The sequence below is a fragment of the Pseudomonas sp. UW4 genome (assembly GCF_000316175.1).
Classification (GTDB): domain Bacteria; phylum Pseudomonadota; class Gammaproteobacteria; order Pseudomonadales; family Pseudomonadaceae; genus Aquipseudomonas; species Aquipseudomonas laurylsulfatiphila.
Genome location: NC_019670.1, coordinates 112,501 through 343,186, shown reverse-complemented (window position 1 = coordinate 343,186; position 230,686 = coordinate 112,501). Strand labels below are relative to the sequence as shown.

Annotated in this window: 195 protein-coding genes, 5 tRNA genes, 4 rRNA genes and 1 pseudogene (2 of these 205 running past the window's edge); 89 read left to right on the top strand and 116 right to left on the bottom strand. The window is 60.1% G+C overall.

Annotated features, from left to right (window positions below):
* From hutI to hutU, 8 genes are all read right to left on the bottom strand, one after another.
* On the bottom strand, positions 1-371 hold the start of the coding sequence (gene hutI / locus PPUTUW4_RS01570) for an imidazolonepropionase (RefSeq protein WP_015093107.1). The gene continues 835 nt to the left of window position 1, outside the view; only the first 371 of its 1,206 coding nucleotides appear in the window; it begins with the start codon at positions 369-371; the stop codon falls past the left edge of the window.
* 17 nt (positions 372-388) lie between these two features.
* Positions 389-1,798, bottom strand: a complete 1,410-nt coding sequence (locus tag PPUTUW4_RS01565; protein ID WP_015093106.1) for an amino acid permease — start codon at positions 1,796-1,798, stop codon at positions 389-391.
* A gap of 109 nt (positions 1,799-1,907) precedes the next feature.
* Positions 1,908-3,440 (bottom strand): histidine ammonia-lyase, encoded by a 1,533-nt coding sequence (hutH, locus tag PPUTUW4_RS01560; RefSeq protein ID WP_015093105.1) that lies wholly within the window; start codon positions 3,438-3,440, stop codon positions 1,908-1,910.
* Between the two features lie 119 nt (positions 3,441-3,559).
* Positions 3,560-5,083, bottom strand: coding sequence for a histidine ammonia-lyase (hutH, locus tag PPUTUW4_RS01555; protein ID WP_015093104.1), 1,524 nt, complete (start codon positions 5,081-5,083; stop codon positions 3,560-3,562).
* Positions 5,084-5,215: 132 nt separating this feature from the next.
* Complete coding sequence (locus PPUTUW4_RS01550) at positions 5,216-6,046, bottom strand: glycine betaine/L-proline ABC transporter ATP-binding protein (RefSeq protein WP_015093103.1); 831 nt, start codon at positions 6,044-6,046, stop codon at positions 5,216-5,218.
* Positions 6,043-6,894 (bottom strand): proline/glycine betaine ABC transporter permease, encoded by an 852-nt coding sequence (locus tag PPUTUW4_RS01545; protein WP_015093102.1) that lies wholly within the window; start codon positions 6,892-6,894, stop codon positions 6,043-6,045. Before PPUTUW4_RS01545 ends, PPUTUW4_RS01550 begins: the two co-directional genes overlap by 4 nt.
* A gap of 70 nt (positions 6,895-6,964) precedes the next feature.
* The gene (locus tag PPUTUW4_RS01540; RefSeq protein ID WP_015093101.1) at positions 6,965-7,933 is read right to left on the bottom strand and encodes an ABC transporter substrate-binding protein; all 969 of its coding nucleotides are present in this window, start codon (positions 7,931-7,933) and stop codon (positions 6,965-6,967) included.
* Between the two features lie 233 nt (positions 7,934-8,166).
* The gene (hutU, locus tag PPUTUW4_RS01535) at positions 8,167-9,849 is read right to left on the bottom strand and encodes a urocanate hydratase (protein WP_015093100.1); all 1,683 of its coding nucleotides are present in this window, start codon (positions 9,847-9,849) and stop codon (positions 8,167-8,169) included.
* A gap of 451 nt (positions 9,850-10,300) precedes the next feature.
* On the opposite strand from hutU, the gene PPUTUW4_RS01530 reads away from it, so the two are divergent.
* Positions 10,301-11,938 carry a methyl-accepting chemotaxis protein gene (locus tag PPUTUW4_RS01530; RefSeq protein WP_015093099.1) on the top strand — a complete coding sequence of 546 codons (1,638 nt, stop codon included), beginning with the start codon at positions 10,301-10,303 and terminating at the stop codon, positions 11,936-11,938.
* Between the two features lie 6 nt (positions 11,939-11,944).
* Here PPUTUW4_RS01530 and PPUTUW4_RS01525 read toward each other — a convergent pair whose 3' ends face one another.
* Together PPUTUW4_RS01525 and hutC are read right to left on the bottom strand one after the other, a co-directional pair.
* Positions 11,945-12,517, bottom strand: coding sequence for a HutD family protein (locus PPUTUW4_RS01525; protein WP_015093098.1), 573 nt, complete (start codon positions 12,515-12,517; stop codon positions 11,945-11,947).
* Positions 12,518-12,527: 10 nt separating this feature from the next.
* On the bottom strand, positions 12,528-13,238 hold the full coding sequence (hutC, locus tag PPUTUW4_RS01520) for a histidine utilization repressor (RefSeq protein ID WP_162135916.1): 711 nt from the start codon (positions 13,236-13,238) through the stop codon (positions 12,528-12,530).
* A gap of 146 nt (positions 13,239-13,384) precedes the next feature.
* Between hutC and PPUTUW4_RS01515 the strand changes: the two genes are divergently transcribed.
* On the top strand, positions 13,385-14,749 hold the full coding sequence (locus PPUTUW4_RS01515; protein WP_015093097.1) for a formimidoylglutamate deiminase: 1,365 nt from the start codon (positions 13,385-13,387) through the stop codon (positions 14,747-14,749).
* 113 nt (positions 14,750-14,862) lie between these two features.
* On the opposite strand, the gene PPUTUW4_RS01510 is transcribed toward PPUTUW4_RS01515, so the two are convergent.
* Both PPUTUW4_RS01510 and PPUTUW4_RS01505 read right to left on the bottom strand, forming a co-directional pair.
* Positions 14,863-15,432, bottom strand: coding sequence for a lipocalin family protein (locus tag PPUTUW4_RS01510; protein WP_015093096.1), 570 nt, complete (start codon positions 15,430-15,432; stop codon positions 14,863-14,865).
* 30 nt (positions 15,433-15,462) lie between these two features.
* Positions 15,463-15,717 (bottom strand): hypothetical protein, encoded by a 255-nt coding sequence (locus PPUTUW4_RS01505; RefSeq protein ID WP_007975531.1) that lies wholly within the window; start codon positions 15,715-15,717, stop codon positions 15,463-15,465.
* A 285-nt stretch (positions 15,718-16,002) separates the two neighbouring features.
* Between PPUTUW4_RS01505 and PPUTUW4_RS01500 the strand changes: the two genes are divergently transcribed.
* A complete protein-coding gene (locus tag PPUTUW4_RS01500) occupies positions 16,003-17,895 on the top strand; it encodes a methyl-accepting chemotaxis protein (RefSeq protein ID WP_015093095.1) in 1,893 nt (630 codons plus the stop codon).
* A gap of 117 nt (positions 17,896-18,012) precedes the next feature.
* On the opposite strand, the gene PPUTUW4_RS01495 is transcribed toward PPUTUW4_RS01500, so the two are convergent.
* The 5 genes from PPUTUW4_RS01495 to PPUTUW4_RS01475 form a co-directional block, all read right to left on the bottom strand.
* The gene (locus PPUTUW4_RS01495; RefSeq protein ID WP_007975528.1) at positions 18,013-18,615 is read right to left on the bottom strand and encodes a DUF924 family protein; all 603 of its coding nucleotides are present in this window, start codon (positions 18,613-18,615) and stop codon (positions 18,013-18,015) included.
* 3 nt (positions 18,616-18,618) lie between these two features.
* Positions 18,619-19,629 carry a class 1 fructose-bisphosphatase gene (locus tag PPUTUW4_RS01490; protein ID WP_015093094.1) on the bottom strand — a complete coding sequence of 337 codons (1,011 nt, stop codon included), beginning with the start codon at positions 19,627-19,629 and terminating at the stop codon, positions 18,619-18,621.
* 271 nt (positions 19,630-19,900) lie between these two features.
* Positions 19,901-21,274 (bottom strand): DUF3999 domain-containing protein, encoded by a 1,374-nt coding sequence (locus PPUTUW4_RS01485; RefSeq protein ID WP_015093093.1) that lies wholly within the window; start codon positions 21,272-21,274, stop codon positions 19,901-19,903.
* Positions 21,271-24,474 (bottom strand): DUF2339 domain-containing protein, encoded by a 3,204-nt coding sequence (locus PPUTUW4_RS01480; RefSeq protein WP_015093092.1) that lies wholly within the window; start codon positions 24,472-24,474, stop codon positions 21,271-21,273. The genes PPUTUW4_RS01485 and PPUTUW4_RS01480 overlap by 4 nt, the downstream gene beginning before the upstream one ends.
* A 156-nt stretch (positions 24,475-24,630) precedes the next feature.
* Positions 24,631-27,081: a glycogen/starch/alpha-glucan phosphorylase gene (locus tag PPUTUW4_RS01475; protein WP_015093091.1), complete on the bottom strand. Its 2,451-nt coding sequence runs from the start codon at positions 27,079-27,081 to the stop codon at positions 24,631-24,633.
* A 255-nt stretch (positions 27,082-27,336) separates the two neighbouring features.
* Here PPUTUW4_RS01475 and PPUTUW4_RS01470 point away from each other — a divergent pair, with 255 nt between their 5' ends.
* Positions 27,337-27,774 (top strand): YkgJ family cysteine cluster protein, encoded by a 438-nt coding sequence (locus tag PPUTUW4_RS01470; RefSeq protein ID WP_007970630.1) that lies wholly within the window; start codon positions 27,337-27,339, stop codon positions 27,772-27,774.
* A gap of 219 nt (positions 27,775-27,993) precedes the next feature.
* Here PPUTUW4_RS01470 and typA read toward each other — a convergent pair whose 3' ends face one another.
* Complete coding sequence (gene typA, locus PPUTUW4_RS01465; protein ID WP_007970631.1) at positions 27,994-29,814, bottom strand: translational GTPase TypA; 1,821 nt, start codon at positions 29,812-29,814, stop codon at positions 27,994-27,996.
* Positions 29,815-29,953: 139 nt separating this feature from the next.
* On the bottom strand, positions 29,954-31,408 hold the full coding sequence (gene thiI / locus PPUTUW4_RS01460; protein ID WP_015093090.1) for a tRNA uracil 4-sulfurtransferase ThiI: 1,455 nt from the start codon (positions 31,406-31,408) through the stop codon (positions 29,954-29,956).
* Between the two features lie 328 nt (positions 31,409-31,736).
* Between thiI and glnA the strand changes: the two genes are divergently transcribed.
* The 4 genes from glnA to ntrC all read left to right on the top strand — a co-directional run bounded on the left by glnA (position 31,737) and on the right by ntrC (position 36,781).
* Positions 31,737-33,143 carry a glutamate--ammonia ligase gene (glnA, locus tag PPUTUW4_RS01455; protein ID WP_007970634.1) on the top strand — a complete coding sequence of 469 codons (1,407 nt, stop codon included), beginning with the start codon at positions 31,737-31,739 and terminating at the stop codon, positions 33,141-33,143.
* 296 nt (positions 33,144-33,439) lie between these two features.
* Positions 33,440-33,955 carry a DUF4124 domain-containing protein gene (locus PPUTUW4_RS01450; protein WP_015093089.1) on the top strand — a complete coding sequence of 172 codons (516 nt, stop codon included), beginning with the start codon at positions 33,440-33,442 and terminating at the stop codon, positions 33,953-33,955.
* A 307-nt stretch (positions 33,956-34,262) separates the two neighbouring features.
* Positions 34,263-35,348 (top strand): nitrogen regulation protein NR(II), encoded by a 1,086-nt coding sequence (gene glnL / locus PPUTUW4_RS01445; RefSeq protein ID WP_015093088.1) that lies wholly within the window; start codon positions 34,263-34,265, stop codon positions 35,346-35,348.
* Complete coding sequence (gene ntrC / locus PPUTUW4_RS01440; protein ID WP_015093087.1) at positions 35,345-36,781, top strand: nitrogen regulation protein NR(I); 1,437 nt, start codon at positions 35,345-35,347, stop codon at positions 36,779-36,781. Before glnL ends, ntrC begins: the two co-directional genes overlap by 4 nt.
* A gap of 536 nt (positions 36,782-37,317) precedes the next feature.
* Here the strand turns inward: ntrC and PPUTUW4_RS01435 are convergent.
* Entirely contained in the window at positions 37,318-37,758 is a 441-nt protein-coding gene (locus PPUTUW4_RS01435; protein ID WP_015093086.1) for a hypothetical protein, read from the bottom strand.
* On the opposite strand from PPUTUW4_RS01435, the gene PPUTUW4_RS01430 reads away from it, so the two are divergent.
* Positions 37,757-38,212: a tRNA (cytidine(34)-2'-O)-methyltransferase gene (locus tag PPUTUW4_RS01430; protein WP_015093085.1), complete on the top strand. Its 456-nt coding sequence runs from the start codon at positions 37,757-37,759 to the stop codon at positions 38,210-38,212. The two genes, PPUTUW4_RS01435 and PPUTUW4_RS01430, sit on opposite strands and share 2 nt — an antisense overlap.
* A 132-nt stretch (positions 38,213-38,344) precedes the next feature.
* Here the strand turns inward: PPUTUW4_RS01430 and secB are convergent, their stop codons facing one another.
* From secB to PPUTUW4_RS01415, 3 genes are read right to left on the bottom strand one after another with little or no spacing between them, the layout of a single operon-like run.
* The gene (gene secB / locus PPUTUW4_RS01425; protein WP_015093084.1) at positions 38,345-38,830 is read right to left on the bottom strand and encodes a protein-export chaperone SecB; all 486 of its coding nucleotides are present in this window, start codon (positions 38,828-38,830) and stop codon (positions 38,345-38,347) included.
* 56 nt (positions 38,831-38,886) lie between these two features.
* The gene (grxC, locus tag PPUTUW4_RS01420; RefSeq protein ID WP_015093083.1) at positions 38,887-39,141 is read right to left on the bottom strand and encodes a glutaredoxin 3; all 255 of its coding nucleotides are present in this window, start codon (positions 39,139-39,141) and stop codon (positions 38,887-38,889) included.
* 1 nt (position 39,142) lies between these two features.
* Entirely contained in the window at positions 39,143-39,556 is a 414-nt protein-coding gene (locus PPUTUW4_RS01415; protein ID WP_015093082.1) for a rhodanese-like domain-containing protein, read from the bottom strand.
* Between the two features lie 152 nt (positions 39,557-39,708).
* Here PPUTUW4_RS01415 and gpmI point away from each other — a divergent pair, with 152 nt between their 5' ends.
* The 4 genes from gpmI (at position 39,709) to PPUTUW4_RS01395 (ending at position 44,912) form a co-directional block, all read left to right on the top strand.
* The gene (gene gpmI / locus PPUTUW4_RS01410) at positions 39,709-41,238 is read left to right on the top strand and encodes a 2,3-bisphosphoglycerate-independent phosphoglycerate mutase (RefSeq protein ID WP_015093081.1); all 1,530 of its coding nucleotides are present in this window, start codon (positions 39,709-39,711) and stop codon (positions 41,236-41,238) included.
* A gap of 251 nt (positions 41,239-41,489) precedes the next feature.
* Entirely contained in the window at positions 41,490-42,785 is a 1,296-nt protein-coding gene (locus PPUTUW4_RS01405; RefSeq protein WP_015093080.1) for a murein hydrolase activator EnvC, read from the top strand.
* A gap of 31 nt (positions 42,786-42,816) precedes the next feature.
* On the top strand, positions 42,817-44,133 hold the full coding sequence (locus tag PPUTUW4_RS01400; protein WP_015093079.1) for a S41 family peptidase: 1,317 nt from the start codon (positions 42,817-42,819) through the stop codon (positions 44,131-44,133).
* Between the two features lie 2 nt (positions 44,134-44,135).
* Positions 44,136-44,912 (top strand): divergent polysaccharide deacetylase family protein, encoded by a 777-nt coding sequence (locus PPUTUW4_RS01395; RefSeq protein WP_015093078.1) that lies wholly within the window; start codon positions 44,136-44,138, stop codon positions 44,910-44,912.
* Between the two features lie 143 nt (positions 44,913-45,055).
* Here the strand turns inward: PPUTUW4_RS01395 and PPUTUW4_RS01390 are convergent, their stop codons facing one another.
* From PPUTUW4_RS01390 to PPUTUW4_RS01360, 7 genes are all read right to left on the bottom strand, one after another.
* On the bottom strand, positions 45,056-45,811 hold the full coding sequence (locus PPUTUW4_RS01390; RefSeq protein WP_015093077.1) for an ABC transporter substrate-binding protein: 756 nt from the start codon (positions 45,809-45,811) through the stop codon (positions 45,056-45,058).
* A gap of 78 nt (positions 45,812-45,889) precedes the next feature.
* Complete coding sequence (gene hisF, locus PPUTUW4_RS01385; protein WP_007972752.1) at positions 45,890-46,660, bottom strand: imidazole glycerol phosphate synthase subunit HisF; 771 nt, start codon at positions 46,658-46,660, stop codon at positions 45,890-45,892.
* Between the two features lie 9 nt (positions 46,661-46,669).
* Positions 46,670-47,407, bottom strand: a complete 738-nt coding sequence (hisA, locus tag PPUTUW4_RS01380; protein WP_015093076.1) for a 1-(5-phosphoribosyl)-5-[(5-phosphoribosylamino)methylideneamino]imidazole-4-carboxamide isomerase — start codon at positions 47,405-47,407, stop codon at positions 46,670-46,672.
* A gap of 42 nt (positions 47,408-47,449) precedes the next feature.
* Positions 47,450-47,707 (bottom strand): DUF2164 domain-containing protein, encoded by a 258-nt coding sequence (locus PPUTUW4_RS01375; protein WP_007989200.1) that lies wholly within the window; start codon positions 47,705-47,707, stop codon positions 47,450-47,452.
* Positions 47,708-48,346, bottom strand: a complete 639-nt coding sequence (gene hisH / locus PPUTUW4_RS01370) for an imidazole glycerol phosphate synthase subunit HisH (RefSeq protein ID WP_015093075.1) — start codon at positions 48,344-48,346, stop codon at positions 47,708-47,710.
* Entirely contained in the window at positions 48,346-48,939 is a 594-nt protein-coding gene (hisB, locus tag PPUTUW4_RS01365) for an imidazoleglycerol-phosphate dehydratase HisB (RefSeq protein ID WP_003186751.1), read from the bottom strand. The genes hisH and hisB overlap by 1 nt, the downstream gene beginning before the upstream one ends.
* Before the next feature lie 283 nt (positions 48,940-49,222).
* Positions 49,223-50,887, bottom strand: coding sequence for an OFA family MFS transporter (locus PPUTUW4_RS01360; protein ID WP_015093074.1), 1,665 nt, complete (start codon positions 50,885-50,887; stop codon positions 49,223-49,225).
* Between the two features lie 230 nt (positions 50,888-51,117).
* Between PPUTUW4_RS01360 and panM the strand changes: the two genes are divergently transcribed.
* From panM to PPUTUW4_RS01325, 7 genes are all read left to right on the top strand, one after another.
* Positions 51,118-51,522 carry an aspartate 1-decarboxylase autocleavage activator PanM gene (gene panM, locus PPUTUW4_RS01355; RefSeq protein WP_015093073.1) on the top strand — a complete coding sequence of 135 codons (405 nt, stop codon included), beginning with the start codon at positions 51,118-51,120 and terminating at the stop codon, positions 51,520-51,522.
* Between the two features lie 78 nt (positions 51,523-51,600).
* Complete coding sequence (locus PPUTUW4_RS01350; RefSeq protein ID WP_015093072.1) at positions 51,601-53,832, top strand: AsmA family protein; 2,232 nt, start codon at positions 51,601-51,603, stop codon at positions 53,830-53,832.
* A complete protein-coding gene (gene mutY, locus PPUTUW4_RS01345) occupies positions 53,829-54,896 on the top strand; it encodes an A/G-specific adenine glycosylase (RefSeq protein ID WP_015093071.1) in 1,068 nt (355 codons plus the stop codon). The genes PPUTUW4_RS01350 and mutY overlap by 4 nt, the downstream gene beginning before the upstream one ends.
* Complete coding sequence (locus PPUTUW4_RS01340) at positions 54,893-55,165, top strand: oxidative damage protection protein (protein ID WP_007972770.1); 273 nt, start codon at positions 54,893-54,895, stop codon at positions 55,163-55,165. Before mutY ends, PPUTUW4_RS01340 begins: the two co-directional genes overlap by 4 nt.
* A 103-nt stretch (positions 55,166-55,268) precedes the next feature.
* Positions 55,269-55,344, top strand: a tRNA-Phe gene (locus PPUTUW4_RS01335).
* Positions 55,345-55,661: 317 nt separating this feature from the next.
* Positions 55,662-56,741, top strand: coding sequence for a hypothetical protein (locus PPUTUW4_RS01330; protein ID WP_015093070.1), 1,080 nt, complete (start codon positions 55,662-55,664; stop codon positions 56,739-56,741).
* A gap of 72 nt (positions 56,742-56,813) precedes the next feature.
* The gene (locus PPUTUW4_RS01325; RefSeq protein ID WP_015093069.1) at positions 56,814-57,620 is read left to right on the top strand and encodes a TSUP family transporter; all 807 of its coding nucleotides are present in this window, start codon (positions 56,814-56,816) and stop codon (positions 57,618-57,620) included.
* A gap of 30 nt (positions 57,621-57,650) precedes the next feature.
* Here PPUTUW4_RS01325 and PPUTUW4_RS01320 read toward each other — a convergent pair whose 3' ends face one another.
* Positions 57,651-58,100, bottom strand: coding sequence for a hypothetical protein (locus tag PPUTUW4_RS01320; RefSeq protein ID WP_015093068.1), 450 nt, complete (start codon positions 58,098-58,100; stop codon positions 57,651-57,653).
* Positions 58,101-58,354: 254 nt separating this feature from the next.
* On the opposite strand from PPUTUW4_RS01320, the gene PPUTUW4_RS01315 reads away from it, so the two are divergent.
* From PPUTUW4_RS01315 to vapC, 6 genes are all read left to right on the top strand, one after another.
* A complete protein-coding gene (locus PPUTUW4_RS01315; RefSeq protein ID WP_015093067.1) occupies positions 58,355-59,413 on the top strand; it encodes a PDDEXK nuclease domain-containing protein in 1,059 nt (352 codons plus the stop codon).
* Between the two features lie 68 nt (positions 59,414-59,481).
* Entirely contained in the window at positions 59,482-60,456 is a 975-nt protein-coding gene (locus tag PPUTUW4_RS01310; protein ID WP_015093066.1) for an alpha/beta fold hydrolase, read from the top strand.
* Between the two features lie 36 nt (positions 60,457-60,492).
* Positions 60,493-60,909, top strand: a complete 417-nt coding sequence (locus tag PPUTUW4_RS01305) for a hypothetical protein (protein WP_007995339.1) — start codon at positions 60,493-60,495, stop codon at positions 60,907-60,909.
* A gap of 6 nt (positions 60,910-60,915) precedes the next feature.
* Positions 60,916-61,371 carry a hypothetical protein gene (locus PPUTUW4_RS01300; RefSeq protein WP_015093065.1) on the top strand — a complete coding sequence of 152 codons (456 nt, stop codon included), beginning with the start codon at positions 60,916-60,918 and terminating at the stop codon, positions 61,369-61,371.
* 169 nt (positions 61,372-61,540) lie between these two features.
* Complete coding sequence (vapB, locus tag PPUTUW4_RS01295) at positions 61,541-61,771, top strand: type II toxin-antitoxin system VapB family antitoxin (protein ID WP_015093064.1); 231 nt, start codon at positions 61,541-61,543, stop codon at positions 61,769-61,771.
* Positions 61,771-62,178, top strand: a complete 408-nt coding sequence (gene vapC / locus PPUTUW4_RS01290) for a tRNA(fMet)-specific endonuclease VapC (RefSeq protein WP_015093063.1) — start codon at positions 61,771-61,773, stop codon at positions 62,176-62,178. The genes vapB and vapC overlap by 1 nt, the downstream gene beginning before the upstream one ends.
* Before the next feature lie 70 nt (positions 62,179-62,248).
* Here the strand turns inward: vapC and gabP are convergent, their stop codons facing one another.
* Positions 62,249-63,640 (bottom strand): GABA permease, encoded by a 1,392-nt coding sequence (gene gabP / locus PPUTUW4_RS01285; RefSeq protein WP_015093062.1) that lies wholly within the window; start codon positions 63,638-63,640, stop codon positions 62,249-62,251.
* 564 nt (positions 63,641-64,204) lie between these two features.
* On the opposite strand from gabP, the gene PPUTUW4_RS01280 reads away from it, so the two are divergent.
* The 7 genes from PPUTUW4_RS01280 (at position 64,205) to PPUTUW4_RS01250 (ending at position 69,727) form a co-directional block, all read left to right on the top strand.
* Positions 64,205-64,978, top strand: a complete 774-nt coding sequence (locus tag PPUTUW4_RS01280; RefSeq protein ID WP_007972784.1) for an ABC transporter ATP-binding protein — start codon at positions 64,205-64,207, stop codon at positions 64,976-64,978.
* Positions 64,979-64,991: 13 nt separating this feature from the next.
* Complete coding sequence (locus PPUTUW4_RS01275) at positions 64,992-65,741, top strand: ABC transporter substrate-binding protein (protein WP_015093061.1); 750 nt, start codon at positions 64,992-64,994, stop codon at positions 65,739-65,741.
* Between the two features lie 72 nt (positions 65,742-65,813).
* Complete coding sequence (locus PPUTUW4_RS01270; RefSeq protein WP_015093060.1) at positions 65,814-66,509, top strand: ABC transporter permease; 696 nt, start codon at positions 65,814-65,816, stop codon at positions 66,507-66,509.
* Entirely contained in the window at positions 66,506-67,195 is a 690-nt protein-coding gene (locus PPUTUW4_RS01265) for an ABC transporter permease (RefSeq protein WP_015093059.1), read from the top strand. The genes PPUTUW4_RS01270 and PPUTUW4_RS01265 overlap by 4 nt, the downstream gene beginning before the upstream one ends.
* Positions 67,176-68,405 carry a methyltransferase gene (locus tag PPUTUW4_RS01260; RefSeq protein ID WP_041474763.1) on the top strand — a complete coding sequence of 410 codons (1,230 nt, stop codon included), beginning with the start codon at positions 67,176-67,178 and terminating at the stop codon, positions 68,403-68,405. The genes PPUTUW4_RS01265 and PPUTUW4_RS01260 overlap by 20 nt, the downstream gene beginning before the upstream one ends.
* Positions 68,406-68,748: 343 nt before the next feature.
* Complete coding sequence (locus PPUTUW4_RS01255) at positions 68,749-69,573, top strand: FkbM family methyltransferase (RefSeq protein WP_015093057.1); 825 nt, start codon at positions 68,749-68,751, stop codon at positions 69,571-69,573.
* 78 nt (positions 69,574-69,651) lie between these two features.
* Positions 69,652-69,727, top strand: a tRNA-Thr gene (locus PPUTUW4_RS01250).
* 64 nt (positions 69,728-69,791) lie between these two features.
* On the opposite strand, the gene PPUTUW4_RS01245 is transcribed toward PPUTUW4_RS01250, so the two are convergent.
* The 7 genes from PPUTUW4_RS01245 to PPUTUW4_RS01215 form a co-directional block, all read right to left on the bottom strand.
* Positions 69,792-70,502: an SDR family oxidoreductase gene (locus PPUTUW4_RS01245; protein ID WP_015093056.1), complete on the bottom strand. Its 711-nt coding sequence runs from the start codon at positions 70,500-70,502 to the stop codon at positions 69,792-69,794.
* 44 nt (positions 70,503-70,546) lie between these two features.
* Complete coding sequence (locus tag PPUTUW4_RS01240; RefSeq protein ID WP_015093055.1) at positions 70,547-71,203, bottom strand: DsbA family oxidoreductase; 657 nt, start codon at positions 71,201-71,203, stop codon at positions 70,547-70,549.
* A complete protein-coding gene (locus tag PPUTUW4_RS01235; protein WP_007972813.1) occupies positions 71,200-71,421 on the bottom strand; it encodes a 4-oxalocrotonate tautomerase family protein in 222 nt (73 codons plus the stop codon). Before PPUTUW4_RS01235 ends, PPUTUW4_RS01240 begins: the two co-directional genes overlap by 4 nt.
* 219 nt (positions 71,422-71,640) lie before the next feature.
* A complete protein-coding gene (locus tag PPUTUW4_RS01230) occupies positions 71,641-71,925 on the bottom strand; it encodes a helix-turn-helix domain-containing protein (protein WP_015093054.1) in 285 nt (94 codons plus the stop codon).
* On the bottom strand, positions 71,915-72,232 hold the full coding sequence (locus PPUTUW4_RS01225) for a hypothetical protein (RefSeq protein WP_015093053.1): 318 nt from the start codon (positions 72,230-72,232) through the stop codon (positions 71,915-71,917). The genes PPUTUW4_RS01230 and PPUTUW4_RS01225 overlap by 11 nt, the downstream gene beginning before the upstream one ends.
* 208 nt (positions 72,233-72,440) lie before the next feature.
* The gene (locus PPUTUW4_RS01220; protein ID WP_015093052.1) at positions 72,441-73,727 is read right to left on the bottom strand and encodes an OprD family porin; all 1,287 of its coding nucleotides are present in this window, start codon (positions 73,725-73,727) and stop codon (positions 72,441-72,443) included.
* 260 nt (positions 73,728-73,987) lie between these two features.
* Positions 73,988-74,659, bottom strand: coding sequence for a DsbA family protein (locus PPUTUW4_RS01215; RefSeq protein WP_015093051.1), 672 nt, complete (start codon positions 74,657-74,659; stop codon positions 73,988-73,990).
* A 263-nt stretch (positions 74,660-74,922) separates the two neighbouring features.
* Between PPUTUW4_RS01215 and PPUTUW4_RS01210 the strand changes: the two genes are divergently transcribed.
* Positions 74,923-77,016, top strand: a complete 2,094-nt coding sequence (locus PPUTUW4_RS01210; RefSeq protein ID WP_015093050.1) for a TonB-dependent siderophore receptor — start codon at positions 74,923-74,925, stop codon at positions 77,014-77,016.
* Between the two features lie 178 nt (positions 77,017-77,194).
* On the opposite strand, the gene PPUTUW4_RS01205 is transcribed toward PPUTUW4_RS01210, so the two are convergent.
* The 3 genes from PPUTUW4_RS01205 to PPUTUW4_RS01195 all read right to left on the bottom strand — a co-directional run bounded on the left by PPUTUW4_RS01205 (position 77,195) and on the right by PPUTUW4_RS01195 (position 81,946).
* Positions 77,195-77,407, bottom strand: a complete 213-nt coding sequence (locus tag PPUTUW4_RS01205) for a hypothetical protein (RefSeq protein ID WP_015093048.1) — start codon at positions 77,405-77,407, stop codon at positions 77,195-77,197.
* Between the two features lie 244 nt (positions 77,408-77,651).
* A complete protein-coding gene (aguA, locus tag PPUTUW4_RS01200; protein ID WP_015093047.1) occupies positions 77,652-78,758 on the bottom strand; it encodes an agmatine deiminase in 1,107 nt (368 codons plus the stop codon).
* Positions 78,759-79,033: 275 nt separating this feature from the next.
* Positions 79,034-81,946 carry an aminotransferase gene (locus PPUTUW4_RS01195; protein WP_015093046.1) on the bottom strand — a complete coding sequence of 971 codons (2,913 nt, stop codon included), beginning with the start codon at positions 81,944-81,946 and terminating at the stop codon, positions 79,034-79,036.
* Between the two features lie 157 nt (positions 81,947-82,103).
* Here PPUTUW4_RS01195 and rfbC point away from each other — a divergent pair, with 157 nt between their 5' ends.
* The 4 genes from rfbC (at position 82,104) to PPUTUW4_RS01175 (ending at position 86,439) form a co-directional block, all read left to right on the top strand.
* A complete protein-coding gene (gene rfbC / locus PPUTUW4_RS01190) occupies positions 82,104-82,649 on the top strand; it encodes a dTDP-4-dehydrorhamnose 3,5-epimerase (protein ID WP_015093045.1) in 546 nt (181 codons plus the stop codon).
* A 93-nt stretch (positions 82,650-82,742) separates the two neighbouring features.
* Positions 82,743-84,551, top strand: a complete 1,809-nt coding sequence (locus PPUTUW4_RS01185) for an ATP-binding protein (RefSeq protein WP_015093044.1) — start codon at positions 82,743-82,745, stop codon at positions 84,549-84,551.
* Positions 84,548-85,942, top strand: coding sequence for a sigma-54 dependent transcriptional regulator (locus PPUTUW4_RS01180; protein WP_015093043.1), 1,395 nt, complete (start codon positions 84,548-84,550; stop codon positions 85,940-85,942). The genes PPUTUW4_RS01185 and PPUTUW4_RS01180 overlap by 4 nt, the downstream gene beginning before the upstream one ends.
* 41 nt (positions 85,943-85,983) lie before the next feature.
* A complete protein-coding gene (locus tag PPUTUW4_RS01175) occupies positions 85,984-86,439 on the top strand; it encodes a YiiD C-terminal domain-containing protein (protein ID WP_015093042.1) in 456 nt (151 codons plus the stop codon).
* 140 nt (positions 86,440-86,579) lie between these two features.
* Here the strand turns inward: PPUTUW4_RS01175 and cysQ are convergent, their stop codons facing one another.
* Together cysQ and nudE are read right to left on the bottom strand one after the other, a co-directional pair.
* Entirely contained in the window at positions 86,580-87,407 is an 828-nt protein-coding gene (gene cysQ, locus PPUTUW4_RS01170) for a 3'(2'),5'-bisphosphate nucleotidase CysQ (protein WP_015093040.1), read from the bottom strand.
* Positions 87,404-87,970 (bottom strand): ADP compounds hydrolase NudE, encoded by a 567-nt coding sequence (gene nudE, locus PPUTUW4_RS01165; protein ID WP_015093039.1) that lies wholly within the window; start codon positions 87,968-87,970, stop codon positions 87,404-87,406. The genes cysQ and nudE overlap by 4 nt, the downstream gene beginning before the upstream one ends.
* A gap of 88 nt (positions 87,971-88,058) precedes the next feature.
* Here nudE and yrfG point away from each other — a divergent pair, with 88 nt between their 5' ends.
* A complete protein-coding gene (gene yrfG / locus PPUTUW4_RS01160; protein ID WP_015093038.1) occupies positions 88,059-88,721 on the top strand; it encodes a GMP/IMP nucleotidase in 663 nt (220 codons plus the stop codon).
* Positions 88,722-88,850: 129 nt separating this feature from the next.
* Here the strand turns inward: yrfG and lysM are convergent, their stop codons facing one another.
* A complete protein-coding gene (gene lysM, locus PPUTUW4_RS01155) occupies positions 88,851-89,291 on the bottom strand; it encodes a peptidoglycan-binding protein LysM (protein ID WP_015093037.1) in 441 nt (146 codons plus the stop codon).
* A 128-nt stretch (positions 89,292-89,419) separates the two neighbouring features.
* Here lysM and PPUTUW4_RS01150 point away from each other — a divergent pair, with 128 nt between their 5' ends.
* The 4 genes from PPUTUW4_RS01150 (at position 89,420) to PPUTUW4_RS01135 (ending at position 94,446) form a co-directional block, all read left to right on the top strand.
* Positions 89,420-90,307, top strand: a complete 888-nt coding sequence (locus tag PPUTUW4_RS01150; RefSeq protein ID WP_015093036.1) for a LysR family transcriptional regulator — start codon at positions 89,420-89,422, stop codon at positions 90,305-90,307.
* A 92-nt stretch (positions 90,308-90,399) separates the two neighbouring features.
* Positions 90,400-91,254: a formate dehydrogenase accessory sulfurtransferase FdhD gene (gene fdhD / locus PPUTUW4_RS01145; protein ID WP_015093035.1), complete on the top strand. Its 855-nt coding sequence runs from the start codon at positions 90,400-90,402 to the stop codon at positions 91,252-91,254.
* Positions 91,251-93,599, top strand: a complete 2,349-nt coding sequence (locus PPUTUW4_RS01140) for an FdhF/YdeP family oxidoreductase (RefSeq protein WP_015093034.1) — start codon at positions 91,251-91,253, stop codon at positions 93,597-93,599. Before fdhD ends, PPUTUW4_RS01140 begins: the two co-directional genes overlap by 4 nt.
* Positions 93,600-93,954: 355 nt before the next feature.
* A complete protein-coding gene (locus PPUTUW4_RS01135; protein ID WP_015093033.1) occupies positions 93,955-94,446 on the top strand; it encodes a glycine zipper domain-containing protein in 492 nt (163 codons plus the stop codon).
* Between the two features lie 64 nt (positions 94,447-94,510).
* Here the strand turns inward: PPUTUW4_RS01135 and PPUTUW4_RS01130 are convergent, their stop codons facing one another.
* From PPUTUW4_RS01130 to PPUTUW4_RS01120, 3 genes are all read right to left on the bottom strand, one after another.
* Positions 94,511-94,933, bottom strand: coding sequence for a thioesterase family protein (locus PPUTUW4_RS01130; RefSeq protein WP_015093032.1), 423 nt, complete (start codon positions 94,931-94,933; stop codon positions 94,511-94,513).
* Between the two features lie 176 nt (positions 94,934-95,109).
* Entirely contained in the window at positions 95,110-96,336 is a 1,227-nt protein-coding gene (locus tag PPUTUW4_RS01125) for a 3-hydroxyacyl-CoA dehydrogenase (RefSeq protein ID WP_015093031.1), read from the bottom strand.
* A 232-nt stretch (positions 96,337-96,568) separates the two neighbouring features.
* Complete coding sequence (locus PPUTUW4_RS01120; protein WP_015093030.1) at positions 96,569-98,503, bottom strand: ATP-dependent DNA helicase RecQ; 1,935 nt, start codon at positions 98,501-98,503, stop codon at positions 96,569-96,571.
* A gap of 263 nt (positions 98,504-98,766) precedes the next feature.
* Here PPUTUW4_RS01120 and PPUTUW4_RS01115 point away from each other — a divergent pair, with 263 nt between their 5' ends.
* From PPUTUW4_RS01115 to PPUTUW4_RS01090, 6 genes are all read left to right on the top strand, one after another.
* Complete coding sequence (locus tag PPUTUW4_RS01115) at positions 98,767-99,831, top strand: S8 family peptidase (protein WP_015093029.1); 1,065 nt, start codon at positions 98,767-98,769, stop codon at positions 99,829-99,831.
* A 394-nt stretch (positions 99,832-100,225) separates the two neighbouring features.
* Positions 100,226-100,564, top strand: coding sequence for a hypothetical protein (locus PPUTUW4_RS01110; protein ID WP_015093028.1), 339 nt, complete (start codon positions 100,226-100,228; stop codon positions 100,562-100,564).
* Positions 100,565-100,917: 353 nt separating this feature from the next.
* On the top strand, positions 100,918-101,217 hold the full coding sequence (locus PPUTUW4_RS01105) for a hypothetical protein (RefSeq protein ID WP_015093027.1): 300 nt from the start codon (positions 100,918-100,920) through the stop codon (positions 101,215-101,217).
* Between the two features lie 207 nt (positions 101,218-101,424).
* Complete coding sequence (locus PPUTUW4_RS01100; protein ID WP_015093026.1) at positions 101,425-101,919, top strand: helix-turn-helix transcriptional regulator; 495 nt, start codon at positions 101,425-101,427, stop codon at positions 101,917-101,919.
* Complete coding sequence (locus tag PPUTUW4_RS01095) at positions 101,916-103,193, top strand: HipA domain-containing protein (RefSeq protein ID WP_015093025.1); 1,278 nt, start codon at positions 101,916-101,918, stop codon at positions 103,191-103,193. Before PPUTUW4_RS01100 ends, PPUTUW4_RS01095 begins: the two co-directional genes overlap by 4 nt.
* Positions 103,190-103,543, top strand: a complete 354-nt coding sequence (locus PPUTUW4_RS01090; RefSeq protein WP_015093024.1) for a DUF1493 family protein — start codon at positions 103,190-103,192, stop codon at positions 103,541-103,543. The genes PPUTUW4_RS01095 and PPUTUW4_RS01090 overlap by 4 nt, the downstream gene beginning before the upstream one ends.
* 55 nt (positions 103,544-103,598) lie before the next feature.
* Here the strand turns inward: PPUTUW4_RS01090 and PPUTUW4_RS01085 are convergent, their stop codons facing one another.
* The 3 genes from PPUTUW4_RS01085 to PPUTUW4_RS01075 form a co-directional block, all read right to left on the bottom strand.
* A complete protein-coding gene (locus tag PPUTUW4_RS01085; RefSeq protein WP_015093023.1) occupies positions 103,599-105,140 on the bottom strand; it encodes a phosphoenolpyruvate carboxykinase in 1,542 nt (513 codons plus the stop codon).
* 180 nt (positions 105,141-105,320) lie between these two features.
* Positions 105,321-106,223, bottom strand: coding sequence for an Hsp33 family molecular chaperone HslO (hslO, locus tag PPUTUW4_RS01080; RefSeq protein WP_015093022.1), 903 nt, complete (start codon positions 106,221-106,223; stop codon positions 105,321-105,323).
* Between the two features lie 228 nt (positions 106,224-106,451).
* Positions 106,452-106,856: a S4 domain-containing protein gene (locus PPUTUW4_RS01075; protein WP_015093021.1), complete on the bottom strand. Its 405-nt coding sequence runs from the start codon at positions 106,854-106,856 to the stop codon at positions 106,452-106,454.
* A gap of 276 nt (positions 106,857-107,132) precedes the next feature.
* On the opposite strand from PPUTUW4_RS01075, the gene PPUTUW4_RS01070 reads away from it, so the two are divergent.
* Entirely contained in the window at positions 107,133-107,552 is a 420-nt protein-coding gene (locus PPUTUW4_RS01070) for an ATP-dependent zinc protease (RefSeq protein ID WP_238540800.1), read from the top strand.
* Complete coding sequence (gene rimK, locus PPUTUW4_RS01065) at positions 107,549-108,454, top strand: 30S ribosomal protein S6--L-glutamate ligase (RefSeq protein WP_007972871.1); 906 nt, start codon at positions 107,549-107,551, stop codon at positions 108,452-108,454. The genes PPUTUW4_RS01070 and rimK overlap by 4 nt, the downstream gene beginning before the upstream one ends.
* A gap of 168 nt (positions 108,455-108,622) precedes the next feature.
* On the opposite strand, the gene PPUTUW4_RS01060 is transcribed toward rimK, so the two are convergent.
* Positions 108,623-109,936, bottom strand: a complete 1,314-nt coding sequence (locus tag PPUTUW4_RS01060; protein ID WP_015093020.1) for an ATP-binding protein — start codon at positions 109,934-109,936, stop codon at positions 108,623-108,625.
* 115 nt (positions 109,937-110,051) lie between these two features.
* On the bottom strand, positions 110,052-110,792 hold the full coding sequence (gene ompR, locus PPUTUW4_RS01055; protein ID WP_007972873.1) for a two-component system response regulator OmpR: 741 nt from the start codon (positions 110,790-110,792) through the stop codon (positions 110,052-110,054).
* A gap of 361 nt (positions 110,793-111,153) precedes the next feature.
* Here ompR and PPUTUW4_RS01050 point away from each other — a divergent pair, with 361 nt between their 5' ends.
* From PPUTUW4_RS01050 to PPUTUW4_RS01015, 8 genes are all read left to right on the top strand, one after another.
* Positions 111,154-113,478: a Tex family protein gene (locus tag PPUTUW4_RS01050; RefSeq protein ID WP_015093019.1), complete on the top strand. Its 2,325-nt coding sequence runs from the start codon at positions 111,154-111,156 to the stop codon at positions 113,476-113,478.
* Positions 113,478-113,861, top strand: coding sequence for a PaaI family thioesterase (locus tag PPUTUW4_RS01045; RefSeq protein ID WP_008003235.1), 384 nt, complete (start codon positions 113,478-113,480; stop codon positions 113,859-113,861). Before PPUTUW4_RS01050 ends, PPUTUW4_RS01045 begins: the two co-directional genes overlap by 1 nt.
* Positions 113,862-114,148: 287 nt before the next feature.
* Complete coding sequence (gene gshA / locus PPUTUW4_RS01040) at positions 114,149-115,732, top strand: glutamate--cysteine ligase (RefSeq protein ID WP_015093017.1); 1,584 nt, start codon at positions 114,149-114,151, stop codon at positions 115,730-115,732.
* Between the two features lie 254 nt (positions 115,733-115,986).
* On the top strand, positions 115,987-116,964 hold the full coding sequence (tauA, locus tag PPUTUW4_RS01035; RefSeq protein WP_015093016.1) for a taurine ABC transporter substrate-binding protein: 978 nt from the start codon (positions 115,987-115,989) through the stop codon (positions 116,962-116,964).
* Between the two features lie 16 nt (positions 116,965-116,980).
* The gene (gene tauB, locus PPUTUW4_RS01030; protein WP_015093015.1) at positions 116,981-117,775 is read left to right on the top strand and encodes a taurine ABC transporter ATP-binding subunit; all 795 of its coding nucleotides are present in this window, start codon (positions 116,981-116,983) and stop codon (positions 117,773-117,775) included.
* Positions 117,772-118,605 (top strand): taurine ABC transporter permease TauC, encoded by an 834-nt coding sequence (gene tauC, locus PPUTUW4_RS01025; protein WP_015093014.1) that lies wholly within the window; start codon positions 117,772-117,774, stop codon positions 118,603-118,605. Before tauB ends, tauC begins: the two co-directional genes overlap by 4 nt.
* 145 nt (positions 118,606-118,750) lie before the next feature.
* Positions 118,751-119,593: a taurine dioxygenase gene (gene tauD / locus PPUTUW4_RS01020; RefSeq protein ID WP_015093013.1), complete on the top strand. Its 843-nt coding sequence runs from the start codon at positions 118,751-118,753 to the stop codon at positions 119,591-119,593.
* A gap of 285 nt (positions 119,594-119,878) precedes the next feature.
* Complete coding sequence (locus PPUTUW4_RS01015; protein WP_041474972.1) at positions 119,879-120,139, top strand: hypothetical protein; 261 nt, start codon at positions 119,879-119,881, stop codon at positions 120,137-120,139.
* A gap of 23 nt (positions 120,140-120,162) precedes the next feature.
* Here the strand turns inward: PPUTUW4_RS01015 and betT are convergent, their stop codons facing one another.
* Together betT and epsC are read right to left on the bottom strand one after the other, a co-directional pair.
* Positions 120,163-122,124 carry a choline transporter BetT gene (gene betT, locus PPUTUW4_RS01010; protein WP_162139257.1) on the bottom strand — a complete coding sequence of 654 codons (1,962 nt, stop codon included), beginning with the start codon at positions 122,122-122,124 and terminating at the stop codon, positions 120,163-120,165.
* A 392-nt stretch (positions 122,125-122,516) separates the two neighbouring features.
* Positions 122,517-123,443, bottom strand: a complete 927-nt coding sequence (gene epsC, locus PPUTUW4_RS01005) for a serine O-acetyltransferase EpsC (RefSeq protein ID WP_007972891.1) — start codon at positions 123,441-123,443, stop codon at positions 122,517-122,519.
* A gap of 190 nt (positions 123,444-123,633) precedes the next feature.
* Here epsC and PPUTUW4_RS01000 point away from each other — a divergent pair, with 190 nt between their 5' ends.
* The 13 genes from PPUTUW4_RS01000 to PPUTUW4_RS00940 all read left to right on the top strand — a co-directional run bounded on the left by PPUTUW4_RS01000 (position 123,634) and on the right by PPUTUW4_RS00940 (position 136,857).
* Positions 123,634-124,626: a D-cysteine desulfhydrase gene (locus PPUTUW4_RS01000; protein ID WP_015093010.1), complete on the top strand. Its 993-nt coding sequence runs from the start codon at positions 123,634-123,636 to the stop codon at positions 124,624-124,626.
* Positions 124,627-124,926: 300 nt separating this feature from the next.
* Positions 124,927-125,727 (top strand): cystine ABC transporter substrate-binding protein, encoded by an 801-nt coding sequence (gene tcyJ / locus PPUTUW4_RS00995; protein WP_015093009.1) that lies wholly within the window; start codon positions 124,927-124,929, stop codon positions 125,725-125,727.
* On the top strand, positions 125,727-126,392 hold the full coding sequence (tcyL, locus tag PPUTUW4_RS00990; protein ID WP_007972897.1) for a cystine ABC transporter permease: 666 nt from the start codon (positions 125,727-125,729) through the stop codon (positions 126,390-126,392). Before tcyJ ends, tcyL begins: the two co-directional genes overlap by 1 nt.
* Positions 126,393-126,396: 4 nt before the next feature.
* On the top strand, positions 126,397-127,152 hold the full coding sequence (tcyN, locus tag PPUTUW4_RS00985) for an L-cystine ABC transporter ATP-binding protein TcyN (protein WP_007972898.1): 756 nt from the start codon (positions 126,397-126,399) through the stop codon (positions 127,150-127,152).
* Between the two features lie 483 nt (positions 127,153-127,635).
* Positions 127,636-128,409, top strand: coding sequence for a hypothetical protein (locus tag PPUTUW4_RS00980; protein WP_015093008.1), 774 nt, complete (start codon positions 127,636-127,638; stop codon positions 128,407-128,409).
* A gap of 269 nt (positions 128,410-128,678) precedes the next feature.
* A complete protein-coding gene (locus PPUTUW4_RS00975; protein WP_015093007.1) occupies positions 128,679-129,911 on the top strand; it encodes an SfnB family sulfur acquisition oxidoreductase in 1,233 nt (410 codons plus the stop codon).
* A 23-nt stretch (positions 129,912-129,934) separates the two neighbouring features.
* Positions 129,935-131,128, top strand: coding sequence for an SfnB family sulfur acquisition oxidoreductase (locus PPUTUW4_RS00970; protein WP_015093006.1), 1,194 nt, complete (start codon positions 129,935-129,937; stop codon positions 131,126-131,128).
* Entirely contained in the window at positions 131,129-132,481 is a 1,353-nt protein-coding gene (locus PPUTUW4_RS00965; RefSeq protein WP_015093005.1) for an LLM class flavin-dependent oxidoreductase, read from the top strand. It abuts the gene before it with no gap.
* Between the two features lie 131 nt (positions 132,482-132,612).
* Complete coding sequence (locus PPUTUW4_RS00960; protein ID WP_015093004.1) at positions 132,613-133,422, top strand: MetQ/NlpA family ABC transporter substrate-binding protein; 810 nt, start codon at positions 132,613-132,615, stop codon at positions 133,420-133,422.
* Between the two features lie 2 nt (positions 133,423-133,424).
* Positions 133,425-134,546 (top strand): ATP-binding cassette domain-containing protein, encoded by a 1,122-nt coding sequence (locus PPUTUW4_RS00955; RefSeq protein WP_015093003.1) that lies wholly within the window; start codon positions 133,425-133,427, stop codon positions 134,544-134,546.
* On the top strand, positions 134,536-135,180 hold the full coding sequence (locus PPUTUW4_RS00950) for a methionine ABC transporter permease (RefSeq protein WP_015093002.1): 645 nt from the start codon (positions 134,536-134,538) through the stop codon (positions 135,178-135,180). The genes PPUTUW4_RS00955 and PPUTUW4_RS00950 overlap by 11 nt, the downstream gene beginning before the upstream one ends.
* Before the next feature lie 540 nt (positions 135,181-135,720).
* The gene (locus PPUTUW4_RS00945; protein WP_015093001.1) at positions 135,721-136,059 is read left to right on the top strand and encodes a hypothetical protein; all 339 of its coding nucleotides are present in this window, start codon (positions 135,721-135,723) and stop codon (positions 136,057-136,059) included.
* A gap of 168 nt (positions 136,060-136,227) precedes the next feature.
* On the top strand, positions 136,228-136,857 hold the full coding sequence (locus PPUTUW4_RS00940) for a class I SAM-dependent methyltransferase (protein ID WP_015093000.1): 630 nt from the start codon (positions 136,228-136,230) through the stop codon (positions 136,855-136,857).
* 98 nt (positions 136,858-136,955) lie between these two features.
* On the opposite strand, the gene PPUTUW4_RS00935 is transcribed toward PPUTUW4_RS00940, so the two are convergent.
* Genes PPUTUW4_RS00935 through PPUTUW4_RS00925 form a run of 3 tightly spaced genes read right to left on the bottom strand, consistent with a single transcriptional unit; the run spans position 136,956 to position 142,167 of the window.
* Positions 136,956-140,006, bottom strand: a complete 3,051-nt coding sequence (locus PPUTUW4_RS00935) for an efflux RND transporter permease subunit (RefSeq protein ID WP_015092999.1) — start codon at positions 140,004-140,006, stop codon at positions 136,956-136,958.
* A complete protein-coding gene (locus tag PPUTUW4_RS00930) occupies positions 140,003-141,067 on the bottom strand; it encodes an efflux RND transporter periplasmic adaptor subunit (RefSeq protein ID WP_015092998.1) in 1,065 nt (354 codons plus the stop codon). Before PPUTUW4_RS00930 ends, PPUTUW4_RS00935 begins: the two co-directional genes overlap by 4 nt.
* A complete protein-coding gene (locus PPUTUW4_RS00925) occupies positions 141,064-142,167 on the bottom strand; it encodes an efflux RND transporter periplasmic adaptor subunit (protein ID WP_015092997.1) in 1,104 nt (367 codons plus the stop codon). The genes PPUTUW4_RS00930 and PPUTUW4_RS00925 overlap by 4 nt, the downstream gene beginning before the upstream one ends.
* A gap of 177 nt (positions 142,168-142,344) precedes the next feature.
* On the opposite strand from PPUTUW4_RS00925, the gene PPUTUW4_RS00920 reads away from it, so the two are divergent.
* The gene (locus tag PPUTUW4_RS00920; protein WP_015092996.1) at positions 142,345-143,541 is read left to right on the top strand and encodes an AAA family ATPase; all 1,197 of its coding nucleotides are present in this window, start codon (positions 142,345-142,347) and stop codon (positions 143,539-143,541) included.
* 467 nt (positions 143,542-144,008) lie between these two features.
* Here PPUTUW4_RS00920 and PPUTUW4_RS00915 read toward each other — a convergent pair whose 3' ends face one another.
* The 8 genes from PPUTUW4_RS00915 to PPUTUW4_RS00880 form a co-directional block, all read right to left on the bottom strand.
* A complete protein-coding gene (locus PPUTUW4_RS00915; RefSeq protein WP_007972924.1) occupies positions 144,009-144,791 on the bottom strand; it encodes a MetQ/NlpA family ABC transporter substrate-binding protein in 783 nt (260 codons plus the stop codon).
* A 254-nt stretch (positions 144,792-145,045) separates the two neighbouring features.
* Positions 145,046-145,969: a sigma 54-interacting transcriptional regulator gene (locus PPUTUW4_RS00910; protein ID WP_015092995.1), complete on the bottom strand. Its 924-nt coding sequence runs from the start codon at positions 145,967-145,969 to the stop codon at positions 145,046-145,048.
* Between the two features lie 55 nt (positions 145,970-146,024).
* Positions 146,025-146,606 carry an alpha/beta hydrolase gene (locus tag PPUTUW4_RS00905; RefSeq protein ID WP_007972928.1) on the bottom strand — a complete coding sequence of 194 codons (582 nt, stop codon included), beginning with the start codon at positions 146,604-146,606 and terminating at the stop codon, positions 146,025-146,027.
* Positions 146,607-146,882: 276 nt separating this feature from the next.
* Positions 146,883-147,284, bottom strand: a complete 402-nt coding sequence (locus PPUTUW4_RS00900) for a biopolymer transporter ExbD (protein WP_015092994.1) — start codon at positions 147,282-147,284, stop codon at positions 146,883-146,885.
* 1 nt (position 147,285) lies between these two features.
* Complete coding sequence (locus PPUTUW4_RS00895) at positions 147,286-148,011, bottom strand: MotA/TolQ/ExbB proton channel family protein (protein WP_015092993.1); 726 nt, start codon at positions 148,009-148,011, stop codon at positions 147,286-147,288.
* A 44-nt stretch (positions 148,012-148,055) separates the two neighbouring features.
* Entirely contained in the window at positions 148,056-148,865 is an 810-nt protein-coding gene (locus PPUTUW4_RS00890; protein ID WP_015092992.1) for an energy transducer TonB, read from the bottom strand.
* Positions 148,866-149,124: 259 nt separating this feature from the next.
* On the bottom strand, positions 149,125-151,485 hold the full coding sequence (locus tag PPUTUW4_RS00885) for a TonB-dependent receptor (RefSeq protein ID WP_015092991.1): 2,361 nt from the start codon (positions 151,483-151,485) through the stop codon (positions 149,125-149,127).
* Positions 151,486-151,619: 134 nt separating this feature from the next.
* The gene (locus tag PPUTUW4_RS00880) at positions 151,620-152,540 is read right to left on the bottom strand and encodes a TauD/TfdA family dioxygenase (RefSeq protein ID WP_015092990.1); all 921 of its coding nucleotides are present in this window, start codon (positions 152,538-152,540) and stop codon (positions 151,620-151,622) included.
* Positions 152,541-152,723: 183 nt separating this feature from the next.
* Between PPUTUW4_RS00880 and PPUTUW4_RS00875 the strand changes: the two genes are divergently transcribed.
* Complete coding sequence (locus PPUTUW4_RS00875) at positions 152,724-153,644, top strand: LysR family transcriptional regulator (RefSeq protein ID WP_041474762.1); 921 nt, start codon at positions 152,724-152,726, stop codon at positions 153,642-153,644.
* 122 nt (positions 153,645-153,766) lie between these two features.
* On the opposite strand, the gene PPUTUW4_RS00870 is transcribed toward PPUTUW4_RS00875, so the two are convergent.
* Positions 153,767-154,780, bottom strand: a complete 1,014-nt coding sequence (locus PPUTUW4_RS00870) for an ABC transporter substrate-binding protein (protein WP_015092988.1) — start codon at positions 154,778-154,780, stop codon at positions 153,767-153,769.
* Positions 154,781-155,182: 402 nt separating this feature from the next.
* Between PPUTUW4_RS00870 and PPUTUW4_RS00865 the strand changes: the two genes are divergently transcribed.
* From PPUTUW4_RS00865 to PPUTUW4_RS00855, 3 genes are read left to right on the top strand one after another with little or no spacing between them, the layout of a single operon-like run.
* Positions 155,183-156,781 (top strand): ABC transporter permease subunit, encoded by a 1,599-nt coding sequence (locus tag PPUTUW4_RS00865; protein WP_015092987.1) that lies wholly within the window; start codon positions 155,183-155,185, stop codon positions 156,779-156,781.
* On the top strand, positions 156,778-157,593 hold the full coding sequence (locus PPUTUW4_RS00860; protein ID WP_015092986.1) for an ABC transporter ATP-binding protein: 816 nt from the start codon (positions 156,778-156,780) through the stop codon (positions 157,591-157,593). Before PPUTUW4_RS00865 ends, PPUTUW4_RS00860 begins: the two co-directional genes overlap by 4 nt.
* 15 nt (positions 157,594-157,608) lie before the next feature.
* Positions 157,609-159,219, top strand: a complete 1,611-nt coding sequence (locus tag PPUTUW4_RS00855; RefSeq protein WP_015092985.1) for an arylsulfatase — start codon at positions 157,609-157,611, stop codon at positions 159,217-159,219.
* 130 nt (positions 159,220-159,349) lie between these two features.
* On the opposite strand, the gene PPUTUW4_RS00850 is transcribed toward PPUTUW4_RS00855, so the two are convergent.
* A complete protein-coding gene (locus tag PPUTUW4_RS00850; RefSeq protein WP_015092984.1) occupies positions 159,350-160,423 on the bottom strand; it encodes a fatty acid desaturase in 1,074 nt (357 codons plus the stop codon).
* A gap of 100 nt (positions 160,424-160,523) precedes the next feature.
* On the opposite strand from PPUTUW4_RS00850, the gene PPUTUW4_RS00845 reads away from it, so the two are divergent.
* Positions 160,524-161,528, top strand: a complete 1,005-nt coding sequence (locus tag PPUTUW4_RS00845; protein WP_015092983.1) for an AraC family transcriptional regulator — start codon at positions 160,524-160,526, stop codon at positions 161,526-161,528.
* Here the strand turns inward: PPUTUW4_RS00845 and PPUTUW4_RS00840 are convergent, their stop codons facing one another.
* From PPUTUW4_RS00840 to PPUTUW4_RS00830, 3 genes are all read right to left on the bottom strand, one after another.
* Positions 161,529-162,761: a type II toxin-antitoxin system HipA family toxin gene (locus tag PPUTUW4_RS00840; protein ID WP_015092982.1), complete on the bottom strand. Its 1,233-nt coding sequence runs from the start codon at positions 162,759-162,761 to the stop codon at positions 161,529-161,531.
* Positions 162,754-163,002: a helix-turn-helix transcriptional regulator gene (locus PPUTUW4_RS00835; protein WP_015092981.1), complete on the bottom strand. Its 249-nt coding sequence runs from the start codon at positions 163,000-163,002 to the stop codon at positions 162,754-162,756. The genes PPUTUW4_RS00840 and PPUTUW4_RS00835 overlap by 8 nt, the downstream gene beginning before the upstream one ends.
* Before the next feature lie 115 nt (positions 163,003-163,117).
* Complete coding sequence (locus PPUTUW4_RS00830; protein WP_015092980.1) at positions 163,118-163,804, bottom strand: Crp/Fnr family transcriptional regulator; 687 nt, start codon at positions 163,802-163,804, stop codon at positions 163,118-163,120.
* A gap of 83 nt (positions 163,805-163,887) precedes the next feature.
* On the opposite strand from PPUTUW4_RS00830, the gene PPUTUW4_RS00825 reads away from it, so the two are divergent.
* Positions 163,888-164,412, top strand: coding sequence for an Mpo1-like protein (locus PPUTUW4_RS00825; RefSeq protein WP_015092979.1), 525 nt, complete (start codon positions 163,888-163,890; stop codon positions 164,410-164,412).
* Positions 164,413-164,501: 89 nt separating this feature from the next.
* On the opposite strand, the gene PPUTUW4_RS00820 is transcribed toward PPUTUW4_RS00825, so the two are convergent.
* The 6 genes from PPUTUW4_RS00820 to dibA form a co-directional block, all read right to left on the bottom strand.
* Entirely contained in the window at positions 164,502-165,491 is a 990-nt protein-coding gene (locus PPUTUW4_RS00820) for a sulfate ABC transporter ATP-binding protein (RefSeq protein ID WP_015092978.1), read from the bottom strand.
* Between the two features lie 3 nt (positions 165,492-165,494).
* Complete coding sequence (gene cysW, locus PPUTUW4_RS00815) at positions 165,495-166,364, bottom strand: sulfate ABC transporter permease subunit CysW (RefSeq protein ID WP_007972954.1); 870 nt, start codon at positions 166,362-166,364, stop codon at positions 165,495-165,497.
* A 12-nt stretch (positions 166,365-166,376) separates the two neighbouring features.
* Positions 166,377-167,195: a sulfate ABC transporter permease subunit CysT gene (cysT, locus tag PPUTUW4_RS00810; RefSeq protein ID WP_007972956.1), complete on the bottom strand. Its 819-nt coding sequence runs from the start codon at positions 167,193-167,195 to the stop codon at positions 166,377-166,379.
* Positions 167,196-167,376: 181 nt separating this feature from the next.
* Entirely contained in the window at positions 167,377-168,390 is a 1,014-nt protein-coding gene (locus PPUTUW4_RS00805; RefSeq protein ID WP_015092977.1) for a sulfate ABC transporter substrate-binding protein, read from the bottom strand.
* A gap of 113 nt (positions 168,391-168,503) precedes the next feature.
* Entirely contained in the window at positions 168,504-168,686 is a 183-nt protein-coding gene (gene oscA / locus PPUTUW4_RS00800) for a sulfur starvation response protein OscA (protein WP_007975618.1), read from the bottom strand.
* Between the two features lie 286 nt (positions 168,687-168,972).
* On the bottom strand, positions 168,973-170,913 hold the full coding sequence (dibA, locus tag PPUTUW4_RS00795) for a phosphodiesterase DibA (protein ID WP_015092976.1): 1,941 nt from the start codon (positions 170,911-170,913) through the stop codon (positions 168,973-168,975).
* Between the two features lie 146 nt (positions 170,914-171,059).
* Here dibA and desA point away from each other — a divergent pair, with 146 nt between their 5' ends.
* Positions 171,060-172,244, top strand: coding sequence for a delta-9 fatty acid desaturase DesA (gene desA / locus PPUTUW4_RS00790; protein ID WP_015092975.1), 1,185 nt, complete (start codon positions 171,060-171,062; stop codon positions 172,242-172,244).
* Positions 172,245-172,521: 277 nt separating this feature from the next.
* Complete coding sequence (locus PPUTUW4_RS00785; RefSeq protein WP_015092974.1) at positions 172,522-173,511, top strand: sensor domain-containing diguanylate cyclase; 990 nt, start codon at positions 172,522-172,524, stop codon at positions 173,509-173,511.
* A gap of 135 nt (positions 173,512-173,646) precedes the next feature.
* On the opposite strand, the gene PPUTUW4_RS00780 is transcribed toward PPUTUW4_RS00785, so the two are convergent.
* The 4 genes from PPUTUW4_RS00780 to gabD form a co-directional block, all read right to left on the bottom strand.
* Positions 173,647-174,783, bottom strand: a complete 1,137-nt coding sequence (locus PPUTUW4_RS00780; RefSeq protein WP_015092973.1) for an IS3 family transposase — start codon at positions 174,781-174,783, stop codon at positions 173,647-173,649.
* 101 nt (positions 174,784-174,884) lie between these two features.
* Positions 174,885-176,099 carry a response regulator gene (locus PPUTUW4_RS00775; RefSeq protein WP_015092972.1) on the bottom strand — a complete coding sequence of 405 codons (1,215 nt, stop codon included), beginning with the start codon at positions 176,097-176,099 and terminating at the stop codon, positions 174,885-174,887.
* 136 nt (positions 176,100-176,235) lie between these two features.
* Positions 176,236-177,513: a 4-aminobutyrate--2-oxoglutarate transaminase gene (gene gabT / locus PPUTUW4_RS00770; RefSeq protein WP_007975624.1), complete on the bottom strand. Its 1,278-nt coding sequence runs from the start codon at positions 177,511-177,513 to the stop codon at positions 176,236-176,238.
* A gap of 186 nt (positions 177,514-177,699) precedes the next feature.
* On the bottom strand, positions 177,700-179,142 hold the full coding sequence (gene gabD / locus PPUTUW4_RS00765) for an NADP-dependent succinate-semialdehyde dehydrogenase (RefSeq protein WP_015092971.1): 1,443 nt from the start codon (positions 179,140-179,142) through the stop codon (positions 177,700-177,702).
* 348 nt (positions 179,143-179,490) lie between these two features.
* On the opposite strand from gabD, the gene PPUTUW4_RS00760 reads away from it, so the two are divergent.
* Positions 179,491-179,567: transfer RNA gene (locus PPUTUW4_RS00760), tRNA-Arg, on the top strand.
* An 814-nt stretch (positions 179,568-180,381) separates the two neighbouring features.
* The gene (locus PPUTUW4_RS00755) at positions 180,382-180,657 is read left to right on the top strand and encodes a DUF3077 domain-containing protein (protein ID WP_008049909.1); all 276 of its coding nucleotides are present in this window, start codon (positions 180,382-180,384) and stop codon (positions 180,655-180,657) included.
* 359 nt (positions 180,658-181,016) lie between these two features.
* Here the strand turns inward: PPUTUW4_RS00755 and PPUTUW4_RS00750 are convergent, their stop codons facing one another.
* The 5 genes from PPUTUW4_RS00750 to PPUTUW4_RS00730 all read right to left on the bottom strand — a co-directional run bounded on the left by PPUTUW4_RS00750 (position 181,017) and on the right by PPUTUW4_RS00730 (position 185,196).
* A complete protein-coding gene (locus tag PPUTUW4_RS00750) occupies positions 181,017-182,378 on the bottom strand; it encodes a M48 family metalloprotease (protein WP_227698107.1) in 1,362 nt (453 codons plus the stop codon).
* Positions 182,369-182,734, bottom strand: a complete 366-nt coding sequence (locus tag PPUTUW4_RS00745; RefSeq protein WP_015092969.1) for a hypothetical protein — start codon at positions 182,732-182,734, stop codon at positions 182,369-182,371. Before PPUTUW4_RS00745 ends, PPUTUW4_RS00750 begins: the two co-directional genes overlap by 10 nt.
* A complete protein-coding gene (locus PPUTUW4_RS00740) occupies positions 182,694-184,106 on the bottom strand; it encodes a CHASE2 domain-containing protein (RefSeq protein ID WP_015092968.1) in 1,413 nt (470 codons plus the stop codon). Before PPUTUW4_RS00740 ends, PPUTUW4_RS00745 begins: the two co-directional genes overlap by 41 nt.
* 216 nt (positions 184,107-184,322) lie before the next feature.
* Positions 184,323-184,592 (bottom strand): hypothetical protein, encoded by a 270-nt coding sequence (locus PPUTUW4_RS29875; RefSeq protein ID WP_015092967.1) that lies wholly within the window; start codon positions 184,590-184,592, stop codon positions 184,323-184,325.
* Positions 184,593-184,635: 43 nt separating this feature from the next.
* Complete coding sequence (locus PPUTUW4_RS00730) at positions 184,636-185,196, bottom strand: YbhB/YbcL family Raf kinase inhibitor-like protein (protein WP_015092966.1); 561 nt, start codon at positions 185,194-185,196, stop codon at positions 184,636-184,638.
* Between the two features lie 139 nt (positions 185,197-185,335).
* Between PPUTUW4_RS00730 and PPUTUW4_RS00725 the strand changes: the two genes are divergently transcribed.
* On the top strand, positions 185,336-186,865 hold the full coding sequence (locus PPUTUW4_RS00725) for an apoptosis inducing factor family protein (protein WP_015092965.1): 1,530 nt from the start codon (positions 185,336-185,338) through the stop codon (positions 186,863-186,865).
* Positions 186,866-186,936: 71 nt separating this feature from the next.
* Here PPUTUW4_RS00725 and PPUTUW4_RS00720 read toward each other — a convergent pair whose 3' ends face one another.
* The 11 genes from PPUTUW4_RS00720 to PPUTUW4_RS00670 form a co-directional block, all read right to left on the bottom strand.
* Positions 186,937-188,442 carry a YdgA family protein gene (locus PPUTUW4_RS00720; RefSeq protein ID WP_015092964.1) on the bottom strand — a complete coding sequence of 502 codons (1,506 nt, stop codon included), beginning with the start codon at positions 188,440-188,442 and terminating at the stop codon, positions 186,937-186,939.
* Between the two features lie 256 nt (positions 188,443-188,698).
* Positions 188,699-189,334 carry a hypothetical protein gene (locus PPUTUW4_RS00715; RefSeq protein WP_015092963.1) on the bottom strand — a complete coding sequence of 212 codons (636 nt, stop codon included), beginning with the start codon at positions 189,332-189,334 and terminating at the stop codon, positions 188,699-188,701.
* Between the two features lie 93 nt (positions 189,335-189,427).
* The gene (locus tag PPUTUW4_RS00710) at positions 189,428-190,876 is read right to left on the bottom strand and encodes a TolC family protein (RefSeq protein WP_015092962.1); all 1,449 of its coding nucleotides are present in this window, start codon (positions 190,874-190,876) and stop codon (positions 189,428-189,430) included.
* On the bottom strand, positions 190,873-191,760 hold the full coding sequence (locus PPUTUW4_RS00705; protein WP_015092961.1) for an HlyD family secretion protein: 888 nt from the start codon (positions 191,758-191,760) through the stop codon (positions 190,873-190,875). Before PPUTUW4_RS00705 ends, PPUTUW4_RS00710 begins: the two co-directional genes overlap by 4 nt.
* Positions 191,757-191,966, bottom strand: coding sequence for a DUF1656 domain-containing protein (locus PPUTUW4_RS00700; protein ID WP_007975639.1), 210 nt, complete (start codon positions 191,964-191,966; stop codon positions 191,757-191,759). Before PPUTUW4_RS00700 ends, PPUTUW4_RS00705 begins: the two co-directional genes overlap by 4 nt.
* Complete coding sequence (locus PPUTUW4_RS00695) at positions 191,963-194,035, bottom strand: FUSC family protein (RefSeq protein ID WP_041474761.1); 2,073 nt, start codon at positions 194,033-194,035, stop codon at positions 191,963-191,965. The genes PPUTUW4_RS00700 and PPUTUW4_RS00695 overlap by 4 nt, the downstream gene beginning before the upstream one ends.
* A complete protein-coding gene (locus PPUTUW4_RS00690; RefSeq protein WP_041474760.1) occupies positions 194,032-194,460 on the bottom strand; it encodes a MarR family transcriptional regulator in 429 nt (142 codons plus the stop codon). The genes PPUTUW4_RS00695 and PPUTUW4_RS00690 overlap by 4 nt, the downstream gene beginning before the upstream one ends.
* Positions 194,461-194,592: 132 nt before the next feature.
* Complete coding sequence (locus PPUTUW4_RS00685; protein WP_007975642.1) at positions 194,593-194,874, bottom strand: type II toxin-antitoxin system RelE/ParE family toxin; 282 nt, start codon at positions 194,872-194,874, stop codon at positions 194,593-194,595.
* Positions 194,864-195,109 (bottom strand): type II toxin-antitoxin system prevent-host-death family antitoxin, encoded by a 246-nt coding sequence (locus PPUTUW4_RS00680; RefSeq protein WP_007975643.1) that lies wholly within the window; start codon positions 195,107-195,109, stop codon positions 194,864-194,866. The genes PPUTUW4_RS00685 and PPUTUW4_RS00680 overlap by 11 nt, the downstream gene beginning before the upstream one ends.
* Before the next feature lie 82 nt (positions 195,110-195,191).
* Complete coding sequence (locus PPUTUW4_RS00675; RefSeq protein ID WP_015092958.1) at positions 195,192-195,437, bottom strand: DUF2789 domain-containing protein; 246 nt, start codon at positions 195,435-195,437, stop codon at positions 195,192-195,194.
* Positions 195,438-195,575: 138 nt separating this feature from the next.
* The gene (locus PPUTUW4_RS00670; RefSeq protein WP_007975646.1) at positions 195,576-196,037 is read right to left on the bottom strand and encodes a YbaK/EbsC family protein; all 462 of its coding nucleotides are present in this window, start codon (positions 196,035-196,037) and stop codon (positions 195,576-195,578) included.
* Between the two features lie 199 nt (positions 196,038-196,236).
* On the opposite strand from PPUTUW4_RS00670, the gene PPUTUW4_RS00665 reads away from it, so the two are divergent.
* The gene (locus tag PPUTUW4_RS00665) at positions 196,237-196,770 is read left to right on the top strand and encodes an NfeD family protein (RefSeq protein WP_015092957.1); all 534 of its coding nucleotides are present in this window, start codon (positions 196,237-196,239) and stop codon (positions 196,768-196,770) included.
* Positions 196,771-196,772: 2 nt separating this feature from the next.
* The gene (locus PPUTUW4_RS00660) at positions 196,773-197,531 is read left to right on the top strand and encodes a slipin family protein (protein WP_015092956.1); all 759 of its coding nucleotides are present in this window, start codon (positions 196,773-196,775) and stop codon (positions 197,529-197,531) included.
* A 135-nt stretch (positions 197,532-197,666) separates the two neighbouring features.
* On the opposite strand, the gene PPUTUW4_RS00655 is transcribed toward PPUTUW4_RS00660, so the two are convergent.
* From PPUTUW4_RS00655 to PPUTUW4_RS00605, 11 genes are all read right to left on the bottom strand, one after another.
* The gene (locus PPUTUW4_RS00655; protein WP_041474759.1) at positions 197,667-199,214 is read right to left on the bottom strand and encodes an efflux transporter outer membrane subunit; all 1,548 of its coding nucleotides are present in this window, start codon (positions 199,212-199,214) and stop codon (positions 197,667-197,669) included.
* Complete coding sequence (locus PPUTUW4_RS00650; RefSeq protein ID WP_015092954.1) at positions 199,211-200,275, bottom strand: HlyD family secretion protein; 1,065 nt, start codon at positions 200,273-200,275, stop codon at positions 199,211-199,213. Before PPUTUW4_RS00650 ends, PPUTUW4_RS00655 begins: the two co-directional genes overlap by 4 nt.
* A 26-nt stretch (positions 200,276-200,301) precedes the next feature.
* On the bottom strand, positions 200,302-201,834 hold the full coding sequence (locus tag PPUTUW4_RS00645) for an MFS transporter (protein ID WP_015092953.1): 1,533 nt from the start codon (positions 201,832-201,834) through the stop codon (positions 200,302-200,304).
* A gap of 215 nt (positions 201,835-202,049) precedes the next feature.
* Positions 202,050-202,967, bottom strand: coding sequence for a LysR family transcriptional regulator (locus PPUTUW4_RS00640; protein ID WP_015092952.1), 918 nt, complete (start codon positions 202,965-202,967; stop codon positions 202,050-202,052).
* A gap of 108 nt (positions 202,968-203,075) precedes the next feature.
* Entirely contained in the window at positions 203,076-203,942 is an 867-nt protein-coding gene (locus tag PPUTUW4_RS00635; RefSeq protein ID WP_015092951.1) for an ABC transporter permease, read from the bottom strand.
* A gap of 21 nt (positions 203,943-203,963) precedes the next feature.
* Positions 203,964-204,824, bottom strand: coding sequence for an ABC transporter ATP-binding protein (locus tag PPUTUW4_RS00630; protein WP_015092950.1), 861 nt, complete (start codon positions 204,822-204,824; stop codon positions 203,964-203,966).
* A 5-nt stretch (positions 204,825-204,829) separates the two neighbouring features.
* On the bottom strand, positions 204,830-205,855 hold the full coding sequence (locus tag PPUTUW4_RS00625; RefSeq protein WP_015092949.1) for an ABC transporter substrate-binding protein: 1,026 nt from the start codon (positions 205,853-205,855) through the stop codon (positions 204,830-204,832).
* Positions 205,856-205,873: 18 nt separating this feature from the next.
* Positions 205,874-206,761, bottom strand: coding sequence for a TauD/TfdA family dioxygenase (locus PPUTUW4_RS00620; RefSeq protein ID WP_015092948.1), 888 nt, complete (start codon positions 206,759-206,761; stop codon positions 205,874-205,876).
* 385 nt (positions 206,762-207,146) lie between these two features.
* Positions 207,147-208,511 carry an HlyD family type I secretion periplasmic adaptor subunit gene (locus tag PPUTUW4_RS00615; RefSeq protein WP_015092947.1) on the bottom strand — a complete coding sequence of 455 codons (1,365 nt, stop codon included), beginning with the start codon at positions 208,509-208,511 and terminating at the stop codon, positions 207,147-207,149.
* Positions 208,501-210,657 (bottom strand): type I secretion system permease/ATPase, encoded by a 2,157-nt coding sequence (locus tag PPUTUW4_RS00610; RefSeq protein ID WP_015092946.1) that lies wholly within the window; start codon positions 210,655-210,657, stop codon positions 208,501-208,503. Before PPUTUW4_RS00610 ends, PPUTUW4_RS00615 begins: the two co-directional genes overlap by 11 nt.
* Before the next feature lie 42 nt (positions 210,658-210,699).
* A complete protein-coding gene (locus tag PPUTUW4_RS00605; protein ID WP_015092945.1) occupies positions 210,700-212,052 on the bottom strand; it encodes a TolC family outer membrane protein in 1,353 nt (450 codons plus the stop codon).
* Between the two features lie 356 nt (positions 212,053-212,408).
* Between PPUTUW4_RS00605 and PPUTUW4_RS27685 the strand changes: the two are divergent.
* Together PPUTUW4_RS27685 and PPUTUW4_RS00595 are read left to right on the top strand one after the other, a co-directional pair.
* Positions 212,409-222,351, top strand: a pseudogene (locus PPUTUW4_RS27685) (retention module-containing protein).
* A 146-nt stretch (positions 222,352-222,497) separates the two neighbouring features.
* A complete protein-coding gene (locus PPUTUW4_RS00595) occupies positions 222,498-222,836 on the top strand; it encodes a hypothetical protein (protein WP_015092944.1) in 339 nt (112 codons plus the stop codon).
* 45 nt (positions 222,837-222,881) lie between these two features.
* Here PPUTUW4_RS00595 and lapD read toward each other — a convergent pair whose 3' ends face one another.
* Positions 222,882-224,828, bottom strand: a complete 1,947-nt coding sequence (lapD, locus tag PPUTUW4_RS00590) for a cyclic di-GMP receptor LapD (protein WP_015092943.1) — start codon at positions 224,826-224,828, stop codon at positions 222,882-222,884.
* 14 nt (positions 224,829-224,842) lie between these two features.
* A complete protein-coding gene (lapG, locus tag PPUTUW4_RS00585) occupies positions 224,843-225,535 on the bottom strand; it encodes a cysteine protease LapG (protein WP_015092942.1) in 693 nt (230 codons plus the stop codon).
* A gap of 195 nt (positions 225,536-225,730) precedes the next feature.
* On the opposite strand from lapG, the gene PPUTUW4_RS00580 reads away from it, so the two are divergent.
* Positions 225,731-226,441 (top strand): GntR family transcriptional regulator, encoded by a 711-nt coding sequence (locus PPUTUW4_RS00580; RefSeq protein WP_015092941.1) that lies wholly within the window; start codon positions 225,731-225,733, stop codon positions 226,439-226,441.
* A 124-nt stretch (positions 226,442-226,565) separates the two neighbouring features.
* On the opposite strand, the gene rrf (PPUTUW4_RS00575) is transcribed toward PPUTUW4_RS00580, so the two are convergent.
* From rrf (PPUTUW4_RS00575) to PPUTUW4_RS00550, 6 genes are all read right to left on the bottom strand, one after another.
* Positions 226,566-226,681 (bottom strand): 5S ribosomal RNA (gene rrf / locus PPUTUW4_RS00575).
* Between the two features lie 109 nt (positions 226,682-226,790).
* A 5S ribosomal RNA gene (rrf, locus tag PPUTUW4_RS00570) occupies positions 226,791-226,906 on the bottom strand.
* 170 nt (positions 226,907-227,076) lie between these two features.
* A 23S ribosomal RNA gene (locus PPUTUW4_RS00565) occupies positions 227,077-229,970 on the bottom strand.
* 247 nt (positions 229,971-230,217) lie between these two features.
* Positions 230,218-230,293 (bottom strand) — tRNA-Ala (locus PPUTUW4_RS00560).
* A 30-nt stretch (positions 230,294-230,323) separates the two neighbouring features.
* A tRNA-Ile gene (locus PPUTUW4_RS00555) sits at positions 230,324-230,400 on the bottom strand.
* Positions 230,401-230,480: 80 nt separating this feature from the next.
* Positions 230,481-230,686 (bottom strand): 16S ribosomal RNA (locus PPUTUW4_RS00550) (it continues 1,330 nt past the right edge of the window).
* The 16S, 23S and 5S rRNA genes sit together here with 2 tRNA genes alongside, the layout of an rRNA operon.

Below are 230,686 nucleotides of genomic sequence, written 5' to 3'. Positions count from 1 at the left end.
AGGCTTTTCAGGCGCTTGGCGGCACTGGCGAACAGTTCGTCTTCACTGGCCGCGCGGGTGGCGCGCACGGTGCTGGCGATGCCACCACCGCTGGCGGCGATTTCCGCGTAGCTGACGCCTTGCAGGCGCTTTTCGAATTCACCGCTGCGGTTACCGCCGAACACCGTGTGGGTGTGGCAGTCGATCAGTCCCGGGGTGACCCAGGCGCCTTCAAGATCGTTGACGGCCGGGTAATCCCCCGCCGGCAGTTCAGCGCGCGGGCCGATCCACTCAATGAGCGCGCCTGACGTCACGATGGCCGCATCCTCGATGATCGAGTAGACGCCTTGCGCCATGGTTGCGACGTGACAGTGTTGCCAGAGCGTTTTCATCCTTGGCCTCCGTTAGGTTATCGATGAGAAAAAGTCGGGTCCGGCGTCACCAGGGCAGCCTGGCCTGCCGCCGGTTTCACCCAGGTCAGGTAGGCCAGCACCAGCAGCACGATCCACACCACGCCGACTATCAGGGCCGCCTGGGTGTCCGGGAAGTAGCCCAACACGCCGAAGACAAACAGCATGAAGGCAATCGCCGCTATCGGTGCATAGGGCCAGAACGGTACCGGGAATTTCAATTGTGCGACCTGCTCGGCGCTCATGGAACGACGCATGGCCACCTGGGTAAACAGAATCATCAGCCAGACCCAAACCGTGGCAAAGGTCGCGATGGAGGCGATCAGCAGAAACACGTTTTCCGGGATCAGATAGTTCAGCAACACGCCCAGCAACAGCGCGGCGCTCATCACCACAACGGTCATCCATGGCACGCCATTGCGCGACAAACGCGCGAAGCCCTTGGGTGCGTGGCCCTGCTGAGCGAGGCCGTACATCATGCGGCCAGCACCGAAGATGTCACTGTTGATAGCCGAGATCGCCGCCGAGATCACCACGATATTGAGGATGGTCGCCGCCGAGCCGATGCCCAGATTGTCGAAAATCTGCACGAACGGGCTGCCCTGGCTGCCGATCTGCTGCCATGGAAAGATCGACATCAGCACCAGCATCGTCAGGACGTAGAACAACAGGATGCGCAACGGCACGGCATTGATCGCCCGGGGCAGCACATGTTGCGGGTCCTTGGCTTCACCGGCGGTCACACCGATGATTTCAATCCCGCCGAACGCGAACATCACCACCGCGAACGAAGCGATCAGGCCGCTCACGCCATTGGGCATGAAGCCGCCATGGCTCCAGAGATTGCTGATGTCGGTCGCCTGGGCGCCGGGCGCCGTGCTGATGCCGAACAACATGATGCCGAAGCCACCCAGGATCATCGCGACAATGGCCGCGACCTTGAGCAGCGACAGCCAGAATTCCATTTCACCGAAGACCTTGACGTTGCACAGGTTCAGACCGCCTACCACCGAGACGATGCCCAGCACCCAGATCCAGCGGGAAACCTCCGGGAACCAGAAGCCCATGTAGATTCCGAATGCAGTGACGTCGGCCATGCCGACGATGACCATTTCGAATGCGTAGGTCCAACCGAGGATGAAGCCCGCCATCGGCCCTAGATAGGTGCTGGCGTACTGGCCGAAAGAACCGGCCACCGGATTGTGCACCGCCATCTCACCGAGGGCGCGCATGACCATGAACACCGCCGCGCCACCAATCAGGTACGCGAGCAGCACCGCAGGCCCGGCCATTTGAATGGCCGAGGCAGAACCGTAAAACAGCCCGGTGCCGATTGCCGACCCCAGCGCCATGAAGCGAATATGTCGGGCAGAGAGCCCGCGTTTCAAACCCTTTGCTGGCTGTTGCATTGCTCGTCCTTAATTATTGTTATTCGACGCAAAATCGAATCGCTGGCAAGCCAGCTCCTACAGGTTCAACGCGATCCATGTGGGAGCGGGCTTGCTCGCGAAGGGGCCATCACAGGCTCGGCAGCAACTTCGCCGAAACCAGCTCGTTCAGGCAACGCGAAGCCAGCAGCTCGGTCGCCGCATTGATGTCTGGCGCGAAGAAGCGGTCCTTCTCATAGAACGGCACTTCGTTGCGCAGGATGGCGCGGGCCTTTTCCAGCTTCGGCGAAGTCTTCAGACCGTTGCGCAGGTCCAGGCCCTGAACCGCGGCCAGCCATTCCACCGCGAGAATCCCGCGAGTGTTTTCGGCCATTTCCCACAGACGCTTGCCAGCCGCCGGCGCCATCGACACGTGGTCTTCCTGGTTGGCGGAGGTCGGCAGGCTGTCCACCGAGTGCGGATGGGACAGTGCCTTGTTTTCGCTGGCCAGTGCCGCGGCGGTCACCTGGGCGATCATGAAGCCGGAGTTCACGCCGCCGTTGGCCACCAGGAACGGCGGCAACTGCGACATGTGCTTGTCCATCATCAGCGAGATGCGGCGTTCGCTCAGGGAGCCGATTTCGGCGATGGCCAGGGCCATGTTGTCGGCGGCCATGGCCACCGGTTCGGCGTGGAAGTTACCGCCGGAAATCACGTCACCTTCCGCGGCGAACACCAGCGGGTTGTCCGATACGGCGTTGGCTTCGATCGCCAGCACTTCGGCGGCCTGACGGAACTGGGTCAGGCAGGCGCCCATGACTTGCGGCTGGCAACGCAGGGAATACGGGTCCTGGACCTTCTCGCAGTTTTCATGGGAGTCGGAGACTTCGCTGCGCTCGCCCAGCAGATCGCGATAAGCGGCGGCCGCGTCGATCTGGCCTTTCTGGCCACGGGCCGCATGGATGCGGGCGTCGAACGGCGAACGCGAGCCCAGTACCGCTTCCACGGTCAGGCCGCCCAGTGCCAGGGCACCGGCGAACAGGTCCTCACCTTCGAACAGGCCGCGCAGGGCGAAAGCAGTGGACACCTGGGTACCGTTGAGCAGCGCCAGGCCTTCTTTCGCGGCCAGGGTCAGCGGGGTCAGGCCGGCGACTTTCAGCGCTTCGGTGGCTTCCATCCACTCGCCTTTGTAGCGTGCCTTGCCTTCGCCCAGCAGCACCAGCGACATGTGGGCCAGAGGCGCCAGGTCACCAGAGGCACCCACTGAACCTTTCAGTGGAATGTGCGGGTACACCTCGGCGTTGATCAGGGCGATCAGCGCGTCGATCACCACACGGCGGATGCCAGAGAAACCACGGCTAAGGCTGTTGACCTTGAGTACCATGATCAGGCGCACCAGTTCGTCGCTGATCGGCTGGCCGACACCGGCGGCGTGGGACAGCACCAGCGAGCGCTGCAGGTTTTCCAGGTCTTCGCTGGCGATGCGGGTCGAGGCCAGCAGGCCGAAACCGGTGTTGATGCCGTAGGCGGTGCGGTTCTCGGCGAGGATCTGCTCCACGCAAGCCACGCTGGCTTCGATCTGAGCTGCAGCGCTGTGATCGAGGGTCAGTTTGACCGGTTGCTGATAGACATCACGCAGTTGGGCAAGGCTCAGTTGGCCGGGAATCAAATTAAGCGCAGTCATGTTCATTCTCCTTTTGAGAGTTTGTTGTTAACTACCAGACGCTCCGGAAATATCCGTTGTCCGTCGCTTCCCCCCTTTTAAGGGGGCTGGCGCCTTGGCACGCTGGTCTTGTATGGAAATCAGTTCAAGTTCGGTAAGGCTTTTTTCAGCAAAGCAGGGTCTTTCAGAACGCCGGCAGCGGCGGCAATGTCCGGCGCCAGCCAACGGTCCTGGTCGTAAGCCGGAACGCGCTCGCGCAGCAGACGCCAAGCGGCATCGGTGCCCGCGCCGAAGCGTTGTTCTTTCAAGAATTCAAACGCCTGGGCCGCCAACAGGTACTCGATGGCGAGGATCTGCGTGCAGTTTTCCAGGACGCGATGCAGCTTCAGCGCGGCGTTGGTGCCCAGGCTCAGGTGATCTTCCTGCAGGCCGGACGTCACGTAGTTATCCAGCACCGCCGGTTGCGCCAGTTGACGGTTCTCCGCGCACAGGGAAGCGGCCACGTATTGCACAATCATCATCCCGGAGTTCACCCCCGGGTTGGCCACCAGGAACGCCGGCAAGCCGCTGACGTGCGGGTTGATCAAGCGGTCCAGGCGACGTTCGGCAATCGAGCCGATTTCCGCCATGGCAATCGCCAGCAGGTCTGCGGCCATGGCCACGGACTGGCCGTGGGGGTTGGCCTGGGACACCACTCGGTAGTTGTCCGCAGTGCCCAGCACCAGCGGGTTGTCAGTGGCGCCGTTGAGTTCGGTTTCGATCTGCCGGGTCGCGTGCACCAGTTGATCGCGCGCAGCGCCGTGCACTTGCGGGATCGAGCGAATGCTCAGGGCATCTTGCGTGCGAATGCCTTTGCTCTGGGCGATCACTTCACTGCCGTCGAGCAAGGCGCGCAGGTTGATCCCGACCTGTTGCATGCCAGGGTGCGGCTTGAGCGCGATGATCTCGGCATCGAACGCGTCGATCTGCCCGCGCTGGGCTTCAAAGCTCATGGCGCCGATCACGTCGGCCCATTCCAGCAGGCGCGTAGCGTCGGCAATGGCCAGGCAGCTCAGGCCGGTCATGCACGGCGTGCCGTTGACCAGGCACAAACCGTCCTTGGCGCCAAGCTTGACCGGCTGCAGGCCTTCTTCGGCCAGCGCCTGTTGCGCGGCAACGATCTGCCCGCGATAGCTGACATTGCCCACGCCCAGCAGCGCGATGCCGATGTGGGCCATGTGGGTCAGGTAGCCCACGGAACCCTGGGACGGCACCTGCGGGGTGATGCCCCGGTTGAGCAGCGCCAGCAGCGCTTCGACGACCTGCCGGTGCAGGCCGGATTTGCCGTGGCTGTAGTTGACGATGGCGGCACACATGATCGAACGGGTCTGCTCGTCGGCCAGTGGTGCACCAACGCCGCAGGCGTGGCTGAGCAAGGTATTGCGCGACAACTGGCTGAGTTGCTCGTCCTGCAGCGAGACGTTGCACAGCGCGCCCAGGCCGGTGTTGATGCCGTAGGCACGTTCGCCGCTGGTGACGATGCGCTGGACGATGGCCTGGGCGTTTTCGATGCGCGCCCAGATCGGCGCCGACAGCTCAAGCTGCGCGCCATGACGAGCGACGGCGACCACATCCTGCCAGGTGACCTGCGCTTCGGTGATAACGATTTTTTCAGCCTGGGACATCTTCAACCTCATCCAAATATTGATGCAGCTTCACCGCCGCCTTCGCGAGCAGGCTCGCTCCCACATTGGAATGCATTTCCCTGTGGGAGCGAGCCTGCTCGCGAAGAGGCCAGCTCACTCACTGCAAATCTCTTAAACCACCGCCGCCCGACGCTGCACAAAGCGGTCGACATACTCATCCGCCGGCGAGTGCAGGATCTCTCTCGGCGTGCCGACCTGGATCAGGCGGCCGTCCTTGAGGATTGCGATGCGGTTGCCGATGCGCACGGCCTCGTCGAGGTCGTGGGTGATGAAGACGATGGTCTTGTGCAGGGTCTTTTGCAGTTCCAGCAGCTGGTCCTGCATCTCCGCGCGAATCAGCGGATCGAGGGCACTGAACGCCTCGTCCATCAGGATGATGTCGGTGTCCGCCGCCAGGGCGCGGGCCAGGCCCACACGCTGGCGCATGCCACCGGAAAGCTGATGCGGGTATTTGTTTTCGTAACCCTTGAGGCCCACGGTGTTGATCCAGTGCAGCGCACGCTCGGCGCACATGGCTTTGCTTTCGCCACGGATTTTCAGGCCGTAGGCGACGTTGTCCAGCACGCTCTTGTGCGGCAACAGGCCGAAGCTCTGGAAGACCATGCTGATCTTGCGCCGGCGAAATTCGCGCAGGGCTTCCATGTCGTATTGCAGGATGTCCACGCCGTCCACCAGGATCGCACCGCTGGTCGGGTCGATCAGGCGGTTGAAGTGGCGTACCAGGGTCGACTTGCCGGAGCCCGACAGGCCCATGATCACGAAGATCTCGCCGCTGCCGATGCTCAGCGACAGGTCGTTCACGCCGACCACGCAGCCGGTTTCGGCCAGCACCTGATCCTTGGTCTTGCCCTGGCCGACCATGGCCAGCGCGTCCTTGGAACGGTTGCCGAAAATCTTGAAGACGTTTTTGACTTCGATCTTGCTCACGGTTGCGTTGTTCATTTGCTCACCTCATGCCGTGCGCGACCATACGCCTGTGTAATGCGGTCGATCACCACAGCCAGAATCACGATCGCCAGACCGGCTTCGAGGCCACGTCCGACGTTGAGGGTCTGAATCCCCACCAGCACGTCTTCACCCAGGCCACGGGCACCGATCATCGAGGCAATCACTACCATCGACAGGGCCATCATGGTGGTCTGGTTGATGCCCGCCATGATGCTCGGCAGGGCCAGCGGCAGTTGCACGCCGAACAGTTGCTGCCAGCGGTTGGCACCGAAGGCGTTGATCGCTTCCATCACTTCGCCGTCGACCTGGCGAATGCCCAGGTCGGTCAGGCGGATCAGCGGCGGCGCGGCGTAGATCACGGTGGCGAAAATCGCCGGGACCTTGCCCAGGCCAAACAGCATCAGCACCGGGATCAGGTACACGAAGCTCGGCATGGTCTGCATGATGTCCAGCAACGGCATCAGCACCGAACGCAGGCGATTGCTGCGTGCCGAGAGAATGCCCAGCGGTATGCCGATCAACACCGAAATGATCGTCGCCACCATCATCAGCGCCAGGGTCTGCATCAACTTGTCCCAGAGGCCGACCGCACCCACCAGGAACAGCAGGCCGACGATCACTGACGTGGTCACGACTTTACGGGTCGCGTGCCAGGCCACGCCCGCCACGATCGCCAGCATCAGCCACCAGGGCGCTGCACGCAGCAGCCCTTCAAGATTGACGATGGCCCACAGGAGGGTGTCGGAGATGCTGCGGAACACATCGCCGTAGTTGGTGACCAGCGAATCGACCCAACCGTTGACCCAGTCGGCGATGGAAAAGGTAAAGCTTTCGGGAAACATAAGAGACTCTCAATCAAGGGGTTGCGATCAAGCGTCCGACTGCCGTTGCCAGCAGTCGGAGAAGCCCAACCTACAAGGCCGCGTCGATTTTCTTGGCTGCGTCTTCGCTCACCCACGCGTGCCAGACTTCAGGATGTTCCTTCAGGAAGATCTTGGCCAGTTTTGGTGATTCGATCCGCTCTTTGCTCATACGCCCAAGGTTCTGGTTCAGCAGGTCGATTGGCACGTTGACCTTTTCCAGCACGGCCACCAGTTCCGGGGCTTCGTCGTGGAAAGTCTTGGACAGGCCGACCTTGATGGTCACAGTCTTGTTCACGCCTGGTTTCTCTTCGAGTTTCACCGCGTCAATCTGGCCCATCAACGGCGTTGGCGACCAGTAGTAGAACAGGATCGGCTCGCCACGCTTGTAGCTTGACAGCACTGCGGCATCCAGCGCCGGGCCGGTGCCTGGGCGGAAGTTGGTGTAGGTGCTTTCCAGGCCGTAGCTTTTCAGCATTTCGCTGTTGTCCAGCTCGCAGGTCCAGCCGGCCGGGCAGTTGTAGAAACGGCCCTTGGATGGCTCTTCGGCGTCCTTGAACACCGCCGAGTATTTGCCCAGGTCAGCAATGTTTTTCAACTCCGGCGCCTTGGCTTCCAGCTTGCGCTTGGCGTCGCCTTCGATCACGTAGCGCGGCACGTACCAACCTTCGACGGCACCCACGACAGGTGCGCCGACACCGACGACCTTGCCGGCTTTCTCAGCCTTGTTCCAGACTTCGCTGCGGCCGACCCACTCTTCGGCAAACACTTGAATATCGTTGCTGCTCAGGGCGTTTTCCATGGTGATGGAGTTACCCGGCAGGCTGTCAGTCTTGCAGTCGTAGCCTTTCTCCAACACGACTTGCATCACATCGGTCAGCAGCATGGCGCTTTCCCAGTTCAAACCGGCGAATTTCACCGGTTTGCCCGACTCGCACCAACCCGCCGCCTGAGTGGCGCCAGCGCTGGCCAGCAGGCCCATGGAAAGCAATGTGGTCAGCAGGGTCTTGTTCGATTTCATTGTTGTGACGCTCCTAATCATGAATTGGCTTACGGCAGTCAAGAGGCATCCAGCCCTGTCCACGTCCAATCAGGCCTGCGCCGCAGCGCGACCGACATTCAGCTTTTGTTCGGTGACAGCGTCCTGCTCGAAACGGCAGGGTCAAACGGTCTGGTGTTGCGCTATGCCGCTGCCTGGCCAGTGAGAGCGAGCGGGCTCGCTCTCACATAAAAGCAGCTCCCACGGATCAGGTGTTACTTGCCGGTAATCATCGGCAGGTTCAGCCCTTGCTCCTTGGCGCAGTCGATGGCGATCTGGTAGCCGGCATCGGCGTGACGCATAACGCCAGTAGCCGGGTCGTTGTGCAGCACGCGAGCGATACGCTCGGCCGCTTCGTCAGTACCGTCGCAGACGATCACCATGCCCGAGTGCTGGGAGAAGCCCATGCCGACGCCGCCGCCGTGGTGCAGGGACACCCAGGTCGCGCCGCTCGCGGTGTTGAGCAGGGCGTTGAGCAGTGGCCAGTCGGACACGGCGTCGGAACCGTCTTGCATCGATTCGGTTTCGCGGTTCGGGCTCGACACCGAACCGGAGTCCAGGTGGTCACGACCGATCACGATCGGCGCGGACAGCTCACCGCTGCGCACCATTTCGTTGAACGCCAGGCCCAGCTTGGCGCGCAGGCCCAGGCCAACCCAGCAGATACGTGCCGGCAGACCCTGGAAGCTGATGCGCTCGCGCGCCATGTCCAGCCAGTTGTGCAGGTGGGCGTCGTCCGGGATCAGCTCTTTTACTTTAGCGTCGGTCTTGTAGATATCTTCAGCGTTGCCCGACAGCGCAGCCCAACGGAACGGGCCAATACCGCGGCAGAACAGCGGACGGATGTAGGCCGGTACGAAGCCTGGGAAGTCGAATGCGTTTTCCACGCCTTCTTCCTGGGCCATCTGACGGATGTTGTTGCCGTAGTCGAAGGTCGGCACGCCCATTTTCTGGAAGTCCAGCATCGCTTTGACGTGAACGGCCATCGATTGCTTGGCGGCCTTGATCACAGCGGCAGGTTCAGTCTTGGCGCGAGCACGGTACTGGCCCCAGGTCCAGCCAGCCGGCAGGTAGCCGTTCAGTGGATCGTGGGCGCTGGTCTGGTCGGTGACCATGTCCGGACGCACACCGCGCTTGACCAGTTCCGGCAGGATTTCAGCCGCGTTACCGAGCAGCGCGATGGAGATCGCCTTGCCTTCTTTGGTGTACTTGTCGATACGCGCCAGCGCGTCGTCGAGGTCTTTGGCTTGCTCATCGACATAGCGGCTTTTCAGACGGAAATCGATGCTGACCTGCTGGCATTCGATGTTCAGCGAGCAGGCACCGGCCAGTGTCGCGGCCAGAGGCTGGGCACCGCCCATGCCGCCCAGGCCAGCGGTCAGGACCCACTTACCCTTGAGGTTGTCGTTGTAGTGCTGGCGACCGGCTTCGACGAAGGTTTCGTAGGTGCCCTGGACGATGCCCTGGCTGCCGATGTAGATCCAGCTGCCGGCGGTCATCTGGCCGTACATGGCCAGGCCTTTGGCGTCCAGTTCGTTGAAGTGTTCCCAGCTCGCCCAGTGCGGCACCAGGTTGGAGTTGGCGATCAGTACGCGCGGGGCGTTGGCGTGAGTCTTGAACACGCCGACCGGCTTGCCGGATTGCACCAGCAGGGTTTCGTCTTCGTTGAGGTTGGTCAGGCTTTCGACGATCTTGTCGTAGCATTCCCAGTTACGGGCAGCGCGACCGATACCACCGTAAACCACCAGCTCCTTAGGGTTCTCGGCAACTTCCGGGTCGAGGTTGTTCATCAGCATGCGCAGCGGCGCTTCGGTCAGCCAGCTCTTGGCGGTCAGCTTGTTACCGCGTGCGGCACGGATTTCAACGTCACGAAACTTAGTAGGTTTAATGTCAGTCACGAAAAAGACTCCTCAGCAATCAATCCAAACCAACCCAGGCAGTGGGCGAGCAAGCCAATGGGCATCAGTGCACACCGGCGAATCAGTGGACGATGGTTGAGTCCTCGTGACTCATACGCATACGTCTTTACTTGTACATACAAGCATATGCAATCAAGCGGCCAACTTATTGGATGAGCATTCAAGAAAAATCATGAAACGGCTGGAGAGCGCCTGGAACAAGGGTTCCGGGGAAGATGAAATTTTTCCGGGGGATTTTTGTGGCGAGGGGACTTTGTTACCTGAGCGGGGTTTTGCGCCACGCTGGGGCGTTCGGTAACACCTGATGCCCAATTGAGCGCATTCCAGAAACACCCTACAACATCATCAGAAACATCCGACTCCACCTCCATCAATCCTCGCCGACTTCACGAGCAAGCCCCCCTGATGTCACTTCTGCGAGGAACCCGTAATGAAACAGTGGAAAGTCCAAGCCCACCTGCTCCTGCTTGCCGGCATTCTCCTGAGCAGCCTGACCGGCATCGGCGCACTCGGCCTGTACGGCATGCGCGCTACGGTCCAGGGACTGGAGACGGTTTACCTGGACCGGGTCATCCCGCAACAGGACCTGAAGAAAATCTCCGAACTGTATTCAGTCCGGATCGTCGACGCTATCCACAAGGCCCGCGATGGCATCCTCAGTGGCGTCGATGCAGCGCAGCAGATACGGCAAGCGATGCTTGAAATCGAACCGCTCTGGCGCACCTTCCTGTCGACCCGACTGGTTGATGAAGAGGTGCAACTGATCAACGAAATCACACCGCTGATGCAGGCGACCAAAGTACCGCTCCAGCGTTTGCAGGCGGTCTTGAACCGCAACAACGCCGCCAGTCAGAGCCTGGAGCAGTTCGCCGCACACCAGCTTTACCCCTTGATCGACCCGCTGACCTCACTGCTCTCGCAGCTGATGAATGCTCAACTGAAAGAAGCTCGCCATCAGTTCGAGCACAGCCAGGCACTCTATGAGACCAACATGAGGCTGATGGCCGTGATCCTGGCTCTGGCACTGTTGTTTGGCAGTCTTTATGCCCTACTGTTCAGCGCCAGGCTGGCGCGATACCTGGGCGCCGAGCCTCACGAGCTGGCCAGTATCAGCACAAGGATTGCCCAGGGCAGGCTCGGCGATCCGGTGAACAGTAACGCGAAGTCAACGGGTGTCATGCAATCGGTCGAGGCCATGCGGCGCAGCCTGGCCAGCATGATCGGCAAGGTGCGCGAGGCCTCGCAGCATATCGAGTCCTCGACCCTGAACCTGAGCATCTCGTCTGAACAGGGCCTGAAACAGGCTGCCGAGCAAAATGGCGCGGCCTCTTCCATTGCCGCCGCCGCGGAACAGATGTCAGCCAACATTACACACATCGCCGAGAACGCCGCGCAGGCGTACGACACCACCCTTAAGGCCGAGCAGATCACCGCTTTCGGCATTGCCACCATGGAGCGCTCTATCCTCGAGATGCAGCAGATCGCCCAACTGGTGACCCAGTCGTCGGATGAAATCGACCAATTGACCCTGCACTCCAACGCCATCGGGAAGATTGTCGGCATGATCCACAGCATTGCCGAACAGACCAATCTGCTCGCACTCAATGCCACCATCGAGGCGGCGCGGGCCGGTGAACAAGGACGCGGGTTTGCCGTGGTGGCTGACGAAGTGCGGGAGCTGGCAACCCGCACGACCCGCTCTACCGCCGAGATTGTGGTGCTGGTGAGCACAATTCAAAGCGGCATGAGAAAGGCCAACAGCAGCATGAACACTGGGCGCGAGCGCGTACTTCAGGGCCAACAACTGATCGACAGCGCCGGAGCGTCGATGAATGACGTCAAGACCGCGCTCAACGCGTCACTCAATGCAGTCAGCCAGATCTCCAACGCCCTGCAGGAACAGCGTGAAGCCAGCGAAGACGTGGCGCGCAATGTGGAAAACGTGGCGCAGCGGGTCGAGGAAAATGTCACGGCGCAACAGCAGGCGGTGCAAACCATCCTGGCACTCAAGCAGATGTCGAGTGAGCTGGAGGCGACCGTTCGAGGTTTTACCCTCGAACGGGAATGACCGGGATCAGTCGCGCGAGGTCAGTTCGATCACGCAGCACAGCCCTTTGGTGGCGACATCCAGTAATCCGGCATCAGCCTCCAATTGCAGGCAATCATGACGGCCCAATTGCCGGGCGTTGTTATCGACCGACACCTCAACCTGCTCACTCATGCTGAACACCAACACCGTGCCCGCCGAACTGAAAAACCGCTGCTCGCCCGACAACCACTGCAACCGCGCGCTGTAACGCAGCGGCGCATAAATAAGGTTGAAATCGCGAATCGGACCGCCGAGCAATGTGCAGGACACCTTGCTTTCACCACTGAAGGCAAACGGGTCCAGCGGTAACAGTGGCCGTGTGTTCTGGCCATCCACCGTCAGGGTCATGCCGTCGCCCTGCAAAACGGTGATCACTCGCTCATAACCGGCAAAAGTGGAAAAACCGCCCGATTCACCAATGTCGGCAATCGACAGGCGCCAGCCAAAGCCATCCAGGCCGGTGCCGGCATCGCGGGTGATTTCTTCGGTGCTGCCGCCGCCGTTTTTCCACGGCATGCGCGGGTAATCCACCGCACGTAAAACTTTCAGACTACTCATTCATGGCTCTCTATTTATGAAACCGACCTTCCAGACGATGACGGGAACCGGGGTGGATCAAGCGAGCGGCGGTCACCGGCTGACGACCGGACCAGGTGCGGCGACGGATCAGCAGGCACGGCTCGCCTTTTTCAATCTGTAGCAATTTGCATTCGGACGGCTCGGCCAGGATCGCCTCGACCACGTGCTCGCCTTCGGTCAGCGGCGCGACCTGGTTCAGATAGGCATAGGGCGTTTGCAGGGTGAAGTCCTGCTTGAGGTAATCCGGCGCCACCAGCGCGTTGACGAAACGGTCTTCGATCTGCACCGGAATATCGTTTTCGAAATGCACGATCAGTGAATGGAACACCTTCTGCCCTTCGCGCATGTCCAGGGCAAGGGCGCGCTCGGAGCCGGCGGCCTCTTCTTCAAGGGTGATGACCTTGCAGGTGTGGCGATGACCGCGGGAGGCGATTTCGTCGGCGATGTTGTGCACTTCGAACAGGGCCGATTGGCTTTTCGGCTCGGCGACGAAGGTGCCGACGCCTTGCATGCGCACCAGCAGGCCATCGGCGGTCATCTCGCGCAGCGCGCGGTTAATGGTCATGCGGCTGAAGCCCAACTGGCTGACCAGCTCACTTTCCGACGGAACGCGGTAGTGCGGCGGCCAGTTTCCACTGTCGATTTGCTGGGTGATCATTTGTTTGACGCGGGCGTACAAGGGCGCCGGACTGTCGCCCATGTTCGCGGCCAACGGAGAGACTGGAGGCGGAGTCGGCACGGTTAATCCTTGGTCGTTTGGATAGGGTTGCTAGCTTGCCGGAGTTTACCGGGCAGGCAAACGTCTGTATATGTATATACAAATAACACACGATGGGGTGCTGAACCATGTCCGCCTTCTTTGCCGAACGCGCGCTGCTGCCTAGTGGATGGGCCAACAATGTACGTCTTGAGGTCAGCGCCGATGGCGTATTGACCCATATCCAGGCCGATTCTCATGCAGATGGCGCCGAGCGGTTGAGCGGTCCGCTGCTGCCTGGCATGCCGAATCTGCACTCCCACGCCTTCCAGCGGGCCATGGCCGGGCTGGCGGAAGTGGCGGGCAATCCGAACGACAGTTTCTGGACCTGGCGCGACCTGATGTACCGCCTCGTCGGAAAAATCAGCCCGGAGCAACTTGGCGTCATCGCCCGTCAGCTGTACATCGAAATGCTCAAGGCCGGTTACACCTCGGTGGCGGAATTTCATTACGTACACCATGACATCAGCGGCCAACCTTATGCCGACCCGGCCGAACTGGCCCTGCGTATCAGCCAGGCAGCAGGTTCCGCGGGCATCGGCTTGACCCTGTTGCCGGTGCTCTACAGCCACTCCGGTTTCGGTGGCCAGACCCCGAACGAAGGCCAGCGCCGCTTCATCAACAGCACCGAAAACTACCTCAAGCTGCAATCGCGCCTGCAACCGGTCCTGGCACAGCAACCGGCTCAGTCCCTGGGATTGTGTTTCCACTCATTGCGCGCGGTCACGCCGCAGCAGATCAGTGATGTGCTGGCAGCCAGCGACAAGCAGTGCCCGGTGCACATCCACATCGCCGAGCAGCAGAAAGAAGTCGACGACTGCCTGACCTGGAGTGGTCGTCGTCCGCTGCAATGGCTGTACGAAAACGTCGACGTCGATCAACGCTGGTGCCTGGTCCACGCGACTCACGCCAACCCGGAAGAAGTCACGTCGATGGCCAAGAGTCGCGCCATCGCCGGCCTGTGCCTGACCACCGAAGCCAACCTCGGCGACGGGATTTTCCCGGCGGTGGACTTCCTTGCCCAGGGCGGCCGCATGGGTATCGGTTCCGACAGCCATGTGTCACTGAGCGTGGTGGAAGAATTGCGCTGGCTGGAATACGGCCAGCGTCTACGCGACCAGCGGCGAAATCGCCTGTATGGCGCGGAGCAGCCGATGGTCGGGCGCACGCTGTTTGATGCCGCGCTGGATGGCGGCGCCCAGGCACTGGGTCAGCCGATTGGCGCGCTGGAAGTCGGCAAGCGCGCCGACTGGCTGGTGCTCGACGGCAACGATCCGTACCTGGCAACAGCCAACGGCGACGGGATTCTCAACCGCTGGCTGTTTGCCGGTGGCGATCGTCAGGTGCGGGATGTGCTGGTCAATGGCCAGTGGGTAGTGCGTGATGGGCGCCATGCTGATGAAGAAGAAAGCAGCCGCGCCTTCGCCCAGGTCCTGCGCGAACTCTTGGGTTGACACCAAAAACCTGTGGGAGCGAGCTTGCTCGCGATAGGGCCATCAGCTTCAACAATGATGTTGACTGACAGTCCGTCATCGCGAGCAAGCTCGCTCCCACAGGGGTATATGTATCAGTTCGAGGTCTTGGCCATCTGCTGTTCCGACGCCCGCCAGATCAACCGGGTAGTGTCGTAACCCTGCTGACGCGCCCTGCTCAGCAGCTCCTCGCGCACCACTCCATTCACGGTCGGCGTGCGCGACAACAGCCACAGATACTTGCGGCTCGGGTCACCGACGATGGCGGTCTTGTAGTCATCGCTGACGTACAGCACCCAGTAATCGCCCTTCGCCGTACCCGGGATCAGCCTGGAAAACCAGGTATCGAACTCGACCTTCAGCTTGTCGTTCTTGCCCGGCACCTCCGGATAAGCCGTGCCCTTGACCTCTTCCCATTGCCATTGCGCTGTCAGGCAGCGGTTCAATACCGCGACGTTGCCGTCGGGTTTAAGCGTGTAATGGGCTTCGGATTGCGCACAGTCGCGCTGGAAGTACATCGGCAAACGGGCCAGCTCGTACCAGGTGCCCTGGTAGCGCTTGAGGTTGACGCTGTTGGCCGTCTTGGGCGCCAAAGGGTCCGGGCCAGACGTGGCACAGCCAGCCAACACCAGGCCGGCAAAAAGGATGATCAATAACCGCTTCATTATTTTTCTCCCGTGGGCGATCGCCCCGGTTTACTTCAGGCCTTGGCCGGAAAACATCAGCACTTTGTCACCGGCGAACTGCACGCTGATAAAGCTGTTCTTGTCGCCCCAGGTGCAACTGGACATGCCGAGCGCGCCTGAACAATCGGCGGGTTTGCCCAACAGGGTTTCCACATCGGCCTTGGCCATACCGGCCGAGAGCTTCGAGTAGTTTTCCTGATTGACCTTGCTGCAGGCAGCGAGCAATACGCAGAATGAAAGCAGGGCGATGGAACGCAGCGACATGGTGAAACTCCGGGGGGGCGTAGGGGATTGGCATGGCTGCCAAGCTGAAGCTTAGAAGAGAAAACCCCTGTCTGGTTCCCTGCCCGGCAGGCTATTTATCGGGCCATTCGTCTGCCTTTTGCCGAAAATCATTCACTTTCCTCGTTCACCGGGCATTTCGTCGTTTTTCAGGAAAATCCGCCTAATCTTTGGCGCCGTTCAGTCGACATAAATGCAACGCAATGCCACGTCGGTGGCATTTGCTCCCCCATTTTGTAGAACAGCCCCTCTGCGGTAGCTCATCCCATGACCAGAAACATGAAGTTCAGCCACAAGATCTTGCTGGCTGCCGCCCTCGTGGTGGCCGTCGCATTCGCTTGTTTCATCCTGTTCAACGACTATCGCCAGCGCGAAACCCTGCGCAACAGTACCGAGGCCTCGATGCAGGAACTCGGCAGCCTGACCACCAGCAACATCCAGACCTGGCTGGAAAGTCGCATGCAATTGCTGCAGTCGATGGCCCAACAAGTCAGCGCCGATGGCAATGCACCCGCCAGTCTGAAACGGATCATCGACCTGCCCGCCTACACCGGCAACTTCCAGCTGAGCTACTTCGGTGGCGCCGATGGCGTGATGTTCTCGGTCCCGACCGGCAACCGCGCGGCGGACTACGACCCACGCGCCCGCGGCTGGTACAAGGCGGCCAATAGCGCACAACAAACCATCGTCACCGAACCCTACATCGCCGCCTCCTCCGGCAAACTGGTGATCACCGTGGCCACCCCGGTGCAGCACCAGGGTCAGATGATCGGCGTCGCTGGCGCCGACATCGATCTGTCCAGCGTCAGCGCGATCATCAACTCGCTGAACTTCGGTGGCCACGGTCATGCGTTCATCGTCGGTGCCGACGGCAAGATCCTGATTCACCCGGACAGCAAGCTGGTGCTCAAGAGCCTGGCCGAGGCCTATCCGAGCGACACGCCGAAAGTCAGCCCGGGCCTGAAAGAAGTCGAGATCGGCGGCAAGCGCCAGTTCATCTCCTTCACCCACGTCAACGGCGTGCCATCGGCGAACTGGTACGTGGCACTGGTGCTCGACCAGGAAACGGCGTTCTCGATGCTCAGCGAATTCCGCACCTCGGCGATCATCGCCATGGTGATCGCCGTAGTGATCATCATCGCCCTGCTGGGCATGCTGATCAGCCTGCTGATGCAGCCGCTGCTGACCATGGGTCGCGCCATGCACGACATCGCCGAAGGCGAAGGTGACCTGACCAAACGCCTGACCATTCACGGCCACGACGAATTCGGCGCGCTGGGGCTGTCGTTCAACCGCTTCGTCGAACGCATTCACACCTCGATCATCGAAGTGGCCTCGGCTACTGGGCAAGTCAACGAAGTAGCGCTACGTGTAGTGGCCGCGTCGAACTCGTCGATGTACAACTCCGACCAGCAAGCCTCGCGCACCAGCAGCGTGGCCGCGGCGATCAACCAGCTCGGCGCCGCCGCGCAGGAAATCGCGCAGAACGCCGCCCTCGCCTCGCAGCACTCCAGCGACGCCCGCAGCCTGGCCGAAGACGGCCAGCAGGTGGTGGATAAAACCATCGCGGCGATGCAGCAGTTGTCGGCGAAGATCAGCGACTCGTGCGGCAACATCGAAACCCTCAACAGCAACACGGTCAACATCGGGCAGATCCTGGAAGTGATCACCAGCATCTCCCAGCAGACCAACTTGCTGGCGCTCAATGCCGCCATCGAAGCGGCCCGCGCCGGTGAGGCCGGTCGCGGTTTTGCCGTGGTGGCCGATGAGGTGCGCAACCTCGCTCACCGCACCCAGGACTCAGCGCAGCAAGTGCAGACGATGATCGAAGAGCTGCAAGTCGGCGCCCGCGCAGCGGTGGGCATCATGACCGACAGCCAGCGCCAGAGCGAAAGCAGCGTTGGCATCGCCAACCAGGCCGGCGAACGCCTGGGCAGCGTGACCCAGCGTATCGGCGAGATCGACGGCATGAACCAGTCCGTGGCGACAGCGACCGAAGAGCAGACCGCCGTGGTGGAGTCGATCAACGTCGACATCACCGAAATCAACACGCTGAACCAGGAAGGCGTGGAGAACCTGCAGGCGACCTTGCGTGCGTGTGCCGATCTTGAGCAGCAGGCGGCGCGGTTGAAGCAGCTAGTGGGAAGCTTCAGGATCTAAGGCGCACTCACCGGCCCTTTCGCGAGCAGGCTCGCTCCCACAGTGGATCTCCAGTGCGACAAAGATCCCTGTGGGAGCGAGCCTGCTCGCGAAGACGGAATCAGCAACAACGAAAAGTCAGAACCGTGAACCCGGCTTCGACAGAAACGCCAGCTCCTCAGCCGTAGACGCCCTTCCCAACACCGCATTGCGATGCGGAAACCGCCCGAACTGCGCAATCACTTGCTGATGCCGCTCGGCATAGTCCAGGTAATCGCTGAACAGTGCCCGGTCGCTCTCCGGCTGCTGCGCCACCAATTCGATATAGCGCGAGACGCCTTCGTTCTGCACCGCCAGGTTCTCGCTATGCTCGAACACCAGGTAGATGAACACCCGCTGAATCGGCTGCAACTGCCGGTCGAAATCCGCGGCAATGCCTTGCGCCACCAGTGCCTGAGCCCTGATGTCACCGGAAAAAGCCTTGGGAGAATCACGAAAGATCATTCGCGGGAGTTGATCGAGCAACAGCACCAGGGCCAGCCAACCTTCGGGACGTTGCATCCACTCGGTCAAACCGCCGGCCAGTGCCTGCTCGACCCAGTCCCCGAAACGCTCACGCGCTTCGAGGTCCTGGCTGTCGCGCTTGCCGAACCATAACCTGCCCTTCTGCGCCGCCACTTCACTCGCTGATCCGGAGCTCCCGAACCACCAATCAAGCAACGGCTGCCAGGGCGCGGTCATGGTTTATTCCTTGTGGTAAGCCGTGACGCGGGCCACTTCTTCTTTCGAACCGAGGAACACCGCCACACGCTGGTGCAGGCCTTCCGGCTGGATGTCGAGGATGCGCTGGTGACCGTCGGTGGACGCGCCGCCCGCCTGCTCCACCAGGAACGACATCGGGTTGGCTTCGTACATCAGGCGCAGCTTGCCCGGCTTGGACGGCTCGCGGCTGTCACGTGGGTACATGAACAGACCGCCGCGGGTCAGGATGCGGTGCACGTCGGCCACCATCGCGGCGACCCAGCGCATGTTGTAGTTCTTTTTCAGCGGGCCTTCATCGCCTGCCAGCAATTCGCCGACGTAGCGCTGTACCGGTGCTTCCCAGTGACGCTGGTTGGACGCGTTGATGGCAAATTCCTGGGTGGCTTCAGGAATGGTGATGTTTTCGTGGGTCAGCACGAAGCTGCCCATTTCACGGTCCAGGGTGAAGCCTTTCACGCCGTCGCCCAGAGTCAGGATCAGCATGGTCTGCGGACCGTAGATCGCGTAACCGGCGGCCACTTGCTGGGTGCCTGGCTGCAGGAAGGCCTTTTCATTCAAAGGTTCGTTCTGGCTCAGGTATTCGTTCGGGCAACGCAGTACCGAGAAGATGGTGCCGACCGGGGCGTTGATGTCGATGTTCGACGAACCGTCCAGCGGGTCGAATACCAGCAGGTACGCGCCTTTCGGGTATTTGCCCGGGATCTGGTAGGCGTTGTCCATTTCTTCGGACGCCATGCCGGCCAGGTGACCGCCCCATTCGTTGGCTTCGAGCAGGATTTCGTTGGAGATCACGTCGAGCTTCTTCTGCACTTCGCCCTGGACGTTTTCAGTGCCCATGCTGCCCAGTACACCACCCAGGGCGCCTTTGGACACGGCGTGGTTGATCTCCTTGCAGGCACGCGCCACCACTTCGATCAGGAAGCGCAGATCGGCAGGAGTGTTGTTGCTGCGGGTCTGCTCAATCAAATAGCGACTCAAGGTAACGCGGGACATGGAAGGCTCCGGTGGAATGGGGGGCTAAAAACCCGCGCAGTTTAACGCGAGTCGGGGCGCATTTCCTCCTATCAGACGTGATCCGCCGAAGAGAGTTCATGCGCGGGGTTGAGCGTAGATGGAAATAGGTGGGTGTGAGCTTGCGAATAGAGGTCATTTCGGCACTTTTATTGACTGAGCGAACGCTTTCGCGAGCAGGCTCGCTCCCACAAGGACAGCGCTGTACCTGTGGGAGCGAGCCTGCTCGCGATTGGGTGCGCAGCACCCACGGTCAGGATTTGACAGAAGGCTTGCGCAGCAGACTGAACGCCATCGCCGCCAGGACCACCACGCAGAGCAACAACACCGCCCACAAACCGAATTTCTTCCAGTGGGTGTCGACTGGCGCAGACGTGGCGCCTGCCGACGGCTGCGTAGTCACCGCCCCGACATCCACCAAGGCTCGGCCCAGGGTCGCCAGCTTCTGCGGGCTGTAATCCGGAATCAACGTCGATAGCGGCAAGTTGGCTGCCTTCGCCGCGGCATTCCCCACCACCAGCGTGTATGGCCCCGGCCCACGTGCCAGAAACACCAGTTGCGTGGCGCGCATGGCAAACTTCAGCGTCGGTGCCTGATCACCCAGGCCACCACCGCGTTCGTCCACGGTCAGTTTCAATTGCTGGACGATTTGCCCAGACAACTGCAATTGGTTTTGCACCACGTCCTGACCATTCTGCGTCAGGCGATAGAGCAAACCGCTGCCCAACGACTGCCATGGCAGGCTGCTGTCGCGCCGGCCGGCCAGGCTCACTGGCGCCAGGCTGTTGGGCTGGCTCAACTCGACCTGCACCCGCTCGACATTAAGCCCCATCGGCAACTGCCAGGTGTATTCACCCGCCTTCACGCTGCTGCCGGCCAATGCCTGGGACCAGACCAACGGCAGTGGCAGGCTGCGGGTATTGGCGCTTTGCAGTTGCGCCGAAGTCAGTGTCGGCGCCGAATGCGGAGTGATCCACAGCAACCGCAGGTAGCGCGCCGACTGGCCCGGCAGGTTGACCTCATGCTGTTCGACCCGCTCGTCGGAAAAGGTCAGGCGCGCCACCTGCCCTTCGCCCCAGGACTGCCAATGCTGCAGATCATCGCTGGCTTCGATGGTGAAACGCTGGAAGCCGTCGCGTTCGCTGGTCCAGTCGAGAATCAATTGCTGCAATGGCGCCTTGATAGCGGACGCGTCGAGCAACCAGCCGCGCAACTCCTCCTCACCTGCCTCCAGCTGACTGGAGGGCTGCACCTCGACCAAGGTGCCGTTGGTGCTCGATTGCACCCGCACGCTCGGCGCGGTTTCAGTGGCGTCCACCGAGTTGTACAGCGCAAACCATTTCACCTCGGTCAAGGTACGCGTTTCATCGCTCCGCGCCGACTCCCGGGCCAAGGCATAAGCCTGAGCTTCACCCACGGCGTTGAATACACGCACATCGCTCAGGTCAGCCTGCCGTGCATTCAGTTGTACGCTCAGGGGCAGTTCAAGACGATACCAAGGTCCTTCGCCCGTTACCGACAAAGGCACTTGGGTGGTGAAATCCTCCGGTTTTTCCTGGGCAACCGCCGACAACACCACACCCATGGCAACAATGCCCAGCCAACCCAGGTTCAGCTTCTGACTCAAGACGACACTCCTTGTGATTCCGGGACCGGTTTGCCGCTATCCGACACGGCTTCGGCACGTTTGGGCGGTAGCGGAGCGAAATAACCCACCACCAGCAACAACACGCCGACACCAATGAACGACACGATTCGCGCCAGCCCGCCGCGATTGCTCAATTCGACAAAAAACAGCTTGGCCACGACCACGCCAATCAAGGCCGCACCGATCAGCCAGACTTCACGACGGCGACGCAAATGGCCGCCGATCATCAGGCTCAGGGCCATCAAGGTCCAGACAATGGACAGGCCGGCTTGTACTCGCATCGACTCCAGCAACAGATCCAGCTCGAACGGCACCGCGCTCCAATGGTGCGCCGTGCGCATCACCAAGGCCGTAAAGAACACGAACAGCGAGGCACCTGCGACCCCTTGCGTGGCAATGGCGGCGTAATCCTTGCGGACAGCCAGTTGGGGCATGGCGCTGCGGGACCAGACGTAGACGCCGAACAACGCAAACAACAGGCCCAGCTCCAGCGGGTTGATCAGTGGCACGTAAGGCAGTGGCTCGGCGTTGCCCTCACTGGCGATATTTGCCAGCCAGAACCAGCCGAGCATCAGCAAGGCCAGCGGCGCAGCGGCGTACACGCGGTATTCCCGAGGATAGGCCGACACCGGCCAAGGCCATGCGCGAGGTGCTGCCATCAACACCAGATACAGGCTTGGCAGAATCGCCCAGCCCAACCAGCGCCAGGCGTTGTATTGCTCGGACAACACCAGCAAGGCGTAACGCAGTTCCAGCGCCAGCACACCCATCAACAGCCAGCAGCCGAGCACATGAGCGACGCTCAGCACGGGCGCTGGCAGCATGGGCGCCAGGCGTCGCAGGGACATGAAATGCACGACGAACACGGCGGCCCACGCCAGCCAGCCAAAGTTGGCCGCCGGGTGATAACGCGAGTGCCAGGCCGCGAGCAGCACCAGCGCCGCAGCGGGTATCAGCACCGTGCCGAGCCCCCCCAGTGACGGCCATTTCAGGCGCAGCGCCAATACCGTCCACAGCGCAACACTCACGGCAGCGATGCCCAACAACAAAGTCGCCTGCATCGACTGCGGCGCAAAATGCAGCACTTCGATAACCCAGGCCAGCGCCCACCAACCCGCGCCCCAAACCAGCAACGCCTGGGACAAGCGCAACAGACTCAGCCCTTTGAGCGCGGTGAAAGAATGACCGATCTGCAAACGCCAGGCCCCGACCATTGCGGCCAGCCCCAGCAGCAGCGGCGCCCAGAACCCGCCATGGGCCAGGGGCTGCAGACCGTCACTGAACTGCGGCCCAGCCGTCAGGAACAGCGCGCCACCCAACAGCTGCACAGCGAGCGCGGTGAACACGAACGTGCGCGATTGCAGGTGCAAGCCAACAAACAACGTGAGCGCCCCGGCCAAGGCCCAGCTGATCACCGTGCCGTGGCTGAAGAAAAACAAGGGCGCCAGCAAATAGAGAAACGCCAGCCCGAGACAGGCCAATACCGGCAGGCCTTTGAGCTCCCATGGCCTGATCTGCTCCGGCAAGGCTTTACGCAATTGGTAGAAGCTGAACAGCAACGCGACGCCCAATAACAGTGCACCTAGCGGTACACCGCCGAGCAGGCTGCTTTCGCTGTCGTGCAGCTCGCTGAGAAACGCCAGCGCCGCCCCCAGTTGCAGCAGCAAGGCAAAGGCCCGGCCTAAATGCCTTTGTTGGCGCAGACCGAGCCAGAAGATCCCCGCGCCTTCCACCGCCCATGCCGCTGTCGTCCAGCGCGCATCGAGCCCCAGCGGTATCGCCAGGCTGGCGAAGATCACGCCCAAGGCCAGGCAGGTTTCGCCCAACAACAGCGTGCGCCCGGCCATCAGCCAACGGGCAAGCCCCATATAAATGATACCCAGTGCCAAGGCACTGAATGCAGCAGCGAATTCAAGATGCTGCACCAGCACGAACTGCAAGCCGAAACCCACCAGTGGCGGGCCGAACAGCAGTGTGCCGTCGACGTAGTCACCCTTGCGCGCCGACCAGCGCAGCAGTGCTTCGCGACTGCCGTCTGCGGGTGTATCGCCCATCTCCATCAATCTGCGCCGGGCGAACAGCAGACCAATGGCCAGGTACATCAGGAAAAACAAAATCAGAAACGGCTCGGTGCTCCACAACAGCTCCGGCGAGTAGGAGCGCAGGCCCCAGGCGAATCCAATGCCAAAGGTGCCGGTGAAGCCGATGACATTCAACAGCCGCCAGGCCTTGAACCAGGCGATGGCGAAGATACCGGCGTTGAGCAGGGTAAAGTAACTGAACAGCGCGACATGGCTGCCGGTGCCGGTGGAGGCCAGGATGGGCGCGGCGAATCCGCCCAGTGCGGCCGCGGCGGCCAGCCCCAGGGAATCCTGGGCAATGGCGAGAATCGCCGAACAGACCGTCACCGCCACCAGCAGGCCAAACCCCGCCGAGGGCTCGAGCAGCGGATGCAGGCGCATCGCGGCAAACACCGTCAGGTACAACACGGCAATCCCGGCACCCTGCAGGATCAATGCGTAACTGCTGTTGCGGGCCCTCAACCACCAACCCAGCCCGAGCAACCCCAGTGCTGTGGCAGCCACGCCTGCGTAGCGCAACTCAACCGGCACCACTACGCCTTCAGTGGCATAGCGCAGCAGAAAGGCCAGGCCGAGGAACAGCAGCACCACGCCGACGCGCAACACGGTATTGCCACCGAACAACCAGGCGCGGGCGCGACCTATGGCGCGGTCGATGAGATTCGGGCCACGCGGGGAGCCAGGCGATTGCGCTTCGCGAGCGGTCGACTCGGGCTTCCAGGCATCGGTGGCCGGACGCCTGATTTCGCTGGCCGCAGCCTGGATTGGCTCAAGTTCGGGCGGCAGCTCCCAGATCAATTCCGTGGCTACGGCAGGGGTTTCATCAAGGAAGGTTTCAGGTGCGACAAGCGGTTCGCCGGTTTGCGGCGTCTTGACGCCCGATGCTTCGAGCAGCGCCAGCCGTTGCTCGACCGCTTGCAGGGCTACCTGCGCCTGCTCCAGCAAACGCTGCTGTTCGACGGCCTGCGAGTCCATGCGAGCCAAGCGAAGGGCCTGGCCGATACCCAACCCGAGTAACGCGCCCAGCAGCGCATCGCTGAATGACTCGTCGAGTATCCAGCCGAGCACCAACCCTATCAGCATGAACATCCATTGCATGGTCGATATCCCTAAGCGCATTAGCCAATCCGGAAAGATTAGCTCAGCCGTATCCATAAAGATCGCAGCCTTCGGCAGCTCCTACAGGATGGGTGTAGGAGCTGCCGAAGGCTGCGATCTTTTCCGGCGCGCCAGTATATCCACCTGCCTGAAGACTTACTCCAGTGCCTTCCAGATTTCCGTGGCGTACTCGCGAATGGTCCGGTCCGATGAGAACCAGCCCATCCGCGCCGTGTTCAACACCGCTGAACGCCACCACTCCTTCGAATCGTGCCAATGGGCTTCGACGCGCATCTGCGCGTGCCAGTAGGAATCGAAGTCGGCGCAGACCAGGAAGCGGTCGTAGTCCACCAGCGAATCGATCAACCCGGTGTAACGGGACGGATCATCCGGCGAGAACACCCCGCCACGAATCGCTTGCAGCACATCGTTCAGGCGATGGGACGCGGCGATGTCCGGTACGGCACTGAACTCATGGTTCTGCTTGCGCGCCTCCACCTGCTGCGCGCTGAGGCCGAAGATGAACATGTGCTCGGCACCGATGCGATCGCACATTTCCACGTTGGCCCCGTCCAGGGTGCCGATGGTCAGCGCGCCGTTCAGGCCGAACTTCATGTTGCTGGTGCCTGACGCTTCGAAACCGGCGGTGGAGATCTGCTCGGACAAATCCGCCGCCGGAATGATGCTCTCCGCCAGGCTGACGTTGTAGTTGGGCAGGAACACCACTTTGAGCAAGCCGCGCACGGTGGGGTCGTTGTTCACCACACGGGCAATGTCGTTGGTCAGCTTGATGATCAGTTTGGCCTGGTGATAACTCGCGGCGGCCTTGCCGGCGAATATTTTCACCCGTGGAACCCAGTCGATTTCAGGTTCGGCGCGGATCGCCTGGTACAACGCCACGGTGTGCATCAGGTTGAGCAACTGGCGTTTGTATTCGTGGATACGCTTGACCTGCACGTCGAACATCGCCGCCGGGTTAACCGCCACGCCCAAGCGCTCATGAATCAGGTACGCCAGGGCTTTCTTGCTGTGCAGGCGTTGCTCGGCGAACGCCTTGCGGAACGCGTTTTTCTCGGCGAACGGCTCGAGGGCGAGCAACCGCTCTTCCGGGTTGTCCAGCACCTCGGGCCCCAGGGCATCGACCAGCATCGAGGTCAGCTCGGGGTTGGCCTGGTACAACCAACGACGAAAGGTGATGCCGTTGGTTTTGTTGTTGATCCGCTCCGGATAGAGCTTATGCAGCTCGGAGAACACCGTCTTGCGCATCAGTTGCGTGTGCAACCCGGACACACCGTTGACGCTGTGGGAGCCGAGAAACGCCAGGTTGCCCATGCGTACCCGGCGACCGTTGTCTTCCTCGATCAGTGACACCGCGCGCAGTACGTCGAAGTCGTGGATGCCTTTGGCCCGCAGGGAGTCGATGTGGTGGGCGTTGATCAGGTAAATGATCTGCATGTGCCGCGGCAACATGCGCTCCATCAAGCCGACCGGCCAGGTTTCCAGCGCTTCGGGCAACAAGGTGTGGTTGGTGTAGGAGAGCGTATCGACGGTGACCTGCCACGCCGCATCCCACGCCACGTCATAGACGTCGACCAGTTGCCGCATCAGTTCAGCCACGGCAATCGAGGGGTGAGTGTCGTTGAGCTGGATCGAGGCGTGATCGCCCAGGGTCAGCACCGAGGTGTGCATGTTGCGATGGCGGCGCAGCAGATCCTGCAACGAGGCGGCGACGAAGAAATACTCCTGGCGCAGGCGCAACTCCTGGCCGGCCTCGGTGCTGTCCGCCGGGTACAGCACCCGGGAGATGCTTTCGGCCCGGGCCACTTCGGCCACGGCGCCCAGGTGATCGCCGGCGTTGAAACGCTCCAGGTGCAGATCTTCCATTGCGCGGGCGCGCCACAGGCGCAGCGTGTTGACGCTCGCCCCGCGCCAGCCGACCACCGGCGTGTCATAGGCAATCGCCCGCACGGTTTCCGCCGGGGACCAGACTTGCCGGGATTTGCCGGTGTCGTCGGTCAGGGTCTCGACACCGCCGCCGAAACCGATGGTGTAGACCACTTCCGGCCGCTCGAACTCCCACGGGTTGCCGAAATCCAGCCAGTGTTCGGTCTGCTCCTGCTGCCAGCCGTCGACAATCGCCTGGCGGAACAACCCGTGTTCATAGCGGATGCCATAGCCATGACCGGCGATGCCGAGGGTCGACATGCTTTCCAGGAAACACGCCGCCAGACGCCCGAGGCCGCCGTTGCCCAGGGCCGCATCGGGCTCCAGCAGACGGATGCGCTCAAGGTCGACGCCGAGCTCGGTCAGGGCTTCGCGCGCCACGTCGAGCAGGCCGAGGTTGCTCAGGCTGTCGAACAGCAGCCGGCCGATGAGGAATTCGAGGGAAAGGTAATAAACGCGCTTCTGACCTTTGCGGTAGATCTGCCGCGTGTGGTCCATCCAGTGCTCGACCATGTGATCCCGCGCGGCCAGGGCAATGGCTTCGAACCAGTCATGGTCGAAGGCGTGATCCGGGTCTTTACCCACTGCATAAGTGAGTTTGGTCAAGACGGCGTCGCGGAATGCGGCCACCTCTGCTTCGCGAACAAGTGGTTCTTGAGTCATCGATAGGACCTCGAGCGAGCTTGGAGTTGTCTGAGCCTAGACGGTCTGACAGGCGGTACAGGCTCTGGTTCGGCAGTTTTTCCTGTAAGTGCGAATCGGGTCGGCAATACATTGTCGAGTACCTGATTCAATGCAGGGGCCGTGCCGGATTAGCGGTTTATTGGTCGGCAGTGAAAAAATCTGGCGAAAGGTTGTTCAAAAATCCACCAGTCCCGGTATGATCGCGCGCCCTGATGCACACGCTGGTAACAAACGATGATGAAGCCGAACCTGATCGCTGCCGCAGAGATCGACCGCCTCGATACCTGGGCCAAGTACTCTGCCCCGATGTGCGGCTCGTGCATGTCCAGCTGCTGCACCCTGCCCGTCGAGGTCAAGATCAAGGACCTGATCCGCATCGGCGTGGTCGACGAATTCGAGCTGGGCGATCCGCCGAAGAACATCGCCAAACGCCTGCAAAAGGAAGGTTTGGTCGAGCGTTTCAACCAGAAGTCGGGAATCTTTACCCTCCAGCGCATGAGCAACAACGATTGCCTGTACCTGGATCGTAAGAGCCGTCTGTGCACTATTTATGATAAGCGCCCGGATACTTGCCGCAACCACCCGAAAATCGGCCCGCGGCCGGGGTATTGCGCGTACAAGCCGAAGGAAGTGGAGCGCGAGCGGAATTCGCGCAGTATCGAGCGGTTCTGATATTTCCTGAAACCAGTGGCGGCTGATCGGCCGCCATCGCGAGCAAGCTCGCTCCCACAGTGTTCGAGGTGAACCACAAATTGTGTGAACACCACAGACCCCCTGTGGGAGCGAGCTTGCTCGCGATGAGGCCGGCACAAACACCACACAACCCCCAGACAAACAAAAACGCCCCCGGCCTTTCGACCGGGGGCGTTTTCGTTCAGCCGGGGCTAAATCTTATGCCTTGGCTTTCTTGGCAGCGCGGGTACGCTCGCTTTCGTCCAGGATCTTCTTGCGAAGACGGATGGACTTAGGAGTCACTTCGCACAGCTCATCGTCCTGGATGAATTCCAGAGCCTGTTCCAGGGTGAAGCGAACAGGTGGAACCAGAGCGATGGTTTCGTCTTTACCCGAAGCACGCATGTTGTCGAGCTTCTTGCCCTTGGTAGGGTTGACGCCCAGGTCGTTGTCACGGCTGTTCAGACCAACGATCTGACCGTTGTAGATTTCCTGACCGTGTTCTACGAACAGCTTGCCACGCGCCTGCAGGGTTTCCAGGGAGTAGGTCAGTGCCTTGCCGGTTTCAACCGAAACCAGAACGCCGTTCTGACGGCCGGACATGTCGCCGGACTTCATCACGTCGTAACGGTCGAAGATCGAGGTCAGGATGCCAGCGCCGTTGGTCAGGGTCAGGAACTGGTTACGGAAACCGATCAGACCACGAGCAGGGATGTTGTATTCCAGACGTACACGGCCCTTGCCATCCGGCACCATGTTGGTCAGGTCGCCCTTACGCAGGCCCATCTCTTCCATCACCTTGCCCTGGGATTCTTCCGGCAGGTCGATGGTGACGTTTTCGAACGGTTCGTGCTTCACGCCGTCAACCAGACGGATGATCACTTCCGGACGGCCTACAGCCATTTCGAAGCCTTCGCGACGCATGGTTTCGATCAGTACCGAGAGGTGCAGTTCGCCACGGCCGGAAACCTTGAACTTGTCAGCCGAGTCGCCTTCTTCAACGCGCAGTGCAACGTTGTACAGCAGCTCTTTGTCCAGACGTTCCTTGATGTTACGGGAAGTCACGAACTTGCCTTCTTTACCGCAGAATGGCGAGTCGTTTACCTGGAAGGTCATGGAAACGGTTGGCTCGTCAACGGTCAACGGCTTCATCGCTTCAACGGTGTCCGGGTGGCACAGGGTGTCGGAGATGAACAGCGAGTCCATACCGCTGATGCACACGATGTCGCCTGCAGCAGCTTCTTCAACGTCTACACGGTGCAGACCGTGGTGACCCATCAGCTTCAGGATACGACCGTTACGCTTCTTGCCGTCGGCGCCGATAGCCACAACCGGGGTGTTCGGCTTGACGCGACCGCGAGCGATACGGCCAACGCCGATAACACCCAGGAAGCTGTTGTAGTCCAGTGCGGAGATCTGCATCTGGAACGGACCGTCACGGTCGACTTTCGGCGCAGGTACGTTGTCGACGATCGACTGGTACAGCGGGGTCATGTCTTCAGCCATTTCGGTGTGGTCCAGACCGGCAATACCGTTCAGGGCCGAGGCGTAGACGACTTTGAAGTCCAGCTGTTCTTCGGTGGCACCCAGGTTGTCGAACAGGTCGAAGATCTGGTCCAGAACCCAGTCCGGACGCGCGCCTGGACGGTCAACCTTGTTGATGCACACGATCGGACGCAGGCCGGCTTCGAAAGCCTTCTTGGTCACGAAACGGGTTTGCGGCATAGGGCCGTCTTGAGCATCAACCAGCAGCAGAACGGAGTCGACCATCGACATTACGCGTTCAACTTCGCCGCCGAAGTCGGCGTGGCCCGGGGTGTCCACGATGTTGATGTGGTAGCCGTTCCAGTTGATGGCGGTGTTTTTCGCCAGAATGGTAATACCGCGCTCTTTTTCCTGGTCGTTGGAGTCCATCACGCGCTCGTCGTTGAGCTCGTTGCGCTCCAGGGTGCCGGATTGACGCAGGAGTTTGTCTACCAGGGTGGTTTTACCATGGTCAACGTGGGCAATGATGGCGATGTTGCGTAGATTTTCGATCACTTGTGTATCTCGATCAGAGGATTCGGTGTGCTGACAAGTCTTGGCAGCGATTAACAGTAGCGTCCGTGAAAGCCGTTACAGCTTGACGGTGGCGTCGGGGGGCCGGTGACGCAGGCCACAGGCAAACAGCCCCGGGCACTTAGCTCGGTCGATAAACGCGCACATTGGCATGCCCCTCACTGAGCAAATGGTGGGCATGCAGGCGACTCATCACGCCTTTGTCGCAATACAGCAGGTACTGGCGAGTAGGGTCCAGTTCCTTGAAACGAGCGTTCACTGCATAAAACGGCATCGTTTGTACCTCGATGCCAGCAAGCTCCAGCGGGTCATCTTCAGCGGCATCCGGGTGACGGATGTCGATGACGATCTGACCGGCCAGCGCTTCGCTGACTTCTTCAATCTGCAAGTCCTGGCCCAATTCGTCGATCACGCGATCGATCGGCACCAGCTTGGCGTTTTCGAGCGCACGCTCGAGCACCGCCATATCGAATTCTTTCTCTTCGTGCTCGACACGGTAGCGCTTGGCGGCCGTCTTCGGATTGACCGAAATGACGCCGCAGTACTCCGGCATGTGCCGGGCGAAATCGGCGGTGCCGATCTCGTTGGCCGTGTCGATGATGTCCTGCTTGTGGCTGGCGATCAGCGGGCGCAAGACCAGTTTGTCGGTCACGCAATCGATCACAGACAGGTTCGGCAGCGTCTGGCTCGACACCTGGGAGATCGCCTCACCGGTGACCAGGGCTTCGATGTGCAGTCGATCGGCAATCCGGGACGAAGCGCGCAACATCATACGCTTCAATACTACGCCCATATGACTGTTATCGACTTTGCCGAGAATTTCGCCCAACACTTCCTCGAACGGCACACTGACAAATAGCACGCGTTGGGAGCTGCCGTACTTCTTCCAGATGAAATGCGCGACTTCCATGACGCCCAGTTCGTGGGCACGTCCGCCCAGGTTGAAGAAGCAGAAATGCGCCATCAGGCCGCGGCGCATGATCTGGTAGGCCGCCACGGTGGAATCGAAGCCGCCGGACATCAGCACCAGCGTCTGCTCCAGGGCGCCCAGCGGATATCCGCCGATGCCGTTGTGCTGGCTGTGGATCACGAACAACCGTTGGTCGCGAACTTCGATGCGGACTTCGATTTCAGGCTTTTTCAGGTCGATCCCGGCGGCACCACACTGACGGCGCAACTGGCTGCCGACATATTTCTCGATATCGATCGAGCTGAACGGGTGCTTGCCGGCACGCTTGCAACGCACCGAAAAAATCTTGCCGGCCAGTGCATCACCGTAGTGCTGCTTGCACTTTTCAACGATGTCGTCGAAATCACCCAGCGGGTACTCGTCGATTTGCAGGAAGTGCGCGACGCCCGGCATGCAGCTCAGGCGCTCGCCCATCTCCTTCAGGGCCTTGGGATCGCTGACGCGGGTTTCCAGCTCGAGGTTGTCCCACACGCCGTTCACCACCACGGCCGGGTCCAGATCGCGGAGCACGGCACGGATGTTCTTGGCCAATTGGCGGATGAAACGCATCCGTACCGGGCGGCTCTTGATGGTGATCTCGGGGAAGACTTTTACGATTAATTTCATGGAAACAGCGCGCGCAGGGCCTGCCGAAAAAGGGGGGCGCGGATTATAGCGGAAATTGCTCAAGGTTTAACCAGTTAATGTGCAGAAGGTTTTGCGCGCACCAAAACAGGTCATTTATTGAAATTAGCGCCACATTACGGGGCGACATTTTCGACTTTAAAGCGCATTAATGGCTGATAAGCGTGTTTTTGGGGCAAAAAACCCATGCTGGGGCACTGGCATGCAATTTGCTCCCTTGTGAGGCAGGTTGCCTTGGCAGAGTATTCGCGCCGGCATCACCCACATTTAAGGGCATCCACTACTAGCCCGAAGCCACCCGGAGGACACTATGTCGAAGTCGGTTCAACTCATCAAAGATCATGACGTCAAATGGATTGATCTGCGCTTCACGGACACCAAAGGCACTCAGCACCACGTGACCATGCCGGCTCGCGATGCGCTGGATGACGACTTCTTCGAAGTCGGCAAAATGTTCGACGGTTCCTCCATCGCTGGCTGGAAAGGCATCGAAGCCTCCGACATGATCCTGATGCCGGACGACTCCACCGCCGTTCTGGATCCATTCACCGAAGAACCGACCCTGATCCTGGTCTGCGACATCATCGAGCCTTCGAGCATGCAAGGCTACGACCGCGACCCACGTGCGATCGCCAAGCGCGCCGAAGAGCACCTGAAAGCCACCGGTATCGGTGACACCGTATTCGCAGGTCCAGAGCCAGAGTTCTTCATCTTTGACCAGGTGAAGTTCAAGTCCGACATTTCCGGCTCCATGTTCAAGATCTACTCCGAACAAGGTTCCTGGATGTCCGACCAGGACATCGAAGGCGGCAACAAGGGTCACCGTCCAGGCGTCAAAGGCGGCTACTTCCCGGTTCCACCGTTCGACCACGACCACGAAATCCGTACCTCCATGTGCAACGCACTGGAAGAAATGGGCCTGACCGTCGAAGTTCACCACCACGAAGTGGCAACTGCCGGCCAGAACGAAATCGGCGTCAAGTTCAACACCCTGGTGAAGAAAGCCGACGAAACCCAAACCCTGAAGTACGTCGTGCACAACGTTGCCGATGCCTACGGCCGCACCGCGACCTTCATGCCTAAGCCTCTGTACGGCGACAACGGCTCGGGCATGCACGTGCACATGTCCATCTGGAAAGATGGCAAGAACACCTTCGCAGGCGAAGGCTATGCCGGCCTGTCGGACACCGCCCTGTACTTCATCGGCGGCATCATCAAGCACGGTAAGGCCCTGAACGGCTTCACCAACCCGGCGACCAACTCCTACAAGCGTCTGGTTCCAGGCTTCGAAGCGCCAGTGATGCTGGCCTACTCGGCTCGCAACCGTTCCGCTTCGATCCGCATTCCTTACGTGTCGAGCCCGAAAGCCCGCCGTATCGAAGCCCGCTTCCCGGATCCGGCTGCCAACCCGTACCTGTGCTTCGCCGCACTGTTGATGGCTGGCCTGGACGGCATCCAGAACAAGATCCACCCTGGCGACGCTGCTGACAAAAACCTGTACGACCTGCCGCCTGAAGAGGCGAAAGAGATTCCACAAGTTTGCGGCAGCCTGAAAGAAGCCCTGGAAGAGCTGGACAAAGGTCGTGCGTTCCTGACCAAAGGCGGCGTTTTCAGCGACGACTTCATCGACGCTTACATCGCCCTGAAAAGCGAAGAAGAAATCAAGGTACGTACCTTCGTACACCCACTGGAATACGAGCTGTACTACAGCTGCTGATCCGGTAGCGCCTGCGCAAGCGGCGTGACAAAGAGGCCTCCTTCGGGAGGCCTTTTTATTGCCAGCGATTCAACGGCTGACGCACATCCCTGTGGGAGCGGGCTTGCCCGCGAAAGCGGTCTGTCTGATAACAGGATGTTGAGTGTACTGACGTCTTCGCGAGCAAGCCCGCTCCCACAAGGGGTTTTCTGTGTTCAGGCAGCCTCGGCAAATCTTGCCCAGATGTTTAGCGACTTGGGTTAACCGCCCGGCCTGACCTATGCTGCAACCCAACGCTTTCGCTTCCGGTCGATTCCATGGGTCGTGGTTTTCTGTTCATCCTGCTGCTGATCGCCCTGCCCGCCATGGCGCAGATCTACAAATACACAGACGCCAACGGCGCCACTGCGTACAGCAATCAACCGCCTGACGGCGTCAGCGTCCAACCGGTCCACTTACCGCCCCTCAACAGCATTGAGCGCCAGACTCCCGGCGAAGCCGCGCCTGTTGCTGAAGCCACCCGAAATGAGCAACCCCAAAAGCCCTATGAGGTGCTGGAGCTGACCGGCCTGCCCAATACCGAAGCTCTGCGCGCCAACAATGGCACCTTCACGATAAACGTACTGATCAAGCCGCGCCTGCAAGGCTCCCACCGGATGCGCCTGCTGCTGGACGGCCAGCCCTACGGCCAGCCAGTCAATGTGCCGATCCTGCAACTGGTGAATATCGATCGCGGCGAGCATCGCCTCGCCGTGCAAGTGATCGATGGCGAAAACGTTGTGCAGCAGAGCCCCACCGCAACCTTCACCTTGCAACGCGTGCACACGCGCTGAAGGCCTGGCTGCTGATTGCCGGCTGCATTGCACTGCTCATGTCGGCACGAAAAACCCCATTCCTGCGACTTTTCCAACCTCATTCAGGTTTGCGCACTATATTGGTGCAACTGCTTGCACCGCACTCAGATTCCAACCCATTTTGGTTCGAAATTACCCGCGAAAGCTGGCAGAGCGCCACGCAAGCGAGCGTCAAACGCCCGTTTCAGGCCTTTGGCGCTTCTTTTCGGAGCCTTGGTTTACTTTTTGCTACTTCTAATTACCAACGTTTGTTTCTTGCGCATGTTCCGCCCCAAAAGAGGTCCCGATGACCATTAGCGACGCACTCCACCGTTTGCTACTCGACAACCTCACCACCGCCACCATTCTGCTCGATGCCGAACTGCGCCTCGAGTACATGAACCCGGCGGCGGAGATGCTGCTGGCCATCAGCGGCCAGCGCAGCCATGGACAGTTCATCAGCGAGTTGTTTACCGAATCGACCGAAGCGCTGAACTCCTTGCGCCAGGCTGTCGAACAGGCCCACCCGTTCACCAAGCGCGAAGCCATGCTGACCGCTCTCACCGGCCAGACCCTGACCGTCGACTACGCGGTAACGCCGATTCTGAGCAATGGCGACACGATGCTGCTGCTTGAGGTCCACCCTCGCGACCGCTTGCTGCGGATCACCAAGGAAGAAGCACAGCTTTCCAAGCAGGAGACCAGCAAGATGCTGGTGCGCGGGCTCGCCCATGAAATCAAGAACCCCTTGGGCGGGATTCGTGGCGCAGCGCAATTGCTGGCCCGGGAACTGCCGGAAGAAAGCCTGCGCGACTACACCAACGTCATCATCGAAGAAGCCGACCGCCTGCGTAATCTGGTCGATCGTATGCTCGGCTCCAACAAGCTGCCGTCACTGGCCCTGTGCAATGTCCACGAAGTGCTGGAGCGCGTCTGCCATCTGGTGGAAGCCGAAAGCCAGGGTTGCATCACGCTGGTGCGCGACTACGACCCTAGCATTCCCGACGTTTTGATCGACCGCGAACAGATGATTCAGGCCGTACTGAACATCGTGCGCAACGCAATGCAGGCCATCAGCAGCCAGAACGAGCTGCGCCTGGGCCGAATCAGCCTGCGCACCCGTACCATGCGCCAGTTCACCATCGGCCATGTGCGCCATCGCCTGGTGACCAAGATCGAGATCATCGACAACGGCCCCGGCATCCCTGCGGAGCTACAGGAAACCATCTTCTTTCCCATGGTCAGCGGTCGCCCGGACGGTACCGGGCTCGGCCTGGCCATTACCCAGAACATCATCAGCCAGCACCAGGGCCTGATCGAATGTGACAGCCACCCCGGCCACACCACTTTCTCGATCTTTCTGCCACTGGAACAAGGAGCCACATCGACATGAGCCGTAGTGAAACCGTGTGGATCGTCGATGACGACCGTTCTATCCGTTGGGTCCTGGAAAAAGCCTTGCAACAGGAAGGCATGACCACGCAAAGCTTCGACAGCGCCGATGGCGTGATGAGCCGCCTGGCACGCCAGCAACCGGACGTGATCATTTCCGACATCCGCATGCCCGGCGCCAGTGGCCTGGACCTTCTGGCGCGGATTCGCGAGCAGCATCCACGGCTGCCGGTCATCATCATGACCGCTCACTCCGATCTGGACAGCGCTGTCGCGTCCTATCAGGGCGGCGCCTTCGAATACCTGCCCAAACCGTTCGATGTCGACGAAGCGGTTTCCCTGGTCAAGCGCGCCAACCAGCACGCCCAGGAGCAGCAAGGCCTGGAAGTCGTCCCGACATTGACCCGCACCCCGGAAATCATCGGCGAGGCGCCGGCGATGCAGGAGGTGTTCCGCGCCATCGGCCGCCTGAGCCACTCCAACATCACCGTGCTGATCAATGGCGAATCCGGTACCGGTAAAGAGCTGGTGGCCCACGCCCTGCACCGTCACAGCCCGCGCGCCGCTTCGCCGTTCATCGCGCTGAACATGGCGGCGATCCCCAAAGACCTGATGGAATCCGAACTGTTTGGCCACGAGAAAGGCGCGTTCACGGGCGCGGCCAACCTGCGTCGCGGGCGTTTTGAACAGGCGGACGGCGGCACGCTGTTCCTCGATGAAATCGGTGACATGCCCGCCGACACCCAGACCCGCTTGCTGCGGGTGCTGGCCGATGGCGAGTTTTACCGCGTCGGCGGTCATGTACCAGTGAAGGTCGATGTGCGCATCATCGCCGCGACTCACCAGAACCTGGAAACCCTGGTGCATGCCGGAAAATTCCGTGAGGACTTGTTTCATCGCCTCAACGTGATCCGCATCCATATCCCACGCCTGTCGGATCGTCGCGAAGACATCCCGACCCTGGCCAAGCACTTCCTCAGCCGCGCAGCCCAGGAGCTGGCAGTCGAGCCCAAGCTGCTGAAAAACGAAACCGAGGAATACCTCAAGAACCTGCCGTGGCCGGGCAACGTGCGCCAACTGGAGAACACCTGTCGCTGGATCACGGTGATGGCTTCGGGTCGCGAAGTGCACATCGGCGACCTGCCGCCGGAGTTGCTGAGCCTGCCGCAGGATTCGGCACCGGTCACCAACTGGGAGCAAGCCCTGCGCCAATGGGCAGACCAGGCGCTGGCCCGTGGTCAATCGAGCCTGCTCGACAGCGCTGTGCCGGCCTTCGAGCGGATCATGATCGAGACCGCCCTCAAACACACCGCCGGTCGCCGCCGCGATGCCGCCGTTTTGCTGGGTTGGGGGCGTAACACCCTGACGCGCAAGATCAAGGAGTTGGGGATGAAGGTGGATGGTGGGGATGATGATGAGGGCGACGAAGCCTGATTACTCACTGAGCACACGATCCTGTGGGAGCGGGCTTGCTCGCGAAGGGGCCATAACATTCAACATCATTGTTGACTGTTACACCGCTTTCGCGAGCAAGCCCGCTCCCACATTCAAAGCTGCGTGCACCGCCTGAATGCACTGTGAACCGCAATCGCGCACAAAAACAGCTTCGAATCCCCATCTGCTTTCGCAATCGAATCCCTTTCGAAAAAACACGAAAGCCCCGAATCTCGGGGCTTTCAGCGTTTCAAACCGGCTTTTTTGTTTCTCTTTGTGAAAACTGGCACGCCCCCTGCAATAACCCTTTCAAGTGATTCAGATCACCGACCCGGTTTCGGGGACCTTGGTACAGGCAGGCCGGGGATTCCCCTCTTTACACCGGGCTCACACCGCAGCCGCGACGAGCCCAGCCGTTTTGGGGCCCTTGATACAGGCAGGTCAGGGGTTCCTTCTTTACACCAGGCTCACACCGCACTCGCGACGAGCCTCCCGTTTCGGGAACCTTGGTACAGGCAGGCCGGGGATTCCCTCTTTTATTGCTCCCGGAGATGGATCTCCAGCCGCCAGCGGTCATCGACCTCGCTACCGGCCCACTCGCCCAGCAGCGGCCGGGCCGCCACCAGCGTCAGCAGCAACCCTCCATCACTCAAACGTACCCGCCAGTTCACATCCTTGCCGCCAAGCTTGAGTTGGCCTTTCTGCGCCTGGCCCTCGGCGCCAAACAGCAGCGCGACACTGCCGTCGACGATTTCGCCATGGACCTTGGGTTCGTTGTTGAACCACACCACCAGCCCGTCGCCCGTCACCTCAACCTGCTGCAACTGACTCGGGTCTGGCGTGGTCAGGCGACCGATCATCAGGCCGATCATCATCCCGACAATCGCTAGCGAGCCCATCACCCGCAGGAATAGTTTCGAACGCACGTCTGCTTGCGGCGTAGAATGCGCGTCATCTTTACCTTCGGAGCCGTGCATGTTTCACGTCATCCTTTTCCAACCAGAAATTCCGCCGAATACCGGCAACGTTATCAGGCTGTGCGCCAACAGTGGCTGCCACCTGCATTTGATCGAGCCGCTGGGCTTCGAGATGGACGACAAGCGCCTGCGCCGCGCCGGCCTCGACTACCACGAGTATGCCACCTTGCAACGTCACGCCGACCTCGCCAGCTGCCTGGAAAGCCTCGGTCATCCACGCCTGTTCGCCTTCACCACCAAGGGCTCGCGGCCATTCCACGATGCCAGCTTCGCCCCAGGCGATGCGTTCCTGTTCGGCCCGGAAAGCCGGGGTTTGCCCGCCGAGGTGCTGGACGCCCTGCCCCCTGAGCAACGCCTGCGCCTGCCGATGCGCGAGGGCTGCCGCAGCCTGAACCTGTCGAATACGGTGGCCGTCGCGGTTTACGAAGCCTGGCGCCAGAACGACTTCAAATAACACCGCATAGCAAATGTGGGAGCGGGCTTGCTCGCGAAAGGGTCATCAGCTTCAACATGAATGTTGACTGAAAAACCGCTTTCGCGAGCAAGCCCGCTCCCACATTGGACTTGCTTCGACGCTCAGAAATGCTTACTGAACAGTCGGCGTCTCGCCGGCAGCCTGCATGCGTTGCAGCTCTTGCGCGTACAGCGCATCGAAGTTCACCGGAGCCAGCATCAGTGCCGGGAACGAACCACGGGTCACCAGGCTGTCCAGGGTTTCGCGAGCGTACGGGAACAGGATGTTCGGGCAGAACGCACCCAGGGTGTGGCTCATCGAAGCATCGTCCAGGTTCTTGATCAGGAAGATACCGGCCTGTTGCACTTCAGCGATGAACGCCACTTCGTCACCGTTTTTCACGGTAACCGACAGGGTCAGCACGACTTCGTGGAAGTCCGATTCCAGTGCCTTTTGACGGGTGTTCAGATCCAGGGCGACGCTCGGCTCCCACTGCTGGCGGAAGATCGCCGGGCTTTTCGGAGCTTCGAAGGACAGGTCACGCACATAAATGCGCTGCAAGGAGAATTGCGGTGCAGTTTCTTCTTCGTTCGCAGCAGTGTTCTGTTGGTCAGTCATCGCAGATCCTTCTTGATCCAGGGTTCTTTTAGGTTTGCTTGTTTGGGGTATTGCCGTCAGGCACTGAGCAGCGCGTCGAGCTTGCCAGCGCGCTCCAGGGCGAACAAATCATCACAACCGCCCACGTGGGTGCTGCCGATCCAGATTTGCGGCACGGACGTACGTCCGGCCTTCTGGGCCATCGCAGCGCGCACCTGCGGCTTGCCATCGACCTTGATCTCTTCGAAGGCCACGCCTTTGTTCTCGAGCAGGTATTTGGCTCGCGAGCAGTAAGGGCAGTAATCGCTGGAATAGACGACGACATTGCTCATATCACTTCACCAGCGGCAGATTGTCGGCTTTCCAGCTGGAAATACCGCCGGACAGCTTGGCGGCGGTGAAGCCGGATTTCATCAATTCGCGAGCGTGAGTGCCGGCGGTCTGGCCCATGGCATCGACCAGGATGATGGTCTTGGCCTTGTGCTTTTCCAGCTCGCCAACGCGGGCGATCAGTTTGTCCTGGGGAATGTTCAGCGCGCCGACAATGTGACCGGCGGCGAAATCCTTGGTTGGACGAATGTCGATCACCACGCCGGCGTCCTTGTTGACCAGGCCGGTCAGTTCGCCAGTGCTCAGGCTACGGCCGCCGCCCTGCATTTGATAGGCAATCAGCAACGCCAGCAGTACGACGAAGATACCGACGAGAATGTAGTGGTTAGTGGCAAATTGAATCAGGTTAGCAACCATCGAAGGAGGTTCCAGGGCGTTAAAATGTCGGCCAGTATACACAGCCACTATGGTGGGCCAAACCCCGTCCGGCGGTGACGCGGCCGGAACTTCGCTTTAAACTGCGACTCCCTTTTCCATCGCCCCTTTTTACTTGAGCCAGAGCGAATTCCATGACTACCACGCCTAAACCTTTGGTCCTGATGATTCTCGACGGCTTCGGTCACAGCGACAACCCCGAATCCAACGCCATTTTCGCGGCGAAAAAGCCTGTACTGGATCGCCTGTGGGCCACTGTGCCGAACGGCCTGATCTCCGGCAGCGGCATGGACGTCGGTCTTCCGGATGGCCAGATGGGCAACTCCGAAGTCGGTCACATGAACCTCGGCGCCGGTCGCGTGGTGTACCAGGACTTCACTCGCGTCACCAAATCGATCCGCGACGGCGAGTTCTTCGAGAACCCGACCATCTGCGCAGCCGTGGACAAAGCCGTCGCCGCCGGCAAAGCCGTGCATTTCATGGGCCTGCTGTCCGATGGCGGCGTGCACAGCCACCAGGACCACCTGGTCGCCATGGCCGAACTGGCCTTCAAGCGCGGCGCTCAAAACATCTACCTGCACGCCTTCCTCGACGGTCGCGACACGCCGCCGAAAAGCGCGCAATCCTCGATCGAACTGCTCGACGCCACTTTCCAGGCCCTGGGCAAAGGCCGGATCGCCAGCCTGATCGGCCGTTACTATGCCATGGACCGCGACAACCGTTGGGACCGTGTCTCCCAGGCCTACAACCTGATTGTCGATGGCCAGGGCGAATTCAACGCCGCCACCGCCCAGGAAGGCCTGCAAGCAGCCTACGAGCGCGGCGAGAGCGACGAATTCGTCAAAGCCACCTCCATCGGCGAGCCGGTAAAGGTCGAAGACGGCGACGCCGTGGTGTTCATGAACTTCCGCGCCGACCGCGCCCGCGAATTGACTCGCGTGTTCGTCGAAGACAACTTCAGTGAGTTCGAGCGTGCCCGCCAGCCGAAACTGGCCGGTTTCGTCATGCTGACCCAATACGCCGCCAGCATTCCTGCCCCGTCGGCCTTCGCCGCCGGCAGCCTGGAGAACGTGCTGGGCGATTACCTGGCAAAAAATGGCAAGACCCAGCTGCGCATCGCCGAAACAGAAAAATACGCCCACGTGACCTTCTTCTTCTCCGGCGGTCGCGAAGAACCGTTCCCGGGCGAAGAACGCATCCTGATTCCGTCGCCGAAAGTCGCTACCTATGACTTGCAGCCGGAAATGAGCGCACCGGAAGTTACCGACCGCATCGTCGACGCCATCGAAAACCAGCGTTACGACGTGATCGTGGTCAACTACGCCAACGGCGACATGGTTGGCCACAGCGGCGTGTTCGAAGCGGCGGTCAAGGCTGTTGAATGCCTTGACCTGTGCGTGGGCCGCATCGTCGACGCCCTGGAAAAAGTCGGCGGCGAAGCCTTGATCACGGCTGACCATGGCAACGTCGAGCAAATGTCCGACGAAACCACCGGCCAGGCGCACACGGCACACACCACCGAGCCGGTGCCGTTCATCTATGTCGGCAAGCGTGACCTGAAGGTCCGTGAAGGCGGCGTGCTGGCGGACGTGGCGCCGACCATGCTGAAGCTGTTGGGCCTTGAGCAACCGGCGGAAATGACCGGGACTTCGATTCTGGTCTGATCGGATTTCCAAAACGCCACAAAATCTGTGGGAGCGAGCTTGCTCGCGATAGCAATCTGACAGCCAACATCTATGTTGAATGATCGGACGCCATCGCGAGCAAGCTCGCTCCCACAGTGGTTTTTGGAGTTTTTGAAATGGAATTCAGTCTGTCGCTTGTTCCAGTCATCACACAGTCAGAAATGGGCATTTTTTTTGCCGCCCATGGCGGGCATACTAGGCCGTCCCTTTCCCTGGTGCCGCCCGCCCCTATGCTTCGCGTCCTGATAGCCCTAGCTCTGACTTGCCTGCTCCAACCGGCCTTTGCTGACGAGCGCGCAGACACCCAACAACAGTTGGACGCCACGCGTCAGGACATTGCCGAGCTGAAGAAGCTGCTGGGCAAGCTGCAGGAAGAAAAGTCCGGTGTGCAGAAAGAGCTCAAGGGCACCGAAACCGAAATGGGCAAGCTCGAGAAGCAGGTCGATGCCCTGCAAAAAGAGCTGAAGAAAAGCGAAGCCGAGCTGCAGCGACTCGATGCGGAGAAAAAAAAACTCCAGAGCGCGCGCATTGAACAGCAACGACTGATCGCCATTCAGGCCCGGGCGGCCTACCAGAACGGTCGACAGGAATACCTCAAGCTGCTGCTCAACCAGCAGAATCCGGAAAGATTCGCCCGTACCCTCACCTATTACGACTACCTGAGCCAGGCTCGCCTGGAGCAGCTGAAGAGTTTCAACGAAACCCTGCGCCAACTGTCCAATGTCGAGAAAGACATCGCCATGCAGCAGGCGCAACTGCTGGTGCAGCAAAGCAGCCTCGACACCCAGCGTGACGAACTCGAGAAAGTCCGCAAGGAGCGCCAGCAAGTCCTGGCCAAGCTCAATGACGACGTAAAGGCTCGCGATCAGAAACTGGCGGCGCGCGAGCAGGATCAGGCAGACCTGTCTAAAGTCCTTAAAACCATTGAAGAAACCTTGGCCCGCCAGGCCCGTGAGGCAGAAGAAGCGCGACAAAAAGCGCTGATTGCCCAGCAGGAAGCCGAAAAAAAGCGATTACGTGAGGCCCAGGCGCAGGCAGATGCCAGCGACGACGCCCCACGCAAACCAGTCAGATCGATACCTGGCGCAGTGGTTTCCAGCTCCGGCGAGACCTTTGGTGGTCCGTTTGCTTCAACCCGCGGCAAACTTCCCTGGCCTGTCGATGGTCGACTGTTGGCGCGCTACGGTGAAAGCCGTGGCGACGATGCCCGGACCAAGTGGGATGGCGTGATGATCGGCGCGTCTGCCGGCAGCACCGTGCATGCGGTGCATGGTGGTCGCGTAGTGTTTGCCGACTGGCTGCGAGGCGCCGGGTTGTTGGTGATCCTCGACCACGGCAACGGGTTTTTGAGTCTTTATGGTCACAACCAGACGTTGCTCAAGTCTGCGGGTGATGTGGTTAAAGCCGGTGAGTCCATCTCCACTGTCGGCAACAGTGGCGGGCAGGACACGCCAGCGCTGTATTTTGCTATTCGTCAGCAGGGTCACCCGAGTGATCCGGCGCAATGGTGCCGCGCGCAAGGATAAGCGCGTTACCTAATTCAGGAGTTTGTTAGACATGCTGCATTTGTCCCGCCTTACCTCGCTGGCCCTGACGATCGCCCTGGTGATCGGCGCGCCTCTGGCGTTTGCCGCTCAACCGGCCCCGGCGGTTGCGCCTGCGGGCACTGCTGCGACCACCAAGGCGCCACTGCCGCTGGATGAGTTGCGCACCTTTGCCGAGGTGATGGACCGGATCAAGGCCGCTTATGTCGAACCGGTGGACGACAAGACCCTGCTGGAAAACGCCATCAAGGGCATGCTCAGCAACCTCGACCCGCATTCGGCTTACCTCGGCCCTGAAGATTTCGCCGAGTTGCAGGAAAGCACCAGCGGTGAATTCGGTGGTCTGGGCATTGAAGTCGGCGCTGAAGACGGCTTCATCAAGGTGGTGTCGCCGATTGACGACACGCCGGCTTCCAAGGCCGGCATTCAGGCCGGCGACTTCATCGTCAAGATCAACGGCCAACCCACCCGTGGCCAGAGCATGACCGAAGCCGTCGACAAGATGCGCGGCAAGATCGGCCAGAAAATCACCCTGACCCTGGTGCGCGACGGCGGCACCCCGTTCGACGTGACCCTGTCCCGCGCCGTCATCCAGGTCAAGAGCGTGAAGAGCCAGCTGCTGGAATCGGGCTACGGCTACATCCGCATCACCCAGTTCCAGGTCAAGACCGGTGAAGAGGTTTCCAAGGCGCTGGCCAAGCTGCGCAAGGAGAACGGCAAGAAGCTCAACGGCATCATCCTCGACCTGCGCAACAACCCGGGCGGTGTGTTGCAGGCGGCGGTGGAAGTGGTCGACCACTTCATCACCAAGGGCCTGATCGTCTACACCAAGGGCCGCATCGCCAACTCCGAGCTGCGTTTCTCTGCCACCGGCAAGGACGAAAGCGAAGCCGTGCCAATGGTCGTGCTGATCAACGGCGGCAGCGCCTCGGCTTCGGAAATTGTCGCCGGCGCCCTGCAGGACCAGAAACGCGCCGTGGTGATGGGCACCACCAGTTTCGGCAAGGGCTCGGTGCAAACCGTGCTGCCGCTGAACAATGACCGCGCATTGAAGATCACCACGGCGCTGTATTACACGCCGAACGGCCGCTCCATCCAGGCCCAGGGCATCGTCCCGGACATCGAAGTGCGCAAGGCCAAGATCACCAGCGAGCAGGACAACGACTACTTCAAGGAAGCCGACTTGCAGGGTCACCTGGGCAACGGCAACGGCGGTGCGGACAAACCGACCGGCTCCAGCAAGGCCAAGCCGATGCCACAGGACGATGATTACCAACTGGCCCAGGCCCTGAGCCTGCTCAAAGGGCTGAGCATCACGTCCGGCCGTTGAGGATGCGCCTGCGGTACATTCTCGGTCTGCTTTGCTGTCTGGCGGGTGTTGTTCACGCAACACCCGCCCCGACCACCCCGCAAAAAGCCTACCTGACCCTGATCATCGATGACCTGGGGCAGAACCTGCCCCGGGATCGCCGCGTGCTGGCCCTGCCCGGCCCGGTGACCACGGCAATCATGCCCGACACGCCTCACGCCACCGAATTCGCCCGCGAAGCCCATCGCGCGGGCAAGATCGTCATTCTGCACATGCCCATGGATCCGGCCACCGGACCGTTCGCCTGGCATCCCGAATTGCCTGTCGATGAGCTGGAAAAGCGCCTGAACGCCGCGTTCAAAATGGTTCCCTACACCAGCGGCATCAACAATCACATGGGCAGCCGCATGACCGCACAACCAATGGCTATGGCCTGGCTGATGGCAGACCTGCAACGACGGCATAAATTCTTCGTCGACAGCCGCACCAGCGCCCGGACCGTGGCCGCGGCCGAAGCGCAGAAGATCGGCCTGGCCAGCGTTTCGCGGGATGTGTTTCTCGACGATGAACGAACCGAAGCAGCGATCTTCAGCCAGTTACAGGCAGCTATCAGCCTCGCGCACAAGCAGGGTTCGGCGGTGATGATCGGGCATCCTTATCCACAGACACTCGCGGTGCTGGAGCGGGAGTTGCCGAAGCTGAAGGCTCAGGGAATTGAGTGGATTGATATCAGGCAGATGATCAGCGTGCGCGGCAATCGGGCAACGGCGGCGCATGGGAAGGATGGGGTGTACCGCTAGAGCTACACAGCGCCCCCTGTGGGAGCGAGCTTGCTCGCGATAGCGATCTGTCCTTCACCAATGTTGTCGACTGACACGACGCCATCGCGAGCAAGCTCGCTCCCACAGTGGTCCGGGCATGACTGAAGGGTTGGTGTTGAATCCTATAGATACCGCGCCATTATCTCGTCGACCTTGCCTTCCTTGCGCATCTGATCCAGCGCCGCCTGGAGCTTGGCCACCGTCTCGTCCGGCACGTCCTTGTTCAGTGCCAGGTACAGTTCGGCACTGTTGAAACGCAGTACGGTTTTCAACCCGTTTACCCCTTCCTGACGCGCCAGATAGCGCCCGGCCGGGTCACCGGTGGCCCACAGGTCGATCTGCCCGTTGACCAGTTTTTTCGCGTTGTCCTGATCGCGCAGTACAACAATCGGATTGAGCCCCTGCTTGGCCAGCGTCTCGGCAATCGCGTCGCCCTTGTAGGCGCCGATCTTGTACTTGCGCGCATCATTCAAGGTTTCGAGGGTGATCTTGCTGTCAGCCTTGGCCAGCATGATCCAGTCGTCCGGGCCGATTGGGCCGACCCATTTGAACAGCTTCTCGCGATCCGGCAACCGCGCCATGACGAACACGCCATAGCCGGGTTTTTCCAGGGTGAGTTTGTAGATTCGCTCCCAAGGGAAACGCAGCGTCAGGCTGTAGGTAATGTTGGCGCGCTTGAATATCTCGCGGACGATATCGGTGGCAATGCCATCGATGTTCTCGTCCTGAGCGAAGTTCTTGCCATTCTTCGCCATGTTGTAGGGCGGGAAGTTTTCAGTCAGCAACACCATGTCGGTATCGGGGCTGTCTTTTGCGTGTGCTCCGTTGATGAACAACAGAGAAGCGCTGGCAAGGACGAGAAGAAAGCGTTTAAGCATGTCTGGCTACCGAAATCCATGGCGTACCCAAGAGTGCCTTGGGCACGCCATGATGTCCACTGGCCTGCACTGGTTTGTTCAGCGCATCACGATTCCGCGATGAGCCATGTAGGCCTTGGCCTCCTGCACGGTGTATTCGCCGAAGTGAAAAATACTCGCCGCCAGAACCGCGCTGGCGTGCCCTTCGATAATGCCGTCGGCCAGGTGTTGCAGGTTGCCGACGCCACCGGAAGCGATCACCGGAATGCCCAGCGCATCGCTGATGGCGCGGGTAACGCCCAGGTCGAAACCGTTTTTCATGCCGTCCTGGTCCATGCTGGTCAGCAGGATCTCACCGGCACCCAGGCCCTCCATTTTTTTCGCCCATTCGACAGCGTCGAGACCGGTTGGCTTGCGACCGCCGTGGGTGAAGATTTCCCAGCGCGGGGTTTCGCCAGGCCCGGAAACCTTCTTCGCGTCGATCGCGACCACGATGCACTGCGAACCGAAATGCTGCGCGGCTTCGCCGACGAACTCAGGGTTGAACACCGCTGCGGTGTTGATCGAAACCTTGTCCGCGCCGGCATTGAGCAGGTTGCGGATGTCCTGCACGGTGCGTACACCACCGCCCACGGTCAGCGGGATGAACACCTGGCTGGCCATGCGCTCGACGGTGTGCAGCGTTGTGTCGCGGCCATCGACGCTGGCAGTGATGTCGAGAAAGGTAATCTCGTCGGCGCCCTGCTCGTCATAGCGACGGGCGATTTCCACCGGGTCGCCGGCGTCGCGGATGTTTTCGAATTTCACACCCTTGACCACCCGGCCGTTGTCCACGTCCAGGCAAGGGATGATGCGTTTGGCCAGCGCCATGATCAGTCCTCAGCCTTTGTACGAATCGCAGAAAGCTTGCGCTTCGGCGACATCGAGGGTGCCTTCGTAAATCGCACGGCCGGTAATGGCGCCGATGATGCCCGGCGCCTTGGCGTCGAGCAGGGTCTTGATGTCGCCCAGGTTGTGGATACCGCCGGAAGCGATCACCGGAATCGAAGTGGCGGCAGCCAGTGCCGCGGTGAACGGTACGTTGCAGCCCTGCATCATGCCGTCTTTGGCGATGTCGGTATAAACGATCGCGGAAACGCCGTCGGCTTCGAATTGCTTGGCCAGGTCGATCACCTGAATGGTGCTGATTTCAGCCCAGCCGTCGGTGGCGACGAAGCCGTCCTTGGCGTCCAGGCCGACAATCACCTTGCCCGGGAATGCGCGGCAGGCTTCGGCAACGAAGGCCGGATCTTTCACGGCCTTGGTGCCGATGATCACGTAGCTGACGCCCGCTTTCACGTAGTGCTCGATGGTTTCCAGGGAGCGGATACCGCCACCGATCTGGATCGGCAGGTTCGGGTAGCGCTTGGCGATGGCGGTGACCACTTCGCCGTTGACCGGCTGGCCTTCGAAGGCGCCGTTCAGGTCGACCAGATGCAGACGGCGGCAACCGCCCTCCACCCACTTGGCAGCCATGCTCACCGGGTCATCGGAGAACACTGTGGAATCTTCCATGCGGCCCTGGCGCAGACGAACACAGGCACCGTCTTTAAGATCGATAGCGGGAATAATCAGCATCTGGCAAACCTTCAAATTTGAATGTTCAGCTTGGCTCGGAAATCAGTTTTTCTCGAGCGCCCACAGGTCGCTTTCGATGCTTTCGAACCTCTCCTTGAGGTGCGCCTGCACATCGAAAATCGCCCTGTTGTAATAGTGCGGAGCAATTTCACGGGTAAACAGCTCAAGAATCTCCGCCGCCTCGAACGAGCCGAGGTCGAGTTCGAAGCGGTCTTCCATGAAACGCTTGATCTTGCGATTGGCCTCGCTCTCCTGCTCGGGAGTGAGGGTCAGGATCGGCGGCTTCTTCTTGACGGCCATTTACCAGCGACCGTCCCACGCAGCGAAGTTCTGCAGCAACTGCAGGCCATGGGTATGGCTTTTCTCCGGGTGGAACTGCACTGCGAAACGCGAGCCTTCGGCCAGCGCCGCGGCGAAATCGACACCGTAGTGCCCGCCACCCACCACCTGCCGCGCGTTGGCGGCAGCGATGTAGTAGCTGTGCACGAAGTAGAAACGCGCCAGGTCCGGAATGTCGTGCCACAGCGGGTGACTGACCTTCTGCTTCACTTCGTTCCAGCCCATGTGCGGGACTTTCAGGTGCTCGCCGTCCTCGACCAGATCCTTGCCGAAGAACTTCACCTGGCCCGGGAACAGGCCGATGCAGTCGACGCCGTCGTTCTCTTCGCTGGTGTCGAGCAAGGCTTGCATGCCCACGCAGATGCCAAGGAACGGTCGATCCTGGCTGACTTCACGCACCAGCGAATCGAAGCCGAGGCGACGTATCTCCGCCATGCAATCGCGAATGGCGCCAACGCCGGGGAAAACCACCCGGTCGGCTTCGCGAATCACGGTGGCATCGCTGGTGATCAGCACCTTGCCGGCACCGACGTGCTCGAGGGCCTTGGCCACCGAGTGCAGGTTGCCCATGCCGTAATCGATAACCGCGACTGTCTGCATTACAGGACGCCCTTGGTCGAAGGCATTTGCCCGGCCATGCGGTCATCGAGCTCGACGGCCATGCGCAGGGCGCGACCGAAAGCCTTGAACACGGTTTCGATCTGGTGGTGGGTGTTGTGCCCACGCAGATTGTCGATGTGCAAGGTGACGTTGGCGTGGTTGACGAAGCCCTGGAAGAATTCCTGGAACAGGTCAACATCGAAGCCACCGACGGTGGCACGGGTGTAGGGAACATGCATCTGCAGGCCTGGACGGCCGGAGAAATCGATCACCACGCGCGACAGCGCTTCATCGAGCGGCACGTAGGCGTGACCGTAGCGACGGATGCCTTTCTTGTCGCCGATGGCTTTGGTGAAGGCCTGGCCGAGGGTGATACCGACGTCTTCCACGGTGTGGTGGTCATCGATATGCAGGTCGCCCTTGCTGACAATATCCAGGTCGATCAACCCGTGACGGGCGATCTGGTCCAGCATGTGCTCAAGAAAAGGTACACCGATATCGAATCGGGCCTTTCCGGTGCCATCGAGGTTGATCGAGGCTTTGATCTGGGTTTCCAGAGTGTCGCGCTCGACAGACGCCTTACGTTCGGCCATCACCAGCTCCGCAAAATCATTGGGCGAAAAAGGCAGCCATTATAGGCGTGCGGGCGCCAAACAGAAACACGCGAGGTGATATCACTGACGGAGTGAATTCGGGGGTGCCAGCGATAGACATGTCCATACAAGCTATTTGGCACACCATAAAACAACTGTGGGAGCGAGCCTGCTCGCGAAAGCGGTGGCTCAGCCAACACTTATGTCGACTGACACTCCCTCTTCGCGAGCAGGCTCGCTCCCACAGGCTGGATGTCGGCCTGTGAGTTCTCAGGCCAGTTCCTTAGTGAAAGAGCACTGCCGTCTTCTGCAAGGTCACCCACACACCCCACGCCAACGGAATCCCCACCACCAGCCACGCCACCACCGCCAGCGGTTTGGTGCCAGGCGCGGCTTTCCACTCCAGCACGGTGCTGCTGTCAGCCCCTTTGTCATGGCCCAGCGCCTGTTCGGCGGCCAGTTCGGCGTCGGTCATGAAGTACTTGTCGGCCACCGGGCGCACCAGCAGGTTACACAGGAAACCCAGCACCAGCAGGCCGGCGAGGATGTACAGCGTGATGTCGTACGCTGCTGCACGCTCAACGCCTATGCTCAGCTGATATTCACGCAGGTAGTTCACCAGCACTGGGCCGAGCACGCCGGCAGCCGCCCACGCCGTCAGCAGACGACCGTGAATCGCACCGACCATTTGCGTACCGAACAGGTCCGCCAGATACGCAGGAACAGTCGCGAAACCACCGCCGTACATCGACAGGATGACGCAGAACGCCGCCACGAATAGCGCGATGCTGCCCAGATGACCCAGGTTCGGAATCAGTCCGTACAGGGCAAAGCCCAAGGCGAAGAACACGAAGTAGGTGTTTTTGCGACCCAGGTAATCCGAGAACGAAGCCCAGAAGAAACGCCCGCCGATGTTGAACAGGCTCAGCAAACCGGTGAAACCGGCCGCGATGGCGGCGATCGAAGCCAGTTGCGAAGCGTCGAGTTGGCCGAACGCCAGGTCATTGCCCAACAACTTGCCACCGAACACTTCCTGCAACAGCGGCGACGCCATGCCGAGGATACCGATACCGGCCGATACGTTCAGGCACAGCACCAGCCACACCAGACGGAACTGCGGCGTCTTCCAGGCCACATTCACGTGAACATGACGATGAGTAATCATCGCGTTGGAGGCTTTTTTCGCCGGGGCGGTCCAGCCTTCAGGCTTCCAGCCGGTTGGCGGAACGCGGTAGGACAGCGCGCCACCGATCATGAACACGAAGTAGATCGCGGCCATGACCAGGAAGCTCTGCCACACGCCGACGCTGGTTGGCGAAGCGAAATGCCCCATCAGCGCTGCCGCCAGCGGAGCACCGACCATCGCACCACCGCCGAAGCCCATGATCGCCATGCCGGTGGCCATGCCGCGCTTGTCCGGGAACCACTTGATCAGCGTCGAGACCGGTGAAATGTAACCCAGGCCCAGGCCGATACCACCAATGACCCCGGAGCCGATCCACATCAGCCAGATCTGGTGGGTATACACGCCCAGCGCCGAAATCAGCAGACCGCCGCACCAGCACAGAGCCGATACAACCCCTGCCTTGCGAGGCCCGGCATGTTCCAGCCAGCCACCCCAGATGGCGGCCGAGCAACCCAGGAAGATGAAGAACAGGGTGTAGATCCAGCCGAGCATCGAGATCGGCCAGTCACACTGGGATGAAAAGACTTGTGCGATAAAACTCATGTCTGGCGCGCAGGCCACTGGCGCCGTGATGCCCAGCGCCTTGGACAGCGGCAACCAGAACACCGAAAAACCGTAGGCCATGCCGATGCACAGGTGGATGGCCAGCGCGGCCGGTGGCACCAGCCAACGGTTGAAACCGGGCCTGGCGATGATCCGCTCCTTGGACAGGAACGCAGGCTGGTCGGCACCGAAGCCGTCCGCCGTGATGCTCGTGGTCATTGTGTATCCCCCAATTATCAGTAGGGTTCGCCAGCCACAGTTAACTCCCGGCCTTTATGCACGCAGACATGACCGTTTTTTGGTGGAGCGCCTTGTTGTGCGACAACAGGTCGCAGAAGGACGGGCGAACGGGCAAAGGTTACCATCTGCCAGTGACAGAAAAACCAAACTGACATCACCTTTGGTACGTCGTCTGACCTCCATCGCTTCATGACCCCACAGGAATCACCATGCCGATCATTGTCGAGCCGCTGAACCAAGCCACGTCCCAGGATCGGCAGGATCTGCAGAAGATCTACCGCGACGCTCCAGACTGGTTGTTCGCCCCGTTTTCCGGCGAAGCGCAGTTGATCGAGGAGTGTTTACGCGACGGCACACTGATCGCCGGACGCTTCAACGATCGCCTGCTGGGCGCGGCCCGCTTGCAAAGGCACCAAGACGCCTGGCGTTTGTCACAAATATGTGTGCGAAAAATTACCCGTCGCCGTGGTGTTGCCGAGCGACTGGTGGCCGAAGCGCAAAAAATGGCCGCGCAATCGGGTATGACGCTACGCCTGCTGGCGCCTGCCGGGCATCTGGAGGCGCAGGCGCTGGCCGCCAAGCTGAAACTGCCGCTGGATGTACTGCCGGCGTGATCACTGACCGGTCGTCTGTTCGGGGGCGCTATACTCCTCGGCTAAATTTTGAATTCGACTAATTACAAGGACTCGCCCATGAAAGCGTTCGGCAAAATCCTGGGTCTGGTACTTCTCGGGCTGTTGCTGATCATTGTGGCGCTGGGCTTTGCCCTGACCCACCTCTTCGATCCCAACGACTACAAAGACGAGATTCGCCAGATTGCCCGCGACAAAGCCCACATCGAGCTGACGCTCAATGGCGATATCGGCTGGAGCCTGTTCCCGTGGCTGGGCCTGGAGTTGCACGACGCCAGTGTCGCGACCATGGTCAAACCGACCGAACCCTACGCCGACTTGCAGATGCTCGGCCTGTCGGTGCGCGTACTGCCGCTGCTGCGCCGTGAAGTGCAGATGAGCGACGTGCGCGTCGAAGGCCTGAACCTGCGCCTGAACCGCGACAAGCAGGGTCATGGCAACTGGGAGGACATCGGCAAGCTGCCTGCAACGGCCGGCACCGACGCGACCGGCACCCCGCCAGCCACTACCGAACCTGCGCCCGAAACCAGCGCCGCGGCGGAAAAACCGCCCCAGCCGATCCGCCTGGACATCGACAGCCTGACCGTGAACAACGCACGGGTCGAATACACCGACGAAAGAACCGGCAAGAGCTTCAGCGCCGAAAGCATTCAGTTGAGCACCGGCGCGGTCCATGACTCCGTCAACATTCCGCTCAAGCTCACGGCTTTCCTGTCAGCCAACCAGCCTGCACTGCGGGTGCGTACCGAACTCAACGGTGAGTTGCGCATCGCACGTGCACTGCAGCGCTATCAGTTCGAGGACATGAAGCTGACGGGGGAAGTGACCGGCGACCCCTTGCAAGGCAAGGCCGTGACGTTCTCCGCCCAGGGCCAGCTGGTGCTGGACAAGGCCGCCAACGTTGCCGAGTGGACCGGCATCAAGGTCTCTGCCAACCAGTTGCGGGCACTGGGTGAACTGAAGGTCAACGATCTGGACAAGACCCCACAGGTCAGCGGCGGCATCTCGATTGCCCAGTTCGACCTGGCGAAATTCGTCGACAGCATCGGCCAGAAACTCCCGGCCATGGCCGAAGGCAGCCTGAGCAAAGTCGAGCTGGTCAGCCGATTGGCCGCGACGCCGACCAGCCTGGCGCTTGACGACCTCAACCTGAAAGTCGACGACAGCACCTTCAGCGGTCGCATTGCCGTCGAAGACTTCGCCAAACAATCGCTGCGCGCCGTGCTCAAGGCCGATACCTTCAACGTCGACCGTTACCTGCCGCCGAAATCCGCCGAGGCCAATAGCGCGACACAAGTGCGTCAGGCCGAAGTCGCCAGCACCGAAGCCGATGCCATGGCCGGCGCCGGCAGCACGCCGTTGCCACCCGCGCCGACCAAGGACGCATGGAGCAGCGAGCGCCTGTTGCCAGTGGAACGCTTGAGCAAGCTCGATGTGGACGCCGACCTGACCTTCGGCCAGTTGACCCTGCAGAAACTGCCGATCCATAACGCTGCGCTCAAGGCCACCGGCCAGGGCGGCCTGCTGACGCTGGCCAACCTGCGCGGCGACCTGTACGAGGGCAACTTCGAAACCACCGGCACGCTCGATGTGCGCCAGCCAGTGCCGGCACTGAATCTGCAGACGAAGATCAGCCGGGTACCGGCGGAAAAAATCCTCGAAAGCCAGGGCAAGAATCCACCGGTCAAGGGCCTGGTCACGCTCAACAGCAACCTGACCGGCAACGGCAACAGCCAGAAGGCGTTGATCGAAACCCTCAACGGCAACGCCAGCTTCGTCATCAACAATGGCGTGCTGCTCAACGCCAACCTTGAGCAACAGCTGTGCAAAGGCATCGCTACGCTCAACCGCAAAACCCTCAGCGGCGAGCCGCGCGGCAAGGACACTCCGTTCCAGGAGCTCAAGGGCAACCTGACCTTGCGCAACGGCGTAGCCAGCAACCCGGACCTGAAAGTGCGCATCCCGGGCATGACCGTCAAGGGTGACGGTGACATCGATCTGCGAGTGCTGGGCATGGACTACCGAGTCGGCATCATCGTCGAAGGCGATACCAGCGCCATGCCGGACCCGGCCTGTCAGGTCGGCGAAAAGTTTGTCGGCATCGAGTGGCCACTGCGCTGCCGTGGCCCGCTGGAGCTGGGCGCCAAGGCCTGCCGTTTGGATAACGACCGCATGAGCCAGGTCGCGACCAAGTTGGCTGGCGACAGGATCAGCGAAAAAATCGACGAAAAATGGGGCGACAAAGTCGACCCTAAACTGAAAGACGCGCTCAAGGAACTGTTCAAGCGATGAGAGCCGAGCAGTTTTCAACGGCGGTGCTGGACTGGTTCGACCGCCACGGCCGTCACGATTTGCCCTGGCAGCAGGACATCAACCCGTATCGGGTTTGGGTCTCGGAAATCATGCTGCAGCAGACCCAGGTCAGCACCGTGCTGAACTACTTCGACCGCTTCATGGCCTCGTTGCCAACGGTCCAAGCCCTGGCGGCGGCACCGGAAGACGAAGTGCTGCACCTGTGGACCGGCCTGGGTTACTACACCCGCGCGCGCAATTTGCAGAAGACCGCGAAAATCGTCGTCGAGCAGTACGGCGGCGAATTTCCCCGAGACGTGGAAAAACTCACCGATCTGCCCGGGATCGGCCTGTCCACCGCCGGCGCCATTGCCAGCATCAGCATGGGCCTGCGCGCGCCGATCCTCGATGGCAACGTCAAACGCGTCCTGGCGCGCTTTACCGCGCAAGAGGGCTACCCGGGCGAGCCGAAGGTCGCCAGACAGCTCTGGGCCAACGCTGAGCGCTTTACGCCTCACGACCGGGTCAACGCCTACACCCAGGCGATGATGGACCTCGGTGCCACGCTCTGCACCCGCAGCAAACCGAGCTGCCTGCTGTGCCCGCTGGAAAAAGGCTGCGAAGCGCACATGCTTGGCCTGGAAACCCGTTACCCGATCCCCAAGCCGCGCAAGGCCATCCCGCAGAAGCGCACGCTGATGCCGATGCTGGCCAACACCGAAGGCGCCATCCTGCTTTACCGTCGCCCCTCTACGGGCCTCTGGGGCGGCTTGTGGAGCTTGCCGGAACTCGACGACCTCGACGACCTGTCACACCTGGCAGCGCAGCACTCGCTGGAACTGGGCACCCAACAGGCATTGCCGAGCCTGGTGCACACCTTCAGCCATTTTCAGTTATCCATCGAACCCTGGCTGGTTCAGGTCCAGGAGACCGGCCATCACGTGGCCGAGGCCGACTGGCTCTGGTATAACCTCGCCACCCCGCCGCGCCTGGGCCTTGCCGCCCCGGTCAAAACCTTGCTCGAACGCGCGGCCGCCGTATTGAACGCAGGAGAGTCGTCATGACCCGCACCATCATGTGCCGCAAGTACAAAGAAGAATTGCCAGGCCTGGAGCGCGCTCCCTTTCCGGGCGCCAAAGGCCAGGACATTTTTGACCACGTCTCGGCCAAGGCCTGGGCCGACTGGCAAAAACACCAGACCCTGCTGATCAACGAAAAACGCCTGAACATGATGAACGCCGAAGATCGCAAATATCTTCAGGGCGAGATGGACAAGTACTTCTCCGGCGAGGATTACGCCAAGGCCGAAGGCTACGTGCCGCCGTCGGAATAACCCCGATTTATCGGGGGTCGGAACGTAAGCGACGGTAATAATTAAAATTTTTTTGAAAACTTGCTTGACGACCCCCTGAAAAACCCGTTTAATGCGCCCCGTTGCCCAGATAGCTCAGTCGGTAGAGCAGGGGATTGAAAATCCCCGTGTCGGCGGTTCGATTCCGTCTCTGGGCACCAAATACCGAAAACCCTGAATCGCAAGATTCAGGGTTTTTTTATGCCTGCGATTTGATTAGGCACTGGTCCGGTCACCATCAAAGCGACAATTCCCCCCCCCCTATCACCACACCTGCCAGCATCCGCAACGGTTGCCGGGGCCAAGCCCCGAAAAGCTTCAGGCATTGGAGATCAGCCCTTCCTGGCAGTCTTTGGTCTGTAAGAACGCTCCGTATGCTTTACCGGAAGCGGATGACATACGCTGATCTTCAGTTTGTGCAGAATCGAAGGAGGAGCTGCCGCATAACCGGGAGCGGATACACAACAGGATGTAGACAATGACTGACGCCATCAAACCAGACGTCGAAACCACTGGGTTTTTTACTGAACAAAAAATCAGAACTTTCAACTTCGATACTCAGCAGTCAACACTGCTTCACAATTTCGCCAAAGAACTGGCCGCAATCGGCGGGCCGCAGGCACCAGGAGCCAAGTCCAAAGCGTCTCTGGCAGCCACCGAATTAAAGTTCTCGTTTTCGAAAAACCAATGCGAACTGCTGAGTGCCTATTCCGATGGCTTTGTTTCGGTTTTGATTTTTGAAGGTCTGCAAAAAATCACCGATGCCAGCCCTCCAAATGAACTGCCAGATCTGGCATCCCTGGAAAATCGTTACGACGTACTTTGCCTGGCCGCCCGCAATCAGATCTTGTTGAAACTGGTGGATAACAGTGCCTTTGCCTATGACATGGACAATGAAGGAAAACTGATTCGACTGGTGGCCAACTTCAAGGGCGGCGGACTGACCAAGATCCCAGCCGAGCCGGACATCAAGGAACTGAGTTCCCATTCCGGCCTCGCGCTTGGACCGCATACAGAGGCGCCTTACTGGTGCGCCGTGACCGCGAAAGACGGGCACTCGCCCTCTCCGTCGTCGCTCATACTTTCCGCCTTGTGGAACCCGAGCCTGGAACCTACGCGAGTCATTGCACTACCCCCCATACTCGAAAAAATCGGCATCACCAACTGCCTCGCACTGACCACGGGCAACTTCCAGTTCACTCGTAGTGACTCCTTTGTCAGTGGCAAAGGGGAGGATGGCCGCAACGTTTCGATTCTGGAGTTCGACGATAAGGTAGGGTTCGCAGCCCGCTTCAACTCGTATCGCTTTTCGGTCAATGACAACGCCTCGACCTTTGTGAAAACGGCTTACACCGCCCTTTGCCAAGGTGTGGATGAAGCAACTCCGATCGAATGCACGCTGACCCAGGAATCAACCATGGTTATCAATAACATCCGGGCTCTGCACTGTCGCGATGTCATCAAAGACAACAGACGGGTCTTGGTTCGTATTTTCGGACTTTCAAAATTTTCTACCCCCATCGTTGTTTCAGAAGACCCGTTAGTGCTGCAGGGCTGATTCCTTATGTGATCAGGCTGTTGAACGACCCGTCATGTGATTACTGGCCAATAACCATAAAGAGAGAATGCAATGTCCTTGGATGTAATTGGCATGTTGGCGCTCGTCGCTTTTTGCGCCGGCTTTTTTGATGCGATTGCCGGTGGGGGTGGTTTGATCACCTTGCCTGCATTGTTTCTGGCAGGTGTAGATCCGATCAGTGCAATTGCAACGAACAAGTTCCAGGCCGCTTCGGCAACTGTTTCGGCAACGGTGACCTTTGCTCGCAAAGGATTGATCGAGTGGCGCGAAGGCCGTTTCCTGGTTATTTGCGGATTTATTGGTGGCGCTAGTGGTGCCTTGCTGGTCAGCTCTATTGATAAGCACTACCTGGAAGTTTGCGTGCCTATCATGCTGATTCTGGTAGCCATCTATTTTGCGCTATCTCCAAAGCTGGCCAATGAAGATCGACGCAAGAGAATTGGTGTACTGCTGTTTTCGTTTACCGTGGCACCTATCCTGGGTTTTTACGATGGTGTATTTGGCCCCGGCGTGGGCTCTTTCTTCATTGTCGGATTTGTACTGCTCTGCGGCCTGGGCATGATGCGGGCCATGAGTTTTACCAAGCTTGCCAACGCCTCTTGCAACCTCGGCTCTCTGTCGGTCTTTATCACCAAAGGTGTGATTATCTGGCCGGTAGCCATAGCCATGGCTTTGGCGGCCTTCATCGGCGCTCAATTGGGTGCACGGGCCGCCGTCCGGGTCGGACCACGGTTGATCAAACCCATGTTGATCGTGGTCTGCTGCGCCTTGGCCATCAAGCTGCTGAGCGTAGAAACCAACCCTTTACGCGTTGCACTCATCCAAGCGTACGCGGGCGTTAATAACGATAAACCCTGAGTCGCAGGACTCAGGGCCTAGAGCGTCTCGCTAACTCGCATCATTCCAGTGGAAAACCAGGTTACGGACTGCACCACTGCCAACATCGGCAACGTCCTGCCGGGTTTCGCCGTTGCGCGTCGCAATGACTGTGTATTTACCGGCCGGCAGCTTCACGTAAACCAACGGACCGGCGTCATTGAGTGTCAGCACGGTTTGCCCGGGGGCTTTCTGAATAACTACGTTCACGCCTGGAATGTATTTATTTTCCGTCCCGACAGAGAACGTCATGTGCAGGTTGTAGCCGATGCTCTGCTGGATGGCCCTGGACTCATCCTCGCCGATACCGCCGGACAGGTAGGCGATGCCGTTTTGCTCCTGGCGCTGCACCTGTACGCCAGTGCTGTCGATTGGATCAAGGCTGGCGGCGGGCGACATCGATGGAAACATCAGCACGCCGACGGCGGTGAGTGGCATCAGGAGTGAATGGAGGTACTTCATGATGACGACTCCCGGGTTCTGCAGAACCCAATCGTTACATTCTTTGGATTTCCAGTCGCAGGGCGGGGTTTTAGATTGATTTGGCCTGAGTACGAAACGTACTACGCCATTTGCTCCTCAGCCCTCGCCTGCCCTCCGACGCGTCCTGCCAGCGAACCCGGTATTTCCTGCCTGTTTTTCAGTCACTCCCGGCAGCTTCGAAGGGTGCTCACTTGTCATTCTCTTTCGCTATCCAATCTGCTGCGGAAGACCTCATGACGGCCCTCACACCCAACGACATTCACGACCCCTATCTGGCTTCACTGCTTGGGAACCTTGGCAAATCGATCCATCAGGCACGTCAGAAGGTGCTTCGGGCGGTCGATACCGTTCAGGTGCAAACCTGTTGGCAGATTGGTCGACATATCGTCGAGTTCGAACAGGAAGGCGCTCGGCGGGTGAGGTATGGCAAAGAGTTACTCTCGACCCTGGCAAACAGGCTTACTGCAGAATTCGGGAAAGGATTTGACGAAACCAATCTGCGAAAAATGCGCCAGTTTTATCAGGCGTTTCCAATTCGTGACGCACTGCGTCTTGAATTGAGCTGGACCCACTACCGCCACCTGCTTCGCGTCGACAACGACAGCGCCCGTCTTTGGTACATGAACGAATCAGCCACCCAAAACTGGTCGAGCCGCGCCCTGGAACGCCAGATCAATACGCTGTACTACGAACGCCTGCTGGCGAGCCGAGATCGCGGCAGTGTCAAGCAAGAGGCCGCCACCAACATTCAAAACATGAAGGCCAGCCCTCGGGATTTCATCCGTGATCCGGTGGTACTGGAGTTTCTGGGCCTACCCAATGCCGGCAAGCTTCAGGAAAGCGAGATCGAACAGGCGTTGATCGAACAGCTGCAAGGCTTCTTGCTGGAGCTGGGCAAGGGCTTCGCGTTCATAGCCCGCCAGCAACGCATCAGTACCGACAGCAAAGACTTCTACATCGATCTGGTGTTCTACAACTACTTGCTCAAATGCTTCGTCATCTTCGATATCAAGCGCGGTGAACTGACCCATCAGGATGTGGGGCAGATGGACATGTACGTGCGCATGTACGACGACCTGAAACGCGGCGCGCAAGACAGCCCCACCGTCGGCATCATTCTCCGGGCGCAAAAAGATGAATCCGTGGTGCGCTACTCAATGCAGGAAGGAAGCGAACAACTGCTCGCCAGCAAGTACAAGCTCGTCCTGCCGAGCGAAGAGGAACTCCGTAACGAACTGGATCGGGAACGGGCAGCACTTGAAGAACGACTGCTCGATCAACCACTGCCTTGAGGCCAATGGATTGTTCATCAACGGCATCAAGACTATCGTTGGCAGCTACCCGCAAAGGTCCGACGCCGATGAATTTGCAGGAAACGCCTTCACTCGCCCCAACTCAAATCGAGTTGCCGTTGCAACGCGTTGCGTCCGGCGAACCGTTCAAGGAAATCGCTGCAGACGGCTTTGTCCTCGGTGGTTTCACTTGGCGACACCCGTTCCGGGATGCCGCTCGTCCGGTCGTTATCATCAACGCCGCCACCTCGGTCCGTTGTCGTCATTACTCGCGCTTCGCCGACTATCTGTTCGATCACGGCTTCGACGTCATCACCTATGACTACCGCGGCATCGGCGAGTCGCGGCCGGCATCGCTCAAAGGCCTCAAGGCCTCATGGACCGATTGGGGAGCGCTGGATTTCGAGGCGATGCTCAAGCGCGCACAGCGTGAGTTCCCCGGGCAGCCTATCGATGTGGTCGGCCACAGCTTTGGCGGCTGCGCAGCGGGCCTGGGGGCGTCCGGGCACCTGATCCGGCGCCTGGTGACGGTCGGAGCGCAATTCGCCTACTGGCGCGACTATGCACCCGCCCTTCGCTGGCGGATGTTTGCCAAGTGGCATGTGCTGATGCCACTGGTGACGATGATCTACGGCTACTTTCCGGGTAAACGCCTCGGATGGCTGGAGGACACACCCGCCGGCGTGGTCCGTGACTGGAGCCTGTCCACTGCCCGTTACGAAAAACGCTCCAGCGGCCGCGCGATCAGCACAACAAGCGGGCAACTGCCCTTTGCCGATGTCACCGCACAAACCCTGGCCATCAGCCTCAGCGATGATCCTTACGGCACGGTCCCGGCCATCGAACGCCTGCTCAGCTACTTCACCGGCAGCACAAACGTTCACCTGCGTATCCATCCCGAAGACATCGGCGAAGAAGAAGTCGGACATTTCGCCTTTTTTCGCAGCCCATACCAAGCCACACTATGGCCCATTGCATTGGCCTGGCTGCAAAACGGCGAACTGGCCCCCGATACCCCCGGGCGGCGAGTGCCGCACAGCTAAGTCAATTGCCCTTTCAACGAATACGGAACGACGCCCATGGCCTCCGCCAACAAGCAGCAAAAACGCGCCTCCCGCGCCAAGGCCAAGGCCAAGCAGAACCGCACCCAGCGGGCCGCCGCGCCGGTCGAACTGGACCCGAACGACGATCGCATCGATTTCGAATCGGTGGATCTGACCGAACTGTTCAAGAAAATGATCGACGCCGAAAAGATCAGCCAGCAAGCCATGTGCACGGCCTTCCTCGAAGACCCGTTGCTGGAACTGGTGTACGAGCAGGAAGGCGAAGAAGGCGCGATGGACTTCATCCTCGCCGCGCTGATCGAATATCGCCAATGGTCGGCCGAAACAGACGAAGCCGGCGCCCTGGCGTGGATCGAATCTCCGGCCTTCCAGGCCGACTATGTGGCGGCGTCCGACGCCATTGCCGCGCAAACCCAACAGAAACCGAACTGAGTTCCCATGGCCTCCCTGAACAAGCAACAGAAACGCGCCAAGCGTGCAAAAGCCAAAGCCAAGCAGATCAATATCCACGGCAGGAAACCCGCTGCACTGGACGATGATGAACTCGGACACCTCGCCGAGCCGATCCCGGAATACACCCTGGCGATGTTCAGCAAAATGCGCGACGCCGAAGCCGTCAGCCGCAGCGAAATGCTCTCGGTCCTGCTGACGAACCTCGCCTTTATCATCGTCGACCACCCAGAACTGCTGGACATGGAAAACGCCGACGACGAAGGCATGGCCGCCACCCACCTGGCCGCCGACATGCTGATCGACTACCGCATGTGGGCCGACGGCATGGACCGCGATGCCGCCCAGGCATGGCTGAGCGAACCACAGTTCATTACTGACTTCGGCACTGCGCTGGACGCCTACCGCGAGTCGCAGGAAATGCCGGCAGAAAAAGCCGAGTAAGGGTTACGGCGCAAACAAAAACGGCCGCTTGTCATCGCTGACAGCGGCCGTTTTTTGCTCCGAATTGGGCGCTTTCCTTCCGTCAGGCATCACGTATATCCCATTGACATATCCAACACAAAACCTATCCTTTGGACTCAAAGCGCCAGCAAAGGCGCAGGAGGTCCAAATGGAACAGACAACCCTTTTCATGAGCAATCGAAGCCAGGCCGTTCGCCTGTCAAAAGCCGTGGCCATGCCAAGCGACGTGAAACGGGTCGACGTGGTCGCCGTAGGCAGAGCCCGCATCATCACGCCCGCAGGTGAAACCTGGGACAGTTGGTTCGATGGCGAAAGCGTCACCGCAGATTTCATGACCGATCGCGAGCAACCCGCCGAACAGGAGCGTGAGTCGTTCTGATGATCAAGTACATGCTCGATACCAACATCTGCATCTTCACCATCAAGAACAAACCACAGGCGGTACGGGAGGCGTTCAACCGTCATCACGGCCAACTGTGCATCAGTGCGATAACGCTGATGGAACTGATCTACGGAGCGGAAAAGTCAGCAGCACCCGAAAAAAACCTGGCGGTCATCGAGGGCTTCGCTGCCCGACTTGAAGTCCTGCCCTTCGACAACGAAGCAGCAGCGCACACCGCAATGATTCGATCCGAACTGGCAAAGGCCGGCACTCCCATCGGCCCGTACGACCAAATGATTGCCGGGCACGCACGCTCACGCGGGTTTATCGTGGTCACCAACAATCTGCGGGAGTTTGAGCGCGTTCCGGGGTTACGTGTAGAAGATTGGGTTCACATCGAATGAACAATCGATAGAAACAAAAACGGCCGCTTGTCATCACTGACAGCGGCCGTTTTGCATTACGCGATATGGATCAGTTCAGCACCACCGCGCCGCGCTTTTCCAGTTTGCGACGGCGAGCCACCAGCAAGCCGGCCGCTACTACCAGGGCACTGAGCAAGCCGGTCGCGAGGATTTCCACACGATGGGCATCCTGGAACAGCATGATGGTCAGGGCCGCAACGATGAAGACGATCACCGCGTAGGTCAGGCCCGGGAAAAGCCACATGCTGAAGACGATTTTCTCACCACGAGCCATACGCTGCTTGCGCATGCGCAGTTGCGAAATCGCGATCACCAGGTACACCAGCAATGCGATGGCGCCGGAGCTTGCCAGCAGGAATTCGAACACGGCAGCCGGGGCCACGTAGTTGGCGAATGTCGCCAGGAACGCAGCGCCAGTGGACAACATCACCGCCCAGTAAGGCGTGCCACTCTTGTTGGTGCGCGTGGACATGGCCGGTGCATCGCCACGCTTGCCCAGGGAGAACAGCATCCGCGACGAAGTGTAGAGCGCCGAGTTCAGGCAGCTGGTCACAGCAACCAGTACCACGATGTCGACAATCATCTTGGCGTTCGGGATGCCCATGCGCTCAAGCACGGTCTGGTAGGAGCCCAGGCTTGCCAGTACCGGGTCGTTCCAAGGCACCAGGGCCACAACGATGAAGATCGACACGAGGTAGAACAAGCCGATCCGCCAGATCACCGAGTTGGTAGCCTTGGAGATTTGCTTGCCAGGGTTTTTCGATTCCGCGGCCGCGATGGTCACGATCTCGGTGCCCATGAAGGAGAACATGGTGGTCAGGATCGCGCCCAGTACCGCACCCATGCCGTTTGGCAGGAAGCCCTGGGTGTCGAACAGGTGCGAAACGCCGCTGACCTGGCTGTTCGGCAGGAAGCCGAAGATCGCCGCTACGCCGAGAATGATGAAACCGATGATCGCCAGGACTTTGATCAGGGCAAACCAGAACTCGAATTCACCGTAGTTCTTCACGCTGAACAGGTTGGTCACGGTCAACAGCATCGTGATGACCAGGGCGAAGGCCCAGATGTCCACGCCAGGGAACCAGGCATGCAGGATGGTCGCGGCAGCGTTGGCTTCCAACGGGATCACCAGAACCCAGAACCACCAGTACAACCAGCCGATGGTGAAACCGGCCCAGTGACCGATCGCGCGGTCGGCGTATGTCGAAAACGAACCGGTGTCCGGCGAGGCAACGGCCATTTCGCCGAGCATGCGCATCACCAGCACCACCAACATGCCGGCGGCGGCGTAAGCCAACAGAACAGCCGGACCTGCAGCGGCGATGGCGTGACCCGAGCCGACGAACAAGCCGGCGCCGATAACCCCGGCAATCGACAGCATGGTCACATGGCGCGGTTTGAGCCCCTGTTCGAGGCCATTAGAGCTTTGGGTACTGCTCATTAAAACTACCTTTGTAAGGAGAAGCGAATGCGTGCATCCCGTTCGGCGGACCTTCTCGTAAAAAGAAGCCAACAGGGCGTTCTGGATTCTGCACGCAATAATTGCGCCAAAATGTTTCAAATCCCTCTAGCCCGGCGATCTCACTTCGACCGGACGGTCATCGCAACCCATTGAATTCAATAGCACTTTGCCAGAGCGTTACCCTGCGACCCACTTTGCGGGGCAAATCTGCGCACCGGAAACACACCTGAAAATGGCCCTGCGCACATTAAAAGTGCACAACCGCTGCATTTGGCCGGATAGCGCTTCCAACACCCCGTCAAAGCTGGCAACATCGCGCCTTTTTTTGCGACAGCCACCGCGCTTTTTATCGACAGGCAAGGTTCAAACGGCTGTTCGGTTGTTGATGGGGCGACAGTCTGCTGCGCCGATGCGACAACCTGCCACACGCCAGCCGTTTACTGCCCGTAGCGCTGTTGGCTGCCATTGAAACGCTATGCTAGGTTGGCCGCCTCGCCAGGAAGGCCGCCAAGAGCAGGAGCGCAACATATATGAGGAACGCACATGGCTGAGGCCACGCCCGCGCTTGAAATCCGCAACTTGCACAAACGCTACGGTTCGCTGGAGGTGCTCAAAGGCATCTCGCTGACCGCCCGCGACGGCGATGTGATCTCGATCCTGGGTTCCTCCGGCTCCGGCAAGTCCACGTTCCTGCGCTGCATCAACCTGCTGGAAAACCCGCACCAGGGCCAGATCCTGGTGGCCGGCGAAGAACTCAAGCTCAAGGCTGCTAAGAACGGCGAGCTGGTGGCCGCCGACGGCAAGCAGATCAATCGCCTGCGCAGCGAAATCGGTTTTGTATTTCAAAACTTTAACCTGTGGCCGCACATGAGCGTGCTCGACAACATCATCGAAGCCCCGCGCCGCGTGCTCGGCCAGAGCAAGGCCGAAGCCATCGAAGTCGCCGAAGCCCTGCTGGCCAAGGTCGGCATCGCCGACAAGCGCCACGCCTACCCGGCGCAACTGTCCGGCGGCCAGCAACAACGCGCGGCCATCGCCCGCACCCTGGCCATGCAGCCCAAGGTCATCCTGTTCGACGAGCCCACCTCCGCGCTTGACCCGGAAATGGTCCAGGAAGTACTTAATGTCATCCGCGCGCTGGCCGAAGAAGGCCGCACCATGCTGCTCGTGACCCACGAAATGGGCTTCGCCCGTCAGGTCTCCAGCGAAGTGGTGTTCCTCCACCAGGGCCTGGTAGAAGAGCAAGGATCGCCACAGCAGGTGTTCGAAAACCCGCTTTCGGCGCGCTGCAAACAATTCATGTCCAGCAACCGCTAACGGAGCTATCCACATGCAGAACTACAAAAAGGTCTTCCTGGCTGCCGCCGTCACCCTGGCGTTCAGCGCCGGTGCCATGGCCGAAACCCTGAAGATGGGCATCGAAGCGGCCTACCCGCCGTTCAACAACAAAGATGCCAGTGGCAATGTCGTCGGCTTCGACAAAGAGATCGGCGACGCCCTGTGCGCCAAGATGAAAGTCGAGTGCACCGTCGTGACCTCCGACTGGGACGGCATCATCCCGGCCCTGAACGCCAAGAAGTTCGACTTCCTGATCTCCTCGATGTCGATCACCGACGAGCGCAAGCAAGCGGTGGACTTCACCGACCCGTACTACTCCAACAAGCTGCAGTTCATCGCCAAGAAAGACATCGACTTCAAAACCGACAAGGCGGCGCTCAAAGGCAAGATCATCGGCGCCCAGCGCGCGACCCTGGCCGGCACCTTCCTGGAAGACAACTATGGTGACGACATCACCATCAAGCTCTACGACACCCAGGAAAACGCCTACCTCGACCTGACTTCCGGCCGCCTGGACGGCATCCTGGCCGACAAGTACGTCAACTACGAATGGCTGAAAAGCGACGCTGGCCGTAGCTACGAGTTCAAGGGCGATCCAGTGGAAGAAAGCGACAAGATCGGTATTGCCGTGCGCAAGAAGGATCCGATCCGCGAGAAGCTGAACACCGCACTCAAAGAAATCGTCGCTGACGGCACCTACAAGAAGATCAACGACAAGTACTTCCCGTTCAGCATCTATTGATACTGACCTGCCTGACCGGCGCCCGATGGCGCCGGTTCTCGGCCTTGCCTGCCGCGATTTGAAAAGAAATCCATGATTATCGACCTCTACGGATTCGGCCCGGCGCTCGCCGCTGGTGCGCTGATGACTGTGAAACTGGCACTCTCGGCCCTGTGCCTGGGGCTGGTGCTCGGTCTGCTCGGCGCCTTGGCCAAGACTTCCCCGTACAAGCCGCTGCAATGGCTTGGCGGCACTTATTCGACACTGGTTCGCGGCATCCCGGAATTGCTCTGGGTGCTGTTGATCTACTTCGGCACGGTCAACCTGATGCGTGCCCTGGGCGAGTTCTTCGGCAACCCCGACCTTGAACTCAACGCCTTCGCCGCTGGCGTGATTGCACTGGGCCTGTGCTTCGGCGCCTACGCCACGGAAGTGTTCCGCGGTGCGATCCTCGCCATCCCCAAAGGCCATCGCGAAGCCGGCGTGGCCCTGGGCCTGTCGAAGTGGCGCATCTTCACCCGGCTGATCATGCCGCAGATGTGGCGCATCGCCCTGCCCGGCCTGGGCAACCTGTTCATGATCCTGATGAAGGACACCGCGCTGGTGTCGGTGATCGGCCTGGAAGAAATCATGCGTCATGCGCAAATCGGCGTGACCGTCTCCAAACAGCCGTTCACCTTCTATATGGTCGCCGCGTTCATGTACCTGAGCCTGACGGTGCTGGCGATGACCGGCATGCACTTCCTGGAAAAACGTGCCGCTCGCGGCTTCGCGAGGAGCACCCAATGAACTGGGAAGTCATCATCAAGTGGCTGCCGAAACTGGCCCAGGGCGCGACCCTGACCCTGGAACTGGTGGCCATCGCCGTGATCGCCGGTTTGCTGCTGGCCATTCCACTGGGCATCGCCCGCTCGTCGCGCCTGTGGTGGGTACGGGCATTTCCCTACGGCTACATCTTCTTCTTCCGTGGCACGCCGTTGCTGGTTCAACTGTTCCTGGTCTACTACGGCCTGGCGCAGTTCGACGCGATCCGTAACAGTTCGATGTGGCCGTACCTGCGCGATCCGTTCTGGTGCGCCACGGCGACCATGACCCTGCACACCGCGGCCTACATTGCGGAAATCCTGCGCGGCGCCATCCAGGCGATACCACCGGGCGAGATTGAAGCGGCACGGGCGCTGGGCATGTCCAAGCCAAAAGCGCTGTTCTTCATCATGCTGCCGCGCGCGGCGCGCATCGGCCTGCCGGCCTACAGCAACGAAGTGATCCTGATGCTCAAGGCCAGCGCCCTGGCCAGTACCGTGACCCTGCTGGAACTGACCGGCATGGCCCGTACCATCATTGCCCGGACCTACCTGCCGGTGGAGATTTTCTTCGCCGCGGGAATGTTCTACCTGGTGATGGCGTACGTGCTGGTGCGCGGCTTCAAGCTGCTGGAGCGCTGGCTGCGCGTCGATGCCTGCCAAGGGCGTTGATACGGGCGTGTTGACGGGCGAGGCCCTGCTCGCCCGCTTCACCGCGCTGGATGCGTTTCTGACAGAGCATCAGGCACTGTGGAAACCTCGACCGTTCACTCATCTGCAACTTCCTTGGGAAGCTTCCTACCCAGCTCTGGCCGAATGGCTACGCGAGCGGTCGCTGGAAGACGCGGAAAACGCCCACAATCAACCAGCCCTACTGAATGCGCCGGAACCCTTTGCTTCCTTGGCATCGATGTCCGTTGCCTTGAGTGCCGTGGATGAATTACCTGCACACGCACTCAAAGCGGCCGGCCATCGACTGAACGTCGATGTTCCGGGGCGTAAATGGCAACAGATCGAAGCTTTCGCCAGTCGATTGCAGTTCTGCGAAACACCGAAGCATTGGCTGGACTGGTGCTCGGGCAAGGGACACTTGGGGCGCCGCCTGCTGCAGCCGGGGCAACAGCTGACTTGCCTGGAATACGACCCGGCACTGGTAACCAGCGGCCAGGCACTCAGCCAGCGTCATCACCTGCATGCGCTGCATATCGAACAGGATGTGCTCGCGACAGACACTGCTACTTTACTGAGTGCGCACCACACGCCCGTCGCGCTTCACGCCTGCGGCGATTTGCATGTGCGGCTGATTCAACTTGCCAGCGCCACAGGCTGTAAACAACTCGCCATCGCGCCGTGCTGCTACAACCGGATCAGCCTTGCCCAATACTCGCCGATTTCCTCGGCCGCCCAAGGCTCCGGCCTACAGCTTTCCCTCGACGACCTCGCGCTGCCCATGAGTGAAACCGTCACCGCTGGCGCCCGCGTGCGCCGTCAACGCGACACCTCCATGGCCCGGCGCCTGAGCTTCGACTTGCTGCAGCGGCAACTGCGCGGCATGGACGAGTATCTGCCGACCCCTTCCCTGCCCAGCGCCTGGCTGGACAAACCCTTTGCCGATTACTGCCATCACCTGGCCGCACTCAAAGAGTTATCCACAGTCGGCCCGCAAAATTGGCCAGCCCTCGAAGCCGCCGGTTGGCAGCGACTGGCCGAAGTGCGCAACCTTGAACTGTTACGCGGACTTTTCCGACGCCCACTGGAGCTTTGGCTGGTTCTTGACCGGGCACTTTTCCTCGCCGAGCAGGGCTACAGCGTCCGCGTCGGCACCTTCTGCAAAACCCCGCTCACACCACGTAATTTCCTGCTCCTGGCCGAACGCGCTTAAACACACCCGGCCTGTGGATAACTCTGTTGATGAAATAATCGTGGATCCAATATCTACGCCTGTTTCAGGGCTAAATCCACAGTGTTCATTTTTTGTACACCCGCATAAAAAATCGAAAAAACAGGCATTTGCGGACAAATGAGAACGGATCCACAAATTCGGCCTAAACCCAGTGCGCCGCCAATGCCATTGTGCATAAGCATTTAACCAAAACGACATAAACGCCTAATCCCGGACCGCAGACAGGGGAAATTGCACCCTTTCATTACTCTTGATATACACACACGCAAGGGCGCCGGCAGCGCGGCCACGAACAAGAACATTCCTCCGACAGGATGCGCCAGTGACGTTCATTTCCTACGCACAGAATTTCGAAGACATACGCCTGTGGCGCGCCCTCAAAACCGTCGAGAACGGCTTCTACATCGACGTCGGGGCAAACGACCCCACCCATGACTCGGTCACCAAGGCGTTCTACGACAACGGCTGGACCGGCATCAACGTCGAACCCATGCCCAACTACTACGAAGCCCTGTGCCAGCAACGCCCCAAGGACACCAATCTGCAATGCGCAGCCGGGGAAAGTGCTGACGAACTGACCTTCTACGGCATCGCCGGCACCGGCCTCTCGACCCTCGACCCAGCCATGGCGAAAATGCACAAAGACGCCGGCATGGACGTTCGCACCCAGACGATCAAGTCCCGCACCCTGAGCTCCATCTGCGAAGAACACGCCCGGGGCCGCGCCATCCACTTCCTGAAAATCGATGTCGAAGGCCACGAAGAAACCGTCCTGCGCGGCATGGACTTCACCCGGTGGCGGCCTTGGGTGATCCTCATCGAAACCCCTTGGGCCCGCGACCAGGCCTGGGAAACCCTCGTCACCGACGCCGGCTACCACTCCATCCTGTTCGACGGCATCAACACCTACTACCTCGCCGAAGAACACCTGAACCTCAAGCCCGCCTTCGACATCCCACCGTGCAACCTGGACGAGTTCCAGTTCTGCAAAGGCCACAACTTCAGCCACCCCGTCAGCGACGCCGAACACCAACTCACCGCCGCCCTGCAACGCGCCGAACAGGCCGAAGCACAGCTGCGCGCAATGCAAAACAGTCGAACCTGGAAAGCCATTCAGAAACTCAAGAAAACCTTGCTACGCGCCTGACCCGAAGCCCGCGCAAAAATAGTCAGAATTCAGGGGTTTACAGAACCTATCCAATCGCTATAATCGTCGCCCTGACACGCCGGTATAGCTCAGATGGTAGAGCAACTGACTTGTAATCAGTAGGTCCCGGGTTCGATTCCTGGTGCCGGCACCATACAAAACAAAGCCCCTGCAGAAATGCAGGGGCTTTGTTGTTTCCGGGCTTTGAAAAATCGCTTTCAGTGACCCGCGCTCTGACCACCATCCACGTGCAGGATTTCGCCAGTAACAAACTTGGCGCCGTCCAGATACACGACCGCCTGCGCAATATCGTCTATCTCGCCCATGTGCCCGACCGGGTGCAGACTGCCCAGTGCTTCATGGGTTTCTGCGCCGTGCATTGGGGTCTTGATGATGCCCGGGCTGACCGCGTTCACCCGGATTCCGCGCTTGGCGTATTCGATGGCCAGGGATTTGGTGGCCGCGTTGAGGCCGCCCTTGGTCAGCGAAGCCAAGACCGATGGCACACCGTCGATGGCGTGGTCCACCAGGCTGGTGGTGATGTTGACGACGTGGCCGCTGCCTTGCTTTTCCATCTCGGCGATAGCGAGTTGAGTGATGTAGAAGAAGCCATTGACGTTCACCGACAACACATTGGCGTAGTCTTCTGCCGTGTATGCGGTGAACGGCTTGGCGATGAAGATCCCGGCGTTGTTGACCAGGGTATCGATGCGACCGAAACGGGACATCGTTTCACGGATGACGCGCCGGGCGGTTTCCGGCTCGCCGATGTCACCGGCCACGGTGAGAATGTCCGGATCGGTGGATGGCTTGATCGAGCGCGAAGTGGCGACGATCCGGTAACCGAGTTCACGAAAGGCTTTGACCATACCGTCGCCGAGACCTTGTGACGCGCCGGTGATGACGATGACTTTTTTCGAAATGCTCATGATGAAGACCTCTGACAATTAAAAGTGGGGGTAAAAATCTGTGATCAGGCGTCGGCCGGTGCCTTGGCCATTTCTCTCAACATCTGTTCGTAGTACTCGACCGATTGCGAGCCGGACACCAGGTGGCGACCGTTCAGCACCATGGCCGGGACCGAATTGATGCCGCGCTGCTGGTAGTACGCTTCAAGTTCCCGCACCTCAGTGGCGAACGCACCGGACGCCAGCACCTCTTGTGCAGTTGCCCCGCCCAGCCCCGCTTCAGTCGCCAGACTCACCAGTGTCTGGTGATCGCTCGGGTTCTGGCCTTCACTGAAATAGCCCCGCAGCAGCACCTTCTTCAGCTCGACTTGCCGCCCTTCCTGCAACGCCCACAGCAACAAACGGTGTGCATCAAAGGTGTTGTAGAAATGCGTGCGCTTCTCCAGATCGAACTTGAAGCCGATGGCCTCGCCGCGAGCGATCTGCATCGCCTTGCCGGCGGCGACGTCGTCGGCGGTTCTCCCGTACTTGCGCATCAGGTGCTCGACCGCTGGCTCACCTTCAGCCGGCATGTTCGGGTTCAATTCGAACGGCTTGTAGGTCAGCTCGACCGAGACTTCCCCGGCCACGTTCTCGATCGCCTGCTCCAGCGCCGTCGCCCCCAGCGCGCACCAGGGGCACACCACATCGGAGATGAAATCGATGGTGACGGAGGACGTCATGACTTGCCCTCCGCCTCGGCCAGTTGCTTGCGGTACTGGGTGGTGGTGATTCCGGCGTAACCCCAGTTATCGGTGTCGACTTCCTCGATCACGATGTGGGTCAGGTCAGGGCGCTTGTTGAGGACGCGTTCCAGTGTTTCAGTGATTTCGGCGATCACCTGAGCTTTCTGCTCAGTGGTAACGCCATCGCGGGTGATGCGTACAGTTACGAAAGGCATGAGGGCAACTCCAGTGACCTTCCCGTCGGGATGATGGGAGAGGCGTTGGAGGTGACTGTATGAGGTTGGCGGGAGGGGATAAAGGTGGGGACGGGAACTTCATTCGTTACGTGGTGTAATTAATGAAAGAGTGGACCTGCAAAGTACTTGCGCCAATCGAGAGACTTGGCAACTTTCTCAATTTCGGCGATGTGTCGAGAAGAGAGTTTGGCTTCTTAGCTAAATCACTTGAAGGTCAAGTAAGGCCTCTGGATGCTGACTCGCCACACGCAGCAGCGTTTGTGCGGCTCCCGTCGGTTGCCGTCGCCCTTGCTCCCAGTCCTGCAGCGTACGCAAACTGACTCCAATCAGCTTGGCGAATGCACTTTGAGACACACCCACTTTGGCCCGTGCTTCGGCTGCCGCAGACAACGGCACCTCTGTCACGCGAGCGGCTTTGCCTGCTTTCATTTGACGCACAGAGTCCAGCAAGTCCTGCTGGAATTGTTCCAGTTCATTGACCATTGCTGATTTCCTCCTTCAGTTGCTTAAGGAAGGCTGCGGGCAAATTATCGAACTTCGCCTTGGTATAGGCGATTAACAACCAGATTGAGCCTTCAGAAAGCGTGTTGTAGTAAATGACACGAGTACCGCCGCGTTTGCCCATCCCGCTACGGGACCAACGAACCTTGCGCAGACCACCGCTACCAGGAACCACATCGCCGGCCAACGGATTAGCCGCCAGCCAGGTAATGAATTCATGACGTTCGCCATCGTCCCAGATGGACTCAGCATAACGCTTGAAGATTTCGGTTTCGACAATCGTGAACATGGGCCGAACTATACGGCATTGCCGTATACACGAGCAATCGGTTCAAAGTGCTAAGACATATCGCCGCGGACGACACCTTCGCAAGACGTGTTACCGAAATCGAGTTTCGGCGACATGAGCACATCAACAGCACAAAAAAGCCCCGAACCAGTCGGGGCTTCTTCTTTTTTCTCATCCTCTGATCAGGCCTCGACACCACACCCCATCATCAGAAGATATTGATCGGGTAATCCACAAACACACGCACTTCATTGCCGCTGACGTTGTACTCGCTGGACTTCTGCGACACACGCAGGACCGAGCTGCGCAGTTTCACGCTGAGGTCTTTGGCCGGGCCGCTTTGGACGACGTATTTGATCTGGTTGAAGATCTCGCGCTCGGTGCCGCCTTCGCTGGTGGAGGTGGTGATGTTGTCACCGCGTACGTAGGCGAAGTTGTAGCTCAGGCCCGGTACACCGAAGGTGCTGAAGTCCAGGCCGTAGCCCAGCTGCCAGCTGCGTTCGTCTTCGGCGTTGAAGTCGGACCAGTAGGAGTTTGCCAGGTAGATGGTGTTGCCACCGTCGCCGACGCGACCTTGATCTTTCTGGTAGCCGCCGTAGGCGTAGCCCAGGTTGCTGTCGCCAGTGCTGCGCTGGTGCGCGAGGGTGAACGAGTGCGGGCCGGTGATGAAGGTGGCCGCCAGGCTCCAGATTTTGTTGTCGTCGCCGGTGATACCGTTTTCGCGGACGTAGGAATCGTCCAGCTTGGTGCGGTAGCCGTTGAAGTCCAGGGTCAGGGACTGATCCTTGTCGATCGGGAATACGTAGTTGGCGTTCACGTATTGCTTTTTCAGCACGTCTTCGACGTCGGAAGCGTACAGCGCGGCCTTGAATTGTTCGGTGAACTGGTAGCTACCGCCCAATACGTTGATCGACTTCAAGCCACCGCTGTCACGGCCTTCAGCGCTTTTACGCGATTCGGCGGTGAAGCGCCCGGCGTCCAGTTGCAGGCCTTTGATCTCCCTGGAGGTGATCAGGGTGCCGGTGTAGCTTTCCGGCAGCAGGCGCGAGTTGTCGTAGTTCAGCACCGGCAGGGCCGGCATCTGGTCGCCGTAGGTCAGGGTGGTGCTGGACAGGCGGAACTTGATCGCTGCGCCGCCCTTGGACAGGTCGTCCGCCGGCTGGCCGCTGTCGCCCTTTTTGAAGAAATCGATGCCTTGCGCGCCGCTACGGTCTTCGCTGCGCTCCAGGTTCAATGCGTACAGGCCGAAAGCGTCGACGCCCACACCCACGGTGCCCTGGGTGAAGCCGGACGAGAACGTGCCGATGGCCGCCTGGCCCCACTCGGATTTATCCGGGTTGCCGTCTTTGTAGTCACGGTTGATGTAGGCGTTGCGCAGCAGCACTTTGAGGCTGCTGTCTTCAACGAAACCCTTTGATTCGGCCTGGTCGTTCGCCATGGCCTGTGTAGCGCTCAACATCCCCAGAGCAATCAGGCTGATTCTCTTGTTCAACATTTTGTTTTTTTCCTTGATACGGTTGATACGCGCTGTGTCGAATGGCCGAAACGGCGCTATTGCACTCTTATTTCAAGGCGAAAACAAAAAGGCCCGCCCACGATTTCTCGCGGCGGGCCTTTTATTGTTTTTGAGTCGTGGCAGTCGGCCACAGGCGTTGGGCCGAATCGTAGCTGCGCACTTAACAACGTGTCAATTTCATGAATCGTCTAAAAACAGGCGAAAAACGTCTAAGAAAATGCTTTACGCGGCAGGAATATTCAATCGATGCAGCCTTCGAGGCCACAGGCTGCTACGGAACGGGATGAGAGCTGCTCCGGCAGCGACTGTCCCAGCCATTGCGCAAATGCCTGGGGTTTGCCCAGCCATGGCCCGATATCGATCAGGGTGAATTGGCCATTGTGTTCAAGCACCAGGGTCGGAAAACCCTGCCCGCCCACCTTGGCCAGCAAAGCCCGGCTGTCCTTGATATGGCCTTCGGTGTCGGCTGCCCCGAAGGCTCTTTCGAAGGCTTGAGGCTCCAACCCCATACCGTGGGCCAGTTCAAGCAGTACCGACTCGTCGGCGATGCGGCGCCCTTCCACGTAGTGAGCACTTTGCAAACGCCCCAACAACTCCAGCCCGCGACCTGCCATTTGCTCGGCCGCCAGCACCGCAGCGATGGGTGGAGCCGAGTCGAACACGGCGCTGTGATCACGCAGCAAACCTTCGAAATAAGCTTCACCGAACGGCTGCCCGCTGTATTCGGCAATGCGCCGGTCATGGGGCATGACGTAACTGCGCAGTTGTGGCGAAACCTTTTGCCGATTGGCTCCTGTCATCATGCCGCCGCCGTGGGCAAGCACGGGCAGCACAGCCTGGGCGGCTTGCACCAGCGGTTTGGCGCCGTAGCACCAACCGCACAACGGGTCGTAGATGTAATGCAGGATCATGGGAAAGCTCCGATAGAAATTCAGGAAAATTCGATGTCGGCAGATTAGTGCCGCAGCGGTCTCGGAAAAACGCCGGATCAGCTTTCAGTCTGTTGCTTGAATCGGTCGAATGGTTGCGTAAACCCTTTGTACCAAATCGGAAACAATTCGACACAATCAAATGAGATAAATTCTCAGTTACAGCTAACAACAGCAAATGACAAGCATTAGTATTCGCGCCCTCCAGATGCTTCAACCTAAAAATCCCACGGATGCGCTCTTCAATGCCTGCCCCTTTTCGCCTTGCGCCCTACAGCCTTGGGCTCTCTGCCTTGTTGTCTGCCGGTTTTTCCTTCGCTGCACCGACCACCCTGCCTGCCACATCAATCAGCGCCGAAACTGAAGCCGACGACCCGCGCGTGACACAAACCAACACGGCGACCCGGACTGCCACACCGGTACGCTACGTGCCACAAGCCATCGACTCGATCAAAACCTCGAACGTGATGAATTACGGCAGCAACGATCTGGGCACGGCGCTCAGTGGCATCCCCAACGTCAGCAGCGGTGCCGACACACGCTTCGACAGCCTGCGCATCCGCGGTTTCGACGCCAGCAACGATTTCTATCTCGATGGCATCCGCGACGACAGCCAGTACGTGCGCGACTTGCACAACATCGAACGCATCGACGTGTTAAAAGGCCCTGCCGCCGTGCTGTATGGCCGTGGCAGCCAGGGCGGCATCGTCAACCGGGTGAGCAAACTGCCCGAGTTCGGTCGCCGCTCGACCATCGAAGCCCAGGGCGGTAGCGAAGACTTGCGCAGCCTGTATGCCGACCTCAGTACCGATCCTTCCGAGAACATCAGCCTGCGCCTGAACATGGGCAACATGGACGAGAACAGCTTCCGCGATGGCGTGAGTGGTAATCGCCAGCTGTTCGCACCCTCGATGAGCTGGCAGCTGACACCCGACCTGAACTGGTTGGTGCAGTACGAATACAGCCGCTACAACCGCACGCCGGATCGTGGCATCCCCGGTGTAAACGGCCGCCCGGCCGACGTAGGACTCGATACCACCTACGGCAGTGAAAACGATTTCATCGACGACAAGGCACAAACCCTGCGTTCGAAACTCACCTATGAACTGAGCGACAACTGGCAACTGCGCCAGACCTTGGGTGTGTTCAAGCTCGACAGCGATTTCGACAATACTTACTTGAGCGGCTATGTCCCGGCCAGCAACAAGGTCACGCGCCAGCACTGGCAGCAGGACCTGAATACCCGCAATGTCTACAACAACGTCGAGCTGGAAGGTGGCTTCGATACTTTCGGCCTGGAGCACCGCTTGCTCACCGGCATCGAGATCGGCAGCCAGCGTCGCGACCCGCTGCTGTACACCGCCGCCACTTCCGGGCCGGGCAGCTCCCCGGTGCCGGCGCTGGACCTGTACGCCCCCGACCGCAATTTGCGTCATACCGGGCGCATGGTGGTATCGAGCAACACCCACACCGAGGTCGAGAGCCGTGCGGTGTATGTGCAGGATCAACTGCGCCTGAACGATCAATGGCAGTTGCTCGCCGGCCTGCGTTACGACACGTTCGATATCGAGTCGACCAACAAGGTGCGCGACATTTCCGAGGACAGTGACAGCCATAGCACCAGCCCTCGCGTTGGCGTGGTCTGGACGCCGCTGCAAAATCACTCCTTCTACGCGTCCTGGAGCAAGACGTTCTCGCCGGTCGGTGGTGGCTTGATCGGCATCACCCCGGGTGCGGCCGGTAACAGCAATGACCTGAGTCCCGAGCTGACCAGGCAGAAGGAAATCGGGGTCAAGAGTGACTGGCTCGATGATCGCCTGAGCACCACACTGGCCATCTACGAGCTGGAGCTCTACAACCGCCGCACCAGCGATCCGAACAACCCGACCATTACCCTGCTCTCCGGGCTGCAACGTTCTCGCGGGATCGAGCTGACCGCTGCCGGCAGGATTACCGGCAACTGGTACGTGCGCGGTGGCGTGGGTCTGCAGGACGCAACCATCGAAAAGGACAACAACGGCCTGGAAGGCAAGCGCATCAACAACGTGGCCAAGCACAACGGCAGCCTGTTCCTGACCTGGAAACCGGAAATGGGCTGGTACGCCGAAACCGGTTTGACCCTGGTTGGCGACCGCTATGCCGACAACCTCAACACCGTCGTGTTGCCGGGTTATGGTCGCTGGGACGCCTTGGCGGGCTTCCGTCAAAAGGATTGGGATTTGCGCGCGGCGCTGAACAACATCAGCGACAAGACGTATTACTCATCGGCGACCAGTGCATTCCAGATCCAGCCTGGGGCACCGCGTAGCCTGGTGGTGACGGGTACCTACAGCTTTTAAAACACCGATCACCTGTGGGAGCGGGCTTGCTCGCGAAGGCGTCGTGTCAGCCAATGGCAACGTTGCTGACACACCGCTTTCGCGAGCAAGCCCGCTCCCACAGGGTTCAGCGTGTTGAAAAAAAAAAGCGCTGCCATCCCGGCAGCGCTTTTTCTTGATCAATCCGTTGTTGTTCTTCTTATCCTTCCATTACATCCCACAACGCATCCAGTTCTGCTTCGCTGAATAAACCAGCAGGGTAACGCTCGATCATCGTCCGGCGCGGATCAGTTTCACTGATCTGACGCATTCCATTGGACTTGAACCACTGCGCCAGAATCTGGAGCGATTCGCTGTTTACGGCCAGGGGATGCAACGCCTTGTCGCTCACTACGTTCACTTCGGCGTTCATTTCAGCGCTCTCTCCCGGTTTGTGAGCGGCTAACTTATCCAAGGTTTATGACAGAACATCGAAGTCCTCCCCCTCCCCGAGTTACAACAACAGAGATACAAGAGCTGTGCCAAGGTGTCTGAAGTGTGGCCTCGCGGATACAAAAAAGCCCGCAACCCTGAAGGGCTGCGGGCTCTGCGAATTGCGGGAGGCTGATTTACAGTTTGAGAAATTTCGCAATCAACTCAAGATGTTACGACCTCACTCACTCCTTGTGTGGCGCGGGTTGCTGCTGGGTAAGGCAGTGAATATTGCCGCCCCCCAGTAACAGTTCACGACCAGGCACCATCACCACTTCATGCTGTGGGAACAGGTTCTGCAGGATTTCCTTTGCCGGGCCATCCTGCGGGTCGTCAAAGCATGGCGCGATGATCCCGCCGTTGACGATCAGGAAGTTCACATAGGAACCGGCCAGACGCACAGTCGGGTTACGTTCCTGAGTACCATCTACCGGATCGACTCCGGCACATTCTTCCTCGGTCGCAAACAGTGGGCCCGGGATCGGCATTTTGTGCACCGTGAACGGGCGACCCTTGGCGTCGGTGCTGCTTTGCAGCACTTTCATCGCCGCCTGGCAGCGCGGGTAGTTCGGGTCCTGCGGATCATCGGTCCAGGCCAGCAGCACTTCACCCGGACGCACGTAGCAGCAGAAGTTATCCACATGGCCGTCGGTTTCGTCGTTGAACAAGCCATCCGGCAGCCAGATGATTTTATCCACAGCCAGGTTCGCACTCAGGACCGCTTCGATTTCTTCGCGGTTCATGTGCGGGTTGCGATTGCGGTTGAGCAAGCACTCTTCGGTGGTGATCAGCGTGCCTTCGCCGTCGACGTGAATCGAACCGCCTTCAAGTACGAAGCCTTCGGTGCGGTAACGCGGGCTGCGTTCGATCTCGAGGATCTTGCCGCCGACCTGCGAGTCACGGTTCCACGGCGAATACAGGCCGCCGTCAAAACCGCCCCAGGCATTGAAGTCCCAGTTTACGCCACGGACTTCGCCACTGTTATTGATGACGAAAGTCGGACCTGAATCGCGAACCCAGGCGTCGTCACTGGACATTTCCACTACGCGAATATTCGGCATGTCCAGACGGGCACGGGCGTTTTCGTACTGGCCGGCGGAAACCGCCACGGTGACCGGCTCGAAACGGGCGATGGCCTTGGCCACGGCCACGTGCGCGGCCTGTGCCGGTTTGCCACCCAGGCGCCAGTTGTCCGGGCGCTCGGGCCAGATCATCCAGGTCTGGGTTTGGGGTGCCCATTCGGCTGGCATGTAGAAGCCGTCGGCGCGAGGGGTGCTGTTCAACGTGGTCATGACTCAGGACTCCGGAGTGGCGTTGATGCCTGACAGAAAAGAAAGCGCATGGGTACACGCCGTGGACTGGTGACTTTATATCCGATAAATATCGGCTTTTAAAGCACCGCCAATCCGTAGCTACAAAAATAATCGACAAAAAGCCGATATCAATCGAATTAACACCACCACCTCTGTGGGAGCGAGCTTGCTCGCGATGAGGCCATTCCAGTCACAGATTTTTCGACTGAAAGACCGCTATCGCGAGCAAGCTCGCTCCCACAGGGGGAATGTGGTTACAGGCCTTCCGCCAGCACCTTCGACAGCATGTCCACGAAGAAATCCACGCTCTGGCGCGAAGTGACCATCGGTGGCTTGATCTTGAGGATATTCAGGTAATCGCCGGTCGGCTGCATGAAGATCCCCAGTTCCCGCAAACGATCGCACAGTGCAGTGGTTTCCTCGGTGGCCGGCTCCAGGGTGTCGCGGTTGCGGATCAACTCGACGCCCAGGTAGAAACCGGAGCCATGCACCGCGCCCACTAACGGATGAATATCGATCAACGCTTCGAGGCGCTGCTTGAAGTGGCCGCCAATGATCTGAGCGTTCTCCCAGAGTTTTTCCTCTTCCATCACATCCAGCACGGCCATGCCGACCTGGCAACTGACCGGGCTGCCACCGGCGGAGGAGAAGAAATAACCCTCGGCCTCCAGCGCCTCGGCGATTTCCCGGCGGGTGATGACCGCGCCCAATGGCTGGCCGTTGCCCATGCCTTTGGCCATGGTGATGATGTCCGGCACCACACCTTGCTCTTCGAAGCCCCAGAAGAAATCGCCCATGCGTCCGTAGCCGACCTGCACTTCGTCGGCGATGCACACGCCGCCCTGGGCCCGGACCATGCCATAGACTTGCTTCAAATAGCCTGGTGGCAGCGAGATACCGCCGGCATTGCCGTACACCGGTTCGCAGATGAAACCGGCCAGTTGGCGCTTCTGTTCGGCAATTTTCGCCAGGTTGTGCTCGACGCTGCGCACATAATCCGGCGCACTGTCCGGCCCGCGGAACTCACCGCGATAGGTGTTTGGCGCGGTCACCGGATGTACCCAATCCGGGCGGCTGCTCAAGGCCTTGGGGTTGTCGGCGATCGAGGTCGAAACCGAGTCCGCGCCCACCGTCCAGCCGTGATAGGCCTCCAGCACGCTGAGCATGTCGCGGCCACCGCTGTAGGCCCACGCCAGGCGAATCGCCAGGTCGTTGGCCTCGCTGCCGCTGTTGACCAGGAACACGCGGTCCATGCCGTCAGGGGACAGTTTCAGCAAGCGTTCGGAGAACTCGGCCACGGCCGCGTAGTTGAAACGCGAGTTGGTGTTGAGCAACGACCACTGGCGGCTGGCGACCGCCGCCATGCGCGGATGACCGTGGCCCAATACCGCGACGTTGTTGAGCATGTCGAGGTAGGAGCGCCCCTGCATGTCGATCAAATGGTTGCGCCAGCCACGCTCGATGCGCGGCGGGTCGACGTAATAATGTTTTTGCGTACGGGCGAAACTGGCGTCACGCCTGGCCAGCAAGGTCGCGCCGTCGAGCTCTGCTTCGGCATCACAGGCCAGCCCCAGCAATGCCGCAGGAGATGGGCACAGTGCCTGCCAGGCAGCGGCGCGCGATGGCGTGCAGAACAACGGGGCATCGATCGACGCGCCACGGCTCAACTGCACGATCAACGGCCCGCTGACCGAACCCAGTACCTGGCCTTTGACCAGTGCCGCGCCACTGTGCAGCGACGGCGTGACACCCCAAAGCCGCACACTCAATTGCGGGCCGTCCAGTTGCAGCACGCCCGCCGACGGGTGGTGCACCACACCGGCAAACGGTGCTTCGACCGTCGTGCCCTGAGGTACACGCAACTCGACGTGCAAGGGGCAAGTGTCCGGTTCGGTGGCGCTGTCCGGGCGGGTGTGGGACAGGCGGTACTGTCCATAGCGACTGGCCGCCAGACCATGAGCCACGGCCGCTTCATCCAGCAGGCGCTGATCGACACCCTCCTGCTCCCAGTTCCCGGCCTCGAAATGCGGGCTGAGCACCCCCAGGTCGATCAAGGCGAACTCACGCCCCACCAGGCTTGGCAACAGCGGTGCAAAGCCTTCACTGCCGATGACCGGAAGGCTGTGGCCGACAGCAGTGAGGATCGCCGCTTCCATCAATGCCAACGGCACCGACGTGGCCACACGGAAGATTTCCCATTCATGGACCAGGTTATCGCGACTGTAAGCATTGCCCGGATCGATGCTGACCTGCTGTTCGCCACTGAGCACCAGCACCGCCGCACGGGCGACGATCAGCGGCCACAGCGCCAGCAGCTCTTCGTGTTGCAAGGGGTTGACCGCATGGTAAGCCTGGATTGCCGGCAAAATGCAGAACGGATCGCCCTCGCCATGATGCAGCAGCGCGGCGCAGGTGACCGACAGATCGGTAATGCGCCAGGTACGCACCAGGTCACCGAAATCGATCACGCCTTGCAGTTGCCAATGGCGTTGCGCATCGCGCTGCCACACCACGTTGTCGTCGGTGATGTCCATATGAATGGCCTGCACCGGCAGCCTGGCTTCCAGCGGCTGCAAATGCCGCTCGGCTTGTGCGCACGCTTCGACGATCAGTTTGCGTTGGGCTTCATCCTTGATCACCGGCAGCAAGTGCGCGATCAGGGCGTGAGCGTGGCGGGCGTCCCATTGCAGGGTTCGCACCAGGCCCGGATGATCGAAATCCGCCAGGGCCAGGTCCATTTCACCGCACAGGCGACCGAAACCGGATACCACCGTCGGGTTGAAATGGCCGAGGCTCGTCAGCGGCTGGCCTTCGATGTAGTCGAGCAGACGAACGTGCACTGCCTGGCCACCCACGTCCAGAGACAGCAGGTCTGCACCGTTTTTCGCCGCGATAACACGCGGCACATGGACATCGGGGTGCTCGCCCAAGTGCTTGAGCCCGGCATGCTGTGCCTGAAGCTCAACGACCGAGTAGTCGCCACGGCAGATTTTCAGGACGAAACGCCCCCGCTCGCTGTCGACGCGGTAGTTCAGGTCTTGCTGGCTGCCGAGGGGCTGCAGTCTGCCGCTGAACCCGTAATGTTCTTCCAGCAGCTCTAGCGCTTGCTCCGCAGACACCTGCGGGCTGGGCAAACTGGCGCGATGAATCAACGTGGCGAGCGGCATACAACAACCCCTGAAATTTTATTAGGCGCCTATATCGCCACTGCTTCGGGCGATACGCAACCCCCCGCAAGCCGGTATGGGTGTTCTGGCACTCGCCTCCAATGGCACTTTGCGCAAGAATGACGGCCCTAAACACATGCATCTGGAGATGCCCACCATGAATGTAGTGACCACCGACCTGCCCGGTGTTCTGATCCTCGAACCCAAGGTCTTTGGTGACGATCGTGGTTTCTTCTACGAGAGTTTCAATGCCAGGGCCTTCAAAGAGGCTACCGGGGTGGACACTGAGTTCGTTCAAGACAATCACTCCCGTTCGCAGAAGGGTGTGCTGCGCGGCCTGCATTACCAGCTGGAAAATACCCAGGGAAAACTGGTCCGCGTCACAGTCGGTGAAGTGCTGGACGTCGCCGTGGACATCCGTCGCAGCTCGCCGCACTTCGGCAAATGGGTCGCCGTGCGGCTGTCCGCCGCCAATCATCGGCAGCTCTGGGTCCCGGAAGGTTTTGCCCACGGGTTCGTCGTACTCAGCGAATTTGCCGAGTTCCTTTACAAAACCACCGACTACTACACGCCATCGGCCGAACGCTGCATTCGCTGGGACGACCCGGACCTGGCCATCGACTGGCAACTGAAAGGCACGCCGCAACTGTCGGCCAAGGATCAGGCCGGCGTGTTTTTCAAGGACGCTGACGTCTTTGCCTGAAAGGCCGGCTGAAACTCGCCTTTCAAGATGCAGCTGACCCAAGGCGGGCAAGCCTAGGCATAATGCGCCTGTACCCACAGGCGCATGCTGCTCATGAAACCGACTCTCCCCCCCAGACCCCGTTGGCGCAGCCTGGCCCTGCTGGCACTGTGCCTGGCGCCGTTGCTGTGGCCGCTGGAGCATCTGGCCGAGCGCTATTACCGCAGCGAACTGGCCAGCCAGAATCGTCAGACCCTCGACCTCTATGTCGCCAACCTGCTGGGCACCCTGCACCGCTATGAAGTGTTGCCGCAAATCCTCGGTGACCTTCCGGCCCTGCGCGCCGTGCTCGGTGCACCGGACGATGGCGTCACCCAGGGCAATGCCAACCGCCTGCTGAAAAATATCGCCACCCAGACCGGTGCCGAAGTCATGTACCTGATGGACGCCACCGGCAAGACGCTGGCTGCCTCCAACTGGGACAAGCACGACAGTTTCGTCGGGCGCAATTTTTCCTTCCGGCCTTATTTCAGCGAAGCCATGGCCGGGCGGCTCGGGCGCTTCTTTGGTTTGGGTACCACCTCCGCCAAGCGCGGTTACTTCTTCGCCGCCGGCGTGCGTGATGGCGAAAAAATCATGGGGGTGCTGGTGGTCAAGGTCGACCTCGACCACACCGAAAGCCTCTGGGGCAAAACCCCGGAACAACTGCTGCTGACCGACCACAACGGCGTGGTCATTCTCACCTCGCGACCGGAGTGGCGATTCCGCTCGACCCGCCCGTTGAGCGAGGCCGAAAGCAAAGCCATCACTGCGATCCAGCCCTATCCAACCCGCGATCCCAAACCGCTGGAGCTCAACCCCAACGCCTGGCTGACCCAGACCCAGCAGATTGCCGAAACCGGCTGGAATGTCAGCATCCTCGCCCCGCGCACCTTGATCGACCGTCCGGTGCGCACGGTGGTGGCCATCGGCGGTGCAACGCTGCTGGTGTTGATGCTGTTGCTTGGCCTGATGATGCAGCGCCGCCGCCATTACCTCGATCGCATTGCTTTCGAAGCCAAGGCCCGCCGCGAACTGGAAGGCCGGGTCGCCGAGCGCACCAGCGATCTCGAAGGCCTGAACCGGCGCCTGAAACAGGAAGTACTGGAACGCGAGCAGGCCCAGCAGGAGCTGGTCCGCGCCCAGGACGATCTGGTCCAGGCCGGCAAACTGTCGGCGCTGGGCACCATGTCGGCGAGCATCAGCCATGAACTCAATCAGCCGCTGGCAGCCATTCGCAGTTATGCGGAAAACGCCGAGATATTGCTCGACCACCAGCGCACCGACGATGCCCGCGGCAATCTCAAGCTGATCAGCGAACTGACCGGTCGCATGGCCTCGATCATCGCCCACCTGCGCGCCTTTGCCCGGCGCGACCGGCATGCCCCGGAAAGCGTAGCCCTGCAACCGGCGCTGGATGATGCCCTGGCCTTGCTGGCCAAGCGCCGGCGCAGCATGGACGTCGAGCTGATCCGTGATCTGCCCGCCGCCACCCTGTGGGTCGAGGCCGGGGAAACCCGCCTGCGCCAGGTGCTCGGCAACCTGCTGGCCAACGCCCTGGATGCCCTGACGGAAAAAGGCCCGCCACGCAAACTCTGGTTGAGTGCCCAATCCACGGCCGAAGGCGTCAACCTGTACATTCGCGACAACGGCCCGGGCTTTTGCATGGAGGCCCTTGGACGCGCCAGCGAGCCGTTCTACACCACCAAGACCCGAACCCAGGGCCTGGGCTTGGGGCTGGCGATTTGCGAAACGCTGATGCGCGCCTTCGGGGGTGAACTGTCGTTCGCCAACCACAAGGAAGGCGGCGCCCTGATTACCCTGAAGCTGCGCGCAGGCGCACCAGGCGTGAGCCTGCAACCGTCCGAGGACCGAAGTGCATGACCATCGACAACCGCATTCAGGTCGTGTTGATCGACGACGATCCCCACTTGCGCCAGGCCTTGAGCCAGACGCTGGATCTGGCCGGTCTGAAGATCCTGCCGCTGGCCGAAGCCAAGGGCCTGGCCGGGCAACTGGAGCGCGACTGGCCGGGTGTGGTGGTCAGCGATATCCGCATGCCCGGCATGGACGGTCTGGAACTGCTGACCGAACTGCACGCCCAGGACCCTGAATTGCCGGTGCTGCTGATCACTGGCCACGGCGATGTGCCACTGGCGGTGCAGGCCATGCGCGCCGGGGCCTATGACTTTCTCGAGAAGCCGTTCGCCAGCGACGCCCTACTCGACAGCGTGCGCCGCGCGCTGGCCCTGCGCCGCTTGGTGCTGGACAACCGTAGCCTGCGGTTGGCCTTGAGCGACCGCAACGAGCTGAGCGCCCGCCTGGTTGGCCATTCACCTTCGATGCTGCGCCTGCGCGAGCAGATCGGCGCCCTGGCGGCGACCAGGGCCGACGTGCTGATCCTCGGCGAAACCGGCGCGGGCAAAGAAGTGGTGGCCCGGGCGCTGCACGATCTATCAGGCCGGCGCAACGGTCCGTTCGTGGCGATCAATGCCGGTGCTCTGGCCGAATCAGTGGTCGAAAGCGAGCTGTTCGGCCACGAGCCCGGCGCCTTCACCGGCGCGCAGAAACGCCGCATCGGCAAGTTCGAATTCGCCAATGGCGGCACCTTGTTCCTCGATGAAATCGAAAGCATGAGCCTGGATGTGCAGGTCAAATTGCTGCGCTTGCTGCAGGAGCGCGTGGTCGAACGCCTAGGCGGCAATCAACAGATCCCCCTGGACATCCGCATCATCGCCGCGACCAAGGAAGACCTGCGCCAGGCAGCGGATCAAGGGCGCTTTCGTGCCGACTTGTATTACCGCCTGAACGTCGCGCCGCTGCGGATTCCCCCCTTGCGCGAACGGGGCGAAGACGCACTGATGCTGTTCCAGCATTTCGCCGACGAAGCCAGTGCCCGCCACGGCTTGCCGCCCCATGAACTGCAACCGGGACAACGTGCCTTGCTGCTGCGCCACACCTGGCCCGGCAACGTGCGCGAGCTGCAAAATGCGGCCGAGCGTTTTGCCCTCGGGCTGGAACTGGCCCTCGACAACAGCACGCCGCAAGGCGGTGCTGGCCCTATGGCCGAAGTCGTCAGCGGTGGGTTGAGCGAGCAAGTGGAGAACTTCGAAAAAACCCTAATCGCCGCCGAACTGGCACGCTCGCACAGCTCCGTGCGCAGCGTCGCCGAAGCCCTCGGCATTCCGCGCAAGACCCTGCACGACAAACTGCGCAAGCACGGTTTGAGCTTCTCGGACAGTGGCGCTTCGGCCCACCCTGACGACCTCGACTGAGCTACCGTCCAATCATCCAATTCAAGCAAGAGGCCCCCTGAATGAGCCGCGACAGTCGACAACTGGAATCAGTCCTCCATCACGACATTCCCCTCACCCGGGACATGGGCCTCAGAGTGCTCGACTGGCATGACCAGCAACTGCGCCTGCACTTGCCGCTGGAAGCAAACGTCAACCACAAGAGCACCATGTTCGGCGGCAGCCTGTATTGCGGCGCGGTCCTGGCCGGTTGGGGCTGGCTGCATTTGCGCCTGAAGGAAGAAGGCATCACAGACGGGCACATCGTGATTCAGGAAGGGCAGATCAGCTATCCGCTGCCGGTGACGGGCGATGCCAACGCCATTTGCCAGGCGCCGGATCCGGTGATCTGGAAGAAATTTTTGACCACGTTCCAGCGGTACAGCCGAGCTCGGTTGACGCTGCATACGCGGGTCGTCAATGAAGGTCGTGATGAGGATGCGGTGCGGTTTGTCGGGCAGTACGTGTTGCACCGCTAAATCGGGACCACCACAAAACCTGTGGGAGCGAGCTTGCTCGCGATGGGGTCGTCCAGGCCAACATTGTAGTTGCCTGACCCACCGCCATCGCGAGCAAGCTCGCTCCCACAAGGATTTTGCATCAGCGCGCGGGAACGATCTTATGCGCGCGCCAATTCCAGCAGCCTCTCCCGCCAAGCCGCCTTCGCCGGCAATGCCAGAAAGAACGCATTCAACAGCGACTCCCGCGCCGGATAGCTGAACGGCTCACCGCTCAGCTCCAGCACCTCACCGCCCGCACCTTCCAGTACGCCTTGGGCGGCCGCCGTGTCCCACTGCGAAGTCGGTGCCAGACGCGGATAGCAATCCGCGACCCCTTCAGCCAGCAAACAGAATTTCAGCGAACTGCCGATGTTGGCCAGTTGCAGCTCGCCAAGACTGGCGCTCAACCCGGCCAGCAAACGCTCCTGCTCCGGGCTCGAATGGCGACGGCTGGCCACCACGGTGAACGACTCTCCGGGCGCTAATGCATCACGCACCTTGATCGCCACTGGCGTACCACCTTTATCGCCACGCCACGCGCCGAGGCCGGCGCCACCGACATAGAAACGACCATTGGTCGGCATCGACACCACACCGAACACCACCCGACCGTTTTCTATCAGAGCGATGTTGACGGTGAACTCTTCGCTGCCGCTGATGAACTCCTTGGTGCCATCCAGCGGATCGACCAGCCACCAGCGCTGCCATCCGGCCCGCACGCTTTGCGCAATGTTGGCGTCCTCTTCGGAGAGCACCGGGATGCCCGGATCCAGCGCCGTCAGTCCGGCCAGAATCAGGTGGTGCGCGGCCACGTCAGCAGCGGTCACCGGCGAATCATCAGCCTTTGCCGTGACGGCCGTGCCTGTACGCCAGAACGGCAGGATCGCTTCGCCGGCCTGCAAAGCCAGCTCAATGACCGGAGCCATCAACGGATGCGGGAAATTCATGACTGGAACGCTCCGCGCTGAGTCAACAGGTCTCGGGCCAGGTACAGCGCCGCCAAGGCACGGCCTTCGGTAAATTGCGGGTTTTGCGCCAGCGCCGAGAGTTCACGCAGATTGACCCTGTCCACCCGCATCGGCTCGGGTTCGTCGCCTTCCAGGCGCGCTTCGTAGAGGTCGGTGGCCAACACCACCTGAATCTTCTGGCTCATGTAACCGGGGGACAGCGACAGCTCGGTCAGGTGCTCCAGCTGTCGCGCGCCGTACCCGGCCTCTTCCTTGAGCTCACGCTCGGCCGCCGCCAACACGTCTTCGCCCGGCTCGATCAAACCCTTGGGCAAAGACATTTCGTATTCATCGGTGCCGCCGCAATACTCCTCGACCAGCACCGCATGCTCGGCATCGAGCATCGCCACGATCATGACCGCGCCGTACCCGGCCCCTTTGCCAACCAGGCGCTCATACGTACGCTCCACGCCATTGGAAAAGCGCAGCTTCAGCTCCTCCACGCAGAACAATCGACTGGTGGCGACAATTTCGCGGGCGAGTATGGTGGGTTTCTGGCGCATGCAAAGCTCCTTGGCGTGAACGCGCTACTATAACGCGGCTTTCCCGTTTGTTTACGCCAGAAATCTTTCTACTGCCCGAGACGTTGCCATGCCTTCATTACCCTGGTCCGACATCGATACCGTTCTGCTGGACATGGACGGCACGTTGCTTGACCTGCATTTCGACAACCACTTCTGGATGGAGCACCTGCCCCAGCGTTACGCCGAATTGCACGGGGTCAGCCGGGCCATGGCCGAGATGGAATTGCAGCCGTTGTTCGAGCGCAATGCCGGCCAGCTGCAGTGGTACTGCCTGGACTTCTGGAGTGCCGAACTGAAGCTGTCGGTTCGCGACCTGAAACTGGAAACCGCGCATCTGATCGCCCTGCGCCCGGATGCCGACACCTTTCTGACGGCGATCAAACGGGCCGGCAAGCGCGTGGTGCTGATCACCAACGCCCATCGGGATGCGCTGTCGTTGAAGCTGGAAAAAATCGAACTGGCGCCCTACTTCGAGCGCCTGATCAGCTCCCATGACTACGGCTTCCCCAAGGAAAATCCGCAGTTCTGGGATGCGCTGCAAGCCGATATCGATTTTGATCCGGCGCGCAGCCTGTTCATCGACGACACCTTGCCGATCCTGCGCAGTGCGCGGGATTTTGGTGTGGCGCATTTGCTGGCCGTGCGCGAGCCGGATAGTCGCAAGGGGCCGAAGGACACGGCGGAGTTTGCGGCGGTCGGGGATTATCGGGATTTGATTGCAGGACTTTGATACCGAGGCGCCTGCTTCGCGGGCAAGCCACGCTCCCACAGGATCTGCGTCGTTCGCATCCATTGTGAAACGGCTCAGACTCTGTGGGAGCGTGGCTTGCCCGCGATGGCCATCACGCGGTTTGACGACTTACTCAGGAATCCGCAACGATTGCCCCGGGTAGATTTTGTCCGGGTGCGACAGCATCGGTTTGTTGGCTTCGAAAATCTTGTTGTACTTGTTGGCATCGCCGTACACGCGCTTGGAAATCGCGCTGAGGGTGTCGCCCTTCACGACGGTGACAAACACCGCGGCCTTCACCACCGGCCCGGTCACAGTGATCTGATCATCCACGCTGCCAACCCCGGCAATATTGCCCAAGGCCAACAGAATTTTTTCCTTCTCTTCCTGGCTTGCCACCTCGCCGGTCACGGTCACCTTGTCACCATCGACCGTCGCTTGCACATTCGGGTTGCCCAGGCCGACCTTGCTGATGTGCTCCTTCAACTGCTCACTGGCATTGGCGTTGCCTGGCGTCAGCAAATCCAGCAGTTTTTCGCCTGCCTCCTTCACAAAGCTCAAAAGACTCATGGTGCACTCTCCTTGGGTTTGGGGTTCCAGACGCAAAAGCCTAGACCACGGCCACCACTTGCGAATCCAACCCGACCAATGACCCCGCTTGCGATAGAATCCGCCCCTTCCCGCGCCCAGGAGCGAAGATGGACATCAAGCAGCTGAAATTCCTCATCGCGCTCGACGAAACCCGCCATTTCGGCCAGGCCGCCGCACGCTGCCACATCACCCAGCCGACCCTGTCCATGCGCCTGCGCAGCCTCGAAGAAGAACTCGACCTGCCGCTGGTCAATCGCGGCCAGCGCTTCGAAGGCTTCACCGCGCCGGGCGAGCGGGTGCTGGCCTGGGCGCGCACGGTGTTGGCGGCCTATGACGGCTTGTATGCCGAGGCCGCCGCCTGTCGCGGCAATCTGGTCGGCACGTTGCGCCTGGGCATGGTGCCGTTGTCGAGCTTCGATCCACTGCCCCTGCTGCAACGCCTGCACGCCGAACACCCGAACCTGCGCTTCGAGCTTTCAGCGTTGAGTTCGGAACAGATCCTCGAACAACTGGCCAACAATCGCCTGGATCTCGGTGTTTCCTATCTGGAACGCCTGGACGCCGAACATTTCGACTCCCTGGCCTTCAGCGAAACCCGCATGGGCCTGCTCTACGACCAACGCTTCTTCACCTTTGGCGAGGCGCCGCTGAGCTGGGAATCGTTGATCGAGCTGCCACTGGGCATGCTCACCAGCGGCATGCACTTTCGCCAGTCCATCGATCATAACTTCCATAGCCGCGGCCTCACCCCACAACCCTTGCTGCAGACCGACGCCGTCCATCAGCTGCTTCAAGCCGTGCACGGCGGCCTGTGTTGCGCCGTGATGCCCCTGGACGGTGGCCTCGAAGGGCTGACCGACCACTTGCGCCTGCAACCGATCGAGAACGCCAAGACCCTTGGCCGCCTGGGGCTGATCATGCGTCGCAGCGCGCCACGCTCGGCCCTGGCGGAAGCCTGTTTCGCGATTTATCAGCAATCACTGACGAGCGCTTGATCGACGGCATCTATCGGTAGATCAGTATTAGCGATTAGACGCGACAGTTTGCCGCGCCTAGTCTTAAAGCTGATCAATCCGTGGGTGATGCCATGAACACCAAGCGCCCTGCCTGCGCGGCGCCTGCCCTCGAAACGCCCGCGCCCGCCGCCAGCCAGACGTACAGCTACAGCAATTTCCGCCCCACCGAAACGGAAAGCGTCGAATCGGACAGCACCGCGCTGGCCGAGGAAGTCGCGTTGGCGATTGCCTATAACGGCATCAGCCAAGCGGTCATGCTGGTAACGCCAACGGATCTGGAGGACTTCATTGTCGGCTTCAGCCTGGGCAGCGGCATCATCCAGGACGCCTCGGACATCTACGACCTGCAACTGAGCGGCTCGGGCTCGGCGCAATACGCGCAAGTGACCATCGCCAATCGCGCCTTCTGGAACCTCAAGCAGCAGCGTCGGCAACTGGCCGGCACCAGCGGTTGCGGGCTGTGCGGCGTGGAAGCGGTCGAGCAGGCGTTGCCTGACCTTCAGGTATTGCCCGGCGCCCCGCTGCCACCCGTTGAATGGCTCGATGGCCTGCGCCAGCGCATCGGCGCCTTCCAGCCTTTGGGCCAGCATTGCGGCGCGGTGCACGCAGCGGTGTTCATGAACGATCAGGGCGAGTTGCTGATGGGCCGCGAAGACATAGGCCGACACAACGCCCTCGACAAGCTGATCGGTGGCCTTGTCCGCCAGAACATCCCGACCGCCGGCGGGCTGGCGATTGTCACCAGCCGCTGCAGTCTCGAATTGATCCAGAAAGTCCTGCGCGCCGGCATCCAGACCCTGGTCAGCCTGTCGTCGCCCACGGGCCTTGCCGTGCAGTGGGCTCGGCGCCACAACCTCAACCTCATCCATTTGCCACAGAAGAATGCGCCGCGGGTCTACAGCCCAACGTTGGAGAATCAAGCGTGAGTCAACACCGTCAAGCCGACCAGACCCCCGTCCCTCGCTACAAGCCCTACAAAGGTCCTGCCGGTGGCTGGGGCGCTCTGATCAGCGTGGCGCAGGCCTGGTTGACCAGCGACAACGCACTGAAAAACCTGCGCATCATGCTCAAGACCAACCAGAACGGTGGCTTCGACTGCCCGGGTTGCGCCTGGGGCGATTCTCCGGAAAAGGGCATGGTGATGTTCTGCGAGAACGGCGCCAAGGCGGTGAACTGGGAAGCGACCAAGCGCCGTGTCGACGCCAAATTCTTCGCCAGACACAGCGTCACTTCGTTGCTGGAGCAGAGCGACTACTGGCTCGAATACCAGGGTCGCCTGACCGAGCCGATGAGCTACGACGCCGAAACGGACCGCTATAAACCGATCAGTTGGGACGACGCTTTCGCGCTGATCGCCAAACACCTGAACGGCTTGTCGAGTCCGGACCAGGCCGAATTCTACACCTCGGGCCGTGCCAGCAACGAAGCGGCTTATTTGTACCAGCTGTTCGTGCGCGCCTACGGCACCAACAATTTCCCTGACTGCTCGAACATGTGCCACGAGGCCAGCGGTGTGGCGCTGTCGCAAAGTGTCGGCGTCGGCAAAGGCACCGTGACGTTCGACGACTTCGAACACGCCGATGCGATTTTCGTCTGGGGCCAGAACCCCGGCACCAACCACCCACGCATGCTCGAACCGCTGCGTGAAGCGGTGAAACGCGGTGCGCAAGTGGTATGCATCAACCCGCTCAAGGAACGCGGCCTGGAACGTTTCCAGCACCCGCAGCACGCGATCGAAATGCTCACCAACGGCGACAAGCCGACCAACACCGCGTTCTTCCGCCCGGCCCTCGGTGGCGACATGGCGATCATGCGCGGCATGGCGAAATTTCTCTTGCTGTGGGAGCGCGACGCGCAGAAAACCGGCGCACCCGCGGTGTTCGACCATGACTTCCTCAAAGAGCACAGCGCCAATGTGCTGGAGTACCTGGCGGCCATCGACGACACCCCGTGGGAGCAGATCGTCGAGCAGTCCGGCCTGACTCTGGTCGAGATCGAGCAAGCGGCACGCATGTACGCCAAGGGCAAGAACGTCATCATGTGCTGGGCCATGGGTATCACCCAGCATCGCCATTCGGTGGCGACCATCCAGGAGATCGCCAACCTGATGCTGCTGCGCGGCAACGTTGGCCGCCCCGGTGCCGGCCTGTGCCCGGTGCGGGGTCACAGCAACGTGCAGGGCGACCGGACCATGGGCATCAACGAACGCCCGCCGGCAGCCTTTCTCGATGCCCTGGAGCGCCGCTTCCAGTTCAAGGTGCCACGCCACAACGGCCACAACGTGGTCGAGGCGATTCATGCCATGGCCGAAGGCCGGGCAAAAGTCTTCATCGGCCTGGGCGGCAACTTCGCCCAGGCCACGCCAGACAGCCCGCGCACGTTCCAGGCGTTGCAAAACTGTGACCTGACCGTGCAGATCAGCACCAAGCTCAACCGCAGCCATTTGACCCACGGCAAGGACGCGTTGATCCTGCCGTGCCTGGGCCGCACCGACATCGACATCCAGAACGAAGGCCCGCAAGCGATAACCGTCGAAGACTCGTTCAGCATGGTCCACGCCTCCAATGGCCAGTTGCAGCCGCTGTCGAACCAGATGCGCTCGGAACCGGCGATCCTGGCCGGCATCGCTGCCGCGACCCTGGGCAGCCACCCGGTGGACTGGAACTGGCTAGTGGCCGACTACAGCCGCATCCGCGACCTGATCGCCGAGACCATCCCCGGTTTCACGGACTTCAACGAGAAGGTCAAGAATCCCGGCGGCTTCTACCTGGGCAACAGTGCCGGCGCACGCAAGTGGAATACCGCCTCGGGCCGGGCCAATTTCCGCCCCAACGCACTGCCCAAAGATCTGGTGCACGAACGCACCCGCGCCACTGGTGTACTGCCGGACCTGATCATGCAATCGATGCGTTCCCACGATCAGTACAACACCACGATCTACGGCTTGAATGACCGCTATCGCGGGGTGAAGGGACAACGCGACGTATTGTTCGTCAACGAGGCCGACATCATTCGCCTGGGTTTCAAACCGGGGCAGAAGGCTGACATCGTTTCGCTCTGGGACGATGGTGTCGAACGTCGGGTGAAGGGCTTCACACTGCTGGCATTCGACATCCCGGCCGGGCAAGCGGCGGCGTACTACCCGGAAGTGAATCCGCTGGTGCCGCTGGAAAGCACCGGCGATGGCAGCCATACCCCGACATCGAAGTTCGTGGCGATCCGGTTGGAAGCGGCGAGCGAGACCGGGTTGATCATGGCCAGGTCTGCGTAACGCGTCGTCTGATCTACCGCATTCGCGAGCAGGCTCGCTCCCACATTTGATCTTCAGTGAGCACAGCATTTGTGTTCGACAATGGTTCCCTGTGGGAGCGAGCCTGCTCGCGAATGCGATAGATCAAACAACAAATTTTCCGAACTCTGCACTTTCCTTTCGCCCACAAAAAAGGCCGTTTCCTCATGAAAACGGCCTTTGCGAAGTAGTAAAAGACCGGCAAAAAAACGTTAAGTTCCGCCCAAAAAACAGTAACTTGCAATATTGTATACAGGTCGTGTTATTCGTCGGATTTCGATTGTCACGCCCATTCCAGAGCCTCAGGATCGCGCCGTCATCCCCTTGAGGTTCCTCCATGAAGTTCTCCTCGATTCTCTTGTTGTCCCTTGGCCTGGTCAGCGGTATCGCGTCTGCTGGCGGCACCACCGAAGCCGGTGTAGGCGGCGCATTGGGCGGGGTTCTAGGCTCGGTCGTCGGTCAGTCGTTAGGCGGCAATACAGGTTCCACCATCGGCGCGGCCCTGGGCGGCGCGGGTGGTAGTGCCGTCGGCGCAAACAAACACAGCCGTGGCGAAGCAGCCATTGGCGGTGCGTTGGGTGCTGCGGGCGGTAACGTGGTCGGCCGCAGCGTGGGCGGCACCACCGGCAGCCTGATCGGCGCCGCAGCAGGCGGCGGCGCCGGTGGCGCGCTGGGTAACTACATGGGCAAAGAGTACGATAATGATGACGACGACGATCGTCGTTCGTATCGAGGCCATGGTGATCGTCGTTACTACCGTGACGGCCATCCGGGCCGCGGCCATGCCTATGGCCATCGCAAGCACCGCCACAAGCATTACCGCGACTAAGGCCTCGAGCGCCTCGCTGATCAGTACAACAACAATCGCAGCCCAAGGGCTGCGATTTTTTTCCTTACTGAACCACCAGAAGCTCCAGCGCCCCGCGTAACCCGGCAGGAATCGCCACAGGTTGATTCGTCGCACGATCGACAAATACATGCACGAAGCGCCCTGCCGCACAGGCTTCATCCTCGCCTTGCCTGAACACGGCCAGTTCGTACTGCACCGAACTGTTGCCCAACTTGCCCACGCGTAGACCGATCTCGATACGGTCCGGGAAAGCAATGGACGCAAAGTAATCACAGGAGGAGCTCACCACGAACCCCACCACCTCGCCGTCATGGATATCCAGGCCGCCGACTTCGATCAGGTAAGTGTTCACCGCCGTATCGAAGAAGCTGTAATAGGTGACGTTGTTGACGTGACCGTAGGCGTCGTTGTCGTGCCAGCGGGTGGTGATGGGCTGGAAGTGGGGGTAGTCGGTGCGTTGGGGCATCAGCGTTGCATCCTGGAATGGGTTTACCAAGTCTAAGGTGAAAAACGCGATTTCGTTCTTCGCGAGCAAGCCCGCTCCCACAATGGATATCAGTCGTACACAAAATCTGTGTTCACCGAAGATCAATTGTGGGAGCGAGCCTGCTCGCGAAGGCGCCCTTTCAGGCGCCACACCAATCACTTGTCAGCAAAGCCCTTGCCCGCCGCCGCCAACTCTCCGATCAACCGCGCCGGGTTCCAGTGATCGCCCTGACGCGTCTCAAGGTCCATCAGGCGCCGATGGATATCCGCCAGCCCTTGTTGATCCGCCCAGGCCATCGGCCCGCCCTTGTCCGCCGGAAAACCGTAACCATTGAGGTAGACCAGATCGATATCCCGAGCCGATCCGGCAATGCCTTCCTGCAAGATCTTCGCGCCTTCGTTGACCAGCGCCAGCAAGCAGCGCTCGAGAATCTCCTCGGGGCCGATCTCGCGACGTTGAAACCCCAGTTCTTCACTGACTTGAAGCACCAGTGCATCGACCTGCGGATCGTGCTCGGCCTGCCGGCTGCCCGGTTCATAATGGTAAAAACCGTTGCCACTCTTTTGGCCGAAACGTTCCATCTCGCACAGTCGATTGTCCACCTGAACCTCAGGCGCATCCTGCCCGACGCCGGACAGTTGCCGTGCTCGCCACTGCAGGTCGACGCCCACCACGTCGAACATGCGGAATGGCCCCATGGCGAAACCGAACCCTTGCATCGCTGCATCCACCTGGTAGGGATAAGCCCCTTCCAGCAGCATTTTCCGCGCCTCAAGCACATAGGTATTGAGCATACGGTTGCCGATGAAACCGTCACAATTACCCGCCACTACACTGACCTTGCCCATGCGCTGGCCGAGCGTCAGCGCCGCGTCGAGGACTGCCGGAGCAGTCTGCGCGCCACGGACGATCTCCAGCAGCTTCATGATGTGCGCCGGGCTGAAGAAATGCAGGCCCAGTACTTGCTGTGGCCGGCGTGTTACTGCCGCGATAGCGTCGATGTCCAGCGCCGAAGTATTGCTCGCCAGAATCGCCTCAGGTTTGAGCAAGCCATCGAGCTCACGGAAGATTTTCTGCTTGAGCTCAAGGTTCTCGTACACCGCTTCGATGACCAGGTCCACATCGCGGATGGCCACATAACCATCGGCCGCCGTTACGCGCGCGATACGGGCGTCGGCTTCTGCCTGATCAATGCGGCCCTGACGCACGCTGTGGGCGTAGGTGTCCGCCACGGTTGCCATTGCCTGTTCCAGCATTTGCGGATTGTTGTCGACCCACTGCACGGCCACTCCGGCGTTGGCCAGGCACATGACAATGCCACGGCCCATGGTGCCCGCGCCGATGACGGCGGCGCGCTGAATATTCGACGGTGTCTGGCTCATGTTTTGTTCTCTTGTTGGCGATCCGAAGACAGCCACCACCATAGTCAGCCACTGCACATTTTTGAAATTTATTCCTGTGATGAGCAACATTCAGCGGATGGATATAGCCCTTTGAGTACACCGTAAATCCCTGTGGGAGCGAGCTTGCTCGCGATGGCGATTTGTCAGTCACCATCACTGTTGAATGTGCCGGCCTCATCGCGAGCAAGCTCGCTCCCACAGGGGTTGTGGTTCAGGCTGCCAGATGCCGCTGGGCCCACCCGCGTACCTCGGCGTACGGATAATCTTCCAGCGCCGCAAATCCGGGAATCGCCCGTGCCTTGAGTTTTGTGAACAGTGGCACGCTGATCCCGCATAAAAACCGCGTCACGCGTTCAGCCGAAGGCACGTTGCCCGTGTGCTGCTCGTGCCTGTGGATAAAGTCGCCACACAACGCCTCGAAATTTTTATCCACAAGCGCCGGCAACTCCGGTGGTGCCGGTAGCCGCGCCACTTGCCCATGACACACCGAACAATGTCCGCATTGCTGCGGAGCATTGTGGTCGCCGAAATACTCGGCCAGGCGATAGCCCAGACAACGGTCGGTGGCGAACAGATCCAGCATCGCGTGAATCCGGGCGACCTCGGTGTGTTCATGCCGAGTGAAATAACGGTGCAGCTCTTCGCTCAACGCGGTGCTGTCGAACCCGCTTTGCAGCACGCTGTAGACCTCGGTCATCTGCTTGCTTTCGAGCTCCACCCAACCCTTCTCCTGGAAGTAGTCCAGCGCCTTCACTACTCGACTGCGCTCGGCCTGATGCTGCTCGTGCAACGCCTCGAAACTCACCGTGGCCCAGGTCCGGGCGCGGCTGGAGGTCTGGATGATCGCAGCGACAAAATCCCTGCGCTCGCCTTCAAAACGCGCCAACAATGCCTCGGGCTCCTCCAGATACTTGAATCGATACTCGGCGTAGTACGCGTAACGCGGGGCGATCAAACCGCGCAGTTCAAGTTGCACCAGCAAGGTCTTGAGCGGCAATTGGCGAATATTGCTCTGGTCCGCCAACGGCCCCAGCAGAAACTCCCACTGCCCTTCGGGTGCTGCGGCCTGCATCTCGTCCATCACGCAACGGATGCCATCGAGCTCGGGGGTGTCGCCGTAGACGAAGTTCTCCAGCACGTTGAGGCTGTCGCGGTTGGCCAACACCAGGCAGTCCGACGGCTGCCCGTCACGCCCGGCGCGACCGATTTCCTGGCTGTAGTTTTCGATGGATTTGGGCAGGTCGAAATGCACCACATTGCGGATGTCACTTTTGTCGATGCCCATGCCGAAAGCGATGGTGGCGACGATGCAATTGGACTGCCCGCCCATGAAGCGACGCTGGATCGCTTCCCGTTGCTCATGGGGCAACCCGGCGTGATAGGCCTCGGCCTGAATGCCGTTGCGGTTCAGGTGTTCGGCGATGTGCTCGGCGGTTTTCTGCAAGGTGACATAGACGATGCTGGGCTGGTCCGCACGCTGGCTCATCCATTCGACGAGGCGTCTGCGCTTGTCCGCTCCACGAACCGGCTCCACCAGCAAATTGAGGTTCGGGCGATAAAAACCGGTGGTCACCACATCGTCGGCGGCGATGGCGAATTTCGCCTGCATGTCGGCGATGACCCTGGGCGTCGCCGTTGCGGTCAGCAGCAGCACCTGGGGGATATTGAACTGGCGTTGATAGTCGGGCAGCTTGAGGTAGTCCGGGCGAAAGTTGTGCCCCCATTCGGAGATGCAATGCGCCTCGTCCACCACCAGCAGCGAGATCGGTACTTGCTGCAGAAAATGCCGGAAGCGCTCGTTCTTCAGGCGTTCCACCGAGATCATCAGAATCTTCAGTTCGCCGGATTTTGCCCGAGCCATGACGTCGCTGGCGTCATCGCGGCTCTGGGCCGAATCGATACTGCCCGCCGAGATGCCGTGGCGTTGCAGGAACGCCAGTTGATCCTGCATCAACGCCAGCAACGGCGAGACCACCAGCGTCAGGTGCGGCAGCAACAGCGCCGGCAATTGGTAGCAAAGGGATTTGCCGGAACCGGTGGGAAAAATCGCCGCCGCCGAACGCCCGGCCAGCACGGCACTGACGGCCGCCTCCTGACCGGCTCGAAACTGTGGATAACCGAAAACCTGTTCCAGGGTGTTGTGCATAAGCTGTCACTCCGTTGACCGCTGCGGAGTCAAAAGCCTAGCCGGCGATTGCAGCGAGTCGAGAAAAGGTCGGGGGCGAAAACGATACGGGATGATACAGCGTCCCATCCAACCGATCTCTGGCCATAGGTTGAAACACAGGAGGCACTTTGCCCACTGATCTCGGCCTTACATCAGCCGGTATGGTTTACCGCCATCAACTTCCGCCAGGTATCCATCATGCGGGGAGCCTGAGATACGCGGATCTTTATCAAGGAACGACCATGTCCCAAAAACACTTTTTTCCGCTTGCCTGCACCCTCGCACTTCCCCTTCTTTTGAACGGATGCCTGACCGTCCCGGAGCAGCCTTCCCTGGACACGGCAGCCTTTGAAACGCCGGAGTATCAGGCCCAAAAAGGTCTGGCGATTGTCAACGCATCAAGTCTTTATGCACGCGGCGGCACCGGCCAGGGTGTAGCTGTCGCACTGATCGATTCGGGCCTGAACAGCAGCCTGCCGGAGTTTCGAGGAAGGCTCCGCGATCCGGGGTTTGACCATGTCGAGAATCAGGTCGGCACTTTTGATCGGGTCGGTCACGGCACCCAGATGGCCGGCATCCTCGCAGCCAACAAGGATGATCAGGGCATGCACGGCGTCGCGTTCAACGCACAGCTGATCCCCTATCGCTTCGGCGACGATAACGAACCCTTTTTCTTCGACGGTGAAATCGCTCAGTCCTGGCAAGCAGGTTTCGACAAGGGCGCGCGCATTCTCAACAACTCGTGGGCCAACGCCATTCCTGCGACCGAAATCAACGAGGCACGTTACAAGCAAGTCATGCCGCAATCACTGGTGACCGCGCGCAAACTGGTTGAGGACGGCGCCGTATTTGTTTTCCCAACAGGCAATGAGCTGAAACGAGAACCCTTGGCTGAACCCGGCTTACCTGTCGCCATACCCGAACTGGAAAAAGGCTGGATCGCGGTGGTTGCGTTGAAAAACGACGGTAGCGCCATCAATGCCAAATCCAACTATTGTGGCGTGGCGGCAGCCTGGTGCATTGCTGTACCGGGTGGCGACTCCGGTGCAGGGCAAGGCCTGCTGACCACCAACAAGGATGGCACCTACACCCAGACAGCTGGCACCTCGCCTGCTGCCGCGCTGGTCAGCGGAGCATTGGCGGCACTGCAAAGTCGTTACCCCGAGCTCACTGCGCAGCAAGTGCGCGAGCGTCTGCTGGCGACGGCGAACCGGACTGGCCTCTATGCCAACAGTGAAGCGTACGGAAGAGGCTTAATGGATCTGGAAGCAGCCTCGCGCCAAGCGCCAGAGGTCATGACCGAGTAAGCCTGTAGGGGTCGTTCGGCAGCGTCGAGACAACCTCGCCAGTCTGAACCTCCCTCACGACTCAGGCCCCTTGTGTGCAGGCTTGCTTGGGAAGAGCCCAGCACAGCCACTGTAAAACTCGAAACACCCGACATTGTCCGAGGCACCCTCTACCGAGAGGTAATGCGAAGCGACTGAGAACGCTGTAAGCATTTTTACCTCTCACCATTTCACGTTGAAAACCCAGCAACAACCTGTAGTCCCCTTCCTCCAAATATGACAAAACCCTTACAAAGCCTGTCGACCTCAGCCGTCTTGTCCCCCAACGCCATCCCCTCCTATAGTTTCCTGCGCGGCTGAAAACAGTGTCTCGGCCTGCCGGGAACACTTGCCGATTTCGCACAGGACGCACTCAATGAAAAACCCCGACTCACTGACAGCCCGCTACCACCCGCTCAAGACCCGCTACAGCGAAACCCCGGTGCTGGTCATCGATACCGAGGCCGACCCCTACGAGATCCTCGACGCCGCCCGACAACGCATCCGCGCCGCCAGCGACCTGCTCGAAACCCTTTATTGCACCTGCTTCAAACAGGCCGAAGCAAGCGACATCCCCAATATCGTCAGTGCCCTGTACCTGCTGACCCAGGACGGCAACGACCTGCTCGACATCGCCCGCCAGCGCTTGCCGAAACACGTAGCTAGTCCCACCACAACTCCCTGTGGGAGCGGGCTTGCTCGCGAAAAACGATAACGCGGTCCACTGTGGATAACGCCGTCAGCAACGACCTATGAAAGCTTCGGCAAGGTCCTACAAAACAAGACACCTTGTCGGCTATCGATGACCAGTCACTCAATCCTATAGTCCAGAGTGTCGCTGCCAAATCAGCGACTCGGGTTTGGTCACCTGAAAATGAGAGAAAACTAATGCATGCGCTTGTATGCTGCCGACATCTTTTTGTCGGCACGCTTTATGGCGGCTGTGTTTGGGACGCTTCGGCGTACCCGGGTTATCTCTCCCTGGTTTGACCAACCTGAACACAGTCCGCCTCCCATCGCTTGGTCACGATAGCGGCGGTTCATCGGCTACTAAAAGAGAAAATCCCTATGAACAAATGGAACCCGTTCACCAACGAACGCTATCTACCGCTCCACACCAACCTCACCGATTCCCCGCCCCTGATCATCGACACAGAAGCCAACCCCCAAGATATCCTCGAAGCCGCCCTCCAGCGCATCCGGGCCTCCAGCGAGCTGCTGCAAACCCTGCACTGCCAAAGCTTCAAGGACGGCGATGTCGAAGACATCCCGCACATCACCCATGCGCTCTACCTGCTGACCCAGGACGGCTGCGACCTGCTCAAAGTCGCCCAGCAACGGATGATGGGCTGGAAAGCGCCAGTCTGAGATCAACACTCAAGTACATTGAGGGCAGTGTACTAACTGGTATTATTCTGGCTGTTTATCGTCATTTCAGCTGGAATAATGGCAGTGTGAATATCTATCCACAAAACGTTTGATGTGGCGGGGACGCTCTCAAGGCAAAGCGATGTTCTTTCATCCAAGTGCTATTATTCTGGTAGTTAAGGCTAAAAAATGAAGGAATATTGGCATATGGCCAAGAAAACCGCGCCACTCCTGCCTGCCGCATCCAGACTGCTTGCCGAATTCGGGGAGCGATTGAAGTTGGCCCGACTGCGCCGCAAGCTCACAGCCAAGCAAGTCGCCGAGAGGTCAGGCATGTCGCTGACAACCTTGCGCTCTCTGGAGTCTGGAGGTTCAGGCGTGACCATCGGAGCCTACCTGTCTGTCATGCAAGTTCTGGGGCTGGAAAAAGACTTGAACAAACTCGCGGCAACCGATGAGGTGGGCCGGCAACTGCAAGACGCACAACTGAAACCCAAGGCAGCCTCAGCGAAAGACTCGAACCGACGAGTACACAGAATAAGCGCAGTAAAAAAAGCCTCTCCAATACCTGAAAAAGACACGGGAGTGATTGAAAGTGCCAGCCACGCTGAGGATCTATCCGCTGATTACCCCTTCAACACCCACTCACTTTCCAATCTGTTGACCAAGAAAAAAACCAAGCCCGCGACAGGTGAAAAATGACGCAGATTGCGGTGTATGCCGATTGGGAGTCCTTGAATGGTCCCAGACGCCTCGGTTTCCTCCATGCCCGAAAGACCCGCTCCACGGACGTCTTCGAGTTTGAATACGACGCTGCTGCGCTTGCAGATCCCGAGTTGAACTTCACACCACTGGACCCACGAATCGGGCTCTATGAAGGCCGTCAGTTCCCGGGTCAACATCAAAGCCGATTTGGCGTGTTCGCTGATTCAAGCCCGGATCGGTGGGGTCAATTGTTGATGAAGCGGCGGATGGAACGAGATGTTCGCGACGGTTTGGCGGCCAAAGGCAGCAAGCTCAGCGAGTCGGATTTCCTCTTAGGCGTGCATGACCTCTATCGGGTCGGCGCGATCCGCTACAAGCTCAATGACGAAGGTAACTTTCTCGATGATCGCGATGGCGTGGCCGCCCCACCTTTCGTTGAATTGCGCGCATTGGAGCAGGCAAGCCGTGCTCTGGAAAACGATCCGGACAACACCTCACTCGACGGCCGCGAGTGGCTGAGAATGCTGATCGCACCAGGGGGCTCTCTCGGTGGTGCCCGCCCCAAGGCCAGCGTTGCAGACGAGCAGGGGCACTTGTGGATTGCCAAGTTCCCCAGCACCCGCGATGACTATGACATGGGCGCCTGGGAACTGGTGGTGAATGCCCTGGCCAATCACTGCGGCCTGCGCGTCGCAACCGGTATCGCCCGACGCTATGCCAGTGATTATCACTGCTTCATGGTCAAGCGATTCGACCGCACCGAACGGGGTGGCCGATTGCACTTTGCCTCAGCCATGACCATGACTGATCGAGTTGACGGTGACGACGCCTCAGTCGGTGCGAGCTACCTTGAGCTGGCCGAAGTGCTCATGGAACACGGCTCGGAAACCAAAGCAGACCTACGGGAGTTGTGGTCTCGAATTGTGTTCAACATCCTGGTCTCCAACACCGACGATCACCTGCGCAACCATGGTTTTATCCTTGATCCGGGTCGAGGATGGCGATTGTCTGCCGCTTATGACATGAACCCGGTGGCCCACGCAGACAGCTTGAAGCTAAATATCACCGATACCGACAATGCTCTCGATTTGGAGCTGGCCCGGGAAGTCGCGGAGTATTTTCGGCTCAGTCGCGCGGATGCAGAAAACATCATCGACAGTTTCAAACAAATTGTGAACCAATGGCCAACGCTAGCGCGGGCATTGGCACTGTCAAAACGTGAACAGAACAATATGGCGCCTGCATTTCGATTGGCGGAACCTACACAATGAACCTCGCCCCCAACTTCCCCGACGACCACTTGATGCAGCAACTCATGCAGCTACTGCACGAAGAACTCGGTCTGCCCGAGCGCAAAACCATCAGCCTCAGCACCTCGATCAACTTCGACCTGGGCTGCAATGGTGCCGATGCTCAACACCTGATCGAAACCCTGGAAAACCACTTCGCCATCGACTTCGTGGATTTCGACAGCTATCGCTATTTCCAGCCCGACGGCTACGATGTATTTCTCAAGCGCAAAGCCAAGGGTCGCGGCGACAAGGTGCCATTGACCATCGGCATGCTCTACCGGGCCATCAAGACCCAACGCTGGGACACGCAGGCGCTGGAAGGCTTGTAGCGTGCACAAAAAAGCCGCCCCGAAGGGCGGCTTTTTCGTTAGCTCAAACCAGCACTTACAACTTCGGACCCGCAGCCTTGATCGCGTCGCTCACTTCGAACTTCTTGAAGTTCTCGATGAACAGGCCGGCCAGTGCTTTGGCGGCTTCGTCGTAGGATGGCTTGTCGGCCCAGGTGTTGCGTGGGTTCAGCAGGCCAGTTTCAACGCCCGGTACGGCCACTGGCACGTCGAGGTTGATGGTGTCCAGGTGCTCGGTCTCGGTACCGATCAGCGCGCCGCTCTGGATCGCTGCGATCACGGCACGGGTGGTCGGGATGTTGAAGCGTTTGCCGACACCGTAGCCACCGCCGGTCCAGCCGGTGTTGACCAGGTAGACCTTGGAGCCGAAGCCACGGATGCGCTTGATCAGCAGCTCAGCGTATTCACCAGCCGGACGCGGGAAGAACGGTGCGCCAAAGCAGGTGGAGAAGGTCGACTTGATACCGCTGCCCGAACCCATTTCAGTCGAGCCCACCAGTGCGGTGTAGCCGGACAGGAAGTGGTAGGCCGCTTGCTCTTCATTGAGGATCGACACTGGCGGCAGTACGCCGGTCAGGTCGCAGGTCAGGAAGATCACAGCGTTCGGCTCGCCACCGAGGTTCTTCTCGGAGCGCTTGGCAACGTGCTCCAGCGGGTAGGCGGCGCGGCTGTTCTGGGTCAGGCTGACATCGGCGTAGTCGGCGTGCTTGGCATCGTCGATAACGACGTTTTCCAGTACCGCGCCGTGCTTGATGGCTTTCCAGATAACCGGCTCGTTCTTCTCGGACAGGTCGATGCACTTGGCATAGCAACCGCCTTCGATGTTGAACACCACGCCTTCGCCCCAGCCGTGTTCGTCGTCACCGATCAGGTAACGGCTTTCATCGGCGGACAGGGTGGTCTTGCCGGTGCCCGACAGACCGAAGAACAGGGTCACGTCGCCTTCTTCGCCAATGTTGGCGGCGCAGTGCATTGGCAGTACGTCGGCAGCCGGCAGCAGGAAGTTCTGCACCGAGAACATGGCTTTCTTCATCTCACCGGCGTAACGCATGCCGGCGATCAGCACTTTCTTCTGTGCAAAGTTGATGATCACGCAGCCGTCGGAGTTGGTGCCGTCACGCTCTGGCACGCATTCGAAGTTGGCAACGTTGAGGACCTGCCACTCGTCACGACCCGCCGGGTTGTACTGAGCCGGGTTGATGAACAGGCAACGGCCGAACAGGTTCTGCCAGGCAGTCTGGGTGGTCATCTTCACGGCCAGGTAGTGCTCGGAAGCCGCACCTACATGCACGTGGGAAACGAAATGCTCTTGCGCGTTGTTGAAAGCTTCAACACGGTCCCACAGGGCGTCGAACTTGTCGGCCGGGAACTTGCGGTTGATCGGGCCCCAGGCGATGGCGCCCGTGGTGCTCGGCTCATCAACGATGAAACGATCGACTGGCGAACGGCCGGTACGGTGACCGGTACGAACAACCAGTGCGCCGGTATCGGCAAGCTCGCCTTCACCGCGATTGAGGGCTTCTTTAACCAGATCATCAACACTCAGATCGGTGTACACGGCATTGTTGGCTTGCGTCATGAGGTTCCCCGTCGGCCAGTGGCCGAGTGCTCCAAACGTTTTTGTAGTAGAAAGTCGTGCACTACTACCGCGAAAAAAGTGGGCCGGATTATGCCAGAAAAGCCCAAAAAAAGTAGGCCCCTCCTGTCGAAACGGCGTTAATCCGGCGGTAGCCAGTGAATTCACCTGCGCTGAACCGTTTTAGTGACGGGTATCTGACGGCGTCTCGACACCCGCGCCGGCGAACAATTGGGTGACATCGGCGGCATCGAACAGGTAGCGCTGGTTACAGAACTGGCAATCGATTTCGATGTTGCCACCGTGTTCGACCACCAATTGCTGTGCATCTTCCACACCCAGACTGACCAGCGCATTGGCCGAACGTTCGCGCGAGCAGCTGCAACGGAAGCGCAACTTCTGTACATCGAACAGGCGCACCTGCTCGTCATGGTACAGGCGATGCAACACGGTTTCGTTGTCCAGGCCCAGCAGTTCATCGGCGGTCAGCGTGCCGCCCAGGGTGGTGAGGTGCTGCCAGCTGGCGGCGCGCTCGTCTTCGTCCTTCAAACGGTCGGCAGGCAGCTGTTGCAGCAACAGGCCACGGGCGCGACGGCCGTCGGCGTACAGCCAGAAACGCGTGCCGACTTGCTGGGACATGACGAAATAGTTGGTGAAGCATTCCGACAGGGTGGCGCCGTCGAGGTCGACGATGCCCTGGTAACGCTGGCCCTGAGTCGGGTCGATGGTCAATGCCAGCACGCCGTCCGGCATCAGGTCGGCCAGGGTTGCGTCAGGGGCGATACGGTCCGCTTCGTAACGGGCCAGGCCCCGGATCTCGCGCTCGCTGGAGCACTCGATCATCAGCAGCGGGATCGGGCCTTCGGAGCGGGCTTGCAGAATCAGCAAGCCATCGAACTTCATCGCGCCGACCAGCAACGATGCGGCCGCCATCAGCTCGCCGAGCAGTTGCGCGACCGGCTGCGGGTAGGCGTGTTTGGCCAGGACTTCGGCGTAGCTGAGCTCCAGCGAGACCAGCTCGCCACGGGTGTCGCTGTCATCGAAGATGAAGCGTTGGGTGAAGTCGTTATCCGGTAGGTCAGTCATTAGTCTGGGTATCTGAAGTGGTGACAAAAGTGATGACAGAATTCGAGGTCGCGCCTTGGCCATAGCGTCTTGCTGTCTGGTTATGGCTTACAGGCGGGCGATTGTGTGCGCTTTACGACGAATGGCACTGCCAATGGCTCGTTTAGGGTAGGCGAATTACCCCATATGGCTACGCGCAAGCACAATTACAAGTCTTTGCCTGTTTGAGTGATCGACGGACCCGGTCAATCATTCGTTGCTGCTGCCACGAAACTTGAACAGATCCCGTCGCTGTTTCTTGCTCGGTTTGCCATCGGTGCTCACGCCCAAGGCGCCTGCCTTGCGCTCGGCGGCGGCGTTTTCGCGCTTGGCGATACTGGCTTCCGTTTCGGCGTACAGCATCTGTGCCTCCGGTGCACCACGGCGAACGATCGACAACGCCTGGACCACCACCGTGCGCTCCTCGAAACCGGTGCGGATCACAAACTCGTCACCGACCCGTGGCTCTTTACCCGGCTTGCAGCGTTCACCCCGGCAGTGCACCTTGCCGCTTTCAATCGCCGCCTTGGCCAGCGCGCGGGTCTTGTAGAATCGTGCAGCCCACAACCATTTATCGAGGCGGACTTTGTCGTCCTCTTCGCTTTTTTGTGCCATGGAATTTCCTCATTCTGAAATATTGGTGAACTGTACTACCGTTTCTGACGTACCAAGAATTTCACCGGCTCGGATTACAATACCGACATTCCATAACCTCCTTGCGAGGCTGGAAATCCGGGCCGTAGATATCTGTCGCCTTTTAATCATTATTCTGCGTGAATACCGCGAATCTGGCCGCGTGCGGCCCGAGCGGTTTCTACCGGTTGAGCACTTTTGAAGACATTTGACCATTTGACCGTTGTCGGTCTGCGCGAGTGGGTGGCGCTCCCGGATTTGGGAGTCGCCGGCCTTCGGGCAAAAATCGACACCGGTGCCAGCACCTCAAGCCTCCACGCCACCGACATCGAGCTGTTCGAGCGCGATGGTGAGCAGTGGGTGCGCTTTACCGCCCACCTGGGTTCCGTCGTACAACTGCGCCACCGACGCTGCGAAGCACCGCTGGTGACGATGAAAACCATTAAAAGCTCAAACGGTCACGCGCAGGTGCGATACGTGATCAGCACCACCCTGGCCCTCGGTGATCGGGTCTGGCGGGTCGAGTTCACGCTCGCCTGCCGCAAGTCCATGCGTTATCGCCTGCTGCTCGGCTCCAAAGCCCTGATCCATGGCCAGTTGGTGGTCAATCCGGGCATCAAGTATGTACAAGACAAGCCGGTGTTCCCGGTATCTACCTCCTCCACAGGTGTTGCATGAAGATCGCTGTGCTGTCGCGGAACCCGCGTCTGTATTCCACCCGCCGCCTGGTTGAAGCCGGTACTGAACGCGGCCATGAAATGGTGGTGGTCGACACCCTGCGCGCCTACATGAACATCGCCAGCCACAAGCCGCAGATCCACTACCGCGGCAAGCCGCTGGAAGGTTTCGATGCGGTGATTCCACGGATCGGTGCGTCCGTGACCTTTTATGGCTGTGCCGTGCTGCGCCAGTTCGAAATGATGGGGGTGTTCCCGCTCAACGAATCGGTGGCCATTGCCCGCTCGCGGGACAAGCTGCGTTCGCTGCAATTGCTGTCCCGTCGCGGGATCGGCTTGCCGGTGACCGGCTTTGCCCACTCCCCCGATGACATTCCCGACCTGATCGAAATGGTCAACGGCGCGCCGCTGGTGATCAAGGTGCTGGAAGGCACCCAAGGCATCGGCGTGGTGCTGTGCGAAACCGCGACCGCCGCTGAATCGGTGATCGAGGCGTTCATGGGCCTCAAGCAGAACATCATGGTCCAGGAGTACATCAAGGAAGCCGGTGGTGCAGACATTCGCTGCTTCGTCGTCGGAGACAAGGTGATTGCAGCGATGAAGCGCCAGGCCAAACCCGGCGAGTTTCGCTCCAACCTGCATCGCGGCGGCAGCGCGAGCCTGATCAAGATCACGCCAGAAGAGCGCATGACGGCGTTGCGCGCAGCCAAGGTCATGGGGCTGGCGGTAGCGGGTGTGGACATCCTGCGCTCCAATCACGGGCCGCTGGTGATGGAAGTGAACTCGTCGCCGGGACTGGAAGGGATCGAGACCACCACTGGCAAGAATGTGGCGGGGATCATCATTGAGCATCTGGAGAAGAATGGCGGGCCGAATATGACGCGGACCAAGGGTAAGGGTTAACCCTGTTTTTTGTGGCGGCTGGGAGGCCGCCTTCGCGGGCAAGCCCGCTCCCACAGGGTTTTGGGTTGATAGCGATATTTCGGCTAGCCAAAATCACTGTGGGAGCGGCGGTGCGGCGATCCGACTTGCCCGCGAAGGAGCCATCAGCCCCACTGAAAAAATCAGGTTTTAAACCGCATCCCTCGGCAACATCAACCCCAACGGCAAGCGCACCCGCGCTTCCAGCCCACCACCGGTACGGTTGCGCAGTTCAACATTCCCGCCATGCATCGAAGCAATACGCTTGACGATCGCCAGCCCCAACCCGGTGCCCTTCCCGCCCCGGGCACGATCACCACGGGTGAACGGGTTGAAGATTGCTTCCAGCTCCGACGGATCGATCCCGGCACCGCGGTCCATGACGCTCAGCACCACGTATGGTGCACTCACATCCCCAGACACATACGCCGCCACCTCCACACCGCTGCCGGCATGATGCAACGCATTGCCAATCAAGTTGTTCAGCAGTCGCTTCATCGACACACGACGCAACGGAAACGGCTGAATCGGCTCCAGGCGCAGCCGCACTTTCTCTTCATTCTGGTTATAGGGCGCCGCGACTTCGCGGACCAGGTCGCTCAGGTCAACCTCCTCCACCGACTCATCACGCCCGTCGCGAATGAACGCCAGGAACTGATCGAGAATCGCGTCCATGTCTTCGATATCGCGCACCATGTCGTCAGTCAGGTCGGTGCGATCGCCCATCAACTCCAGGGACAGACGCAAGCGGGTCAAGGGCGTGCGCAAATCATGGGAAACCCCGGCCAGCATCAGCTCACGCTCGCGACCGGCCTGCTCGACGTCTTCGGCCATCTGGTTGAAGGCGCGGTAAACCTCGGTCATCTCACTGGGCGTATCGCTGATTGGCAGGCGCACGCTGCGACCCTGACCGAGTTGCCGCGCGGCATACACCAGACGTTTCAAGGGCTGATTGAGTTGGCTGACGAAGATCCAGGCCGAAGCAGTGGAAAGCAGACCAATAGCGAGGAACCAGCCCAGTACGTTCCAGATTTTCTGGCCGCGCAACGGATGGGGATACAGCGGTACTTTCAGCCAACCATCGCCCAGACTTGGCGCCCGAACCCACAGCGCCGGTGGCGAATGCATGCGCAGCCGGACTTCAGTGTCGGCACCCAGCTCCGCCTGCATCTGCCGCTGGTAGATCTCGCTGTAAGGCCAGTGTTGTTCGCCTTGGGGCACACCGGCACCCACCACCCGGATCAGGGTCGCGGCCTCGGCGATCTTGTCGCGGTTTTCTTCATCGGCAGCCCAATAGGCGCGCAACGTCAAGGCGACACCGTGGCTGTACTGGCGGTCCACCAGCACATCTTCGTTCATCAGCAGATAAACCAGGGTCAGCGCCTTGGAGAAGAGAACGACGATGAGCACCAGCCAAAGGGTGCGGGAGAAGAAGCTCTGGGGGAACCATACGGGGGTTTTCATGGATAACCGTTAAACACTTGCAGGAGAGAGCGATGCTCGCATATTGCGGTTTGCGAGTCTGCGGACAGGATCAATTGATCCGGTGTCCGCATGACCCGCTCCTACACATCGCCAATCACTTGGTGGCGGTACCATCCGGAACAAACACGTAACCCACGCCCCAGACAGTCTGGATGTAACGCGGTTTGGACGGATCGGGCTCGATCATCCGGCGCAGACGGGAAATCTGTACATCGATGGAACGCTCCAGGGCATCCCACTCGCGGCCACGGGCCAGGTTCATCAGTTTGTCGCGAGTCAGCGGCTGACGCGCGTTCATCACCAGGGCCTTGAGGACCGCAAATTCACCGGTGGTGAGCATGTGCACTTCTTCGCCACGCTTGAGCTCGCGGGTGGCCAGGGACAACTCGTAGTCACCGAAGGTCACGCTTTCGTCTTCGCTGCCCGGGGCGCCTGGCACCGGGGCCGACTGGCGACGCAGTACCGCCTTGACGCGAGCCATCAGCTCATCCGGGTTGAACGGCTTGGCCAGGTAATCGTCGGCGCCCAGTTCCAGGCCCTTGATGCGGCTCAGCTCGTCGCCCTTGGCAGTGAGCATGATGATTGGAATCTGGTTGTTCGCGTTGCGCAGGCGGCGGCAGGCGGTCAAACCGTCTTCGCCGGGCAACATCAGGTCGAGGACGACCAGGTTGAACACTTCGCGCGCCAGCAGGCGATCCATTTGCTCGGTGTTCGGTACGGCGCGGGCGCGGTAGCCCTTGCTGACGAAAAAACGTTCCAGCAGGCTGCTCAGCCCCGGATCGTCGTCAACGATAAGAATTTTCTCGCCTTCAGCAGTTTGTGCAGTGCTGCTCATTGGATGCTCCTTTGATCTCGGCGCGCATTATGGCGTAGCTGCCGTTATACGCACCGTGTGCATTGTTAGCAGATTTTTCCTTTAGTGCCAGAAAACCGGCCATTGCACCGGCAACCCCTGATACCCCCGAATGACAGAACGCTGGTTATAATGCGCGGCCTTTTGTGTCAGGCAACATCAGACAGGTACTACAGACAGACGCCATTTATTTTCATGGCGTCGGCAGTAATTGTTCGATTTCACGGGTCAACGGGATACCTTTTGATCCAGGTAGCGGCGCAGGCCAGGCCGCTCAACCAGACTCGCTGAGCCCTTATCCTTGAGCCTGCGAGCCTGCTTTCACAATTTGTCAGGTGGTTTTATGGACAGCATCAACAGCCGCATCGCCGAGGAACTCGGTGTACGCCCACAACAGGTCGAAGCGGCCGTCGCGCTACTCGATGAAGGCTCTACCGTTCCCTTCATCGCCCGTTACCGGAAAGAAGTGACCGGCAGCCTCGACGATACGCAATTGCGTCATCTGGAAGAGCGCCTGCGCTACCTGCGAGAACTCGACGAACGGCGCATCAGCATCCTTGCCAGCATCGAAGAGCAAGGCAAGCTGACCCCGCAACTTGAACGCGACATCAAGCTTGCCGACACCAAGACCCGTCTCGAAGACTTGTACCTGCCGTACAAGCAGAAGCGCCGCACCAAGGGCCAGATCGCCCTGGAAGCCGGCCTCGGCGAACTGGCCGACGGCTTGTTCAACGACCCGTCCCTGAGCCCGGAAACCGAAGCCGCACGTTTCATCGACGCCGAAAAAGGCGTGGCCGACGCGAAGGCAGCCCTCGAAGGCGCCAAGTACATCCTCATGGAGCGCTTCGCCGAAGACGCCGGCCTGCTGGACAAGCTGCGCAACTACCTCAAGCAGGAAGCCACCCTCAGTGCCCGCGTGATTGCCGGCAAGGAAGAGGAAGGCGCCAAGTTCCGCGATTACTTCGAACACGACGAACCGCTGAAAAGCATGCCGTCGCACCGCGCGCTGGCGATTTTCCGTGGCCGCAACGAAGGCATCCTCAGCTCCGCGCTGAAAGTCGGCGACGAACTGCCGGGCACCATGCACCCGTGCGAAGGCATGATCGGCCAGCATGTCGGCATCCAGAACCAGAACCGCGCCGCCGACAAATGGCTGGGCGAAGTCGTGCGCTGGACCTGGAAGGTCAAGCTCTATACCCATCTGGAAACCGACCTGCTGGGCGAGCTGCGCGATGGCGCGGAAACCGAAGCGATCAACGTGTTCGCCCACAACCTGCACGACCTGCTGCTGTCGGCCCCGGCCGGCCCGCGCGCCACTTTGGGCCTCGACCCTGGCCTGCGCACCGGCTGCAAGGTGGCGGTGGTTGATTCCACCGGCAAGCTGCTGGATCACGCCACGGTTTACCCGCACGTGCCGCACAACAAGTGGGACCAGACCATCGCCGTACTCGCCGCCCTGTGCGCCAAGCACTCGGTGGACCTGATCGCCATCGGCAACGGTACCGCCAGCCGTGAAACCGACAAGCTCGCCGCCGAGCTGATCAAAAAATATCCAGCGATGAAGATGACCAAGGTCATGGTCTCCGAGGCCGGTGCATCGGTTTACTCGGCATCTGAGCTGGCCTCAAAGGAATTCCCGGACCTCGACGTGTCGATCCGTGGTGCCGTCTCGATTGCCCGTCGCCTGCAGGATCCGCTGGCCGAGCTGGTGAAGATCGATCCGAAATCCATCGGTGTCGGCCAGTACCAGCACGACGTGTCGCAGCTGAAACTGGCCCGTGGCCTGGATGCAGTGGTCGAGGACTGCGTGAACGCCGTCGGCGTCGACGTGAACACCGCTTCCGTGGCGTTGCTGGCACGGATTTCCGGACTCAACGCGACCCTGGCGCAGAACATCGTCAGCCACCGCGACGAGCACGGTGCGTTCAAGACCCGCGCTGCGCTGAAGAAAGTCGCGCGCCTGGGTGAAAAAACCTTCGAACAGGCCGCCGGATTCCTGCGCGTGATGAACGGAGACAATCCCCTGGACGCCTCCGCAGTGCACCCGGAAGCCTATCCACTCGTGCAGCGTATCGCCGCCGAGACTGATCGCGATATTCGTTCGTTGATTGGCGACAGTGGTTTCCTCAAGCGCCTGGACCCGAAAAAATTCACCGACGAAACTTTCGGTCTGCCAACTGTCACCGACATCCTTCAGGAACTGGATAAGCCCGGCCGCGACCCGCGCCCCGAGTTCAAGACCGCCGAGTTCCAGGAAGGCGTCGAAGACCTCAAGGACCTGCAACTGGGCATGATCCTCGAAGGCGTGGTGACCAACGTGACCAACTTCGGTGCCTTCGTCGATATCGGCGTGCATCAGGACGGTTTGGTGCATATCTCCGCGCTTTCGGAGAAGTTCATCAAGGATCCGCGCGAAGCGGTGAAGGCCGGTGACGTGGTGAAAGTGAAGGTCATGGAAGTCGACATCCCGCGCAAACGCGTTGGCCTGTCGATGCGCATGAGCGATACCCCGGGCGAGAAAATCGACGGCGCTCGCGGTGCGCGTCCGGGGTCGGCGCCACGCCAATCCCAGAACACTGCACCGCGCAAGGAAACCACGGCGGCAGCACCGAGCAACAACGCCATGGCTTCGCTGTTCGCCAATGCCAAGCAGTTGAAGAAACGCTGATGGACATTCCCGCCGGGCTGACCGAAAGCGCGTTCTTCAAGCTGCTGGGCTGCCGCTTGCACAGTCTGGAAACCGGGGTGGCGCAAGTCGCCCTGGCGCTGGAGCCCGAACTGCGCAATCGCGGTGGCAAGCTGCACGGCGGGGCCTTGTTCAGCCTGGTGGACATTGCCATGGGGCTGGCCTGCTCCAGCACCCACGGCTTTGACCAGCAGAGCGCGACCATCGAGTGCAAGATCAACTACATCCGCGCCGTATCCGAAGGCGAGGTGATGTGCACGGCGCGGGTGATCCACCCGGGTCGCCGCACATTGGTGGTCGAAGCCGATGTGATGCAGGGCGACAAACTGGTCGCAAAAGCACAAGGCACGTTCGCTGTCCTGTAGCTAGTCGTCATCAATTTGAGTTAATTTCGGCGTTGTGACCGCAGCGTCGGAGTTTCCTGTGGGAGCGAGCCTGCTCGCGAAGGCGATGTGTCAGTCGCAGTCGATGCTGACTGATACTCCCTCTTCGCGAGCAGGCTCGCTCCCACAGGGATTGTGCAATTCCTGACCGATCGGCATGAGGCCTGTGCGGCGCCAAAACGAGGCGAAAACGCCAGTTTTAACTTCACCCTTGTAGACCGTCTTGCCCACCCCCATATTGGGGCGACTGACGCGTGAAGGAATCCAACTTGAGCGAACTTCTCAACCGCCGCCTGGCCCTGCTCGGCGAGCGCGCTAACCTCTCTCTGCTCGAACAGTGCCTTCACGGCATCGAACGTGAATGCCTGCGCGTGACCGGCGAAGGTCGCCTGGCGCAAACGCCGCACCCGGAAGAATTGGGTTCCGCGCTGACCAACGAACAGATCACCACCGACTACTCCGAGTCGCTGCTGGAGTTCATCACTCCGGCACTGCCCGATCCGGCGGACACCTTGGCGAGCCTGGACAGCATTCACCGTTTTGCCTACAGCAAGCTCGGCAACGAGTACCTGTGGAGCCCATCGATGCCGTGCCCCTTGCCGGCCGAGGAAGACATCCCGATCGCCTATTACGGCACGTCCAACATCGGGCAGCTCAAGTACGTGTATCGCAAGGGCCTGGCCCTGCGTTACGGCAAGACCATGCAATGCATTGCCGGCATCCACTACAACTTCTCCCTGCCGGAAAAACTCTGGCCGCTGCTCAGGCAGGCCGAAGGCTTTGTCGGCAGCGACCGCGATTTCCAGTCGTCGTCCTATATCGCGCTGATCCGCAACTTCCGCCGCTACAGCTGGTTGCTGATGTACCTGTTCGGTGCGTCGCCAGCGCTGGATGCCGGCTTCCTGCGCGGCCGTTCGCACCAGTTGGAACAACTGGACCCGCAGACTTTGTACCTGCCGTACGCCACCAGCCTGCGCATGAGCGACCTGGGTTACCAGAGCAACGCTCAGGCCGGCCTGACGCCGTGCTACAACGATCTGGCCAGCTACACCGACAGCCTGCGCAAAGCGGTGGCCACGCCGTACGCACCCTATGTCGAAGTTGGCACCCATCAGGATGGCGAGTGGGTGCAGCTCAACACCAACATCCTGCAGATCGAAAACGAGTACTACTCCAACATCCGCCCGAAACGCGTGACCTACACCGGCGAGCGGCCGATCCAGGCGCTGATGGCCCGGGGTATCCAGTACGTCGAAGTGCGCTGCCTGGATATCAACCCCTTCCTGCCGATGGGCATTGACCTTACCGAGTCGCGCTTCCTCGATGCGTTCCTGCTGTACTGCGCGCTCAACGACAGCCCGCTGCTGACCAACACCAGCTGCGGCAACGCGACCTCGAACTTCCTCAGCGTGGTCAAGGAAGGTCGTCGTCCAGGCCTGCAACTGCAACGCGACGGCCAGCCGGTTGACCTGAAGGAATGGGCCGGTGAGCTGCTGGAAAAAATCGCTCCGCTGGCGGCGATGCTCGACCAGAGCCATGGCGGCGATGCCCACAGCAAGGCGCTGGACGCCCAGATGGCCAAGGTCCGGGACCCGTCCCTGACGCCGTCGGCACAAGTGTTGGCGGCGATGGCCGAACACAAGGAGAGCTTTGCCCAGTTCTCGCTGCGCCAAAGCCAGGCGCATGCCGAGTTCTTCCGCAGTGAGCCGTTGCCGGCTGAGGAACAAGCGCAGTTTGAAGAGCGGGCGCGTTCATCGCTGGCTCAACAGGCTGAGCTGGAGCAGAACGAAGTCGGTGATTTCGATGTGTTTGTCGGGGCGTACCAGGCGAGCATTCTGGCGATCAGCAACTGAAGGTCCTTCGGACCTTATCGTCGGAACGCCGCCCGGAGCAAGCTCGCTCCCACAGGGTTCAGTGGTGTTTGCACGATTGTGCTCACACCGAAGATCCACTGTGGGAGCGAGCTTGCTCGCGATGACCACGTAGTGGTCGCTCCTCAAGTTTTCCTCTCATAAGCTAATTCGAATAAGTTATTTATTTTCGAATTCTTAGATCATTTAGTCTCTTTCTCACGCCGACATTCGGTCGCCTGACAAGGAGCTTTCTGATGAAACTGACTTTCCCTCTACGCTTGCTGGCGGCCGCAACTCTGGCTACCGCGACTTTCTTTGCCCAGGCGGCCGACGTCACCGTCGCCTACCAGACCACCGTTGACCCGGCGAAAGTCGCCCAGGCCGACGGCGCTTACGAAAAGGCCACGAAGGCCGATATCAGCTGGCGCAAATTCGACAACGGTGCCGATATCATCGCCGCCATCGCCTCCGGCGACGTGCAGATCGGTTACCTCGGCTCCAGCCCGCTGACCGCTGCCATCACTCGCAAAGTTCCGGTGGAAACCTTCCTCATCGCCACCCAGATCGGCGCCGCCGAAGCCTTGGTCGCCCGCGACGGCTCCGGGATCAAGACCCCGCAAGACCTGATCGGCAAGAAAATCGCCGTGCCGTTTGTATCCACCGGCCACTACAGCCTGCTCGCTGCACTGAAGCACTGGAACATCGATCCCTCGAAAGTCACCGTTCTCAACCTGGCGCCACCGGCGATCATCGCCGCCTGGAAACGCGGAGACATCGACGCCACTTACGTGTGGGACCCGGCCCTCGGCGTGGCCAAGGAAAACGGCAAGGTATTGATCACCTCCGGTGAACTGGCCAGGTTCGGCGCCCCGACCTTCGATGCATGGATCGTGCGCAAGGATTTCGCCGAGAAGCATCCGCAGATCGTCACCGCGTTCGCCAAAGTCACCCTCGACGCCTACGCCGATTACCGCAAAGACCCAAAAGCCTGGCTCGCCAACCAGGGCAACGTCGACAAGCTGGTAAAACTGTCCGGCGCCAAGGCCAGCGATATTCCGCTGCTGCTGCAAGGCAACGTCTACCCGCTGGCAGCTGATCAGGTGCTCACCCTCGGCGCGCCGACCACCAAAGCCATCACCGACACTGCGGCGTTCCTCAAGGAGCAAGGCAAGGTCGAGGCGGTGCTGCCGGACTACGCGCCGTACGTCAGCGCCAAGTTCATCACCAATTGATCGGGAGTTGACTGCGATGGCTTTGCTACAGCTGGAGCGCATCAGCGCACAGTACCCCGGCAACCCGGAACCGGTGTTGGCGGATATCTCCCTGAGCCTGGGGCCCCGGCAACTGCTGGTCGCCCTCGGCCCGTCCGGCAGTGGCAAGACTTCGCTGTTGAACCTGATTGCCGGTTTCGTCGAACCCAGCGCCGGGCGCATCACCCTCGACGGCGTGCCCGTCAGAGGCCCGAGCGCCGAGCGCGGCGTGGTGTTCCAGGACGACGCGCTGCTGCCCTGGCAAGACGTGCTGGCCAACGTCGGTTTCGGCCTGGAGCTGGCCGGTATTGCCCGGGACAAACGCGAAGCGCGTGCCCGGGAAATGCTCGCCCTGGTCGATCTTTCCGGCTTTGAACAGCGCCGCATCTGGCAGCTCTCGGGCGGACAGAAGCAGCGTGTCGGCCTGGCCCGCGCGCTCGCCGCCGACCCGCGCGTGTTGCTGATGGACGAACCTTTCGGCGCCCTGGATGCCTTCACCCGCGAGCAGATGCAGGAGCTGTTGCTGCAAGTCTGGCAACGCACCGCCAAGCCGGTGTTCCTGATTACCCACGACATCGAAGAAGCCGTATTCCTCGCCACCGACCTGATTCTGTTGGCGCCGAACCCGGGGCAAATCGTCGAGCGCCTGAGCCTCGACTTCGGTCAGCGTTACGCCGCCGGTGAGTCGGCCCGCTCAATCAAATCCGACCCGCGTTTTATCGAAACCCGCGAACACGTACTCGCCAAAGTGTTCTCCCAACGCAGCACCGCCCAGCGGCAGGAGCGCGCATGAGCAGTTACGAAATTCCCGTCGCCGCGATAAAGCCAGGCACTCCCGTGCCTGCGGCACCACGCAGCTTGAGCACTCGCTGGATCAGCGTGCTGACACTGGCCGCGCTCATTGTCATTTGGTGGGCCGTGACGGCGACCGGTTTGATCGAGCCGCTGTTCCTGCCGCCACCTTCCGCCGTGCTGCAAAAAAGCTGGCTGCTGGCGACCTCGGGTTACATGGACTCAACCCTGTGGCAGCACCTCGGCGCGAGTCTGAGCCGCATCGGCCTGGGCCTCGGCTTTGCGATTCTCACCGCCGTGCCGGTGGGCATCGCTATCGGCGCCAATCGTATCGCCCGTGGCGTGCTGGACCCGTTGATCGAGTTCTACCGGCCCATTCCACCGCTGGCCTACCTGCCGCTGATCGTGATCTGGTGCGGTATCGGCGAACTGTCGAAAGTGCTGCTGATCTACCTGGCGATCTTCGCCCCGATTGCCATCGCCACCGCCACCGGCGTGCGCACGGTCGACCCGGCCAAATTGCGTGCCGCGCAGTCGTTGGGTGCCACTCGCGCACAGTTGATCCGCCACGTGATTTTGCCGAGTGCCTTGCCGGACATTCTCACCGGGGTGCGCATTGGCCTTGGTGTCGGTTGGTCGACCCTGGTCGCCGCCGAATTGATCGCCGCCACCAGCGGTCTTGGCTTTATGGTGCAGTCCGCCGCGCAGTTCCTGGTCACCGATGTGGTGGTCCTGGGGATTCTGGTGATCGCACTGATCGCCTTTGCGATGGAGCTGGGCCTGCGCGCCCTGCAACGCAAACTGGTTCCGTGGCACGGCCAGGCCCACTGAATAATTGCCCTGTGAGTACCCTGTGGGAGCGAGCTTGCTCGCGATGGCGGTTGCACGTTCAACACTTGTGTCGCCTGACAGTCCGCTATCGCGAGCAAGCTCGCTCCCACAAAAGCTCGACACCCCCGGATCAATGAGAACCACCATGAGCCACCCAACCATTGTCCCCTTAAGCTCGGCCCTCGGCGCACAAATCAGCGGCGTCGACATCAGCCAGCCGCTGAGCGCGGAACAACGCGACGCCATCGAGCAGGCCCTGCTCAAACATCAAGTCCTGTTCTTTCGCGACCAGCCGATCACGCCACAGCAACAGGCGCGATTCGCCGCGAATTTCGGCGATCTGCACATTCACCCGATCTACCCCAATGTGCCGGAACAGCCGCAAGTGCTGATCCTCGACACCGCCGTCACCGACGTGCGCGATAACGCGATCTGGCACACCGACGTGACCTTCCTGCCGACCCCGGCCATGGGCGCAGTGCTCAGCGCCAAGCTGCTGCCGGAGTTTGGCGGCGACACCTTGTGGGCCAGCGGAATTGCCGCATATGAGGCCCTGTCGTCACCGATGAAAACCTTGCTCGAAGGCCTGACCGCCACCCACGATTTCACCCGTTCGTTCCCGCTCGAGCGCTATGGCAACACGCCCGAAGCGTTGGCCCAGTGGGAGGAAGCACGGCGCAAGAATCCGCCGCTCTCACACCCGGTGATCCGCACGCACCCAGTGAGCGGGCGGCGTTCGCTGTTCGTCAACGAAGGCTTCACCTCGAAGATCAACGAATTGTCGGAAACCGAAAGCGAGGCGATTCTGAAGTTTCTGTTTGCCCACGCCACGCGGCCTGAATTCACCATTCGCTGGCGCTGGCAGCAGGACGACATTGCGTTCTGGGACAACCGCGTGACCCAGCATTACGCGGTGGATGATTACCGGCCGGCGCGGCGGGTGATGCAGCGGGCGACGGTGTTGGGGGATGTACCGTTTTTTCGGTAAATACCTGATTTCTTTATTGACTGGTCTGCCCCCTTCGCGAGCAGGCTCGCTCCCACATTGGATCTGTGTCAAGCACATACCCCGTGGGAGCGAGCCTGCTCGCGAAGAGGCCGGAACAGACGCCAGAAAACCCGGGATTCGACTGAATGCTGAAACGCTTCACAGAAATTTAATCTGCCTGGAGAATTCAACAAAACCGCGACAGACTTGCGTGATCCGGGCCGACAGGAACACAGTCGCCAAAGCAACGAAGACGCGATAACGATCGCAAGGATGGAAGAAGCCATGCACACCACCATCATCATCACCTTCGGCCTGGCCCTGCTCGCGATGATGCTGTTCATCGGCGAGAAACTCGGCTTCAGCCGCCAGACACTCACCTACAGTTTCGTGATCCTGTGGCTGGCGCTGACGGTGATCAACGGCGCCATCGGTGTGGTGACCGCCGGCCAGTCGTTGAGTACGGAACTGGGGATCGGCACGATGGTGTTCAGCATCCCCGTGGCGGCGCTGGTGTTGTTCATGGTGCTGAGCGCCGAGAGCTAAAAGCCCCGGCGCCCTGCCCGTGATCAACGCACCAGATGCAGGAACTGCATGTGCCGTTCGTACTGGTCGAGGATGTCGTTGATGATCTGCTCCTTGGTGTAGCCCACCAGGTCGTAGTCCTGGCTGCCCTCGCTCAAATGCACTTCGGCCCGGTAGTAACGGCGATTGTTGAGTTGCTTGGAGCCCATGCCGCCACGGGCAAACGAAGGCGTGAAATAGCCGCGCATCTGCACCTGATAAACGAACGGATGCTGATCGCCGTGGCCGATTTCCAGGCTGACGCTGTCATGGGCCGGGTCCGGGTGCATGACCACGTGCAGCCCCTTTTCGTGAAACACCGCCGACACTTCCTCAATGGCCGGTCGCACCGTCGTATCGAGGAAGCGATAAACCTCGTCCCGCGACGGGAAATGCACGGCCTGACTCAGCCGTTGCCGCCAGCCGCCCTTTCCACGTCGAGAACCCGAGACCGGTGCCAGCGAATGCATCTGCGCAATCTGCTTCTGCGACTCCAGATAAAACGCCTTGTGCAGCCCCCACATCATCAACAGCAAGATCAGCGAGAACGGCAACGAAGTCAGGACCACCGCCGACTTCAATGCATCGATGCTGCCGGAAAACAGCAGCGCGCTGGTCACCAGTGCGGTCATTGCGCCCCAGAACACCCGCAGCCATTTCGGCCCGTCTTCATCGGGATTGCCGCCCTTGGCGGACAGCGTCGACAGCACCACGGTGCCGGAGTCGGCGGAGGTGACGAAGAACACAAAGCTGATGAACACCGTCACCGCGATGACGGTTTTGCTCCACGGGTAGGTTTCCAGCAGCAGGTAGAGCGTCATCGACGGATTGTCGATAGCCGACATGCCAAGCGCGCTCATGCCGTGGTTGAGCACTTGATCGATGGCGCTGTTGCCGAAGATCGACATCCACGCCAGGGTGAAGCCGAGCGGAATCAGCAGCACGCCGAAGACGAATTCGCGGATGGTGCGGCCACGGGAAATCCGCGCGATGAACAAGCCCACGAACGGCGACCATGCGATCCACCAGGCCCAATAGAACACCGTCCAGCCGCCCAGCCAGTCGCTGGGTTTGTCGTAGGCGTAGAGGTCGAAACTCTTCATCGGCAAGGCGCCGAGGTAATCACCGAGGTTCTGGATCAGGGTGTTGAGCAAGTGCTGCGTGGGCCCGGCAAACAACACGAACAGCAGCAGCGCACAGGCCAGCAGCATGTTGATGTCGGACATGACCCGCACGCCCTTGTCGACGCCCGACACCGCAACGATGATCGCCGCGCCCATCATCAGGGTGATCAGGCCGACCTGAACCCACTGGGTGTGGGCGATGCCGAACAGGTAATCCAGGCCCGAATTGAGGTGCAACACACCAAAGCCCATGTCGGCGCCAAGGCCAAACACCGTGGCGATGATGCCGAAGCCATCCACCGCGTAGCCGATGGGGCCATTGATGCGCTTGCCGATCAGCGGATACAGCGCCGAGCGCAGGGCCAGCGGCAGGTTGTGGCGATAGGCGAAATAGGCCAGCGCCATACCGACAAAGGCGAACACGCCCCAGCCATGCAAACCCCAGTGCAAAAACAGAATCTGCATCGCCTGACGCGCCGCGTCCGCCGTGCCGGCCTCGCCTTGCGGCGGCTGCAACATGTGCGTCAACGGTTCGGACACACAGAAGAAAAACAGGGTGATGCTGATCCCCGCGGCGAACAGCATGCCGGCCCATGACAAATAGCTGAATTCGGGCTCGTCGTGGTCGGCACCGAGCTTGATCTTGCCGTAGCCAGACAAGGCGGTGACCACCACGAAGACCAGATACAGGGTCATCGCCAGCAGGTAATACCAGCCGACCGTGTTGGCCGCCCAGTTTTGCGCCGCCAGCAACCAGGCACCGGCCTGTTCGGGCATGGCGATGACAACGACACCAAACAACAGAATGAAACTCGCCGAGAACCAGAACACCGGCGGATTCATGCGGACCAGGCCGCTTGGAGGGATGGACGATGCACTCATGTACGGTGCACCTCGAAGGGGTAAAACGTGGCTGTAGAAATCGGACTCAGCAAAGGCAAGCCTCCTGTTGTGAGCGGGCGGCGAACCACCGGTTTAACTTGAATGAACGTTCAAGTTAAACATGGATAGGGGGCTAAGGACTAATCGCAGGGCTCGGCGGTAGTGTTAATACGCTAGCTCAAGGGAGGATCTGGTGCGGGATTGGCGACTCGATTCGACTTGAAATCCAATCGCGGGCAAGCCCGCTCCCACAGTGGATCCTGGTTGAACACAAAAGCTGTGAACGACAGAAAACCTTGTGGGAGCGGGCTTGCCCGCGATGAGGCCAGACCAGTCAAAGGAGATTCAAAGACCTACTTCTGCGCCCCATCTTCATGCTGCAGATTCGCCTGGGTCAGGTTGCTGCCCGCCGGCACGCTGCGGGTCAGCCAGACGTTGCCGCCAATGGTCGAACCCTGGCCGATGGTGATCCGCCCCAGAATCGTCGCCCCGGCATAAATCACCACGTCATCCTCGACAATCGGATGCCGAGGCTGGCCTTTCTGCAACTGACCGTCTTCGTCCGCCGGGAAACGCTTGGCGCCCAGGGTCACGGCCTGATAAATCCGCACGCGCTCGCCGATGATCGCGGTTTCGCCGATCACCACGCCGGTGCCGTGGTCGATGAAGAAACTGCGGCCGATCTGCGCGCCGGGGTGAATGTCGATGCCCGTGGCCGAGTGGGCGATTTCCGCGCTGATACGCGCCAGCAACGGCAGCCCGGCACGGTACAGATGGTGGGCCAGCCGATGGTGAATCACCGCCAGGATCCCCGGGTAGCACAACAGCACTTCATCGACACTGCGCGCCGCCGGGTCGCCGTGATAGGCCGCCAGTACGTCGGTGTCCAGCAGGCTGCGCAAGCCCGGCAGGGCGAGGGCGAAGTCCTGGATGATCTGGATGGTCTTGGCTTCGACTTCGGTATCGGCCTGGGCACTGTGGCGCGCGGCATAGCGCAATTCGAGTCGCGCCTGGGCCAACAACGCATTCAACGCCACATCCAGCGTGTGGCCGACGTAGAAGTCTTCACTCTCTTCGCGCAGGTCAACCGGCCCCAGGCGCATCGGGAACAGCGCACCGCACAAGGCTTCGAGAATCTCTGCCATGGCCGCCCGGGAGGGCAACTCGCGACCGCCCTGCTCGGTACTGGCCCGGCCATTTTGCGCTCGCCACTGCTCACGCGCGGTGCGCAGTTGGCTGACGATGGTCTGCAATTGCCAATGGCTGGAACGCTCACTCACGGTAAAAACTCCTCACGGGCGACCGGACTGTCTGGCCGCACTGACGGCGATTACTTTACGGCAAGGGCAGCGGGGCAAATTAAGAACCAATAATGCTGTGCTCATTACGATTAGCTATAAGCAATTGACGGTTGCCCAGCCTTTTTCGCGTGCCTATAGTCCTGAGATCTTCCACGGCCAGTACGGACCCATGATCAAACAACAGCTTGCCCGCTTTAACCGCCTCGACCTGCTCGGTCAACCCACCGCCCTGGAAAAACTCGAACGCCTGTCGACCTGGCTGGGTCGCGACCTGTACGTCAAACGCGATGACCTGACGCCGCTGGCAATGGGCGGCAACAAGCTGCGCAAACTCGAATACCTGGCCGCCGATGCGCTGGCCCAGGGTGCCGACACCTTGATCACCGCCGGCGCGCTGCAATCGAACCACGTGCGCCAGACGGCTGCCATTGCGGCGAAACTGGGTCTGGGCTGCGTAGCCCTTCTGGAAAACCCCCTCGGCACCGATGACAACAATTACACCGGCAACGGCAACCGCCTGCTGCTCGACCTGTTCGATGCCAAGGTCGAACTGGTGGAAAACCTCGACAACGCCGACGAACAACTGCAAGCCCTGGCCGACAGACTGCGCAGCAACGGCAAGAAGCCGTACCTGGTGCCGATCGGAGGCTCCAACGCGCTGGGCGCACTCGGCTACGTACGTGCCGGGCTGGAACTGGCCGAACAGATCAAGGACACCGGCCTGACGTTCGCCGCCGTGGTCCTGGCCTCGGGCAGTGCCGGTACCCACAGCGGTCTGGCACTGGCCTTGAGTGAAGCACTGCCGGAGCTGCCAGTGATCGGCGTGACGGTCTCGCGCAGCGATGAAGACCAGCGGCCAAAGGTTCAAGGTTTGGCTGAACGCACTGCCGAACTGCTGGGCATGGACCTACCAGACGCTTTCAATGTCGAGTTGTGGGACGAATACTTCGCCCCGCGTTATGGCGAGCCGAATGCCGGAACACTGGCGGCGGTGAAGCTGCTGGCGAGTCAGGAAGGCTTGCTGCTGGACCCGGTCTACACTGGCAAGGCCATGGCGGGCCTGCTGGACGGGATCGGGCGTCAGCGCTTCGACGAAGGTCCGATCATCTTCCTGCACACAGGTGGGGCGCCGGCGTTGTTTGCCTATAAGGATTTTCTGTAGTAGCGAGCGTGCTCGCGATGGACGACAGGGCGCCGCGGGGTGTCAGGTTGCCAGCGTTATCGTTGACGACCATCGCGAGCAAGCTCGCTCCTACAGTAAAAACGCAAACTATTCAAAAATGGAATAACCAGAAGAATAATTAATATTTTCCATTCTAAAAACGCCATCATATAGTCATGCTACAGGTGAATTTGCAGCGAGACGCATAAGCTGCATTAGGGCAGGATATCGCAGTCGTCCGAATCCCGAATTTGCCAACTTTCCTAAAGCGTCTTCCATAAGAAAACACAGGGGCTTGTCATGAATTTTTCCGCACTACGTCGCAATCTGCTGGTGGGCTCGCTAGGCCTGGCACTGAGCGCAGGCCTGATTGGCCAAGCCGTTGCCGGTGAGCAACTGCAAAAAATCAAGGACGCCGGCGTGATCAACGTTGGCCTGGAAGGCACTTACCCACCGTTCAGTTTCGTCGATGCCGACGGCAAACTGACCGGCTTCGAAGTCGAGTTCTCCGAAGCCCTGGCCAAAGAGCTGGGCGTCAAGGTCAAACTGCAACCGACCAAATGGGACGGCATCCTCGCGGCCCTGGAATCCAAGCGTCTGGACGCCGTGATCAACCAGGTGACCATCTCCGAAGAGCGCAAGAAGAAGTACGACTTCTCCGAGCCTTACACCGTTTCCGGTATCCAGGCGCTGGTGCTGACGAAGAAGGCCGCCGAGCTGAACATCAAGACCGCTGCCGACCTGGGTGGCAAGAAAGTCGGCGTAGGCCTGGGCACCAACTACGAAGAGTGGGTGAAAACCAATGTGCCGACCGCCGATGTCCGCACCTATGAAGATGATCCGACCAAGTTCCAGGACCTGCGTGTCGGCCGTATCGACGCCATTCTGATCGACCGCCTGGCCGCGCTGGAATACGCCAAGAAAGCCAAGGACACCACCGCCGCCGGTGACGCGTTCTCCCGTCAGGAAGCCGGCATTGCCCTGCGCAAAGGCGAGCCTGAACTACTGGCCGCGGTGAACAAGGCAATCGACAAGCTGCGCGCCGATGGCACCCTGAAAAAGCTCTCGGAAAAATACTTCAACGCTGACGTCACTCAATAATGGAAGAAGCTTTCCAACTCGCACTGGACTCCGTGCCCTTTCTGCTCAAGGGCGCGTACTACACGGTCATCCTCAGCCTGGGCGGGATGTTCTTCGGCCTGGTGATGGGGTTCGGCCTGGCGCTGATGCGCCTGTCGCGCTTCAAGCTGGTGAGCTGGATCGCCCGCATCTACGTGTCGTTCTTTCGCGGCACGCCGTTGCTGGTGCAACTGTTCGTGATCTATTACGGCTTGCCGCAATTGGGTCTGGAACTTGATCCGCTGCCGGCGGCCCTGATCGGCTTCTCGCTGAACATGGCCGCCTACGCCTGCGAAATCCTGCGTGCCGCGATCAGCTCCATCGAGCGCGGCCAGTGGGAAGCCGCTGCCAGTATCGGCATGACCCGCGCGCAAACCCTGCGCCGGGCCATCCTGCCGCAGGCCATGCGCACCGCATTGCCGCCGCTGGGCAACAGCTTCATTTCGCTGGTCAAGGACACGGCGCTGGCCGCTACCATCCAGGTGCCGGAGCTGTTCCGTCAGGCCCAACTGATCACCGCCCGTACCTTTGAAATCTTCACCATGTATCTTGCCGCCGCACTGATCTACTGGGTCCTGGCCACGGTGCTGTCGCACCTGCAGAACCAGTTGGAAGCGCGGGTCAATCGGCACGACCAGGAGTCCTGACCCAATGATTGTCGTGGAAAAACTGACAAAGCAGTTCAAGGGTCAAGTCGTGCTCAATGGCATCGATCTTGAGGTCAAGGAAGGCGAGGTGGTCGCGATTATCGGCCCCAGCGGTTCGGGCAAGACCACCTTCCTGCGCTGCCTGAATTTCCTGGAAGAACCCACCAGCGGCCGGATCAAGGTCGGCGATATCGAGATCGATACCAGCCGTCCCCTGAACCAGCAGCAGAGCCTGGTGCGACGTTTGCGCCAGCACGTGGGCTTCGTGTTCCAGAACTTCAACCTGTTCCCCCATCGCACCGCCCTGGAAAACGTCATCGAAGGCCCGATCGTGGTCAAGAAGACCCCGCACGCCGATGCTGTAGCCCTGGGTAAAAAACTCTTGGCCAAGGTCGGTCTGGCGGGCAAGGAGGACGCTTACCCGCGTCGTCTCTCCGGTGGTCAGCAACAGCGCGTGGCGATTGCCCGGGCGCTGGCAATGGAGCCCGAAGTGATCCTGTTCGATGAGCCGACCTCGGCCCTCGACCCGGAACTGGTGGGCGAGGTATTGGCGACCATCCGCGGCCTGGCCGAAGAGAAGCGCACCATGGTGATCGTCACCCACGAAATGGGTTTTGCCCGGGACGTGGCCAACCGTGTGGTGTTTTTCGACAAGGGCGTGATCGTCGAACAAGGCGAAGCGAAGGCGTTGTTTGCCAACCCGAAAGAAGAGCGAACCCGACAGTTCCTGAGCAAGTTCCTGAATAACGCACACAACTAAAAACCCTGCGTAACAACGGTAAACTTCCATGGACGGAAGTGATACCCCTCGAAATACGCTTCATTAATACAAAATCAAACCCATCTATTTAACATGCATATCCTGTACGCGTGCGCGGTACAAATATATGCATCACAACAATTAAACAGTGACAATTCAATCAGATCCTCTATCGCAAGACGGTGCCCACGAACTTGCAACAGTCCGCCCTTATTTCCGTGCCTTCAGCAGAAAAACTCGACGAACAGACATGGTTTATTTACTTGGATCCGTAGGAACTTTCTGAATAGCACCACACAACCACCATAACTAATAAATCTTATTGACACCTGATCTCCCTGACTCTTATCTAGTCTCCAGCCAGCGACACCCTTCACATTTAAATCATTATTTCCGCTCAAAGTAATGAATGGTTTTTCTGTTCGATTATTGGTTTTTGATATTCCAGAAACGGACTTCGTTGCAAGACTTCAAGGAGACTTCATGAATAGCACCTCGAACACATCCAGGCTTGCGGCCCCGACCCTGGCGCGATCGAACAAGGCCGGCATCAACGTCACCTGCGCGGCGCACCTGCTGATCGATGTGGCGCCCTACCCCGCCATGGACTCAGGAGACCTGGTCGAACTGTTCTGGGACAACTGCTACGTGGCCTCCCGCGTGCTGACGGCCAGCGATGTCGGCCGACCGGTGCAGTTGCGGGTGCCTGAGAGTTTTGTCGCCAACGGTACTTCGCGCATTCACTACCGGGTCATGCAGATTGGCCGGGGTCCGGCGGTATCGGCCAGTCAAAACGTACAGATCAAACTCGACTGTCCAGGCGGCCAACCCTCGGCGCTGTGCGGCGATGAAAACCAGTGCCTGGCACCAGTGAGCATTCCCGAGGCAATTTGCCGTCAGGGGGTCAATCCGAGTCAGGTCAAACGCGGTGTTCCCTTGACCATCGAGCCGTACCTGAACATGGCCGTCGACGACGAGATCACCCTGCGCTGGGGCGATGTGCGCATGGATCTGCCACCGCTCAAGTCCGCCGATATAGGCCAGCCGATCCACGTCTGGATACCGCCGGCCATCATCCTCGAAGCAGGCGAAGATCTGCACCTGGAAGTGACGTACTGCATTCTCGACAGGGTAGGCAACAACTCCCGCTGGGCACCGGCCCGCACGCTGAAGATCGGTTGCGCCAATCCTTATGTGAAAGTCCCGAAGAAACAGCATCTCAAGGCTGCTGAACCCTGCAGACAGCGGCGGCAGTGACTGTGCCCACCGTGTTTTTGTGGCGAGGGGGCTTGCCCCCTCGCCACAGAGATTGCCTCCCCCAGAACACCTTCTATTCATATTCCTAAAAGTTAGTTCATAAAATATTTATACACGTTTAGGGTATATACACCGGACCACCGGACATTCTTGTTTTCATGCGCGGCCACAAGCGGCGCTTCCATGAGATGTGAGGTAGGTATGGTCCGGAACACAATCACCCCAGTGCAGATCGCCAGGGCATTGCGAGCAGCCAAGGAGTGGCACTGATGTCCAGTCTGGCAGATGCAATCGTCCAGAGTGACCTGGACATCGCCCCGTTGTTGTTGCCCGCACAAGTCTTGCGCAACGACGCCCAAGCCATCAAGGCGGCCCACGAACTGGCGCACGTTGCGCGCCTGCAAGCGGCCAAGCGTGACCAGTTGCGCAAGCTCCCATGGTCTGAAATCGAACAGTTCACCCGCAGCGGCCTGGGCAGCATTTCCATCCCCCGCGAGTACGGTGGCCCGCAGGTTTCGTTCGTCACCCTGGCCGAGGTCTTCGCGATCATTTCCGCCGCCGACCCGGCGCTTGGGCAGATACCGCAAAACCAGTTCGGCATTCTTAACCTGATCCTCGGCAGCGCCACCGAAGCGCAGAAAAGGCAACTGTTCAAAAGCGTCCTGGATGGCTGGCGCATCGGCAATGCCGGGCCGGAACGCGGCACCAAAAATACCCTGGAACTGAAAGCGCGCATCACCGCTGACGGCGTCCTCAACGGCCAGAAGTTCTATTCCACCGGTGCACTGTTTGCCCATTGGGTGGCGGTCAAGGCATTGAACGACGACGGCAAACAAGTGCTGGCGTTCATCCGTCGCGGCACGCCGGGATTGCGCATCGTCGATGACTGGTCCGGCTTTGGTCAGCGCACTACCGCCAGCGGCACGATTTTGCTCAACAATGTGCAGGTCGATCCCGAACTGGTGGTGGAAAACTGGCGCATCAACGACACGCCTAACATCCAGGGCGCCGTCTCCCAACTGATTCAGGCGGCCATCGACGCCGGTATCGCCCGGGGCGCCATCGACGACGCCATCGACTTCGTGAAAACCCGCGCCCGGCCATGGATCGACGCCAAGGTCGAGCGGGCTAGCGATGACCTGTATGTGATCGCCGATATCGGCAAGCTGAAAATCGAACTGCACGCCGCCGAAGCGCTGCTGCGCAAGGCCGGGCAGGTGCTCGATGAAGTCAGCACCGCACCGCTCAGCGCCGAATCCGCCGCCCGCGCCTCGATTGCCGTGGCCGAAGCCAAAGTGCTGACCACCGAGATTTCGTTGCTGGCCAGCGAAAAGCTGTTCGAACTGGCCGGCAGCCGCGCCACCCTCGCCGAATTCAACCTCGACCGCCACTGGCGCAATGCCCGGGTGCACACCCTGCACGATCCGGTGCGCTGGAAGTATCACGCCATCGGCGCCTATCGCCTCAACGGCACGCTGCCTAATCGTCATTCCTGGATTTAACGACCAGACATCTGGAGAAGCACATGAGCATTTCTCACCCCGTCGCGGTCATCACCAGCGATGAGCAAGCCCTGATTGTCGCCAGCGATCTGGCCGAAGATTTCAAACGTGACAGCGCCACACGCGACCGTGAACGCCGTTTGCCACACCCCGAACTGGAGGTGTTTTCCCGCTCGGGCCTTTGGGGCATCAGCGTGCCAAAGGAATATGGCGGCGCCGGTGTTTCCAACGTCACCCTGGCCAAGGTCATCGCTCTGATCGCCCAGGCCGACGGCTCGCTGGGGCAAATTCCGCAGAACCATTTTTATGCCCTCGAAGTGCTGCGCGTGAACGGCAGCCATGAGCAGAAAAAACGTCTTTATGCCGAAGTGCTGGCCGGCCAGCGCTTCGGCAATGCGTTGGCCGAGCTCGGAACCAAAACCGCCCACGATCGCATCACCAGCCTGACCCGCGATGGCAGCGGCTATCGCATCAATGGTCGCAAGTTCTACGCCACGGGCGCGATTTACGCCCAGCGCATTCCCACCTCGGTGGTGGATGAAAACGGTGTGCAGCAACTGGCGTTCGTTCCGCGCAACAGCAAGGGCCTCACCGTAATTGACGACTGGAGCGGCTTCGGCCAGCGCACCACCGGCAGCGGTTCGGTGGTGTTCGAAGACGTCTACGTCGCGGCCGAAGATGTCATCCCCTTTCAAAGCGCCTTCGAACGCCCGACCCCGGTCGGCCCGCTGGCGCAGATTCTCCATGCCGCCATCGACACCGGTATCGCCCGCGCCGCGTACGAAGATGCGCTGCACTTTGTGCGCAGCAAAACCCGGCCATGGATCGACGCCACCCACGAAAAAGCCACGGACGATCCACTGACCCTCAAGAGCTTCGGTCACCTGAGCCTCCGCCTGCACGCCGCCGAGGCACTGCTGGAGCGTGCCGGCGAATACCTCGACAACGCCCAGGCCGACACAAATGCCGAGACCGTCGCAGCCGCGTCGATTGCCGTCGCCGAAGCCCGCGCCCTGAGCACCGAAATCTCCCTGGCAGCCGGCAGCACGCTGTTCGAACTGGCCGGCAGCCAAGCGACCTTGATCGAACACGGTCTCGACCGCCACTGGCGCAACGCCCGGGTGCACACCCTGCACGACCCGGTGCGCTGGAAGTACCACGCCGTGGGCAACTACTACCTCAACGATGAAAACCCGCCACTGCGGGGGACCATCTGAATGGCTAAAAAGAAGATCCTGCTCAATGCCTTCAACATGAACTGCATCGGGCACATCAACCACGGTTTGTGGACGCACCCGCGCGACACGTCCACCCGCTACAACACGATCGAATACTGGACCGAACTGGCGCAATTGCTTGAGCGCGGGCTGTTCGACGGCCTGTTCATCGCCGACATCGTCGGGGTCTACGACGTCTACCAGAACTCGGTGGACGTGCCGTTGAAAGAGTCGATCCAGCTGCCGGTCAACGACCCGCTGTTGCTGGTTTCAGCCATGGCTGTGGTGACGAAAAACCTCGGTTTCGGCCTGACCGCCAACCTCACCTACGAAGCGCCGTACCTGTTCGCCAGACGCCTGTCGACGCTGGATCACCTCAGCCGTGGCCGGGTCGGCTGGAACATTGTCACCGGCTACCTCGACAGTGCCGCCAAGGCCATGGGTCTGAGCGAACAGGTCGAGCATGACCGCCGCTACGACCAGGCCGACGAGTACCTGGAGGTGCTCTACAAACTCCTGGAAGGCAGCTGGGAAAACGGTGCGGTGCTGAACGATCCACAGCAGCGGATCTATGCGCAGCCCGAGAAAGTGCACAAGGTCGAACACAAGGGCGAGTTCTATCAGGTCGAGGGCTATCACCTCTGCGAACCCTCGCCCCAGCGCACGCCGGTGCTGTTCCAGGCCGGCAGTTCGGATCGCGGTTTGCTGTTCGCCGGGAGGCATGCCGAGTGCGTGTTCATCAGTGGCCAGAACAAGGCGTCGACCAAGGCTCAGGTGGACAAGGTCCGTGCCAGTGCCGTCGAAGCCGGGCGCAATCCCGAGGACATCAAGGTGTTCATGGGCCTGAATGTGATCGTCGGCGCCACCGAAGAGCTGGCCTGGGCCAAGCACGCCGAGTACCTGAGCTACGCCAGTGCCGAGGCCGGCGTGGCGCACTTTTCGGCGTCCACCGGGATCGATTTTTCCCACTATGAAATCGACGAACCGATCCAGTACGTGAAGAGCAACGCGATCCAGTCCGCCACCAAACACCTGCAAAACAACGACTGGACCCGGCGCAAATTGCTCGAACAACACGCCCTCGGCGGTCGCTACATCACCGTGGTCGGCTCACCGCAGCAAGTGGCGGATGAGCTGGAATCGTGGATCGCCGAAACCGGGCTGGATGGCTTCAACCTGACCCGCATCGTCACCCCGGAAAGCTATGAGGATTTCATCGAGCTGGTGATTCCCGAGTTGCAACGGCGGGGGTCGTACAAGACTGCGTACGACAGCGGCACCTTGCGCGAAAAGCTGTTTCAGCGGGAGGCGCATCTGCCTGAGCAACATACGGGCTCGGCTTACCGCCGCTAAAAAAGCTTCGCGAGCAGGCTAGCTCCCACAGGGACTGAGTGATCACCCGAGATCCATTGTGGGAGCGAGCCTGCTCGCGAAGAGGCCCGACCAAACAACACAAACCTTATGCACTGACTGGATAACTCATCATGAAAAAGCACTACCTCTCTCACCCAGTCAAAGCACTGGCCCTGGCCCTCGGCCTGTTCAGCTCTGCGGTTTTCGCCGCCGACGCGCCGCTGAAAATCGGCACCACCGCCGCGTTCGCCATTCCCCTTGAAGCAGCCGTCGAAGAGGCTTCCAAACAAGGCCTGAAAGTCGAGCTGGTGGAGTTCACAGACTGGATCGCGCCGAACGTCAGCCTCGCCGCCGGCGATATCGACGTGAACTACTTCCAGCACATCCCGTTCCTGGAAAACGCCAAGGCCGCCTCGGGTTTCGACCTGGTGCCGTTCGCGCCCGGGATCATCAACAACGTCGGCCTCTACTCGAAGAAATACAAAAGTTTCGACGAACTGCCGCAAGGCGCCAGCGTGGCCATCGCCAACGACCCGATCAACAGCGGTCGAGGCTTGCAACTGCTGGCCAAGGCCGGCCTGATCACCCTCAAGCCCGGTGTCGGCTACAAGGCCACCGAAGAAGACATCATCGCCAACCCGAAGAAAATCAAGATCCTCCAGGTCGAAGCCGTGCAACTGGTACGCGCCTATGACGATGCCGATCTGGTGCAGGGCTACCCGGCCTACATTCGCTTGTCGAAAACCTTCGATGCGGGCTCAGCGCTGCTGTTCGACGGCCTCGATCACAAGGAGTACGTGATTCAGTTCGTGATCCAGCCGAAGAGCAAAACCGACCCGCGCCTGATCAAGTTCGTCGACATCTACCAGCACTCACCCGCGGTGCGCGCCGCACTGGATAAGGCTCACGGCAAGCTCTACCAAGCCGGTTGGGAAAGCTGAGCATGACCGCCGCCATCCAACGGCGACTGGAGATTCCAGAGCCGCAAAGCGCCGAGCGCACCGAGCTGCATCCCGAACTCAACCATGCCCACGTGCGCTTCATCGGCCTGGGCAAAACCTACAACGGCCAACAAGGCCCGGTGGCCGCGTTGCACGGCATCGACCTGGCGATCCAGCGCGGCGAAGTGTTCGGCATCATCGGCCGCAGCGGCGCCGGCAAGTCGTCACTGATTCGTACCATCAATCGCCTGGAGCAACCGAGCAGCGGTCGGGTGCTGATCGATCAGGTCGACATCGGCGAATTCGACGAAGACCGCTTGGTGGCGTTGCGTCGGCGCATTGGCATGATCTTCCAGCACTTCAATCTGATGTCGGCCAAGACCGTTTGGCAGAACGTCGAGTTGCCGCTGAAAGTCGCCGGTGTGCCCAAGGAACAACGCGAGCAGAAAGTCCGTGAGCTGCTGGAACTGGTCGGCTTGCAAGCCAAACACAAGGCTTACCCGGCGCAGCTATCCGGCGGGCAGAAACAGCGCGTGGGCATTGCCCGGGCGCTGGTGCATGACCCGCAAATCCTGCTGTGCGACGAAGCCACCTCGGCACTGGACCCGGAAACCACGCAATCGATCCTAGGCCTGCTGCGCGAGATCAATCAACGCCTGGGCCTGACCATTGTGCTGATCACCCACGAGATGGCGGTGATCCGCGAGATCTGTGATCGCGTAGTCGTCCTCGAACACGGGCGCATCGTCGAGCAAGGGCCGGTGTGGGAAGTCTTCGGCAATCCACAGCATGAGGTCAGCAAGACGCTGCTGGCGCCGTTGCAACACGCATTGCCGCAAGAGCTGCAAAGCCTTTTGCAGCCGCAATCGAACGCCCCGGATGCCGCCGTGGTCCTGCGCTTGCAGTTCACCGGCAACCAACGCGACGAGCCGGACCTGGCGGCACTGTTCAGCGCCCTCGGAGGCCGAGTGCGATTGCTGCAAGGCGGCGTGGAACGGATACAGGGGCATGCCCTCGGGCAACTGCTGCTGGCGGTGACGGGCTCCCCCCTCGGTGCCGAAGAATTGCGTCAACGCGCCAGCCAATGGGCGCAACAGGTGGAGGTGCTGGGTTATGTGGTTTGATCGCTTGCTGCAGGGCTTTATCGACACGTTTTTGATGGTCGGCGTGTCGTCGCTCATCGCGCTGTTGGCGGGCATTCCGCTGGCAGTGATCCTGGTCACCAGCTCCAAGGGTGGCATCTACGAAGCCCCGGCGCTGAACCGTGCACTGGGCGCGTTCGTGAACCTGTTTCGCTCGATTCCGTTCCTGATTTTGATGGTGGCGTTGATTCCGTTCACTCGTCTCATCGTCGGCACCACGTATGGCGTTTGGGCGGCCGTGGTGCCGTTGACCATCGCGGCCACGCCATTCTTTGCGCGCATTGCCGAAGTCAGCTTGCGCGAGGTCGATCATGGATTGATCGAAGCGGCGCAAGCCATGGGCTGCCGGCGCTGGCACATTGTTTGGCATGTGTTGTTGCCGGAAGCACTGCCGGGGATTGTCGGCGGGTTCACGATTACCCTGGTGACGATGATCAACTCATCGGCCATGGCCGGGGCGATTGGTGCGGGCGGGTTAGGGGATATTGCCTATCGGTATGGGTATCAGCGGTTTGATAGCCAGATCATGCTGACGGTGATTGTGTTGTTGGTGGCGTTGGTGGCGGTGATTCAGTTGGGTGGGGATCGGTTGGCTCGGGGCCTCAACAAGCGGTAGGCATGTTGTGAACACTCTTTGTGGCGAGGGGGCTTGCCCCCGTTCGACTGCGCAGCAGTCGCAAAACCTGCGGTCTCTTTTTTTCTGGCACACCTCATTGAATGGTTTTAGGGCCGCTTCGCAGCCCAGCGGGGGCAAGCCCCCTCGCCACAAAAGCTCACTTGCCACAGGTCATCATTGGTCTTCGGAGGGAAGTTTTCGTACAGGAAAATCAGCGGTTTTGCAGGCTCGCTCCCTTTCCTTTGCAGGACATTTCCTAGATCATTTCGCTCGCTTGCGCCTGCCAATTCCCGTGGCTAGTCTCGGTCCGTCACTGCTCATCAGTGATCGGGTTTAGTAGCCCGGAACAATAGGCGCATAGCGATTCCATGCTCATGTCCGGCAAATTTTGCCGCATGCAGAATATGGTGGCTGTGCGTGGGGTACCTTCGGGTGCACCGGTTTTCCTATTGACCGGCCTACTAACCTGCGTACAGCCGCCACCCAATCGTTTAGTAGGCGATAAGTGATGGCTCCCATGCAGCAATAGGAGTAACACTCATGGAAAAATCCGTTCCCGATCCCCCCGAACCCCCCACCGAAGACCCGCTCAGGGATCGCTCAGCGCTCTACCGCGCCATCGATTTCCACCTCACCGGCAAGCAACCCGCACCACCCGATGAAATGCGCTTCTACAACGTCAGCAAGGACGTGAGCTTCGAAGACACCCAACTCTATGTCGCCGATCTGCTGCGCTGTGCTTCGGTCACGGCGTATCAGTGTGGCGACCAGCTCAAGGGGGCCGACCGGGCGATGGTGTATTCGATCTGGCACTTGCTGGAGATTGCCAAGGCGATGGTGGATCACTCCATTGAGTGTTTGGGGATGAAAAAGGGCTGAGTCTGACTTTAATCATCGGTTGTCTGTGCCACCGCCATCGCGAGCAAGCTCGCTCCCACAGTTGACCGTGGATATCTGTGGGAGCGAGCCTGCTCGCGATGGGCTGCGCAGCAGCCCCCGGCACCATGGCGTATATTCGGTGAATCCAAATTGCCTGCGCAGCCGACCATGAAGCAAACACCCGACGACCTCGAACAGATCACCACCACGACCCTGGGCCACTACAACGCGGTGGCCGAAAGTTTCCGTGAAGGGACGCGCGATCACGACGTCAGCCAGAACATCGATGCCCTGTTGCGGCATATTCAGGGCGATGCGCCTTTCGACATTCTCGACTTCGGCTGCGGACCCGGTCGTGATCTGCAAACCTTCACCCGCATGGGCCACACAGCCGTCGGTCTCGACGGTTCGGAAAAATTCGCGCAGATGGCCCGGGACGACAGTGGTTGCGAGGTATGGCAGCAGGACTTTCTGAAGCTCGATCTACCGGCCGAGCGTTTCGACGGGATCTTTGCCAATGCAGTGTTGTTTCATGTTCCGCGTCAGGAACTACCACGGGTGCTGAAGCAGTTGTGGGGAACGCTGAAACCGGGTGGGGTGTTGTTCAGTTCCAATCCCCGTGGCGAGAATCAGGAAGGCTGGAACGGGCCGCGTTATGGGGCCTATCACGACCTGGCGGCCTGGCAGCAGTTGCTGATCGAGGCGGGTTTTGTGGAGTTGGAGCATTACTACCGGCCGGCCGGGCTGCCGCGGGAGCAGCAGCCGTGGTTGGCGAGTGTGTGGCGTAAAGCTGTGTAGTCAGTCCCGACGCCATCGCGAGCAAGCTCGCTCCCACAGTTAATCGCGGTCAACTGTGGGAGCGAGCTTGCTCGCGATGAGCGCGAAGCGCTCGCTTTTTAAACAGCCTCTTTCTTCGGCTCGCGAATCTTGTACCAGGCCACATACAGCGCCGGCAAAAACAGCAGCGTCAGCAAGGTGGCGATGACGATCCCGCCGATCATCGCGTAGGCCATCGGCCCCCAGAACACTTCCCGGGCAATCGGGATCATCCCCAGGCTCGCCGCCGCCGCGGTCAGCAGGATCGGACGACGCCGATGCTCGGTGGCCTGCACCACTGCATCCCACGGCGCATAACCCTTCTGCTCGTACTCCTCGATCTGGGTCACCAGGATCACCGAGTTACGGATGATGATACCGATCAACGCGAGAATCCCGAGGATCGCCACAAAGCCCATGGGCGTCCCTGTCGGCACCAGCGCGATCACCACGCCGATCAGCCCCAGCGGCGCGACGCTGGCCACCAGGAACAGCTTCTGCACGCTGTGCAGCTGGATCATCAGGAAGGTCGCCATCAGGAACAGCATCAGCGGCACAACCTTGGCAATCGGGCCCTGGGCCTTGCCGCTCTCCTCCACCGTACCACCGGTGGCGACCTTGTAGCCCGCCGGCAGTTTGGCTGCGAACGCGTCGATGGACGGCTTGAGGATTTTCACCAGGTCCGTCGGCTGGATCTCGTCGCGTATCGCCGCCTTGATGGTGATGGTCGGCAGGCGATCGCGACGCCACACCAGCGGCTGCTCCAGTTCGTAGCGCACCGTGGCGAACGCCAGCAGAGGAATCGACGTGCCGTTCGGCGTGACGATTTGCAGGTTCTGCAGGGTTTCCGGCGTTCCACGCTCGGAATCCACCGCACGACCAACCACGTTGATCAGGTAAATGTCGTCATCGACCTGAGTCACCGACTGGCCGCTGACGATGCCGTTCATCAGGTTGGCCACATCCTCGGAAGACAACCCCAACTGCCGCGCCTTGTCCTGGGCGATGTCGATGCGCAGCACTTTGCCCGGTTCGTTCCAGTCGTAGATGATCTCGCCCACGTGCGGGTTCTTGTCCAGCTCAGTGGCCAGGTCGATGGCATGTCGGCGCACCTGATCGATGTCCTTGCCGCTGATCCGGTACTGGATCGGACGCCCTACCGGCGGACCCATTTCCAGTGCCTGGACATAACTGCCGATGCCGACGAAGTCGTTGCGCAAGCGCTCGCGAAGCTTGTGCATCATGGCCTCACGGGAATGGCCTTTGCTGACGATCACCAACTGCGCGTAGAACGGGTTCTGCAGTTGCTGGTCCAGTGGCAGATAAAAACGGATGGCGCCCTGACCGATGTAGGTGCTCCAGCGCTCGATGTCCGGGTCGTCCTTGAGCGTGGCTTCGAGGCGATCGACAGCCCGGCGGGTTTCGTCGATCGAGGCGTTTTGCGGCAGGTTCAGGTCCACCAGGATTTCCGGTCGGTCCGAAGACGGGAAGAACTGGTTCTGCACGAAGCGCATGCAAAACAGCGCCAGCACAAAACACAGCACCGTAATGCCGATGGCCCACCAGCGATTGCGCATGCACCACAGCAGCCCGCCGTTGAACGCCTTGCCGATGCGCCCGGGTTCGCCTTCATGGGGTTTCACTTTGGTGCTGAGAATATGCACGCCGATGACCGGCGCAAACAGAACCGCCACCACCCACGACACCAGCATCGCACAGGCAATCACCGCAAACAGGGTGTAGGTGTATTCACCGGCCGAGCTGGCGTTCAAGCCGATCGGCACGAAGCCCGCCACCGTCACCAGCGTACCGGTGAGCATCGGGAACGCCGTGGAGGTGTAGGCGAAGGTTGCCGCCTGTTCCTTGGTCTCGCCCAACTCCAGGCGCGTCACCATCATCTCCACGGTGATCATCGCATCGTCCACCAGCAGGCCGAGGGCGATGATCAGTGCACCGAGGGAAATCCGCTGCATGGTGATGCCGCTGTACTCCATGAACACGAACACCATCGCCAGCACCAGCGGGATCGAGCAGGCCACCACCAGCCCGGCGCGCACGCCAAGGCTGACGAAGCTCACCACCAGCACGATCACCACCGCCTCGAACAGCGCGCTGGTAAAGCCGCCGACCGCCTCTTCGACCACCACGGCCTGGTCGGACACGTTGTAAATGCCGACGCCCACCGGCAGGTCGGCGGTCAACTCGTCAATACGGGCGTGCAAGGCCTTGCCGAACGCCTGGACGTTGCCCCCTTTTTGCATGGCAATCGCCAAGCCGATGGCCGGTTTGCCGTTGAAGCGGAATTCCGGCGAGGCCGGATCGACGTAGCCCCGGCTGATTTCGGCAACGTCGGCCAGACGATAGTAGCGGTCGTTGAGCTTGAGGTTGACCTCGGCCAGGTCTTTCTCCGAAGCGAACTTGCCTGACGTGCGCACCGAAATCCGCTCTGGCCCGGCCTCGATGACACCCGCCGGGGTCACCGCGTTCTGAGATTGCAGGCTCTGCACCACCTGACGCTCATCGATGCCGAGCGCGGCGAGTTTGCGCGTGGAGAAGTTCAGGTACAGCACTTCGTCCTGCTGGCCGACCATTTCGATCTTGCCCAGCCCCGGCACACCGCGAATCTCCATGCGGGCCTGTTCCACGTAGTCGCGCAACTGACGCTGGGTCAGGCCGTCGGCGGTGAAGGCGTAGATCGACCCGAAGACGTCACCGAACTCGTCGTTGAACGACGGCCCCTGTATGCCTTGCGGGAACTGGTATTTGATGTCGTTGATCTTCTTGCGCACCTGGTACCAGATTTCCGGGATGTCCTTGGCACCGGTGGTGTCGCGCAGGTACACGTACACCGTCGATTCGCCGGGGCGTGTGTAGCTTTTCACGTAGTCGAGGGAGTCGAGCTCTTCGAGCTTTTTCTCGATCCTGTCGGTGATCTGCTTGAGGGTTTCCTCCTGGGTCGCTCCCGGCCATTTGCTCTGGATCACCATGGTTTTGATGGTGAACGACGGGTCTTCTTCGCGCCCCAGGTTGAAATACGAGAACACACCCATCAGCAACGCGACGAACATCAGATACCAGATGAACGACTGATGCTTGAGGGCCCATTCCGAGAGGTTGAAAGGCCCTTTCATTGACTGTCCTCGTCGATTTTCACTTGCTGCCCCGGTTTGAGGCTGTTGACACCGGCACTGACCACCCGCTCGCCGTTCTTCACGCCGTCTGACAGCACCACGGTGCTGTCGGTGCGGCTGATCACGGTGACGTCACGGGGGGAGACGGTTTTACTCTGCGCGTCGATCACCCAGATGCGCGGCTTGCCATCGACCTCCTGCAGCGCGGTGACAGGCAACTCGATGCGCGGCTTGACCGCCGTGCTCAGGGTGACGCTGATGGCCGTGCCCAAACGGAAGCCCTGTGGCGTTTCGGCCAGGGTCAGGCGGGCACGACGGGTGCGTGTCGCGCTTTGAGCCTGGGGTTCGATTTCACGGATGACAGCGGTGGTGTTGATGCTCGGATCCAGTTGCGCAGCAACCTGAAACACCACATCGCTGGGCAACTGATCAACGAGGGTATCGGGCAGGTCGATCACCGCTTCCTTGATGTCCGGTTGCGCCAGGGTCACCACTTGCTGACCCGCCGTCACCACTTGCCCGGCCTCGGCGCTCCACGCGGTGACCACGGCTTTATGGTCGGCACGCAGTTCGGTGTAGCCCAATTGGTCTTTGCTCTGGCTGACGGCCGCCCGGGCCTGATCGAGGGAGGCCTGGGTGGTTTTCAGGTCCGTGTTGGCTGCGTCGAGTTGCGCTTGCGCGCCGACCCCGCGATCGAACAGGGCTTGTTGACGCTGGGCACTGGCCTTGGCATTGATCAGTTGCGCCTGGATTTTCGCCAGGTCGCCCTGGGCCGAACGCAATTGGTTCTGCTGATCGGAAGGATCGAGGGTGGCGAGCAGTGTCCCCTTTTCCACTTCGGTGCCGACATCGACGTTACGGCTGGCGATCCGCCCGCCCACGCGGAAGCCGGTATTGCTTTCATAACGCGCCTGGATGCTGCCGGCGAAGCGGCCCAGGTCCTCTTCGTTCAAGGTCTGGACCTTGATCGACAACACCGGTCGTACCGGTGCCGGCGGTGGTTCGCTTTCGGAACAGGCGCTCAGCACCAGCCCGATGGACAACGCCCATAAAGGCTTCATGGCTTGGCTCCCCACGTCAGATCCTTGTTAGTGTCTTCGGCAATCTCGACGTCCATGTCAGGGTGCAAGAGTTGGCCGCCCGCGATGATGACTTTGTCGCCGTCTTTCAACCCGCCGCTGATGATGACCTTGCCGGTCAGGTAGCGGCCGACTGTGACCGAATGCAACTGGGCCTTGCCCTTGTCGTCGACAATCCACACAGCGGGTTCACTGATGTTTTTGGTCAGCGCCGACCACGGCAACTCGATGACCGACTTGCCCGACCCCTTGGCCGTGGCACTCACCACCGAGCCCAATTGCATGCCGTCGGGCAGACTGTTGAGGCCGATCTTGACCTGCACGGTACCGGATTGCGCCGACACCGCCGGGGTGATTTCACGCACAGTGCCGGTGGTTTTGATCGCCGGGTTGTCGAGCAGGCTCAGGACAATGGTGTCATCGCTCGGTTTCTCGGCCAGCAGGGATTCATAAACGTTGAACACTGCATCGCGGTCGCCGTCACGGGCCAGGCTGAAGATCGGCATCGTCGCCTGAACCACCTGGCCGACCTCCGCCTGGCGCTCGGTAATGATCCCCGGCGCATCGGCGATCAGCGCCGTATAGCTCAACTGATCCTTGGCATTGGCCAGCTGCGCCTGGGCAGCGCTCAGGGCGCTCTGGCTGCTGTTCAAAGCGGCCTGGGCCGAGTCATATTCACTCTGGCTGGTATAACCCTTGGGCAAGAGTTTTTGCTGGCGTACGAATGCCGCCGCGTTCTGCTTCACCCGCGCCTGTTCGGCGGCCACTTGCGCCTGGGCCGAGTCGACGTTGCTCTGCAAGTCCTTGGGGTCGAGCCGGGCCAGCACTTGCTTGGCGGTCACTCGATCGCCGACGTCAACCGAACGCTGGATGATCTTGCCACCCACACGGAAAGACAGCTCCGTCTGTATCCGCGCCTGAATATCACCGGTGAGGGTAACCGGGGCCGCGTAGTCCGTCGGCTTGACGACTTGCACGAACACCCGTGGCAGGTATTCCTGTACGGGTTTTTTCTGGTCGCAAGCCGTCAGCAGGGTGACGACACTCAAGGCCATGACTACTTTGAATCCGGGAACCACCATGCAAACTCCTTGGCCTTTTTCATGTACAGCACGACAGAGAGCTTAGAACAGGACAGCAACCTTGCACGAGCGTCTTATGAAGAAAAAATTCACCCGGCCTTACGTCCAGAACACTTGCCCCAGACACCTGCCCGTAGCGGACAATGGGCGTCGCTCGACCCCGCCACAGGACCCCACATGCTCAACACGCTCGCGGTAGCCAACTACCGCTCGATCAACAAACTGGTGATCCCGCTGGGCCGACTGAATCTGATCACCGGCCCCAACGGCAGCGGCAAGTCCAACCTGTACCGTGCGCTGCGCCTGCTGGCGGAAACCGCCCACGGCGGCGTGGTCAATGCCTTGGCCCGTGAAGGCGGGCTGGATTCGACCTTCTGGGCCGGCCCGGAAACCCTCTCCCGGCGCATGCGCACCGGCGAAGTCGCCATCGAGCCCACTGTGCGCCAAGGCGTCAAGCGCCTGCGCCTGGGGTTTGCGGGAGAGGATTTCGGCTACTCGATCAGCCTCGGCCTTCCCGATTCCAATGGCCATTTCATGCTGCCCGGGCACAGCTCGCCGATCCCGTCCTATTTCAGCCTCGACCCGCAGATCAAACGCGAATGCCTGTGGGCAGGCGCGTTCTACCGCCCGGCCAGTCTGCTGGTCGATCGTGACGGCCCGATGATCCGCGCCCGCGCCGAGCGCAAGTGGGATGTGCTGGCGCAGCACACGCCGACGTTCGACAGCCTGTTCGATCAGGTCGGCAGCCTGCGCGGTTCGCCTGAAGTGCTGGAGATGCGCGAGTTCATCCGCCGCTGGCGCTTTTACGATCATTTTCGCAGCGATGCCGACGCCCCGGCGCGTCAACCGCAACTGGGCACTCGCACGCCGGTGCTGCATCACGACGGACGAGACTTGGCGGCGGCCTTGCAGACGATTATCGAAATCGGCGATCCCGACGCCTTGCGGGCGGCGATCAGCGACGCCTTCCCCGGCGCACGACTGAACATCGACCCCCTGCCCGGTGGACGCTTCGCCATCGAGTTCTTTCAGGAAGGTTTGTTGCGGCCGCTGTCAGCCGCCGAGCTGTCGGACGGAACCTTGCGTTACTTGCTGCTGGTCGCCGCGCTGCTGACGCCTCGGCCGCCGACACTGATGGTGCTGAACGAGCCGGAAACCAGCCTGCATCCGGACCTGCTGCCGGCACTGGCACGCTTGATCATCCGTGCCTCGGCGCACTGCCAGGTGTGGGTGGTGTCCCATGCCCGGCGCTTGATTTCGGCGTTGCAGGAGGACCCGGACTGCAACTGCATCGTGCTGGAGAAGAATCTTGGCCAGACCGGGATCGTGGGCCAGCGCATGCTGGATGAGCCGGCATGGTATTGGCCGGATTGAACGGCGCGTGATTTGCCGGGATGAGAGAAGACGTCTATTTTCCCTTGTACCGTAGGAAGGATCTTTTTTTCGAAACACAGCTCCAAGGACGAACCACTTTTGGCCAGACTCCCGGCCAACATCTCACAAGGACGAGAACATGGCAGACGAACAACCGCCGCAACGGCTGGATCCGCAGGACATTCTGAAATTATTGATGGCGTTGCGCAGGGCGTTGAAGGCCAGGCCGGCCTGATCAACTCCATGGTCAACAGGCTCTTTGTGGCGAGGGGGCTTGCCCCCGTTGGGCTGCGAAGCGGCCCCTGGTAACCAATGACGCACCTTGGGACGAATGCTGGGCATTCGAACGGGGGCAAGCCCCCTCGCCACAAAGGCTCCCGCGTCACAGGCAAATCGAACGCTCAAAAAAACGCCGACGCTAAATCAGCCGTCGGCGTTTGAAACCTTGAAGGGGTTTGCTTCGCGAATCAGAACGCTGGCAATACCGCGCCGCTGTACTTCTTCTCGATGAAGGCTTTCACTTCCGGGCTGGTCAGGGCCTTGGCCAGTTTCTGGATGGCAACGCTGTCCTTGTTGTCCGGACGGGCCACCAGGAAGTTCACGTAAGGCGAGTCGGCACCTTCGATCACCAGCGCGTCTTTAGCCGGGTTCAGGCCCGCTTCCAGCGCGTAGTTGGTGTTGATCATGTCCAGGTCGACCTGATCCAGCACACGCGGCAACATCGCGGACTCAAGCTCCTTGAACTTGAAGTTGTGCGGGTTCTTGGCGATGTCTTTAGGGGTGGCCAGGGCGTTTTTCGGGTCTTTCAACTCGATCAGGCCAGCCTTCTGCAGCAGGATCAGGGCACGGCCGCTGTTGCTGCCTTCGTTCGGAATGGCAATGGTCGCGCCGTCTTTGAGCTCAGCCAGGGTTTTGACTTTCTTCGAGTAGCCGCCGAACGGTTCGACGTGCACACCGATCACGGTTTCCAGGTGAGTGCCTTTGCCTTCGTTGAAGCTCTTGAGGTACGGCAGGGTCTGGAAGTAGTTGGCGTCCAGACGCTTCTGGTCGACCTGCACGTTCGGCTGAACGTAGTCGGTGAAGACTTTGATTTCCAGGTCCACGCCTTCTTTGGCGAGGGTTGGCTTGATCAGCTCAAGAATCTCGGCGTGTGGAACCGGGGTTGCCGCAACCACCAGTTTCTCGCCAGCCTGGGCCAGGCCCGCGGTCAGGGCAGCCGCCAGTGCGGTGAACAACAGAACCTTTTTCATGCAGTGTCCTTATCGAAAATCACAGTCGCTTGTGGCGACGGCTTGAAGATGAGAGTGCCAGTGAAGTGCTATCGCTGGCGTGAAGCGGACAATACCGGGATTTTTTATTCCCGAACAATAACGTTTATTCAGCTTCATATTCCATTTTGTTCATACAACTGTAGGAGCGAGCCTGCTCGCGATGGTCGTGAACGAAAACGCGCCAAACCTGATACCCAACGGCGTCTGTGGGTTTCTCGCGAGCAAGCTCGCTCCTACAGAAATCCGGCGTTTGCGAGCAGTTGTTTCAAGGCGTCTTTTTCGGCATCGGAACCGTTGCAAAAAATCTGCTTGAGCTGCTGTTCGATCTTTCCCAGACCTTCATCAGGCAAATTCAAATGCTCCGGCAAAATCTCGTCGCCCGTACTCACCAGCAGCGCAAAGTGAATGACGTTTTCCAGCTCCCGGGTATTGCCCGGCCAACTGTGGCGCTCAAGCACAAGCTGCGCCGCTTCGCTGATCAGCGGCACCGGCAGGTCGAGGCGCTGGCTGTAGATGCCGAGGAAGTATTCGGCCAGCGGCAGAATGTCCCCCGTACGCTCGCGCAGCGCCGGCAGTTCTAGCGGGCCTTCGCTGAGGTAGTGATAGAGCCGTTCATGGAATTTTCCGGCGGCCACCGCCTGGGCCAGATCGATGCTGGTGGCCGCCACCAGCCGCACATCCACCGGGCTCGGTTGCTGAGCGCCGACGCGGGTGACTTCGTGGTTCTCCAGGGCGGCGAGCAGCTTGATCTGAATCGGCAGCGGCAGGTCACCGATTTCGTCCAGGTACAGCGTGCCGCCGTTGGCCGAACCGAACCAGCCGGCACGACTGCTCGCCGAACCGCTGTAGCTGCCAGCCGCATAGCCGAACAGCTCAGCGTCAGCGTAGGTCGGGCTGATGGCGCCGCAGTTGACCGACACGAATAACCCGCCGCGATCACTGGCGCGGTGGATATGTCGGGCCAGCAACTCCTTGCCGGTGCCGGTTTCGCCACGGATCAGCACCGAGACAGAACGCGTGGCCAGTTGCTCAAGGTCTTCACGTAATTGCCGCGAACGCGGATCGACAAATACCAGCGCCTTGGCGCGGATGCTCAGGGGACTTTTTTCGGCGTCGGGAAAGGTCAGCAGCGGCTGACCGAAGGTTTCAAAGCTCATGGCAGACTCCCGCCCAAAACCGCCGGGAGACGGGGGCGTTAAATAAAGAAAGTGTTCAAGCGCGGCGCAGGGCGTGGTGTTCCATGCGGTTTTGCAGGCGATAGAGATAGGCAAAACCCTGCTCCCAACGCTGATGACCGGACTTCACGTTGATATGCCCCGCCCCCGCCAGAATCCCCGCCTCGGCACCCCAGTTGCGCGCCAGCTCCAGGGCCCGCGGCGCACTGACGGCGCTGTCGTTGTCGGAGCTGACGACCTGGCTGGGGAACGGCAGCAGATCCGTCGGGATCGGCGCGAAGTTGCGCAAGGCCGGTGCACAGGCCGGGCGCTCGACATCCGCCGGTGCGACCAGCAGGGCACCGCGCACCTGACGCAGGAACTGCACAGGCGCGGTGGCCGCCCAATGGGCGACGGTGATGCAACCCAGGCTGTGGGCGATCAGGATGACCGGCGTGCTGTCGGCGGCAATCGCCTCAGCCAGCGCCGCGACCCAGTCTTCACGACGTGGCGTCAGCCAGTCGGCCTGCTCCACCCGTGCGCTGTTCGGCAGGCTGTTCTGCCAGTGGCTTTGCCAATGATCTTCTGGCGATCCTTGCCAGCCCGGCACAATCAGGTAGCGAATTGATTCGTTGCGCATGGGGGAGCTCTCCTGCTGCGTGTCTGTTCCCGGTCGAGTATAGGGAGGAGAGTTATATTCGTTAAGGAATAAGAAGCTATTTATTAAGACCAGTATCGAATATAAAACATATAACCTGTGGGAGCGGGCTTGCTCGCGAAGGGGCCATCAAATCCAACATCCTTGTAGACTGACACTCCGCATTCGCGAGCAAGCCCGCTCCCACAGGGATGAAATTCAGACCAAAAAAAGGGGCCGCACCCTGCCAAGGAGACGGCCCCGGAAAACGAAAATCTGTTAACGCGCAGTGATCACCGACAACTTGGTAATCCCTGCCCGTTCAATCGATGCCATGGCCCGCGCCACCTCGCCGTAATTCACACCATCGTCCGCCTGCAACTGCACGCGCACCTCGGGGTCCTTGGCCTTCGCCGACTTGAGGTTCAATTCCAGCAAGTCCGGCTGTATCTCGTCCTTGTTGATGAACAGTTTGCCGGCACCGTCGATGCTCACCACCAACGGGTCCTTCTGCTCCACCGGCGCCACCGCTTCGGTCTTGGGCAGGTTGATCGGAATGGCGTTGGTCAGCAGCGGTGCGGTGACGATGAACACCACCAGCAACACCAGCATCACATCCACCAGAGGCGTCACGTTGATCTCGCTGAGCACCTCGTCAGTGTCTTGCGTGGAGAAGGCCATATCAGGACGCCTCCTTCACTTTCTGCGCGTTGCCCTGGGCTGCCACCTTGTGCGCCGTCGGGTGGATCAGCACGCGGAACGAACTCTTCTGCGCCAAGCTGTAGAAGTCGTGGGCGAAGTCATCCAGATCCGCCGCCGTCAGTTTCAAGCGCCGCAAAAAGTAGTTGTAAACCAGCACCGCCGGCACCGCGACGGCGATCCCCACACCCGTGGCGACCAGTGCCGCGCCAATCGGCCCGGCGACCGTTTCAAGGCTGGCCGAGCCCGCCGCGCTGATGCCTTTCAACGCTTCCATGATTCCCCACACCGTGCCGAACAAACCAATGAACGGCGAGGTGCTGCCAATACTCGCGAGTACGGCCAACCCGGTTTCCAGCGACCGGCGCTCGCGCACGATCTGCTGGCGCAAGGCTCGCTCCAGACGATCCTGATGGTTGATCGCCTGGCTCAAGTCCGTAGCCTGTGGCGTCTCGCCCACCTGGATGGCTGCATAACCGGCCTGCGCCACCCGGGCGGCCGCGCCGGGCCGGGTTTCGCTCAGTTCGGCCGCCGAGTCGAGACTCGAAGCGGCCCAGAACTGCTGATGAAACTTTCGATCCTGTGCCTTCAGCCGACCGAACTGCACGCCCTTGAGCAATGCCAGGCCCCAGGTCGCGACGGAAAAAACCACCAGCAGCCAGATCACCGCGCTTTCGATGGATTCAAGTGGAGAGGCCAGTAACGTCATGATGTATTCCTCGTGTAAACGTTTCGCGCGAAATTGGTTTCTGTTTAATGAATCTTGAAATCGATGGGCACGCTGACCCAGCCGTCCCGGGCGACATCACCTTGCTTGGCCGGCACAAAACTCCAGCGTTTCACCGCGTTCAGCGCGGCATCGTCCAGTGCATCGCGACCACTGCTTTTCTGGATCTGGATCTCGCCGGGCTTGCCATTGGCCAGAACATGTACGCGCAACAACACGGTGCCTTCCCAGCCGCGACGCTGGGCCAGCGACGGGTATTCCGGTGCCGGGTTTTTCAGATAGCCGGCGGTGGCGGAGGCCGGTGTTACGGGCGCAGGGGTCGGAGGTGCAGGTGGCGCAGGGGCCGCGACGGGTGCTGCCGGTTGTGGCGGCGCGGGTGGCTGCTCGATTGCCTTTGGCGCCGGTTTCGGTAGCGGTTTGGCGACCGGTTTGGGCTTGGGAACCGGCTTCGGTGGTGGCGGTTTCACCGCCAGTTCGTCTTCCACAGGCGGTGGCGGCTCAATAACGGGCTGCACAGGTTGCGGTGGCGGCGGCTCGACCACAGGAGGCGCCGGACGCGAGAACTCGATGGTCATGGGCGGGACTTCTGGCGGCACGATCGGCAGTACCGGGGTCGGTTGCTGATTGACCCAATAGATCACCGCGCCATGCACCAGCAACGCCAGCACGCCCAGCACGATTGCTTCACGCCGGCGAAGGACGCCTTTGGGGGTTCGCTGCAAACGCAACTGCCCCAAGGGCACGCGGTGCGGTCGGCCGAGGTCGACCAATTCGCCACCGGGTGCCTGGCGCCAAAGCACCTCATGTGCACCGGCGGCGATCTGGACATTGCCCATTGTTTAACTCCCTGCGGTCTCTTTGCGGATAACCGGAACGTCGTGCTGAACATCCCCCGACGACGCCCCGGTAGAGCAATCATTGGCTTGAACGCTTAGCTCTTAAAGTAATGTTTAAACTTATATTTAGAACCAATACGAATAAACAAAACCCTCAACCCACCGCCAGAGCCCGCCGTTCAAGGGCTCCGGCACAGTGGAAAAAATCCGATGCTTTTCGGGCATTGAAAGTATTCATTCGAAGCATGCTTTTTCGCCGTCAGAAGTCGTATCGGCCGGTCACACCGAGCGTGCGTGGCGTACCGGGCAGACCTTCATAACCACCATTGGCGGCCGTCCACAGCGTCGTGTAGTAGGTTTTGTCGAAGGCGTTTTTCAGCCACAACGAAACGTCCCACTGCCCCTGGTTGAAGTCGCCGCGCAGACCGGTGGACAGGTTGACCACCGCATAACTCGGGATCTGCCCGAAGTCGGAGTCTTCCACCGTGCCCACCGCTTTGGAGCGGAACGCATAGCTGGCGGTGACGTACTCCTCGAAGCCGTTGCTCAGGTTCCACTTGTATTCGCCGTTGGCGTTGCCGATCCATTTCGAGGCGCCGACCACTTGATGCCCGGTCAGGTCGCAGGAGGCTGGAGCACCCGGCCTCAGGCTGACTTCCGGCGGGCACGGTGCATCCTTGTAGGAGAGGTAGCTGACGTCGTTGTACGAACCGTTGATATTCAGCGTCAGGCCGCGCAGCGGGATCAGGGTGCTTTCGAACTCCACGCCACGGGAGCGCACGGAACCGGCGTTGGTCAGGTATTGCACACGATTGACGTCGTCATAGGCGTTGGTCTGATAGCCGTTGACCTGGGTCCAGAACAGGTTGGCGTTGAGTTGCAGGCGACGGTCCCACAGGGTGCTCTTGAAGCCGAGCTCGGCGTTGTTGGCGCGCTCGGTGCCGATCAGCAACGAGTCGGCACCGGCCACCGGCGCCATACCGACGGCCAGGTTGACCCCACCGGATTTTTCGCCGTGGGACAACGTGGCGTAGGTGAGCAGGTCGTCGGTGAGGTGGTAGCTGAGGTTCAACAGGCCCGAAGGACTGGAGCTGTACTGGTTCAGATCGCCGGAATCGTAGGCCCCCGCACGAGCGCGTCGTGACGCGGCGGCCGCGCCGGTGACTGCAGCACCACCGGCGGGTGCATTGCGGGTCACCCAGGCGTTTTTTTCTTCATAGGTGCCGCGCAGGCCGGCAGTGAAATCCAGGCGTTCGGTCAGGTGCCAGGTGCCCTGTGCGAACAGCGCGAAGCTGTTGGTTTCGATATGACCGTTGCCGACACTGTCGATGTTGTTCAGCGCACCGGTGGGCGTGCCACTCCAGATATCCGCTTGCGGTCCGTAAAAGGTGAAGGATTTGTTGTCCAGGTCGGAGCCGAAGTAATAGGCGCCGAGCACGTAATCGAAGAACCCGCCGGTAGGCGACGCCAGGCGAAACTCCTGGGAGTACTGCTTGTCCTCCACCGAAACCCCGGCGTTGTAGAAGACGGTTGCGTTCAGGCCGTCATCATTGCGCGGGGTGAAATTCCACCAGCGATAGGCGCTGATGGACGTCAGGGTGAAGTCGCTCGGCAGCGTCCAGTTGGCCTCCACCGATGTGCTGCCCTGATGCACGGTGACATGCTGGTCGTTGTTCAGGTTGACCTTGCGGTGGGTGCCGTCGACCAGTGTCGCGCCAGCGGCATTGGCCCGGGTCTGATAAAGGTTGGTGCCATTGATGGTCGGCCCGGTGTTGAACAACACCCGGGTGCCGGCGCTGGAATCTTCTTCGTTGTAGTCGCCGATCCAGCGCAGGTTGAACGATTCGTTGGGCTTGAACAGCAACTGGCCACGGAAGCCATCGCGCGAGCCGCCGTTCAGATCGTGGCCGTCGAATTCGTTCTTGATATCGCCGTCGCTGCGGGTGCGATACGCAGAAAAGCGCCCGGCGAGCTGGTCATTCAGCGGACCGGAAATCGTGCCCTTGGTCTGGAAGTAGCCGTCCTCGCCCACCGAAGACTCGATGCTGCGTTCCGGGGTGAAGGTCGGCGCGCGGGTGCTGATGTTGATCACGCCGGCGGTGGTGTTCTTGCCGAACAAGGTGCCTTGCGGACCGCGCAGCACTTCGAGCTGCTCGATGTCCATCAGGTCGAATACAGCCATGCCTGGCCGGCCGAGGTATACGTTATCGAGGTACAGGCCGACACTGCCTTCCAGGCCATCGCTGGCCGGGTTGTTGCCCAGGCCACGAATCGACACGCTGGACTGGCGCGCATGCATGTAGGCGACGTTGACGCTGGGCACCAGTTGCTGCAAATCCTGGATGCGATAGACCCGCTGGGCTTCCAGGGTCTGGCCGCTGACCACGCTCATCGGAGTGGGTACGTCTTGCGAGCTTTCTTCACGGCGGCGGGTAGTAACCGTCACGGTTGCCAGTTGGGTATTGTCGGCCGTGGCGGTTTTTGCCGGGGTGGTTTCAGGGGTGACGCTGTCGGCCGCATAGCCTTGGGTCCAGCTGGCGCTGCCTGCCAGTAGCAGGGCCAGGGGCAGGCGTTTGAGCCGTTGTGGAGAGTAGATTGGGGTGAAATGCAACGGACTCATAAGGCGGGGTTCCCGATCAAAAAAAGTTCTTTGTTGCTTGAAAGGCCGCCTTCGCGAGCAGGCTCGCTCCCACAGGGGATTTGCGGTGGCTATGCGATCTCTGTGGGAGCGAGCCTGCTCGCGAAGGCGTCAGGTCAAACGCCGCCGATATCCGGCCCTTTCACGGTCTGACTGACCTGCCCGTTCACACCCACCGGCACTTCACCCTTGAGCGTCACACGGCGCACGATCCGGTCCTGGGTCCCGTAGTCATCCACCGCATAATGCTGGGTGGAGCGGTTGTCCCAGATCGCCACATCACCAGCCTTCCAGCGCCAGCGCACGATGTTTTCCTGGCGGATCACATGGCTTTGCAGCAACCCGAACAGGTGCGCCGAATCGGCCTGGGAATAGCCCTTGATGCGTTTGACGAAATGCCCCAGCAACAGGCTCTTCTCGCCGCTGATCGGGTGCACGCGCACCACCGGGTGTTCGGTTTCGTAGACAGTCGAGGTGAAGACCTTGCGATAGCGCTCCAGCTTCTCCGCCGAGACGTCCGGCCGGGTGCCGGCGTAGTCGTATTCGTTGCTGTGCACGGCGACCAGTTTGTCGGCCAGCTCACGCAGCTCCTCCGACAACCCGGCGTAGGCGGTGGCGGTGTTGGCCCACAGGGTGTCGCCGCCGAAAGCCGGGGCTACCACCGAGCGCAGGATCGAGGCTTTTGGGTAGGCCTCGACAAAGGTCACGTCGGTGTGCCAGGAGCTCGCACGCTGGCCCTCGGCACCATCCAGTTCCAGCAGAAAACGCGTGCCTTCACGCACCGGCACGGTCGGGTGCGCCACCGGTTCGCCGAGCAGGTGGGCGAACGCCTCCTGGCGCTGATCGTCGAGTTGGGTCTGGTCGCGGAAGAAGATCACTTTGTATTGCAGCAGCGCCTGTTGAATGGCTTCAACGGTGGCGGCATCCAGCTCGCCGGAAAGCTGTACGCCACGGATTTCGGCACCGATGCGACCGGCCACCGGATGGATTTCAAGCGCGTGAACAGCGGGTTGTACTGCGAAAGCGGCATTGCTCATGGGTAGACCCTCATCAGACTGCTTGCGGTTGAACCGGCCGCGAAACACTGCTCTATCTATATTCTATTTAGATCTAATAGATATCTACATGCTTCGTTGACGGAATAAGAGGTTGCATTTAAAACCTCAGTCAACCCTCGTCGCAAATGCCTTCGAGCTATTTTTAGGATGCCGGGAAAGCATATGGATCTTCGCCAGTTGCGTTACTTCATCGCCCTCGACGAACACCGCAGTTTCGTGCGCGCGGCCGAGGCCATGGGCATTACCCAACCGGCCTTCAGCCGCAGCATCCAGGGGCTGGAGCAAGAGTTCGGCTGCGTGTTGGTGGACCGTGGCAACAAGGATTTGCGCCCCACCCCAGAGGGCCTGGTGGTGCTGCAACATGCCCGCAGCCTGGTGCAGGGTGCGGCGCTGCTCAGCGCCGAAGTGACACAGATGACCAAGCTCGATGCCGGTGAACTGCGCTTCGGTTGCGGCCCGGCGCCGGCGGTAAAACTGGTACCGGATGCGGTGGCGCAATTCATCAATGCACACCCGAAAGTGCGCACCTGCTTCGAAGTGGATAACTGGGAAAAACTCAGCCGCGCCCTGAGCCGCGAGGAGATCGAATTCTTCATCGCCGACATTCGCCATTTCGAGTCCGACCCGAACTTCCAGACCCAGGCGCTGACGCCCAAACGCGGTGTGTTTTTCTGCCGTCCGGGGCATCCGCTGCTGGCCAAGGAGAGCCTGTCGACCAACGACATGTTCGATTACCCGCTGGCGACCACGAAGATCCCGCCAGGCATTCGCAAACTGCTGGCGAACCTCAGTGGGCGGGTGGATTTTTCGCCGACTATCGAGACCGAACATTTTCCGGCGCTGGTGAAAGTTGTGCTGCAATCCAACGCCATCGGCGTGGGCACGCAAGAGGCGTTCATCGAGGACATTGCCCAGGGTTCGCTGGTGCTGCTGCACTGGCGCAATTTGCCGCAGAACATCGAGAGCATGAATGCGCGGTGCGGGATTGTCAGTCGCACCGGGTTCCGGTTGTCGCCAGCGGCGCGGGCGATGATCGAGACGTTGGTGGCGGTGGACAGACAGCAAGTCAGCGTCGCGGTTTAGGGCCTCTTCGCGAGCAAGCTCGCTCCCACAGGGGATCGTTGTCGGACACAAGTTTGTGTACGACTCAAATCTAATGTGGGAGCGAGCTTGCTCGCGATGGGGCCAGTGAGCTCACTGAAGATTCAGAGCTTGGCCGCAGCCAACTCCGGCGCCACCCAATCGCTTACCTTGAACGACTTGCGAATCAGCTTCTGCTGCGAAGCCAGGTCCACCGCATCCTGCAATTTGCCAAGGAACACCGGATCGAGCGTCGACGGGAACACCTCGCTCAGTTTCTGATCCTTCAGATCCTGGCTGAGAATCACCGGCGGGTAACTCGCCAGCCCTGAAACCAGCTGAATGTAGGCGTCCTTATTGCTGTCCTGGGTCAACCACGCCACCGCTTGCTGTTGAGCCTTGAGCAACGTGGCGACCGCCTCGGGGTGCTCGTCGACGAACTTTCCGGTCCCCACCAACACGGCCTGCACACTGCCGGCGCCGCCCAGGTCCTTGGTGGTCAGAGGCAACTCGGCCAGTCCTTTGGCCTGTAATGCGGTAAGCCCGGAACCACCCCACGAGGCATCGATCTGTTTCGCCGCCAGCGCCGCCACCGCCGCGTTGAAGTCCAGGTTGATGACTTTCACATCCTTCTCGCTCAACCCCTGACTGGCCAGCGCCGCATCGAAGGACAACTGGCTGGCCGTGCCACGGAAGATCGCCACGCGTTTGCCCTTGAGGTCTTGCAGGGTCTTGATCCCCGAACCCGGTACCACGCCGAGGTAGTGCTTGACCCCGCGCGCCGAGGCGCTGAGCAATCGCGTATCCAGACCATTGGACTTGCCGATGATGGCTGCCAGGTCGCCGAGGTAGGCCAGGTCCACCTGACCGTTGGCGAACGCTTCGTTGATCACCGGGCCTGCGCCCTTGAAAAAGCTCCACTGAATCTTGATGCCTTGATCGGCAAAGGCCTTTTCGAAGATCTGTTGATCGCGCAACACATCCACTACACCGCCACCGCTGTGCTGGGTACCGGCACTCAGGTCCGGCACGGCGATGCGGATTTCCTTGAGTTCACCGGCGTTGGCCGTGAAGGCCAGCAGACCCGCCAGGGCCGGTGCGGCGAACAGGCTGATGACACGTTTGAAGGGAAGGTTCATGGGTACGGCTCCTTGGGGCAACGGGCGTTGATGAGTCAAAAGTAGGCCGAATCAGAACCAACATTTAAATACTATAAATTCACATTTTTATATCTTTTGGATCTATATCAACTCCTACGGGCCTTCCGATCGCGTATGCAAAAACAGCATCAAAAATATTCTTCGAAGGCATTGGATGTGCGCGCGCTCCCAAGCCTTAAATGGCCTTGCTTATCCCTAAATAGAATTGTTTTTTATTTTTATAGATCAATTTTGCATACACATTAAACCCTGTGGGAGCGAGCTTGCTCGCGATGAGGGTGTGTCATCCAGCACATAAGTCGCCTGACACACCCTCATCGCGAGCAAGCTCGCTCCCACAAAAAACAGGCTTGCATTGCAACCCGACAACGGAGGTCACCCATGGCCCGTGTTTCCCTTCTGAGCCTGCCGCTGGCCGCACCTCGGCTTGATGGTCGACGACATTGGCCGACGCTGAGCCAGCGGCTCTTGCCCTGGTTAATACCCCTCAGCCTGTTTGCGCTGTGGTGGCTCGCCAGCCGCAATCACTGGATGAGCGAGCAGATCCTGCCGGCGCCGACCCTGGTCTGGAGCAGCGCCGTTGAGTTGTCCCAAGGCGAGTTGTGGAGCCATTTGTGGATCAGCCTGCAACGCTTGTTCTGGGGGCTGCTGGCCGGGATCAGCGCTGGTGCAGTTTTGGGTGCTGCGCTGGGTTTCAGTCGTACGCTCGAACGCCTGGTGTTTCCCACCTTCGCCGGGTTGGCGCAAGTCCCAACCCTGGCCTGGATTCCCTTGTTCATGGTGTTTTTCGGCATCGGTGAGGTGCTGAAACTGGTGGTGCTGATCAAGGCGATCGTGGTGCCGGTGACCCTGCACACACTGGTCGGCGTGCGCGATGCGCAACCCAGGCTGCGCGAAGCCGCCGCCGTGTTGCGCCTGCCCAGGCACCTGTTGATTCGCCGTCTTGTGCTGCCTGCCGCACTGCCGGCCTTCATGGCCGGTGTGCGCCTTGCGCTGGCCGCCGGATGGACCTCGCTGCTCGCTGTCGAACTGCTCGCGTCCAGCGAAGGCATCGGCTACCTGATGGTCTGGGCACGCCAGTTGTTCATGCTCGACATCGTCTTCGTGTGCATTGTGGTGATCGGCTTGATCGGCGTGGCGATGGATCGCGGTATCGGCCTGCTGGACAGGAAGCTGGTGCACTGGCCGCACCCGGCCACCGCCGAAATCCGTCGCGGGCCGCGTTATCAAGGCTGGCAACGTCTGCAACCGTGGCTGCTGCCACTGGCGCTGCTGGCGTTGTGGCAACTGAGCTCGGATCAGCAGTGGATTGACCCGAACATTCTGGTCAGCCCGATGGTCGTCCTGCACACCACCTGGAATGGCCTGCTCGACGGCACGCTGGTTGGCGGCATGGCCCTGAGTCTGGGCCGAACCCTTGGCGGGTTACTGCTCGGTGGCGGGCTCGGCTTTGCTCTGGGCCTGCTGCTGGGACTGTCGCGCACCAGTGAACGCGTGCTCGGCCCGACCCTCGCCGCCCTCCGCCAGATCGCCATTTTCGCCTGGGTGCCGCTGCTCACCGCGTGGTTCGGCCTGGGGGAATTGGCCAAGTGGGTGTTCGTCGCCCTCGCCGCGTTTTTCCCGCTGTTCATCGCCACCCAACGCAGCGTCGCCAATCTCTCGCCACAACTCAACGAGGCGGCCCAAGTGCTGCGCCTGAACCTGCCCCAGCGCCTGCGCCGGCTGGTGTTGCCGGGTGCGGCGCCGGGAATTTTCGCAGGGCTCAGGCTGAGCCTGATCTACGCCTGGCTCGGCACCATCGGCGCCGAATACTTCATGCCGTCCAACGGCGGCATCGGCAGCCAGATGATCGGCGCCCAGCAACTGCTGCGCATGGACCTGATCATGGCCGGCATGCTGCTGGTGGGCCTGACCGGCGCCCTGCTCAACCTCATTGGCCAACGCCTGGAAATCCGCGCCACTCGCTGGAGACACGCATGAACGTACCGATTGTCAGCTTCAATCACGTGGGCAAGACCTTCGAGGTCGACGGCTTCGAACTGGAGGCCATTCGCGAATTCAACCTGGACATCGCCGAGGGCGAGTTCGTCGCCATCGTCGGCTCCAGCGGTTGCGGCAAATCCACTTTGCTGCGGCTGCTGGTGGGCCTCGACAGGCAATTTCGCGGGCAGATAAGCGTCGACGGCAAAGCCGTCACCGGCATCGGTGGCGAGCGCGGCATCGTCTTTCAGGAACACCGTTTGTTCCCATGGCTGAGCGTGGCCGACAACATCGGCCTGGGCCTGGTCAACGAGCCATTGAGCGCCGCGCAAAAGCACCAGCGTATCCATGACTTCATCGAACTGGTGGGCCTGGGCGACTTCGCCCGTGCCTATCCGCACCAGCTCTCCGGCGGCATGGCGCAGCGCGTGGCCATCGCCCGAGGCCTGGTGGCCAGCCCACGGATTCTGCTGCTGGACGAGCCCTTCGGCGCCCTCGACGCGTTGACCCGCCAGCAGATGCAGGACGAACTGCTGGCGATCCGCGCACGGGCAAAAATCACCACAGTGCTGGTCACTCACGATGTCGAGGAAGCGATCTTCCTCGCCGACCGCGTGGTAGTGATGGAGCCGCGTCCCGGGCGGATCAAGCAAGTGGTCGACATTGCCCTGCCCCATCCGCGCCAGCGCAGCAGTTTCGACTTCCACCAATTGCGCGAAGAACTGCTTCACGAACTCACCAGCGACGGTCACTACCAGCCTCCCGTGCCGGTGCAGGTCCGCGATCTGCCGCTGTCCTTCATTGCCTACTGAAAAAGGAAATTCCTGATGCCGCAACGCCCCAACTTTTTAGTGATCCTGGCCGACGACCTGGGCTTTTCCGACCTCGGCGCCTTCGGTGGCGAAATCAACACGCCGAACCTCGATGCCCTGGCCAACAATGGCCTGCGCCTGACAGATTTCCACACCGCACCAACCTGTTCGCCGACCCGTTCGATGCTGCTCACCGGCACCGATCACCACATCGCCGGCATCGGCACCATGGCCGAAGCACTGACCCCGGACCTGATCGGTAATCCAGGCTACGAAGGGCATTTGAACGACCGCGTGGTCGCCCTGCCCGAGCTGCTGCGCGAGGCGGGTTACCAGACGTTGATGAGCGGCAAATGGCACCTGGGCCTGACCGCCGAATTGGCGCCCCATGCCCGGGGTTTCGAGCGTTCGTTTTCGCTGTTGCCCGGTGCGGCCAACCATTACGGCTTCGAGCCGACCTACGATGAAACGACGCCACGGCTGCTCAAATCCACACCGGCGCTATATATCGAAGACGACCGGTTCATCGACGAACTGCCGAAGGATTTTTATTCCTCCGACGCCTTCGGCGACAAGCTGCTGCAATACCTCAAGGAGCGCGACCAGACCCGACCGTTCTTCGCCTACCTGCCGTTTTCCGCACCGCACTGGCCGTTGCAGGCCCCAGCCGAGGTGGTGGAAAAATACCGCGGACGCTATGACGCCGGCCCTGAAGTGCTGCGGCTGGAACGTCTGGAAAAACTCAAGAAACTGGGATTGATCGAGGCCGATGTCGAGCCGCATCCCCTGATCCAGCTGAGCGCACAGTGGGATGCGTTGAGTGATGAACAGCGGCAGATTTCTGCGCGAGCCATGGAAGTTTATGCGGCAATGGTCGAACGCATGGACTGGAACATCGGGCGTGTCGTCGATTACTTGCGCCAGCAGGGACAACTGGACAACACCTTCATCCTGTTCATGTCCGATAACGGCGCCGAAGGGGCGTTGCTGGAGGCTTTCCCGAAATTCGGGCCGCAGCTGCTGACCTATCTCAACCAGCATTACGACAACAGCCTGGACAACATCGGCCGCGCCAACTCCTACGTCTGGTACGGGCCGAACTGGGCGCAAGTGGCGACCGCGCCGTCGCGACTGTTCAAGGCCTTCACCACCGAAGGCGGGATTCGCGTGCCAGCGCTGGTGCATTACCCGCAGCTGCCGCTCAAGGGCCAGATCAGCCATGGGTTTGGCACGGTGATGGACATCACGCCGACCATTCTGGATCTTGCCGGTGTGCGCCATCCAGGCAAGCAATGGCACGGCAAACCCGTGGCGGACGTTCGCGGGAAATCGTGGCTGGGGTTCCTGTCGGGCGAGACGGCGCAGGTACATGACGAGCACACCGTAACCGGGTGGGAGTTGTTCGGTCGCCGGGCGATCCGCCAGGGGCAATGGAAGGCGGTGTACATCCCGGGACCGGTGGGGCCGGCGACCTGGCAGCTGTATGACCTGGGCAGTGATCCGGGGGAGATTCATGACCTGGCGTCGAGCCAGCCGCAGCGGCTGAGTGACTTGATCGAGCATTGGCAGCGGTATGTGGATGAGACTGGGGTGATTCTGAGTGAGTCGCCGTTTCAGCCGGATTGATGCTGCCTGAACCGGCCCCTTCGCGGGCAAGCCCGCTCCCACAGGTTTCTGCGGTGAATGCAAAATTTGCGTTCAGCACAAATCACTGTGGGAGCGGGCTTGCCCGCGAAGGGGCCCTTTCAGACGACGACTAGACTTGAGCCGTACGCACCTTTTCCACAGCCACTTCTTCCCTGCGCTCAAACCGGTTAGCCCGCGCAAACGTACCGAAATCATTGAACCGCACACCCATCTCGCGCATCACCTTGTGCCCCACTGGCACAGTCAACTGACGGATGTAGAACGGCTCCTTCACCACAAAATGATGGATCCCGTGGCTGCTGCCGAAGTTGAAGCAGAACGCCTGCAGCGGCCACAACCACCAGGCATTCAGCACCTGGGTCTGCTGCATCACGTTGCCCGGCTCCACGTCTCCGTAGTAATGCATGTTCGAGCTGATGAAGTGCAGGCAGAAGGTGCGCAACACGTTCGGGCCGATGATCACGACGGCTGCGATGTCGATCACCTGCATCACCGACAACGTCGTCGCCGACCACTCGATCGGTGCGCCCATCAGGTTCGCAACGCCGTTCGCTGCATGAAAACCGAGAAACACGTACCACGCGCCCCAATGCATCAGCGCCAGCGGTGCATAGACCTTCAGCGTGCGTTTAATGATGCTGAACTTCATTGCCCAGGTCTTGGCCCGCAACATGCGGATGACCGAGGACATGATGTTGTCGCCGATCATCAACAGCCGCGCAAAACCCCAGGGTTCGCCATTGGTGATGGCGCGCTCTTCCGTGTCGGTCTCAGAGCCCGACACCTTGTGGTGATTGAGGTGCAGATGGCGGCGAATCCAGGGGTTGATGGTGCTTGGCCGCGCCAGCCACACCAACCCCATCATCAGGTTGTGCGGCACTTTCTGCTTGCGGAAGTACATGCTGTGGATCAGGTCGTGTTCCAGCTCATGGGTCAGCGAGGCGAAAAAAGCATTGAGCAACAGGCACGCCCACCAGGCCATGTGCCCGCTCATGTAGAGCGCCGCCGAACCGACCATACCGGCGATGGCGAAGGTCAGAATGCCTGCGCCGAGGGCGTCCTGGTGCTTGAGAACCGGGTATTTCTCACGCAATTCGACGCCTCTGGCCAGCACCACTTCACGGATATGGGCTGATCGTTGGGCTGCATTCAGTCGTTGGGGGCTTGCAGAAGTACGGTCCATGCTTCCATCCTCTGGTTATTGATGGTTGCATCCTGCCTTGCGGAACCTCGCAATGCGGTAGCCGTGAACGCCAACCTGTTGACCGGAAGCGCCAATCAGCATGACTGAACCGACCTCCCTCGCCAGCTGGACCCGCGCCCTGCGCAAGCAACTCGATGCCCTTGGCATTGACAGCACCGCCCTGTGCCAGCAATCGGGGCTCGACCCACAACTGATGGACGACCCGAACGCGCGTTATCCGCTGTCGGGCACCACACACCTGTGGAATCTGGCGGTGCAGGCCAGCGGCGATCCGGCGATCGGTTTGCGGGTTTCGCGTTTCGTCAGCCCGACCACCTTCCATGCGCTGGGTTATGCACTGGTCGCCAGCGGCAGCCTGCGGGAAGTGTTCGAGCGCATCGTGCGCTATCACCAGGTGGTCAGCGATGCCCTCGAACTGGAACTCACCCGCGCCGAGGATCGCTACCGTTTCCGCCTGAAAATCCCCGCTGGCAATCCCGCCCCGGCCTTCGAAGCCATCGATGCGTTCATGGCGATTTACGTGCGCACCTGCCGCAATCGCCTGGGCCGTGAATACGCACCGCTGGAGACTTACCTGCGCCGCCCGGAGCCGGCAGACGCGCACCAATGGCATAAAGTCTTTCGCTCGCCCGTGCATTTCGGCGCCGACGAGGATCGGCTTGAGTTCGCCCTCATCGACTTCGACAGCCACCTGGACGACGCCAACCCGGAACTGGCCGAACACAACGAAACCGTGCTCAAGCGCACCCTGGCGCAACTCAAGCCGCTGACGTGGGAGCGCAAGGTCCGCGACGCCATTGAAGAGCAACTGCCCGAAGGCGAACCCAGCGCCGAGCACATCGCCAAGGCCCTGCACCTGAGCCTGCGCAGCCTGCAGCGGCACCTGGCGGATGAGGGCTGCCGGTTCGATACGCTGCTCAACGAAAGCCGCGAAAACCTCGCGCTGCTGCACCTGCGGGACCCGCAGGTGTCGCTGAGCGAAATCAGTTATCTGCTCGGGTTTGCCGATACCAGCAGCTTCAGTCGCGCGTTCAAGCGCTGGACAGGGATGACGCCAGGGCAGTTTCGGGATGGGTTGCGCTGATCACGCTTTGATCAGACTGCGTACCATGCCTTCGTTCCACTGCTCCAGCATCGCCTCTCCAACCTCGGCAAAGGCACTGTTTGCCTTTATGTACTGGCCCATCTCGCCCATCGCCACTGCCATCCCATGGATGACCTGTTGCAGCAATTCGTTGCAGCGTCCCTCGGTCAAATTGCAGGCGGAGCGACCAAATCGCATCAGCATTTTGTACTTGGGCCACGCCTTCGATCCGCCCAGTAACAACGCCATGCTATCGGTCTTGATGTAGACCGACGTGGTGATGATGTCGTAGGCAGGTGCCAGGCTGATTGGCGCATCGACACCACAGTCTTCGTACAGAACGCCAAAATTCTTGAGGTGCGCGTCGCCATTTTTCAAACCCGATGACAGCGCGACGATTTTGAAAAACGACTCAAGTGCCTGATTGAGCAAACCAGGAGAAACAAAGGCCTTTATCTGCTTGACCGCCCCTTCATATGAACCATCGTATTTGGCTTTTGATGGCCAGGCATTGAGCACGCAGAAGTCCTCGAACCCCAAGTAACCTTTTTCATTCAGATCGAAGCGTTCAACGATCAGAAACTTGCCGTGTTCACTGAGCTCAAACTTCGGCACCTCAAGACCCGAATGCAACGCTGCGCGCATACAGAAGTATTCATTGGCGGCGAGTTCCGGGTATTGCTCTGGACGAAAGGCTTTGACCAGATGCGTGGCCCCTCGATGGGACAGCCGATCAATGGATGACGCACTGTCACGCACCAGTACCTTCGGCTGCACGCCGGAAACACCCGAATACTGGCCATAGGTCTGCAAGAGGTCTTCGAACAGACCTTGCGCGCCATCATGTACGAGAAGGTCCGCCAGGCTGGTTTCTGGTGGTTGATCTCCCGAATCCTGCGCCTTTGAAATGCTGACTCTTCCGAGCTGGTGCGGTCCGACGATGGCAAGCATCGAAAAATCGTCAAACCCACGGACGGCCTTGCTGAAGCGACGAGTCAATTCATCGCGCAGGGCTCCCTCAGGCAGATTCATTTCAAAAACCGGTGGAATGCCCGATTCCCACGCGTAACTCTCCAGCCGCACGGGCATGGTCAGCGAGACGGCGTTTTGTTCTGACGCGTTTTCGGCATAGGCAAACACGGTATCAACGGGAGGCTGACCACGACCAAGGACTCCCGCCGCACTGTTGGAAACGCTGATAGCCAGTCGATCCTTTTCCTGCGGCTCATCCATGGAAATCTACCTTTTTGAGGGTGTCCAGCGTCGGCCGCCTGGATTGTCGCGGCACTGCTGTCAGCTCATAACCGAAGCCGTTGAGGATCGCCTCAACCTTGCGCAATCCAATTTCGGAGAGCGTGTTGTTTTCGATGCCGGAGATCGTCGCCCGGCTCATTCCGTACTGCTGTGCCAATGCCTGCTGGGAGAGTTTTCTCTCCTTGCGTAACGTTCGGATCAGCTTGCCAAGGTCTTCCATTTGATCACCATGCATCATATACAGTGCATATTTCATTGAACTAACAATTATGCATTGTATTTAATGCAGTTCTTGACTTAAGTCCAGCGACATTTGCTGACGCCCCTATCAGGCATCAAACCATCACCAATGCCCGCAACCGGGCAGCATCGAGGATTTCGATTTCGCCGTAACTCAGCCCGATGATCCCCTGCCCCTGCAACTCCTTGAGAATCTGGTTGGTGGTCTGGCGCGACAGCGACAACATGGCGGCAAGCTGCTCCTGAGGCAGTTGCAGGACGCGCCGCGGCGGGGCGGTCTCGCCATAGCCTTCGGCAATCATCAACAAGCGGTGTGCCAGCCGTGCCGGGGCCGGCAACAGGCTCAATTGTTCGAGGTTGATGAAGGTCATGCGCAGCTTCTGGCTCATCAACAATGCCAGTTGGCGCCAGTGTTGCGGATGCTCGTCGAGCAACGCCAGCAAGGTGTTCTGGGGAATGTGCAGCAGTGTGCACTGGCCCACGCCGTAGGCATCGTGGGTGCGTGGCTGGCCATCGAACAGGCAGATCTCGCCGAACCAGTGCGGCGGTTCCACCAGGCTCAGCAACGCTTCCTTGCCCTGCTCGCTCACAGCACCGACGCGTACCGCGCCTTCAAGCACCGCGTACAGGCCGCAGGGCGGATCGCCGCGCTTGAACAGCCGCTGACCCGGCGACAGGCGCCGCAGCCTGGCCGCCGACAGCAGGCTATCCTGTAGGGAAACAGGCAAATGGCTGAACCACTGACCGCTCATCAGACGTGGGCGCCAGACCTGCATATCCATGAAAACTCCTAGAGATTGTCGCCTGGCTGACAGAGCGGGAAGTGGCCCCGGGGCATGATCAATCACCCCACAGGAGAACAACAATGAAAAGCCTCGTCGACCACCTCAGTCAATACGCCGCCTACCACCGAGACCCGCGCAACATCGCCTCGCACTTTATCGGTATTCCGCTGATCGTGGTCGCCGTGGCGGTGTTGCTGTCCCGGCCGCAGTGGTCGCCGGGTGGCGTGTGGCTGTCACCGGCGGTGCTCGTTTCGCTGGCATCGGCGTGGTTTTACCTGCGCCTGGAATTGCGCCTGGGCGTGTTGATGACCCTGTTGCTCGGGCTGAGTGTCTGGGCCGGTCATGCGCTGGCACAGCAAAGCACGCTGGTCTGGCTGGGCAGCGGCGTGGCGATGTTCGTGATCGGTTGGGCGATCCAGTTTGTCGGCCATCACTACGAAGGGCGCAAACCGGCCTTTGTCGATGACGTGACCGGGTTGATTGTCGGGCCGTTGTTCGTGGTGGCGGAACTGGCGTTCATGCTGGGGATGCGGCATGAGCTCAAAGAGCAGATCGAGGCGCGGGCGGGTGGGGTGCGGATCAATCCGAAGCGTGCTGCTGTTTAGATAGCAATCGCGACCAGGCTCGCTCCCACACTGAATTGCGTCGTTCACAAATCCACTGTGGGAGCGAGCCTGCTCGCGAAGCTTTGGCTTTAGATGTTGGCAACCTTCTGCCAGACCTTCGGCTTGAAGAACAGCGTCTCCCCCTTCGCCAACCCGATCAGGCTGTCGTGATCCTTGACCACTTCGGCCTCGATCAGATCGCTCTGCCCTTCGACCTTCAGCGTCACCCGTGTCGTTGCGCCCAATGGACGAATATCGCGCACTTCGGCCGCATGGTGATCTTCCAGTTCATGGCGCGACAGCGACACTTCGTGCGGACGGAACAGCACGTGGTTGTCTTCGCCCAGATGCAGGCGGTTCGAATCACCGAGGAAGTGATAGACGAAATCGCTGGCCGGGTTTTCGTAGACGTCACCCGGTGAGCCGATCTGCTCGATCACCCCCTTGTTCATCACCACGATACGGTCGGCGACTTCCATCGCTTCTTCCTGGTCGTGGGTCACGAACACGGAGGTCAGGTTGATGTCTTCGTGCAGACGCGCCAGCCAGCGGCGCAGCTCCTTGCGAACCTTGGCGTCGAGGGCGCCGAAAGGTTCGTCGAGCAGCAGCACTTTCGGCTCCACCGCCAGCGCTCGGGCCAAGGCAATGCGCTGACGCTGGCCGCCGGAGAGTTGCTCCGGGTAGCGATCCGACAACCAGTCCAGTTGCACCATGTTCAACAGTTCGTGAACCTTGGTTGCGATCTGGCTTTCGCTCGGGCGCTGGTTTTTCGGCTTCATGCGCAGGCCGAACGCGACGTTGTCGAACACCGTCATGTGGCGGAACAGGGCGTAGTGCTGGAACACGAAACCGACGTTGCGATCGCGCACGTCGTGGCCGGAAACGTCTTCACCGTGGAACACGATGTTGCCCTTGTCCGGGGTTTCCAGGCCGGCAATGATCCGCAGCAGCGTGGTCTTGCCGCAGCCCGACGGGCCGAGCAACGCGACGAGTTCGCCGCTCTGGATGTCCAGGCTGATGTTGTCCAGCGCCTTGAACGCGTTGAAATTCTTGCTGACGTTACGCACTTCGATCGACATGAATTATTCCTCCGCGGCGCTGGCGCGCAGGCGGTTAATACGGTTTTCGCTCCACTGCTTGAGCAGCAGGATGAAGAGCGCCAGGATCAGCAACAGGCTCGCCACGGCGAACGCGGCCACGTGGTTGTATTCGTTGTAGAGGATCTCGACGTGCAACGGCAGGGTGTTGGTCACCCCGCGAATGTGCCCGGAAACCACCGACACTGCACCGAACTCACCCATGGCCCGGGCGGTGCACAACACCACGCCATAAATCAGGCCCCATTTGATGTTGGGTACGGTGACGTGCCAGAACATCTGCCAGCCGTTGGCGCCGAGCAGACGTGCGGCCTCCTCTTCCTGAGTGCCTTGTTCCTGCATCAGCGGGATCAGTTCTCGGGCCACGAACGGCACGGTGACGAAAATCGTCGCCAACACGATGCCCGGCAGGGCGAAGACGATCTGGATGTCGTGATCCTGCAGCCATGGGCCAAACAGGCCCTGGGCGCCGAACATCAGCACATAGACCAGACCGGCGATCACCGGCGACACCGAAAACGGCAGGTCGATCAGCGTCACCAGCATGCTCTTGCCACGGAACGAGTACTTGCTCACGCACCACGCGGCGCTGACGCCGAACACCAGGTTCAACGGCACCGAAATCAGTACGGCGATGACCGTGAGTTTCAGTGCCGACAACGCGTCCGGCTCAAAGATCGCGGTGAAGAACGCACCGAGGCCGAGCTTCAGGCCCTGGGACACCACGATGAACAGCGGCAACAACAGGAACAGGGCAAAAATCAGCCAGCCAAGGCCGATCAGGATTCGCCGCGAAGTCGCGCTGCCACGGCGGGCAGCATTCGAGGAAGCGGCAGCAATAGACGATTGGGACATGGGTGCGCCTCCTTATGGGGTTTCGATGCGTCGCTGCAACAAGTTGATCAGCAGCAACAGGACGAAGGAAACCACCAGCATCAGTACACCAATGGAGGTAGCGCCGGTGTAATCGTATTGGTCGAGTTTGACCATGATCAGTAGCGGCAGAATCTCGGTTTTCATCGGCATGTTACCGGCGATGAAAATCACCGAACCATACTCGCCGACCCCGCGGGCAAAGGCCAACGCGAAACCGGTCAGCCATGCCGGAAGCAGTGCCGGCAGCAGGATATGGCGGAAAACCTGCAATGGTTTCGCACCCAGGCACGCCGCCGCTTCTTCGACTTCACGAGGAATGTCCGCCAATACTGGCTGTACGGTACGTACTACGAATGGAAGTGTCACAAAAGTGAGGGCAAGGGTGATGCCCAGGGGGGTGTAGGCGATCTTGAAACCCAAATCCGCTGCAAACTGACCAACCAGGCCGGTAGGGGTGTACAACGCCGTCAGCGCAATACCGGCCACTGCCGTGGGCAATGCGAACGGCAGGTCGATCATTGCATCGATCACTTTTCGTCCAGGGAAGGTATAGCGCACTAATACCCAGGCCAGCAGCGTGCCGATGATGCCGTTGATGATTGCGGCACACAGGGCGGTGCCGAAGCTGAGCTTCAGCGCCGCCAGCACCCGTGGCGCCGAGATGATTGCCCAGAACTGATCCCAGGTGAGTTGAGCGGCATGCACGAACATCGCCGCCAGTGGTATGAGCACAATCAGGCTGAGGTACACCAAGGTGTAGCCCAGCGTCAGCCCGAAGCCGGGTATGACGGGGGAGATACGACGCGACATAAAAGTCCTTGGTTAAAAAACGTTCCGCTAAAACCATCCCTGTGGGAGCGAGCCTGCTCGCGAAGGGGGAGTACCCGTCAACATCCCTGTCGACTGAAACACCGCCTTCGCGAGCAGGCTCGCTCCCACAGGTTAAGCACCCAGGCTGACTGCATGGGTGCTCATTGATGGCTATTTAAGATTACTGCGCCTGGTAGATCTGGTCGAACACCCCGCCGTCATTGAAGAATTTCGGCTGTGCGGTTTTCCAGCCGCCGAAGTCCTTGTCGATGGTCACCAGTTCCAGTTTCGGGAACTGCTGGGCGTACTTGGCGGCCACATCCTTGTCACGCGGGCGATAGAAATTCTTCGCCGCGATTTCCTGGCCGGCCGGGCTGTACAGGTGCTTGAGGTAGGCTTCGGCGATCTGCTCGTTACCCTTTTTCTCGGCATTCTTGTCGACCACCGCCACCGGTGGCTCGGCGAGAATCGACAGCGAAGGCACGACGATGTCGAACTTGTCGGCGCCGCCCTCTTCTTTCAGGGCCAGGAAGGCTTCGTTTTCCCAGGCCAGCAACACGTCGCCCTGGCCGTTGTTGACGAAGGTAATGGTCGAGCCGCGGGCGCCGGTGTCCAGCACTGGCACGTGCTTGAACAGGGTTTGCACGTATTCCTTGGCCTTGGCTTCGTCGCCGCCATTGGCTTTGAGGCCATAGGCCCAGGCCGCGAGGAAGTTCCAGCGCGCACCGCCGGAGGTTTTCGGGTTCGGCGTGATCACCGAGACGTCATTCTTGATCAGGTCACCCCAGTCCTTGATGCCTTTAGGGTTGCCCTTGCGCACCAGGAACACGATGGTCGAGGTATATGGCGTGCTTGCGTCCGGCAGGCGCTTTTGCCAGTCAGCCGGCAGGGACTTGCCGAGCTTGGCGATTTCGTCGATGTCACCGGCCAGGGCCAGGGTCACGACGTCGGCACGCAGACCATCGATCACCGCTCGGCCTTGCTTGCCCGAGCCACCATGGGATTGCTGGATTTTCACGGTGTCGCCGGCATGTTCCTTTTGCCAGAACTTCACGAATTCGGCGTTGTAGTCCTGATACAGCTCGCGGGTCGGGTCGTACGACACGTTGAGCAGTTCGTAGTCCTTGGCAACTGCGGAACCGGCAAAAAGGGCGCTGGCCAGGGCGGCCAAAGCGAAATGACGAATCGACGACATGGTGAAAGCTCCTGGAATTCTTGGTTTGTTGGCTTTTTTATGGATTTCTGGAATCGCGTTGCCGGTTCAAAGATCGCAGCCTTCGGCTGCGCCTACAGGGGCTGCGATCCCCTTCAGCCGGGCTTGTTGCCTGGCTGCTGCAAACGGAATTTTTCTTTGCGTTCGATCTGCACCACCTGCGCGTTGTGCACAGTGATTTCCACGGCACCAAAACGCAGGTCGCGCAGGGCACTCTGGATTTCACGCAGGATGGTGGCTTCGTCTTGACCGTCGACGCTACGCAGGGATGCGCTCATATTGCTGCTCCTTCAACTGAGAGTTTGCCTCGCAGTGTCGGCACTGCTTGCGGCTTGGGAGCAATACTAGTGAGGTCTTGATATTCTTAAAAAGACTATTTAAGAATGTTTATATAACCAGAAGACATTAATTGAAGGGACAAGGGCTTGAGGCGATTCACCCTCTTTCAAGCGCACCAAAAACCTGTGGGAGCGGGCTTGCTCGCGAAGAGGCCGGCACATTCAACATCCCTGTTGCCAGACAGTCCGCCTTCGCGAGCAAGCCCGCTCCCACAGGTTTTGTGTATCAGCAAGGCGGCAAGGTAATTGCTCCGATCACCGGCGCATGAGCCCAGTTCAATTGCCCTGCCGGCACCGGCCGCCCGAACCAGTAGCCCTGGCCCAGATCACAGCCCTGCTCAAGGAGGAACGCCGCCTGTTCGACCTGCTCAATCCCCTCGGCATGAACCTGCATGCCCATGCTTTGGGCCAGGGCGACGATCACCCGCGAGATCGCCGCATCATCCTCGTCCCACGGCAATCCGGCGACGAAGCCTTGGTCGATCTTCAGTTTTTGCACCGGCAGGCGCTTGAGCCGCAACAGCGATGAGTAACCCGTGCCGAAGTCGTCGATGGCCAGGCGCACCCCCAACTCGCGCAGGCGATGCATCTGCTCCAGCGCGACTTCCGGATCGTCCATCACCGCGCTTTCGGTCACTTCCAGTTCCAGACAGGCCGGTTCCAGCCCGGTTTCGTGCAGCACCTGCGCCACCTGCTGATACAACTCGCGACGAGCAAACAGGCGCGAAGAAATGTTGACCGCCACAAACGACAGCACCACCCCGTCCTGCTGCCACTGACACATCTGCCGGCACGCCTGCGCCATGACCCAGGCATCGATTTCGGCGATCAGACCGGTTCGTTCGGCGACTGGAATGAATTCCGCCGGTGACACCAGCCCCCGCTGCGGGTGCTGCCAACGCACCAGCGCCTCGACACCCACCAGGCGGCTGGTCTTGAGGTCGTGAACCGGCTGGTAATAAACCTGCAGCTCTTGCTGGTCCAGGGCGCGGCGCAATTCGAAGGCGATCTCGACGCGTTGTTGGGCATGGGCGGTCAATTCTTCGGTGTAGAGCGCGTAGTCATTGCGACCGGTGCTTTTGGCCTTGAACAATGCCGAATCGGCGTTGCGCAACAATTGTTCAACGCTCAAGGCATCGCTGGGGAACAGGCTGATGCCAATGCTGGTGTTGATGAACAACTGATGTCCATCGATAGCAAACGGCTCTTTCAGCCCGTTGATGATCCGTTGTGCCAGCGCAGCCGCCTGGATCAACTGCGGACAGCATTCGGCCAGCACGGCAAACTCGTCGCCGCCCAGCCGAGCCAGGGTAATGCCGGGATCGAACATACCTTTCAGGCGCCCGGCTACAGCCTTGAGCAACTGATCGCCGATGGTATGCCCGAGGCTATCGTTGATCATCTTGAAGTGATCGAGATCAATCATCAGCAGCGCGCAACCACGCTTGTGCACCTGTGCCGAAGCCAGGGCCTGTTCGGCGCGGTCGCTGAACAGCAGACGGTTCGGCAGGTCGGTCAGCGGGTCGTGGTGCGCCAGGTGCATCAACTCATGTTCGGAGTTCTTGATTGCACTGATATCGGAAAACACCGCCACATACTGGCTTGGCTGGCCATCGTCGTCATGAATCAGGCGGATTGTCTGCCATTGCGGATAAATTTCGCCGCTTTTGCGCCGGTTCCAGATTTCCCCGCTCCACTCCCCGGCGCTGGCAAGCGCGGCGAACATCGCTTGATAGAATTGCGCTGGATGGCGCCCCGACTTGAACATATTGGGCCGCTCTCCCAGCACCTCCTCACCGTCATAACCGGTGATCTCCATAAAGGCCCGGTTCACATGGACGATCGCGCCTTCCCGATTGGTGACCAGCACCCCTTCGCGGGTGCAGTCGAACACTGCCGCCGCCTGTCGCAAGCGCATGCGGTCGGCATCGCGCTCACGCAGTTTGGCGCCGATACCCAGACACCGCAGCAGCCGCGCCCGGGCAATGAAGATCAATCCGGCGCTGAACAGCACCCAAACGTAACCGTTGATCAGTTGCCATCGCAGTCGCTCAGCGGAGCTATCGAATAAACTGTTTAATAAATAGCCACTGATCTGCAGCCAAACCACAGAAAGCAACAGATAGAGCAGCGCTGCACGCAAGGCATCGCGATAGGTGGCAGGCATCCGGCAATCCATGTCCATACGAAAAGGTTGGAATTATAGTTTAAAGACACATCCAGCCACTCTTATCTGAAAGGGCGACTGGTTTTCTGTGTGGGCTTAGTGATAATGCAACGGCTGTTTTTTCTTTATCGAGGGCCCTACAGCCTATGTGGTACGAAGGTTTACTCGGCTTGTCAGCCTGGTCACTGGTAGCAGTCACCCTGCTGATGACCCACGTCACGATCATCGCCGTCACGGTCTATCTGCATCGTTACTCGGCCCACCGCTCCCTGGAGCTGAATGGGGGCCTCAAGCATTTCTTCCGTTTCTGGCTGTGGCTGACCACGGCACAGAACACCCGCGAGTGGACGGCCATCCACCGCAAGCATCACGCCAAATGCGAAACCGTCGATGATCCGCACAGCCCGGTCATCAAGGGGCTGTCCACGGTGCTGCGCAAAGGCGCCGAGCTGTACCGCGCCGAAGCGGAAAACCCCGAGACGCTGCGCATCTACGGCAAGAACTGCCCCGAAGACTGGATCGAGCGCAACCTCTACAGCCGCTTCCCGCTGCTGGGTGTGGCGATCATGGCCGTTATCGACCTGCTGCTGTTCGGCACCATCGGCATCACCATCTGGGCCATCCAGATGATGTGGATCCCGGTTTGGGCCGCCGGCGTGGTCAATGGCCTGGGCCATGCCATCGGCTACCGCAACTTCGAATGCCGCGATGCGGCGACCAACCTGGTGCCGTGGGGCATCCTGATTGGCGGCGAAGAACTGCATAACAACCATCACACCTACCCTAATTCGGCAAAACTGTCGGTGAAGAAGTGGGAGTTCGACCTGGGCTGGGCGTGGATCAAAGTCTTCAGCTTCCTGCGCCTGGCCAAGGTTCAACGGGTTGCGCCGATTGCCCACCGCGTCGAAGGCAAGGGCAACCTGGACATGGACACCGCCATGGCGATCCTCAACAACCGCTTCCAGATCATGGCCCAGTACCGCAAATTGGTGATCGGCCCGCTGGTCAAGCAAGAGCTGGAAAAGGTCGATCACTCGGTACGTCACCAGTTCCACCGGGCCAAACGCCTGCTTTCGCGAGAGACCAGCCTGCTGGATGACAAACACCATGTACGCATCCAGAACATGCTCGAGCACAGTCAGGCATTGAAGGTAATTTACGAGAAACGCCTGGCCCTGCAGCAGATCTGGGTCAAGACCAGCTCAAATGGCCACGACATGCTGGCGGCCATCAAGGACTGGGTACACGAAGCCGAAGCCAGCGGGATTCAATCCCTGCGCGACTTCGCCGATCAGTTGAAAACCTACTCCCTGCGCCCTGCCACCGTTTGAGCCACAAAACCTGTGGGAGCGGGCTTGCTCGCGAAAGCGGAGTGTCAGTCACCTTTTATGTCGACTGACACTCCGCTTTCGCGAGCAAGCCCGCTCCCACATTGATTTATGACCGCAAAAACGCGTCGCCAATACCGCCCGGCGGGAGCAACCTCCCTCGCCACAAAAGGCGGGAACTTCATCCTGAAACCCTAATCTCAAAGACACTTCACCATCCCCGGCGGGATTGGTGTTGGCCGCTAACGATCATGCGGCATGCCCTTTGAGATTTGTTTCGATGGCCCAAAAGAACCTGCAAGACTCATCTCCGTCACATTGGCCCGAAGCCGCGCAGACCCTGATGGCGCTGATGCACGCCCAAGGCGAAGTCGCACGTTTGACCGAACGGGAACAGCTGCTCAACACATTGCTGGCAAGCGTCAACGCGGTGCTGTGGGCATTCGATTGGGAAACCCGCCGGGTGCTTTACGTCAGCCCTGCCTATGAACGGATCTTTGGCCGGTCAGCCGATCAGTTGCTGGCCGACTGCAATCAATGGCGCGACAGCATTCACCCTGACGACCTCGACTACGCCGAACGCAGCCTGGCCGAAGTGCTGGACAAAGGCGCCGTCGAAGACCGTGAGTATCGAATCATTGCCGCCGACGGCCAGGTGCGCTGGCTAAGCGACAAATGCTTCATCAATCGCCAGGCCGAGCCGGGGCAACCGGTGATCATCGTTGGCATTGCCGAAGACATCACCAACAAGAAGCAGCTGGAAACCGAACTGCAACGCCTGGCCACTACCGACGCGCTGACCCAGAGCAGCAATCGCCATCATTTCTTCGAATGCGCTCACCGCGAGTTCGCAAACGCCCGGCAACAGGGCGAGCCACTGTCGTTTCTGATGCTGGATATTGATGACTTCAAAACGATCAACGACACCTACGGTCACCAGGAAGGCGACAACGTGCTGCAACGCATTGCCGAAAGTGGCCGCGCAGCGTTGCGCCGTCGCGACCTGTTCGGGCGCATTGGCGGTGAGGAATTTGCTGCGGTGTTTCCCGGGTGCACGCCGCAAATGGCCCTGCAAGTGGCTGAACGCCTGCAACGGCAGATTCAGCAATTGAGTTTCAACCATGAAGGCCGGACTTTCAGCATCACTGTCAGCCAGGGCCTGACCAGCCTGAGCGCCTCGGACGAAACCGTGGAGGACCTGTTTGCCCGGGCGGATGCCGCGATGTATCAGGCCAAGCGCGAGGGCAAGAACAGGATTGTCACGGCCTGACAGGCCACCACAAAACCACTGTGGGAGCGGGCTTGCTCGCGAATGCGGAGTGTCAGTCGATGTCGATGTTGGCTGACACGCCCCTTTCGCGAGCAAGCTGAACTGGTCAACTAATTTTGGACACCAGTTACGGTTTCATGCCGCCAGTTTCTCCATAGCTACCGGCGACCGGTAGCCGTTGTAGCTATGGAGCCTGACGTTGTTGTAACGCATCACATAACGCTGCACATCCACCCGCGCCTCATGTTCCGAGCGGTAGCCATCTTCTGGTACCCACTCTGACTTGAGGCTTCCAAAGAAACGCTCCATCGGAGCGTTGTCCCAGCACTCACCTTTGCGACTCATGCTTTGCAGGAGGCCATGTTTGCGCATTTCTTTCCTGAATTTATGACTGGTGTATTGGCAGCCCTGGTCAGAGTGAAACAGCACCTCTTTTGGCCGGCCTCGCAGGTCGACCGCCATCCGCAACGCTTCGCAGGTCAGCGTGGCATCGGAAATCATCGAAAACGACCAGCCCACGATCCTGCGGGCAAACAGATCCAGCACCGCCGCGAAATACATCCAGCGCGTGCCGACTTTGATGTAGGTCACATCGCCGCACCACACTTGGTTAACCGCAGTGACATCAAACTTGCGCTTGAGCACATGCGGCGCCACCAGCGCCTCAACGCCGGAAGATTTGTACTTGTGCCGCCGCCGTTGATGGCTGGCAACACCGGCTTCGCGCATCAAGCTGCGAGCCATATGTCGCCCGACACGATGCCCCTTGGCTTGCAGTTCCTTGGACAGGGTGCGAGACCCTGCGGACGCTCTGGATTCCTTGTGATGCTTGACCAGCACGGCCTTAAGTTTCTCCCGCTCAGGATTCACCTTGCCCTGACGCTGACGCCAGGCGTAAAAGCTGCTGCGGGTGACTCCAAACGCCCGACAGCAATTGTTAACGCCGTACTGCTCGTCCAGCTCATTGATCAGCGAGAATGATCTTTGGAGTCCAAAAGCAGGAGAGCACTGGCCTTTTTTTAGGATTTCAATGTCCAGGTCTTTTTGCCTGAGCAACGCTTTGAGCTGCTGAATCTCCCGCTGATCGGCGGTGATTGCCTTGGCCCCCACCGGGGTCGAACCCAAGCGTTCTTTGCGAACCTGGTCGACCCAACGGCGCAAGGCCGTAGGGCCAATATCCAAACTGGCACAAACATCGGGAACTGACTGGCCCTCGTCCAGCACCATGCTGGCGGCCTTGAGTTTGAACTCACTGGAATAAGATTTACGCATATCCAAACACCTCAGATTTGGGCGCCATCATAGCGCCCGATTGAAGTGTCCAAAATCATTAGGCCAGTTCAAGCCCGCTCCCACAAGGAATTGAGTGAAACCTACTTCTTGCGAAGGCGCATCAATTCCGGCAAGCCGATCTTGAGCAACCGCGCCGTCCGGCTCTTGGCCAGTTCCTCAATGCCCTCATGCTCGGTCAGGCGCGCCATCTGCGCTGCCATGTTCATCACCAGCGCTTCGCGGGAGTAAACCCCGCCACCGAGCTGGTAGGCCGCCGCAATCAGCTCCCGCAATTCCAGCGGCAGGCGCCAGCGTGTACGCAGGGCCGAGCCATAGGCCGCGCCATATTCAACCAGCGCTTCACCCACTTCTTCCAACTCGTCCAGTTCGCCGCTGGCCTGTTTCCATTCCTGCAGACAGCGCAGCAACGCCAGATCGCCGAGACGATGCAACATGCCGGCGCAATAGCAACGCTCCTGATCCAGATCGAGCAAGCGCGCCAGGGTTCGCGCGTACTCGGCGGTGTGCAGTGACAGATCCCAGTAACGCTCGGCATAGTCGGCCAATTGCGGATCGCTGAGCCGGGCACTGCGCTTGAGCGCCAGCCCGAGAATCAGGTTCATGCTCTGCCCGGTACCCAGGCGATGCAGCGCCTGGGACAAGGTTTGCACACCCGCACCGCGGTGCTGGGCCGCGCTGTTGGCGGCGGCAATCAGCACAGCCGTAACCTGCGGATCGGTGCGGATTTCGTCCTCCAGCACCGTCAGGTCGAGGCCATTGGGATTGAGGCTGCGTTTGACCGCCACTTGCACGTCGGTCATCAGCGGCGCACCGTCGGCCAATTCCCGTCGACGCTCCAGAAACACCGACAACGTCATGCCCGGCGCCAGCGCCGGCACTTCGCACGAGACTTCTTCCCCAGCGTGCAGCAGCAATCCCTGCAACCGATGGGTCAGGCTTTCCATGTTCAGGGGCTTGGTCAGGTACGCGGCCGGCGCAAGCGGCAAGGCCTCGCGCACGCTGGCACTGTCGTTGCGACTGCTCATGAGGATGAAGGGCAACGGCGGGTTGCGTTTGCGCTGGCGGATGTTGCGCAGGACATTCAGGCCATCGACACCCGGCAACTCCCAATCGGCGATGACCAGGTCATAGGGGTTGGCAGCCAATAGCTCCAACGCCTGCTGGCCATCGGCGCACAAATCCAGCCGCGCATCGCAGCGTACGTTCAACAACACTTCCTTGAGCAGATCCCGGGACCAGGGGTCGCCCTCGGCAATCAGTACTCTCGGAACCGCGGGTAAAATGACAGTTGTCATACAGCTCTCCCTGGCAATGCAGGAACATTAGCCAATGCTGGCCATTCGATACAGCGTTAATGCGCGGGATGTGTTTTCAGAGGCATGAAAAAACCCGCCGAAGCGGGTTTTTTGTCGATCAGGTCACACTAGATGATTACAGCTCGGCGAAGCACTCTTCGATGATCGCCAGGCCTTTGTCCAGTTGCTCGTCCGGCGAGGTCAGCGGTACCAGGACGCGCAGAACGTTGCCGTAGGTGCCGCAGGACAGCAGGATCAGGCCCTTGTCGCGAGCCTTGGCCACAACCGATGCCACAGCGGCGGCGTTTGGCTTGTGGCTGTCGCCGTTTTCGAACAGCTCGACAGCGATCATCGCACCCAGGGCACGGACTTCGCCGATCACCGGGTATTTGGCCTGGATGGCCTTCAGGCCGGTTACCAGACGCTCGCCAACGGCCTTGCAACGATCCAGCAGGTGCTCTTCTTCGAACACTTCCATCACGGCCAGGGCCGCGGCGCAAGCGATCGGGCTACCGGCGTAGGTGCCGCCCAGGCCGCCTGGAGCGATGGCGTCCATGTACTCGGCCTTGCCGCACACACCGGCCAGCGGGAAGCCGCCAGCGATGGATTTGGCGAAGGTGGTCAGGTCGGCAGCAACGCCCATCTGTTCCATGGCGAAGAAAGTACCGGTACGGCCAGCGCCAGTCTGTACTTCGTCAGCGATCAGCAGGATGCCGTGCTGGTCGCACAGGGCACGCAGACGCTTCATGAATTCTTTCGGAGCGACGTAGAAACCACCTTCACCCTGAACCGGCTCGATGATGATCGCAGCGATGTCTTTCGGCTCGGCGTCGTTCTTGAAGATGCGTTCGATGGAAGCGATCGAGTCGTCGATGCTCACACCGTGCAGTTCGTTCGGGTACAGCGCGCGGAAGATGCCGCCTGGCATCAGGCCCATGCCGGCCGAGTAAGGCACGACTTTACCGGTCAGGCCCAGGGTCATCATGGTGCGACCGTGGTAAGCGCCGGTGAACGCGATCACGCCGGCACGGCCAGTGGCGGCACGGGCGATCTTGATCGAGTTTTCCACGGCTTCGGAACCGGTGGTCACCAACAGGGTTTTCTTGGCGAAATCGCCTGGCACCTTGGCGTTGATTTTTTCGCACACTTCTACGTACGGCTCGTAGGCCAGCACCTGGAAGCACGTGTGGGTCAGCTTGTTCAGCTGCTCGGTCACGGCCGCGATGATTTTCGGGTGCACGTGGCCGGTGTTCAGCACGGCGATACCGCCGGCGAAGTCGATGAACTCACGACCTTCAACGTCGGTCACGGTCGCGTTCTTCGCGGACTCGGCGAAGATCGGGTGAATCTGGCCAACACCACGTGGAACTGCATTGGTACGGCGGGCCATCAAAGAAGCGTTAGTCTTGCTCATTACATTCCTCTTTCGCCGCTCATCGGTCGGCGTGGTTCAAGGATTAAGCGGTGGGGAGGTAACTAAGGCAGCATGCGATGATCGACTGCCACAGCGTTCCCGACCACAGAGAAAATTCCGGTTTGAAGCGGCGCAAAGGGACAGCGCTCTCGTGCCCTTTGCGCTTGAAGCAATACTCTTGCGGGGTTAGATGCCCAGGCAGAGGTATTTGATTTCCAGGTAATCTTCGATGCCGTACTTGGAGCCTTCACGGCCCAGGCCCGAGGCCTTGATGCCGCCGAACGGCGCGACTTCGTTGGAGATCAACCCGGTGTTAACGCCGACCATGCCGTATTCCAGGGCTTCAGCCACACGGAACACACGGCCCAGGTCGCGAGCATAGAAGTACGAGGCCAGACCGAACTCGGTGTCGTTGGACATCGCGATCACATCGGCTTCGTCTTTGAAGCGGAATAGTGGAGCCAATGGACCGAAGGTTTCTTCCTTGGCCACGGCAGCGTTGTTCGGCACGTTGGTCAGGATGGTCGGTTCGAAGAAGTTACCTTCCATCGACTTGCCGCCGGACAGCACGGTGGCGCCTTTGGAAACGGCGTCAGCAATGTGCTCTTGCACCTTGGCCACGGCTTTTTCGTCGATCAGCGGGCCAGTGGTGGTGCCTGCTTCCAGACCGTTACCGATCTTGAGCTTGGCCACAGCGGCTTTCAGCTTTTCGGCGAATGCGTCGTAGACCGAATCCTGAATGTACAGGCGGTTGGCGCAGACGCAGGTCTGACCGTTGTTGCGGTACTTGGAGATGATCGCGCCTTCGACGGCCTTATCCAGGTCCGCGTCGTCGAACACGATGAACGGCGCGTTGCCGCCCAGTTCCAAGGACACTTTCTTGATGTCCTTGGCGCATTCCGACATCAGTTGACGACCGATTTCGGTCGAACCGGTGAAGGACAGCTTGCGCACGATCGGGTTGCTGGTCAGTTCGCTGCCGATGTCGCCGGCGCTGCCGGAAACCACGCTGAACACGCCTGCAGGGATACCGGCACGCTGGGCCAGTTCAGCCAGGGCAAAGGCGGAGAACGGAGTTTGCGAAGCAGGCTTGAGCACCATGGTACAACCGGCGGCCAGGGCCGGGCCGGCTTTACGGGTGATCATGGCAGCCGGGAAGTTCCACGGGGTGATTGCAGCGGTCACGCCGATTGGCTGCTTGATCACGATCAGGCGCTTGTCTGGCTGGTGGCCCGGAATCACGTCACCGTAGATGCGCTTGGCTTCTTCGGCGAACCATTCGATGAAGGACGCGGCGTAAACGATTTCGCCCTTGGCTTCGGCCAATGGCTTGCCCTGTTCCAGGGTCATCAGGCGAGCCAGGTCGTCCTGGTTCTCGATGATCAGTTCATACCAGCGACGCAGTTTGCCTGCACGCTCTTTGGCGGTCAGGGCACGCCAGGCCGGCAGCGCTTTGTCAGCAGCTTCGATCGCACGGCGGGTTTCGGCAGCGCCCATTTTCGGCACAGTGCCCAGAATTTCGCCCGTTGCCGGGTTGTTGACCTTGATCGTCTGACCATTGTCCGCATCAACCCACGCGCCATCGATGAAGGCTTGCTGGCGGAACAACTGGGTGTCTTTAAGCTGCATGTCGGCTTTCCTTAACAGCACCGCGCACGCGCGGAGCAAATTATGATTGTAGAAAGGCGCCTCGATAGGCTGCCGTCAGGGAAATCATTCACCGGGCTGAAGCACATAAATAGCGCACTGATTCAAATCGTGCGGTTCAGCACCCAGACAAGAGCGTTTGAAATCTCAAACGAATCCTAGGATCAAAGGGGGTAAAGGACAATAGCCTGTTCGAAAAAAAGAACGAAAACGACGCATTTGCCCGTATTTTCTGATCAACGTAGCAAACGCCCGTTACAGCTTTAAAAAAACGCAGGCGATTCAGCAGCATGGACGCCCGCAGTGCATATGAGTATCATGGCGCCCGCTGCACCAGTAGCTCAGCTGGATAGAGTACTGCCCTCCGAAGGCAGGGGTCGTGGGTTCGAATCCCGCCTGGTGCACCATACGTTGTAACGAGAAAGCCTCAGCCCTTATGGGTCTGGGGCTTTTTTGTGGGTGTTGTTTTTATGAAATCAAACTGACTCCATTGGAGTCGGGTTAGAGGTAGCCATTAGCAAAACATCGGCGCGAGCTCCATGGCGGAGCCGACGGCACGCGGGCTGAAGGGTCAGTTGTCAACTTAAAGTTGACAACTCCAGCACTCGGCGAGCGATTGGGGGGAAATCCAGACAATCCCCCCAGAGTTCTAGTAGTACCCCTGGTTATCTACCGAAAGGAGCCTGTTGCTGGTGATCGCATGGGGTGATGGTACGAGGCAACCGTCAAGGACAACTTGACAGTTCGATTTGATTACATGCGTCAGCGTCAGTCGCGTGCAGTGTTTCGTAGTTTCTTGAGTAGCCAGCGGCAGCTCACGCCACCCCAACAGATCTTATCCCTATCCCCTCAACTTCCAAGGTTGCAGGAGATCAGCCTGCACGATACCCTTCCGCCGTCGCTGCCAATTCAGCGACCGGGCTTGGTAACCCGAGAGTTAAGCGCAACAGCGCCCCCATTCGAATTGCAGGCGTTTTTTTTCGCCCGTAATTTTGAGTTATGGCGGCTGTGCGTGGGACGTTTTCGGACGTGCCGGATTCCTTGACTCCCGGTTTACCAACCTGCGCACAGCTGCCACCCATTCGCTTGGTAACGAAAAAGTGGCAGTTCCTCGTCAAGGAGCTAGACCATGCGCAATACAAATCCGTACGAAATTCCGCTTTTCCCTCAACGCGATTTCAAGTCGCGCCCTCATAGCATCTCCGTCAATGGAGGTGGCAAATGACTGAACAACCAGAAGCAAAAACCATCGGTTTGACTCCCTGCATCTATTGCCCGGACGAACCGCTGTTCCATGTCAGTGGTGGCGTGCCTATTAGCAAAGCACTGGCACAAGCATCCGACCTGCTGTTCCTGGCCAAGTCCTTCGCCGAGGATGCGGCTTACGCAAAAGACACCGACCGGCACGCGTGGGCTGCACACTATCTGACTGCGATGAGTAAGGCTGTGATCGATGATGTGGTGAAAGTGCTGACGCGACCGACACAGGCTCGCTAGCAACAAGCTGCAGAATAGTGGCAACCCACCCTTAAAATGCGCCCCGAATTTTCGGGGCCTTCATAACTGCCAGAATTAAACTGAAAGTGCTTGATCGATTCGTACGTACATCAGAGGTGCTGCATATCACTTCATTTATACGTAGAGCCTTATGGCAAGAAATGAAGGCCGGGCGTTTCCCGAAGTCAGTACACATCAGCGCTGGTTGCAAGGCTTGGGTGGGCATCAGTGCTGGCAATATGGCTAGAGGGCCCCGAAAGCTGGAAAAAGTAGCAGTGACTCAGCTTCCCGCCCGACATTGTGTAACAGCGCTCTTCCATCCCTCCGGATATTCGCGCGCAGCCTTGGAACAACTGGTATCACCAGTTCGCACCGCCATACTGCTTTGCCTGTTTCTCGAATTTAGCGCAGGCGTTGTAGGTAGCCACATCATCGACCACGTTGGAAACGCAGCGGCCATAAGCAATCAATTCGTATACCTGAAGTCCATGACGCTTGGTCAGGTAGTACTCCACAGGTAATAGCTGTGCCATGTAGCCCACCTCCAGATGCGAGTCTTCAATGGCCTTCATGACCTGCTTCTGGTCACCGCTACGGTCGACTTCCTTGAACAGCATGTTGAATGTCCAGGCCGTACGCCCGGTACCCTGCAGGCTGGTACGCAAATAGGATGCCGCCCGCGTCGAGTCGCCAGCGATGGAGTAAGCCATCGCCAGTTTGTTGGTGACTGCGACGTTGCCCTGCAGGGTTGCCGGCAAGGGCTGCGCCTCGATGCGAGCCAGATTCGCCTTGAGCTGTTCGCGATTGCTGGAGACCAGATCGTTCAGTCGGAACAGATAGTCCGTCGAAGGGAAATCCGGCAGCGGCCCCGACGGCCGGCGACGGCGCTGCTCTGGCGGCAGGCTGGCGGTGAGTTTCACGATCGGTTCCAGCCGCTGTTCGGACGATTGATAGATACTCTCGTCCACATGGCTCAGTTCCTTGCTACAGCCCTTCAGATTGATCTGGTAATTGCCGCCCTTACCCGTCACGCAACTGGTTGTTTGCGGGGCACGCGCCACCAGCGCACCTTCACTGTATTTGCCGAGACGGCGTACAGCCATTTTAAGACCATCGAGCGAATACCCGGCTTTCACCAGCAACTGCGCGGAAAAATGGTCTGCCGCTATTTCCTGCTCTTGGTTCCAGTGCCGATAGACAAGACCCTTGGTCATGTCATCGACAGTCTCGCCGAAGAGCAGGCTATAACCACCGGCTCCAGCGGCCCAGGCGCCCAGTTTGGTCATGTCCAATGCAGTCTGTTGCAGGCCGCCCTTGGTGGTATCACCTTGATAGACATGCCCGAGCTCGTGGGCGATGACCGCTGCAACCTCATCTTCGGAATTGGCCTGGGCTATCAGCCCGGCCGACACCACGATGGTTGTAGCAGAGAGAGAATAGGCCTCGTACCCGCTGAACGAGTCCACGACCACCACGCAGTCGCACGGCACTGCCCAAGCACCTTCAAGGCGCTGGCGGATACGCTGTACATATTCGATCAGCGCAGGGTCCAGCACTGGCGTGCGATCCATCTGCCGCAACAGCCGCACATCATCGATGTTGACTTTGCGATCGGCGCCCTCCAACGGTTTGAACGCGCTGTACTTCGGGTCGACAGCGCAACCGGACAGCGCCGCGAGTACAAATGCGAACAGACAGACACTCCGTCTCATCATTTGCATCCTTCGCCCGCTCCCTTGACGCTTGCAGATTTCGCATCGCCAGCCAGAGTCGCAGGTATGGTGCTACAGGCATCGACCACCAGTTTTTCGTTCACCAACTGCACATCGGCACGCGAAACTTTCCAGGCAGCGGTGCCCTGGCGAAACTCCAGGCGGTTGCCTTCCACTGACTTGGCCGACAGTGGGTAAGTCAGTTTGCCCAGCTCCGATACCAACCGATACTCGCCACCCTTGGCGGCTTCAACTTCGATGAGCTCGGGATGGGGAATTGCCTGGATCTGCAACGTATCTGCCGAAGCCGATAAAATATTCAGACTAGCAAGCAGCAACAGCTGGATTGGGAAGTGCTTTTTCATCAGGTCCATCCTTAGAGTAATTCTGCTCACCGGCCAAGACGACCTCCCAAAGGAATGGCACGAAAGCCGCCAGTGCCAACCAACCTTCGGGAGCCATGTTCGCCCGGTAAAACAGGTAGTAGCCGACCGCGACCACCGATGTGTTGAGTGCGGCAAACCCCAATGTCCTGCCGACCTTTGAGCCAATTGAATCTTTCTCGGCGGCGCTGGATTTCCGTGTCTGGACGCGCCAACCAAGGGTGCCCTGCAGCTGCATACACATCAGAATCATCACCAACAGGAATAGAAAGTTGGCAATTCTGGAATCACTCTGATGTATGTAGTGCGCTCCCCTTTCGTCCAGGTTTGCCAATGCATTGGCGTGCAGGTATACGCCAGCCACTTGGCCATACAATGGCGACTCTACATAGTCGTTCAGGCTAGGCATAACATTCCCCACCAACACCACGAAGGGTTCACCGGGCTTGAGTCGGGGTGGCCTGAGACTTACCGGGTGTTCGCCGTACAACTGCGACAGTCGAACCTGATGGACCGGCATGCACGCGGCTGTCGGGTTTTCGGCTGCCGTCGAGAAACCAGCGAGACGCAAAGAAATCGAAATCAAATCACTCCACGCACTCGCTTGCTCGGCACTGCAATCGTCCCGAGAGGTCATAGTCCACTGTATGGAAAGTTCTGGCAGGCTTGCCGCCTCGGCCCAGCGACAATCTTCGCCGCGGGCCTTGCACAAATCCTGGTAGAGCGCGCCAGCCGCCGTCGCCACAGGCTCAGCGGCGCTCGCTGTGCCCAGAGACGCCTTCAGCGGATAGAGATCGCCTATCCCGTCCCACGCAGAGACTGCCAGCGAGGCGGACCGCAACTGCTGGCGGGCCTGTGGAGACATCGGCACAAAACTCCCTCCCCCGGCCAGATGAATCTTCGATGCCACCGGGTTTTCGTCCAAACGCTCCAGGACACGACCGAGCTGCTGCAAGTCGCCACTCGTAGTGCGAGGGCGCTCAAAGAAGATGTCGTAGAAGATGGCCGCCGGAGCCGGTTCGCCGCTCTTGGACAGGGCGAGATCACGCAAAATGCGACCATGATCGGCGTAGGTCAGGGGCCAGTCATTGGCCTCCAGCCAACCCTTTCCATCATTGTGCAAACCGGCGATGCTGGGGTAATCAATAGCGACGACCGTTACCGGTGCGGGCTCGACAGGAAAACTAAACGCCCGGAATCTCCCGAGTTGATCCGACAGAGCCTTGTCAGCGGCGGAGCTCAGGCCAAACGGATCACAGAACAAGCCCCAGTATCCAAGGATCAAGTAAAGCCCTACACGAGCCAGTGGCCACTTGCGGAGTCTTTCAAAACCTTCATCCAAAACCCTGAACACTCTATCGCTCCGTGATGTCACTTGGCCACTTTTCGACCAAGGATATCCAAATGATTCGTGCGATGTACATTTAATTAAATAGTTTTGCCTACAGTCAGGTGGCGGACGTTGTCGGCAGCTCGGCCCGCACGGGCAAACTGTTTAGACACGCGAACGCCTCAGCTCCCAAGGCCCGGGCCGTTTTTACGGCACAAAAAAACCGCCGAAGCGGTTTTTTTATTCTGTGGTCCAGTCGAACTCGTCGTACTCCTCATCGTCCTCGTCGTCCTCGAAGAACTCCTCTTCAAGGTCGTCGCCTTCAACAACATCTTCTTCCGGCTGGTTCAGCAGAAAATCCTTGCGACTCTCGGTAATCGCTCGCCGTAGTTCTTCACCCTTTTGCGGGCAGTTGAGCATTTGGGCGATGCGGTCGATTTTTTTTGCCACGGCATCCTCCAACGCATCGGCTATGGCCTGATAGTGCGCGCTTTCGGGGGTGGATGCCAAATCCCCGCCATGCTGCGCACTTCAGTTTTCTGTAAATCCGCCTTTAGCGGTGATAGCGCCGTACCACGCTGCTGTTTCTCAGGACGTGGCCTTTGATTTTTTCCAGCAGCTGCGCACGGGTCAGGCCGGCGGGCAAAGCGTCCGGGGCCAGGTCCAGGGCGTAGATCTGGATGATGTAGTGGTGCGCGCTGTCGCCAACGGGTGGGCAAGGGCCGATGTAGCCGGTGGTGTTCTGGCTGTTGGTACCGCCAACGCCCTCGAGGCCGGGTTTGCTTCCGGCACCGGCCGGGATCTGGTGGGTGCCGGCCTTGATGCCGTAATGCACCCACTGATCGATGCCCTGGCCTTTCTGGCCGTCCGGGTCGTGCATGACGATGGCGTAGCTTTGGGTGGCGGCCGGGCCGGTGTTCCAGTTCAATGCAGGGGAAATGTTGTGTCCGCCACAGCCCGCGGAATCGCTCGCAGCGGCCGAGGTGAACAGACGGTCATCGGAAACTCCGGGAATATTCAGGGTGAAGCGTTCCTGGGCCTGCGCCGGGAACTGCACGCAAAGGGCGACAGCGGCGGCTGAGATCCAAGCGTTGATTGAGGTCAATCGGGTCATTCCGGAGCACCTTGTACGTGTTGGGCCGTCGTCGGCGTGCAAACTATAGCCGGACCGTTCACGCCGTGGCAGCGGGGAATTGGCTGAACCTCGCGATAAGCACCAGACTCATAAGTAAACGTCTGTCTGGAGAGCAATCATGACTCTGCATCGCGTTGCGCGTGTCACCAATGTGCCCGAAGACCGGGGTCTGGAAGTGCAAGTCCAGGGCAGCAAGATTCTACTGTTGCGGGCCGGTGAGCAACTTCGCGCTTATCAGGCCGAATGCCCGCATGCCGGCGCCCCGCTGGCTGACGGTGCGGTATGCAACGGTCGCCTGACCTGTCCGTGGCACAAGGCGCAGTTTCGGATCGAGGATGGCGGGCTGTGTGAACCGCCAGCCCTGGACAGTCTCAAGCGCTATCCCCTCGAGGTTCGTGACGGCGACATCTGGGTCGGCGACCAGCCATTATCGGACGCCCACACGCCACCGGCCGACGATCCACGAACCTTCATTATTATCGGCGCTGGCGCGGCAGGCACGGCGGCAGCAGCAGCGTTGCGCGAGAAAGGCTTCGGTGGCCGGGTGCTGTTGATCGACCGCGAAGCCGATGCCGGATACGACCGCACTGCGCTGAGCAAATACGTGATCGCCGGGGAAATGCCGCCGCAGGAAGTCCCGCCGCTGCGCGACGAGGCGTTTTACCGCGAGCAGCGGATCGAGCGCCTGCAGGGCGAAGTGGCCAGCCTGGACGCATCAAACCGCACACTGCGGCTGACTGACGGCCAATCACTGACCTACGACGCCGCGCTGGTGGCCACCGGCGGCATACCCAAGCCGTTGACGCTGCCCGGCGCCGACTTGCCGCAGGTATTCGTTTTACGCTCCAGAGCCCATGCACAGCAGATTCTGCACTGCGCCAGCGCCGGCCAACGGGTGGTGATCATCGGCGACAGTTTCATTGCCATGGAGTCCGCCTCGTCCCTGCGCCAGCTTGGCCTGGACGTGACTGTACTGGCCCGCCACGCAGTGCCATTTGCCAAACAGTTCGGCGAAACGGTCGGCAAGGCCATTCGTGCGCGGCATGAAGCCCATGGCGTGAAGTTTCATACCCAGGGCAATGCGGCGCAGATCGAAGGAACGGACAAGGTCGAAGCCGTGCGCCTGGACAACGGCCAACGCCTGGCGGCCGATCTGGTGCTGGTCGGCATTGGCGTCACGCCGGCCACCGCCGCCTTCACCGGGCTGGTGAAAGAACAGGATCAGTCGCTGCGTGTCGACGGCGCAATGCGCGTGGCCGACGGCCTCTGGGCGGCTGGCGATATCGCCACCTTCCCGCTGAACAACCAATACGTGCGCATCGAACACTGGCGACTGGCCCAACAGCAGGCGCGAATCGCAGCGGCCAATATGCTGGGCGGGGACGAGCATTACCTCGACGTGCCGTTTTTCTGGACCTGGCATTTCGGCAAGACCTACGACTACCTCGGGCACGCCGAGGCCTGGGACGAAGTCGAGTTCAAGGGCGACCCTTACGATCCGCCCTTCATAGGCCTGTTCGGAAAAAATGGCGTGGTGTCGGCGGCGCTAGCCTGCGAGATGGACCGGGCCATGGCGATGCTTGCCGAGCGGATGAAGCAACCGTTGCCCTGGGAAGAGGCATGGCGCCTGATCCGTGACGTTCCCTAGGGGGGCGGACAGCAAAACGCCCGGCACCTGCGTGATGCAGAGGCCGGGCGTTACTGTATAAACGGCCGCCGTTATTCGGTGGCGCCGGTTTCCGCAAACTTGCTCATGACAAAACCGGCAAACTCTTCGACGGTCATTTTCTGGCCGTTGAAGTCCACCTGATTGTTGGCGTAATGCAAGTTGGTGACGATATTGTTGCCGTCCAGTTTTGCCAGTTGGCTGCCGACCGCCATGCTGCCGAACATGTCTGCGGTGGCGGTGGCCTGATCGGCAATCAGCTTGGCGTCGGTCTGACCGTCGATTTGCGACTGCACGGTGAGTACATCGACCAGCATGGGTTTGGACACTTTCAGTTTGAAGTCCAGCAACGCGATCAACTGCCTGACCAGCTGATCGGTCGGCAGGTCGATGGTTTGTGGCTTGGTCAGGTTGAGCACCATGTTGGCGCGGCTCTCACCGTTGGCCGTGTTGAACGACAGGTTTTCCAGGGCCACCTGCGGACCGGCCGCCAGCAGTTTTTCCAGGCTGGACTTGAGCAGTGCTTCCTCGGCTTCGGTCAGTTTCAGCTCCGGTGCCGGCAGGCCCGCTTCCACCGCTTCGGCCGCCGCACGCTCATACGGCTGCAGTTTGCTCTGATAGACCTGCATCAACGACATCGTGGCCGGAATGTCGAGGTTCTTCACGCTCATGGTCAGCGCACCGGAACCGATGGTCTTGCCATTCAGGGACACTTCGCCAACTTTGTAATCGGCACGCCCGGAAGCGTTGCTGCCCTTTTCTTCCGTCAGGTTTTTCATCTCGAATTTCTTGAAGTCCAGCACCGACTGCTTGACGCCAAAAGTCGATTTGCCGCTGGCCAGTTCAAGGACGTTCTCGCCGATATAGAAACCGTAGGTACTTTTGGTCAGGTTGCTGGCCAGGGTCAGGCCGTTCAACTCAACCTGCACCGGTGTCTGGTCTTCAGAAACGGTGGTCACTTTCAGGCTGTCCATGTAACCGGTGGCCTTGACCTTCTGCGCCTTGGCGCTCGCGTCGACGTCCATGCTCAGGCCGGAGAATTTCATGCTCGACTTGTCATCCAGCGCCATTTCCAGCGGCTGCAACTCGAAGGTGCCATTGGTTGCGTTGTCATAGCCGATGTTGACCACGCCGGTCAGTGGGGACTTGTCCTTGGCGGCGGCAAACCACTTCTCGGTGAGCGGGGTCTTTTCCAGTTCGTAGTGACTGGTCGCCAGGACCGGCAGCCACTTCAGCGACATCAGCCGCGAGATCGGCAACGGGCCGTGTTCGATGTGATCGACAAACAGCAGCTCGACCGGCGCTTCGCCGAACATTTCACCTTCGCCCTTGAGACGATAGTGCGCGGTGCTGCTGAATACATGACGCTCCAGCGACACCAGCTCCAGCGACGCGGTGCCGTTGGAACCGATCATGGCCGCTTGCAGCTCCTTGTTGGCATCGGCAATCGAGGAGTTCAACACACCTTCGAGCCTGGTGCCGGTGAACCAGGCACCGCCTGCGCTGATGGCACCGATTGCGACAACGATTCCCAGTAGCACGCCTGCTGATTTGTTCATGTATGACCCGTTCAATATCCGTTGTTGAAAGTGTGGTCGTCTTCCCTGAACCCATGACGGGTTGCGGCTCGACTGTGCTGAAAGTGGAATGCAGATTAGCATCAGGCGCGACGAACGGCCCAATGATTAAAGGTCAAGAGTGTCTTGGGGGGCAGCTGTTCGATCGCCTTCGCGAGCAGGCTCGCTCCCACAGGGAAATGCATTCCAATGTGGGAGCGAGCCTGCTCGCGAAGACGGTATAACAACCAACACAAAATCAGGAATACTGGACCTCAATCTCATCCAGTTGATGATCAAAGCTTTTAAGCCGCGCCGTCCAGGTGTACACCAGCACTTCGAAGTCGCGGTTGATCACCGCCCCGCCCGTCACTTCCGCGCGTGGGTCGCAGACGTCCAGTTGATAACGTTCGCGGGCCATGGCCGTGGCGACATCGGCCAGCTCCCGGGCATTGCTGAGCCAGTGCCGATCGTCGTCAGCCACTTGCCGGTCCAGCGCCAGGCATTGTTTTTTCAGGGTTTCGAGGCTTTTTTCCAGCGGCGTGCCGGTCAATTCGCCCATGACCTCCTGAAACGTGCGCCCCGGTTGCCAATAACTGCCCCAGAAATAGCGGTCGAACACTGTTTCGACACGACGCAACGCCACCTTGGTATCCCAGATCAGGACCAAGGTCTTGCCTTGTTCGAGTTGTCTTTTTTTGATGCGCTGATTCTGGACCGACGCCCAGGCAACCACCGCAACGGACATCACGGCTATCAACGCGACGGCACTGTCGAGGAACACCAGAGCCTTGTCGATCTGGTGGGCCAGCATGACGCCGTAGAAATAGGTGGCCGACAGCAGCACCAACGCCACGATGGCGCACCAGAAGCCGAGAGCATAAGGGTTTTTCATTGTTGGTTTCCCCCTGACCTGCGCGAGCCTTGTGCGAAGAAAGGGCGCTTTGCACAAGGCGCCTTTCCAACACTTCAAAGCATAGCAATGGCCTCAGGGTTTGCCGGCGTTCGACGCTTGCGTTCGTCCGCTTTCCCAGCCGCCGCCCAACGCCAGGAACAAATCGATCTGGCTGGCGGCTACCTGGGTGTTGGCAGCGGCCAATTGCGCCGTGACATCCGTGTAGGTGCGGGTCGCTTGCAGGTCAGCCAGGAACGATTCGCGGCCGGCCTGGAAGAAGCGATGGGTCTGGTCAGCCGCCAGTTTTGCCGATTGCTCGGCATCGGCCAGGGCGTCGCGGCGTTGCAGCAAGGCCGTGTATTGGGCAAGGCTGGTCTGGGTTTCACGAATCGCGTTGAGCACCACCCCATCGAAATGCGCCAGCGTCGCCTGGGTCACCGCTTCGGCTTCGCGGATGCGCGCCCGGGCGCCGTTGGTCGGCACCTTCCAGGTCAGCGACGGGCCGAAGCCCCAGCGGTTGGTCGACGGGTCGCCGAGATCGTCGAGGATACCGACGGTACCGATGGTCGCGCCGATGCTGATATTCGGGTACAGCTCACCTGTGGCGACACCGATACCGGCCGTCGCGGCCGCCAGTCGCCGCTCGGCCTGCCGCACATCGGGGCGACGCTTGAGCAACGCGGCGCCATCGCCCACCGGGACCAATTGCGCGATTTTCGGCAGTTCGTCGCAGGTAGCGGTGCCGGCCGGCAGCTGGTCCACCGGCTTGGCCAGCAGCATCGACAGGCGATACAGCCCGGCCTGACGTGAGGCCTCATAGCGCGGCATGTCGGCGCGCAGGGATTTGAATTGGGTTTGCGAGCGGGTGACCTGGGTTTCGTCGCCACGCCCGGCATCGCGCAGGCGCTGGATCAGTGTGGTGCTTTGCGCTTGCAGGTCGAGGGAGTGCTGGGCGATTTCCCGCTCCTCATTAGCCGCGCACACCTGGGTGTAGGCCCGTACCACGTCGGCCACCACGGTGATGCGTGCCGTATCGGCGGCGGCCTGCGTCGCATCGGCATTGGCCTTGGCCGCTTCGATACCGCGTTGCAAGGTCCCGAACAGGTCGAACTGGTAGGACGCGCTGATGCCGATGTCGCCAATGTTGGCCACCGGCACTTTTTCCGGTAGCAGGAACGCCTGGCCTGACTCCTGCAGGCGCTGGGCGCCCATCTGCACGCCGCCGCTCCAGCCGCCCGCCGCTTCAGCCTCATCCACCTGAGCGCGAGACCGCGACAGGCTGGCCGCTGCCACGCGCAAATCGGTGTTGGAGGCCATGGCCTGCTGTACCAGCTGGTCGAGTCGCGGGTCCTTGTACAGGCGCCACCAATCGGCCGGCACCGGTGCGGACACCACCGTTTTGCCGTCGACCGCCAGATCACCCTGGATATCTGGACGATGGACAGCCGCCTCTTCGGGCAAATGATAATCCGGCCCGACCATCTGACACGCCGACAGCAGCAAACCCAAACCGGCGACCGCCAAACCCGAGGCCTTGCTCATTGCGCCGGCTCCCGTTGCTGATCGTCGAGGATCGATACCGTGGCGGTGCGCCCGGCGATCATGCGGAAATCTTCCGGCACGTCATCGAAGGCGATTCGCACCGGAATCCGTTGGGCCAGGCGCACCCAACTGAAGGCCGGGTTGACGTTGGGCAGCAGGTTGTTGCCGCTGGTGCGGTCGCGGTCTTCGATACCGGCGACGATGCTTTCTACGTGCCCGCGCAAGCGCGCATTGTCGCCGATCACCCGGATGTCGACGCTCTGGCCGATATGGATGCCGTTCAGTTTGGTTTCTTCGAAATAGCCGTCGATGTGGAACGAATTGCTGTCGACCACTGACAACACCGGACGCCCGGCGCTGACGAACTCCTGGGTCCGTGGCGCACGGTCGTTGACGTAGCCGTCCACCGGGCTGCGGATCACCGAGCGGTCGAGGTTGAGTTGCGCGCTGTCCACCGCCACCTGGGCTTCCGTCAAGGCCACCTGGGCGCGGGCCACTTTCGACTGGCTTTCTTCCAGTTGCTCAGCCGGCACCAGATTACCGAGACCTTTGTTTCGCTTGGCCTCGCGCTGGGCCTGGGCCAGGGTTTCTTCGCGGTCGGCGACAGCCGCTTTCGCTTGGCGCAGTGCCAGCTTGAAGCGGTCTGGATCGATGCTGAACAGCACCTGGCCGCGCTTGACCAACTGGTTGTCGCGCACCTCCACTTGCTGGATCAACCCGGAAACATCCGGCGCGATTTGCACGATGTCGGCACGGATGTGCCCATCGCGGGTCCAGGGCGCGAACATGTAATACATCACCATGCGCCAGACCACGACCACGGCGAAGCTCACGATCAGCAGGGTCAGCACCACGCGACCAAGGGTTAGAAAGGGTTTTTTCATGTCATCAGGTATCGACTGAGTGAGTCCACGGCGCCAAGCAGCAGGGCGTAGAGGGCCACGTTGAACAATGCCCGGTGCCAGACCAGACGGTAAAAGTGCAGGCGCGTCAGCACCCCGTGCACCAACAGGTACAACACATAGGTAATGCCCATCAGCACCAGCAGCGTGGGCAGAAACACCCCGCTGACATCCAGGTCACCGATCATAAAGGCGCTCCATCAATGCCATGGGGAAGCGGTTCTTCGGGCTCGGCGGCACCGACGAATTCGACGCCGGGCAACAGTGCCAGGCGCAGGCCGCTCAGGGCGTGCAGCAGATGCCGACGGGTTTCGTCATCGCCGGCACCACTGAGGGCGCGACGTGTGCGGTCGAGGGTCATCAGCAGCGGGCTCGGTGCCGGCAAGCGCTCACCGGCCTTGAGACAGGCCTTGAAGTACTCGCCAACCTCGGCCACCACCTGGCGCAGCAGCACCTGCGGCACACCGAGGACCCGCGGCGTGTGGGCCAGCAGGTCCAACAGATTCAATGCCACCCGCACTTCCCGCAGCGCCACGCCGGAGTCCTGGCCGGTCATGGCCAGGCGCGGCAGGTGCTGCATCAGCCGATCGAGCATCTTTATGCCCAACAGCCGATGTTCGGACAACGTGGCCGGCTCGGAGAGGCCGACAATGTCACGCCAGCTGAAACGGGTCAGGCGCTTGGCCGCCAGCTCGGCCCCGAACGGCCGGGCGATCAGGGTCCAGATGAACGCGAACAGCAGCCCCATGGGACCGGCCAGGTTGGAGTTGGCGAAACTGAGGAAGTCGGCGTCGTAGGCCCCCTGAATGCTGATGAAGGACGAGGTGTTGACCAGCGTCAGCAGCATGCCCAGGTAAAACTGCGGCTTGACCGTCAGGGTGCCGACACAAATGAACGGCACGGCAAACGCCAGCACCAGCATCGGAAAGTCATGCAGGTTGGGCAGCACCAGAAACAGATAAAGGCTGGCGAACACCACCGACATCGCCGTCCAGAAAAAGAACCGGTAAATCTGCGGCGCCGGGTCGTCCATCGAGGCGAAGAAGCTGCACGCCACCGCCGCCAGGATCACGGCGCTGCCGCCATCGGTCCAGCCGAGCAGAATCCACAACACCGAGGCCACGATTATCGCGGTGACGGTGGAAGCCGCGGAATACAACATCAGGCCGCGATCCAGAAACGGGGACAGCCGCCCCAGCCGCCAGTGCCGATACACCGCGCGCCAGCTGTCCTGGCTTTCGCACTGGATGGCGTATTGCAGGCTGCGGCAGTCCTGCCACAAATCGATCCACTCGCCGAGACGGTAGATGGCATTGGAGAACAGCAGCTGCTTGCGGTCATCCAGCGCTTCGGAGGCGGGTTGCAGGGCTTCCAGTTGATCCTTCAGTGCTTGCCAGCGGTCGAGGTCGGCATCCTTGTGCCCGAGCCATTCGGTGGTGGCCGTCAGCAACGGCGCGAACTTATCCACAAGCTCGGGCGTACGCCGTTCCAGGGCATAAAGCGCGTCGTCGAGGGCGTCGACTACCGGCAGCAGGTGAATCATCCGCCCACGCAACTCCTTGGTATTGCGCACCGTCTGCGGACGCGAACCTTCGTGGGGCAACTGACCGATCATCAACTCCAGGGAATTGAACGTGGCGACCATCGATGCACGCAACGCGCTGACTTCTTCAGGCTGCACGTTACGATTGAGGAAGCGCAGGCTGTAGGTCGATGCATCGGTAAACCATTTGCTCACCGAATCATTGAACACCGGCGCCAGGCGCCGCGGCCAGAACATGGCACCGACCACCGCCGCTACGACGATGCCCAGAAAGATTTCTTCAGTCCGCGCTTCGGCCACGTCCCACACCCCCAGCGGATTGTTCACCACCGGCAGGGCGATCAACGGCAAGGTGTAACCGGCGAGCATCAAGGCGTAGTTGTTCGCGGTGCGCAAATGCAGGGACAGAAACAGCAGCGTGCCGGTCCACAGTGCAATCACCACCACCAGCACGTAGGGGCTCTGCACGAACATCGGCACGAACAGAACCGCCGCCGCAGCGCCGATAAAGGTGCCGACTGCCCGGTACAACGCTTTGGAACTGGTAGGTCCGAGAAACGGGCTGGAAACGATGTACACCGTGGCCATCGCCCAGTACGGACGCGGCATTTGCATGAGCAGGGCGATGTACAGCGCGATCATCGAGGCGGCGAAGGTGCGGACCCCATAGAACCAGTCTCGCGCCGGGGGCATGCCTGCAAAAAATCCGTTCAAGAGTTGGCCACCGATGGCGGCGTGGCCGCTTCAAAAGCTCTCAGTACCCGCAGCGTAGCTTCCAGATCACTCGGGGCAATGCCTTCAAGGACTTCCTGGCGCAAGCGCACCAACTCCACTTCGACCGCCTGCACCAGCTCCCGGCCGGTTTCAGTCAGGCTCAGGCACTTGGCGCGGCGGTCCTGCGCGTCTTCGGTCCGGCAGACGTAACCGGAATGGCACAGTTGATCAAGCAGGCGCACCAGCGATGGACTCTCCATCCCGGCGGCTTGCGCCACCGTCACCTGACGTACGCCCTCGCCCAGGCGCCCGATCATCAACAGCGGAACGGCGCAGGCTTCGGAGATTCCATAGTTGACCAGCGTGGTCTGGCAGATTTTGCGCCAATGCCTGGCGGCCACCACCATGGCGCTGCTGATGTTCATCTGGAGAACGTCGAGGTTGTTCGGCACGAGGGAAAATACACACTGTTAGTTTGCTAACTATCAATATTGCATTGGAGAGGATTTTCCGTCAAGTTTTGAAACAATTACGTAACAGCGACCTGCCGAGAGCCCTCAACGTTTCCTGGCGCGCTCATACACCTCACTGCGTTCGCGCTTTCCTACTGCAACGACAGAAACAACAATGCGCTCATCTATCACCTCGTAGACGAGTCGATATCCCGATGACCTCAGCTTGATCTTGTAGCAGTCAGGCATGCCATGCAGCGCGTCAGACTGGATTCGAGGCACCTCAAGCCGCTCTGACAGCTTCTTTTTGAATTGCTCACGTACTGTGTGCCCCAGCTTGTCCCATTCTTTGCGTGCAGACGGGAGAAATTCGAGCTTATAAGTCATCCAGCGTTACCGGGATCGGCGTTTCATGACGACGAGAACGCACGAGTTCCGCCAACTCCAAATCATCAAGGCGCTCCATCATGGCTTCGAACACATCGGCAGGAACCATGTAGCCCATGACGCGATTGTGATTGAGCACCGCGACAGGCCCTCCATGGGCGCCGTTCAAAACGGCAGAGGGGTTTTTCTTTAGTTCAGACACGCTGACAGCCATATCGGCCAAAACATTTTGCATAATTAAGACCTCAAATAAGGTCTTAATTTTGGTCAATTCGTTCGATCAGAGCAACCTCTGTGAGCCGCCGCCTATCCGTTATTTACACCCCCCGCCCCTTCCTCAACATCACATCCAGTTGATCCACCACCTCCGCCCAATCCGCGTCATCGAGTATCTCCTCACGCAGAAGCTCCGCCTGGCTCGGGCTCCAGAAAAATGCATCCGCAAGGTGCAGTTCCGGTTTGAGCGGTGAATGGGTGGCGATGAATTTATCGATGCTTTCGGCGTCGTCCGGCAGGCCGAGTTGTTTGAACAGGGATGGCAGGTTGTGGGTCGGGCTTTCCATGTTGAACTCCGGTGAGTTTATAAGGGGACCGCTGCGCGGTCATCGCGAGCAGGCTCGCTCCCACAAGTATCTGTGTCGATCACAAAACCTGTGGGAGCGAGCCTGCTCGCGAAGACGTCAGCATTGACGAAACAAAACTCAATGACTCAACTCCCGCACCTCCGCATGCGGCACCATTTTCAGGAACTCGGGCATGTCCATGCGCACCAGGTTGACGTGGTTGCCGGCCTCCAGATAGATGTCTTTCTGCCGGGTCAGCAGCGGGTCGATGACCACTTCCAATCCATAGGACTCACCCAGCGCCGGTACGGCACCGCGTTCGCAATCGTCGAACAGGTGCGCCAGGTTGCTTTCGCGGGAAACCTGCCACTCACCGCTGCTGCGGACCTTGCTCAGGTCAAGGTGACGGCTGGCGGGCAGCACGGCCATCAGGTAGTGCCCATGGTGATCGTCAAGGATCACCGATTTGGCCACCCGTTCGGCAGGAATACCGGCGACCCGCGCCGTTTCGAGGCTGCTGGCCGAGTGTGGGTGGCTGACGATGTCATATTCGCATTGAGCCTTTTCCAGGCTTCGCTGCACGGTTCTTGCCATACGCATGATGCACCTCGGTGTCCGCCGTGATCGCTGGCAGACGATGGTTAAAGCGTTGCTTGCGTAGTAAAAGTCTAGGCCCGCCGGCGTGATCCGGTGGGAAATCCGCCCATCGGCCGACGACGACAATTGAGCAAAATTCATACAGGGCGAGGGTCAACTAAACTGTACTCAGAGCCACTCCACGACTCTCCCGGAGGGTCAAGTGAACACGCGTTGTTGTGCAGTTGCGTTGCTGTTGGCGTTGAGCGGATCGGCCTTCGCTGCCGACACGGTTGTGTTGCTGCTGCCCAATCCCGTGGGAATCTGGCTGATCACCTTCGGCATCGCATTCCTGATCGCCGAAGCGGCCCTGCCCAATTACGGCGTGATCGGCCTGGGCGGCATCGTGATGTTCGTGATCGGCGCGGTCATCCTGTCCAACACCGAAGTGCCCGTGCCGTTGATGATCGGCCTGGCAGTGGTCAGCGCGCTGCTACTGATCTACCTGGTGATTCACGCCCTGAAGACCCGACCGCGCCACATCGTCAGTGGTGATGCCGGGCTGCTCGGTAGCGTGACGGCAGTGACGTCATTGCAGGCCGGCAACGCCTATGGCGGCTGGATTCATTTGCAAGGAGAACAATGGCAAGTGCTCAGCGCGACGCCGCTGCAACCCGGGCAACAGGTGCGGGTGGTGGGGCGCAAGGGCTTGCTGCTGCAAGTGGCCGCGGCTGACGCGGCGCCGGGCGGAGAATAGTCATGGGTTTGCAATTGGGTCTTGTCGCGCTGCTGCTGTTGCTCATCGCACTGGCGGGGTCAACGTTCCGCATCCTGCGCGAGTACGAGCGCGGGGTGGTGTTCCAGCTCGGGCGCTTCTGGCAGGTCAAAGGGCCCGGCCTGATCCTGCTGATTCCGGTGGTCCAGCAAATGGTCAGGGTCGACTTGCGCACCGTGGTGCTGGACGTGCCTCCGCAAGACGTGATCACCCGCGACAACGTGTCGGTCAAGGTCAACGCGGTGCTGTATTTCCGCGTGCTCGACCCGCAGAAAGCCATCATCCAGGTCGAGGATTTCCTGGCCGCCACCAGCCAATTGGCGCAAACCACGTTGCGGGCGGTGCTGGGTAAACACGAACTGGACGAACTGCTGGCCGAACGCGAGCGGTTGAACCTGGACATCCAGCAAGTGCTCGACGCCCAGACCGACGCCTGGGGCATCAAGGTCGCCAACGTCGAGATCAAGCACGTGGACCTCAACGAATCGATGATCCGCGCCATTGCCAGGCAGGCCGAAGCCGAACGGGAACGGCGCGCCAAGGTGATCCACGCCGAAGGCGAATTGCAGGCCTCGGAAAAACTCATGCAGGCCGCCGAAATGCTGGGCCGCCAACCGGGGGCCATGCAACTGCGCTACATGCAGACCCTGAGTTCGATTGCCGGCGACAAGAGCTCGACCATCGTCTTTCCGTTGCCGATCGAGTTGCTCAAGGGCATGGCTGACTTGTCGTCGAAACCCTGAAGGCTGCAAACCCTCTCTTTCATTGCCCGGTGTTGCCGGCCAGGTACAACCTGGCGGCAACACCGGCAACGGTGCAAACTCGTCCGGCACGTCGGCGGTGCCGATCAGCCAGATTCGACCCGAGTCCATGAACCGTCAGCGCTGCGCCGTCTCGGCTAACGGATACACCGACTCCCACCCCCCACCCAACGCCTTGTACAACCCGACGGCCGCCAGCGACACGCCGGTCGAACTCTCGACCCACTGCTCCTGCGTGGCCAGCAACGCCCCTTGCACGGTGAGTACGGTAACGAAATCCACCACGCCCTCAACGTACTGCTGTTGCGCGGTGTCCAGCGCAATGCGGTTCTGACGCACGGCTTCGGCCAGGCTGTCGCGGCGTAATTGACTGGCGTTGTAGGCGGTCAGTTGGTCGTCGATTTCATGCCAGGCGCGCAACACGGTTTGCTGATAGGCAATGGCCGCTTCCTGTTGTTGTGCTTCACGCAATTGGAGCACGCCACGCAAACGGCCACCGTCGAACAACGGCAAGCTCAATTGCGGGCCAATCCCGAACGAACGCGAACCCCAGGAGCCGAAATCGCTAAGCTGCATAGCCTGGGAGCCGATGTTCCCCGACAGGGTGATTCGCGGATAGAAATCACCCTTGGCCACGCCAATGCTGGCCGTGGCGGCATGCAGTCGCGCTTCGGCCTGGCGAATGTCCGGTCGACGTTCAGCCAGTTGCGAGGGCAAGCCAATAGCGACCTGGCGCGGCGTTTGTGGCACTGGCGCGTCTGTGGATAACTCCGCCGCCAATGCCTGGGGCGCTTCGCCCATCAACAGGCTCAAGGCATTGATCAGTTGCCACTGGCGCTGCTCCAGCGCGGGCAGACGCGATTCGATGGCAGCCACCTGTGCGGCGGCTTCGGCGACATCCAGATCCGTCGCGACGCCGTCGGCCAGGCGCAGCTGCGAAAGCTTCAGGCTATGGCGGGCGACGTCGAGGTTCTGTTCGGTGACGAGCCGGGTGTTCTGCACACCGCGCAGTTGAATGTAGTCCTGGGCGGTTTCGGCCAGCACCGACAGCAGCACACCACGCCGATCGTTCTCAGCGACCTCAAAAGTGGCGTCGGCCGCTTCGGTTTCCCGACGCACGCGGCCCCAGAAGTCCAGCTCCCAGGAAGCGGAAAAGCCGGCATTCCACAGGCTGAAGGCGGATTGGCCGTTGTGTCCTGACGGATCGCTCAGACCTTCACCACTGTTGCGATTGCGCCCGTAACTGCCACTGGCGGCCGTGTTGGGGTAGCGGTTGGCAGTGATGACCTGGCGCACCGCACGACTTTGCTGCAAACGGCTGCCGGCCAGCTTCAGGTCGAGGTTGTCGGTCAGGGCGCGCTGGCTCAAGGCCGAGAGTTGCGGGTCATGGAACACCTCCCACCAGCGCTCGGCCATTGTTTCGGCGATGGCCTGGCTGGTGGCTGCCTTTGATGGTTTTGCCCATTCGGTGATTTGTGGGGTTTCGGGCTTTTGGAAATCGGGGCCGACGGTGCAGGCGCTGAGGCTCATGACGAGCAAGGCACTGAAGGTGAGCGGCTGCCACAGGCCTCTTCGCGAGCAGGCTCGCTCCCACAGGGGAATGCGATCAATTGTGGGAGCGAGCCTGCTCGCGAAGGCGTCAGCGCAATCAACGAAAATCTTCATCGCTGAACAACCTCTTCCGCCTTGGCGGTGGCTGTATCAATACTCGCCTCCACCGACATCCCCACCCGCAAGCGCTCGGCCAGCGACTGCCCCGGCTCCAACACGATCTTCACCGGTATCCGTTGCACCACCTTGGTGAAGTTGCCAGTGGCATTGTCCGGTTTGATCGCAGCGAACGTCACCCCGGTGGCCGGTGCGATGCTGTCGACACGACCGTTGAGTGCCGCACCGCCCAGGCTGTCGACGCGCACTTGCACCGCCTGCCCAGGCTGCACATCCGTCAGTTGCGTTTCCTGGAAATTGGCCATCACATAAGCCTGCGCCAGCGGCACCACGGCGAGGATCTTGCTGCCCGGCGTCACGTAGGCGCCGACCCGCACCGCGCGTTCTCCGACCATCCCGTCCTGTGGCGCCACGATCCGCGTATAGGACAACTCATAGCTGGCCATTTCCAGCTTCGCTTGCGCCCGCTTCAGACCGCCTTCTGCCGCATCGCGCTGGGCCGTCAGGATCTCCACCTGCTTGCGCTCCGCCGCCAGCACCGCCGTGGCATTGGCCAGCCGCGCGGAGGCCTGGTCGATCCGCGTTTGCGCCTGTTGCGCATTTTGCACCGTGCCGGCGCCCACCCCGGCGAGGTGCTTGTAGCGGTTCAATTCATGCTCGGCAAAGGCCATTTCCGCCTTGGCCGAAACCACCGAAGATTGCGCCTGGGCAATCACCGATGCCTGGCGCTCCAGGGTCGCCCGGGCGTTTTGCAGTTGCGCCCTGGCCACCAGCGTTTCGGCGTCGGCAGCCTGGGCGGCGGCGCGCAAATCCCGGTCATCGATCAGCGCCAGCAATTGCCCCGCCTTGACCTGCTGGTTGTCCTCGACCAGCACTTCCTTGATAAACCCGGCGACCCGCGGCACGACCAGGGTGAAATCCGCCGAGACGTAAGCATCGTTGGTGTTCTGCCGGGTACGCTTGCCGAACAGGCCGGGCATTGCCAGGTACAGCGCCCCACCGACGGCCAATGCGACGGCCACGGCCACCGCGACTTTCTGCTTTGCTTGGGTGTTCATAAAAACCTTCTGTTTCAGTGGAGCATTCAGGTCGGTGTGCGCGGCGGATAGATCCGCGTCGGCAGCCAGAAAATCAGCAGGATCAAGGTCACGGCGAGACCGGCCATGCACAGGTAAAGATCAGAGGACGTGAGCACCAGCGCTTGCTCATGCAGACGATGAGCGAGACTTGCGCTGTCGCGCTCGGCCAGCGGCGAGTTGCCGAGGCGATCGACCAGCATGGTCGAGTGAAAATGCAGGCGGGCCGTGGTCAGCGCTTCGATCACCCCGGTGGCGATGACCGCCGACAGGCCTTTGACGGTGTTGAACCAGGCCGATGCGAACGGCCCTTGCATCGGGTTGATACTGCCGGTGGACAGCATCAGCAGCGGCAATACCGCCATGGGCTGACCAAAAATCTGCAGCCATTGCAGCACATAGAAATCGTCGCGAATCCACGCGGACGTCAGTTGCGAGCCGCCGACGCACGACAATGCCAGCATGCCCAGGCCGATGCCCAACACCCAGCGGCAATCAACCCAGCGAAAGTTGCACAGCGCTGCCACCAACGGCAGTGCGATCAATTGCGGCAGCGCCGCCAGCAGCATGATCGGTGCGGTCTGCACCGGGCGGTAACCCTGGACCTGCGCCAGGTAGCTGGACGGAATGATGATCACCGCCTGCAACACCACCAGCACGCCCGCCAGGGTCAACAGGGCAAAGGACAGGTTACGGATGCCGAGCATCTGCATATTGAAAAACGGTATCGGCTGCGACCACTCGCCGCCCAAAAACAGCACCAGCAGCAACAGCCCGCCACCGAGCAATCCGCAGATCAGGCTCGACTCGAACCAGTCCAGGCGATTGCCCTGCAAGATGCCGATCACCAGCATGCAGATGGCGGGAAAGCCCAGCAGCAATCCGCGCCAGTTGAAGGACTTGAAGCGCTCCAGGCGCAGCGGGTCCTGGGGCAAGCCATACGCTACCGCAGCCATGGCAATCAGGCACGGCGCGATGATTTGCCAGAAGGTCCATTGCCAGCCGACGTATTCGGTCCACAGCCCGGCCAATGGCGTGCCCAGGCCCGGGCCGAACGTCGCCGTCAGGGCATAACCGGCCAGGCCATACAGCTTCACGTTGGCGGGCAGAAACCGCAGGGCCACGGTCATCAACATGGGAGGCAGTGCGCCGCCCGCCAGGCCTTGCAAGGTGCGTAGCAACAGCAGGCTTTCGTAGTTAGGGGCGAAGGGGCACAACACACCCAACAGGGTGAACAGGCTGATGGCGCACAGGGTGAAACGCCGCAACGAGAACGTCACCGCACACCACGGCGCAAACGCCATGGCCGCCACCGACGTCGCGGTGTAACAGGCGACCAGCCAGGTGCCTTCGTCGTAGCCGATGGCCAATGCGCCGCGGATGTCGGCGAGCGCGACCTTGGTCACCATCTCGTTCAGGCCCGACACCAGCACCGCCAGCAGCACGCCCACCAGGCCGATGATGATCCGTGGGCCGAAGTCCGGCGGTGCGGCTGCCGTGCTGGCCGCAGCGACAGGTGCCGTGACCGTAAGGGAAGTCATGTACTGCGAGCTCCGGCGTGGAAAGACCGGAGCATTCTAAAAAGCGTGATGCCTGACGAAAATCAACTTATTGGCAGGTTATAAGTGCGCCAGACGCAACGATACCCTCCTGTGGGAGCGAGCTTGCTCGCGATAGCGGCAGGTCAGCCAATAGGGATGTCGAGGCTGCCGGCCTCATCGCGAGCAAGCTCGCTCCCACAGAGGAACTGATCAGCTCATGGTTGAGCAGCCAGCCACGTTTCATCGCAGCAGGTTTTCAGGGTTTCACGCAGCCAGCGGTGCGCCGGGTCCTTGTCGAAGCGCGGGTGCCAGGCCTGGGTCAGCATCAGGGTCGGCAACGGAATCGGCAGGTTGAACGAGCGCAGTTTCAACCCCAGCCTCCGCACACTCAGCAAGGCTTCCTTGGGCACCGGCAGGATCAGGTCGGAATCGGGCAAGGCATACATCGCCGCATGAAAGCTTGGCGCGATCACCGCCACCCGCCGCTCCAGGCCCAGGGCATTGAGCGCGGTATCGATTGGCCCCCGGGCAATGCCGCGCCGGGACATGCTGATATGGGAATAACCGGCATAGCGCTCAGCCGTGATCTCTTCGTCCAGTAGCGGATGATCCTCGCGCACCAGGCCGACGAAGTGGGTGGAAAACAGGTTCTGGACCTTCACTTCCGGGGTCAGCGGCCGTGTATTGCTGACGCTCAGATCGATCCGCCCTTCGCGCAAGGCCTCATCATCGCCATCGCCTTCCGGGACGAAACGCAATTCGCAGTGCGGCGCCTGCCGGTCGAGGGTGTCGAACAACCTGCCGCCGTAAACTCCGACAAAGAAGTCGTTGGCCCGAATACTGAACCGCCGCCGCAGCGAACTCAGCTCCACCGCATCGGCCGACCGAAACAGCAACCCGGCCTGCTCCACCACGCTGCGCACTTGCTCGCGCAATTCCAGCGCCTTGGGGGTCGGCACCAGGCCACGGCCGGCGCGCACCAGGATCGGGTCGCCAATGGCTTCGCGGATGCGCGTCAACGTCCGGCTCATGGCCGCCGGGCTCAGGTTCATCCGCCGCGCCGCCCCCACCACACTGCCCTCGTCGAGCAAGGCGTCGAGGGCGACCAACAGGTTCATGTCCGGGAGTTGCATGCAGGGCACTCATGACCGATCAGGATTGATCCAACTGCAATGCTAGCAGATCAAAAGATCGCAGCCTTCGGCAGCGCCTACAGAGGAATGCGAGCTCTGGATTTCCAATCAGCGCTGCATGCCCCAGCGCTTGACCGTCACCCGCTCCAACGAATCAAACACCAGGTTCTCCACCAGCAACCCAATCAGAATCACCACCGCCAGGCCGGCAAACACCTTGTCGGTATACAGCTCATTGCGATTCTGAAAGATGTACCACCCCAACCCACCCTTGCCGCTGGTCGCACCAAACACCAACTCGGCAGCAATCAATGTCCGCCAGGCAAAAGCCCAGCCGATTTTCAACCCGGCGAGGATCGACGGCAGCGCCGCCGGGATCAGGATGAACAGCACAAAACGCATGCCCTTGAGGCCATAGTTGCGCCCGGCCATGCGCAGTGTTTCCGAGACGCCGAGAAACCCGGCGTAGGTGTTCAGCGCCAAGGCCCAAAGCACCGAGTGCACCAGCACGAAAATCAGGCTGTTTTGCCCCAGGCCGAACCACAACAGTGCCAGCGGCAATAGCGCGATAGCGGGCAACGGGTTGAACATCGACGTCAGGGTACTGAGCAAGTCGCGACCGAATTGCGTCGACACCGCCAGCGTCGTCAGGCCAAACGCCAGGACGATGCCGATCAGGTAACCCTTGAGCAACACCACCAAAGAGATCCACACTTTGCCCAGCAACTCGCCACTGAGCAGGCCGTCGTACAGCGCGTGAGCGGTCTGCAAGAAACCCGGCAGCAGCAGGTCGTTGTTCTGATAGCGCGCAACGGCTTCCCAGAGCACGGCGAGCAACACCAGGATCAGGCTTTTACGCAACCAGCCCTGTTGCCACAGGCGTTGTCCAAGGGGTAGTTCACGCTCCAGCGGCACGCTGGTCAGTGGCTGCAAAACCGTTTCGAACGCTTCACGCGGGGATGATAAATGGCTCATCGGGCCCTCCTCTCAACTGGCTCAATAAGCGATGTGGATGTCAGCGAAATCCAGCTCGTGCTCGGCTTGCGGTGATTGACCTTCGTCGAACAACAGTCGGTGAATGCGCCGCGCCGATTCCTGAAATGCCACACCGCCCAGGCTGTGCAAATCGTATTGGTGGCTGTGCACTTCCGCCCGCACCCGCCCCGGATGCGGTGACAGCAACAGAATGCGGTTACCCACCACCAGCGCCTCTTCGATGGAGTGCGTGACGAACAGCAGCGTGAAGCGCACCTCTTCCCAGAGCAGCAACAATTCTTCCTGCATCTTGCGTCGGGTCAGCGCATCGAGGGCGGCGAAGGGTTCGTCCATCAGGAGGATTTTCGGCTGCATCGCCAGCGCCCGAGCGATGGCAACCCGAGCCTTCATGCCACCGGACAAGGTGTGCGGATAGGCATCGGCAAACGCCGCCAGACCAACCTTCTCCAGGTAGTGCAACGCCCGCTCTTCAGCCTCTTTGCGCTTGAGGGTTTTCGAGGCCAGCAGCGGAAACATCACGTTCTGTTTGACGGTTTTCCACGGTGGCAGTTGATCGAACTCCTGGAACACCACGATCCGGTCCGGCCCCGGCGCATCGACGCGCTGGCCTTGCAGACGGATCTCGCCCTCCACGGGCTGGATAAAGCCGGCAGCGGCCTTGAGCAAGGTCGACTTGCCGCAACCGGACGGCCCGAGCAGGACAAATCGGTCCGCCGGATCGATCTCGAAGCTGACTTGATGGGTCGCCCGCACCACCCGCTGCGGCGTACGGTATTCAAGGCTGACGTTATCGACCGACAGCAGCGCCTGGGCTGCCGCGATCGGTTTGCTGACCGTGTGGTCTTGCAAAGGGGCGTTCATTTCGGTCAGCTCCCTTGCAGTGGCTTGGCGTCCTGGAAGAAATAATCCTTCCACGAGTCCGGTTTGTTTTTGATTGCGCCGACACGGTAGAGGAACTCGGCCAACGGGTAAGTGTTTTTCGGCGTGACGCTGAACTCGAACTGCGGGTTATCGATGATTTTCAGCAACGCGGCGCGGTCGATTTTGGCCTTGGTCACGCGGATGTAGGTGTCCGCCGCTGCACCTTTATCGTTCTGCGCAAACTGTGCGGCTTCGGTCAGCGCTTCGATGAAGGCTTTATAGGTTTTCGGGTTCTCGTTGCGGAATTTCTCGGTAGCGAACAGCACGGTCGGCGAGTTCGGGCCGAGCAGGTCATAGGTGTTCAGCACCACGTGTACATTGGGATTTTCCAGCGCCTGATCCTGGAATGGCGGGTTGGAAAAGTGCCCGGTCAACTCGGTGCCACCGGCTACCAGCGCCGCTGTCGCGTCGGGGTGCGGAACAGCGATGGTGTACTTGTCGAGGCGGTTGAATTCCTTGTCGCCCCACTGCCTGGCGGCCGCGTATTGGAGGAAGCGCGACTGCACCGACACGCCCACCGCCGGCACCGCGATACGGTCCTTCTCGGTGAAGTCGGCGATGGTTTTGACCTTGGGATTGTTGCTCACCAGGTAATACGGAAAGTTACCGAGGGAAGCCACGGCCTTGACGTTCTGCTTGCCATGGGTGCGGTCCCAGATGGTCAACAGCGGGCCGACACCGGCACCGGCAATGTCGATCGAGCCGGACAGCAACGCATCGTTGACCGCCGCGCCGCCCGAGAGCTGGGTCCAGTCGACCTTGATGTCGATACCTTCCTGCTTGCCGTACTTCTCGATCAGGTTTTGATCGCGCACCACGTTGAGCAGCAGGTAGACGATGCCGAACTGTTCGGCGATGCGGATTTCACCTTCGGCGTGGGCCACGGTCGGCGCCACCAGGCTGCCGGCGATCAGGCTGAAACCCAGGCCGATGGCGGCGGCCAGGGGTGCAAAGGGCAGACGTTTGGACATGATCAAATCTCCGGCAATTCAGAAAGGCGCGTCGCCCTGGATGGTGGTGCGATACAGCTTGCGGCGCAGATGGCTGGGGCAGCCGGCGGCGAGGTGGATCAGCGAACGGTTGTCCCAGAACACCAGGTCATGAGGCTGCCATTGATGGCGGTAGATGTTTTGCGGCAACACGCTGTGGGCGTAGAGCTCGGCCAACAGTTGCTGGCTCTCGTCTTCCGGCAGGCCAACGATGCGGGTGGTGAACCCCTCGCTGACGAACAAGGCCTTGCGGCCGTTTTCCGGGTGTGTCCGCACGACCGGGTGGACGACTTCGGCGACCTGGGCCAGTTGCTCCGGGGTCAGGGTCGGGCGCCAGTTACCTTCGAATTTGGTTTCGCTGTAACGCGCCGTGTAGGAGTGCGCGGCCGAGCGGCCTTCTACTGCTTTGCGCAGCGCCTCGGGCAGGTTGTCCCAGGCCTTGTGCATGTCGGCGAACAAGGTGTCGCCGCCCTCCGAGGGCAGCTCCTGGGCATGCAGCATCGAGCCCAGGCTCGGCAGTTGTTTGTAGGAGAGATCGGAATGCCAGAACTTGCCGGCGTCGCCCAAGCCGATGTTCTGGCCGTTTTCGACGATGTTGGAAACGATGAGGATTTCCGGATGCCCTGCCAGCAGGAACTGTTTGAGCACGTGGATCTGCAACAGGCCAAAACGACGGCTGAAGTCGATGTGCTGTTCGGGGGTGATGCGCTGGTCACGGAACACCACCACATGATGGTCCAGATGCGCGCGGTGAATACGGGCGAAGTCCTGATCATTGATCGGGCGGGACAAATCGAGGCCGAGGATTTCGGCGCCCACCGCTCCGCTGAACGGGCGGATTTCAAAGAGTTGTGGCGCGATGCTTGGCGAAGCTGAAGCTGCAGACATAAATCACTCCCACGCACGGCACGCTCAATGGCGCGCGCGTCGATCAGAAACTCACGGAGGTCCCGTGTTGGTTCGTGTCGTGCGGCGCGCCGATTGGTCGGCAGGTACGCAGGGGATTGACTTTATAGGTATAAGAATTGAAATTTAAATACCGTTAACGAATAACGATATGGCGATTGAAAAGGGACTGCGTGGATTGTGGAGTGACGTTTTTTGTCACTTACTGACAGGGTTGTGGTGCTTTGACTGACGCCATCGCGGGCAAGCCCGGCTCCCACAAGGTTCGTTGTTGAAACACGATCATGTGTTTGACACAAAAACCTGTGGGAGCCGGGCTTGCCCCGGGCGGCGTTCCGACGATGGGGCCAGTGAATCCACTCAAGATCTAGCGCTCGTGCAGCGCCTCGGCCCGCGCGCGGATGATCGGCTTGAGCAGGTAGCTGAGGACGGTCTTCTTGCCGGTGATGATGTCCACGGAAGCGACCATCCCCGGAATGATCAACAAGGGTTTTTCGTCGGTGCCCAAGTGGCTGCGGTCGGTGCGCAGCTTGATGACGTAGTAGGTGGTTTTCTTGTCTTCGTCGGTAATGGTGTCGGCACCGATCTGTTCCAGCTTGGCCTTCATCCCACCGTAGATGGTGTAGTCATAGGCGGTGAATTTCACTGTCGCTTCCTGTCCCGGATGCAGGAACGCGATGTCCTGCGGGCGGATCTTCGCCTCGACCAGCAAGGTGTCGTCCAGCGGCACGATTTCCACCAGGTCGCTGCCTGGCTGGATAACCCCGCCAATGGTATTGACCAGCAGCTTGTTGACGATACCCCGCACCGGCGAGGTGACCAGCGTCCGGCTGACCCGGTCTTCCAGGGCCTTGCCAGTGGCTTGGGCCTTGTTCAGATCGGTGCGTGCTTCATTGAGTTGGGTCAGGGCATCGCTACGGAACTTGCCGCGAGTTTCGTCAATTTTGCGCTGCACTTCCTTGATCGCCGACTCGGCTCGCGGAATAGCCAGGGTGGTGGCGTCGAGCTGGCCACGGGTCTCCGCTTCGGCACGCCTGAGGCGCAGGACTTCCACCGGCGATACCGCGCCCTGGGCCACCAACGGCTCGGACATGCTGATTTCCTGACGCTGGAAGCCCAATTGCTGGCGGTACTGCGCCTGCTTGGAGGTGAACTCGCGCAGCTCCTGCTGACGCTGGATCAACTGCTCCTGCAAGCCTCCAATCTCGTCATGCAACTGCTGGCGGCGGCTGATATAGAGCGACTCTTCGCTCTTGGCCTGGCCCGGCACGGCCTTGAGTACATCCTCGGGGAAGTTCAACGGACGATCGTCGACCTCGGCACTCAGGCGCTCGACCCGCAGCACCATCGATAACCGATCGGCCTCGGTTTCACCGACGTTCGAGGCAAATCGCGTGTCGTCCAGGCGAATCAGCGGTGCACCGGCGTCGACGATCTGGCCTTCCTTGACGAACAGCTCGGAAATGATACCGCCCTCAAGGTTCTGGATTTTCTGGATCTTCGACGATGGAATCGCCTTGCCATCGCCCTTGGTCACTTCGTCGATGACCGCGAAGTTGGCCCAGAGCATCAGGAAAACGAAGAACGCGATGATCGCCCAGATCGTCAGCCGCACCACACGCGGCGCATCTTCGATCAACGCCTTGTTGACCTCCGGCAGCGGCTGGCCCTGAAGCGAAGCAGAGCCCTTGAAGTAGCGACGGATCGAATCCTTACCCGACTTAAGCAACACTGATCTGCCCCTTCTTCAACGCTTCCATCACCGCGGCTTTCGGGCCGTCGGCGAGTATCTGCCCGCGGTCGATCACGATCAGCCGATCTACCAGCGACAACAGCGATGCCCGGTGCGTCACCAGCACCACGGTCTTGTTTTCGATCACGGCGGCCAGGCGCTGCTTGAGGCGCTCTTCACCGGTGTTATCCATGGCACTGGTCGGTTCGTCGAGCAGCAGGATCGGCGGATTGAGCAGTAGCGCACGGGCCAGGGCCACGTTCTGCCGCTGGCCGCCGGAGAGGTTCTGCCCGCGCTCGCCCACTTGCAGCTCATAACCCTGCGGATGCAGGCGCGCATATTCGTGGACACCGGCCAGCTCTGCCGCTTGCAGCACCAGTTCATCCTCGACATACCGCGCACCGGAAACCAGGTTGTCGCGCAAGGTGCCGGCGAGCAACTGAATGTCCTGGGGCACGTAGCCAATGTTGTAGCGCAGCTCGCTGACATCGATCTGGCGGATATCCACGCCATCGACCAACAACGAGCCATCATCCGGCTGATAGAGCCCCACCAGCAGTTTCGCCAGCGAGCTCTTGCCCGAGCCGCTTCGGCCAATGATGCCGATCTTCTCGCCGGGATGAATCGACAGATTGATGTTCTTCAGTGCCAGGTTCTGCTGTTCGGGGTACGTGAAATTGAGCTGGCGACATTCAATCGCGCCCTGCAATACCTTGCGGCTGAGCGGGCGCTCTTCGAAATTGCGCTCCTGAGGCAGTTCCATCATTTGGTCGACGGACGTCATGGTCACCCGTGCCTGCTGATAGCGGGTCAGCAACCCGGAGAGCGACGCCAGCGGGCTGAGCGCACGGCCACTGAGCATGTAGCAGGCAATCAGGCCGCCCATGCTCAGGTGACCGTCGATGATCTGGTACACACCGAAGACGATCATGATCACCCCGGCCAGTTGCTGGATCAGCAAGGTGATGTTCATCGCCAGGCCGGACAGCATCTTCACCCGCAATTCAAGGCGACTGAGGGTGCCGATGGTCTGTTCCCACTGATACTGGCGTTCGCTTTCGGCGTTGTTGACCTTTACCGCATCCAGCCCGGCCAAGGTTTCGATCAGGCTCGACTGACGCTCGGCCCCCAGCGCCATGGTCCGCTCCATGGTCGCTACCAGGGGTTTCTGCAACGCATAGCCGATGGCCAGGGCAATCGGGAATGCCAGCACCGGTATCCACACCAGATGGCCGCCGAGGATCGCGATAACCATGAAAATCAAAAGGGTGAACGGCAGGTCGATCAGGCTGGTGAGGGTCAGCGAGGCGAGGAAATCGCGCAGACTCTGAAACTCATGGATGTTCTGGGCAAAACTGCCGACCCGTGCCGGCCGGTATTTCATGGTCATGCCGACGATGCGCTCGAACAGCGTGGCCGAGATGATCAGGTCGGTTTTCTTGCCGGCCAGATCCAGGCACAGGCTGCGCAGGCTTTTGAGGATCAGGTCGAAGAGGTAGGCGCCAGAGATGCCGACGGCCAGCACCCATAGCGTCGCTTCTGCCTGGTTCGGCACGACACGGTCGTAGACGTTCATCACGAACAACGGCGCGGCCATGGCAATGATGTTGATCAGAAAACTGGCGGCAATGGCGTCGGCGTACAACCAGCGCGAACGCTTGAGGGTGTCGCGGAACCACGAGCGCGCACGGGGAATCAGTGTGCCGTGATTGACGTCGAATTTGTGCTGCGGCTGGGCAAAAAAGACTTTGCCGGTGTAATCGTCGGCCAGCAGCTCGCGGCTGACCAGGGACTCACCGCCATCGCTTTCGCTGAGCAGCACCCGCGCCTGATCTTCGCCTTGCCAGCCGAGCAGGACGGCACTGCGACCGTCCTTGAGCAGCAACAATGCCGGCATGGCAATCGCCGGAATGTCATCCAGCTTGCGCTGCAGCACCCGACCTTGCAGCCCCGCGCGAGCCGCCGCGCGTGGCAGCAGCTCGACACTCAAACGCTGCTCGGGCAGTGGCAGGCCGGTGGTGAGCATGGCCGCGCTGGCCGGTTTCTGGTGCAGCATGCAAAGAGCGAGCAGACCATCCAGCAACGGATCGTCATGCAACGCGCGCGGATCATGAATGAGTTGAACCCGACTGACTTCTGATTCCACGCTCGGCACTCTTGGCTAACAATTGAACAATGAAGGTCCTGCTCAATTCATACCGGGCAATTGGACCTTCGGCTTCACGTCGTTCTGCACAACGGATGCCAATGGTGCGACCACTCCCTGGCTCTTGAGCAACTCGCCCATGGTCGCCTTGATTCGGTACTGAGTAAATAACTGAATGTTCTTGATCTCCGCCAGACGGCGAGAAGAGGAGAACAACTCGTTCTCGCTGTCGAGCAAATCGAGCAGAGTGCGCTCACCCAGGCTGAACTGACGCTGGTAAGCGGTACGCACGGCGGTGCTGTGATCAACGTACTGCTGGGCGATCGGCACCTGGGCATTGGCGTTGTTCAGAGCGTTCCAGGCCAGGCCTAGCTCTTCATTCAATTGGCGCAGGGCGTTGTTGCGGATGTCCAGCGCCTGGTTCGACAGGTAGGACTTGGATTCCAGGTCGGCCTTGTTGCTGCCGCCGGCATACAGGTTGAAGCGCATGCGCAGCATGGCCTGCCATTCGTTGTTGTGGCCATTCTGACCATCGATATCGTTGTCTGCGGTGCGACCCAACTCAGCATCGAAGCGTGGGTAGAAGGTCGACTTGGCCGTGTCGTACTGCTTTTCGGCAGCGGCGATGTCGGATTCGGCCGAGCGCAGGATCGGGCTGTTTTCCAGCATCTGCGCGCGGGCTTCATTCAGGTTGGCCGGCATCAGCGCCAGGAAACTCGCCGGGCGCTCCAGTTGATCGGGCATCTGGCCGACAGCGGAGAGGTAGTTGGTCTCGGCATCAGCCAGGTTGGTCTGCTCGGTGATCAGGTTGTTGCGCGCCTGGGCCATCCGCGCCTCGGCCTGATCGAGATCGGCGCCGCTGCCGACGCCACGCTGGGTGCGCAGCTGGATCTGGTCGTAAATGCGTTGGTGGCTCTTGAGGTTGTCCTCGGCCAGGCGCACGAATTCGCGCCGGGTCAGCACGTCGAGATAGACCTGGGCCACGGTCAGCCCGGTACGCTCGGAAGTACTCAGCAGCGAATAGGCACGGGAGTTGACGGTGGCTTGTTGACGCCCTACTTCGCTGGTCGTCGCAAAACCGTCAAAAACCATTTGGGTCAGTCGCAAGCTCGATTCACTGCGGTTCAGGGTTTCCCAGTGATTGTTGCTGCCGTCCCCACGTGTGGTGACCGTGTCGGAGCCTTCACGGCCATAACCGCCCAGCAGGTCGACCCGCGGCAAGTATCCGCCTTTCGCAGCCTTCAACTGATAATCAGCCGCCAACCGGCTGTTGACGCCTGCCTGGACCTCCGGATGGACATCCAGCGCTTGTTGCATGGCTTCTGGTAAGGATTGCGCCTGGACGAAAGACGCGGCGAGAGCGAAAGGTAGAGCCATGAACAAAGGCGAACGCATTGTAGGAATTTCCCAGGACTTCTTGTCTTGAATCACGACGGAAAAGTGCGCCGTGTCGGAAGATGGCAAGCGGAATGACCGTATGTCGGAAAGCTCAAAAGCGGAACTGGATCACATACCGAGGACAGGTCACAGCTCAAATATCAATGTGACATTACTGGGACGATTGTTTAGGATGGATCCAAGAAGGTCAATAGTTTGGCATAATGTTAATAACGAAAAATTATAGCCAAAATATTGACGAATTAGCGCGTCAAATTTGTGCATCTATTTTGCAATGAGCGTCCAGACTGGTCGGCGCAGGCGCCATCAGGTCTATGGAAGTCAACTGAACGTGACACCCCGGAGAGTCTTCAATGAGCAGTGTTGTTGCCATCGTCAAAAGCATTGTCGGTCAAGTATTCGTGGTGTCCCCAGAGGGCATCCGCCGCGTTCTCGTTGAAGGCGACAAACTGTTCGCCGGGGACCAGATCGACACTGGCCTTTCCGGTGCCGTGTCCCTGGAACTGGCCGATGGCCGCACTCTCGACCTGGGCCGCGACACCCAGTGGAGCGCTGACGCTCCCGATTCCAGTGCTGACCTGGCGGCAGCCACCGCACAAGCCGCGCCGTCCGTTGAAGAGCTGCAACAAGCCATTGCCGCCGGTGCCGACCCGACCAAAGACCTTGAAGCCACCGCTGCCGGCCCGACTGCAGCAGGTTCTGGCGGTGCCGCCGGTGGCGGTCACAGCGTCGTGATGCTCGACGCCACGGCTGGCCGTGTCGACCCGACCATTGGCTTCCCAACCGCGGGTATCAACCCTGCCGGGCAAACGACCCTGGAAATCCCGGGTAGCCAGTCCACCAACGCCAACGTTAATGCCAACGCCAACGCCAACGCCAATACCCCGAGTGAATCAGTCCTCAGCCTCAGTGCCACGCCGACCATCACCGAGGCTGGTGGCGTGCTGGTGTACACCGCGACCCTGACCCAGGCACCACTGACCGACCTGATTGTCACGTTATCCAACGGCGCCGTGATCGTGATTCCCGCAGGCGCGACCACTGGCACAGTCAACGTGCCATTGGCTGCGAACGACACTGTCTATAACGACGCGACCCAAATCGACGTAACTGTCACCGGCACCAGCGGCGGCAGCGGCATTACTGTGACGCCGCCGACTACCCCGGCCGCGACCCAGGTCACCGATACCCTCGACACCACCACGGTCACCCTGACGGCCGGCAACACCGTCACCGAAGGCGGTCAGATTACCTACACCGCGACCCTGAGCAACCCGGCACAGACGCCAGTAACCGTCACTCTGTCCAACGGTTCGACCATCACCATTGCCGCCGGCCAGACCAGCGGCACCGTGAACGTGCCGACCTCGGCCAATGACGTCTATAACAACGGCAGCACCGTCAGCACTACCATCACCGGTACCACAGGCGGCAATTTCGAGAACCTGGTGCCGAACACCGCGCCAGCCGTGACCACCATCACCGATTCCTTGGACAACACCGGGCTGACCCTGACGGCCACCGGCAACATCACCGAAGGCGGTCAGATTACCTACACCGCGACCCTGAGCAACCCGGCCGGCACGCCGATGACCGTGACCTTGAGCAACGGTTCTGTCATTTCCATCGACGCGGGCCAGACCACCGGCACCGTCGTGGTTGGGACCCCCGCCAATGACGTCTATGTCAACGGCAGCACCGTCAGCACCACCATCACTGGTACCACAGGCGGCAATTTCGAGAACCTGGTGCCGAACACCGCGCCAGCCGTGACCACCATCACCGATTCCGTGGACAACACCGAGCTGACCCTGACGGCCACCGGCAACATCACCGAAGGCGGCCAGATCACCTACACCGCGACCCTGACCAACCCGGCCGGCACGCCGATGACCGTGACCTTGAGCAACGGCTCGGTCATTACCATCGACGCGGGCCAGACCACCGGCACCGTCGTGGTTGGGACCCCCGCCAATGACGTCTATGTCAACGGCAGCACCGTCAGCACCACCATCACTGGTACCACAGGCGGCAATTTCGAGAACCTGGTGCCGAGTAAAGAACCGGCAGTAACATCCATCACTGACTCGATTGACACCACCACGGTGACCCTGACCGCGACCCCGAGCGTGGACGAGAACGGCACCATCACCTACACCGCCACCCTGACCGACAAGAACGGTGCCCCGGTCACTGCGCAGAACGGTCCAGTCACCGTGACCCTGGACAGCGGCAAGGTGATCACCATCGCCGAAGGCCAGAGCTCCGGCAGCCTGCCAGTGACCGTGGGCAACGACGTCTACACCGGTCCAACCACCGTTACTGAATCCATCAAGGACGCGGTGGGCGGCAACCTGGAATTGGTGTCGCCAAACACAACGCCAGTGACCACCACGGTCAACGATGTCAACGACACCACTACGGTGACCCTGACCGCCACCCCGAGCGTGGACGAGAACGGCACCATCACCTACACCGCGACCCTGACCGACAAGAACGGTGCCCCGGTCACCGCGCAGAACGGTCCGGTCACCGTGACCCTGGACAGCGGCAAGGTCATCACCATCGCCGAAGGTCAGAGCTCCGGTAGCCTGCCGGTCAGCGTCGGCAACGACGTTTACACCGGCCCAACCACCGCTACTGAATCCATCAAGGACGCAGTGGGCGGTAACCTCGAAGCGATCAACCCGATCAAGACCCCGGTGGAAACCACGGTCAACGATGTCAACGACACCACTACGGTGACCCTGACCGCCACCCCGAGCGTGGACGAGAACGGCACCATCACCTACACCGCGACCCTGACCGACAAGAACGGTGCCCCGGTCACCGCGCAGAACGGTCCGGTGACCGTGACCCTCGACAGCGGCAAGGTGATCACCATCGCCGAAGGCCAGAGCTCCGGCAGCCTGCCGGTGACCGTCGGCAACGACGTCTACACCGGTCCAACCACCGTCACTGAATCCATCAAGGACGCAGTGGGCGGTAACCTCGAAGCGATCAACCCGATCAAGACCCCGGTGGAAACCACGGTCAACGATGTCAACGACACCACTACGGTGACCCTGACCTCCACCCCGAGCGTGGACGAGAACGGCACCATCACCTACACCGCGACCCTGACCGACAAGAACGGTGCCCCGGTCACCGCGCAGAACGGTCCGGTCACCGTGACCCTGGACAGCGGCAAGGTCATCACCATCGCGAAGGTCAGAGCTCCGGTAGCCTGCCGGTCAGCGTCGGCAACGACGTTTACACCGGCCCAACCACCGCTACTGAATCCATCAAGGACGCGGTGGGCGGCAACCTCGAGTCCATCAACCCGATCAAGACCCCGGTGGAAACCACGGTCAACGATGTCAACGACACCACCACCGTAACCCTGACCGCGACGCCGAGCGTGGACGAAAACGGCACCATCACCTACACCGCCACGCTGACCGATGCCCAGGGCAAACCGGTCACCGCGCAGAACGGTCCAGTGACCGTGACCCTGGACAGCGGCAAGGTCATCACCATCGCCGAAGGCCAAAGTTCTGGCAGCCTGCCGGTCAGCGTCGGCAACGACGTTTACACCGGTCCAACCACCGTGACCGAGTCGATTAAATCGGCCGACGGCGGCAACCTCGAGTCCATCAACCCGATCAAGACCCCGGTGGAAACCACGGTCAACGATGTCAACGACACCACCACCGTGACCCTGACCGCGACCCCGAGCGTGGATGAAAACGGCACCATCACCTACACCGCCACCTTGACCGACAAGAACGGTGCCCCGGTTACCGCGCAGAACGGTCCAGTGACCGTGACGCTGGACAGCGGCAAGGTCATCACCATTGCCGAAGGTCAGAGCTCCGGCAGCCTGCCGGTCAGCGTCGGCAACGACGTCTACCAAGGCCCGACCACCGTCACTGAATCCATCAAGGACGCAGTGGGTGGCAACCTCGAGTCCATCAACCCGATCAAGACCCCGGTGGAAACCACGGTCAACGATGTCAACGACACCACCACCGTAACCCTGACCGCGACGCCGAGCGTGGATGAAAACGGCACCATCACCTACACCGCGACCCTGACCGACAAGAACGGTGCCCCGGTTACCGCGCAAAACGGTCCAGTGACCGTGACGTTGGACAGCGGCAAGGTCATCACCATCGCCGAGGGTCAGAGCTCCGGCAGCCTGCCGGTCAGCGTCGGTAACGACGTCTACACCGGTCCGACCACCGTTACTGAATCCATCAAGGACGCGGTGGGTGGCAACCTCGAATTGGTGTCGCCAAACACAACGCCAGTGACCACCACGGTCAACGACGTCAACGACACCACCACCGTGACCCTGTCCGCGACCCCGAGCGTGGACGAGAACGGCACCATCACCTACACCGCGACCCTGACCGATACCCAGGGCAAACCGGTCACCGCGCAGAACGGTCCGGTGACCGTGACCCTCGACAGCGGCAAGGTCATCACCATCGCCGAAGGCCAGAGCTCCGGCAGCCTGCCGGTCAGCGTCGGCAACGACGTCTACACCGGTCCGACCACCGTGACCGAGTCGATTAAATCGGCCGACGGCGGCAACCTCGAGTCCATCGATCCGGTGAAAACGCCAGTGACCACCACGGTCAATGACGTCAACGACACCACCACCGTGACCCTGACCGCGACGCCGAGCGTGGACGAGAACGGCACCATCACCTACACCGCGACGCTGACCGACAAGAACGGTGACCCGGTCACCGCGCAGAACGGTCCGGTGACCGTGACCCTCGACAGCGGCAAGGTCATCACCATCGCTGAAGGCCAGAGCTCCGGCAGCCTGCCGGTCAGCGTCGGCAACGACGTCTACCAAGGTCCGACCACCGTCACCGAGTCGATTAAATCGGCCGACGGCGGCAACCTGGAAGCGATCAACCCAATCAAGACCCCGGTGGAAACCACGGTCAACGATGTCAACGACACCACCACCGTGACCCTGACCGCCACCCCGAGCGTGGATGAAAACGGCACCATCACCTACACCGCGACCTTGACCGACAAGAACGGTGCCCCGGTTACCGCGCAGAACGGTCCAGTGACCGTGACGTTGGACAGCGGCAAGGTCATCACCATTGCCGAAGGTCAGAGCTCCGGCAGCCTGCCGGTCAGCGTCGGCAACGACGTCTACACTGGCCCGACCACCGTGACCGAGTCGATTAAATCGGCCGACGGCGGCAACCTCGAGTCCATCGATCCGGTGAAAACGCCAGTGACCACGACGGTCAACGACGTCAACGACACCACCACCGTGACCCTGTCCGCCACCCCGAGCGTGGACGAAAACGGCACCATCACCTACACCGCCACGCTGACCGATGCCCAAGGCAACCGGTCACCGCGCAGAACGGTCCGGTGACCGTGACGTTGGACAGCGGCAAGGTCATCACCATCGCCGAAGGTCAGAGCTCCGGTAGCCTGCCAGTGACCGTCGGCAACGACGTCTACACCGGTCCGACCACCGTTACTGAATCCATCAAGGACGCGGTGGGCGGTAACCTCGAAGCGATCGATCCGGTGAAAACGCCAGTGACCACCACGGTCAACGACGTCAACGACACCACCACCGTGACCCTGACCGCCACCCTGAGCGTGGACGAGAACGGCACCATCACCTACACCGCCACGCTGACCGATGCCCAGGGCAAACCGGTCACCGCGCAGAACGGTCCGGTGACCGTGACCCTCGACAGCGGCAAGGTCATCACCATCGCCGAAGGCCAGAGCTCCGGCAGCCTGCCGGTCAGCGTCGGCAACGACGTCTACACCGGTCCAACCACCGTCACTGAATCCATCAAGGACGCGGTGGGTGGCAACCTGGAATTGGTGTCGCCAAACACAACGCCAGTGACCACCACGGTCAACGACGTCAACGACACCACCACGGTGACCCTGACCGCGACCCCGAGCGTGGACGAGAACGGCACCATCACCTACACCGCGACGCTGACCGATGCCCAGGGCAAACCGGTCACCGCGCAGAACGGTCCAGTCACCGTGACCCTGGACAGCGGCAAGGTCATCACCATCGCCGAAGGCCAGAGCTCCGGCAGCCTGCCGGTCAGCGTCGGCAACGACGTCTACCAAGGCCCGACCACCGTCACTGAATCCATCAAGGACGCGGTGGGCGGCAACCTCGAGTCCATCGATCCGGTGAAAACGCCAGTGACCACCACGGTCAACGACGTCAACGACACCACCACCGTGACCCTGACCGCCACCCCGAGCGTGGACGAGAACGGCACCATCACCTACACCGCCACGCTGACCGATGCCCAGGGCAAACCGGTCACCGCGCAGAACGGTCCGGTCACCGTGACCCTCGACAGCGGCAAGGTGATCACCATCGCCGTTGGCCAGAGCTCCGGCACCCTGCCGGTGACCGTGGGCAACGACGTCTACACAGGCGCGCCAACCGTTACCGAATCAATCAAGGCTGCCAGCGGCGGCAACCTTGAAGCCCTCGGCACGGACAAGACGCCAGTGTCGACCAGCGTCAGTGACTTCCAGGACACCACCACTGTCAGCATCAGCGGCAGCACCTCGGTAACCGAAGGGCAGACCGCGAGTTACACCGTCAGCCTGACTCACCAGGCCCAGAGCGAAGTGACACTGAAAATCGTCTACAGCGGTACCGCCGCCGACGGTTCTGACTTCAACGGTGTCTACACCGTGAAGATCCCGGCGGGCGCCAGCAGTGCCAACTTCAACGTCGCGACCATCAATGACAATATCACCGAAGGCACCGAAAACTTCGTGGTCAAGATCGACTCGGCCACCGGCGGCAACTTCGAGAACCTGGCGATCAGCGCGTCCAATGGCAGCGTCAGCACTTCGATCATCGACAACGATGCACCGCCAGCACTGGATCTCGACGCCAACAACTCCAGCGGCGCCACCGGGGCCGACTACAAGGTGACGTTCACCGAAAACACTGCCGGTCCTGGCGTGTCGATCGGCGATACCGACCTGAGCATCACCGACCCGGACAGCACCCTGCTGACCGGCGCGACCATCGTGCTGACCAACCGTCAGGACGGTGATGCGCTGAACCTGGGCAACAGCGTCAACGGCATCACCATCAATGCCAACAGCACCAATGGCACCGTCACCCTGACCCTGTCGGGTAGCGCGACGCTGGCCGACTACATGCAGCAGATCAAGAACATCACCTTCACCAACAACAGTGAAAACCCGAGCACCGCACCCCGGACCATCACCGTGACGGTGACCGACGGCAGCAACTACTCCAACACCGCGACCACTACGGTCAACGTGGTGGCGGTCAATGACGCACCGGTCGCAGTACCGGTCAACGTCACCGGCACCGAAGACACGCCGCTGATTCTCGGCTGGTCGACCTTCGGCGTCAGCGACGTCGACAGTCCGGCCACCAGCCTGGGCGTGAAAATCACCCAGCTGCCGGGCGAGGGCAAACTGCAGTATCTGGACGGTTCGACCTGGAAAGATGTCGCCACCAACCAGACGTTCAGCAAGGCTGATATCGACGCTGGCAAACTGCGCTTCACGCCGGATGCAAACGAGTCGGGCGTGGACGGTTACGGCCCCGGCACTGGCGACCAAAAGGCTGACTACGCGCAACTTCAGTTCCGGCCAACCGACGGCCAGGCACTGGGCAACACCGGCACGATCAAGATCGACATCACTCCGGTGGCAGATGCCCCGACCCTGAGCGTTGCCGACAACAGCGTGAAGTCCACCGGGCTGATCAAGGAAGTCTGGACCGGTCTGTCGGGCCTGGGCACCAGCGGCAACGGTGCGGACTCGACCACGCTGAAAAACGTGATCGACGCCGCGGGCACACCGAACTCCAAAGGCACCGTGACCAACGTGCAGTCCGACGGTAGCGTGACCGCCGGTACGGCGTCGAAAACTTCCGGCCTGATCTACCTTGAAGCCGGCAAGACCTACACCTTCAGCGGTGTTGGCGATGACAGCCTGCTGGTGACCATCGGCGGCAAGAACGTCGCCGCGATCACGTGGGGCGCGGGCGGCAACCTCAATGGTTCGTTCACCCCGACCACCAACGGCTACTACACCCTGGACATCTACCACCACAACCAGAGCGGCCCGGGCAGCTATGACGTCAACCTGTCGGTCAATGGCAGCACGCCGATCGACCTGAGCGGTGCCGGCGTACCGATTTACACTGGCGTAACGGATCTGGTGAATGCCGGCGTGACCGTGTCCGACTTGCACGGCATCAATGGCAAAGGCTACTACGACGGCTACAAACTCAACACCGGCGCCGAAGGCACCAGTGTGAAATTGTCCACCATCACCACCGCGCTGACCGACACCGACGGCTCGGAAAGCCTGAGCCTGAAGATCAGCGGCATGCCAGTCGGCTCGGTGCTCACCGACGGCGCGGGACATACATTCACGGTCACCGCGACCAGTGGCGAGGCCAACGTGACCGGCTGGAGCCTCAACTCTCTGTCTGTCACTCCACCACCGTACTACAACGGCCAGTTCAACCTGACTGTCACCTCGACCTCCACCGAGGCCCTCGGCGGTTCGGCCAGCAGCACTTCGCAAATCCCCGTGACCGTGTACCCGGCGGTCTATAACGCCGTCACTGCCACTGCGGCCGATGACACCCTCACCGGCACCGACGGCAATGACGTCATCGTCGCCGACATTGGCGGCCTGACCGTGGTGCCGGGCACCAACTACAACATCGCCTTCATGGTCGACAGCTCCGGCAGCATGAGTTCCTCGTCGATCAACTCGGCCAGGGACTCGCTGACGTCGGTGTTCAACACCCTCAAGCAAAGCCTGGGCAGCAACTCGGGCACGGTGAACATCTTCCTGGTGGACTTCGATACCCAGGTCAAAAATTCGGTGTCGGTGAACCTCAATGACTCGAATGCGCTGACTCGGTTGAAGGCGACTCTGGACTCGATGTCGTCCGGCGGCGGCACCAACTACGAGGACGTGTTCAAAACCACGGCCAACTGGTTCCAGAGCGCGGACGCCGTGAAGAATACCGGGGCGAAGAATCTCACGTATTTCATTACTGACGGCAAGCCGACCTACTACCAGAGCGGCGAGTCGACCAACCCGATCCTGTATGGCAGCACAACGCTCGATAGCCTGATCACCACGAGCAACTATCAGCTGGGAACAGCGATCAGCCTGTCCCCCGACAGCACGCACCAGATCGACATTACCGCCTCGGGATACGTGACGGTCTGGACCAAGAGCAGCAACGGCAACAACGGCAACGGCAACGGCAACGGCAACGGAGGTAGCTGGTCATCCAAGGACTTCGGCTATCTGCATGCCCAGGGTGACGGTACCTACGAGTTCTCGGGTCGTGACGGCGACGGCAGCAGCACCGACTGGGACGCCACCAGCAACTCCACCGGCAGCTTTGCACTGCTGAGCAACCTGTCGAATGTCGAGGCCATTGGCCTCAACAACGGAGTGAGCCTCAACGACCTGAAGCCGTACGACTCGAATCAAACGCCACAAACCAACATTGATCCGAAGGATCTGGCCAACTCGATCATCGGCCATACCGAAGCGACGATGCCGGGTCACGACACCGTCAGCGGTGGCGAAGGCAACGACATCCTGTTCGGCGACCTGGTGAGTTTCAACGGCATTGCCGGTGAGGGTTACCAGGCCCTGCAAGCCTTCGTGGCGCAGCAATCCGGCGTGGAAATCAGCAAAGTCACCACCAGCAACGTGCACCAGTACATCACCGAGCATTACAACGCGTTCGATGTGTCCGGTGCCCATGACGGCAACGACACCCTGCTGGGCGGTGCGGGTAATGACATCCTGTTCGGCTCGGGTGGTAACGACAACCTCGACGGCGGCAAGGGCAATGACATCCTGCTCGGCGGCACCGGCAACGACACATTGATGGGCGGACAGGGCAACGACATCCTGATCGGTGGTTCTGGTGGTGACACCTTCGTCTGGAAAGCGGGCGACACCGGCACCGACGTGATCAAGGACTTCAAGGCCAGCGAAGGCGACCGGATCGACCTGCGCGATCTGTTGCAGGGCGAAACCGGCAGCACCATCGACAACTTCCTGAAGATCACTACGGTCGATGGCGTGTCGTCGCTGCAAGTCAGCTCGACCGGTCAATTCAACTCTGGCAACGCCGCAGCCGCCACGCCGGACGTGACGATCAAGCTGGAGGGCAACAACTGGTCAAGCGCCAACCTGCACAACCTGATTGCCGGTAGCGACCCGACCATCAAAATCGATCACAACAACAGCTGATGCATGAAAACGGCCGCCCCTTCTGGGGCGGTCGTCACGTTTGTGTCCACTGCCCGGTGACGATTTCGTCGCTGCGCCACATACTGGCGCGCAGTTGACCTATGCTGCTGACAGCATGACGCTGGTTCAATTCTGAGGGATGCTCAATGTTTTACGTGCAACGCGATGCGCAGGGCCTGTTGGTACGCGTGGAACCCGCCGCCTACGCCGAGGCCACGGAAACGCTGCCGGCCGACAATCATGAAATCCAGGCCTGGTTTGCCAATGCGGCGGTGGAGAACAGCCTCAAACAGCTCAAGCAAAGTGACCTGGAAATGATCCGGGTACTCGATGACTTGATTCAGGTGCTGACCCAGAAAGGCGTGATCCGCGTCACCGACCTGCCGACGGCGGCCCAGGCCAAACTCATGGACCGAAACCAGGCCCGTGAAGCCTTGGGTGGCTTGAGCCAATTGATCGATGATGAAGAGACCGGGTTGATCTGATACACCCCAACGATCACTCCCACGCGTTGCGTGGGAGTGATCAAATCAGCGCCAGGGCTTGGGCTCGCCGAACAACTGGCCCTGCACACCGTATAACCCCATCTCGCGAATCACCGACAACTCACCTTCAGTCTCGACCCGTTCGGCAATCAGCGGCAAATCAATGCTGTGCGCCGCTCGCTGGATCGCCTCGATGAACAGGCGTTTGTCACTCTCCAGATCAATCGAGCGAATGTAGCTGCCATCGATCTTCAGGTAGGCCAGCCCCAGCCGCGCCAGGTTGCCGATCATGCTGAAGCGTCCGCCAAAACGCTGCAGGCTCAGTGAGAAGCCGAGTTCCCGCAGGCGCCGGGTCAGTTTCTCCAGTACCGCCTGATCAGGCAGTTGCTCTTCGCCAATCTCCAGAGTCAGGCGCGGGCCAAGGTTGGAATGCGCACGCAGTAGCTCGAAGATTTTGTTTTGCGCCTGCGGGTCGCCCAGGGTCGCCGACGACAGATTCAGCGCCAGCGATTCCTCATGTTCGCTCATTTGCGCCAACACCCGTTCGAGCATCAGCCGATCCAGGCGCGCAGTCCAGCCGAAGCGCTCCAGCCAAGGCAGAAAACGCCCGGCGGGGATGGTCTGGCCGTGTTCGTCGAGCAGGCGCGACAACACTTTGTAATGCAGCACCAGTTGCGTGTCCTGGGCGGCCACTACCGGCTGGAAATACAGCTCGAAGCGCCGCTGTGTCAGCGCCTGGTCAAGCATCTGGTGCCAGGCGTGGTGATCGTCGCCGACACTGGCCGAGAGGCTGTGTTCGAGGCAAGCCCAATTCTGCTCGCCCTGACCTTCGGCCTGGGCCAGCGCCTGATCACCGAGGCTGAGCACGGCTTGCGGCGAGTCACCGTGAGCAAAAGGCGCCAGGCCGATAGACGCCACGGCAGCCACATCAGTGGCGCCGGTAGCGTGCAGACTGGCCAGGGCACTGTCGAGATTCTGCGCCAGTTGCAGCGCTTCTTCGCGCACCAGCCCCGGCGCCAGCACGGCAAATTCGCCGCCACGGATACGGGTCACCAGGTTCTGGGTTTCCGGATACTTGGCGCACTCGCGAGACAGTTGCTCACCGACAGCCTTGAGCACTTCATCGGTGCGCTGGCCACCGAGACGCTGGTTGAGGCCGGCCAGATCCTTGACCCGCAAAAGCAGCAGATAACCGGAGCTGGCCTGCTCCGGGTTGCTCACCCGCGCATTCAGTTGCATCTCGAAATAGCGCCGGTTGGCCAACCCGGTCAACGAATCCTGATAGGACTCGACCCGCAGCTTTTCACTACGCTCGGCCTGTTCCTGGAACAGCGCCTTGAGCTTCTCGACCATCTGGTTCATGGCCTGCACGACCCGGCGAAGCTCGGGAGTGCGCGGCAGTTCGGGCAGGCTGAGGAACTCCCGTCGGGCGATGGCGTGGGATTGCTTGACCATATAATCCAGCGGTCGCAATTGCTGGCGCAGCAACAGCGCGCCGAGCACCGCACTGACGGCGCCGCATAGCAGCAACCAACCCAGGCTACCCAAGGCGCTTTGCCACAACTTGGCCAGCGCGAACATCGGATGGCTGACCACCTCGACCCGGGCGGCCTGCTCCCAGCCGCGGCTGACGATCGCATCACCACCGGCGGGCTCCAGGCCGATCAGTTTGACGAACCAGTCAGGAACGTTGTTGACCGCTGGTATGCCCGTACGCTCAACCAGGTTCTGGTCGTTCTTCAGATCGACCACGCGGATGCTTGCGTAGTAACCGCTGTCGAAAATCGAGCTGACCAGCAACTCGACCATCGCCGGGTCGTCGATATTCGGGGTCAGGGAAAGCGCCAGCGCGGTCGCGGCGTCCTGGGCATGGGAGCGCAACTGGTTGACGTACTGAGTGCGTGAGCTCTCCAGACTGACCATGAAACTGCCGGTGAAGGCGACCACCAGGAACAGACAGATAGCAATCAACAGCTGTTTGAACAAAGACATCTGAGCACGTGCTCCTAGTTAGTCGTCTCGACCGGGAATCCTTCGGCCTGCATTTTCTTCAACACATCCTGCCAGCGCGACAGACGTTTGGTATCGCCGACCTTTTTGTTGCCCTTGGTGCCCGGCAACCACAGTCCCTCTGCATTGAAAGAGTAGACCGGCAGCAAATCCTTTCGTTGGCTGGCCGGCTTGATCGCATCAATCAGGCTGTCGAGCACCAGGGGCTCGGCATCCGGAGTCGAGTAGTAGGTCAGCACCATGTGCGCGCGGTTCTGGGTCAGTGCCTTGACGTAGGTGATACGCAGCTTTTCACTGGCTACACCGAGGTGACGCAGGCTGAAGTACTTGGCAATAGCGTAGTCTTCACAGTCGCCGGCGCCTTTCCACAGGGCTTCGATCGGGGTCTCCCAGTAGTCGACTGCATGCCACAGATCGATGTCTTCAACGTATCGCAGTTGTTTGTTGAAGAAGCGATTGACCACATTGAGTTGTTCCGACTCGCCGATCTGCTTCTGGCTGGCCAACAAGTATTGCCAATCGTTAATGCGTTGCTGACCCTCTCCCAGAGGTCCGTACAATGCCTGCGCCCGCCGGCTGATCAGGGAAAAGTCCCAATCGGCACTCAAGCTGCCCAGCATCACGCCAGCCAGCAGCAATGCGCTGCACAACCAGCGTAAAATCCGGGGGATCGTTAAACATGCTGCCAATGCGAGGCATCCTGGGTAGGCAGGAGAGAGTCGTTCGAATGGTGAAGGTTAGTCCGGAAAAAGACAATGGCACGATGAGATCACTGGCAGCGCGCTAAACTGCAGGAAAGGCATTCGTTCACTTGTTTGACAAGCTGTCAGGCAGTCACTAGTGTCATTTGGATCCAAAAAAATTCATTATTCAGGGTGCGTTTAGTGACACAAAAGCCCAACCCTCTCAGCAGTATCAAGGTCAACGGGCCGATTCCCGCACATCTGGCACGCACGGTGATCGAAGAAACCCTGCGCGCGGCGATACTTGACGGGCGCATCCCTTGTGGTGCGGCGCTGCGCCAGCAAGACCTTGCCGACCTGTTCGGCGTCAGCCGGATGCCCGTACGCGAAGCCTTGCGCCAGCTCGAAGCACAGTCGTTGCTCAACGTGGTGGCCCATAAGGGCGCCGTGGTCGCGCCTCTGGTCCAGGGAGACGCCGTTGAAACCTACGCGCTGCGCATCCTGCTGGAATCCGAGGCCCTGCGTCTCTCGGTGCCATTGCTCCAGGACGAAGATCTCGAACAGGCTGCCCGCTACATCGACGAACTCGAAACGCAAAGCGACTACACCGAAATCGGCCGGCTCAACCGCTTGTTCCACATGGCGCTTTACAGCCGAGCGCCCAATCGCCGACTGTTGAAACTGGTTGAAGACGGTCTGAATGAGGAAGAGCGGTTCCTGCGTTTCAACCTGGAAGCCATGGGCCTGGGCAAACTGTCCCAGGACGACCACCAGGCACTGTTGCGTGCCGCCAAGGACCGGGACGTGGAACGCTCCGTGCAGCTGCTCGAACATCATCTGAACCGAGCGGTCGAGGTCATTACGCGCTACCTCAACAGCCCTGAAGTCCAGGCCAGAAACACACCGAAGTAACCCGCAGCGGCAGGCGCAAGACGTGAGAAAGCCCGTTGTGGAGAGGCTCTACAACGGGCTTTTCAGTACCCCTGAAACGACAAAACCCCTGTCTGCGTTAGCAGACAGGGGTTTTGGAATTCAATCTTGACGATGACCTACTCTCACATGGGGAAACCCCACACTACCATCGGCGATGCATCGTTTCACTTCTGAGTTCGGGATGGGATCAGGTGGTTCCAACGCTCTATGGTCGTCAAGAAATTCTGTGACCAGCCCGTTAGAACATCAACGTGCCAGTGAAAACTGGTGACTTCTACTAAAAACAAAACCCCTACCTGCATACGCAGATAGGGGTTTCGGAATTTAATCTTGACGATGACCTACTCTCACATGGGGAAACCCCACACTACCATCGGCGATGCATCGTTTCACTTCTGAGTTCGGGATGGGATCAGGTGGTTCCAACGCTCTATGGTCGTCAAGAAATTCGGGTACTGAGTCGTGACCGGTTGGCCTCGCTTCAGCAAATTGGGTATGTGATAGCTTCGGTGTTTTGTGAGTCTTTCGAACTTTCGGTTCGTTTCGTCTTCACACACCGCAATCTGGTCTCTTTCGTCTTTTTAACTAGGAGCATCAAATTGCTTGGGTGTTATATGGTCAAGCCTCACGGGCAATTAGTATTGGTTAGCTCAACGCCTCACAGCGCTTACACACCCAACCTATCAACGTCGTAGTCTTCGACGGCCCTTCAGGGGACTCAAGGTCCCAGTGAGATCTCATCTTGAGGCAAGTTTCCCGCTTAGATGCTTTCAGCGGTTATCTTTTCCGAACATAGCTACCCGGCAATGCCACTGGCGTGACAACCGGAACACCAGAGGTTCGTCCACTCCGGTCCTCTCGTACTAGGAGCAGCCCCTCTCAAATCTCAAACGTCCACGGCAGATAGGGACCGAACTGTCTCACGACGTTCTAAACCCAGCTCGCGTACCACTTTAAATGGCGAACAGCCATACCCTTGGGACCGGCTTCAGCCCCAGGATGTGATGAGCCGACATCGAGGTGCCAAACACCGCCGTCGATATGAACTCTTGGGCGGTATCAGCCTGTTATCCCCGGAGTACCTTTTATCCGTTGAGCGATGGCCCTTCCATACAGAACCACCGGATCACTAAGACCTACTTTCGTACCTGCTCGACGTGTCTGTCTCGCAGTCAAGCGCGCTTTTGCCTTTATACTCTACGACCGATTTCCGACCGGTCTGAGCGCACCTTCGTACTCCTCCGTTACTCTTTAGGAGGAGACCGCCCCAGTCAAACTACCCACCATACACTGTCCTCGATCCGGATAACGGACCTGAGTTAGAACCTCAAAGTTGCCAGGGTGGTATTTCAAGGATGGCTCCACGCGAACTGGCGTCCACGCTTCAAAGCCTCCCACCTATCCTACACAAGCAAATTCAAAGTCCAGTGCAAAGCTATAGTAAAGGTTCACGGGGTCTTTCCGTCTAGCCGCGGATACACTGCATCTTCACAGCGATTTCAATTTCACTGAGTCTCGGGTGGAGACAGCGCCGCCATCGTTACGCCATTCGTGCAGGTCGGAACTTACCCGACAAGGAATTTCGCTACCTTAGGACCGTTATAGTTACGGCCGCCGTTTACCGGGGCTTCGATCAAGAGCTTCGCGTTAGCTAACCCCATCAATTAACCTTCCGGCACCGGGCAGGCGTCACACCCTATACGTCCACTTTCGTGTTTGCAGAGTGCTGTGTTTTTAATAAACAGTCGCAGCGGCCTGGTATCTTCGACCGGCGTGGGCTTACGGAGCAAGTCCTTCACCCTCACCGGCGCACCTTCTCCCGAAGTTACGGTGCCATTTTGCCTAGTTCCTTCACCCGAGTTCTCTCAAGCGCCTTGGTATTCTCTACCCAACCACCTGTGTCGGTTTGGGGTACGGTTCCTGGTTATCTGAAGCTTAGAAGCTTTTCTTGGAAGCATGGCATCAACCACTTCGTCACCTAGAAGGTAACTCGTCATCAGCTCTCGGCCTTAAGATCCCGGATTTACCTAAGATCTCAGCCTACCACCTTAAACTTGGACAACCAACGCCAAGCTGGCCTAGCCTTCTCCGTCCCTCCATCGCAATAACCAGAAGTACAGGAATATTAACCTGTTTTCCATCGACTACGCTTTTCAGCCTCGCCTTAGGGACCGACTAACCCTGCGTCGATTAACGTTGCGCAGGAAACCTTGGTCTTTCGGCGTGGGTGTTTTTCACACCCATTGTCGTTACTCATGTCAGCATTCGCACTTCTGATACCTCCAGCAAGCTTCTCAACTCACCTTCACAGGCTTACAGAACGCTCCTCTACCGCATCACCCGAAGGTGATACCCGTAGCTTCGGTGTATGGTTTGAGCCCCGTTACATCTTCCGCGCAGGCCGACTCGACTAGTGAGCTATTACGCTTTCTTTAAAGGGTGGCTGCTTCTAAGCCAACCTCCTAGCTGTCTAAGCCTTCCCACATCGTTTCCCACTTAACCATAACTTTGGGACCTTAGCTGACGGTCTGGGTTGTTTCCCTTTTCACGACGGACGTTAGCACCCGCCGTGTGTCTCCCATGCTCGGCACTTGTAGGTATTCGGAGTTTGCATCGGTTTGGTAAGTCGGGATGACCCCCTAGCCGAAACAGTGCTCTACCCCCTACAGTGATACATGAGGCGCTACCTAAATAGCTTTCGAGGAGAACCAGCTATCTCCGAGCTTGATTAGCCTTTCACTCCGATCCACAGGTCATCCGCTAACTTTTCAACGGTAGTCGGTTCGGTCCTCCAGTCAGTGTTACCTAACCTTCAACCTGCCCATGGATAGATCGCCCGGTTTCGGGTCTATTCCCAGCGACTAGACGCCCTATTAAGACTCGCTTTCGCTACGCCTCCCCTATTCGGTTAAGCTCGCCACTGAAAATAAGTCGCTGACCCATTATACAAAAGGTACGCAGTCACAGAACAAAGTCTGCTCCCACTGCTTGTACGCATACGGTTTCAGGATCTATTTCACTCCCCTCTCCGGGGTTCTTTTCGCCTTTCCCTCACGGTACTAGTTCACTATCGGTCAGTCAGTAGTATTTAGCCTTGGAGGATGGTCCCCCCATATTCAGACAAAGTTTCTCGTGCTCCGTCCTACTCGATTTCATGACTAAGAGATTTTCGCGTACAGGGCTATCACCCACTATGGCCGCACTTTCCAGAGCGTTCCGCTAATCTCAAAGCCACTTAAGGGCTAGTCCCCGTTCGCTCGCCACTACTAAGGGAATCTCGGTTGATTTCTTTTCCTCAGGGTACTTAGATGTTTCAGTTCCCCTGGTTCGCCTCTTGCACCTATGTATTCAGTACAAGATAACCATCTTATGATGGCTGGGTTCCCCCATTCAGACATCTCCGGATCAAAGTCTGTTTGCCGACTCCCCGAAGCTTTTCGCAGGCTACCACGTCTTTCATCGCCTCTGACTGCCAAGGCATCCACCGTATGCGCTTCTTCACTTGACCATATAACCCCAAGCAATCTGGTTATACTATGAAGACGACATTCGCCGAAAATTCGAATTTCTCAACTAAGAGAACTCACAAATTTTACCTTAGCCTGATCCGTTACCAGTGAAAGTAACGTTCAGTCTATCTTTCTATCACATACCCAAATTTTTAAAGAACGAACTAGTCAAAGACTAGAAATCAACATTCACCATCGAACCGATGGAATGCTCATTTCTAAGCTTTATACAATCAGAAGCAGTAGTGGTGGAGCCAAACGGGATCGAACCGTTGACCTCCTGCGTGCAAGGCAGGCGCTCTCCCAGCTGAGCTATGGCCCCGTATTTCTACAGGCGTTTCCCACACAAAATTGGTGGGTCTGGGCAGATTCGAACTGCCGACCTCACCCTTATCAGGGGTGCGCTCTAACCAACTGAGCTACAGACCCAATTTCGGGCTGCTTCTTTCGTCTTCTTCAATGAATCAAGCAATTCGTGTGGGAGCTTATGGAGCAGCTGAGTCGTCGATTAAGGAGGTGATCCAGCCGCAGGTTCCCCTACGGCTACCTTGTTACGACTTCACCCCAGTCATGAATCACACCGTGGTAACCGTCCTCCCGAAGGTTAGACTAGCTACTTCTGGTGCAACCCACTCCCATGGTGTGACGGGCGGTGTGTACAAGGCCCGGGAACGTATTCACCGCGACATTCTGATTCGCGATTACTAGCGATTCC

What these genes read in the sequence shown, in the direction of transcription:
- PPUTUW4_RS01565 (WP_015093106.1), bottom strand. Translation starts at nt 1,798, where the DNA reads ATGCAACAGCCAGCAAAGGGTTTGAAACGCGGGCTCTCTGCCCGACAT.
- hutH (WP_015093105.1), bottom strand. Translation starts at nt 3,440, where the DNA reads ATGACTGCGCTTAATTTGATTCCCGGCCAACTGAGCCTTGCCCAACTG.
- hutH (WP_015093104.1), bottom strand. Translation starts at nt 5,083, where the DNA reads ATGTCCCAGGCTGAAAAAATCGTTATCACCGAAGCGCAGGTCACCTGG.
- PPUTUW4_RS01550 (WP_015093103.1), bottom strand. Translation starts at nt 6,046, where the DNA reads ATGAACAACGCAACCGTGAGCAAGATCGAAGTCAAAAACGTCTTCAAG.
- PPUTUW4_RS01545 (WP_015093102.1), bottom strand. Translation starts at nt 6,894, where the DNA reads ATGTTTCCCGAAAGCTTTACCTTTTCCATCGCCGACTGGGTCAACGGT.
- PPUTUW4_RS01540 (WP_015093101.1), bottom strand. Translation starts at nt 7,933, where the DNA reads ATGAAATCGAACAAGACCCTGCTGACCACATTGCTTTCCATGGGCCTG.
- PPUTUW4_RS01530 (WP_015093099.1), top strand. Translation starts at nt 10,301, where the DNA reads ATGAAACAGTGGAAAGTCCAAGCCCACCTGCTCCTGCTTGCCGGCATT.
- PPUTUW4_RS01525 (WP_015093098.1), bottom strand. Translation starts at nt 12,517, where the DNA reads ATGAGTAGTCTGAAAGTTTTACGTGCGGTGGATTACCCGCGCATGCCG.
- hutC (WP_162135916.1), bottom strand. Translation starts at nt 13,238, where the DNA reads ATGGGCGACAGTCCGGCGCCCTTGTACGCCCGCGTCAAACAAATGATC.
- PPUTUW4_RS01515 (WP_015093097.1), top strand. Translation starts at nt 13,385, where the DNA reads ATGTCCGCCTTCTTTGCCGAACGCGCGCTGCTGCCTAGTGGATGGGCC.
- PPUTUW4_RS01510 (WP_015093096.1), bottom strand. Translation starts at nt 15,432, where the DNA reads ATGAAGCGGTTATTGATCATCCTTTTTGCCGGCCTGGTGTTGGCTGGC.
- PPUTUW4_RS01505 (WP_007975531.1), bottom strand. Translation starts at nt 15,717, where the DNA reads ATGTCGCTGCGTTCCATCGCCCTGCTTTCATTCTGCGTATTGCTCGCT.
- PPUTUW4_RS01500 (WP_015093095.1), top strand. Translation starts at nt 16,003, where the DNA reads ATGACCAGAAACATGAAGTTCAGCCACAAGATCTTGCTGGCTGCCGCC.
- PPUTUW4_RS01495 (WP_007975528.1), bottom strand. Translation starts at nt 18,615, where the DNA reads ATGACCGCGCCCTGGCAGCCGTTGCTTGATTGGTGGTTCGGGAGCTCC.
- PPUTUW4_RS01490 (WP_015093094.1), bottom strand. Translation starts at nt 19,629, where the DNA reads ATGTCCCGCGTTACCTTGAGTCGCTATTTGATTGAGCAGACCCGCAGC.
- PPUTUW4_RS01480 (WP_015093092.1), bottom strand. Translation starts at nt 24,474, where the DNA reads ATGCAATGGATGTTCATGCTGATAGGGTTGGTGCTCGGCTGGATACTC.
- PPUTUW4_RS01475 (WP_015093091.1), bottom strand. Translation starts at nt 27,081, where the DNA reads ATGACTCAAGAACCACTTGTTCGCGAAGCAGAGGTGGCCGCATTCCGC.
- PPUTUW4_RS01470 (WP_007970630.1), top strand. Translation starts at nt 27,337, where the DNA reads ATGATGAAGCCGAACCTGATCGCTGCCGCAGAGATCGACCGCCTCGAT.
- thiI (WP_015093090.1), bottom strand. Translation starts at nt 31,408, where the DNA reads ATGAAATTAATCGTAAAAGTCTTCCCCGAGATCACCATCAAGAGCCGC.
- glnA (WP_007970634.1), top strand. Translation starts at nt 31,737, where the DNA reads ATGTCGAAGTCGGTTCAACTCATCAAAGATCATGACGTCAAATGGATT.
- PPUTUW4_RS01450 (WP_015093089.1), top strand. Translation starts at nt 33,440, where the DNA reads ATGGGTCGTGGTTTTCTGTTCATCCTGCTGCTGATCGCCCTGCCCGCC.
- glnL (WP_015093088.1), top strand. Translation starts at nt 34,263, where the DNA reads ATGACCATTAGCGACGCACTCCACCGTTTGCTACTCGACAACCTCACC.
- ntrC (WP_015093087.1), top strand. Translation starts at nt 35,345, where the DNA reads ATGAGCCGTAGTGAAACCGTGTGGATCGTCGATGACGACCGTTCTATC.
- PPUTUW4_RS01430 (WP_015093085.1), top strand. Translation starts at nt 37,757, where the DNA reads ATGTTTCACGTCATCCTTTTCCAACCAGAAATTCCGCCGAATACCGGC.
- PPUTUW4_RS01435 (WP_015093086.1), bottom strand. Translation starts at nt 37,758, where the DNA reads ATGCACGGCTCCGAAGGTAAAGATGACGCGCATTCTACGCCGCAAGCA.
- secB (WP_015093084.1), bottom strand. Translation starts at nt 38,830, where the DNA reads ATGACTGACCAACAGAACACTGCTGCGAACGAAGAAGAAACTGCACCG.
- grxC (WP_015093083.1), bottom strand. Translation starts at nt 39,141, where the DNA reads ATGAGCAATGTCGTCGTCTATTCCAGCGATTACTGCCCTTACTGCTCG.
- PPUTUW4_RS01415 (WP_015093082.1), bottom strand. Translation starts at nt 39,556, where the DNA reads ATGGTTGCTAACCTGATTCAATTTGCCACTAACCACTACATTCTCGTC.
- gpmI (WP_015093081.1), top strand. Translation starts at nt 39,709, where the DNA reads ATGACTACCACGCCTAAACCTTTGGTCCTGATGATTCTCGACGGCTTC.
- PPUTUW4_RS01405 (WP_015093080.1), top strand. Translation starts at nt 41,490, where the DNA reads ATGCTTCGCGTCCTGATAGCCCTAGCTCTGACTTGCCTGCTCCAACCG.
- PPUTUW4_RS01400 (WP_015093079.1), top strand. Translation starts at nt 42,817, where the DNA reads ATGCTGCATTTGTCCCGCCTTACCTCGCTGGCCCTGACGATCGCCCTG.
- PPUTUW4_RS01395 (WP_015093078.1), top strand. Translation starts at nt 44,136, where the DNA reads ATGCGCCTGCGGTACATTCTCGGTCTGCTTTGCTGTCTGGCGGGTGTT.
- PPUTUW4_RS01390 (WP_015093077.1), bottom strand. Translation starts at nt 45,811, where the DNA reads ATGCTTAAACGCTTTCTTCTCGTCCTTGCCAGCGCTTCTCTGTTGTTC.
- hisF (WP_007972752.1), bottom strand. Translation starts at nt 46,660, where the DNA reads ATGGCGCTGGCCAAACGCATCATCCCTTGCCTGGACGTGGACAACGGC.
- hisA (WP_015093076.1), bottom strand. Translation starts at nt 47,407, where the DNA reads ATGCTGATTATTCCCGCTATCGATCTTAAAGACGGTGCCTGTGTTCGT.
- PPUTUW4_RS01375 (WP_007989200.1), bottom strand. Translation starts at nt 47,707, where the DNA reads ATGGCCGTCAAGAAGAAGCCGCCGATCCTGACCCTCACTCCCGAGCAG.
- hisH (WP_015093075.1), bottom strand. Translation starts at nt 48,346, where the DNA reads ATGCAGACAGTCGCGGTTATCGATTACGGCATGGGCAACCTGCACTCG.
- hisB (WP_003186751.1), bottom strand. Translation starts at nt 48,939, where the DNA reads ATGGCCGAACGTAAGGCGTCTGTCGAGCGCGACACTCTGGAAACCCAG.
- PPUTUW4_RS01360 (WP_015093074.1), bottom strand. Translation starts at nt 50,887, where the DNA reads ATGACCACGAGCATCACGGCGGACGGCTTCGGTGCCGACCAGCCTGCG.
- panM (WP_015093073.1), top strand. Translation starts at nt 51,118, where the DNA reads ATGCCGATCATTGTCGAGCCGCTGAACCAAGCCACGTCCCAGGATCGG.
- PPUTUW4_RS01350 (WP_015093072.1), top strand. Translation starts at nt 51,601, where the DNA reads ATGAAAGCGTTCGGCAAAATCCTGGGTCTGGTACTTCTCGGGCTGTTG.
- mutY (WP_015093071.1), top strand. Translation starts at nt 53,829, where the DNA reads ATGAGAGCCGAGCAGTTTTCAACGGCGGTGCTGGACTGGTTCGACCGC.
- PPUTUW4_RS01340 (WP_007972770.1), top strand. Translation starts at nt 54,893, where the DNA reads ATGACCCGCACCATCATGTGCCGCAAGTACAAAGAAGAATTGCCAGGC.
- PPUTUW4_RS01330 (WP_015093070.1), top strand. Translation starts at nt 55,662, where the DNA reads ATGACTGACGCCATCAAACCAGACGTCGAAACCACTGGGTTTTTTACT.
- PPUTUW4_RS01325 (WP_015093069.1), top strand. Translation starts at nt 56,814, where the DNA reads ATGTCCTTGGATGTAATTGGCATGTTGGCGCTCGTCGCTTTTTGCGCC.
- PPUTUW4_RS01320 (WP_015093068.1), bottom strand. Translation starts at nt 58,100, where the DNA reads ATGAAGTACCTCCATTCACTCCTGATGCCACTCACCGCCGTCGGCGTG.
- PPUTUW4_RS01315 (WP_015093067.1), top strand. Translation starts at nt 58,355, where the DNA reads ATGACGGCCCTCACACCCAACGACATTCACGACCCCTATCTGGCTTCA.
- PPUTUW4_RS01310 (WP_015093066.1), top strand. Translation starts at nt 59,482, where the DNA reads ATGAATTTGCAGGAAACGCCTTCACTCGCCCCAACTCAAATCGAGTTG.
- PPUTUW4_RS01305 (WP_007995339.1), top strand. Translation starts at nt 60,493, where the DNA reads ATGGCCTCCGCCAACAAGCAGCAAAAACGCGCCTCCCGCGCCAAGGCC.
- PPUTUW4_RS01300 (WP_015093065.1), top strand. Translation starts at nt 60,916, where the DNA reads ATGGCCTCCCTGAACAAGCAACAGAAACGCGCCAAGCGTGCAAAAGCC.
- vapB (WP_015093064.1), top strand. Translation starts at nt 61,541, where the DNA reads ATGGAACAGACAACCCTTTTCATGAGCAATCGAAGCCAGGCCGTTCGC.
- vapC (WP_015093063.1), top strand. Translation starts at nt 61,771, where the DNA reads ATGATCAAGTACATGCTCGATACCAACATCTGCATCTTCACCATCAAG.
- gabP (WP_015093062.1), bottom strand. Translation starts at nt 63,640, where the DNA reads ATGAGCAGTACCCAAAGCTCTAATGGCCTCGAACAGGGGCTCAAACCG.
- PPUTUW4_RS01280 (WP_007972784.1), top strand. Translation starts at nt 64,205, where the DNA reads ATGGCTGAGGCCACGCCCGCGCTTGAAATCCGCAACTTGCACAAACGC.
- PPUTUW4_RS01275 (WP_015093061.1), top strand. Translation starts at nt 64,992, where the DNA reads ATGCAGAACTACAAAAAGGTCTTCCTGGCTGCCGCCGTCACCCTGGCG.
- PPUTUW4_RS01270 (WP_015093060.1), top strand. Translation starts at nt 65,814, where the DNA reads ATGATTATCGACCTCTACGGATTCGGCCCGGCGCTCGCCGCTGGTGCG.
- PPUTUW4_RS01265 (WP_015093059.1), top strand. Translation starts at nt 66,506, where the DNA reads ATGAACTGGGAAGTCATCATCAAGTGGCTGCCGAAACTGGCCCAGGGC.
- PPUTUW4_RS01260 (WP_041474763.1), top strand. Translation starts at nt 67,176, where the DNA reads ATGCCTGCCAAGGGCGTTGATACGGGCGTGTTGACGGGCGAGGCCCTG.
- PPUTUW4_RS01245 (WP_015093056.1), bottom strand. Translation starts at nt 70,502, where the DNA reads ATGAGCATTTCGAAAAAAGTCATCGTCATCACCGGCGCGTCACAAGGT.
- PPUTUW4_RS01240 (WP_015093055.1), bottom strand. Translation starts at nt 71,203, where the DNA reads ATGACGTCCTCCGTCACCATCGATTTCATCTCCGATGTGGTGTGCCCC.
- PPUTUW4_RS01235 (WP_007972813.1), bottom strand. Translation starts at nt 71,421, where the DNA reads ATGCCTTTCGTAACTGTACGCATCACCCGCGATGGCGTTACCACTGAG.
- PPUTUW4_RS01230 (WP_015093054.1), bottom strand. Translation starts at nt 71,925, where the DNA reads ATGGTCAATGAACTGGAACAATTCCAGCAGGACTTGCTGGACTCTGTG.
- PPUTUW4_RS01225 (WP_015093053.1), bottom strand. Translation starts at nt 72,232, where the DNA reads ATGTTCACGATTGTCGAAACCGAAATCTTCAAGCGTTATGCTGAGTCC.
- PPUTUW4_RS01220 (WP_015093052.1), bottom strand. Translation starts at nt 73,727, where the DNA reads ATGTTGAACAAGAGAATCAGCCTGATTGCTCTGGGGATGTTGAGCGCT.
- PPUTUW4_RS01215 (WP_015093051.1), bottom strand. Translation starts at nt 74,659, where the DNA reads ATGATCCTGCATTACATCTACGACCCGTTGTGCGGTTGGTGCTACGGC.
- PPUTUW4_RS01210 (WP_015093050.1), top strand. Translation starts at nt 74,923, where the DNA reads ATGCCTGCCCCTTTTCGCCTTGCGCCCTACAGCCTTGGGCTCTCTGCC.
- PPUTUW4_RS01205 (WP_015093048.1), bottom strand. Translation starts at nt 77,407, where the DNA reads ATGAACGCCGAAGTGAACGTAGTGAGCGACAAGGCGTTGCATCCCCTG.
- aguA (WP_015093047.1), bottom strand. Translation starts at nt 78,758, where the DNA reads ATGACCACGTTGAACAGCACCCCTCGCGCCGACGGCTTCTACATGCCA.
- PPUTUW4_RS01195 (WP_015093046.1), bottom strand. Translation starts at nt 81,946, where the DNA reads ATGCCGCTCGCCACGTTGATTCATCGCGCCAGTTTGCCCAGCCCGCAG.
- rfbC (WP_015093045.1), top strand. Translation starts at nt 82,104, where the DNA reads ATGAATGTAGTGACCACCGACCTGCCCGGTGTTCTGATCCTCGAACCC.
- PPUTUW4_RS01185 (WP_015093044.1), top strand. Translation starts at nt 82,743, where the DNA reads ATGAAACCGACTCTCCCCCCCAGACCCCGTTGGCGCAGCCTGGCCCTG.
- PPUTUW4_RS01180 (WP_015093043.1), top strand. Translation starts at nt 84,548, where the DNA reads ATGACCATCGACAACCGCATTCAGGTCGTGTTGATCGACGACGATCCC.
- PPUTUW4_RS01175 (WP_015093042.1), top strand. Translation starts at nt 85,984, where the DNA reads ATGAGCCGCGACAGTCGACAACTGGAATCAGTCCTCCATCACGACATT.
- cysQ (WP_015093040.1), bottom strand. Translation starts at nt 87,407, where the DNA reads ATGAATTTCCCGCATCCGTTGATGGCTCCGGTCATTGAGCTGGCTTTG.
- nudE (WP_015093039.1), bottom strand. Translation starts at nt 87,970, where the DNA reads ATGCGCCAGAAACCCACCATACTCGCCCGCGAAATTGTCGCCACCAGT.
- yrfG (WP_015093038.1), top strand. Translation starts at nt 88,059, where the DNA reads ATGCCTTCATTACCCTGGTCCGACATCGATACCGTTCTGCTGGACATG.
- lysM (WP_015093037.1), bottom strand. Translation starts at nt 89,291, where the DNA reads ATGAGTCTTTTGAGCTTTGTGAAGGAGGCAGGCGAAAAACTGCTGGAT.
- PPUTUW4_RS01150 (WP_015093036.1), top strand. Translation starts at nt 89,420, where the DNA reads ATGGACATCAAGCAGCTGAAATTCCTCATCGCGCTCGACGAAACCCGC.
- fdhD (WP_015093035.1), top strand. Translation starts at nt 90,400, where the DNA reads ATGAACACCAAGCGCCCTGCCTGCGCGGCGCCTGCCCTCGAAACGCCC.
- PPUTUW4_RS01135 (WP_015093033.1), top strand. Translation starts at nt 93,955, where the DNA reads ATGAAGTTCTCCTCGATTCTCTTGTTGTCCCTTGGCCTGGTCAGCGGT.
- PPUTUW4_RS01130 (WP_015093032.1), bottom strand. Translation starts at nt 94,933, where the DNA reads ATGCCCCAACGCACCGACTACCCCCACTTCCAGCCCATCACCACCCGC.
- PPUTUW4_RS01125 (WP_015093031.1), bottom strand. Translation starts at nt 96,336, where the DNA reads ATGAGCCAGACACCGTCGAATATTCAGCGCGCCGCCGTCATCGGCGCG.
- PPUTUW4_RS01120 (WP_015093030.1), bottom strand. Translation starts at nt 98,503, where the DNA reads ATGCACAACACCCTGGAACAGGTTTTCGGTTATCCACAGTTTCGAGCC.
- PPUTUW4_RS01115 (WP_015093029.1), top strand. Translation starts at nt 98,767, where the DNA reads ATGTCCCAAAAACACTTTTTTCCGCTTGCCTGCACCCTCGCACTTCCC.
- PPUTUW4_RS01110 (WP_015093028.1), top strand. Translation starts at nt 100,226, where the DNA reads ATGAAAAACCCCGACTCACTGACAGCCCGCTACCACCCGCTCAAGACC.
- PPUTUW4_RS01105 (WP_015093027.1), top strand. Translation starts at nt 100,918, where the DNA reads ATGAACAAATGGAACCCGTTCACCAACGAACGCTATCTACCGCTCCAC.
- PPUTUW4_RS01100 (WP_015093026.1), top strand. Translation starts at nt 101,425, where the DNA reads ATGGCCAAGAAAACCGCGCCACTCCTGCCTGCCGCATCCAGACTGCTT.
- PPUTUW4_RS01095 (WP_015093025.1), top strand. Translation starts at nt 101,916, where the DNA reads ATGACGCAGATTGCGGTGTATGCCGATTGGGAGTCCTTGAATGGTCCC.
- PPUTUW4_RS01090 (WP_015093024.1), top strand. Translation starts at nt 103,190, where the DNA reads ATGAACCTCGCCCCCAACTTCCCCGACGACCACTTGATGCAGCAACTC.
- PPUTUW4_RS01085 (WP_015093023.1), bottom strand. Translation starts at nt 105,140, where the DNA reads ATGACGCAAGCCAACAATGCCGTGTACACCGATCTGAGTGTTGATGAT.
- hslO (WP_015093022.1), bottom strand. Translation starts at nt 106,223, where the DNA reads ATGACTGACCTACCGGATAACGACTTCACCCAACGCTTCATCTTCGAT.
- PPUTUW4_RS01075 (WP_015093021.1), bottom strand. Translation starts at nt 106,856, where the DNA reads ATGGCACAAAAAAGCGAAGAGGACGACAAAGTCCGCCTCGATAAATGG.
- rimK (WP_007972871.1), top strand. Translation starts at nt 107,549, where the DNA reads ATGAAGATCGCTGTGCTGTCGCGGAACCCGCGTCTGTATTCCACCCGC.
- PPUTUW4_RS01060 (WP_015093020.1), bottom strand. Translation starts at nt 109,936, where the DNA reads ATGAAAACCCCCGTATGGTTCCCCCAGAGCTTCTTCTCCCGCACCCTT.
- ompR (WP_007972873.1), bottom strand. Translation starts at nt 110,792, where the DNA reads ATGAGCAGCACTGCACAAACTGCTGAAGGCGAGAAAATTCTTATCGTT.
- PPUTUW4_RS01050 (WP_015093019.1), top strand. Translation starts at nt 111,154, where the DNA reads ATGGACAGCATCAACAGCCGCATCGCCGAGGAACTCGGTGTACGCCCA.
- PPUTUW4_RS01045 (WP_008003235.1), top strand. Translation starts at nt 113,478, where the DNA reads ATGGACATTCCCGCCGGGCTGACCGAAAGCGCGTTCTTCAAGCTGCTG.
- tauA (WP_015093016.1), top strand. Translation starts at nt 115,987, where the DNA reads ATGAAACTGACTTTCCCTCTACGCTTGCTGGCGGCCGCAACTCTGGCT.
- tauB (WP_015093015.1), top strand. Translation starts at nt 116,981, where the DNA reads ATGGCTTTGCTACAGCTGGAGCGCATCAGCGCACAGTACCCCGGCAAC.
- tauC (WP_015093014.1), top strand. Translation starts at nt 117,772, where the DNA reads ATGAGCAGTTACGAAATTCCCGTCGCCGCGATAAAGCCAGGCACTCCC.
- tauD (WP_015093013.1), top strand. Translation starts at nt 118,751, where the DNA reads ATGAGCCACCCAACCATTGTCCCCTTAAGCTCGGCCCTCGGCGCACAA.
- PPUTUW4_RS01015 (WP_041474972.1), top strand. Translation starts at nt 119,879, where the DNA reads ATGCACACCACCATCATCATCACCTTCGGCCTGGCCCTGCTCGCGATG.
- betT (WP_162139257.1), bottom strand. Translation starts at nt 122,124, where the DNA reads ATGAATCCGCCGGTGTTCTGGTTCTCGGCGAGTTTCATTCTGTTGTTT.
- PPUTUW4_RS01000 (WP_015093010.1), top strand. Translation starts at nt 123,634, where the DNA reads ATGATCAAACAACAGCTTGCCCGCTTTAACCGCCTCGACCTGCTCGGT.
- tcyJ (WP_015093009.1), top strand. Translation starts at nt 124,927, where the DNA reads ATGAATTTTTCCGCACTACGTCGCAATCTGCTGGTGGGCTCGCTAGGC.
- tcyL (WP_007972897.1), top strand. Translation starts at nt 125,727, where the DNA reads ATGGAAGAAGCTTTCCAACTCGCACTGGACTCCGTGCCCTTTCTGCTC.
- tcyN (WP_007972898.1), top strand. Translation starts at nt 126,397, where the DNA reads ATGATTGTCGTGGAAAAACTGACAAAGCAGTTCAAGGGTCAAGTCGTG.
- PPUTUW4_RS00980 (WP_015093008.1), top strand. Translation starts at nt 127,636, where the DNA reads ATGAATAGCACCTCGAACACATCCAGGCTTGCGGCCCCGACCCTGGCG.
- PPUTUW4_RS00975 (WP_015093007.1), top strand. Translation starts at nt 128,679, where the DNA reads ATGTCCAGTCTGGCAGATGCAATCGTCCAGAGTGACCTGGACATCGCC.
- PPUTUW4_RS00970 (WP_015093006.1), top strand. Translation starts at nt 129,935, where the DNA reads ATGAGCATTTCTCACCCCGTCGCGGTCATCACCAGCGATGAGCAAGCC.
- PPUTUW4_RS00965 (WP_015093005.1), top strand. Translation starts at nt 131,129, where the DNA reads ATGGCTAAAAAGAAGATCCTGCTCAATGCCTTCAACATGAACTGCATC.
- PPUTUW4_RS00960 (WP_015093004.1), top strand. Translation starts at nt 132,613, where the DNA reads ATGAAAAAGCACTACCTCTCTCACCCAGTCAAAGCACTGGCCCTGGCC.
- PPUTUW4_RS00955 (WP_015093003.1), top strand. Translation starts at nt 133,425, where the DNA reads ATGACCGCCGCCATCCAACGGCGACTGGAGATTCCAGAGCCGCAAAGC.
- PPUTUW4_RS00950 (WP_015093002.1), top strand. Translation starts at nt 134,536, where the DNA reads ATGTGGTTTGATCGCTTGCTGCAGGGCTTTATCGACACGTTTTTGATG.
- PPUTUW4_RS00945 (WP_015093001.1), top strand. Translation starts at nt 135,721, where the DNA reads ATGGAAAAATCCGTTCCCGATCCCCCCGAACCCCCCACCGAAGACCCG.
- PPUTUW4_RS00940 (WP_015093000.1), top strand. Translation starts at nt 136,228, where the DNA reads ATGAAGCAAACACCCGACGACCTCGAACAGATCACCACCACGACCCTG.
- PPUTUW4_RS00935 (WP_015092999.1), bottom strand. Translation starts at nt 140,006, where the DNA reads ATGAAAGGGCCTTTCAACCTCTCGGAATGGGCCCTCAAGCATCAGTCG.
- PPUTUW4_RS00930 (WP_015092998.1), bottom strand. Translation starts at nt 141,067, where the DNA reads ATGAAGCCTTTATGGGCGTTGTCCATCGGGCTGGTGCTGAGCGCCTGT.
- PPUTUW4_RS00925 (WP_015092997.1), bottom strand. Translation starts at nt 142,167, where the DNA reads ATGGTGGTTCCCGGATTCAAAGTAGTCATGGCCTTGAGTGTCGTCACC.
- PPUTUW4_RS00920 (WP_015092996.1), top strand. Translation starts at nt 142,345, where the DNA reads ATGCTCAACACGCTCGCGGTAGCCAACTACCGCTCGATCAACAAACTG.
- PPUTUW4_RS00915 (WP_007972924.1), bottom strand. Translation starts at nt 144,791, where the DNA reads ATGAAAAAGGTTCTGTTGTTCACCGCACTGGCGGCTGCCCTGACCGCG.
- PPUTUW4_RS00910 (WP_015092995.1), bottom strand. Translation starts at nt 145,969, where the DNA reads ATGAGCTTTGAAACCTTCGGTCAGCCGCTGCTGACCTTTCCCGACGCC.
- PPUTUW4_RS00905 (WP_007972928.1), bottom strand. Translation starts at nt 146,606, where the DNA reads ATGCGCAACGAATCAATTCGCTACCTGATTGTGCCGGGCTGGCAAGGA.
- PPUTUW4_RS00900 (WP_015092994.1), bottom strand. Translation starts at nt 147,284, where the DNA reads ATGGCCTTCTCCACGCAAGACACTGACGAGGTGCTCAGCGAGATCAAC.
- PPUTUW4_RS00895 (WP_015092993.1), bottom strand. Translation starts at nt 148,011, where the DNA reads ATGACGTTACTGGCCTCTCCACTTGAATCCATCGAAAGCGCGGTGATC.
- PPUTUW4_RS00890 (WP_015092992.1), bottom strand. Translation starts at nt 148,865, where the DNA reads ATGGGCAATGTCCAGATCGCCGCCGGTGCACATGAGGTGCTTTGGCGC.
- PPUTUW4_RS00885 (WP_015092991.1), bottom strand. Translation starts at nt 151,485, where the DNA reads ATGAGTCCGTTGCATTTCACCCCAATCTACTCTCCACAACGGCTCAAA.
- PPUTUW4_RS00880 (WP_015092990.1), bottom strand. Translation starts at nt 152,540, where the DNA reads ATGAGCAATGCCGCTTTCGCAGTACAACCCGCTGTTCACGCGCTTGAA.
- PPUTUW4_RS00875 (WP_041474762.1), top strand. Translation starts at nt 152,724, where the DNA reads ATGGATCTTCGCCAGTTGCGTTACTTCATCGCCCTCGACGAACACCGC.
- PPUTUW4_RS00870 (WP_015092988.1), bottom strand. Translation starts at nt 154,780, where the DNA reads ATGAACCTTCCCTTCAAACGTGTCATCAGCCTGTTCGCCGCACCGGCC.
- PPUTUW4_RS00865 (WP_015092987.1), top strand. Translation starts at nt 155,183, where the DNA reads ATGGCCCGTGTTTCCCTTCTGAGCCTGCCGCTGGCCGCACCTCGGCTT.
- PPUTUW4_RS00860 (WP_015092986.1), top strand. Translation starts at nt 156,778, where the DNA reads ATGAACGTACCGATTGTCAGCTTCAATCACGTGGGCAAGACCTTCGAG.
- PPUTUW4_RS00855 (WP_015092985.1), top strand. Translation starts at nt 157,609, where the DNA reads ATGCCGCAACGCCCCAACTTTTTAGTGATCCTGGCCGACGACCTGGGC.
- PPUTUW4_RS00850 (WP_015092984.1), bottom strand. Translation starts at nt 160,423, where the DNA reads ATGGACCGTACTTCTGCAAGCCCCCAACGACTGAATGCAGCCCAACGA.
- PPUTUW4_RS00845 (WP_015092983.1), top strand. Translation starts at nt 160,524, where the DNA reads ATGACTGAACCGACCTCCCTCGCCAGCTGGACCCGCGCCCTGCGCAAG.
- PPUTUW4_RS00840 (WP_015092982.1), bottom strand. Translation starts at nt 162,761, where the DNA reads ATGGATGAGCCGCAGGAAAAGGATCGACTGGCTATCAGCGTTTCCAAC.
- PPUTUW4_RS00835 (WP_015092981.1), bottom strand. Translation starts at nt 163,002, where the DNA reads ATGGAAGACCTTGGCAAGCTGATCCGAACGTTACGCAAGGAGAGAAAA.
- PPUTUW4_RS00830 (WP_015092980.1), bottom strand. Translation starts at nt 163,804, where the DNA reads ATGGATATGCAGGTCTGGCGCCCACGTCTGATGAGCGGTCAGTGGTTC.
- PPUTUW4_RS00825 (WP_015092979.1), top strand. Translation starts at nt 163,888, where the DNA reads ATGAAAAGCCTCGTCGACCACCTCAGTCAATACGCCGCCTACCACCGA.
- PPUTUW4_RS00820 (WP_015092978.1), bottom strand. Translation starts at nt 165,491, where the DNA reads ATGTCGATCGAAGTGCGTAACGTCAGCAAGAATTTCAACGCGTTCAAG.
- cysW (WP_007972954.1), bottom strand. Translation starts at nt 166,364, where the DNA reads ATGTCCCAATCGTCTATTGCTGCCGCTTCCTCGAATGCTGCCCGCCGT.
- cysT (WP_007972956.1), bottom strand. Translation starts at nt 167,195, where the DNA reads ATGTCGCGTCGTATCTCCCCCGTCATACCCGGCTTCGGGCTGACGCTG.
- PPUTUW4_RS00805 (WP_015092977.1), bottom strand. Translation starts at nt 168,390, where the DNA reads ATGTCGTCGATTCGTCATTTCGCTTTGGCCGCCCTGGCCAGCGCCCTT.
- oscA (WP_007975618.1), bottom strand. Translation starts at nt 168,686, where the DNA reads ATGAGCGCATCCCTGCGTAGCGTCGACGGTCAAGACGAAGCCACCATC.
- dibA (WP_015092976.1), bottom strand. Translation starts at nt 170,913, where the DNA reads ATGCCTGCCACCTATCGCGATGCCTTGCGTGCAGCGCTGCTCTATCTG.
- desA (WP_015092975.1), top strand. Translation starts at nt 171,060, where the DNA reads ATGTGGTACGAAGGTTTACTCGGCTTGTCAGCCTGGTCACTGGTAGCA.
- PPUTUW4_RS00785 (WP_015092974.1), top strand. Translation starts at nt 172,522, where the DNA reads ATGGCCCAAAAGAACCTGCAAGACTCATCTCCGTCACATTGGCCCGAA.
- PPUTUW4_RS00780 (WP_015092973.1), bottom strand. Translation starts at nt 174,783, where the DNA reads ATGCGTAAATCTTATTCCAGTGAGTTCAAACTCAAGGCCGCCAGCATG.
- PPUTUW4_RS00775 (WP_015092972.1), bottom strand. Translation starts at nt 176,099, where the DNA reads ATGACAACTGTCATTTTACCCGCGGTTCCGAGAGTACTGATTGCCGAG.
- gabT (WP_007975624.1), bottom strand. Translation starts at nt 177,513, where the DNA reads ATGAGCAAGACTAACGCTTCTTTGATGGCCCGCCGTACCAATGCAGTT.
- gabD (WP_015092971.1), bottom strand. Translation starts at nt 179,142, where the DNA reads ATGCAGCTTAAAGACACCCAGTTGTTCCGCCAGCAAGCCTTCATCGAT.
- PPUTUW4_RS00755 (WP_008049909.1), top strand. Translation starts at nt 180,382, where the DNA reads ATGACTGAACAACCAGAAGCAAAAACCATCGGTTTGACTCCCTGCATC.
- PPUTUW4_RS00750 (WP_227698107.1), bottom strand. Translation starts at nt 182,378, where the DNA reads ATGCAAATGATGAGACGGAGTGTCTGTCTGTTCGCATTTGTACTCGCG.
- PPUTUW4_RS00745 (WP_015092969.1), bottom strand. Translation starts at nt 182,734, where the DNA reads ATGAAAAAGCACTTCCCAATCCAGCTGTTGCTGCTTGCTAGTCTGAAT.
- PPUTUW4_RS00730 (WP_015092966.1), bottom strand. Translation starts at nt 185,196, where the DNA reads ATGACCCGATTGACCTCAATCAACGCTTGGATCTCAGCCGCCGCTGTC.
- PPUTUW4_RS00725 (WP_015092965.1), top strand. Translation starts at nt 185,336, where the DNA reads ATGACTCTGCATCGCGTTGCGCGTGTCACCAATGTGCCCGAAGACCGG.
- PPUTUW4_RS00720 (WP_015092964.1), bottom strand. Translation starts at nt 188,442, where the DNA reads ATGAACAAATCAGCAGGCGTGCTACTGGGAATCGTTGTCGCAATCGGT.
- PPUTUW4_RS00715 (WP_015092963.1), bottom strand. Translation starts at nt 189,334, where the DNA reads ATGAAAAACCCTTATGCTCTCGGCTTCTGGTGCGCCATCGTGGCGTTG.
- PPUTUW4_RS00710 (WP_015092962.1), bottom strand. Translation starts at nt 190,876, where the DNA reads ATGAGCAAGGCCTCGGGTTTGGCGGTCGCCGGTTTGGGTTTGCTGCTG.
- PPUTUW4_RS00705 (WP_015092961.1), bottom strand. Translation starts at nt 191,760, where the DNA reads ATGAAAAAACCCTTTCTAACCCTTGGTCGCGTGGTGCTGACCCTGCTG.
- PPUTUW4_RS00700 (WP_007975639.1), bottom strand. Translation starts at nt 191,966, where the DNA reads ATGATCGGTGACCTGGATGTCAGCGGGGTGTTTCTGCCCACGCTGCTG.
- PPUTUW4_RS00690 (WP_041474760.1), bottom strand. Translation starts at nt 194,460, where the DNA reads ATGAACATCAGCAGCGCCATGGTGGTGGCCGCCAGGCATTGGCGCAAA.
- PPUTUW4_RS00685 (WP_007975642.1), bottom strand. Translation starts at nt 194,874, where the DNA reads ATGACTTATAAGCTCGAATTTCTCCCGTCTGCACGCAAAGAATGGGAC.
- PPUTUW4_RS00680 (WP_007975643.1), bottom strand. Translation starts at nt 195,109, where the DNA reads ATGCAAAATGTTTTGGCCGATATGGCTGTCAGCGTGTCTGAACTAAAG.
- PPUTUW4_RS00675 (WP_015092958.1), bottom strand. Translation starts at nt 195,437, where the DNA reads ATGGAAAGCCCGACCCACAACCTGCCATCCCTGTTCAAACAACTCGGC.
- PPUTUW4_RS00670 (WP_007975646.1), bottom strand. Translation starts at nt 196,037, where the DNA reads ATGCGTATGGCAAGAACCGTGCAGCGAAGCCTGGAAAAGGCTCAATGC.
- PPUTUW4_RS00660 (WP_015092956.1), top strand. Translation starts at nt 196,773, where the DNA reads ATGGGTTTGCAATTGGGTCTTGTCGCGCTGCTGCTGTTGCTCATCGCA.
- PPUTUW4_RS00655 (WP_041474759.1), bottom strand. Translation starts at nt 199,214, where the DNA reads ATGAAGATTTTCGTTGATTGCGCTGACGCCTTCGCGAGCAGGCTCGCT.
- PPUTUW4_RS00650 (WP_015092954.1), bottom strand. Translation starts at nt 200,275, where the DNA reads ATGAACACCCAAGCAAAGCAGAAAGTCGCGGTGGCCGTGGCCGTCGCA.
- PPUTUW4_RS00645 (WP_015092953.1), bottom strand. Translation starts at nt 201,834, where the DNA reads ATGACTTCCCTTACGGTCACGGCACCTGTCGCTGCGGCCAGCACGGCA.
- PPUTUW4_RS00640 (WP_015092952.1), bottom strand. Translation starts at nt 202,967, where the DNA reads ATGCAACTCCCGGACATGAACCTGTTGGTCGCCCTCGACGCCTTGCTC.
- PPUTUW4_RS00635 (WP_015092951.1), bottom strand. Translation starts at nt 203,942, where the DNA reads ATGAGCCATTTATCATCCCCGCGTGAAGCGTTCGAAACGGTTTTGCAG.
- PPUTUW4_RS00630 (WP_015092950.1), bottom strand. Translation starts at nt 204,824, where the DNA reads ATGAACGCCCCTTTGCAAGACCACACGGTCAGCAAACCGATCGCGGCA.
- PPUTUW4_RS00625 (WP_015092949.1), bottom strand. Translation starts at nt 205,855, where the DNA reads ATGTCCAAACGTCTGCCCTTTGCACCCCTGGCCGCCGCCATCGGCCTG.
- PPUTUW4_RS00620 (WP_015092948.1), bottom strand. Translation starts at nt 206,761, where the DNA reads ATGTCTGCAGCTTCAGCTTCGCCAAGCATCGCGCCACAACTCTTTGAA.
- PPUTUW4_RS00605 (WP_015092945.1), bottom strand. Translation starts at nt 212,052, where the DNA reads ATGCGTTCGCCTTTGTTCATGGCTCTACCTTTCGCTCTCGCCGCGTCT.
- PPUTUW4_RS00595 (WP_015092944.1), top strand. Translation starts at nt 222,498, where the DNA reads ATGTTTTACGTGCAACGCGATGCGCAGGGCCTGTTGGTACGCGTGGAA.
- lapD (WP_015092943.1), bottom strand. Translation starts at nt 224,828, where the DNA reads ATGTCTTTGTTCAAACAGCTGTTGATTGCTATCTGTCTGTTCCTGGTG.